This is a genomic window from Lentzea sp. NEAU-D7 (assembly GCF_026242055.1).
GTDB lineage: Bacteria > Actinomycetota > Actinomycetes > Mycobacteriales > Pseudonocardiaceae > Lentzea.
This window is the reverse complement of record NZ_JAPJDL010000001.1, coordinates 513,801-744,486: the sequence shown is the minus strand read 5'-3', so window position 1 is coordinate 744,486 and position 230,686 is coordinate 513,801. Positions and strand designations below refer to the sequence as shown.

Annotated in this window: 177 protein-coding genes and 2 pseudogenes (2 of these 179 only partly in view); 105 read left to right on the top strand and 74 right to left on the bottom strand. The window is 70.5% G+C overall.

The window, feature by feature from the left end; translation table 11 throughout:
- Positions 1-525 carry the 3' portion of a TetR/AcrR family transcriptional regulator gene (locus ORI60_RS03025; protein ID WP_266033756.1) on the top strand. Its footprint begins 33 nt before the window's first position, so the window shows 525 of its 558 coding nt (coding positions 34-558); its start codon lies beyond the left edge, outside the window; it ends in the stop codon at positions 523-525.
- Positions 526-571: 46 nt separating this feature from the next.
- Entirely contained in the window at positions 572-1,747 is a 1,176-nt protein-coding gene (locus ORI60_RS03020; protein WP_266033754.1) for an FAD-dependent oxidoreductase, read from the top strand.
- On the opposite strand, the gene ORI60_RS03015 is transcribed toward ORI60_RS03020, so the two are convergent.
- A complete protein-coding gene (locus ORI60_RS03015) occupies positions 1,719-2,087 on the bottom strand; it encodes a winged helix-turn-helix transcriptional regulator (RefSeq protein ID WP_266033749.1) in 369 nt (122 codons plus the stop codon). The two genes, ORI60_RS03020 and ORI60_RS03015, sit on opposite strands and share 29 nt — an antisense overlap.
- A gap of 83 nt (positions 2,088-2,170) precedes the next feature.
- Here ORI60_RS03015 and ORI60_RS03010 point away from each other — a divergent pair, with 83 nt between their 5' ends.
- Genes ORI60_RS03010 through ORI60_RS02990 form a run of 5 tightly spaced genes read left to right on the top strand, consistent with a single transcriptional unit; the run spans position 2,171 to position 5,474 of the window.
- Positions 2,171-2,566 carry a nuclear transport factor 2 family protein gene (locus ORI60_RS03010; protein ID WP_266033747.1) on the top strand — a complete coding sequence of 132 codons (396 nt, stop codon included), beginning with the start codon at positions 2,171-2,173 and terminating at the stop codon, positions 2,564-2,566.
- Between the two features lie 52 nt (positions 2,567-2,618).
- Positions 2,619-3,758 (top strand): AI-2E family transporter, encoded by a 1,140-nt coding sequence (locus tag ORI60_RS03005; RefSeq protein ID WP_266033745.1) that lies wholly within the window; start codon positions 2,619-2,621, stop codon positions 3,756-3,758.
- A 23-nt stretch (positions 3,759-3,781) separates the two neighbouring features.
- Positions 3,782-4,279, top strand: a complete 498-nt coding sequence (msrA, locus tag ORI60_RS03000; RefSeq protein WP_266033744.1) for a peptide-methionine (S)-S-oxide reductase MsrA — start codon at positions 3,782-3,784, stop codon at positions 4,277-4,279.
- Positions 4,258-4,758, top strand: a complete 501-nt coding sequence (locus ORI60_RS02995) for an MOSC domain-containing protein (protein WP_266033742.1) — start codon at positions 4,258-4,260, stop codon at positions 4,756-4,758. Before msrA ends, ORI60_RS02995 begins: the two co-directional genes overlap by 22 nt.
- Complete coding sequence (locus ORI60_RS02990) at positions 4,755-5,474, top strand: polysaccharide deacetylase family protein (protein ID WP_266033741.1); 720 nt, start codon at positions 4,755-4,757, stop codon at positions 5,472-5,474. Before ORI60_RS02995 ends, ORI60_RS02990 begins: the two co-directional genes overlap by 4 nt.
- Here ORI60_RS02990 and ORI60_RS02985 read toward each other — a convergent pair.
- Both ORI60_RS02985 and ORI60_RS02980 read right to left on the bottom strand, forming a co-directional pair.
- Positions 5,471-6,343, bottom strand: a complete 873-nt coding sequence (locus ORI60_RS02985) for an SDR family oxidoreductase (protein ID WP_266033738.1) — start codon at positions 6,341-6,343, stop codon at positions 5,471-5,473. The genes ORI60_RS02990 and ORI60_RS02985 overlap by 4 nt on opposite strands.
- Entirely contained in the window at positions 6,343-7,068 is a 726-nt protein-coding gene (locus tag ORI60_RS02980; protein ID WP_266033737.1) for an SDR family oxidoreductase, read from the bottom strand. Before ORI60_RS02980 ends, ORI60_RS02985 begins: the two co-directional genes overlap by 1 nt.
- A gap of 92 nt (positions 7,069-7,160) precedes the next feature.
- On the opposite strand from ORI60_RS02980, the gene ORI60_RS02975 reads away from it, so the two are divergent.
- Positions 7,161-7,832 carry a TetR/AcrR family transcriptional regulator gene (locus ORI60_RS02975; protein WP_266033734.1) on the top strand — a complete coding sequence of 224 codons (672 nt, stop codon included), beginning with the start codon at positions 7,161-7,163 and terminating at the stop codon, positions 7,830-7,832.
- Between the two features lie 16 nt (positions 7,833-7,848).
- Here the strand turns inward: ORI60_RS02975 and ORI60_RS02970 are convergent, their stop codons facing one another.
- Positions 7,849-8,658, bottom strand: a complete 810-nt coding sequence (locus ORI60_RS02970; protein WP_266033733.1) for an NPP1 family protein — start codon at positions 8,656-8,658, stop codon at positions 7,849-7,851.
- Positions 8,659-8,904: 246 nt separating this feature from the next.
- Between ORI60_RS02970 and ORI60_RS02965 the strand changes: the two genes are divergently transcribed.
- The gene (locus tag ORI60_RS02965; protein ID WP_266033730.1) at positions 8,905-9,510 is read left to right on the top strand and encodes a hypothetical protein; all 606 of its coding nucleotides are present in this window, start codon (positions 8,905-8,907) and stop codon (positions 9,508-9,510) included.
- On the opposite strand, the gene ORI60_RS02960 is transcribed toward ORI60_RS02965, so the two are convergent.
- On the bottom strand, positions 9,496-10,317 hold the full coding sequence (locus tag ORI60_RS02960) for a siderophore-interacting protein (protein ID WP_266033728.1): 822 nt from the start codon (positions 10,315-10,317) through the stop codon (positions 9,496-9,498). The genes ORI60_RS02965 and ORI60_RS02960 overlap by 15 nt on opposite strands.
- Before the next feature lie 77 nt (positions 10,318-10,394).
- Here ORI60_RS02960 and ORI60_RS02955 point away from each other — a divergent pair, with 77 nt between their 5' ends.
- Both ORI60_RS02955 and argG read left to right on the top strand, forming a co-directional pair.
- Positions 10,395-10,874, top strand: a complete 480-nt coding sequence (locus tag ORI60_RS02955; protein WP_266033726.1) for a hypothetical protein — start codon at positions 10,395-10,397, stop codon at positions 10,872-10,874.
- Positions 10,875-10,980: 106 nt separating this feature from the next.
- Positions 10,981-12,426, top strand: coding sequence for an argininosuccinate synthase (argG, locus tag ORI60_RS02950; protein ID WP_266033724.1), 1,446 nt, complete (start codon positions 10,981-10,983; stop codon positions 12,424-12,426).
- 43 nt (positions 12,427-12,469) lie between these two features.
- Here the strand turns inward: argG and ORI60_RS02945 are convergent, their stop codons facing one another.
- Positions 12,470-12,952 carry a hypothetical protein gene (locus ORI60_RS02945; protein ID WP_266033722.1) on the bottom strand — a complete coding sequence of 161 codons (483 nt, stop codon included), beginning with the start codon at positions 12,950-12,952 and terminating at the stop codon, positions 12,470-12,472.
- 54 nt (positions 12,953-13,006) lie between these two features.
- On the opposite strand from ORI60_RS02945, the gene ORI60_RS02940 reads away from it, so the two are divergent.
- Positions 13,007-13,663, top strand: coding sequence for a hypothetical protein (locus ORI60_RS02940; RefSeq protein WP_266033720.1), 657 nt, complete (start codon positions 13,007-13,009; stop codon positions 13,661-13,663).
- On the opposite strand, the gene ORI60_RS02935 is transcribed toward ORI60_RS02940, so the two are convergent.
- Positions 13,644-14,861, bottom strand: coding sequence for an MFS transporter (locus ORI60_RS02935; RefSeq protein WP_266033717.1), 1,218 nt, complete (start codon positions 14,859-14,861; stop codon positions 13,644-13,646). The genes ORI60_RS02940 and ORI60_RS02935 overlap by 20 nt on opposite strands.
- Before the next feature lie 82 nt (positions 14,862-14,943).
- Between ORI60_RS02935 and ORI60_RS02930 the strand changes: the two genes are divergently transcribed.
- Complete coding sequence (locus tag ORI60_RS02930) at positions 14,944-15,831, top strand: LysR family transcriptional regulator (protein WP_266033714.1); 888 nt, start codon at positions 14,944-14,946, stop codon at positions 15,829-15,831.
- On the opposite strand, the gene ORI60_RS02925 is transcribed toward ORI60_RS02930, so the two are convergent.
- Positions 15,828-17,450: a tannase/feruloyl esterase family alpha/beta hydrolase gene (locus ORI60_RS02925; protein ID WP_266033711.1), complete on the bottom strand. Its 1,623-nt coding sequence runs from the start codon at positions 17,448-17,450 to the stop codon at positions 15,828-15,830. The genes ORI60_RS02930 and ORI60_RS02925 overlap by 4 nt on opposite strands.
- A gap of 13 nt (positions 17,451-17,463) precedes the next feature.
- Positions 17,464-18,828, bottom strand: coding sequence for an MFS transporter (locus ORI60_RS02920; RefSeq protein ID WP_266033708.1), 1,365 nt, complete (start codon positions 18,826-18,828; stop codon positions 17,464-17,466).
- A gap of 144 nt (positions 18,829-18,972) precedes the next feature.
- Here ORI60_RS02920 and ORI60_RS02915 point away from each other — a divergent pair, with 144 nt between their 5' ends.
- A complete protein-coding gene (locus tag ORI60_RS02915; RefSeq protein ID WP_266033705.1) occupies positions 18,973-20,649 on the top strand; it encodes a helix-turn-helix domain-containing protein in 1,677 nt (558 codons plus the stop codon).
- On the opposite strand, the gene ORI60_RS02910 is transcribed toward ORI60_RS02915, so the two are convergent.
- Entirely contained in the window at positions 20,646-22,250 is a 1,605-nt protein-coding gene (locus tag ORI60_RS02910; RefSeq protein WP_266033702.1) for a long-chain fatty acid--CoA ligase, read from the bottom strand. The two genes, ORI60_RS02915 and ORI60_RS02910, sit on opposite strands and share 4 nt — an antisense overlap.
- 89 nt (positions 22,251-22,339) lie before the next feature.
- Entirely contained in the window at positions 22,340-23,188 is an 849-nt protein-coding gene (locus ORI60_RS02905) for a LysR family transcriptional regulator (protein WP_266033699.1), read from the bottom strand.
- 68 nt (positions 23,189-23,256) lie between these two features.
- Here ORI60_RS02905 and ORI60_RS02900 point away from each other — a divergent pair, with 68 nt between their 5' ends.
- The 3 genes from ORI60_RS02900 (at position 23,257) to ORI60_RS02890 (ending at position 27,221) form a co-directional block, all read left to right on the top strand.
- The gene (locus ORI60_RS02900) at positions 23,257-24,117 is read left to right on the top strand and encodes an EamA family transporter (protein WP_266033696.1); all 861 of its coding nucleotides are present in this window, start codon (positions 23,257-23,259) and stop codon (positions 24,115-24,117) included.
- A gap of 25 nt (positions 24,118-24,142) precedes the next feature.
- Positions 24,143-26,143, top strand: coding sequence for a neutral/alkaline ceramidase (locus tag ORI60_RS02895; protein WP_266033693.1), 2,001 nt, complete (start codon positions 24,143-24,145; stop codon positions 26,141-26,143).
- Between the two features lie 142 nt (positions 26,144-26,285).
- Entirely contained in the window at positions 26,286-27,221 is a 936-nt protein-coding gene (locus tag ORI60_RS02890) for an alpha/beta hydrolase (RefSeq protein ID WP_266033690.1), read from the top strand.
- Positions 27,222-27,269: 48 nt separating this feature from the next.
- Here the strand turns inward: ORI60_RS02890 and ORI60_RS02885 are convergent, their stop codons facing one another.
- From ORI60_RS02885 to ORI60_RS02860, 6 genes are all read right to left on the bottom strand, one after another.
- Positions 27,270-27,461: a hypothetical protein gene (locus ORI60_RS02885; protein ID WP_266033688.1), complete on the bottom strand. Its 192-nt coding sequence runs from the start codon at positions 27,459-27,461 to the stop codon at positions 27,270-27,272.
- Between the two features lie 71 nt (positions 27,462-27,532).
- Positions 27,533-28,015, bottom strand: a complete 483-nt coding sequence (locus ORI60_RS02880) for a hypothetical protein (protein ID WP_266033685.1) — start codon at positions 28,013-28,015, stop codon at positions 27,533-27,535.
- A 52-nt stretch (positions 28,016-28,067) separates the two neighbouring features.
- Positions 28,068-28,487, bottom strand: a complete 420-nt coding sequence (locus tag ORI60_RS02875) for a hypothetical protein (protein WP_266033682.1) — start codon at positions 28,485-28,487, stop codon at positions 28,068-28,070.
- Positions 28,488-28,493: 6 nt separating this feature from the next.
- Positions 28,494-29,345, bottom strand: a complete 852-nt coding sequence (locus ORI60_RS02870; RefSeq protein WP_266033680.1) for a universal stress protein — start codon at positions 29,343-29,345, stop codon at positions 28,494-28,496.
- Between the two features lie 52 nt (positions 29,346-29,397).
- Positions 29,398-32,661: a CARDB domain-containing protein gene (locus ORI60_RS02865; RefSeq protein ID WP_266033678.1), complete on the bottom strand. Its 3,264-nt coding sequence runs from the start codon at positions 32,659-32,661 to the stop codon at positions 29,398-29,400.
- A 91-nt stretch (positions 32,662-32,752) separates the two neighbouring features.
- Positions 32,753-36,559 (bottom strand): discoidin domain-containing protein, encoded by a 3,807-nt coding sequence (locus ORI60_RS02860; protein ID WP_266033675.1) that lies wholly within the window; start codon positions 36,557-36,559, stop codon positions 32,753-32,755.
- 375 nt (positions 36,560-36,934) lie between these two features.
- Here ORI60_RS02860 and ORI60_RS02855 point away from each other — a divergent pair, with 375 nt between their 5' ends.
- On the top strand, positions 36,935-37,747 hold the full coding sequence (locus tag ORI60_RS02855) for an NmrA family NAD(P)-binding protein (protein WP_266033672.1): 813 nt from the start codon (positions 36,935-36,937) through the stop codon (positions 37,745-37,747).
- On the opposite strand, the gene ORI60_RS02850 is transcribed toward ORI60_RS02855, so the two are convergent.
- Positions 37,744-40,821 carry a S8 family peptidase gene (locus tag ORI60_RS02850; RefSeq protein WP_266033669.1) on the bottom strand — a complete coding sequence of 1,026 codons (3,078 nt, stop codon included), beginning with the start codon at positions 40,819-40,821 and terminating at the stop codon, positions 37,744-37,746. The two genes, ORI60_RS02855 and ORI60_RS02850, sit on opposite strands and share 4 nt — an antisense overlap.
- Positions 40,822-40,926: 105 nt before the next feature.
- Here ORI60_RS02850 and ORI60_RS02845 point away from each other — a divergent pair, with 105 nt between their 5' ends.
- A complete protein-coding gene (locus ORI60_RS02845) occupies positions 40,927-41,517 on the top strand; it encodes a TetR/AcrR family transcriptional regulator (protein ID WP_266033667.1) in 591 nt (196 codons plus the stop codon).
- A gap of 23 nt (positions 41,518-41,540) precedes the next feature.
- On the opposite strand, the gene ORI60_RS02840 is transcribed toward ORI60_RS02845, so the two are convergent.
- Positions 41,541-42,782, bottom strand: coding sequence for a cytochrome P450 (locus ORI60_RS02840; protein ID WP_266033665.1), 1,242 nt, complete (start codon positions 42,780-42,782; stop codon positions 41,541-41,543).
- Between the two features lie 97 nt (positions 42,783-42,879).
- Positions 42,880-43,296: a VOC family protein gene (locus ORI60_RS02835; RefSeq protein WP_266033663.1), complete on the bottom strand. Its 417-nt coding sequence runs from the start codon at positions 43,294-43,296 to the stop codon at positions 42,880-42,882.
- Positions 43,297-43,346: 50 nt separating this feature from the next.
- On the opposite strand from ORI60_RS02835, the gene ORI60_RS02830 reads away from it, so the two are divergent.
- Positions 43,347-43,988 carry a GntR family transcriptional regulator gene (locus ORI60_RS02830; RefSeq protein WP_266033661.1) on the top strand — a complete coding sequence of 214 codons (642 nt, stop codon included), beginning with the start codon at positions 43,347-43,349 and terminating at the stop codon, positions 43,986-43,988.
- Positions 43,989-44,104: 116 nt separating this feature from the next.
- Positions 44,105-45,187 carry an oxygenase MpaB family protein gene (locus ORI60_RS02825; RefSeq protein WP_266033659.1) on the top strand — a complete coding sequence of 361 codons (1,083 nt, stop codon included), beginning with the start codon at positions 44,105-44,107 and terminating at the stop codon, positions 45,185-45,187.
- A gap of 266 nt (positions 45,188-45,453) precedes the next feature.
- Here ORI60_RS02825 and ORI60_RS02820 read toward each other — a convergent pair whose 3' ends face one another.
- The 4 genes from ORI60_RS02820 to ORI60_RS02805 all read right to left on the bottom strand — a co-directional run bounded on the left by ORI60_RS02820 (position 45,454) and on the right by ORI60_RS02805 (position 48,343).
- Positions 45,454-46,059 (bottom strand): response regulator transcription factor, encoded by a 606-nt coding sequence (locus tag ORI60_RS02820; RefSeq protein ID WP_266033656.1) that lies wholly within the window; start codon positions 46,057-46,059, stop codon positions 45,454-45,456.
- Positions 46,056-47,117: a sensor histidine kinase gene (locus ORI60_RS02815; protein WP_266033653.1), complete on the bottom strand. Its 1,062-nt coding sequence runs from the start codon at positions 47,115-47,117 to the stop codon at positions 46,056-46,058. The genes ORI60_RS02820 and ORI60_RS02815 overlap by 4 nt, the downstream gene beginning before the upstream one ends.
- A 10-nt stretch (positions 47,118-47,127) precedes the next feature.
- Positions 47,128-47,868 carry a hypothetical protein gene (locus ORI60_RS02810; RefSeq protein ID WP_266033651.1) on the bottom strand — a complete coding sequence of 247 codons (741 nt, stop codon included), beginning with the start codon at positions 47,866-47,868 and terminating at the stop codon, positions 47,128-47,130.
- Between the two features lie 79 nt (positions 47,869-47,947).
- Positions 47,948-48,343: an ATP-binding protein gene (locus tag ORI60_RS02805; RefSeq protein ID WP_266033649.1), complete on the bottom strand. Its 396-nt coding sequence runs from the start codon at positions 48,341-48,343 to the stop codon at positions 47,948-47,950.
- 91 nt (positions 48,344-48,434) lie between these two features.
- On the opposite strand from ORI60_RS02805, the gene ORI60_RS02800 reads away from it, so the two are divergent.
- Both ORI60_RS02800 and ORI60_RS02795 read left to right on the top strand, forming a co-directional pair.
- Positions 48,435-49,718 (top strand): hemolysin family protein, encoded by a 1,284-nt coding sequence (locus tag ORI60_RS02800; RefSeq protein WP_266033647.1) that lies wholly within the window; start codon positions 48,435-48,437, stop codon positions 49,716-49,718.
- A gap of 154 nt (positions 49,719-49,872) precedes the next feature.
- Complete coding sequence (locus ORI60_RS02795; RefSeq protein WP_266033646.1) at positions 49,873-50,811, top strand: sigma-70 family RNA polymerase sigma factor; 939 nt, start codon at positions 49,873-49,875, stop codon at positions 50,809-50,811.
- 28 nt (positions 50,812-50,839) lie between these two features.
- Here ORI60_RS02795 and ORI60_RS02790 read toward each other — a convergent pair whose 3' ends face one another.
- On the bottom strand, positions 50,840-51,673 hold the full coding sequence (locus tag ORI60_RS02790; protein ID WP_266033644.1) for a phosphotransferase: 834 nt from the start codon (positions 51,671-51,673) through the stop codon (positions 50,840-50,842).
- 40 nt (positions 51,674-51,713) lie between these two features.
- Between ORI60_RS02790 and ORI60_RS02785 the strand changes: the two genes are divergently transcribed.
- Complete coding sequence (locus ORI60_RS02785) at positions 51,714-54,497, top strand: AAA domain-containing protein (protein ID WP_266033642.1); 2,784 nt, start codon at positions 51,714-51,716, stop codon at positions 54,495-54,497.
- On the opposite strand, the gene ORI60_RS02780 is transcribed toward ORI60_RS02785, so the two are convergent.
- Positions 54,462-55,955, bottom strand: a complete 1,494-nt coding sequence (locus ORI60_RS02780; protein ID WP_266033640.1) for an alpha/beta hydrolase — start codon at positions 55,953-55,955, stop codon at positions 54,462-54,464. The genes ORI60_RS02785 and ORI60_RS02780 overlap by 36 nt on opposite strands.
- 36 nt (positions 55,956-55,991) lie before the next feature.
- Positions 55,992-57,491 (bottom strand): alpha/beta hydrolase, encoded by a 1,500-nt coding sequence (locus ORI60_RS02775; RefSeq protein ID WP_266033638.1) that lies wholly within the window; start codon positions 57,489-57,491, stop codon positions 55,992-55,994.
- Between the two features lie 422 nt (positions 57,492-57,913).
- On the opposite strand from ORI60_RS02775, the gene ORI60_RS02770 reads away from it, so the two are divergent.
- The 4 genes from ORI60_RS02770 to ORI60_RS02755 all read left to right on the top strand — a co-directional run bounded on the left by ORI60_RS02770 (position 57,914) and on the right by ORI60_RS02755 (position 61,904).
- The gene (locus ORI60_RS02770) at positions 57,914-58,897 is read left to right on the top strand and encodes a ribose-phosphate diphosphokinase (RefSeq protein WP_266033934.1); all 984 of its coding nucleotides are present in this window, start codon (positions 57,914-57,916) and stop codon (positions 58,895-58,897) included.
- 43 nt (positions 58,898-58,940) lie between these two features.
- Positions 58,941-59,657: a DUF427 domain-containing protein gene (locus ORI60_RS02765; RefSeq protein WP_266033636.1), complete on the top strand. Its 717-nt coding sequence runs from the start codon at positions 58,941-58,943 to the stop codon at positions 59,655-59,657.
- 73 nt (positions 59,658-59,730) lie between these two features.
- Positions 59,731-60,354: a TetR/AcrR family transcriptional regulator gene (locus ORI60_RS02760; RefSeq protein ID WP_266033635.1), complete on the top strand. Its 624-nt coding sequence runs from the start codon at positions 59,731-59,733 to the stop codon at positions 60,352-60,354.
- Positions 60,351-61,904 (top strand): MDR family MFS transporter, encoded by a 1,554-nt coding sequence (locus ORI60_RS02755; protein WP_266033633.1) that lies wholly within the window; start codon positions 60,351-60,353, stop codon positions 61,902-61,904. Before ORI60_RS02760 ends, ORI60_RS02755 begins: the two co-directional genes overlap by 4 nt.
- A 54-nt stretch (positions 61,905-61,958) precedes the next feature.
- Here the strand turns inward: ORI60_RS02755 and ORI60_RS02750 are convergent, their stop codons facing one another.
- Complete coding sequence (locus tag ORI60_RS02750) at positions 61,959-62,435, bottom strand: hypothetical protein (protein ID WP_266033632.1); 477 nt, start codon at positions 62,433-62,435, stop codon at positions 61,959-61,961.
- 87 nt (positions 62,436-62,522) lie between these two features.
- Between ORI60_RS02750 and ORI60_RS02745 the strand changes: the two genes are divergently transcribed.
- From ORI60_RS02745 to ORI60_RS02735, 3 genes are read left to right on the top strand one after another with little or no spacing between them, the layout of a single operon-like run.
- Positions 62,523-63,734, top strand: coding sequence for a serine hydrolase domain-containing protein (locus ORI60_RS02745; protein WP_266033631.1), 1,212 nt, complete (start codon positions 62,523-62,525; stop codon positions 63,732-63,734).
- On the top strand, positions 63,731-64,594 hold the full coding sequence (locus tag ORI60_RS02740) for a sensor histidine kinase (protein ID WP_266033630.1): 864 nt from the start codon (positions 63,731-63,733) through the stop codon (positions 64,592-64,594). The genes ORI60_RS02745 and ORI60_RS02740 overlap by 4 nt, the downstream gene beginning before the upstream one ends.
- Complete coding sequence (locus ORI60_RS02735; protein ID WP_266033628.1) at positions 64,591-65,226, top strand: response regulator; 636 nt, start codon at positions 64,591-64,593, stop codon at positions 65,224-65,226. Before ORI60_RS02740 ends, ORI60_RS02735 begins: the two co-directional genes overlap by 4 nt.
- Before the next feature lie 10 nt (positions 65,227-65,236).
- On the opposite strand, the gene ORI60_RS02730 is transcribed toward ORI60_RS02735, so the two are convergent.
- Together ORI60_RS02730 and ORI60_RS02725 are read right to left on the bottom strand one after the other, a co-directional pair.
- Positions 65,237-66,682 (bottom strand): aldehyde dehydrogenase family protein, encoded by a 1,446-nt coding sequence (locus ORI60_RS02730; protein WP_266033626.1) that lies wholly within the window; start codon positions 66,680-66,682, stop codon positions 65,237-65,239.
- Positions 66,683-66,712: 30 nt separating this feature from the next.
- The gene (locus ORI60_RS02725; RefSeq protein ID WP_416234354.1) at positions 66,713-67,483 is read right to left on the bottom strand and encodes an IclR family transcriptional regulator; all 771 of its coding nucleotides are present in this window, start codon (positions 67,481-67,483) and stop codon (positions 66,713-66,715) included.
- Between the two features lie 142 nt (positions 67,484-67,625).
- Here ORI60_RS02725 and ORI60_RS02720 point away from each other — a divergent pair, with 142 nt between their 5' ends.
- Genes ORI60_RS02720 through ORI60_RS02705 form a run of 4 tightly spaced genes read left to right on the top strand, consistent with a single transcriptional unit; the run spans position 67,626 to position 69,750 of the window.
- Complete coding sequence (locus ORI60_RS02720; protein WP_266033622.1) at positions 67,626-68,363, top strand: phosphotransferase; 738 nt, start codon at positions 67,626-67,628, stop codon at positions 68,361-68,363.
- A 23-nt stretch (positions 68,364-68,386) separates the two neighbouring features.
- Positions 68,387-68,539 carry a hypothetical protein gene (locus tag ORI60_RS02715; protein ID WP_266033620.1) on the top strand — a complete coding sequence of 51 codons (153 nt, stop codon included), beginning with the start codon at positions 68,387-68,389 and terminating at the stop codon, positions 68,537-68,539.
- 16 nt (positions 68,540-68,555) lie between these two features.
- Positions 68,556-68,732, top strand: a complete 177-nt coding sequence (locus tag ORI60_RS02710; protein WP_266033619.1) for a hypothetical protein — start codon at positions 68,556-68,558, stop codon at positions 68,730-68,732.
- A 22-nt stretch (positions 68,733-68,754) separates the two neighbouring features.
- Complete coding sequence (locus tag ORI60_RS02705) at positions 68,755-69,750, top strand: YdcF family protein (RefSeq protein WP_266033617.1); 996 nt, start codon at positions 68,755-68,757, stop codon at positions 69,748-69,750.
- Positions 69,751-69,755: 5 nt separating this feature from the next.
- Here ORI60_RS02705 and ORI60_RS02700 read toward each other — a convergent pair whose 3' ends face one another.
- Positions 69,756-70,202, bottom strand: coding sequence for a hypothetical protein (locus tag ORI60_RS02700; protein WP_266033616.1), 447 nt, complete (start codon positions 70,200-70,202; stop codon positions 69,756-69,758).
- A 180-nt stretch (positions 70,203-70,382) separates the two neighbouring features.
- Here ORI60_RS02700 and ORI60_RS02695 point away from each other — a divergent pair, with 180 nt between their 5' ends.
- Genes ORI60_RS02695 through ORI60_RS02685 form a run of 3 tightly spaced genes read left to right on the top strand, consistent with a single transcriptional unit; the run spans position 70,383 to position 73,593 of the window.
- Positions 70,383-72,674 carry a glycosyl hydrolase family 18 protein gene (locus ORI60_RS02695; protein ID WP_266033614.1) on the top strand — a complete coding sequence of 764 codons (2,292 nt, stop codon included), beginning with the start codon at positions 70,383-70,385 and terminating at the stop codon, positions 72,672-72,674.
- Positions 72,675-72,725: 51 nt separating this feature from the next.
- Entirely contained in the window at positions 72,726-73,160 is a 435-nt protein-coding gene (locus tag ORI60_RS02690) for a helix-turn-helix transcriptional regulator (RefSeq protein WP_416234346.1), read from the top strand.
- A gap of 10 nt (positions 73,161-73,170) precedes the next feature.
- Positions 73,171-73,593: a VOC family protein gene (locus tag ORI60_RS02685; protein ID WP_266033613.1), complete on the top strand. Its 423-nt coding sequence runs from the start codon at positions 73,171-73,173 to the stop codon at positions 73,591-73,593.
- On the opposite strand, the gene ORI60_RS02680 is transcribed toward ORI60_RS02685, so the two are convergent.
- On the bottom strand, positions 73,580-74,332 hold the full coding sequence (locus ORI60_RS02680; RefSeq protein WP_266033612.1) for an MBL fold metallo-hydrolase: 753 nt from the start codon (positions 74,330-74,332) through the stop codon (positions 73,580-73,582). The two genes, ORI60_RS02685 and ORI60_RS02680, sit on opposite strands and share 14 nt — an antisense overlap.
- Positions 74,333-74,417: 85 nt before the next feature.
- On the opposite strand from ORI60_RS02680, the gene ORI60_RS02675 reads away from it, so the two are divergent.
- The 3 genes from ORI60_RS02675 (at position 74,418) to ORI60_RS02665 (ending at position 76,973) form a co-directional block, all read left to right on the top strand.
- Positions 74,418-75,680, top strand: coding sequence for a sensor histidine kinase (locus tag ORI60_RS02675; protein WP_266033611.1), 1,263 nt, complete (start codon positions 74,418-74,420; stop codon positions 75,678-75,680).
- On the top strand, positions 75,677-76,324 hold the full coding sequence (locus ORI60_RS02670; RefSeq protein ID WP_266033610.1) for a response regulator: 648 nt from the start codon (positions 75,677-75,679) through the stop codon (positions 76,322-76,324). The genes ORI60_RS02675 and ORI60_RS02670 overlap by 4 nt, the downstream gene beginning before the upstream one ends.
- A 106-nt stretch (positions 76,325-76,430) precedes the next feature.
- A complete protein-coding gene (locus ORI60_RS02665; RefSeq protein WP_266033609.1) occupies positions 76,431-76,973 on the top strand; it encodes a hypothetical protein in 543 nt (180 codons plus the stop codon).
- Positions 76,974-76,986: 13 nt separating this feature from the next.
- Here ORI60_RS02665 and ORI60_RS02660 read toward each other — a convergent pair whose 3' ends face one another.
- From ORI60_RS02660 to ORI60_RS02650, 3 genes are read right to left on the bottom strand one after another with little or no spacing between them, the layout of a single operon-like run.
- Complete coding sequence (locus ORI60_RS02660) at positions 76,987-77,553, bottom strand: GNAT family N-acetyltransferase (RefSeq protein ID WP_266033608.1); 567 nt, start codon at positions 77,551-77,553, stop codon at positions 76,987-76,989.
- A 10-nt stretch (positions 77,554-77,563) separates the two neighbouring features.
- Positions 77,564-77,917, bottom strand: coding sequence for a VOC family protein (locus tag ORI60_RS02655; protein ID WP_266033607.1), 354 nt, complete (start codon positions 77,915-77,917; stop codon positions 77,564-77,566).
- A gap of 15 nt (positions 77,918-77,932) precedes the next feature.
- Positions 77,933-78,913, bottom strand: coding sequence for an RNA polymerase subunit sigma-70 (locus ORI60_RS02650; RefSeq protein WP_266033606.1), 981 nt, complete (start codon positions 78,911-78,913; stop codon positions 77,933-77,935).
- A gap of 56 nt (positions 78,914-78,969) precedes the next feature.
- Between ORI60_RS02650 and ORI60_RS02645 the strand changes: the two genes are divergently transcribed.
- Complete coding sequence (locus ORI60_RS02645; protein WP_266033602.1) at positions 78,970-79,560, top strand: maleylpyruvate isomerase family mycothiol-dependent enzyme; 591 nt, start codon at positions 78,970-78,972, stop codon at positions 79,558-79,560.
- Here the strand turns inward: ORI60_RS02645 and ORI60_RS02640 are convergent.
- Positions 79,553-79,999 carry a MarR family winged helix-turn-helix transcriptional regulator gene (locus tag ORI60_RS02640; protein ID WP_266033600.1) on the bottom strand — a complete coding sequence of 149 codons (447 nt, stop codon included), beginning with the start codon at positions 79,997-79,999 and terminating at the stop codon, positions 79,553-79,555. The genes ORI60_RS02645 and ORI60_RS02640 overlap by 8 nt on opposite strands.
- 55 nt (positions 80,000-80,054) lie before the next feature.
- On the opposite strand from ORI60_RS02640, the gene ORI60_RS02635 reads away from it, so the two are divergent.
- Both ORI60_RS02635 and ORI60_RS02630 read left to right on the top strand, forming a co-directional pair.
- Positions 80,055-82,031 (top strand): MMPL family transporter, encoded by a 1,977-nt coding sequence (locus ORI60_RS02635; RefSeq protein WP_266033597.1) that lies wholly within the window; start codon positions 80,055-80,057, stop codon positions 82,029-82,031.
- Positions 82,032-82,046: 15 nt separating this feature from the next.
- A complete protein-coding gene (locus tag ORI60_RS02630; RefSeq protein WP_266033594.1) occupies positions 82,047-83,150 on the top strand; it encodes a winged helix DNA-binding domain-containing protein in 1,104 nt (367 codons plus the stop codon).
- A 7-nt stretch (positions 83,151-83,157) separates the two neighbouring features.
- Here the strand turns inward: ORI60_RS02630 and ORI60_RS02625 are convergent, their stop codons facing one another.
- On the bottom strand, positions 83,158-83,862 hold the full coding sequence (locus ORI60_RS02625) for a hypothetical protein (RefSeq protein WP_266033591.1): 705 nt from the start codon (positions 83,860-83,862) through the stop codon (positions 83,158-83,160).
- A 67-nt stretch (positions 83,863-83,929) separates the two neighbouring features.
- Positions 83,930-84,544: a uridine kinase gene (locus ORI60_RS02620; protein WP_266033589.1), complete on the bottom strand. Its 615-nt coding sequence runs from the start codon at positions 84,542-84,544 to the stop codon at positions 83,930-83,932.
- A gap of 139 nt (positions 84,545-84,683) precedes the next feature.
- On the opposite strand from ORI60_RS02620, the gene ORI60_RS02615 reads away from it, so the two are divergent.
- From ORI60_RS02615 to ORI60_RS02555, 13 genes are all read left to right on the top strand, one after another.
- Positions 84,684-84,821 (top strand): hypothetical protein, encoded by a 138-nt coding sequence (locus ORI60_RS02615; RefSeq protein ID WP_266033587.1) that lies wholly within the window; start codon positions 84,684-84,686, stop codon positions 84,819-84,821.
- A complete protein-coding gene (gene kdpF / locus ORI60_RS02610) occupies positions 84,818-84,916 on the top strand; it encodes a K(+)-transporting ATPase subunit F (RefSeq protein ID WP_266033585.1) in 99 nt (32 codons plus the stop codon). The genes ORI60_RS02615 and kdpF overlap by 4 nt, the downstream gene beginning before the upstream one ends.
- Positions 84,916-86,538, top strand: coding sequence for a potassium-transporting ATPase subunit KdpA (kdpA, locus tag ORI60_RS02605; RefSeq protein WP_266033583.1), 1,623 nt, complete (start codon positions 84,916-84,918; stop codon positions 86,536-86,538). Before kdpF ends, kdpA begins: the two co-directional genes overlap by 1 nt.
- On the top strand, positions 86,535-88,484 hold the full coding sequence (gene kdpB / locus ORI60_RS02600; protein ID WP_266033581.1) for a potassium-transporting ATPase subunit KdpB: 1,950 nt from the start codon (positions 86,535-86,537) through the stop codon (positions 88,482-88,484). The genes kdpA and kdpB overlap by 4 nt, the downstream gene beginning before the upstream one ends.
- Positions 88,485-88,490: 6 nt before the next feature.
- A complete protein-coding gene (locus tag ORI60_RS02595) occupies positions 88,491-89,018 on the top strand; it encodes a potassium-transporting ATPase subunit C (protein WP_266033580.1) in 528 nt (175 codons plus the stop codon).
- Complete coding sequence (locus ORI60_RS02590; protein WP_266033578.1) at positions 88,996-91,509, top strand: sensor histidine kinase; 2,514 nt, start codon at positions 88,996-88,998, stop codon at positions 91,507-91,509. Before ORI60_RS02595 ends, ORI60_RS02590 begins: the two co-directional genes overlap by 23 nt.
- Positions 91,506-92,183, top strand: a complete 678-nt coding sequence (locus ORI60_RS02585) for a response regulator (protein WP_266033576.1) — start codon at positions 91,506-91,508, stop codon at positions 92,181-92,183. The genes ORI60_RS02590 and ORI60_RS02585 overlap by 4 nt, the downstream gene beginning before the upstream one ends.
- Positions 92,184-92,298: 115 nt before the next feature.
- Positions 92,299-93,789, top strand: coding sequence for an amidohydrolase family protein (locus ORI60_RS02580; RefSeq protein ID WP_266033573.1), 1,491 nt, complete (start codon positions 92,299-92,301; stop codon positions 93,787-93,789).
- A gap of 110 nt (positions 93,790-93,899) precedes the next feature.
- Entirely contained in the window at positions 93,900-95,210 is a 1,311-nt protein-coding gene (lysA, locus tag ORI60_RS02575; RefSeq protein ID WP_266033570.1) for a diaminopimelate decarboxylase, read from the top strand.
- A 44-nt stretch (positions 95,211-95,254) separates the two neighbouring features.
- On the top strand, positions 95,255-96,535 hold the full coding sequence (locus ORI60_RS02570) for an SWIM zinc finger family protein (RefSeq protein WP_266033567.1): 1,281 nt from the start codon (positions 95,255-95,257) through the stop codon (positions 96,533-96,535).
- A complete protein-coding gene (locus ORI60_RS02565; protein WP_266033564.1) occupies positions 96,532-99,003 on the top strand; it encodes a DUF6493 family protein in 2,472 nt (823 codons plus the stop codon). Before ORI60_RS02570 ends, ORI60_RS02565 begins: the two co-directional genes overlap by 4 nt.
- The gene (locus ORI60_RS02560) at positions 99,000-101,495 is read left to right on the top strand and encodes a DUF6493 family protein (RefSeq protein ID WP_266033561.1); all 2,496 of its coding nucleotides are present in this window, start codon (positions 99,000-99,002) and stop codon (positions 101,493-101,495) included. The genes ORI60_RS02565 and ORI60_RS02560 overlap by 4 nt, the downstream gene beginning before the upstream one ends.
- A gap of 5 nt (positions 101,496-101,500) precedes the next feature.
- Positions 101,501-101,812: a DUF6968 family protein gene (locus tag ORI60_RS02555; protein ID WP_266033558.1), complete on the top strand. Its 312-nt coding sequence runs from the start codon at positions 101,501-101,503 to the stop codon at positions 101,810-101,812.
- Here the strand turns inward: ORI60_RS02555 and sph are convergent.
- Together sph and ORI60_RS02545 are read right to left on the bottom strand one after the other, a co-directional pair.
- Positions 101,805-102,728: a sphingomyelin phosphodiesterase gene (gene sph, locus ORI60_RS02550; protein WP_266033555.1), complete on the bottom strand. Its 924-nt coding sequence runs from the start codon at positions 102,726-102,728 to the stop codon at positions 101,805-101,807. The two genes, ORI60_RS02555 and sph, sit on opposite strands and share 8 nt — an antisense overlap.
- Before the next feature lie 110 nt (positions 102,729-102,838).
- The gene (locus ORI60_RS02545) at positions 102,839-103,435 is read right to left on the bottom strand and encodes a bifunctional 4-hydroxy-2-oxoglutarate aldolase/2-dehydro-3-deoxy-phosphogluconate aldolase (protein WP_266033553.1); all 597 of its coding nucleotides are present in this window, start codon (positions 103,433-103,435) and stop codon (positions 102,839-102,841) included.
- Positions 103,436-103,589: 154 nt separating this feature from the next.
- Between ORI60_RS02545 and ORI60_RS02540 the strand changes: the two genes are divergently transcribed.
- The 3 genes from ORI60_RS02540 (at position 103,590) to ORI60_RS02530 (ending at position 106,421) form a co-directional block, all read left to right on the top strand.
- Entirely contained in the window at positions 103,590-104,657 is a 1,068-nt protein-coding gene (locus ORI60_RS02540) for an FAD-dependent oxidoreductase (RefSeq protein ID WP_266033550.1), read from the top strand.
- Positions 104,658-104,710: 53 nt separating this feature from the next.
- Complete coding sequence (locus ORI60_RS02535) at positions 104,711-105,280, top strand: XRE family transcriptional regulator (RefSeq protein ID WP_266033546.1); 570 nt, start codon at positions 104,711-104,713, stop codon at positions 105,278-105,280.
- Between the two features lie 91 nt (positions 105,281-105,371).
- Positions 105,372-106,421, top strand: coding sequence for a class I SAM-dependent methyltransferase (locus ORI60_RS02530; protein WP_266033543.1), 1,050 nt, complete (start codon positions 105,372-105,374; stop codon positions 106,419-106,421).
- Between the two features lie 3 nt (positions 106,422-106,424).
- On the opposite strand, the gene ORI60_RS02525 is transcribed toward ORI60_RS02530, so the two are convergent.
- Positions 106,425-107,501, bottom strand: a complete 1,077-nt coding sequence (locus ORI60_RS02525; RefSeq protein WP_266033540.1) for an ROK family transcriptional regulator — start codon at positions 107,499-107,501, stop codon at positions 106,425-106,427.
- 87 nt (positions 107,502-107,588) lie between these two features.
- On the opposite strand from ORI60_RS02525, the gene ORI60_RS02520 reads away from it, so the two are divergent.
- Positions 107,589-108,773, top strand: a complete 1,185-nt coding sequence (locus ORI60_RS02520) for a YbiU family protein (protein ID WP_266033538.1) — start codon at positions 107,589-107,591, stop codon at positions 108,771-108,773.
- Here ORI60_RS02520 and ORI60_RS02515 read toward each other — a convergent pair.
- From ORI60_RS02515 to ORI60_RS02490, 6 genes are read right to left on the bottom strand one after another with little or no spacing between them, the layout of a single operon-like run.
- The gene (locus ORI60_RS02515) at positions 108,759-110,009 is read right to left on the bottom strand and encodes a sensor histidine kinase (protein WP_266033535.1); all 1,251 of its coding nucleotides are present in this window, start codon (positions 110,007-110,009) and stop codon (positions 108,759-108,761) included. The genes ORI60_RS02520 and ORI60_RS02515 overlap by 15 nt on opposite strands.
- Positions 110,006-110,680 carry a response regulator transcription factor gene (locus ORI60_RS02510; protein WP_416234353.1) on the bottom strand — a complete coding sequence of 225 codons (675 nt, stop codon included), beginning with the start codon at positions 110,678-110,680 and terminating at the stop codon, positions 110,006-110,008. The genes ORI60_RS02515 and ORI60_RS02510 overlap by 4 nt, the downstream gene beginning before the upstream one ends.
- Positions 110,681-110,685: 5 nt before the next feature.
- Positions 110,686-111,162, bottom strand: a complete 477-nt coding sequence (locus ORI60_RS02505) for a hypothetical protein (protein ID WP_266033531.1) — start codon at positions 111,160-111,162, stop codon at positions 110,686-110,688.
- Positions 111,163-111,174: 12 nt separating this feature from the next.
- Positions 111,175-112,365: an ABC transporter permease gene (locus ORI60_RS02500; protein WP_266033528.1), complete on the bottom strand. Its 1,191-nt coding sequence runs from the start codon at positions 112,363-112,365 to the stop codon at positions 111,175-111,177.
- Positions 112,362-113,042 (bottom strand): ABC transporter ATP-binding protein, encoded by a 681-nt coding sequence (locus tag ORI60_RS02495; protein ID WP_266033525.1) that lies wholly within the window; start codon positions 113,040-113,042, stop codon positions 112,362-112,364. The genes ORI60_RS02500 and ORI60_RS02495 overlap by 4 nt, the downstream gene beginning before the upstream one ends.
- The gene (locus tag ORI60_RS02490; RefSeq protein ID WP_266033523.1) at positions 113,039-114,157 is read right to left on the bottom strand and encodes an efflux RND transporter periplasmic adaptor subunit; all 1,119 of its coding nucleotides are present in this window, start codon (positions 114,155-114,157) and stop codon (positions 113,039-113,041) included. The genes ORI60_RS02495 and ORI60_RS02490 overlap by 4 nt, the downstream gene beginning before the upstream one ends.
- A gap of 130 nt (positions 114,158-114,287) precedes the next feature.
- On the opposite strand from ORI60_RS02490, the gene ORI60_RS02485 reads away from it, so the two are divergent.
- Genes ORI60_RS02485 through ORI60_RS02475 form a run of 3 tightly spaced genes read left to right on the top strand, consistent with a single transcriptional unit; the run spans position 114,288 to position 116,923 of the window.
- Positions 114,288-115,136: a helix-turn-helix domain-containing protein gene (locus tag ORI60_RS02485; RefSeq protein ID WP_266033520.1), complete on the top strand. Its 849-nt coding sequence runs from the start codon at positions 114,288-114,290 to the stop codon at positions 115,134-115,136.
- Complete coding sequence (locus ORI60_RS02480) at positions 115,051-115,284, top strand: DUF397 domain-containing protein (protein WP_319985094.1); 234 nt, start codon at positions 115,051-115,053, stop codon at positions 115,282-115,284. Before ORI60_RS02485 ends, ORI60_RS02480 begins: the two co-directional genes overlap by 86 nt.
- A gap of 58 nt (positions 115,285-115,342) precedes the next feature.
- Positions 115,343-116,923 (top strand): hypothetical protein, encoded by a 1,581-nt coding sequence (locus tag ORI60_RS02475; RefSeq protein WP_266033512.1) that lies wholly within the window; start codon positions 115,343-115,345, stop codon positions 116,921-116,923.
- Here the strand turns inward: ORI60_RS02475 and ORI60_RS02470 are convergent.
- Positions 116,920-117,483: a TetR/AcrR family transcriptional regulator gene (locus ORI60_RS02470; protein ID WP_266033509.1), complete on the bottom strand. Its 564-nt coding sequence runs from the start codon at positions 117,481-117,483 to the stop codon at positions 116,920-116,922. The genes ORI60_RS02475 and ORI60_RS02470 overlap by 4 nt on opposite strands.
- Positions 117,484-117,568: 85 nt before the next feature.
- On the opposite strand from ORI60_RS02470, the gene ORI60_RS02465 reads away from it, so the two are divergent.
- Complete coding sequence (locus ORI60_RS02465; protein ID WP_266033506.1) at positions 117,569-118,030, top strand: cupin domain-containing protein; 462 nt, start codon at positions 117,569-117,571, stop codon at positions 118,028-118,030.
- On the opposite strand, the gene ORI60_RS02460 is transcribed toward ORI60_RS02465, so the two are convergent.
- The 4 genes and pseudogenes from ORI60_RS02460 to ORI60_RS02445 form a co-directional block, all read right to left on the bottom strand.
- A complete protein-coding gene (locus tag ORI60_RS02460; protein ID WP_266033504.1) occupies positions 117,994-119,031 on the bottom strand; it encodes a gamma-glutamylcyclotransferase in 1,038 nt (345 codons plus the stop codon). The two genes, ORI60_RS02465 and ORI60_RS02460, sit on opposite strands and share 37 nt — an antisense overlap.
- 11 nt (positions 119,032-119,042) lie before the next feature.
- Complete coding sequence (locus ORI60_RS02455) at positions 119,043-120,626, bottom strand: Na+/H+ antiporter (protein WP_266033501.1); 1,584 nt, start codon at positions 120,624-120,626, stop codon at positions 119,043-119,045.
- Positions 120,627-120,645: 19 nt separating this feature from the next.
- Positions 120,646-120,957: a thioredoxin gene (gene trxA, locus ORI60_RS02450; protein WP_258948591.1), complete on the bottom strand. Its 312-nt coding sequence runs from the start codon at positions 120,955-120,957 to the stop codon at positions 120,646-120,648.
- Positions 120,948-121,398, bottom strand: a pseudogene (locus tag ORI60_RS02445) (MerR family DNA-binding transcriptional regulator); the annotation flags it as partial. The pseudogene ORI60_RS02445 and the gene trxA, both read right to left, overlap by 10 nt.
- 196 nt (positions 121,399-121,594) lie before the next feature.
- Between ORI60_RS02445 and ORI60_RS02440 the strand changes: the two are divergent.
- The 8 genes from ORI60_RS02440 (at position 121,595) to ORI60_RS02405 (ending at position 128,109) form a co-directional block, all read left to right on the top strand.
- On the top strand, positions 121,595-122,446 hold the full coding sequence (locus tag ORI60_RS02440) for an LLM class flavin-dependent oxidoreductase (protein WP_266033495.1): 852 nt from the start codon (positions 121,595-121,597) through the stop codon (positions 122,444-122,446).
- Positions 122,447-122,458: 12 nt separating this feature from the next.
- A complete protein-coding gene (locus tag ORI60_RS02435; protein ID WP_266033492.1) occupies positions 122,459-123,730 on the top strand; it encodes an LLM class flavin-dependent oxidoreductase in 1,272 nt (423 codons plus the stop codon).
- A gap of 208 nt (positions 123,731-123,938) precedes the next feature.
- Complete coding sequence (locus tag ORI60_RS02430; protein ID WP_266033489.1) at positions 123,939-124,811, top strand: amino acid ABC transporter permease; 873 nt, start codon at positions 123,939-123,941, stop codon at positions 124,809-124,811.
- The gene (locus ORI60_RS02425) at positions 124,808-125,530 is read left to right on the top strand and encodes an amino acid ABC transporter ATP-binding protein (protein WP_266033486.1); all 723 of its coding nucleotides are present in this window, start codon (positions 124,808-124,810) and stop codon (positions 125,528-125,530) included. Before ORI60_RS02430 ends, ORI60_RS02425 begins: the two co-directional genes overlap by 4 nt.
- A 12-nt stretch (positions 125,531-125,542) precedes the next feature.
- A complete protein-coding gene (locus ORI60_RS02420; RefSeq protein WP_266033484.1) occupies positions 125,543-126,475 on the top strand; it encodes an ABC transporter substrate-binding protein in 933 nt (310 codons plus the stop codon).
- Positions 126,476-126,486: 11 nt separating this feature from the next.
- Complete coding sequence (locus ORI60_RS02415; protein ID WP_266033482.1) at positions 126,487-126,939, top strand: winged helix-turn-helix domain-containing protein; 453 nt, start codon at positions 126,487-126,489, stop codon at positions 126,937-126,939.
- Between the two features lie 61 nt (positions 126,940-127,000).
- A complete protein-coding gene (locus ORI60_RS02410; protein ID WP_266033479.1) occupies positions 127,001-127,873 on the top strand; it encodes an aminoglycoside phosphotransferase family protein in 873 nt (290 codons plus the stop codon).
- Positions 127,873-128,109: a hypothetical protein gene (locus tag ORI60_RS02405; RefSeq protein WP_266033476.1), complete on the top strand. Its 237-nt coding sequence runs from the start codon at positions 127,873-127,875 to the stop codon at positions 128,107-128,109. Before ORI60_RS02410 ends, ORI60_RS02405 begins: the two co-directional genes overlap by 1 nt.
- Here ORI60_RS02405 and ORI60_RS02400 read toward each other — a convergent pair.
- Positions 128,086-128,958: an AraC family transcriptional regulator gene (locus tag ORI60_RS02400; RefSeq protein ID WP_266033475.1), complete on the bottom strand. Its 873-nt coding sequence runs from the start codon at positions 128,956-128,958 to the stop codon at positions 128,086-128,088. The genes ORI60_RS02405 and ORI60_RS02400 overlap by 24 nt on opposite strands.
- On the opposite strand from ORI60_RS02400, the gene ORI60_RS02395 reads away from it, so the two are divergent.
- The 11 genes from ORI60_RS02395 (at position 128,957) to ORI60_RS02345 (ending at position 147,459) form a co-directional block, all read left to right on the top strand.
- Positions 128,957-129,709: a nuclear transport factor 2 family protein gene (locus tag ORI60_RS02395; protein ID WP_266033473.1), complete on the top strand. Its 753-nt coding sequence runs from the start codon at positions 128,957-128,959 to the stop codon at positions 129,707-129,709. The two genes, ORI60_RS02400 and ORI60_RS02395, sit on opposite strands and share 2 nt — an antisense overlap.
- A 1-nt stretch (position 129,710) precedes the next feature.
- Positions 129,711-130,556, top strand: coding sequence for a protein-ADP-ribose hydrolase (locus tag ORI60_RS02390; protein ID WP_266033472.1), 846 nt, complete (start codon positions 129,711-129,713; stop codon positions 130,554-130,556).
- Positions 130,553-131,341 (top strand): hypothetical protein, encoded by a 789-nt coding sequence (locus ORI60_RS02385; protein WP_266033471.1) that lies wholly within the window; start codon positions 130,553-130,555, stop codon positions 131,339-131,341. Before ORI60_RS02390 ends, ORI60_RS02385 begins: the two co-directional genes overlap by 4 nt.
- A complete protein-coding gene (locus tag ORI60_RS02380) occupies positions 131,338-132,432 on the top strand; it encodes an NAD(P)-dependent alcohol dehydrogenase (RefSeq protein WP_266033470.1) in 1,095 nt (364 codons plus the stop codon). Before ORI60_RS02385 ends, ORI60_RS02380 begins: the two co-directional genes overlap by 4 nt.
- Before the next feature lie 196 nt (positions 132,433-132,628).
- Positions 132,629-139,144 (top strand): type I polyketide synthase, encoded by a 6,516-nt coding sequence (locus ORI60_RS02375; protein ID WP_266033469.1) that lies wholly within the window; start codon positions 132,629-132,631, stop codon positions 139,142-139,144.
- Complete coding sequence (locus tag ORI60_RS02370; RefSeq protein ID WP_266033467.1) at positions 139,132-142,797, top strand: beta-ketoacyl synthase N-terminal-like domain-containing protein; 3,666 nt, start codon at positions 139,132-139,134, stop codon at positions 142,795-142,797. Before ORI60_RS02375 ends, ORI60_RS02370 begins: the two co-directional genes overlap by 13 nt.
- Complete coding sequence (locus ORI60_RS02365) at positions 142,797-143,057, top strand: acyl carrier protein (protein ID WP_036014077.1); 261 nt, start codon at positions 142,797-142,799, stop codon at positions 143,055-143,057. The genes ORI60_RS02370 and ORI60_RS02365 overlap by 1 nt, the downstream gene beginning before the upstream one ends.
- On the top strand, positions 143,050-143,829 hold the full coding sequence (locus tag ORI60_RS02360; RefSeq protein WP_266033453.1) for an alpha/beta fold hydrolase: 780 nt from the start codon (positions 143,050-143,052) through the stop codon (positions 143,827-143,829). Before ORI60_RS02365 ends, ORI60_RS02360 begins: the two co-directional genes overlap by 8 nt.
- Positions 143,826-144,953, top strand: a complete 1,128-nt coding sequence (locus ORI60_RS02355; RefSeq protein ID WP_266033451.1) for a glycosyltransferase — start codon at positions 143,826-143,828, stop codon at positions 144,951-144,953. Before ORI60_RS02360 ends, ORI60_RS02355 begins: the two co-directional genes overlap by 4 nt.
- Positions 144,950-146,689 (top strand): methyltransferase domain-containing protein, encoded by a 1,740-nt coding sequence (locus ORI60_RS02350; protein ID WP_266033449.1) that lies wholly within the window; start codon positions 144,950-144,952, stop codon positions 146,687-146,689. The genes ORI60_RS02355 and ORI60_RS02350 overlap by 4 nt, the downstream gene beginning before the upstream one ends.
- Positions 146,689-147,459 carry a hypothetical protein gene (locus ORI60_RS02345; RefSeq protein ID WP_266033448.1) on the top strand — a complete coding sequence of 257 codons (771 nt, stop codon included), beginning with the start codon at positions 146,689-146,691 and terminating at the stop codon, positions 147,457-147,459. Before ORI60_RS02350 ends, ORI60_RS02345 begins: the two co-directional genes overlap by 1 nt.
- On the opposite strand, the gene ORI60_RS02340 is transcribed toward ORI60_RS02345, so the two are convergent.
- From ORI60_RS02340 to ORI60_RS02325, 4 genes are all read right to left on the bottom strand, one after another.
- Positions 147,437-149,677, bottom strand: coding sequence for a glycoside hydrolase family 3 N-terminal domain-containing protein (locus ORI60_RS02340; RefSeq protein ID WP_266033447.1), 2,241 nt, complete (start codon positions 149,675-149,677; stop codon positions 147,437-147,439). The genes ORI60_RS02345 and ORI60_RS02340 overlap by 23 nt on opposite strands.
- A 423-nt stretch (positions 149,678-150,100) precedes the next feature.
- Entirely contained in the window at positions 150,101-150,598 is a 498-nt protein-coding gene (locus tag ORI60_RS02335; protein ID WP_266033446.1) for a hypothetical protein, read from the bottom strand.
- Between the two features lie 33 nt (positions 150,599-150,631).
- Positions 150,632-151,267, bottom strand: a complete 636-nt coding sequence (locus tag ORI60_RS02330) for a TetR/AcrR family transcriptional regulator (RefSeq protein ID WP_266033444.1) — start codon at positions 151,265-151,267, stop codon at positions 150,632-150,634.
- A gap of 89 nt (positions 151,268-151,356) precedes the next feature.
- Positions 151,357-151,944, bottom strand: a complete 588-nt coding sequence (locus ORI60_RS02325) for a D-alanyl-D-alanine carboxypeptidase family protein (protein WP_266033442.1) — start codon at positions 151,942-151,944, stop codon at positions 151,357-151,359.
- Between the two features lie 244 nt (positions 151,945-152,188).
- Between ORI60_RS02325 and ORI60_RS02320 the strand changes: the two genes are divergently transcribed.
- The 4 genes from ORI60_RS02320 to ORI60_RS02305 all read left to right on the top strand — a co-directional run bounded on the left by ORI60_RS02320 (position 152,189) and on the right by ORI60_RS02305 (position 156,518).
- Positions 152,189-152,599: an SSI family serine proteinase inhibitor gene (locus ORI60_RS02320; RefSeq protein WP_266033440.1), complete on the top strand. Its 411-nt coding sequence runs from the start codon at positions 152,189-152,191 to the stop codon at positions 152,597-152,599.
- A 133-nt stretch (positions 152,600-152,732) separates the two neighbouring features.
- The gene (locus tag ORI60_RS02315) at positions 152,733-153,830 is read left to right on the top strand and encodes a calcium:proton antiporter (protein ID WP_266033436.1); all 1,098 of its coding nucleotides are present in this window, start codon (positions 152,733-152,735) and stop codon (positions 153,828-153,830) included.
- Between the two features lie 64 nt (positions 153,831-153,894).
- The gene (locus tag ORI60_RS02310) at positions 153,895-155,301 is read left to right on the top strand and encodes an FAD-binding oxidoreductase (protein WP_266033434.1); all 1,407 of its coding nucleotides are present in this window, start codon (positions 153,895-153,897) and stop codon (positions 155,299-155,301) included.
- An 86-nt stretch (positions 155,302-155,387) separates the two neighbouring features.
- On the top strand, positions 155,388-156,518 hold the full coding sequence (locus tag ORI60_RS02305; RefSeq protein ID WP_266033431.1) for a lipase family protein: 1,131 nt from the start codon (positions 155,388-155,390) through the stop codon (positions 156,516-156,518).
- Positions 156,519-156,898: 380 nt separating this feature from the next.
- Here the strand turns inward: ORI60_RS02305 and ORI60_RS02300 are convergent, their stop codons facing one another.
- A complete protein-coding gene (locus tag ORI60_RS02300) occupies positions 156,899-157,204 on the bottom strand; it encodes a DUF3291 domain-containing protein (RefSeq protein ID WP_266033429.1) in 306 nt (101 codons plus the stop codon).
- A gap of 179 nt (positions 157,205-157,383) precedes the next feature.
- Here ORI60_RS02300 and ORI60_RS02295 point away from each other — a divergent pair, with 179 nt between their 5' ends.
- The 6 genes from ORI60_RS02295 to ORI60_RS02270 all read left to right on the top strand — a co-directional run bounded on the left by ORI60_RS02295 (position 157,384) and on the right by ORI60_RS02270 (position 172,790).
- Positions 157,384-158,325, top strand: coding sequence for a D-2-hydroxyacid dehydrogenase family protein (locus ORI60_RS02295; RefSeq protein ID WP_266033426.1), 942 nt, complete (start codon positions 157,384-157,386; stop codon positions 158,323-158,325).
- Between the two features lie 177 nt (positions 158,326-158,502).
- On the top strand, positions 158,503-168,909 hold the full coding sequence (locus tag ORI60_RS02290) for a calcium-binding protein (RefSeq protein ID WP_266033424.1): 10,407 nt from the start codon (positions 158,503-158,505) through the stop codon (positions 168,907-168,909).
- Between the two features lie 73 nt (positions 168,910-168,982).
- Positions 168,983-169,843 carry an NmrA/HSCARG family protein gene (locus ORI60_RS02285; RefSeq protein ID WP_266033422.1) on the top strand — a complete coding sequence of 287 codons (861 nt, stop codon included), beginning with the start codon at positions 168,983-168,985 and terminating at the stop codon, positions 169,841-169,843.
- Between the two features lie 13 nt (positions 169,844-169,856).
- Entirely contained in the window at positions 169,857-170,312 is a 456-nt protein-coding gene (locus ORI60_RS02280; RefSeq protein WP_266033420.1) for an SRPBCC family protein, read from the top strand.
- Positions 170,313-170,830: 518 nt separating this feature from the next.
- Complete coding sequence (locus ORI60_RS02275; protein WP_416234352.1) at positions 170,831-171,442, top strand: hypothetical protein; 612 nt, start codon at positions 170,831-170,833, stop codon at positions 171,440-171,442.
- Between the two features lie 139 nt (positions 171,443-171,581).
- On the top strand, positions 171,582-172,790 hold the full coding sequence (locus ORI60_RS02270; protein ID WP_266033418.1) for an MFS transporter: 1,209 nt from the start codon (positions 171,582-171,584) through the stop codon (positions 172,788-172,790).
- Here the strand turns inward: ORI60_RS02270 and ORI60_RS02265 are convergent.
- The 8 genes from ORI60_RS02265 to ORI60_RS02230 all read right to left on the bottom strand — a co-directional run bounded on the left by ORI60_RS02265 (position 172,774) and on the right by ORI60_RS02230 (position 210,005).
- Positions 172,774-173,619 carry an XRE family transcriptional regulator gene (locus ORI60_RS02265; protein WP_266033417.1) on the bottom strand — a complete coding sequence of 282 codons (846 nt, stop codon included), beginning with the start codon at positions 173,617-173,619 and terminating at the stop codon, positions 172,774-172,776. The genes ORI60_RS02270 and ORI60_RS02265 overlap by 17 nt on opposite strands.
- A gap of 4,715 nt (positions 173,620-178,334) precedes the next feature.
- The gene (locus tag ORI60_RS02260; RefSeq protein WP_266033415.1) at positions 178,335-203,441 is read right to left on the bottom strand and encodes a hypothetical protein; all 25,107 of its coding nucleotides are present in this window, start codon (positions 203,439-203,441) and stop codon (positions 178,335-178,337) included.
- Positions 203,442-203,509: 68 nt separating this feature from the next.
- Positions 203,510-205,399, bottom strand: a complete 1,890-nt coding sequence (locus ORI60_RS02255; RefSeq protein ID WP_266033414.1) for a hypothetical protein — start codon at positions 205,397-205,399, stop codon at positions 203,510-203,512.
- A 9-nt stretch (positions 205,400-205,408) separates the two neighbouring features.
- Positions 205,409-205,927, bottom strand: a complete 519-nt coding sequence (locus tag ORI60_RS02250; RefSeq protein WP_266033413.1) for a YbaB/EbfC family nucleoid-associated protein — start codon at positions 205,925-205,927, stop codon at positions 205,409-205,411.
- Between the two features lie 53 nt (positions 205,928-205,980).
- Complete coding sequence (locus tag ORI60_RS02245; protein WP_266033411.1) at positions 205,981-206,736, bottom strand: ESX secretion-associated protein EspG; 756 nt, start codon at positions 206,734-206,736, stop codon at positions 205,981-205,983.
- Entirely contained in the window at positions 206,733-208,397 is a 1,665-nt protein-coding gene (locus ORI60_RS02240) for a PPE domain-containing protein (protein WP_266033410.1), read from the bottom strand. The genes ORI60_RS02245 and ORI60_RS02240 overlap by 4 nt, the downstream gene beginning before the upstream one ends.
- Positions 208,398-208,440: 43 nt before the next feature.
- Positions 208,441-208,821 (bottom strand): hypothetical protein, encoded by a 381-nt coding sequence (locus ORI60_RS02235; protein ID WP_266033409.1) that lies wholly within the window; start codon positions 208,819-208,821, stop codon positions 208,441-208,443.
- 422 nt (positions 208,822-209,243) lie between these two features.
- A complete protein-coding gene (locus tag ORI60_RS02230; protein WP_266033408.1) occupies positions 209,244-210,005 on the bottom strand; it encodes an ESX secretion-associated protein EspG in 762 nt (253 codons plus the stop codon).
- 380 nt (positions 210,006-210,385) lie between these two features.
- Between ORI60_RS02230 and ORI60_RS02225 the strand changes: the two genes are divergently transcribed.
- Together ORI60_RS02225 and ORI60_RS02220 are read left to right on the top strand one after the other, a co-directional pair.
- Positions 210,386-211,963 carry an MFS transporter gene (locus tag ORI60_RS02225; RefSeq protein ID WP_266033407.1) on the top strand — a complete coding sequence of 526 codons (1,578 nt, stop codon included), beginning with the start codon at positions 210,386-210,388 and terminating at the stop codon, positions 211,961-211,963.
- Positions 211,964-212,077: 114 nt separating this feature from the next.
- Complete coding sequence (locus tag ORI60_RS02220; RefSeq protein WP_266033406.1) at positions 212,078-213,418, top strand: collagenase; 1,341 nt, start codon at positions 212,078-212,080, stop codon at positions 213,416-213,418.
- On the opposite strand, the gene ORI60_RS02215 is transcribed toward ORI60_RS02220, so the two are convergent.
- Genes ORI60_RS02215 through ORI60_RS02205 form a run of 3 tightly spaced genes read right to left on the bottom strand, consistent with a single transcriptional unit; the run spans position 213,407 to position 215,800 of the window.
- A complete protein-coding gene (locus tag ORI60_RS02215; RefSeq protein ID WP_266033403.1) occupies positions 213,407-214,351 on the bottom strand; it encodes a LysR family transcriptional regulator in 945 nt (314 codons plus the stop codon). The two genes, ORI60_RS02220 and ORI60_RS02215, sit on opposite strands and share 12 nt — an antisense overlap.
- 21 nt (positions 214,352-214,372) lie before the next feature.
- Entirely contained in the window at positions 214,373-215,266 is an 894-nt protein-coding gene (locus ORI60_RS02210; protein ID WP_266033401.1) for a hypothetical protein, read from the bottom strand.
- Positions 215,267-215,269: 3 nt separating this feature from the next.
- A complete protein-coding gene (locus tag ORI60_RS02205) occupies positions 215,270-215,800 on the bottom strand; it encodes a hypothetical protein (RefSeq protein ID WP_266033398.1) in 531 nt (176 codons plus the stop codon).
- Positions 215,801-215,974: 174 nt separating this feature from the next.
- On the opposite strand from ORI60_RS02205, the gene ORI60_RS02200 reads away from it, so the two are divergent.
- Positions 215,975-217,351: an aminopeptidase P family protein gene (locus ORI60_RS02200; protein ID WP_266033927.1), complete on the top strand. Its 1,377-nt coding sequence runs from the start codon at positions 215,975-215,977 to the stop codon at positions 217,349-217,351.
- 12 nt (positions 217,352-217,363) lie between these two features.
- Here the strand turns inward: ORI60_RS02200 and glpK (ORI60_RS02195) are convergent.
- Together glpK (ORI60_RS02195) and ORI60_RS02190 are read right to left on the bottom strand one after the other, a co-directional pair.
- Positions 217,364-218,854: pseudogene (gene glpK, locus ORI60_RS02195) on the bottom strand (glycerol kinase GlpK); the annotation flags it as partial.
- Between the two features lie 25 nt (positions 218,855-218,879).
- Positions 218,880-219,644 (bottom strand): IclR family transcriptional regulator, encoded by a 765-nt coding sequence (locus ORI60_RS02190; RefSeq protein WP_266033395.1) that lies wholly within the window; start codon positions 219,642-219,644, stop codon positions 218,880-218,882.
- Between the two features lie 243 nt (positions 219,645-219,887).
- On the opposite strand from ORI60_RS02190, the gene ORI60_RS02185 reads away from it, so the two are divergent.
- The 5 genes from ORI60_RS02185 (at position 219,888) to ORI60_RS02165 (ending at position 225,596) form a co-directional block, all read left to right on the top strand.
- Positions 219,888-220,658, top strand: coding sequence for an MIP/aquaporin family protein (locus ORI60_RS02185; RefSeq protein ID WP_266033392.1), 771 nt, complete (start codon positions 219,888-219,890; stop codon positions 220,656-220,658).
- Positions 220,659-220,689: 31 nt separating this feature from the next.
- Positions 220,690-222,207 carry a glycerol kinase GlpK gene (gene glpK, locus ORI60_RS02180; protein WP_266033388.1) on the top strand — a complete coding sequence of 506 codons (1,518 nt, stop codon included), beginning with the start codon at positions 220,690-220,692 and terminating at the stop codon, positions 222,205-222,207.
- 26 nt (positions 222,208-222,233) lie between these two features.
- Positions 222,234-223,844, top strand: coding sequence for a glycerol-3-phosphate dehydrogenase/oxidase (locus tag ORI60_RS02175; protein ID WP_416234345.1), 1,611 nt, complete (start codon positions 222,234-222,236; stop codon positions 223,842-223,844).
- Between the two features lies 1 nt (position 223,845).
- The gene (locus tag ORI60_RS02170) at positions 223,846-224,142 is read left to right on the top strand and encodes a hypothetical protein (RefSeq protein ID WP_266033385.1); all 297 of its coding nucleotides are present in this window, start codon (positions 223,846-223,848) and stop codon (positions 224,140-224,142) included.
- Between the two features lie 521 nt (positions 224,143-224,663).
- The gene (locus tag ORI60_RS02165; RefSeq protein WP_266033382.1) at positions 224,664-225,596 is read left to right on the top strand and encodes a glycoside hydrolase family 6 protein; all 933 of its coding nucleotides are present in this window, start codon (positions 224,664-224,666) and stop codon (positions 225,594-225,596) included.
- Here the strand turns inward: ORI60_RS02165 and ORI60_RS02160 are convergent.
- From ORI60_RS02160 to ORI60_RS02150, 3 genes are all read right to left on the bottom strand, one after another.
- Positions 225,590-226,399: a helix-turn-helix domain-containing protein gene (locus ORI60_RS02160; RefSeq protein ID WP_266033379.1), complete on the bottom strand. Its 810-nt coding sequence runs from the start codon at positions 226,397-226,399 to the stop codon at positions 225,590-225,592. The two genes, ORI60_RS02165 and ORI60_RS02160, sit on opposite strands and share 7 nt — an antisense overlap.
- Positions 226,400-226,463: 64 nt before the next feature.
- Positions 226,464-226,865, bottom strand: a complete 402-nt coding sequence (locus ORI60_RS02155) for an SsgA family sporulation/cell division regulator (protein ID WP_266033376.1) — start codon at positions 226,863-226,865, stop codon at positions 226,464-226,466.
- A 317-nt stretch (positions 226,866-227,182) separates the two neighbouring features.
- Positions 227,183-228,124 (bottom strand): pirin family protein, encoded by a 942-nt coding sequence (locus tag ORI60_RS02150; RefSeq protein WP_266033373.1) that lies wholly within the window; start codon positions 228,122-228,124, stop codon positions 227,183-227,185.
- Between the two features lie 32 nt (positions 228,125-228,156).
- Between ORI60_RS02150 and zapE the strand changes: the two genes are divergently transcribed.
- From zapE to ORI60_RS02135, 3 genes are all read left to right on the top strand, one after another.
- Positions 228,157-229,095 (top strand): cell division protein ZapE, encoded by a 939-nt coding sequence (gene zapE, locus ORI60_RS02145; RefSeq protein ID WP_266033371.1) that lies wholly within the window; start codon positions 228,157-228,159, stop codon positions 229,093-229,095.
- Positions 229,096-229,155: 60 nt separating this feature from the next.
- Positions 229,156-229,935, top strand: coding sequence for an ion transporter (locus ORI60_RS02140; RefSeq protein ID WP_266033369.1), 780 nt, complete (start codon positions 229,156-229,158; stop codon positions 229,933-229,935).
- 245 nt (positions 229,936-230,180) lie between these two features.
- Positions 230,181-230,686, top strand: the 5' portion of a protein-coding gene (locus ORI60_RS02135; protein WP_266033367.1) for a geranyl diphosphate 2-C-methyltransferase. 349 nt of this gene lie beyond the right edge of the window; 506 of the gene's 855 nt are visible here — the first part of the coding sequence; the start codon lies at positions 230,181-230,183; the stop codon falls past the right edge of the window.

Here is a 230,686-nt window from a genome sequence, read left to right as displayed (position 1 = left end):
CGTGAACAACTGATCGACGCCGCCGCGCGGCTCGTGGGCGAGGTCGGCTGGGGTGCGGTGACCACGCGGCTGGTCGCCGAACGGGCGGGCGTCAACGCGGCGCTCGTGCACTACCACTTCTCGTCGGTGCCGGAGCTGCTGTCGACGGCCGCGCTCCAGCGCGCCGCGCGGGTGCTGGCCGAGTCGGCGCAGGCGCTCGGAACCGCGTCGCCGGCCGAGGGCGTCGAGCGGATCTTCGAGGACCTGTCCCGCTTCACGGGTGCGGATCCCGAGTCGTTGCTGCTGGCCGAGGCGTTCCTCGCCGCGCATCGGCTGCCCGAGCTGCGGGCGGGGCTGGCGGAGCTGGTCGCGGACTTCCGGGCGCGGGTCGCCGAGTGGCTGCGGACCGCGGGTGTGCGGGACGCCGACGCGGTGGCGTTGTTGCTGGGAGCGGCCATCGACGGGCTGGTGCTGCACCGCGCGCTGGACTCGTCGGTCGACTTCCGCGTGGTCGCGGGTCCGTTCCGGCGCCTCGTCGCGGGCTGACCTGCGCGGTCTCGGCGAACGCGTCCGCGAGTGCTAAGTTGGGCATATGCCTAAGTCGAATGCCCAGCAGCGTGCGTTGATCGTCGGGGCGGGGATCGCCGGGCTCACCTCCGCGTGGTGGCTGGAGCGCGCCGGGTGGGACGTCTCGGTGGTGGAGAAGGCACCGTCGTTCCGCGCGGGCGGCTACATGATCGACTTCTTCGGACCGGGTCACGAGGTGGCACGGCGGATGGGCCTGCTGCCGGCGCTGGAGGCGCGGCGGGCGCCGATCTCGTCGGTGACGAGCGTGGACTCCTCGGGGCGTCGGCGCGCCGAGATCTCCACGGCCGCCTACGAGGCGGTCGCGGACGGGGTGATCAGCCTGTTGCGCGGCGATCTCGCGTCGGTGGTCCGTGATGACCTGCGGGCCTCGATCCGTTGTGGCACAACGGTGTCCGCCGTGGACGACGGGCGGGTGACGTTCTCGGACGGGTCCTCGGGGGAGTTCGACCTGGTCGTCGGCGCCGACGGGGTGCACTCGCGGGTGCGGGAGCTGGTGTTCGGGCCGTCGTCGTCCTTCGTGCGCTATCTCGGGCACCACACGGCGGCGTTCTCGTTCCGGGACGTGGAGCTGAGCGCCCGGATCGGTCACCGCTACCAGATGCTGACCGTGCCGCAGCGGATGATCGGCTGCTACGCCGTGCGGGACGGGTCGATGGCCGCGCTGATGCTCTACCGGTCCGCTTCTCCCGAGCTGCCCGCTGATCCGGCCGCGGCGCTGCGGGAACGGTTCGGCGACCTCGGCTGGGTCGCGCCCTCGCTGCTCTCCGTGGTGCCGCAGGACGTCTACTACGACGAAGTGTCCCAAGTGGACATGCCCGTGTGGCATCGCGGCAAGGTCGTGCTCGTGGGCGACGCGTGCGGTGCGGTCTCGCTGTTCGCCGGCCACGGTGCTTCACTCGCGATGACCGGCGCCTGCGTGCTGGCGGAGGAGCTCGCCGCGGGCACCGAAGGCGCCTTCGCGCGTTATCAGAGCCGGATGAAGCCCGCCGTCGAGCACACGCAGGAGTTCGGGCGGCGGTTCATCGGCTGGATGGCGCCGTCGTCCGCGTGGCGGATCTCGTTGCGCGACTTGGCGTTCCAGCTCTCCGGCCTGCCCGTCGTGCGGAAACTGATCCGCGGCTCCGTCTCGCCGGACATCGACGGCGTGCTCGTCAGCGCGAGTCGTACGCCTCGCGGTTGACCAGCACCTCCGCGATGTGGTCCTCCGCCCACCGGCACAGCGCGAGCAGCGGCTCGTGCAACGTGAACCCGAGTTCCGTCAGCTCGTACTCGACCCGCGGCGGCACCTCGGCGTACACGTGCCGCGTGATCAGCCCGTCGCGTTCGAGGTCCCGCAGCGTCTCGGTGAGCACCTTGCCGCTGATGCCCTCGAGCTGCGCCTTGAGGTCGCCGAACCGCGCGCGCCCGTTGCCCAGCACGGACACCGCCATCGCCGTCCACTTGTTCGCGATGCGCGCCAGGCTCGTGCGCGACGGGCAGGTGGCCGCGAGCACGCTCCAGTCCGGCATGGTCTGTGACATGGCGCACATCCGTCCATTAGTTACGTTGAGGTAATTGGTTACTTTCGTGAGCATAGGTCAACCGCAACGAAATGGAGAGACCTATGACCACCCCGCTCGCCGTCGCCACCACCTACTTCGACGCCCTGGAGGCCGGTGACTTCGCCACCGTCGCCGCCCAGTTCTCCGACGACGTCGTGTGGCACCAGCCCGGCGGCAACCGGTTCTCGGGCGTGCACCGCGGCAGCGAAGCCGTCGGGGCGATGCTCGGCGGCATGATGTCCGTGTCCGAGGGCACTTTCGCTTTGAAGCGCAGCGCGCCGCTGATGGTGAACGGCGATGTCGTGGCGGCTTCGGTGCACTGGACCGCCCGGCGGTCCGGCGCGGAGATGGACGGGACCGGGATCGACCTGATGCGCGTCGCGGACGGGAAGGTCGTCGAGGTGTGGCTGTTCACGGCCGACCCGGCGGAGGAGGACGCGTTCTGGGGGCAGGGGTGATTTCGGCGCGTCCCGCCACCCGATCGGGCTAGGGCACGACAGACTGTGGCACGTGGAACGGGATCGCAGGTGGGTGGACAAGGGTGAGGCCATCGGGCACGGCGTGAGCTGGCTCGCGCGGTGGAGTCTTCGGGTGGCGCTGGCCGCGCTGGGCTTCTGGATGGTCTTCTGGCTGGTCGGGAAGCTCTGGGTGGTCGTCATGCCCGTGCTGCTCGCCCTGCTGATCACGACGGTGCTGTGGCCGCCGGCGCGGTGGATGATGTCGAAGGGCCTCAACTCGGCCCTGGCGGCGACGATCGTGCTGGTCGTCGGGCTCGGCGTGCTGGGCGGGGTCATCGCGGCGATCTCGACGTCGATCGCGTCCGGTGTGCCGGAGATCGCGCAGAGCGCGCAGAAGGCCGTCAGGCAGCTGCAGGACTGGGTGGCAGGGCCGCCGTTCAACCTGCGCGGCAGTGATCTCGACCGGTTGATCGCCCAGGGCGTCGACCAGGTCCAGTCCAGCATCGGGTCGATCGCCGGCGGACTGCTGACCGGTGCGGGCGCGGTGACGTCGGGCCTGGTGACCGGGATCGTGGCGCTGCTGCTGGCCTTCTTCTTCGTCAAGGACGGCACGCGGTTCACGCCTTGGGTGCGCGGGCTGATCGGTGAGCGGGCCGGTGGGCACGTCACGACGGTGCTGGAGCGGATCTGGGTCACGCTCGGCAGCTTCATCCGCAGCCAGGCCGTCGTGTCGCTGATCGACGCGGTGTTCATCGGGGCGGGCCTGCTCGTCCTGGGCGTGCCGCTGGCGGTGCCGCTGGCCGCGCTGACGTTCCTCGGCGGCTTCGTCCCGATCATCGGCGCGTTCATCGCCGGTGCGCTGGCCGTGCTGGTCGCGCTCGTCAGCAACGGCCTGACCACGGCGATCATCATGCTGATCATCGTCATCGTGGTGCAGCAGGTCGAGGGCAACGTGCTGCAGCCCATCCTGCAGTCGCGCAGCCTGCGCCTGCACGCGGCGGTCGTCCTGCTCGTCGTCACGGCCGGCACGTCGCTCTACGGCATCGCGGGCGCGTTCTTCTCCGTGCCGGTCGCCGCCGCCGTGGCCGTCGTGATGCGCTACCTGGGCGAAGTCATCGAGGCGAGGTCCGTAATGGTTACGTCACAACCTGACGGGGATGATCCAGGGGAGACCGAACGTTCTCCTGAGTGAACACCGAGAAGAGGAGTGACACTGTGACGGAGAAGGCTGTTCTCGCGGGCGGCTGTTTCTGGGGCATGCAGGACCTGTTCCGCCGCCACCCCGGCGTCGTCTCCACGCGCGTCGGGTACACCGGCGACCCCAGCACGCCGAACGCCACGTACCGCAACCACGGCAACCACGCCGAGGCCATCGAGATCGTGTTCGACCCCGAGCAGCTCAGCTACCGGCAGGTCCTGGAGTTCTTCTTCCAGATCCACGACCCGTCGACCCGCAACCGCCAGGGCAACGACATCGGCGCCGGCTACCGCTCGGCGATCTTCTACACCGACGACACCCAGAAGAAGATCGCGGAGGAGACGATCGCCGCGGTCGACGCCTCCGGCAAGTGGCCCGGCAAGGTCGTCACCGAGGTCACCCAGGAGTCGGACTTCTGGCTGGCCGAGCCCGAGCACCAGGACTACCTGGAGCGTTACCCGAACGGCTACACGTGCCACTACGTGCGGCCGGAGTGGCAGCTCGGCGAGCGTTGATCGAGATCGTCGCGCTGCACGTCTCACCCGTGCACGCTTTCGAGGGCCGTCCGTCGGACGGCCCTCGTCCCGATCCGGGGCCCGTCTCGCGTGACCACGTGGAGATCCGGGCGGGGCTGGGCGTCGTCGGCGACCGCTACTTCAACCACCCCGCGCACCGCAACGCCGCGGTCACCTTCATCGCGGCCGAGTCGCTCGATCCGTGGCCGGTGGACCCGCTGCTGGCGCGCCGCAACGTCGTCGTGCGCGGGTTCGGCGTGGACTCGCTGCCGCGCGGCACCGTGTTCAGCCTGGACAGCGGGGACGGGCCGGTGCGGTTCGAGGTGCGTCGTCCGGCGCACCCGTGCGCGTGGATGGACCAGGTCATCGCTCCGGGTGCCTTCAAGGCGCTGCGGGGCAGGGGCGGGATCCGGTGCGTGCCGCTGGACGACGGGGTGCTGCGCACCGGAAGATCCACCGCGGTCATAGTGGACGCATGAAGTGGTTGCGGCGCAAGCCCACGATCATCACGGCGGCGAGCCTCACGCTCGTGCTCGTCGCCGCGGTCACCCTGTGGAACGTCAGCAGCGCCCGCACGTTCCAGTTCTTCGGCGACCTGGTCGACCGCGTCGAGACCGGCGAGAAGGTGGTCGCCCTCACCTTCGACGACGGGCCGGACCCCGCCGGTGCCCAGCAGGTCCTGGACCTGCTCGCGGCCGAGGACGTGCCGGCCACGTTCTTCCTCATGGGCCGCGACCTCGAGAAGCACCCCGACCTCGGCAGGCGGATCGCGGACGCCAAGCACGAGATCGGCAACCACACCTACAACCACCAGCGCATGGTCGGCGTTCTGCCGAGCACGGTGGCGAGGGAGGTGGAGGACACCGACGCCCAGATCCGCAAGACCGGCTACAGCGGCGACATCCACTTCCGCCCGCCCAACGGCAAGAAGCTCTTCGCCCTGCCGCTCTACCTGGAGCAGCACGACCGCACGACGGTCATGTGGGACGTCGAACCGGACTCCGAGGGCTCGCCCACCGCGCAGGAGATCACCCAGCGGACCCTGGCGCAGACCAGGCCGGGCTCGATCATCCTGCTGCACCCCATGTACGCGGCGAGGGAGCAGACCCGGCAGGCGCTCAGGCCCGTCATCACCGGGCTCAAGGAACGCGGCTACCGGTTCGTCACCGTGTCCACGCTCCTCGGCGGTCGCTAGATCAGGTCGGCCAGCTCGACCCGGCGCAGGAACTCGCCGCGGATCCGGTCCGCCACCGCGTTGACGACCTCCGCGCCGTCGGAGGAAGGGTCGACGTGCACCCGGAACGGCGGCTTCGCGGCGCCGGCCACGTCCACGATCGCGTCGGCCACGGCACCGGCGTCCGCCCACGACGGCTCCAGCTCGGCGAGGCGGCTGCCGACCTGGTCCACCAGGCCGGGGTAGAGCTCCTCGTACTCCGCGGCGCGTGCGGTGTCGGCGGGCGTGCCGCTGTGCGCGAAGTGGTTGGTGCCGCGGGTGAACGCGCCCGGCACGACGATCGTGGTCTCGATGCCGAACCGCAGCAGTTCGGCGCGGTAGGAGACGGCCACCGCGTCCATCGCCGCCTTGGCCGCGAAGTACGGCGCCAGGTACGGGGGAGTGCCGCCGCGCGTCGAGCTCGACCCGACCCACACGACGTGGCCGGAGCGCCGGCCGCGCAGGTGCGGCAGGGCGGCGCGGTTCACGCGCTGGGTGCCCAGGACGTTGACGTCGTACAGGTCCGCGTACTGCTCCGGCGTGAAGGCCTCGGCCGGGCCGGTGGCCATGTGGCCCGCGTTGTGGACGACCACGTCCAGGTGGCCCTGTTCCTCGATGATCGTGCTGATCGCGGCGTCCGCGGACTCCTGCGACCGCACGTCGAGTTCGACGGCGTGCACGTCGGCGTTGTTCTCGGCCCCGAAGGCCTTCAGGTCCGCGACGGCGGTGGCGTTGCGGCCGAGGGTTTCCCTCATGCCCGCGTACACCGTGTGTCCGGCGAGGGCCAGCCTGCGCACCGCCAGCGCGCCGAAGCCGCTGGACGCGCCCGTGACGACGATGACCTCGCCCATCAGATGATGCCTCCGTTCGCGCGGATGGTCTGGCCGTTGATCCAGCGAGCGGGACCGGCCAGGAAGGAGATGACCTCGGCGATGTCGCCGGTCGAGCCGAGACGCTCCAGCGGCGCCTGCTTCGCGAGGGTGTCGATGGTCGCCTGGTCCTTGCCGTCGAGGAACAGGTCGGTGGCCGTGGGGCCGGGGGCGACGGTGTTCACGGTGATGTCGCGGCCGCGCAGCTCACGGGCGAGGACCAGGGTCAGCGCCTCGACGCCGCCCTTGGACATGGCGTAGGCCCCGTACTGGGGGAAGCGCAGGCCCACCACGGACGACGAGACGTTGATGATCGCGCCACCGTCGCGCAGCCTGCGGGCGGCCTGCTGGTTCACGATGAACGTGCCGCGGGCGTTGGTGCGCATGACGCGGTCGAACGTGTCGAGGTCCATGTCCGCGACGGTGCCGAGCGGCATGATGCCCGCCGAGTTCACCACGACGTCGACGCCGCCGAAGGTCTCCCCGGCCAGTTCGAAGGCGGCGGTGACCGCCTCCTCGTCGCCGACGTCGGCCTGCGCGGCGACGGCCTGACCGCCGTTCGCCCTGATCTTCTCCACGGTCTCGTCAGCGGCGCTCTTGTTGCCGGCGTACACGATGACAACGGCAGTTCCCCCGGCGGCGAGACGTTCGGCGGCTGCCCGTCCGATGCCCCTCGATCCGCCGGTGACGATCGCAACGCGAGTCATGTCAGTGCTCCTAGCTGCTGTTTCCGTCGTTACCTCCAAAACGTATCACTGATATCGAATCGCTGCTACCGCTGGCGTGTTATCGTCGTTACATGGACACGAGGGAGCGTCTGGTGAAGGCCGCGGCCGACCTGCTCGTCGAGGGCGGCAAGGAAGCGGTCTCCACGCGCGCGGTCGCCGCGGCCGCGGGAGTGCAGGCGCCGACGCTCTACCGGCTGTTCGGCGACAAGGACGGGCTGCTCGACGCCGTGGCGGGGTTCGGTTTCTCCGACTACCTCTCGAGCAAGCACGCGATGGGCGTGGGCGACGACCCCGTCGACGACCTGCGCAGGGGGTGGGACCTGCACATCGGCTTCGGCCTGGCGCGGCCCGCGTTCTACCTGCTGATGTACGGCGAGCCGCGCAAGCGCGCGGCGAGGCTGGAGGCGGACGCGATGCTCCGCGAGATCATCGGCCGCATCGCGGCGGCGGGCCGCCTGACGGTCCCGGTGGAGCAGGCGGCGCAGTTCGTGCACGCGGCGGGCATGGGCGTGGTGCTGGCGCTGCTCGCGACGCCGGAGCAGGAGCGAGACCTGGAGCTCATTGCGTTCTCGCGCGAGAACGTCATCAGGGCGATCACGACGGACGTCGCGCCGGACGCGCCGACGGACATCCCGAGCCGGGCGATCGCGCTGAGGGCGGCACTGGAGGAGGACCCGCCCCTGGTGCTGTCTCCAGCGGAACGGGCCCTCCTGGCCGAGTGGCTCGACCGGGTCGCGAAGTAGCTGCGCGGCCGGACGATCAGGCGTTCGGGTCGAACGGGATCCCGGCCGGCTTCGAGATGCTCAGGTTGTGGTTGAACGCGCCGTCCTTGATCGCCAGGGACGCGCTGCCGAAGTTCGCGTTCACGAGCTTGTCGCGCACGCCGGCCGGGAAGCGGTCCCAGCTGACGAGATCGGGGTACTGGTAGACCCCGTAGTGGTTCTCCGCCTGCTCACCCGCACCCGCGAGGCGGAAGCAGTGCGTGCTGGCGCCGTCCTTGTGGTAGATGATCTTCGGGTGCGTGCCTTCCCACTGCACGTTGGCGCGCGGGTGCGTCTTGTACTTGCCGTGCTCCGACGTCGAGACGTACTGGGCCACGTCGTTCTGCACCCAGACGACCACGTGCTCGATGTCGTGGCGATGACCGCAGCAGTCCCACAGCGGAACGGCCTGGTCCTTCTCGAAGTACAGGTCGTACAGGTAGGCGCACCAGCCGTTGTTGCACTTGGAACGGCTGTAGGAGTTGGTGTTGTCCAGGTCGGACCTGTCGTGGCAGTTGCCGTTCAGGGCGCCCGAGTTGTTCAGGCCCGGCGCGATGTCACCGGTCGGCGAGATCGCCGGGGTGGGGTAGCAGCCGTCGCCGTCGTAGTCGAACGCCGGCTGCCACTTGCCGTCGGCCGCCTCGTAGTTGGCGGGGATGGCCCGGGGCGGGTCAGCGAGTGCGATGCCGGGGAACAGTGCCGTGATCAGCAGGGCGCCGGCGAGCGCGGGCAGGAGTTTCTTCCTCAACTTCAGGCCTCCGGTGAGCAGCAGGGAGCGGAGAGGCGTGCGAGGCAGAAGGTGGTACATGAACCACCTTCACGTCTAGGTGGTTGGCCAAATCTTTGCCGTACCGGGAATTTCACAGCTGTGGAACGGAATCGATCACGTGCGCGGGCCGTGATCTCGTCGCCGCAGGTCGGCCGGTGCACGGTCAGCCGCGCGACCCGCTTGCGCAACGCGGGCTCCAATTCGGCGCAACCGCGCGTCTTCTCACCGCGGTCGGGTTTGATCGACGAATGTTCACCTGGCGCCGCACGGGTTCGGAGGGGTCACATGAAGCTCGTCGCTGCTTCGACGCTCACGCAGGACGAACTCGCTGACGTGCGGCAGATCTACTTCGACGGCTTCGCGCCGCACCTGCGCGCGCCGTTCGGCGATCTGCTGGCCGACAGCGCGTTCGTCCTGGTGGACTCCCGGCCGCTGGGGTTCGCCGTGCTGCGGGTCCTCGGCGGCACCGGCTGGGTCTACCTGCGCTACTTCACCGTGGGGGAGAAGGGCCGGGGGCTCGGAGAACACCTCTGGACGCACCTGCGCGCGGCGATGACCGGCGCCGGCCACACCCGGATCGTCTACGACGTGGAGGACCCGGCCCAGCACGGCATCGACCCGGCCGAGGAACGGATCCGGCGCCGCCGCATCGCGTTCTACCGCCGCCTCGGCGCCGTGGTGCTGCCCGTCCACGGCTATCTGCCGCCCGAGGGCAGCGCCGGCCACCCGATGCTGCTGATGGCCGCCGACTACGTTCCCCAGACCCCGGCCGCGGCCGACGACTTCCGGCGGATCGTCCTCGCCGTGTACGAGCACCGGTACGGCATCGCGGCGTCCGATCCGCTGGTGACGAGGACGTTGCGGCTCAGCGGCGTCTCACATGCGGGCTGAGCCGACCTTCCAGTACCCGCTGAACATGATCGCCTTGCGGTCCACCCCGCGGTCCTTCACCAGGTGGCGGCGCACGCCGGTCGCGAGCGCCGACTCCCCGCACGCCCACGCGTACTCCACGGTGGGCAGCGCCTTGTCCTGGATCGCCTTCAGCACGGCGGATCCCGGCTCGGCGTCGCCGCGCAGCACCCACTCCGCGTCGAGGTCGAGCCGGTAGGACTCGTCCGGCACCTCGGCGAACACGTGCGCCGGCCGCGTCTCGGCCTCGAGGATCGCCGCGAGGGCGGGCAGCGCGGTCTCGTCGGCCACGAGCAGCACGGACCCGTCCGCGGGCGGCCGGTAGGCGGAGCCGCCCGCCCGGAAGCCGGCCTTGTCGCCCGCGATCGCGCGCCGGGCCCACCGCGTGCCGGGGCCGGCGTCGCCGTGCACGACGAAGTCGACGTCGATCTCGGCCATGTCAGGCCGGTGCGCGCGGACCGTGTACCAGCGCAGGTCCGGGCGGGTGTCCTCCGGCATCGCGCTCAGCGACGTGCGGACGTTGATGCGGTCGTCGGCCGGCATGACGAGCTCGCGGCCGGTCGCCATCAGCAGGCCGAAGTACTCGTCGGGCCCGGTCACCGCGAACGAGGAGAACTCCGGCGCGTGGAAGGTGATCCGGCGCATGTGGGCGCTGAGCTCGGTCACCGCCGTGACGGTCATGACGAACTGGTCGAAGACCTCGCGGCGGTTCGCCGGGGCCATCATCATCTCGGCGGCCTTGGTGGCGGCCTTGAGGGTGAACCGGTCGAAGGCGGAGTAACGCGACATGCTCCGCAACGTACACCTTTGGTTAGGCTTACCTAAACCCTCAGGCGAAATCGAGATCCAGAGCGCACACTGCGGACATGTTCCCCAGGACCGCGCAACAGCAATGGTGGTTCGAAGAGTCCGAGAGCAAGAACCGCAGCCAGGCCATCGGCCTGCGGCTCGCCATCGCCTACCACGAGCGGGACGCCGAGGCCGTCGAGCGACTGCTGCCGCAGGACCGGGACGAGGCCTGGCTGGTGATGGGCGCGCTGGAGAACGGCCTGCTGGCGCTCAACCAGCTCTACCCGCCCGGCCCGCCCGACGAGGTGTGGGAGCGGGTCACCCCGATCATCGACGCCGCCGCGCCCAAGGGAGTGGTGCCACGTACGCGCGCGCTGCTCGCGGCGATGTCGCACGCCATGTACAACGCCACACTCGGTGAGGTCTACGAGCGCAAGGAAGAGGATCCGTACACGGGTGCGCACCTGTACGCGGCCATCACGGCGATGCGCGCGGCCGAGCGCGAGGGCAGCGTTCAGCGGATGCTGCAGAAGGCCGACGAGCTGGATCTGGCCTAGTCGCAGGGGGTGCGGTCAGCCTCACCGCCGGCGGAGGCGCGTGTGAGGTGCAGCTAACAGACACCCGCGCGTGCATGTCCATACATTGTCGTGCATAATTCTGTACGTGTCCAAGGTGCTCACTTCACTTCCGGCCGGCGAACGCGTCGGCATCGCCTTCTCAGGTGGTCTCGACACCTCCGTCGCGGTCGCGTGGATGCGTGAGAAGGGCGCTGTGCCCTGCACGTACACCGCGGACATCGGCCAGTACGACGAGCCCGAGATCGAGACCGTCCCCGGTCGCGCGGGCACGTACGGTGCCGAGATCGCGCGTCTCGTCGACTGCCGTTCCGCGCTCGTCGAGGAAGGTCTCGCGGCGCTGGCCTGCGGCGCGTTCCACATCCGGTCCGGCGGCCGCGCGTACTTCAACACGACGCCGCTCGGGCGGGCCGTCACGGGCACCATGCTCGTGCGCGCCATGCTCGACGACGACGTGCAGATCTGGGGTGACGGCTCCACCTACAAGGGCAACGACATCGAGCGGTTCTACCGCTACGGCCTGCTCGCGAACCCGTCGCTGCGGATCTACAAGCCGTGGCTCGACGCCGCGTTCGTGACGGAGCTCGGCGGCCGCAAGGAGATGTCCGAGTGGCTGCTGGAGCGTGACCTGCCCTACCGCTCGTCCGTCGAGAAGGCGTACTCGACCGACGCGAACATCTGGGGCGCGACGCACGAGGCCAAGTCGCTCGAACTGCTCAACGAGGGCATCGAGATCGTCGAGCCGATCATGGGCGTCAAGTTCTGGGACCCGTCGGTCGAGATCGCGACCGAGGACGTCACCATCGGCTTCGACCAGGGCCGTCCGGTCACGATCAACGGCAAGGAGTTCGGCGACGCCGTCGACCTCGTGCTGGAGGCGAACGCCATCGGCGGCCGCCACGGTCTCGGCATGTCCGACCAGATCGAGAACCGCATCATCGAGGCCAAGAGCCGCGGCATCTACGAGGCGCCCGGAATGGCGTTGCTCTTCATCGCCTACGACCGCCTCGTGAACGCCATCCACAACGAGGACACCGTCGCGGCGTACCACAACGAGGGCCGCAAGCTCGGCCGGCTGCTGTACGAGGGCCGCTGGCTCGACCCGCAGTCGCTGATGCTGCGCGAGTCGCTGCAGCGCTGGGTCGGCGCCGCGGTCACCGGCGAGGTCACGCTGCGGCTGCGCAGGGGCGACGACTACTCGATCCTCGACACGTCCGGCCCGGCGTTCAGCTACCACCCGGACAAGCTGTCGATGGAGCGCACCGAGGACTCGGCGTTCGGCCCGGTCGACCGCATCGGCCAGCTGACCATGCGCAACCTCGACATCGCGGACTCGCGCGCCAAGCTGGAGCTCTTCGCGGGCCTCGGCATGGTCGGCACCCGCCAGTCGGCGCTCATCTCGGCCCAGCCGGAGCCGACCCAGCTGATCGGCGACGTGCCGGACGGCGGCGCGGAGGCCATCGCCTCGCGCGGTGAGGTCTCGGAGGCCGACGAGCTGCTCGACGCGGCGGCCATGGAGTTCGGCACGGACTGACGGCACGGGGTGGGCGGGGTCGGCCCGCCCACCCCTGTCGGCGTCAGGTCTGCGGCCACATCGAGTAGATGACGTTCTCCTCGTCGGCGCACACGACCTGGGGCATGATCCCTTCAGCGACCTGGTTGCACGACATCGATCCGATCTTGATCGGCGGCAGGCCCGTCTTCGGCTCCACGCGCTGGGCGTAGTAGTCGAACAGCACCGCTCCGGCCTGGTCGCAGTTGAGCCTGCCCTTCGGGGTCTCCACCACGACGGCCAGCATCGGCTTGCTGAGGGCTCCGAGGAACAGCTTGTCGCAGTACTGCGAGGGCAGGCTCTCGTACTGCTCCGGAGGCACCCCGTCGAGAGCCGTCTTCGCGGCGGTGGTGCTCGGCGTGGCCGTCTCCTGCGTCGTCGTCTCCTGGGTGGTCGTCCCCGGAGTGGTCGTCTCCGGCGTGCCGGTCGCCGAACCGGACCCGGTGACCTCCGGGGTGCAGCCCGCGGCGAGCAGGGCGAGGAGCACAGGTGCGATCAAGAACCTCATGCCTGCGGGGTCGGCGGCGGGCTCGCAGTCGTTACCCCGCTAGTGTTCCGGCTTGTGTCGACCGAGGCTGAGCGGGCCAGGCCCGCCGTGCTGCTGAACCCGCTCGAAGGCGACCCGACGGACGCCGACAGCCACATCGGTGGCCCGATGCTGTGGCCGATCGACGAGCCCTGGCCCACCTGCGACGGCACCGCCCACGACCCCGCGAGCGGAGCCGAGCCGTTCGTCGGCGCCGTGCAGCTCTACCGGCGCGACTTCCCGGAGCTGCCGTTCCCGGCCGGCACCGACGTGCTCCAGGTGTTCCTCTGCACGCTGCACCACGACCTCCCGCACGCCCACGGCCCGGACGTGCGGCTGGTGTGGCGCGACTCCACGACGGTGGTCGAGCTGGTGGAGGAGGAGCCCGAGCCGTCGGTGCAGGAGGAGAGCTACGTCCCCACGGTCAACGTGCTCGAACCCATCCGCTTCACCGAGCACGAGTCGAAGGTCTCCGGCGGCACGAAGATCGGCGGCTGGACGCCGTGGTGGCAGAGCGGTCCTCTCGAGTTCGAGTGCCCGCACTGCGGTGCGGCACAACGCCAGACGCTGTCGCTCGCGACGCACGAACCATCCGGTGACGACGTGGAGTGGGAGTTCGGCCGCGAGGGCAACCTGAACGTCCTCACGTGCACCGGGGACGTCAGGCACCCGATCACCGTGCTCGTCGACTGAGCGCCGCCACGCCCGCCAGCAGCACCAGCAGGACCCCGGCGAACCACGTCATCACCGCCGTCGGGGCGAGGAACCGCGTCGCCAGCCCGATCGACAGCGACGGCACGCTCAGTCCCAAGTAGGCGATGAAGAACAGCGTCGCCAGCGCTTCGCCGCGATTCTGCGGTGCCGCCATCGACGAGACCGCGCCGATCGACGCCTTGAACTGCACGCCGGCGCCCACGCCCGCGATCGCGCCACCGGCGAGGAACAACGGGAAGCTCGTCGCGTGCATCCCGGCGACGACCAGCAGCATGCCGAGCGCCTGCCCGCTGAGGCCGAGCGTGCGCTTCGCGGCCGCAGTGAGCCCGCCGGTCACCGTCTGCGCGAGCGCCGCGCCACCGAACACGAGGAACACCACGAGCCCGGCCAGCAGGCGCGACGGGTGGTGCAGCTCGCCCGCCACGAAGCCCGGCGAGACGGACGTGAACACGCCGAACACCGCGAACGCGGCGAACGCCCCCAGTGCCGCTTCGAGGTAGGCCGTGCGGTCGCCGTGATCGGCGCTGATCCGTTGTGGACGGTACGGAACCTGCTTGCGCACCACGGTTTCCGGGGTGAGGGCGACCGCGGCGATGCTCACCGCGAGCAGCACGGCCAGCACGACGTACGGGGTCGTCAGCGGCGCGGGCGCGTACTGCGCGAGCACGCCCGCGACCAGTGCGCCGGCACCGAGGCCGCCGATGTTCGCGGCGGTCGACACGATCTCGAACCTGCGCGGGGAGGCGCCGGGGCGGTGCCGGGTGTGCAGGTCGTGCAGGTAGGCGGTGGCGGTCGCGGCGATCAGGCCGACGCCCAGGCCGTTGACCACGCGGGCGACGACCAGGACCGGCAGCGACGTGCTGGTCAGGAAGAGCAGCGCGGACACGATCTCCAGGCCCAGCGCCGGGATGAGGACCGTCTTGCGGCCTGCCCAGTCCGAGACGTGGCCCGCCAGGACGAGGCTGATCACCACTCCGACGGCGAAGGCGGCGAACACGACGGTGATCGCGAACGTCGAGAAGCCCTCTCGGGCGACGTAGAGCGGGAACAGCGGGGCGGGGACGGTCGAGTACGCCATCGCGACGAGGAACGTACCGGCGACAGCCCAGAAACCGCGCCCGTGGTGCCTGCTGACGGCGGGGCGTTCGGCGACCGGTGAATCGAGGAGCAACGACATGCCACCACCTTGCGGTCCAGCAAGCATCTCGTCCAACGAAAGTTGAAGCTGAGGATCATCACTTTCTGAGATACTCGCTGGTGTGGACCTCCGCCAGCTCGAATACTTCGTCGCTGTGGCCGAAGAGAGCAGCTTCACCCGTGCCGCCGCGCGCGTGCACGTCGTGCAGTCCGCGGTCTCGGCCGCGATCAAGACCCTCGAACGCGAGCTCGGCGCCGCGCTGCTCGACCGCAACTCCCAGCGCGTCCTGCTCACCGACGCGGGAGAGGCGCTGCTGCCGAAGGCCCGGGCGGTCCTGGACGCCGCCGCCGAGGCGAAGGACGCGGTGGCCCAGGTCGAGGGCGGGCTGAAGGGCACCGTGCGGATCGGCACGCTGACCGCGATGACCCTGATCGACCTGCCCGGTCTCCTCGGCGAGTTCCACCGCCGCCACCCCGGGGTGCTGGTGCGCACGAGCGCGGCGACGGCGGGGTCGGCGGGTCTGGTCGAGCAGTTGCTGGACCGCAGGCTCGACCTCGCCTTCGTGTCGTTGCCGGGGGAGGTGCCGGACGGCATCGTCCTCGACGAGCTGGCCCACTCGGTCATGGACCTGGTGGTGCCGGACGACCACCCGCTCGCCGCCAGGACCGAGGTGTCCGTCGCGGACCTCGCCGGCATGGACTTCATCGACTCACCGCTGGGCTACGGCAACCGCGCGGTGGCGGACCGGGCGTTCGCCGCCTGCGCCGTGCCCCGGCGCGTGACCCTGGAGATGTCCGACATCTTCACCGGCGTCGACTACGTGCGCAACGGTCTGGGCGTCGCGCTGCTGCCGAGCTACATCCTCGGCGACGCGAAGGGCGTCACCACGCTCAGGGTGACCGGCGCCGACCTGCGCTGGCCCATCGGGCTCGCGAGGCCGGCGGACCGCGCCCCGGCCGCGGCGGCCAGGGCGCTGATCGCGGTGGTGCACGAGTTCCTCGACCGCTAACGGGTGCAGGTGAAGCTCGCCGCGCTGTCCGGATCGCCCGCGCGGTAGCGGGGCCAGCCCGGGTACTCGCACAGCGGACGGGTGCGGTCGTGGGCGAGGTCGGCCACGACCGGGTTCTTCGGCGACCGTCCACTCCCGACCCAGCGTTCGAGCGCGGAGAGCGAGTCCCACCCGGCGGCGAACGACGGCGTGCCGAAGTTCGCGTGGTTGGCGCCGGGCACGAGGTAGTAGCGCAGGAATTCCCGGGTCGTGGCGGGTCCGAGGAGGTCGCGCACGCGGTCGTGGTAGTCGTTGGTCGAGCGGTGGGAGACCAGTTCGTCCGCGGCGCCGTGGAGCAGGAGCAGCTTGCCGCCGGAGCGCGCGAACGGGCCCAGGTCGGCGTTGTTGCGGTCCTGGACGGTCGACAGGTGGCTGATCCGGTCGAGCCACTTCCCCGGCCGCAGGGGATCGAGGCCGAGCGGGTCGAAGCCGGGGTCGCGGGTCAGGAAGTACTTGACCCACTGGTCCCAGTACTGCATCCCGTAGCCGCTCGTCACCGGCATCGGGTTGGCCGGCGCGGTCGTGCCGAACCCGAGGAACGGGGTCCGCATGTCCGCGCCCGAGAGGAACGGGAAGCCGGGGTAGCCGGTCTCCCCGCTCGCGACCCGGTACGGCCACCTCAGCGGCGTCGACATCGCGGTCACCGCGCCGATCTGGGCGTCGGACAGGCAGGTCTGGCCCGTGTCCACGCCGTCGGGGCAGCGCAGGACACGGGGGTCGAAGTGGCAGCCGGAGAGGTTCGAGACGACTCCGTCCCTCACCCCGTCCAAGCCGTCGCACGCGTTGATCACGTTGTCGTACAACAGGGTCTGCTTCGCCGGACCGGGGAACGCGCCGGGCCGGGCGAGCACCCGCGTCAGGTGTCCCAGGTACAGGACCTCGGCGAGGTTGTTCCAGGCGGGATAGCCGGAGATCACGCCGTCGAACGCCCGCGGCCACCGTTGCGCGACGATGAGAGCCTCACGCCCGCCCGTCGAGCCTCCGGCGAAGTACGTCTCGGCCGGGCTGAGCCCGTAGGCGCGCCGGATCAGGAACAGGCTCGCGTCGTGCGTCTTCTTCAGCGCGTCACCCGCGGCGAAGTTCCGCACCGCCTCGTCGTTGACGCCGAACGAGCCGTCCAGCGAGGGCACCGCCACCGGACCCTGTTGATGGCCGGAGTCGCTGGCGAACGTCGCGTAGCGCCGGGCCAGGGGAGCGGGCGCGTCCGCGGCGGCGAACGGCACGTTCCCCGTGAGGGCGGGGATCGTGCCGTTGTACCCGCCGCCGCCGAACATCATCGCCTTGCGGTTCCAGCCGTGCGGCAACGCGATCCGCATCTTGATGACGGGCGCCGCGGGGTCGACCGGGCGGATCTCGGCGTCGGCCTGGCAGTACTCGATCGTCTGTCCACTCACGACAGCGCTCGTCGTGGTGGCCGCCGTGACGCGGCCTCCGGTGGTGGGCAGGCTGAGCGCGGATGCCGGGATCTCCAGCTGACCGAGCCCCGCGCACGCCGGGACGCTCCTGGGCGGAGTCGTCGCGAGAGCGGGATCGGAACCGAGCAGCAGGACCGCGGTGGCCAGCACGACGGACGTCTTCACAGCGGATCTCCTGTCAGCGGTAGAGGTGTGTGCCGGGAACGGCCTGCGGGTCCGCGCGGACCTCGGCCGGGTTCGTCTCCGGCAGGAACCACGCGCTGACGAAGGTGATCAGCCCCATGAGCGTGATGTAGGCGGCGACGGGAACCGTGCTGCCGGTCTCGGCGATGAGCGCCGTCATCAGGAACGGCGTGCCGCCGCTGATGATGATCGCGGAGAGCTGGTAGGACAGCGACGCGCCGGAGTAGCGGACGTTGGGCGCGAACAGCTCGCCCAGGAAGCTCGCGATCGGGCCGTACGTGAGGCACTGGAAGGTGAAGCCCACCACCACGGCCACGAAGATCAGCGGTAGCGACGCGGTGTTGACGAGCGCGAAGTACGGGAAGCCCCACAACGCGACACCCAGGCCACCTGTGAGGATCAGCGGCCGTCGCCCGATCTTGTCGGACACGTGACCGGCCCAGGGCAGGACGGCGAGCATCGCCACGGAGCTCAGCAGCACGACGGCGAGCAGCCCGTTGCGGTCGAGCTTCAACGACGTGGTGCCGTAGTTCAGCAGTCCGGCGATGCTGACGTAGAAGAGGCTGTTGGTGGCGGAGAGGATGCCGCAGGCGAGCAGGATCGTTGCCCACCTGGTCCGGACGACCTGCGCGAGCGGGGCCCTGACGACCGCGCGCTCAGGCCGTGCCACCTCCTTCTGCAGCTCGCGGAACTCCGGCGTGTCCTCCACTTTGGACTGGATGTAGAGGACCACGGCGAACATCACGATGCTGACCAGGAACGGGATCCGCCAGCCCCAGCTGAGGAACGCGTCGTTCGGCATCAGCCCGCTGGCGGCCACGAAGATCAGGTTCGAGATGATCACGGCGACGAAGACGCTGGTCTGGCCGAAGGTGCCGGCGAACCCGCGCCGCTTCGGGCTCGCGGACTCGGTCAGCAGCAACATGATGCCGCCCCACTGGCCGCCCGCCGCGAGCCCTTGCAGGAACCGCAGCGTCACCAGCAGGATCGGGGCCAGCGCGCCGACCGACGACGCGCTGGGCAGGCAGCCGATCAGGAACGTCGCGCCGCCCATGAGCGCGAGGCACGTGACCACGACCGGCTTGCGCCCGTACTTGTCACCGAAGTGCCCGGCGAGCACGCCGCCGACCGGGCGAGCCACGAAGCCCGCCCAGAACGTGCTGAACGCGAGCAGGGTGCCGGTCAGGGCCGAGGACTGCGGGAAGAACACCTTGGGGAACACCAGGGCGGCCGCGGTGCCGTAGAGGAAGAAGTCGTACCACTCGATCGAGCTCCCGACCAGCCCGACGGTAAGCAGCTTGCGGAAGCCGCGGCGCCGGGTCGCGGACTGTTCTTCGGGCTGGGCCAGAGGGGTTGCCATACATGCCGCCTTCGTCGATGAACCGGCAGGTGATGACGGCCAATGCTAGGGCGGAGACCCCTCGGCGCTGAGGTCTGGATCACACACCACCTGCCTGGGTTCGGTGGGGCTTTCCGCCACCGGGGGCTGGGTGAGAATGACGTCGTGAGCATCGACCCGAGTGAGTCGCACGAGCTCGTGCGCCGCCAGCGCGAACTGGCGTCGTTGTACGCGACGGCCAAGTCGCTCACCGCCCTCGGCGAGCTCGACGACGTGCTGCAGTCGATCGTCCGCCACGCCCACGACCTGATGGGCACGGACTTCACCTACCTCTCGCTGGTCGCGGACGGCAGGCTGTCGGCCCGTGCGGCCGAGGGGACGATCTCCGCGGCGTTCCTCAGCGCCACGATCCCGGCCGGTGTCGGGCTCGGTGGCAAGGTGCTGGCCACCCGGCGCCCGCAGTGGGTGCGCAACTACGCCGCCTCGACCCTCATCGACCACGACGCCGGGTTCGACCGCCTCGTCGGCACCGAGGACCTGGTCGCCCTCCTCGGTGTGCCACTGGTGATCCGGGACGAGGTGGTGGGCGCGCTGTTCGCCGCGTACCGCTCCGAGCGGTCGTTCCACGCGGGTGAGATCGCGCTGCTGAGCGCGTTCGCCGACCACGCGGCGGTGGCGCTCGACAACGCCCGGCTCTACGAGGAAAGCCGGACCGCGTTGCAGGACCTCCGGGTCGCGTACCGCAGGATCGAGGAGCACGTGGCCGTCGTGGAGCGGGCGCAGGCGATCCACGAGGCCCTGACCGGGGTGGTGCTGGAGGGCGGGACACCCGACGACGTCGCCCAGCTCCTGGCCGAACAGCTGGGCGGCACCGTCACGGTGCTCGACGCGCCCGGCCACCGGTCCGGCCGCGTCACGACCTCGGTCGAGGACGGGGTCGCCCGCAGCGTGGCCCCGATCCAGGCGGGCGACAGCCGGCTCGGCGCGCTGGCGTGGAGCAGGCCGGCCGGTCCGGGCGTCTCGGAGGGCATGGACCTGCGCACGCTCGAACGTGCCACGCACATCCTGGGGCTGCTGATCCTCAAGGAACGGGCCGTAGCCGAGGCCAGCGAGCGGCTGAGCGGGGAGCTGCTGACGGAGCTGCTGGTCGGCGGTCCCGGCATCAGCCCGGCCCAGCGCGCCCGCACCCGTGCCCGCGGCATCGACGCCGACCGGCTGAACCTGGTCCTCGTCGCGGACTCGGCGTCGTCGTCCTCGGCCGACCTCCTGCGCCATCTGCACGACATCGCGAGGGACCGCGCGGGACTGGCAGGCGAACACCTCGGCAGGGCCACGATGATCGTGCCCAGCACGGACGACGACCGGACCGCCGAGGAGGTCCACCGGCGGCTCCGGCGCTCGCTCGGCGGTGCCGTCGCCGTCGTGGGGGAGAGGGCGGCGGGCCACGACTGGTCCCGCGCGTTCTCCCTCGCGAGCCGCTGCGCCGCGGTCATGCGGGCGATCGGGCACACCGACAGGGGCGTCACGACGGGCCGGTACGCCCTGTTCGCGATGGTCTTCGACGCCGACCGCGCCCGCGAGCTCGACCGCTTCCTCGCCACCTCGGTGGGGCCGCTGGCCGATTACGACGCGCGGCGCGGCACCGACCTCGTCGGAACGCTCAGCGCCTACTACGACCACCGTGCGAACGTCGCGGCGACCGCGCGCGCGTTGCACGTGCACGTCAACACATTGCTCAAGCGCCTGGACCGCGTCAGCGAGGTCCTCGGTGCCGACTGGCGCACCGAGAACGACCTCGAGTTGCAGCTGGGGCTGCGGCTGTACCGGTTGCGCGAGCTCTAGGCCGAGTCGCGCAGGGCGCTCTTCGAGAGCTTGCCGGTGCCGGTCTTCGGTAAGGCCGTCCGGAAGACGACCTCGTCGGGCAGCCACCACTTGGCGACCGAGGGCGTGATGTGCCGCAGCAGTTCGTCGCCCGTGGTGGCGCTGCCGTCGCGCAGGACGACGTAGGCGACGGGGCGTTCGCCCCACCTCGGGTCGGGGCGGGCGATCACGGCGACCTCGACGACGTCGGGGTGCGAGGTGAGCGCGCTCTCCAGCTCGACCGACGAGATCCACTCGCCGCCGGACTTGATCAGGTCCTTCATCCGGTCCACGAGCCGCACGTAGCCGTCGCCGTCGATCGTGGCGAGGTCGCCGGTGCGCAGCCAGCCGTCGCGGGTGAAGCTCTCGGGAGACTCCACCTGGAAGTAGCCGCCCGCGACCCACGGTCCCGCCACCTGCAGCTCACCGATGGCCTTGCCGTCGCGCGGCAGTTCCTCGCCCGTCTCGACGTCGGCGATCCGCAGGTTCACCAGCGGCAGCGGCTGGCCCTGGGACGCCCGCACCGCCTTCTGCTCGTCCGCGGGCGCGTCGCGGTGCTGGCTGCGGGTGCCGCCGATCGTCCCGACAGGACTGATCTCCGTCATGCCCCAGGAGTGGGTGATGGGGACGCCGATCGCGGCCCGGTAGATCTCGGACAGCGCCGGGGCGATCACCGAGCCACCGCCGAGCAGGAACCGGGTGGCGCTCAGGTCGTGCGACCGCAGCCGGGGAACCAGGCTCGTCCACACCGTCGGGACGGCGCCCGCGACGGTGACCCGCTCGGTCTCCATCAGCCGCAGCAGGTGGGCCGGCTCCGAGGACGGGCCGGGCAGGACCAGCGAGGCGCCCGTCATCATCGCGCCGTACGGGAGGCCCCAGGCGTTGGCGTGGAACATGGGCACGATCGGCATGACGACATCGCTCTCGCCCAGACCGATGAACCCGGCCGCGAGCGTGCCCAGGCAGTGCAGGATCGTCGACCGGTGGCTGTAGAGCACGCCCTTGGGCGGTCCGGTCGTCCCGGAGGTGTAGCAGAGCCCGGAGGCGAGGTGCTCGTCCGCGAGCGCGAACGAGTCCTCGAAGGAGCCGGTGAACGGATCGGCGGCCGCGACCAGGTCGTCGTAGTGCAGGACGCGCGGATCGGCCGGGATCGGCACGTCGCTGTCGTCGGGCAGCACCACCCAGTGCCGGACCGCCGGCATTCGTCCGGCGCTGGGCCAGATCCGCGGCAGCAGTGCGCGGTCGACGAACACGACGTCGTCCTCGGCGTGGTTGACGATGTACTCGAGGTGCTCCGCCGACAGCCGGATGTTGATGGAGTGCAGCACCCGCTTGGTGATCGGCACCGCCAGGTACAGCTCGAGGTGGCGCCGTGTGTTGGTCGCGAACGTGGCGACGCGGGCACCGGCCGGCACGCCGAGCGAGTCGAGCGCGGTGGCGAGGCGCCGGGTCTGCCGGGCCACGTCGGCGTACGTGACCCGCTCGACCCCGGCCGTCACGACCTGCTTGTGCGAGTAGAGCCGCTCGGCCCGCTCCAGAACGTGCGCGAGGGTGAGCGGCCGGGGTTGCATCAGCCCGTCCATGGAAAATCACCCTAAGTGAGCTCCCTGGCGGGCAGCAGGGGAGAACCTTCCACTCCTCTTCCTGTTGTGGCAGCGACTTCCCACACCGCTCATGCGCGATAGGCGTCGCACGCCAGCGTGATCAGGTCGGTCAGGTGCCGGGGTGGCTGGTCCTTCCACCACGCCAGCCACACGGCGATCGGCGGCGCGTCCACCACGGCCCGGTAGGCCACGCCGGGGCGGGGGTTCAGGCTCGCGGTGGCCTCCGACGTCATGCCGACGGCCTGCCCGGCGGCGATCAGCGTCAGCCACTCGTCGACGCTGTGGGTGTTGCGCACGACGGCGGGGGCCTTGCCGGGCTGCCACAGGTCGAGTGTCGTCGTCCCCGTCCGGTCGTCCACCGCCAGCGAGTAGCGGGCGAGGTCGGCGAGTTTCAGCGAACGCCTGCGCGCCAACGGGTTGTCCGTCGCGACCACGCCGTAGCGCCGCTCGGTGCCCAGCAGCGCCGTCTCGAACCGCGCGTCGTCGAGTGCCCTGCGCACGACCGCGACGTCGGCCATGCCCTCGGCGAGCCCGGCGGTCAGCGAGTTCGACTGCACGAACACCAGCGGCAACCCCGGACGCGTTGCGGCCCAGGCCTTCTGCACGCGCCGGGTGTGCTTGCCCAGCGCCGCCCACGCGTAGCCGATGCGCAGCTCGGTCAGCGACTGCGAGGCGATCCGGTGCAGGTGGGCGACCTCGTCCAGCACGCGCCGGGCACCGTCGAGCACCTGAGTACCCACGGCGGTGAGCGCGACGTGGCGGGTGGAGCGTTGCAGCAGCCGCACGCCGAGCGCGGACTCCAGTGCGGCGACCGATCTCGACACCGACGCCTGGGTGAGGTCGAGTTCCCTTGCCGCGTCGGTGAACGTGCCGGCGTCGACCACCGCCACGAACGCCCGCAGGTGCCGCAGATCCATACGTCCAGCGTATAGGCGACACGGCTGATGCATTTCCCGCATCAAAGCCGGGACCGCAGGCTGGACGCATGAAGAGCCTCGGTGGATTCGCCACGATGACCGCGAGCGCGGCGAGCAACCAGATCGGCGCCGCCGTGGGCGCTCACGCGTTCGCGGCCATCGGCCCGGCCGGTGTCGTGGCGGTGCGCCAGTTCGTGGCCGCCGCGGTGCTGCTGCCGATGGCCCGGCCGAACCTGCGGAGGTTCACCTGGGCGCAGTGGTGGCCGACGATCGCGCTCGGTCTCGTCTTCGCCACGATGAACCTCAGCCTCTACATGGCGATCGACCGCATCGGCCTCGGTCTCGCCGTCACGCTGGAGGTGCTCGGGCCGCTCGGTGTCGCGCTGGCCGGTTCGCGAACGCGCCAGGACTTCCTGTTCGTGCTGATCGCCGCCGTCGGCGTGTACGTGCTGGTGCTGCCGGGCCCCAGCAGCGACTACCTCGGGGTCGGGCTCGGCCTGCTCGCCGCGGGCTGCTGGGCCGCGTACATCCTGCTCAACCGCCTGGTCGGCGCCCGGCTGCCCGGTCTGCAGGCGCCCGCCGTCGCGACCGCCATGTCGGCGACGCTCTACGTTCCGGTCGCGGTGCTGCTGGTGCTGCACGGGAAGCTGACCGGGATGTCGATCCTGTACGCGGTCGGCGCGGGCGTGTTCTGCAGCGTCGTGCCCTACGCCGTCGACGTGATCGCGTTGCGGAAGGTGCCCGCGCGCCTGTTCGGGCTGGCGATGAGCGTGCACCCGGTGCTCGCGGCGCTGGCGGGTCTCGTGGTGCTGGGGGAGGCGCTCGAACTCCACCACTGGGCCGGAATCTTGCTCGTGGTCACCGCCAACGCACTCGCGGTGACTTGCAGCAAGTGGTCTGGATCACCTACCGTCAAGCCTGAAATGTGAATCCAATTCACTTAGCGGGGTGCTCATGCGGACGAAAGTCTTGACGGTGGTCGCCGCACTCGTCGGTGCGGCGCTGGTCAGCGGCCCGTTCGCCTGGGCTGAACCCGAGCCGTACCTGGTGGGCAGGGGCATCTCCGACGTCACCGGCCCGGCCGCCGAGAACGGCATGATGGGCTACTCGAAGTTCGACCAGAAGACGACGGGCATCCACCAGCGGCTGCGGTCGCGGGCCTACGTCGTGGTCGACCGCGCCACGTCCAAGCGCGTCGCGTACGTCAACGCCGACCTCGCGATGATCTTCCGCGCGGTCCAGGAGGGCGTGCTCACCAAGCTGCAGGCGAAGTACGGCAGTACCTACACGCGCGACAACCTGCTGCTGTCCGCCACGCACACGCACAGCGGCCCCGGCGGGCAGTCGCACAACCTCGCCTACAACCTCTCGATCCTCGGCATGCAGCCGCAGGCGCTGGCCGCCGTGGTCGACGGCATCACCGAGTCGGTCGTCGAGGCGCACGAGGACGTGAAGCCCGGCTCGATCAGTCTCGGCATCGGCGAGCTCACGAACGCGTCGGTCAACCGCTCGCGCGTCGCGTTCGACCGCAACCCCGACAAGGGCGCCTTCCCTGCCGGCATCGACCCGCAGATGACCGTGCTGAAGTTCAAGCAGGGCACCGAGAACGTCGGCGCGATCAGCTGGTTCGCCACGCACAACACGTCGATCACCAACGCCAACACGCTGATCAGCCCGGACAACAAGGGCTACGCGGCATACCAGTGGGAGCACGACGACGAAGGCGTGCGGTACCTGGACGACACCGCGGGCTTCGTGGCGGCGTTCCCGAACACCAACGCGGGCGACATGTCGCCGAACCTCAACCTGAAGCCCGGTTCCGGCCCCACCGAGAACGAGTGGGAGAACGCCCGGATCATCGGCGAGCGCCAGAACCGCAAGGCGCAGGAGATCTACCGCGGCCCGCAGTCCGCGGTCTCGGGCGGCGTCGACTCGCGCATGCGGTTCGTGGACATGTCGGCCGTGCAGGTCGAGGGCCGCTACACCTCCACCGGCCAGCCCGGCACCACCTGCTCGGGAGTCGTCGGCGCGTCCACCATCGCGGGCAGCATCGAGGACGGCCCGGCGATCCCCGGCTTCTCCGAGGGCATGCAGTCGCCGTGGAAGAAGCTCTTCGAGCCGTTGCAGATGGAGGTCCCGCAGTGGCTGCGGGACTGCCAGTTCCCCAAGGCCTCCCTGGTGCCGACGGGCCTGATCGGTGCCACGCCGAACATCGTGCCGCTGCAGATCGTCCGCATCGGACAGCTGCACCTGGTCGCGGTGCCCGGTGAGGTCACGATCACCGCGGGCCTGCGCATCCGCAAGGCGGTGGCCGCCGAGGCCGGTGTGCCGCTGCGGAACGTGCTGATCCAGGGCTACGCCAACGACTACAGCCAGTACGTCACCACGCCGGAGGAGTACGACTCGCAGCAGTACGAGGGCGGCTCCACCCTGTTCGGCCGCAACACGACCCCGGCCTACCAGCAGGAGTTCGCCAAGCTCGCCGCGTCGATGAGGGCGGGGACCACGCTGCCCGCCGGCCCGAACCCCGGCAAGCCGCCGTTCACCGACCTCAACCTGCAGACCGGTGTCGTGCTCGACGACAAGCCCGCGGACAAGAGGTACGGCGACGTCCTGATCGCGCCCAAGGCGTCCTACGGCCGCGGCGAGACCGTCACGTCCGTGTTCGTCACCGGTCACCCGAAGAACAACCTGCACCGCAACCACACCTTCCTGGAGGTGCAGCGGCAGGTGAACGGCCAGTGGACGCGCGTCGCCGACGACGGCGACTGGTCGACGCGCTACAAGTGGGAACGGGTCGGCATCGCCTTCTCCAACGCCACGATCACCTGGCAGATCCCGGCGGACACCCCCGCCGGCACCTACCGGATCGTGCACCACGGTGACGAGAAGAGCGGGTGGACCGGCAAGATCACCGGCTTCACCGGCGCCACGGCGGGCTTCACCGTCGGGTAGGACAGCACGTCCGCGACGGCCCCTGTCCCGGTTCGGGCGGGGCCGTCGTTATTCCCGGAGTCCCTGAGGCGGTGATTACGTTGTGCACGATTTAATCGCGCACTAGTTTTATGGCATCACCCCGGAACGCCAGGAGGAAGCCATGAAGCGCCCCGTTCTCGAACCCGCCGCCGCCGAGTTCGCCGCCGCCACCGCCACGCCGCCGTTCCTGTTCGAGATCGCCCCCGAGGAGGGCCGCAAGGCCGTCGACGAGGTGCAGTCGGGCCCGGTGGACAAGCCCGAGGTCGACGAGCAGTGGGTCGAGCTGGACGGCTTCAAGGTCCGCGTGGTCAAGCCGGCGGGGGCCACCGGTGACCTCCCGGTCATCCTCTACATCCACGGCGCGGGCTGGGTCTTCGGCAACGCCCACACCCACGACCGCCTGGTCCGCGAGCTCGCCGTCGGTGCCGGCGCCGCCGTCGTCTTCCCCGACTACTCGCTGTCTCCCGAGGCCCGCTACCCGGTCGCGATCAACCAGAACTACGCCACCGCGCGGTGGATCCAGAGCGACGGCGCCTCGTACGGCCTCGACGCCTCGCGCGTCGCGGTCGCCGGTGACTCGGTCGGCGGCAACATGGCCGCCGCGCTGACGTTGCAGGCCAAGGAACGCGGCGACATCGCGCTGAAGGCCCAGGTGCTCTTCTACCCGGTGACCGACGCGTCCTTCGACACCGACTCGTACCTGCAGTTCGCCGAGGGCTACTTCCTGCGCCGCGACGGCATGCAGTGGTTCTGGGACCAGTACACGACGAACCCGGTCGAGCGCGCCGAGATCACCGCGTCCCCGTTGCGCGCCACCAAGGACCAGCTCGCCGGTCTGCCCCAGGCGCTCGTGATCACCGCGGAGGCCGACGTGCTCCGCGACGAGGGCGAGGCCTACGCCGACAAGCTGCGCGAGGCCGGCGTGCCCGTCACCGCCGTCCGGTACGCGGGTGCGATCCACGACTTCGTGATGCTCAACGCGTTGCGCGGCACGCACGCCGCCGAGGCCGCGATCAACCAGGCCGTCGCGTTCCTGCGCGAGGCCCTGCAGAAGTAGGCGCCGTTTCCCGGCCCCGTTCCCCCGGTGGAGCGGGGCCGAACGGCGTCAGGAGAACCACGGCAGGACCACGAGCACCACCAGTGCCGCCGTTGCCGCGACGAGCAGCACCAGCCCGGTCAGCACGAGCGCGACCCGAGGCCACCGCGCGCCGGCCCGTACGTCCTGCTGGGGTGCGCTGCACGCAGAGGGCTGGCCGGCCGCCTGGGGCCGGGCCACCGGGCCGTCGTAATTGATCATGCTTCGGCCCACCACCGGCCAGGCCGGGACGGTCTCGGCGGAACCGCTTGCTTCATCGGGTTTCTCGGCCATCACGGCCACCCCTTCGACTGGGCGAGCTGCACACACCACGCCGACACCTCGACGAGCAGGAGGACGAGGCCGGCCACGAAGCACCACTGCAGCTTGCGGAGCTTCTTCTCGTTGGCGTCGAGCCACTGTTCGAAGTCGGCCGCGAGATGCCGTCGCATCGAGTCGAGGTCGTGCCCGAGGTCGACCGCGCCCAGCAGCCGTGACGCGCTGGACAGGAACGTCCACCGCCAGACCGGCGCGCAGATCACCAGCGCGAGGACGAGAACGCCGGTCATCGCGGCGATCGCGACGACCGTGGCCGCGCCCCAGCGGGACGCCTGCAGCGCCGTGCCGACGAACGAGGAGCTGACGAGAGCCGCGCCCGCTGTCAGCAGCGTGACGCGCGAGCGGAGGTTGTCGAGCGCGGCCTGCTGGTAGCTCAGCGCCCGCAGGGACTCCGAGAACACCAGTTCAAGCCGTCTGTCCGGCTCTCCGCTGTCCACCAGCCCATCATGCGCCGAACGGCACAGCGCAGCGTGGCCCGAACGGGTGGAGTCAGGCGCGCCGGGTGCTGGCGACGTGGAACGGCGTGCCCTGCTGGCACGTGGTCATGGCACCGGGATCGGCCCGCCCGGTCACCTCCACCTGGGCACCTGCCACCGCGATGGCGGGGTCGGCGCCGAGCAGCAGGTACTGCTCGCCGGTGGTCGTCAGGATCGTGCAGCCCGACTCGACGCCGCCGGAGATCGTGCCCCGCAGCGTCGTCACGCCCGGCTCCAGCGCCCGCGACGGCGTGGGCAGCGGAGGCGGCGTGGTCGCGGCCGACAGCGGAGCCGACGAGGGCGGCAGCGGCGCCGGGACGCTCGGCGCGGACGTGTCGGTGGTGGGAGTGCTCGACGCGGGCACCTGTGGCGGCGGCACTTGGCCGCACGACGCCAGCACCAGGCACAGCAGCGCGGCCGCTAACCGGCGCATGTCACGTCACCTCCGATGAACCACGGCGACCGGGCACGGCGCGTGGTGGAGCACAGCGTGGCTGACCGAACCCAGAATTGCACGCCTCATCGCACCGCGGCCATGGCTGCCGACCGCGATCAGCGCAGCGCCGTCGGCCGCCTGGAGCAACGCACGGGCGGGCGCGTCGAACGCGACCTCTTGTGCCACGTGCACATCGGGCCACCGCGCGGCGTGCGGTGCCAGGTGTTCCTCCAGCACCTTCGCCAGGTCGACGCGGACGTGGTCGAAGTCCTGCTCGGGCAGCTCGGCCCAGCCGACGTCGTTCCACGCGTAGATGGCGAGCAGGTCGCGGCCGTGGCGGGAAGCGTGCTCGAAGGCGAACGCGATCGCGTCGGTGGAGGTCTCGGAGCCGTCGACACCGACGACCACGCGGCCGTCGCGGGGGCCGGAGCGGGTCACGATCACGGGGCGCCCGGCGGTCGACACGAGCTCGACGGCGGTGGAGCCCAGGAACATCTCCGCGATGCCGGTGCGGCCGGAGGAGCCGAGCACGAGCAGGTCGCCGGGTTCGGCGGCGAGGACGTCGACCGGGCGGCCGATGCGCACGTGCGTGGCCACTTCGAGGTCGGGCCAGCTCTGCCCGATCTCGGCGGCGAGCTCGGCGAGGTGGTCCTCGGCTGCCCTGGACATCGTCTCCTCGGTGACGAACTCGGGCACCGGGATGGACATCGGCGTGAAGACGGGCTCGGGGAGGGGAGCGCGCACGGCGTGCACGACCTGCAGGGTCGCGCCACGGCGGGAAGCCTCCTCGGCACCGTAGTGCGCCGCGCGCCGGGCCAGGTCGGAACCGTCGAAACCCACTACGACCGTGGACATGACACCACCTCCGACCGGGGCATACCCGATCGGAGGTGGTTTCAAATGTGATCTAGTTGATGACGAACTGCGAACCCGGCTCGATGGTGATGTCGCCGTCCCTCGAGTTGGTGATCGTGACGTTCGTCAGCCGCGCCGAGCCGCGGGCCTGGGCCATCGCGAGGATGCCGGAGCCGTTGTTCGACTTGTCGATGCGGACGTTGGTGATCTGCACGTCCGGCATTCCGCTGCCGCCGCCCTTGAACTGGATCCCGTCGTAGGTGGAGTCGAGGATCTCGGTGTCGCGGATGACGACGCCGGGGATCGGCAGGTTCTGCGAGAACAGCGTGATGGCGCCGAACTCCTGCGCCTCACCCCAGAACGCGCCGCCCGTGCGGTGCAGGGCGTTGTTGGCGAGCGTCGTCGTCCCGCCGAACGGCAGCGGGTCGTGGTCGGTCGCCAGCATGATGCCCGGGTAGTTGGCGGTGTCGGAGATGATGTTGTTCTCCGCGCGGTTGTTCGACCCGCCGTAGATCGCGATCCCGTTGGCACGCCACGGCAAGGCGATCGTGTTGTTGAGGAACGCGTTGCCGCTGCCGACGTCCACGTTCTGGTCCTTCACGTACTTCGACGCCCACACCGCCAGTGCGTCGTCACCCGTGGTGCGGAACGACGAGTTGAACACCGTGGAGTTGCGCGTGCCGTTGGTGAAGTTGATGCCGTCGGCGTACGTGTCGCGGATGCGCATCCCGCTGAACTGCAGGCCGTCACCGGGGTTCCAGAGCTCGGGCAGGTTGCTGTAGTCGCGGCCCACCCAGACACCGACGTTGGCGTGCTCGATCCACACGTTGGTGATCCTGGTGTTCTTGCCGAACCGGCCGTTGAGGCCGACACCGCCCTCCGCGTTGCCGTCACCGCCGCGGATCCGGCCGGAACCGAAGATCGCGATGTCGGAGATCTGCGTGTTGTCGTCGATGTCGAACCCGAAGTTGCCCTCGTGCGGGTGGTTGATCGTGCCCGCGTCCTGCGGCTGGATCAGGCTGAACAGCTGCGAGTGCCACATGCCCGCGCCGCGGATCGTGGCGTTGCGGATGCCGACCTGGTTGTGGCCGCCGCTGCCGGACTGCGTCAGGATCTTCTTCTCCTGGCGGAACTTGCCCTCCGGGATCCAGACGCACGGGATCTGGCCGGTCTGGTCGGCCGTGACCGCGCGCTGGATCGCGTCGGCGTCGTCGGTCTGGTCGTTCGGCGTGGCACCGTACTGCGTGATCGAGACGCAGTCCGCGGGCTTCTGCGCGGCCGGCGCGACCTGCTCCAGGTCGATCAGGTCGATGACGTAGAACTGCGCGCTGTCACCGGCGTCGCGCTGGAGCTTGAACCGGGTGCCGGCCGGGTAGCTGCTCGCGAGCAGCTGCGAGGTCTCGTCGAACAGCCTGCGGGCGTCGCCGCCCGGACGGTTCGTGAGGCCTTCCGGGTCGTCGGTCGTGCCGTAGAGCCAGCTGTGGCGCGAGGACAGGGTCAGCTTCTGCACGAACTGGTCGTTCGCGTAGAGGCTGATCGTCGCCTCCTGGCCACCGCCGGCGGCGGCGTCCGGGATCGAGTTGCGCACGACGATCGAGTTGGTGCTGACCGTCGAGGTGACCTCGACGAACTGGCCCTGCGCGTCGAGCCGCACCGATTTGCGGCCCGAGGACTCGGACCCGAAGTTGGTGTGCCCGAACGTGCGCTCCGCATCGGCCTGCAGCAGCGTGCCCTGGTAACGGCCCGCTTCCGCCTCGTAGCTCGTGAACGGCACGGAAGCGCCGCGTCCGACCACAATGGACTGGGTCGCGGTGTTGTTGGTCTCGTTGGTCTCCGCGACCTGGCCGGTCGCGTCCGCGGTCGCGGTGGCCGTGGCGCCGCCGTTGGTGGCGGTCCAGGAGCCGACGGTGACCGTGACGGTCTGACCCGCGTTGATCGCACCGGTGTTGGCGTTGAGCGTGCTGCCGCCGACGGCCACGCGGGTCACCGAAGCGCCCGCTGCCGAGGTGCCGCGGTTGGTGACCTGCACCGCGAACGTCACCTGCTGGCCCGCCGCCGGGGACGACGGGTTCGGGGTGACGCCGGTGATCTGCAGGTCCGGTCCCGGTGCCTGGCCGACGACCAGGGGAGAGCCGGAGGTGAAGGTGTTGTTGCCCTCGTTGGTCTCCGCGACCTGGCCGGCCGGGTCCACCACGGCCGCGGCGGCGTAGGAACCGGCACCCCGCCGGCCGGCGTCGACGGTGACGCTGGCCGTGGCCCCGGCGGCGAGACCGCCCACCTGTGCGGTGCCCGCGGCGGTGCCGCCGAGCGTGACGTTCAGCGTCGTCGCGCCGGACGCCACGGTGCCGCCGTTGCGCACGGTCGCGGTGAGCCTGATCGCGTCGGCCTCGCTCGGGTTCGCCGGAGCCCACGTCAGGTTCGTGACGGTCAGGTCGGGCGCCGGTGCGGAGGCGCCGAACACCTGGAACTCGGCGACCTGGCCGCCGGGCGCACCGGTGTTCGAGTAGAAGTGCAGCCGCACGTCCGAGGCCCTGCCGTTCACCGGGATCGTGACGGTGTTGCCGGTGGCCGGGTCGAACCGGTAGTCGGCGCGAGCCTTCAGGGTGCCGAACGCCGTGGCGCTCGCCTCACGGCCGAGCACCTCGAAGTTCTGCGTGCGGGCGCCCCACGCGCCGTCGGGGTTGAGCTTGACGACGACCGAGGTGACGTCCGCGTTCGAGCCCAGCTTCGCGGTCAGGTGACCGGGAAGGCCGTTGGACTCCCAGTAGGTGCCGGTGTTGCCGTCGACCGCGTTGCCCGGCACGTAGGTGTGCACGTGCCCCGACTCCTCGACCGGCTTGCCCGCCGCGAGGTTGTCCCCGGGAGGTGGCGGGTCGACCGGTCCTGACTCGCCGTGCACCTCGAACTCGCTGAGCTGGGCGGCGGCCCAGCCGGTGTTCCCGGTGATCGTGACGCGCACGTACCGGGTGCTGGTGGCGGGGAAGTCCAGCGTCACCGTGTTGCCCGAGCCGGGGGAGAAGACCCTCCCGCCGGAACCGACGAGGTCGCTGAACTGCGATCCGGTGGCACTTCCTTGCACGGCAAGCGTTTGCGTGCGCTGCTCCCAGTTCGAGGGCAGGCGCAGCACGACCTTGCTGACGCTCTTCGCGGCGCCCAGGTCGGCCTGGATCCACTGGGGGAACGCGCCGTTCGCGCTCTCCCAGTAGCTGCCCTGGTTGCCGTCACCGGCGTTGCCGGCGCCGTACGGGCCGTTGGAGCTGGACGCGGTCAGGTTCGCGGACAGCCTGACGACCGCTGCTCCTGCCGTGGGTGTCAATCCGAACAGTGCGAGGGCGCTGACAAGGGCAGCGCTCACCGCACGCCTCACTAGCGTGTTTTTCATTGAATTGTCCTTCGCGGCAGGGAAATCAGTTGATGATGATCTTGAAGGTGGACGTCGTGTTCCTGATGTCCTGGAAGTTGTTGCTGAACCTGAGACCGTTGAACGTGACCTCACCGACGGCCGGGCCCTGACCCTGCTCCGGCATCTCGTTGGCCCACAGGCCGAAGCCGGACTTGGCGTCGAAGGCGTCGCCGCTCTTGCGCGCACCCGAGATGCTCACGTTGGACAGCACCGTGTCCTGGAAGACGTTCTCGGCCGCACCGTTGTACTTCGTCTGGAACATGATTCCGCTGTACGTCGGATCGACGATCTCGACGTCGCTCACCCGGATCCCCGTGTACTTCTTGGAGGCGGAGAACATCCAGATCGCGCCGAACGTCTGCGCGCCCCAGAAGTGGCCACCGGAGCGGACGAGCGTGAGCCCGCTGAACGTCGTCGGCTCCGGCCCGAAGTCCTCCATCGGGTAACCGAAGTCGAGCGAGCTGATCGTCACGGCGGAGTAGGTGAGCGTGTCCGCCACGTAGATGTTGCGGAACGTGTTGAGCTTGCCGCCGTAGACCGCGAGACCGGCCGCGCGCCACGGGGTCAGCACCGAGAGGTTCTCGAAGACGTTGTTCTGCTGGCCGCTCCCACCGCTGTCGGTGGCGGCGAACAACGCGAACGCGTCGTCCCCGGTCGACCGGGCCTCGATGTTCGCGATCCGGTTGCCCGCCGAGCCGTTGGTCAGGTTGAGGCCGTCCGCGTACATGTCGCGGATGCGGCTGTCCCGGATGACGTTGTTGTCGACGTTGTTGCCCCAGAACAGGCACATCATGTGCTCGACCCAGATGTTCTCGATGGTCATGTTCTGCACGCCGGCGAGGTCGAACACCTTGCCCGGCCCGTTGATGCGCGCGGTGTAGTTGCCGAAGACGGCGAACCCGCTGAACGTCGACCCGCTCGCGGACGGCTGCGCGCTGAAGCCGATGTCGGTGTTCTCCTGCGTGGGCGGCGCCTGGAACCGGGTGAACCAGGGACCCGCGCCGACGACCCGGACCGCCTTGCCGTAGACCTGGAACTTCTGCGCCGTCGGGTAGGTGCCCGCGGGCAGGTAGACGCCGACCAGGGCGCCGGTCGTGTCCATCCGGACGCGGTCGAGCGCGTTCTGCACGTCCTGGTGGGTGAACCCGGCGGGCACGGCGTAGCGTGCGGCATCGGGGTTCGCGGCGGCCGTCACCTGTTCGAAGTTCACGAAGTCGATCGCGTAGTTCGTGGTGTTGGCCGCGTCCTTCTGCAGCTTGATCTTCGTGCCCGCCGGGAACGTCGAGTTGAGCATCACGTTCGCCTCGTCGTAGATGTGGCGCGGCCCGCCCGCTCCCGGTGAGTTGCCCGGTTCGGCCTCGTTGCCGTAGAGCCAGATGTACTTGGAGGTCAGGTCGATGGCCTTGTGGAACTGGCCGTTGACGTAGACGTTGAGGTTCGACGTGATGCCGCCGCCACCGGAGCTGTCCGGGATGGAGAACCGGGTGACGAGGGTGTTGGTGGGGCCGGACGTCGTGAACTCGACCGACTGGCCGGTCCCGTTCAGCGTGACGGCGCGGCGGCCGGAGGCCTCACCGGCGAGGTCGCCGATCGTCCTGTTCGGACCGAGGACCTGCGCGCCACCGCCGACGGTGGCGTCCTCGGCCTCGACGTGCTGCCACGGGACGCTGGCACCGCGGCCGATGAACAGCGACTGCTCGCTGGTGTTGTTGCCCTGCTTGGCCGGGATCTCGTTGCCGTCATTGGCGATGACGGTGCGGACGGTGTAGCGGCCGTCGGCGGCGGGCCACGTGCCGAGGGTGAGCGGGGCGGTGGTCGCGCCCGCGTTGATCGTGCCGGTGTGGCTGCCGGTCAGCGTGCGCACGGCCTGGCCGCTGCTGTTCAGGATCGTGACCGTGACGCCGTGCGCGCCGGCCGCGCTGGCGGTGGTGCCCTGGTTCTTGATCGCGACGCTGAACGTCGTGGTCTGGCCGCCGGCCGGGTTGCTCGGCGACCAGGACGGCACGGCCACCAGGTCGGAGCTCGGGACCGGCGTCACGACCAGCGGGTCCGGGTGGATTCGGGCGTTGTTGGTCTCGTTCTGCTCCGCGACCTTCTTGGTCTCGTCGACCTTGGCCGTGTACTCGTAGCTGCCGGAGGGACGGGCCGCGATCGTGGTGCTCGCGGTGGCCTGCGCACCCGCCGCCAGGGCGCCGACCTGAGCCGTGCCGACAGCGGTGGTGCCGAGGAAGAACGTCACGTCGGTGGCGGCGCTGGCCGCTGAGCCCGCGTTGCGGACCGTCGCGTTCAGCGTGATCTGGTCGGTCTCGACGGGGCTCGCCGGCGTGATCGACGTCGTGGTGACGGTGAGGTCGGGATTCGGGGCAGGGGTGCCGAACACCTGGACCTCCGCCACCTGGGCGCCGGGCGCACCGGTGTTGGACGTGACGCGCAGTTGCACGTCGGCGACCCGTCCGGCCGCGTTGATCGTGACCGCGTTGCCGGAGGCCGGGTCGAAGCGGTAGTCACGGCCGGCGGTCAGGCTCGTGAAGCCGGTGGCGTTCTGCTCGCGGCCGAGGACCTCGACGTTCTGCGTGCGGGCACCCCACGCGCTGTCGGGGTTGAGCTTGACCGCGACCGAGCTGACGTCCGCGTTCGATCCCAGCTGGACGGTCAGCGTGCCGGGGAACCCGTTGGACTCCCAGTAGGTGGCCAGGTTTCCGTCGTTGGCGTTGGCGGCGACGAAGTTGTGCACGTTGTTGTTCGCCGTGACCGGCTTGCCCTGCGCCAGGTTCGTGCCCGTGGCGCCTTCGCGCGTCACGGTGTTGCTGGCGGGGGACTGGTTGCCCGCCGCGTCCTTCGCGATGACGTGGTAGCTCACGCGCAGGCCGTCGGGCTGGCTGTCGGTGTAGGTCGTGCCGGTCACCGTGGTCCGCAGGGTGCCGTTGGCGTAGACGTCGTAGGCGGTGACGCCCGTGTTGTCCGTGCTCGCGTTCCAGGTCAGCCGGATCTGCCCGGCCTGCGGCTGGGTCAGGGCGAGGTTGCCCGGCGCGCTCGGCGCCTGCGTGTCACCCCCGGTGGGGCCCTGCACCTCGAACTCGCTGAGCTGGGCTGCCGGCCAGCCGGTGTTGGCCGTGATCCGCAGCCGGACGTAGCGCGTGGTCGCGGCGGTGAAGTCGATGGTGACGGTGTTGTTCGCGGACGGCGTGAACTCGTACCCCCGGGAGGCGACGAGGTCCGTGAAGTTCTGGCCGTCGGTGCCGCCCTGGACCGCGAGGGTCTGGGTGCGGGCGCCCCAGCCGCCGGTCGGGAGCTTCAGCACGACCCGGTCGGCCTTCACGGCGGCGCCCAGATCGGCCTGGATCCACTGCGGGAACGCGTTGTTCGCGCTCTCCCAGTACGTGCCCTGGTTGCCGTCGCCGGCGTTGCCCGGCCCGTAGTTCTGGTTGGTGCTGCTCGCGCTGTACGTGGCCTGGAGGTTCGCGCCGACCGCGGCCTCGCGCACCTCGAGCTTGGCCGTGGTGCTGGTGGCGCGGACGTGCCGGACCAGCGTCGGGTCGACCTGGAACGTCACCTTGCCGTTCCTGAAGTCGTGTGGGCGTTCCGCGACCAGCGTCGACCAGCCTCTGCCGTCCAGGCTCGTCTGCACGGCGAACGTCTCGGTGCCGTTCCTGGAGGACGTGAGGGTGACCTGGTCGATCCGGGTCTGTTCGGCCAGGTCCAGGCTGACAGGGGCGGCCTGGGCCGCGGGGGCGGTGGTCAGGGTCGCCGCCGCGGTGATCAGTGCCGCTATCGGGGCTAGCAGGGAGCGAACGCGTGTCGTCGGTGACATGGCGTGCTTGGCCCTTCTCGGTGGGGACGCGAGGGGGTGTGGCGCGCCTCACCGTAGAAGTGACCAGCAGATTACCGCAATATCTCGACGTGATTGCGCAAATTTGCGACATAGCGCTCTGAACAGGAAAGACGGGTGTTCGTTCCCGTATCCGACCAGTGTGCCAGCGTCGGCAAGGGCGATCACCAGCGGCTGGACGGACGGCTTTGCGGGAGGTTCGGGCCCGAACCTGGCTCGAAAATTGATGGTGGGCCGATCTTTTGGCTTGCGGCCGCTTGCTCCGTGTTTGCCGTGCTTGCGTAAGGTTTGCGCAAGTTTGAGAGCTTCGTGAACTTGCTTGACCTCGAGTGAACTGCAGGTTCTACGTTCGGCTCCATGACGGTTCTCGTGACGGGGGCGACCGGGAACGCCGGAGCCCAGGTGGTGAAGGAACTCCTCGCGCTCGGCCAGCGGGTCCGCGCGGTCACCAGGAACGCGGCGGCGGCGCGGCTTCCGGCCGGGGTCGAGGTCGTCGAGGGAGACCTGACGCGGCCCGAGACGATTCCGTTCGACGGCGTCACGGGCGTGCACCTGCTGTCGAACGCGGGTGCCGACTACGCCGCGCTGCTCACCGGGCCGGAGCTGGTGCAGCGGGCGGAGAAGGCCGGTGTCCGCAGGATCACGGTGCTGTGGAGCGGGTACCGGAGCCCGCTGGAGGAGGCGGTCACGGCGAGCTCGCTGGAGTGGACCGTGCTGCGGCCGATGGACTTCATGTCGAACTCGCTGGTCTGGGCCGAGTCGGTGCGCCGGGAGGGGGTGGTGCGCGAGCCGTTCGCGTACGCGCGGAGTGCGCTCGTGCACGAAGGCGACATCGGCGCGGTGGCGGCCGCCGTGCTCGTGAGGGGTGGGCACGGCGGCCGCACGTACACGTTGACGGGGCCGGAGGCGTTGTCCGTGCCGGAACAGGTGGCGGCGATCGGCGCGGCGATCGGGCGGGAGGTCACCTACGTCGAGCAGTCCGAGGAGGAGGCGCGCGACGAGATGCTCCGCGCGGGGAGGCCTCGCGAGGTCGTCGACGTCCTGCTCGGGTGGAAGCGGGACATGCCCGCCGAGGGGTACACGGTGGTGCGCGATGTCGAGGACGTGCTGGGAAGGCCCGCGCGCTCCTTCGCCTCGTGGGCTCGGGAGCACGCGGGCGCCTTCCTCTAGCGCAGCAGGTACGCGTCGACGATCGTCTGCTCCACGGTCTGGCCGCTGCCGGAGGCCTTGGCGCGCAGGGAGACCGACTTGGCGTCCTTCGGGTGGGCGAGCAGCACGCGGTTGGCCGTGATCTGCGTGCGCTTCCACGTCGTGCCGCCGTCGTAGGAGACCTCGACCGACGTCACGCGCACCGAGTCCACCTGCGACTGCGTGGAGATCGGCACCGAGAGCATCTGGCCGGCGCGGGCGTAGCCGTCGTCGTCCAGCTGCGGGGCGAAGCGGATGACCGACAGCGGCAACGCCGTCTGCCGAGCCGTCGTGTCGCTGCGGAACGTCCACACGCCGGAGATCCTGGAGCTCAGCGCGTTGTCCCGGACGGCGGACGTCTCCAGGCGGTAGTGCGCGGCGCCGGGCTGGACGTCGGCCACGGCCCAGCCCGGTTCGGCCGTCTCCACGGCCTTCACGCCGTCGCGGTACAGGGTCGTGCGGGCCTCGGTCACGGGGCCGTAGCCCTCGTTGCCCGCGTTGTCGCCGTACAGCGGCACGGTGATCCGGACGAGGTCGCCGGTGCGGAACGAGTGCGGGACGTCGCGGGCCGGGGGCAGCGCCGGGCCGAACACCGGGCGGTGGAACGGTTCCAGGTAGGACCTGCCCGGCCTGTAGTGCCGCAACGGGGTGACGAGCGCGCCGGCGAAGCCGTTCTCGTCGAACAGGGTGAACCTGCGCGACCAGTCACCGCCCTCGCCGCCGTAGTACTCGGTGCGCGGGCCGGGAACGAAGTTGTCCAGCGAACCGTAGGTCCAGTCGGCGCGGCCCTCGGGCGAGGAGGTGTGGCCGATGGACGCGCTCTGACCCGGCTTGAGAGCGGGCATGTCGACCTTGACCGACGCGAGGTCCTTCTTCGCGACGGTCTTCGTCAGGCCGTCCGGGGCGGATCCCTTCTGGTACCAGGCGAGTCCGTAGAAGTCGGGGCCCGCGGTCCAGAACGTGGCGATCTTGCCGGTGACCTCGTCCGAGTCGGGACCGAGGCTCGCGACGCCGAGGTGGTCGGTGGAGCCGCCGACCGAGAAGTTGCCGATGGTGTAGGCGGTGCCGTCGACGACCCGCTCGAAACCGGTCTGCAGCAACGAGAGCTGAGCGGTGACGGGCAGCGTCACCTTGACCGGCTTCGCCTGGCGCGCGTCGAGGGTGATCGTCGTGGCGCCGGAGACGGTCAGGTTCGGGTAGTTGACGACGTCGTGGGTGTAGGCGGCGCCGGACGAGATCACGCTGCCGGTCAGGATGTAGCGGCCCTTGGCGACGCGGGCGACGCCGGTCGTGCTGTTCGGCCACACGCGGGCGCCGGTGTCGACGTTGATCATGCTCGCGAACGTCGAGGCGGTCGCGGCGCCGGAGCGCTCGACACCGGTGACCTGGACGTCGTAGCTCTCCACCTCCAGGTCGGCGACGACGGCCGTGCGCACGCCGCTCGCGACGATCGCGCCGCCGAAGACCCCGCCCGCGGGCTGCTGGGCGACGTCCGCGGTGACCGTGGCCTTCGCGGTACCGCCCGCCGGGACGGTGAGCTTGGCGGGCGACACGCTGAACAGGGCGCCGTTCGTCTCCGCCGACAGGTCGAGCGTGACGGCTTCGGAGCCCGCGTTGGAGTAGGTGATCTCCTGGGTCAGCGCGGGTTCGCCGGTGTGCGGCCACTGGTGCGCGCCGAAGCTGACGCTGGCCGGGCTGGAGGTCACGTTCTGCTGGATCAGCTTGGCGACGTCGACGCGGCCGGAGCCCTGCTCGAACGGCGTGAGCTCCTCCGTCGGCGTCGTGGTGCCGGTGAGCCGTGCTTTGAGGGCGGCGCCGTCCAGTTCCGGGTGCTGCTGGCGCAGCAGTGCCGCCGCGCCCGCGACGTGCGGGGTCGCCATCGAGGTGCCGTCGAGCGAGGTGTAGCCGTCGGCGACGGGCGCGCCGATCCTGCCGTCGGAGTGCAGGGCGGCGACGATGCCGACGCCGGGCGCGGTGAGGTCGGGCTTGAGCGTGCCCGCCTGCGTCGGGCCGCGGCTCGAGAACTCCGCGATGCCGTTGCGGTCGTCGACCGCGCCGACGGTCAGCGCCGCGTCGGCGGTGCCGGGTGAGCCGACCGTGCGCGCGTTGGGGCCGCTGTTGCCGGCGGCGATCACGAACAGCGCGCCCTTCTCGGCGCTGAGGCGGTTCACGGCCTCTTCGAGGGGTTCGACCTCGGGCGTGTCGTAGCCGCCGAGGCTCATGTTGATGATCCGGGCACCCTGCTCGACCGCCCACTCCATGCCGGCGATGATCCCGCTGTCCTGCCCGGAACCGTTGTCGCCCAGCACCTTCACGTCGAGGATGCTCGCGTCCGGCGCGACGCCGCGGTACTTGCCGCCGCTCTTCGCGCCGGTGCCCGCCACGATCGACGCCACATGCGTGCCGTGGCCGTAGTGGTCGTCGTTGTCGGGGGAGTTGGAGAAGTTGCGCTCCCCGACCTCCCGGTCCGCGAGGTCCGGGTGGGTGTCGTCGACGCCGGTGTCGAGGACGGCGACCGTGATGCCCTTGCCGGTGAGGCCCGCCGCGTGGGCGGCGGGGGCGTTGATCTGGGCGACGCTGCGGTCGAGGTTCGCCTGGCGCTGGGCGTCGAGCCAGATCTTCTTCGCGCCCGACGCGGAGAACGTGCCCGCGAGCGGCGTCTTGGCCGCGTCGAACGCCACGCCGTTGATGCTGCGCAGCTGGAGACCGGACTGCGCGATCAGGGTGCCTTCGGGGTAGGTGGCGATGACCGGGAGGGCGCCGCCGTACGCCGCGAGCTCGGTGACGTCGAAGAGGCGCTCGTCGAGACGGCCGTCCGCGATCATCGGAATGGCGTCGTGCGGCACCACGTACTCGTGTCCCGCGACGGTGTACGTCGAGAACAGGACGCGTTCGCGGCCGGGCGCGGGCCTGATCGCGCGCTGCCCGGTGAGCACCTGGTCACCGGTGATCAGCGTGACGGTGGGCGCCGGTGCCGCGGCGGGGGATGGAGAGGCATGGACCTGGCCCGCGGTGAGCAGTGCGCCGGCCAGTACGACGACTCCGAGTAAGCGCACCCGGTCCTCCGTAGGTGTGTGAGAGCGTTCTCACGGACCGTAATGAGGTGCTCACCTGGCTGACAAGGTCTACACCAATTTCCGGCACGCTTTAATCTTTGCGCCATGACGGGCCTGCGTGAACGCAAGAAGGCGGCGACCAGGGAAGCGCTGGGTGACGCCGCCTGGAGCCTGTGCGTGGAGCACGGCCTCGACCGGGTGACGGTGGACCAGATCGCGCGGGCGGCCGGGGTGTCGCTGCGGACGTTCTTCAACTACTTCTCCTCCAAGGAGGAAGCGGTCGTCGCCGGGGACACGGCGACGGCGCTCGCGTTCGTGGAGGAGTTCGCCGCGCGGCCCGCGGACGAACCGGTGCTCGTCGCCCTGCGCGAGGCCCTGCGGACGATCTACCCGCGCCACGTCGACCTCGACCGCCTCCGGCAGCTGCGCCGGCTCCGGCGCGACCCCGCGCTGCTGCCGCACGTGTTCGCCGCCTACTCCGCCCGCGAGCAGGCCCTGGCAGCGGCGATCGCGGTGCGCTGCGGCGCCGACCCCGAGGTGGACCCCTATCCGGCGGTGACGGCGTCGACGATCCTCGCGTCGATGCGCGCGGTCGTGCAGTGGTGGCTGGACACACCCCAGGCCACGGACAGGTTCGACGTCACCGAGCTGGTCGGCCGGATGATCGACCAGCTCGGTGCCGGGTTCACCCGGTGACGGCGTTCACCAGGTGACGGCGTTCACCAGGTGACCGGGAGCCTGTGCACGCCGTAGATCGACATGTCGGTCCGCAACGGCACCTCGGCGGCGGGCACGGCGAGCTCGAGCGCCGGCAACCGGCGCAACAGCTCGCTGAAGCCGACCGCCATCTCCACCCGCGCCAGCTGCTGGCCGAGGCACTGGTGGATGCCGTGCCCGAACGCCACGTGGTGGCCGCGCGGCCGGTCGACGAGGAGCGCGTGCGGGTCGTCGTACTGGCTGTCGTCGCGGTTGGCCGCGGGCACCGACACCACGACCGTCTCGCCGGCGCGGATGGTGGCGCCGCCGATCACGACGTCCTCCTTGGCGTGCCGTGAGACGCCCGAGCTGATGATCGACAGGTACCGCAGCAGCTCCTCGACCGCGTTCTCGACCAGGTCCGGGTCGTCGCGGAGCCTCGCGAACTGGTCGGGGTGCTCCAGCAGCGCGAACGTGCCGAGCGCCAGCATGTTCGCCGTCGTCTCGTGGCCCGCGATGAGCAGCAGGTTCGCGATGCCGGTGAGCTCGTTGTCGTCGAGGTCGGTGTCGCGCACGAGCCCGGACAGCAGGTCGTCGCCGGGACTCCGCCGCTTCGCGCACACGAGCCCGTACATGAACTTCCGCAGCTCGGTGGTGTTCTTGATCTGTTCGTCGACCGTGGTGTTCAGGCTGAGCAGCTTGGCCGTGCGGCGCTGGAACTCGTCGCGGTCGCCGTAGTCGACGCCGAGCAGTTCGCAGATCACCAGTGACGGCACGGGCAGCGCGAAGTCGTGCACGAGATCGGCGGGCGGTCCCTTCTCGATCATCGCGTCGAGCTGGGCCGTGACGATCTCGTGCACGCGCGGCGTGAGGTCCCGCATCCTGCGCACGGTGAACTGCCCGGTCAGCATCCGGCGGTAGCGGGTGTGTTCGGGGGCGTCCATGAAGATGAACGACCCGGCCCTGCGCTCCGGCGGGAACAGCTCCGCGTGCAGCTCGGGAGAGATCAGCGCCCTCGCCCGCGGGCTGTTGACCCGGTCCGAGCTCATCTGCGGCGCGGCGAGCACCGCCCGTGCCTCGTCGTGTCCGGTGACGAGCCAGACGGTGTCGCCGTTGTGCTCGATCCTGTGGATCCGCCCGTGCCCGCTCAGCTCGGTCAGCCCGGTGGCCGGGTCGAACGGGCACTTGCCGCGGTTGGTGAGTTCGGCGGGCAACTGCGGGCGGATGAGCTCCTGCGCGCTGCGCTGCCGCTCGGCCGTGGACATGGCCTCTCCCTGTCTGACCCGGTGTGACCGGGTCGTGGCTCGGCGTCACCTCCACGGTACCGATACTTGCGCGTTGTGCAAGATTTTTGGGGGAGCCTCAGACCGCGAACACCTGCGCGTCGTTCGCGAAGGCCTTGAACTCCAGCGCGTTGCCCGCGGGGTCCAGCAGGAACATCGTCCACTGCTCACCGGGCTCGCCCTTGAACCGCACGTACGGCTCGATGACGAACTTCGTGCCGGCGTCCGCCAGCCTGGCCGCCAGGGCCTGGAACTCGTCCACGGTCAGGACCAGGCCGAAGTGGGGGACCGGCACGTCGTGGCCGTCGACCGGGTTGCTGACGCGCTCGGTCCTCGGCGCGAGGTGGGTGACGAACTGGTGGCCGTGCAGGTTCCAGTCGATCCAGGTGTCGGAACTGCGGCCCTGCTCCAGGCCGAGGGTCTCGCCGTAGAACTCGCGAGCGGCGGAGAGGTCGTCGACGGGCATGGCGAGGTGGAAACGGGGGATGTTCGGCATGTAGGAATGTTAACATTCAGACAAGATGTCGTCTTGTTAACATTGCTCACATGACAGTGGGTCCGGCGCGACGGCGAGGTCTGGGCAGCGAGGTCGCGGACATGATCCGCGTGGCCATCTTCGACGGCGGCTACCCGCCGGGCAGCGCGCTGCGCGAGGTGGAGCTGTCCACGGCCCTGCAGGTCTCCCGCGGCCCCGTGCGGGACGCGCTGCGCCTGCTCGAACACGAGGGCCTGGTGCGCACCGAGTGGCACCGGGGCACCACGGTGGCCGAGCTGTCGCTCGAGGACGTGGCCGAGCTGGACAGTCTGCGGGGCGCCCTGGAGACGCTCGCCGTCCAGCGCGTGGTGGCCACGGGCGCCTCGCTGGAGAAGATCGCCGCGGCGGCGCTGGAGATGGAGCGCGCCTCGACACCGCACGAGATGGTGCGGTGCGACATCGCGTTCCACGACGCCGTGTACGCCGCCGCCGGCCACTCGCGGCTGACCCAGGCCTGGGAGGCGATCCGGTCGCAGGTGCACCTGTTCCTGATCACGCGGGTGCGGCTGAGCACGGACGGCTACCTGGAGCAGATCCGCGACGAGCACCGGGACCTGGTGGCCGCGCTGCGGCTGGGGAACGCCGAGGGGGCGCTGAAGCTGTTCGCGGAGCACCGCAGGCACGCCTTCGACGTCCTCACCTCAGGTTCCTGATCCTGGCCGCCTCTACTCCGATCGAGATCACCACCGCTCACGAACGCGTGGATCCACTGGGCTGAAGAGGTGATCGGAACGATCAACCGCCCGCCGGCGCTCCTACGCTCGGCGGCGTGGACCTGCAGGCACTGAAGTACGAGGGCGACCCGCTCGCCGACGCCGTCATCGCGCACCTGATCGAGAGCGGCGACCTGAACGAGGTCAACCAGGTGCTCGCGGAGTTCCGCGGCAACGACGAGCCCGTCCCGGAGCACCTGCCGCCCGTGGTCCGCGACTACCTCGTCGCCACCGACGACCCGCCCGAGTGGATGGACGAGGAACGCGTCGCCCGCGCGCACGAGTTCTTCGTCGACGACGGGGTGCACGTGGCGTCGGTGCTGTCGTTCGGTGCGATGGTCAACTGCTACGCGCAGCCCAGGCCGTCCCGCGTCCTCACGCTCACGCACCGGCTCAACCAGCCGCACCGCCGGCTGTCGGAGACGTCGCAGTTCGTGCTGAACATGATGGAGCCCAACGCTTTCGGCACGGGCGGCTCGTTCGTGCCGACCATCCAGAAGACCCGGCTGATCCACGCGGCGGTCCGCTACTTCGTCGGCCGCTCACCGGAGTGGGACCACGAGGCGGACGGCGTCCCGGTGTGCCAGCAGGACCTGCTCGGCGCGCTGCTGATCTTCTCGGTGCAGGTGGTCGAGGGCATGCGCCGCATCGGCGTCTCGGTGACCGACACCGAGGCCGAGGACTACTACCACGTCTGGCGCGTCGCGGGGGCGGTGCTCGGCATCCGCGCGGACGTGATGCCGGAGACGCTGGCGGAGGCCGAAGAGCTCAGCGACACCATGGTGCGGGCGTCCTACGCGCCGTCGGAGGAAGGCGTCGAGCTCACCAGGAACCTCGTCGAGCTGTACGAGAAGTTCGTACCCGGCAAGGCTTTCGACGGGGTGGTCGCGGCGATGGTGCGGCAGGTCGTCGACGAGGAGGTCGCGGACTGGCTGCAGGTCCCGCGCTCCCGGGGCTGGGCCAGGGCGGTCAGGACGGGCGCGAAGGTGATGGGCGTGTTCGAACGCGGCGAGGACCGCAGCCGCGTCGCCCGCGCGGTGCTCGACAAGGCGGGCGAGGTGTTGCTCGGCGCGAGCGTCCGCACCCTCACCGACGGCCAGCCGACCGCCCTGGTCGTGCCGGCCTGCCTCCGCCGCTGAGCGCCTGACCAGATGTCCGTCCTGGACGGCGGAACCCTCTGACGTGGGCGCCTTTCATGTTCGGTGGCCGCACGCGGGAGCTTCCGTGCGGTAGGACCGCACGCGAAATCCCGCGTGCCCTGCCGGACGTGGGGACCCCGCGTGCAGCAGGAGCGGGGAGTGGAGGGCTGGCGCTGGTCGGCTCAGACACGACGTCTCGCGGCGGGCCTGGCCGTCTCCGGGTCTCTCGCCCGCGCCTGCCACCGGACGAACTCCCGGGACACGGCCTAGAGCCAGCCGTGCTCGTGCGCGACCGAGAACGCCTCGGCGCGGCCCGCGACACCGAGCTTGGTGACGGCGGCGGACAGGTGGTTGCGCACCGTCCCGGCGGACAGCGACGTGCGCGCGGCGATCTCGGCGACCGGGGTGCCGAACTCGCTGAGCCGCAACACCTCCAGCTCGCGCTGCGTCAGCGGGCACGGGGGAGCGGCGAGCGCGTCGGCGGCGAGAGCCGGGTCCACCCAGCGCGACCCGGCGTGCACGCGGCGGATCACGTCGGCCAGCGTGCCGCCGGGCGATCCCTTGGGCAGGAAGCCCTTCGCGCCCGCGTGCAGGGCCTGCTGCAGGTGCGGCGGCCGGCCGCGGCCCGTCAGGACCACCACGGCGCACGTCGGCAGCACGCGCGCCAGTTCCTCGGTGACCTCCAGGCCGTCGAGCAGCGGCATCTGCAGGTCCACCACGGCCACGTCCGGGCGGTGCGCCCGCGCGGCCTCCACGGCGGCCCGGCCGTCACCGGCGCGGGCCACCACCTCGAGATCCGGCTCCAGGCCGAGCAGCGCCGCGAGCGCGTCGCGGATCAGCTCCTCGTCGTCGGCCAGCAGGACCCTGATCACGCGGGCACCACGACCTGCAGCGTGAACACGTCCCCGGACTTCTCCACGGACACCTGGCCGCCCACGGCCGCGAGCCGCTCGCGGAGGCCGCGCAACCCGTTGCCCTCACCGGACGGCTTCTCGGTGCCGTCGTTCGTGACGGTCATCCGCACCTCCTCGCCGGCGACAGCGACGTCGATCATGCACCAGGTCGCGTGGCTGTGCCGCAGCACGTTGGTGCACGCCTCGCGCAACGCCAGCGCGAGCTGAGTGGCGCGTTCACCGTCTACCGGTGCGTCCGAGACGGTGCACCGGATGCCGGCCTCCTGCATCACGTTCCGCACGGCCTCAAGCTGTTCGGGCAGGTTCACGGCGCGATAGCCGTGCACCGCGTCACGAACCTCTTCCAGCGCCGAGGACGCCAGTCGTTGCGCTTCGAACGCCTCCGCCGCGGACCGCTCCGGGTCGGTGGCGGCGAGCCGCCCGGCCAGTTCGGACTTCAGCGCGATCACCGTCAGCCGATGCCCCAGGAGGTCGTGGACGTCCCGCGCGAACCGCAGCCGCTCCTCGCTCACCGCGAGCTCCGCCTGCGCCTCGCGCCCGGCCCGAGCCTGCCCGAGCAGTCCGGCGAACCACATCGGCAGCCCGGCCATCGCGATGATCGTCAGCCCGACGACCGCCGCGATCATCTGGTACGTCGTGTGGTCGCGGCTGACGAAGAACCCGACCAGGCCCGAGACCACGACTGCGGAGATCGCCGCCAGCCACCTCCAGGGGCCGTTCAGCAGCAGCGGAGCGAACCCGGCCGCGGCGCCGCCGATCCACGCCCACGTGAACAGCTCCTCCGGCCCGGCCGGCGCCACGAGCGGGATCGTCGCCAGCGTCGCGGCCACGAGCACCCACAGCGGCCCGCCCCGCAACGTCACCGCGTACGCCACGGCCAGCGCCAGCAGTCCCAGCACCCCGAGCCAGCGCAGCGCGGACGGCTCGCGCAGCACCGAGACCAGCGGCACGGCGAGCGAGCCCAGCCACAGCACGTGGAGGGTGCCGCGCAGCGCGGTGTGCGGGAGATCGTTCATCGCCATCAGCCTAGAACCACACCATCAGGATCGTGACCGCGATGACAAGGTCGAAGATGCCGCAGAACTCCGACCACCAGCGCGGCACGACGGCGTTGCGCACGTGGTGCACCAGGTCCCAGACGGCGTGGGCGCCCCACCCGAGCGCGATCAGCAGCACCCCGTTGTGCGGCGACACGAGGAGCACCGCCACGGCCAGCGCCGCGTAGAGGCCGAACACCGCGAGCTGCGTCCGGGGCGCCCGCCGTCCCCAGAACAGGTAGGCCGCCTGGCACACGAGCAGGGTCCACACGGGAGGCACCACCGGTGCCTGCCAGAAGTCGAACGAGATCGCCAGCGCGATCGCCGCGGGCCAGCGCTCACCCAGGGCCCTGACCACCGGGTTCGTGCTGGGCGTCCCGTGCTCGTGGCGGCGCAGGACCAGCACCGCGATCATCGCGGGCACCATCAGCAGGTGCCCGCCCATTTCGACTGCGTGCCCGTCCAGCACGCCGAACCAGTACGGCACCAGGAGCACCAGGTACGGCACGACCATCGCCGCGCACATCTCGAGGACCCGGCCGTGGCCGTGGTAGCGCATCCACAGCGCCATCGGCACGCACATCGAGGCCGCCATCCACAGGGCGGCCAGCTCGACCTGTCCAGGCGTCAAGAGGGGCCCGAGCAGGGCCATTCCGATCAGCATCGCCACGAACATCTCTGCCCCGTGGCGCAGCAGCGGCCGAACCGCCGGCGAAAGCGTTGTCGTCATGCTTCGAGAATCGAAGAGACCCGCCGCAAGACCCATCCGCGCGCTGTCACGACTTCTCTGTGCGAAACGCACAGACGAACTATGCGTTCACCTCTGCCCAGAGGGTCTTCCCGCCCGTGAACTCCCGCGTGCCCCAGCAGCGGGAGAGCTGGGCGATCAACGCCAGCCCGCGGCCCCGCGTGTCACCGAGACGTGACCGCCCCAGCTGCGGAAGTTCGGCCGGCGTGTGGTCGTCGACCTCCACCCGGATGAAGTCCGTGTGCCGTTGCACCCGCACGACACGCGGCCCCTCGGCGTGTTCGTAGGCGTTGCTCGCCAGCTCCGTGCACACGAGCAGAACGTCGAGCACGACGTCCTCCGGCAGATCCCTCAACAGGGTCCCGATCCACGCGCGCATCGCGCCGAGATCCGGCTCGTCCTCCGGCAGGGTGTGCAAGGTCCTCGCGGAGGCGCTCAGCACCTCTGGGGTGTCCATATCCATCCCACCTCGTCCACTTCAGGCCCCCCTGGCTGCTCAAGACGGCCGTCAGGGTGCGAAATACCACCGTGCGTGCTACCCCAAACGCGTGGACGGCTATGGCTTCAACCTCGCACTCGTCGCGGTTCTGGTGTTGCTCAACGCGGCTTTCGCGGGCAGTGAGATGGCATTCGTGTCACTGCGCGAAGGCCAGCTGCGCTCGCTGGAACGCGAAGGACACCGCCGGCTCGTCCGGCTCGCACGCGATCCGAACAGGTACTTCGCGACGGTCCAGATCGGCATCACGCTGTCCGGGTTCCTCGCCTCGGCGACCGCCGCGGTCTCCCTGGCGGCACCGTTCGTGCCGCTGCTGAGCTTCCTCGGCAACGCCGCGAACGGGGTCGCCATCGCGCTCGTGACCGTGGTGCTGACGTTCGTCACACTGGTCTTCGGGGAACTGGCGCCCAAGCGCCTCGCGATGCAGTACGCCGTGCGCTGGTCGAAGATCGTCGCCGGCACGCTCGACCTGCTGTCGACGATCTCCCGGCCCGCGGTGTGGCTGCTCAGCAAGTCGACCGACCTCGTGGTGCGCGTGTTCGGCGGCGACCCGGACGCCGACGAGGAACAGATGTCGGCGGAGGAGCTGCGGGATCTGGTTGAGGTGCAACAGCATCTCAACCAGGAACAGCGCACGATCATGACCGGCGCGCTGGAGATCCACGAACGGCGGCTGCGCGAGGTCCTGGTGCCGCGGCGGCAGGTGACGATCGTCGAATCAGGTTTGGACACCCCCGCGGCACGGGAAGTCCTGGCGAGGTCCGGACATTCGCGGGCCCCGGTGACCAAGGACGGGCACCTCGACGACGTGGTCGGTGTGGTGCACCTGCGAGACCTGCTGGACGACACCGTGCCCCTGGCGGACGTGGCACGGGCACCGATGGTGTTACCGGACTCGGTGCGCGTCACGGACGCGTTGCGGCGCATGAAGGCCGAGCACGAACAGCTGGCGCTGGTCGTGGACGAGCACGGCGCGGTCGACGGCATCGTGACGCTGGAAGACCTGCTGGAGGAGATCGTCGGTGAGATCTACGACGAGACCGACTCCGACGTGGTCGGGGTCAGGACCGGGCCGGACGGTTCGCTCGAGCTGCCCGGCACGTTCCCGATCCACGACCTGGTGGACGTCGGCGTCGAACTCCGCGACGCGCCGTCCGGGCCGTACTCCACGATCGCCGGGCTGGTGCTGCTGATCCTCGGCCGCATCCCGGAGGAGCCGGGCGACGTGGTGGAGGTCTCCGGCTGGAAGATCGAGGTGCGGCAGGTCGAGCACCACGCGATCACCCTGGTGAGGCTGAGGTCACAGGCGAAACCGCGGAATGAAGTGGACCTCTGAACCGTTACACACGAGTGCAGCGGTGTATAGGGCCGCTGCCCCGCAGACGGCGAGTTCGCCGAACCGGCTGCGGCGGTTGACCCGAACAGTCAACCAGACGACCGGCGTGAACCCGCGCCGGCTACCACCTGCCAACGGATACGGGGGATTTGGCATGCCCGCAGATCTGAAGAACCGCGCGTCCGGGCAGCAGGACGCGGACCTGGTCGGCCAGTACCTGCGCGAGGTCGGGCGCACACCGCTGCTCACCGCGTCCGAAGAGGTCGACCTGTCCCGGCGCATCGAAGCCGGCGTGTACGCCGCTCACCTGCTCCAGTCCGGTGACACGACGCGCGAGCCGCGGCTGCTGCGCCGGATCGTCGCCGAGGGTGAGCGCGCCAAGGACCACATGATCCGCGCGAACCTGCGCCTGGTCGTGTCGGTCGCCAAGAAGCACTCGTTCCGCGGCCTGCCGTTCGGGGACGTGATCCAGGAGGGCAACCTCGGCCTGATCCGCGCGGTCGAGAAGTTCGACTACGCCAAGGGCTACAAGTTCTCCACCTACGCCATGTGGTGGATCCGCCAGGCGATCGAACGCGGTCTGGCCGAGCAGACCCGCACCGTGCGCCTGCCGGTGCACGTGGTCGAAGAGGTCAACAAGCTCAAGAAGATCGGGCAGAAGCTGTCCGCGTCGTTCGGCCGCGAGGCGACGGTCGAGGAGATCGCCGCCGAGGCCAAGTGCTCGCCCTCGCGCGTGCAGGACATGCGGGACGCGGCGCGCACGTGCGTGTCGCTGGAGACGCCGGTCGGCGACGAGGGCGACTCGGTGCTGGGCGACCTGATCCAGGACACCGACGGCGTGTCCGCGCCGGACCTGGTGGAGCAGCAGGAGTTCACCGAGGGCGTTCGCTCCCTCCTGGACGTCCTGCCCGAACGGCAGGGCCGGATCATGCGCCTGCGCTACGGCCTGGAGGACGGGCGTGCCCGCACCCTGCAGGAGGTCGCGGAGGAGCTCGGCCTGACCCGTGAGCGGATCCGCCAGCTGGAGAAGCAGTCGCTCGCCCAGCTCAAGCAGTCGGGCGACCGCGACGACCTCTTCGCGCTCGCGGGCTGACAACCGCCTGTACTTCGCGTTGTGGCGACTAGAGGTTTTTGAGCGTCTCCGTGAAGTAGTGCAACGTGAGCTCCGCGTCCCGCGACTGTTCGTGCGGGGCGCGGAGTTTTTCTGCGAAGTCCGCGATGTCGGCGATCGTCCACCGCAGCGAGTAGAAGGCGCTGTCACCGCCGACCAGCCAGAGGTCGCGTTCCGGTGGGGCCAGTCCGACGGTGTCCCAGTCGACGAGCACCAGGCCCCGCGGCGTGTTGATCACGTTGCCCGCGTGGGGTTCTCCGTGGGTGACCACCCGCTCGTCCGGGAGCTCTCCGGCCAAACCGTCCAGTTCGGCCAGTTTCTCGCGGACGATCCCGCTGTGGGCCGCGAAGACATCGCGGGCCCGGTCCGAGCACCACTCACCGGGCTCGTCGAGCAGCGCCGTGAGCCCGGCCGCGGCCGGGACGTCGATCGGGGCGACCGGGGTGCCCGCCGGTGGTGCACAGCGGTGCAGGGCCGTCAGCAGCTCGGTCACCCCGGCGTGGACCGGATCGCCGAAGGATCCGGATCTCCCCGCGACGTACGGGAAGACGCTCAGCGCGTAGCGGTCGTTGAGCAGCACCACGGTCTCGCCGTCGTCCGAGCGCACCGGTGCCACGACGAACGGCAGTTGCTCGCCCAGACTCGCCGCGGTCTCCATCGCCCGTCGCAGACCGGTCAGCGGCTTGGCCGTCAGGTCCGACACCGAGGTGAACCACCGGTCGTAGACGGTCCAGTGGTAGTCGCCGAAGCCGACAGGCGCGTAGACCGGTTTCCCGGTGATGCCGAACCTGGCGAGGCCGGCCTTGAGCTCGTGTTCGGGCAAGCCGTTCGGAAGATCCTCCACGGTGCACGAAGTTAGCGGCTCGAATGGCACGATGTCCCGCGTGAACGTTTCTGCCGTGTTGCGCACCCTGGCGCGGTTGAGTGCCGCTGAGCAGCCGCAGAAGCTCGTGCTGGACCTCACCAAGGCGGCCGGGCTGCTCTGGCTCGGCGACCACGAGCCGTCGTGGCGGGCGATCACGCTCGTGCAGGAGGGCCCGCACTGGACGCCGGTCTCGTGGACCGCCCCGAAGCAGGCTCGCGAGGAGGTCGCGCACCTGGCCGCCTACGACGCGCTGCACCAGGAGGACCGGTTGCTGCGGCTGGGCTGGGCGTTCCTGACCGGGCCCGCGGAGATCGGCGGGCAGCGGCGCCGGGTGTGCCTGCCGCTGGTGTCGCGGCCGGTGCGCCTGCACCACGGGCTCGGTCTCGGCTACGCCTACCACGTCGCCGGTGACGCCGGGGTGTTCCCGCTGATCGACGACTGGGCCAAGACCGCCGAACGGGAGGCCGCACTCGCGCCGACCGAGGCGTGGATCGCCCGGACGTTGCGGCTCGCCGGGTTCGAGGACGTGCCGATCGTGCACGACGACCCCAAGAAGCTGATCTCCGGCAGCGAGCTCGTCGTCGCGATGGGAGCCGGGCTGCACGCGGGCGAGCCCGTCGTGAAGACCGAGCACGGCACGGCCCTGTACGACTGGTCGGGCAAGAAGGGCCTCGACGGCACGGCGTTCGCGGCCCTGTACGGCGCCACCACCGAACCGGACCGGCACGACGAGCCGATCAGTTCGGCGTTGCCGCTCAGCCACAGCCAGATGCGTGCGGTCGAGCACGCTCGCCGTGCGCGGATCACGGTCGTGGGCGGGCCTCCCGGCGCGGGCAAGACGCACACTCTCGCGGCGCTGGCGCTCGACGCGGTGGCGGCGGGGAAGTCGGTGCTCCTCGCCAGCCGCACGCGCAACGCCGCCGACGTGCTCGGTGGCGCGCTGCGGAAGGCGGGTGGGCCGGTGCCGGTGCTGTTCGGTGACTCCGAGCTGCGGCAGGAGATGGCGCGCGAACTGAGCGACGGGCTGACCGCCACGAGCGATCCTGAGCGCCTGCACGAACTCGATCGCGTCCGGAGGGCGGCCGCCGCCGCTGTCGCCCGTGTCGAACGCACGACCGGCGGCTCGCTCACCGACGAACGACTGGCCGCGGAAGCCAAGAAGCACCAGGCGTTGATGCCGGCGCATTGGGCCGTGGCGCCGAAAGCGTTCGAGGCGGGTGTGGACTTCGCCGCGCTGCACGGTCTTCTCCGGCCGCGCACCGGATTCCTCGGCGGACTGCGGACCGGGTGGGCGGTGCGCAAGGCGCGCGGGCTGACCGGTGCGGGCGAGGTCCCGGTCGAGGACCTGCGCGCCGCGGTCGAGGCGGCCGAGCAGACCGCGGCGTCCGTGCGGATCGGGGCGAACGGCGGCACGGCGTTCGGCGAGCTGCGGCCGTTGCTGGCCGAGCAGGACGTCGCGAGCCGCACGGCCACGGCCACGTGGCTCAAGGAGTACTCGGTGAGCCGCCGCGGTTCGGGCGCGCGCCTGGCGGTGGCGGCGCTCGCGAAGGCGTTGCGGTCCGGGCGGGCGGCGCGGCGGCGCGGGCTCGCCGAGATCGACAGCGCGGATCTGGTGGCGGCACTGCCGTTGTGGGTCGGCACGCTGTCCGACGTGGAGGACATCCTGCCGCCCGTGCCCGGCATGTTCGACCTGGTGATCATCGACGAGGCCAGCCACGTCGACCAGCCGCTGGCCGCGCCGGCGTTGCTGCGCGGCCGGTCCGCGGTGATCGGCGGGGATCCCCGCCAGCTGCGGCACGTGTCGTTCGTCAGCGACCAGGCGGTGCAGGCGGCGGTCGACGCGGAGGGCACCCAGGACCTGCGCGACCGGCTGGACGTGCCGAAGGTGAGCCTGTTCGACGCGGGCGCGGCGACGGCGGGCGTGCACTGGCTCGACGAGCACCACCGCTGCGCGCCGCACCTGATCGGGTTCGCGGCGGCCAGGTTCTACGACGGCAAGATCGCACTGCTCACCACGCACCCGTCGATCGCGGACGTCGACTGCATCGACACCGAGCGCGTCGACGGCGCCCGCACCGCGAAGGGCGTCAACCAGGCCGAGGTCGACGCCGTGCTCGCCCACGTCCGCAAGCGGGTGGCCGCGGGCGTGCGCTCGATCGGCGTCGTGACCCCGTTCCGCGCGCAGGCCGACGCGCTGGAGGAAGCGCTGCTCGGTGAACTCACGCTGGACGAGATCACCACCGGTGGCGTGCGCGTCGGCACCGTGCACGGCGTGCAGGGCAGCGAGTTCGACGAGGTGGTGATCAGCCTCGCCGCGGACGCCAAGCCGGGCGCGTGGCGGTTCGTCAACGATCCCAGCCTGCTCGCCGTGCTGACCACCCGCGCGCGCCGGAAGGTGCACGTCATCACGTCCGCGCCCGAACCGCCGGGCCTGATCGGCGAGTACCTGCGGCACGCCGACGTCGCGCCGACCGAGACCGCCGGCACCGACCCCGAGGACGAGTGGACCGCGCGTCTCGCGCACGAACTGCGGGCCGCGGGCCTGACCGTCCGCACGGGCTACCCGGTCGGGCAGTGGCGAGTGGATCTCGTGGTGGGGGAGAAGGACGACGCCGTCGCGGTGGAGACGCGCCCGCACCCTTCCGGAGTGCGGGCGCATCTCGCTCGCTGGCGTGCGCTCACCCACGCGGGGTGGCGCGTGCACGACGCGTTCGGCAGCCGGTTCGGCGACGACCCGGCGCGGGCCGCCGTGGAACTGACCCAGGAGCTACCTGCGGCTGGGCTTGAACAGCGGCTCCGCTGAGACGGCCGACGGCAGGAACGGGTTCGGGTTCGCCGGGCACACCGTGCCGACGGGCGGCAACGTGCCGTTGAGCAGGTACGCGTTAGTGTGGTCGGTCGCGCACTGGCTCACCCCGTACGCCGTGTGTCCCCAACCCGCGTACGCGAGCAGACGACTGCCCGCCAGCTGACGATTGGCGGCCTGCGCGCCCCGGAAGTCCGTCACGCCGTCGAAGTAGTTGCCCACCACCAGAACCGGCGCGCTGGTGCGGGTGCGCCACGGCCCGGTGAAGCGGTCGGGGTTCGTCGGCCAGTCCGCGCACGCCGCGTTGCCCCACCACCACGCCGGTCCGAACTCCGAACCCGCTTCGGCGTACCGGGAGATCGCCCGGTAGGCGTGGAAGTCGCGCGGGTACTCGATGTCCGCGCACGCGTTGCCGTTGTAGGCGTCGAACCCGTTGGGGTAATCCGGTTCCGCCGCAACCGAAAGCGACCCGGCCGCCGCGTCGGAGAGCTGGTCGAAGAACGCGGCGGCGTCCGGCCAGTCGCTCGGCGAGTACATCGCGCCGATCGCGGCGTTGACCACGGCATCGTAGGTGAAGACCTGGCCGCCGAGCTCGATCGGCTTGGCGCGCACCGACTTCAGCAACGCGTTCCAGCGCTTCTCCGACTGCGGACCGAAGACGCACGCGGCCTCGTCGCAGGTGCGGAGGAACTCGCGGAACTCCTCCTTCGTCGCGATCCGGTCCGACTCGATCTGCCGGCCGCTCGACCACAGCTCGGGGTCGAGCACGCCGTCGATCACGAGCGCGCGGATGTTGCCAGGGAACAGGTTCGCGTAGGTCGCGCCCAGGAACGAGCCGTAGGAGAAGCCCAGGTAGCTGATCTTGCGGTCACCGACGGCGCGGCGCAGCAGGTCCATGTCCCGTGCGACGTCGGCGGTGCTCATGTGCCGGGCGATCCGCTGGTCGTCGCGGCACTCGGGGCCGAGCGAGCGGTAGCGGTCGAAGAACGGCCGCTCCTGCGCCGCCTGGTACGGGAAGCCGGGGATGCCCTCGAAGAACTTCCCGAGGTCCGCCTCGCTGGCGAAGCAGTGCAGCGGGTCGGACCTGCCGACCCCGCGCGGGTCGAACCCGACGATGTCGAACCGGCCCTGGAGGTTCGCCGACAGGGTGTTGCCCGCGCCGAGCGCGAAGTCCACGCCCGAGCCGCCGGGGCCGCCGGGGTTGAGGAACAGCGACCCGATCCGGCGCGCGGGGTCCGTCGCGGGCTTGCGCGCCAGCGCGACGGTGGTCGTGGCGCCGCGCGGGTCGTCGTAGTCGAGCGGCACCTTCACGGAGGCGCACTCGAAGCCGGGGTGTTCGGGTCCGCACGCCACCCAGTCGATCTTCGGGATCGGCGCGCCCCCTCCCGAAGCCTGTACGGCGGGTGTGCCGGTGATCAGGAGCGCGGCCGTGGCGGCCAGCACGGTGAATCGCATCGACAAGCTCCCCTCTCGTCTGCGGAAGCGCTCTTCCTACCGGCTCGCGACAGGCCCCGTCGACCGCCGAAAGTCGTGACCGGCCAGTTGGGACGCTCCGTCGAGGAACGGGTTCGGGTTCGCCGCGCACACCGTGCCCTCCGCGGGCAGCGAACCGCGGAGCAGGTAGGAGTGGATGTGGTCGATGGCGCACTGGCTGCGCCGATACGCGATGTGCCCCCAGCCCGCGTACTCCAGCAGGCGGCTGTTCGGCAGCTGCCGCGCGACCGCCTGCGCGCCCCGGAAGTCGGTGGAGCCGTCGAACCGGTTGCCCACCACCAGAACCGGCGCGGACGTGCGGGCCCGCCACGGCCCGGTGTAGCGGTCGGGGCTGACGGGCCAGTCCGCGCAGGCGCTGGTGCTCCACCACCAGTAGGGGCCGAACTCCGACCCCGCCTCCGCGTAGCGCGACACCGCCCGGTACGCGCCGAACGTGCGCGGGAACTCGGTGTCCGCGCACATCGTGCCCAGGTTGGCGTCGAAGAAGTTGTCGTAGGCCGTCGTCTCCGTCGGCAGGTGGGCGGACTCGGCAGAGGCGTCGGACAGCTGGTCCAGCACCGCGGCGACGTCCGTCCAGCTCTCCGAGGCGAACCCGGCGAACAGTGCCCACGCGATCACCTCGTCGTAGGTCCACACCTCGGTCCCGAGCGTGATCGGCTGGGCGCGCACCGCGTCCAGCAGCGCGTGCCACCGCTGCTTCGAGTGCGGCCCGAAGGCGCACGAAGCCTCGTCGCAGAGCCGGAAGAACTCGTCGAGTACCTCTTTCGCGGCGATCCGATCGGCCTCGATCTGACGCCCGCTCGACCAGAGCTCGGGGTTCAGCACGCCGTCGATCGCGAGGGCGCGGATGTTGCCCGGGAACATGTTCGCGTAGGTCGTGCCGATGTACGAACCGTACGAGGTGCCGAAGTAGGTGAGCTTGCGGTCGCCCAGAGCGTGGCGCAGCAGGTCGAGGTCGCGCACGACGTCGGCGGTGCTCATGTGCCGTGCGATCGGCTGGTCGCAGCGAGCCGCCAGCGAGCGGTAGCGGTCGAAGAACGGCCGTTCCTGCGCGGGCTCGTACGGGAAGATCGGTCCTGCGGCCAGGAACTCCGCCCGCTCCTGCTCGGACGCGAAGCAGCGCAACGGGTTCGACCGGCCGATGCCGCGCGGGTCGAAGCCCACGACGTCGAACCGGCCCCGCAGTCCGGCCGACATCTTCTCGCCCCACGCCCACACGTGGTCGATGCCCGACGCGCCCGGTCCGCCGGGGTTGAAGAGCAACGACCCGATGCGTCCCGCCTGGTCGGTGGCGGGTTTGCGCGTCAACGCCACCGTGGTGGTCGCACCGCGCGGGTCGTCGTGGTCGAGCGGCACCGTGATCGTGGCGCACTCGAAACCGGGGCGTGCGGGCGCGCACTCCGCCCAGGTGATCGGTGGAGCGGGAGGTGCGGCCAGGACCGCCGGTGTGAGGGTGACCAGGAACGCCGCCACGGCACTGAGCACGAACAAGCGCATGGGGCGTTCATAGCCGTGCTCAGTCAGGCCGTCGATGCTTTTGGCGAACTCCCAGGTGATCGGCGATCTGGTCGTGGATGGGCGTGCTCATCACGACCGGGCTCGCCGGCGGGGGCTGTGGTGTTGCCGCAGGTGTGTCCTGGTTGTCAGGCATGAAGGGAGCGTAGGGATGGTCATTGACCCCTCAAGGACGCTGATCAAGGAATCACACCAGTCGTACCCCAAGAGGTGAATCGCGTTCCCCCGATCTATACCCAGCGTGGGACCTCGGACCTGCTACAGGACCCCCTGTGGGTGCCCCCGATGGAGTTAACGAGTGATGACCGGCAACGTGGAATCTCAGCGGACGGACGCGCGGTTGCGTGATCTCGCGGCCATGCTGAACGATCGGGTCGAGGGCCGGACGAGCGTGGAGCGTGACGATGGTCAGCGGCAAGCCGGGCATCGCCAAGCGGCAGCTCATCCTGCTCACCGGCAGGGCGCACCCCGAACTGGCCGAGGCCGTTGCCAAGGACCTGGGCGTCGCCATCACCCCGCAGGCCGCCTACGACTTCGCGAACGGCGAGATCTTCGTCCGCTTCGAGGAGTCGGTGCGCGGCGCGGACGCGTTCGTCATGCAGAGCCACAGCGCTCCCGTCAACGACTGGCTGATGGAGCAGCTGCTGATGGTCGACGCGCTGAAACGCGCCTCCGCCAAGCGCATCACGGCGGTCGTGCCGTCCTATCCGTACGCGCGCCAGGACCGCAAGTACGCCGGCCGTGAACCCGTGTCGGCCCGCCTGGTCGCGGACATGTTCAAGACGGCCGGCGCCGACCGGATCGTCACGGTCGACCTGCACACAGCGCAGGCCCAGGGGTTCTTCGACGGCCCGGTCGACCACCTGCACGCGATGTGGCTGCTCTGCGACCACGTCGGCAGCCGCTACCGGGGCGAGGACCTCACGATCGTCTCCCCGGACGCCGGCCGCACCAGGCTCGCCGAGAAGTGGGCCGACCTGCTCGGCGGCTGCCCGATCGCGTTCATCCACAAGACGCGCGACCCGTTGCGCCCCAACGAGGTCGTGGCGAACCGCGTCGTCGGTGACGTCGAGGGCCGCACCTGCGTCGTGGTCGACGACATGATCGACACGGCGCTGACGAGCACGACGGCGGCCCGGCAGCTGCTGGAGCAGGGTGCGAAGGACGTGGTGCTGGTCGCGACGCACGGCGTGCTCTCCGGCGACGCCCACGACCGGCTCGTCGGGAGCAAGGCTCGCGAGGTGATCCTCACCGACACCCTGCCCATCCCGCACGAGAAGCGGTTCCCCGGCTTGACCGTGCTGAGCATCGCGCCGCTGCTGGCCCGCGCGATCCAGGAGGTCTTCGAGGACGGCTCGGTGACGAGCCTCTTCGACGGCAACGCCTGACCTCTCGGGAAGCCCGCGCGCCGGTCTCGTGTTGACATGTGACATGGGCGACTTGCGAGTGGAGACCTCGGCGAAGCGGGTCCGTGCGTACTTCGGTGGCGAACTGGTCGCGGACGCGACCACGCCGCGCCTGGTCTGGGAGATTCCGCACTACCCCGCCTACTACCTGCCCCTGACCTCGGTCCGCGCCGACCTCAGGGCGACCGGTGAGACCAGGGGCGACGGCGTGGTCCACGACGTCGTCACGCCCGGCGGCACGGCGTCCGGCGCGGCGGTGACGTACCCGGACTCGGTGCAGCTGCGCGACCTCGTCCGGCTCGACTTCGCGGCCATGGACGAGTGGCTCGAAGAGGACGAGCCGATCTACGTCCACCCGCGCGACCCGTACAAGCGCGTCGACGTCCTGAGCAGCTCACGGCATGTGCGGGTCGCACTGGACGGGGTGACGCTGGCGGCCTCGTCGCAGCCGCGGATCCTGTTCGAGACGAGCCTTCCACCGCGGTACTACCTGCCGTTGAGCGATGTCCGGTTCGATCTGCTCAGGCCGTCGGACACGCAGACGCAGTGCCCGTACAAGGGCACGGCCGCGTACTGGTCGGTCGAGGTGAACGGCGTGACCCACGACGACCTCGTCTGGATCTACCGGTCACCTCTGCCCGAGAGCCAGAAAATCGCTGGAATGGCCTGCTTCTTCAGTGAGAAGGTCGACCTCTTCGTCGACGGCGAGCTCCAGGAGAAGCCGAAAACCCCCTGGTCATAGCTACCGCGAGCGAGTCTTAGTTCACACACTGCAAAGTTGCAGTGACTGCAAAACGATCCTGTACTCTTGCCCCGTGAACCAGCCGGGGGAGAGCCTGCGCGACCGCAAGAAGCGCCGCACCCGTGCCGCGCTCGAGCGGGCGACCGTGCGTCTCGCCGCCGAGAGGGGCTACGACCACGTCACCGTGGAGGAGATCGCCGCCGAGGCCGACGTCTCGGTGCGCACCTTCTTCAACTACTTCGCGAGCAAGGACGAGGCGCTCATCGGCGCGGACCCCGAGGCGGGCCCGCGCATGGCCGAGCGGATCCTCGCCTTCCCCGGCACCACCACGCCCTTCGAGGCGTACCGGTCGTCGGTGCTCGCGGAGATCACCGAGGAGCTGGACAACGCCCGCGACCTGTGGCTGCTGCGCAAGGAAGTCCTCATGCAGCGGCCTGACCTGCTGGTCCGCGCGTTCGCGAACAGCGCCGAGTCCGAGCAGCTGCTCGCGGACGCGGTGGGCCGGCGGGCAGGGCTGCCCCGGTCCCACGTGTACCCGCGGCTGCTGGTCGCCGCCGGCAGCGCCGCGTTCCGCTGTGCGGTGACGCGCTGGGCGAGCGACGACAGCGTCGCGCTGGGCGAGCTCGTCAGCGAGGCGCTCGACCTGTTCGGCACCGGGCTGGCTCACGCACCACGTCATCACGAAGGGGGATCATGAGCATCGAGGCAGAACCAACAGCGGTCCACAGCAAACGCGACGTAGTCCAGGCCATGTGGGGCCTGATGCTCGGCATGTTCGTGGCCATCCTCGCCGGCACCGTCGTGTCGAACGCGCTGCCGCGCATCGTCGCCGAGCTGAAGGGCTCGCAGTCGATCTTCGCGTGGATCGTGACGGCCGAGCTGCTCGCGATGACCGCGACCGTGCCGTTGTGGGGCAAGCTCGCCGACCTCTACAGCCGCAAGCTGCTGATCCAGGCGTCGCTCAGCCTGTTCGTCGTCGGCTCGCTGATCGCGGGCTTCTCGCAGAACGTCGAGATGCTCATCGTCAGCCGCGTCGTGCAGGGCCTGGGCGCCGGTGGCGTCACGGCGCTCGCGACGATCGTGATGGCCGCGATGATCCCGCCGCGCGAGCTCGGCAAGTACTCCGGCATGTTCGGCGCGGTGTTCGGCGTCGGCACCGTCGCGGGCCCGCTGATCGGCGGCGTCCTGGTCGACACCTCGTGGCTCGGCTGGCGCTGGTGCTTCTTCATCGGCATCCCGTTCACCCTCGCCGCGATCTACATGCTCCAGCGCACGCTGCGCCTGCCGGTCGTGCGCAACGAGAAGACGAAGATCGACTACCTGGGCGCGTTCCTGATCGTCTCCGGCGTCTCGACGCTGCTGATCTGGTCGTCGCTGGCCGGGCAGAAGTTCGAGTGGGCGTCGGGCTGGACCGCCGGCCTCGTCTCGCTCGGCGTGCTGCTGCTCGTGGCGGCCGTCCGCGTCGAGGCCACCGCGCACGACCCGATCGTGCCGCTGTCGATCTTCCGCAACCGCACCGTCTCGCTGGCGACCGTCGCGAGCGCCCTGGTCGGCATCGCGATGTTCGGCGGCACCGTCTTCCTCTCGCAGTACTTCCAGCTCTCGCTCGGCAAGACCCCGACCCAGGCCGGTCTGCTGGGCCTGCCGCTGATCTTCGGTCTGCTCATCTCGTCCACCGTGGCCGGACAGCTGATCACGAAGTTCGGCAAGTGGAAGGCGTTCCTGGTCGCCGGTGGCGTGTTCATGGTCGGCGGCATGCTGCTGCTGTCCACGATCACCGCGCAGACCAGCGTGGTCATGGTGTCCGTGCACATGTTCGTGCTCGGCGTCGGCGTCGGCCTGATGATGCAGAACCTGGTCCTCGCGGCGCAGAACGACGTGCCGGCCAAGGACCTCGGCGCCACCACGTCCACGCTGACGTTCTTCCGCTCGCTGGGCGGCGCGATCGGCGTCTCGGCGCTGGGTGCCGTGCTGGCCAACAAGGTCTCGTCGCTCGCGGCCGAGAAGTTCGGCCCGATGGGCGGCCTCACCGGCGGCGAGGGCAACGTGCCGGACATCTCGGTGCTGCCGCCGGAGATCAAGGCCGTGATCGCCGACATCTACGCGACGGCGACCGCGGAGATCTTCCTGGTGGGTGCGCCGTTCGCGGTGCTGGCGCTGCTCGCGGTGGCGTTCATCAAGGAGAAGCCGCTCAAGGAGATGAGCGGTGACGACCGGCTGGCGGCGGAGATCGCCGCGGGTCACTGATCTGCTCGCTGGTGCCGGGGCCCTCGACCTTCGTGGTCGGGGGCCCCGGTGCGTTCAGAGCAGAGGGACCCGGTCCCCGGGGCCGGGGTAGTAGCCGCGCTCCAGGCGGAAGACGTACGCCCGGAGGTCGGCCTCGAGGTCGCCCGCCAGGTAGGAGAGGAAGTCGCGGGCACCGTCGGCGGCCTCGACCTCGTCCTGCTTGCTCGACGCGGCCCACTCGGCGAGCAGCGCGGTGACGTGCTCCTCGACCTGGGCTCGCCCACCCCACCAGGACCGCACCGCCTCCGGTGTCCACCGTTCGTTGCCGTCGTCCGCGTAACCGCCGAAGGGGTCCTGCGCCGCGGCGACGTGCACGCACTCGATCTCGGCCTTGGTCCTGGGCTGGCGGTACACGAACTCGTTGTAGAAGTCGCCGCCGTAGAGGATGTGGCGTGGTGCGTGCAGCCGGCCGGTCCAGCAGTTGTCCGTCTGGCCCGTGTAGAAGGGGCCGGGCACGTTCAGCCAGTGCTTGTCCGCCCAGTTGTCGCTCACCCCGGCCATGATGCCTGACTTTCGTCAGGGGTCCGGTGTGCCTTTCAGGTCGGGTTCCTCCCCGCGCCGATCCCTACGTTCTGTCCCATGGTTCTCTGGGGTGCAGCGCTCACGCTGCTGGTGTCCACGTACATGGGAGAGGCGTCCCTTCCGGGCGTCGCGGTCGCGATCACCAAGGGAGACCAGGTGATCGCGGTCCAGAGCTTCGGGCACGACTCGTCCGGCGCGCCGATCACCGGGAGCTCGAAGATGGCGATCGCCTCGGTCAGCAAGTCGTTCACGGCGCTCGCGGTCCGGCAGCTCGCGGACGCGGGGAAGATCGACCTCGACCGCCCGGTCCTCGGCTCGCGGGTCACGCCGCGGCAGCTCCTGGCGCACGAGTCCGGGATCAGCGACCGGACCTTGCCGGAGAAGAGCCTGCCGCAGCCGGACAGCGCGGAGGGGGCCGTGGAACGGGCCCGCGAGGCTTTGCGGGAAGCCGTGCCCGACGGCGAGTTCCGCTACACCAACACGAACTACCACCTGCTCGCCCGGCTGGTCGAACTGGCGTCGGGCGAGAACTTCAACGCCTACCTGAAGAAGCACGTCTTCGAGCCGTTGGGCATGAAGGACACGGTGGCGATCGACGTGACGCCGCGGGACCTGCCGCCGGACCACCGCAAGGGGTACGGCTACGCCTACGGGTTCTCGGTGCCGCTGACCGAGCCGGACCGGTTCGTCACGGGGTCGGACGGGGTGGTCAGCACGGCCGCGGACATGGCGAAGTGGCTGGCCGCGCAGCCGCGGCTCGGCCCGCGCGACGGCATGGGCTGGAAGGCGGACTCGCAGGGGCGGTTGCGGCACAGCGGGATCTGGTTCACGGGCACGGCCGGGCAGCTGCTGACGTCGTCCGGGCACGGCATCGCGGTGATGACCAACAGCGGGGTCACGCTCGGCAACGAGGGCACGCACGTGCTGGAGAACGCGATCGCCGCCGTCCTCGACGGCGAGGAACCGCCGCGGCCGGAGTCGTACCGGCTGCTGGTGGATCTCGTGCTGGCCGGGCTGACGCTGGTGTCGGTGGGGCTGGGGATCCGCGCCCTGCGGCGGCCTCGCAGGTTCCACAGGGCGTGGCAGGTGTTCAGGTTCGTACCGCTGGGCGTGCTGCTGGCGCTGCCGGCTTTGCTCGGGCTGCTGTACGGCGGTGGGCGCGACATCACGTTCGTCCAACTGGCGCACTACTCGCTGCCGCTCGTGGTGTGGTTGGGCGTGTCCAGCACGATGAACCTGGTCTTGGCGGTCGTGAGGTGGGTGCGATGAGGGTCGTGGCGCTCGGGGGCTGCGTGGTCGTCGCGTTCGGCATGTCGTTCTTCATGGAGGAGAACGTGCCGCCGTGGACGGTCGTGGTGTGCGCCGGGCTGTTCGTCGCCGCGTTCCTGCTCGGCAGGCGGATGGCGCCCGGCTGGCCCGCGATCATGTTCGCCGCGGCGGGCTTCATCGGGTTCACCCAGCTGATCGTCGTCGGGCTCGCGGTGGCGCTGCCGTGGTTCCTCGGCCGGGTCGCGGGACAGCAGGCCGCGCTGGCCGCCGCCGAGGTCGAGGCCGCCCACCTGCGCGAACGCACCCGGATCGCGCACGAGGTCCACGACACGCTCGGCCACGAGCTCAGCCTGCTGGCCCTGCAGGCGGGTGCGCTGGAGCTGAACCTGCCTCCCGAGCACCAGCAGGCCGCGGCCCAGCTCCGGGTGACCGCCTCCGCCGCCACGGAACGGCTGTCGGCACTGGTGTTCCTCCTGCGCGACGGCGAACCGCCCGCGGTGGCCGACCTGCGCGACCTCGTGGACCGCGCCGTGGCGGCGGGGATGCGCGTCGAGTTCACAGTGGAGGGTGATGTGCCGGCCACTGTGGAGCGAACCGTGCACCGGGTGGTGCAGGAAGCGCTGACGAACGCCGCCAAGCACGCGCCGAAGTCCCTCGTGGAGGTGAAGGTGACGTCGGGGGAGGGCAGCACCGTGGTGGAGGTGCTCAACGAGGCCGGGTTGCGCCGGGGCGCGGGCAGCCGGCTGGGGCTCGTCGCGTTGCGCGAACGGGTGCGGATCGCGGGCGGTACGCTCCGGGTCAGCCGCGACGAGGGCCGGTTCGAGCTGGTCGCGACGGTGCCGCACACGGGGGAGCTGTGATCCGGGTTCTGCTCGCGGACGACGAGGTGCTGGTGCGAGCGGGCGTGCGGGCCGTCCTCGGCGCCGATCCCGGGCTCGAGGTCGTCGCGGAGGCGGCGGACGGCCGCGAGGCGATCGACCTGGCGTTGAAGCACCGGCCCGACGTCGTGCTGATGGACATCCGGATGCCCCGCCTCGACGGCCTGGAGGCGGCGCGCGAGCTGGCCCGGCTCGGGTTCGGCGTGGCGATGCTGACGACGTTCAACGACGACGGCTACCTCGAACGGGCGCTGGACGGGGGCGCGCGCGGATTCCTGCTGAAGTCGGGGGATCCGCGCGAGCTGATCGCCGGTGTGCACGCGCTCGCGTCCGGCGGCGCCTACCTGGCGCCCAAGGTGGCGGCCCGGATGATCACGCGGTTCCGCGGCGGGCGGGTCGGGCGGGCGCGGTCGCGGGTGGAGTCGCTGACCGCGCGGGAACGCGACGTGCTGGCGTTGCTCGGCGAGGGCCTGTCGAACGCGCAGATCGCCCGGCGCCTCGACCTGGTCGAAGGCACCGTGAAAGGGCACGTGAGCGCGATCCTGGGCCGCCTGGGCGCGGAGAACCGCGTCCAGGCGGCCATCGTGGCCCACGAGGCGGGCCTGGTCGGCTAGAAGAGCTGCCTCAGAACGGGAAGTGGCCGTGCTCGCTCGCGATCGTCACCCAGCGCGTCGAGGAGAACGCCTCGATGCCCCAGCGGCCGCCGAACCTGCCGTACCCGCTGGACTTCACGCCACCGAACGGCGCCTGCGGCTCGTCGTCCACGGTCTGGTTGCCGACGTGCACGATGCCGGTGCGGATGCGTTGCGCCAGCCCGAGTCCGCGCCGCGAGTCCTCGGTGATGATGCCCGCGGTGAGGCCGTGCTCGGTGTCGTTCGCGATCGCCACGGCCTCGTCGTCGTCGGCGACGGGCACGACGACGACGGCCGGGCCGAAGATCTCCTCCTGGAACACCCGCATCCGCGGCGTGACACCGTCGAGCACGGTCGCGCCGCCGTTGCCGCCCGCACGGACGGTGGCGCCGTTCGCGACCGCGTCCTCCACCAGCGCGGCGACCCGCGCGGCCGCCCGCGGGTTGATCACGGGACCGATCACGGTGCCGGGGTCGGCGGGGTCGCCGTGGGGCAGGGAGCCGACCTTGGCCGCGAGCTTCGCGGTGAACTCCTCGGCCACGGCCCGGTGCACCAGGATGCGGTCGGTCGACATGCAGATCTGGCCCGCGTTGTGGAACGCGCCGAACGTCGCCGCGTCCACCGCGTGGTCGAGGTCGGCGTCGTCGAGCACCAGCAGCGAGTTCTTGCCGCCCAGCTCCAGCACGGCGGGCTTGAGGTGTTGTGCGGCAAGGGTTCCGACGATCCGGCCGACCTCGGTGGAGCCGGTGAAGTTCACGGCGCGCACGCGGGGGTCGGTGATCAGCGCCTCGGCGACCGCGGCGGCGTCCTCCGGGGCGTTCGTGACGACGTTGAGCACGCCCGCCGGCAGGCCTGCCTCGCGCAGCACGTCGGCGATCAGCAGCCCGGCCGCGATCGGCGCGTCCTCGCTGGGCTTGAGCACGACGGTGTTCCCGGCGGCGATCGGCGCGGCCACGGCGCGCGTGCTCAGGATGACCGGCGCGTTCCACGGCGCGAACGCCGCGACGACGCCGAGCGGCTCCCGCACCGCGAGCGACAGCTGACCGGGCACCTCCGTCGTCAGCACCTCGCCGACGGGCTGGGTGACCGCGGCGGCCGCCTCGCGCAGGACGTTCGCCGCGAGCACGACGTTGAACCCCGCCCACCCTGCGACGCCGCCCACCTCGGCGGCCATCAGGGCGACGACCTCGGCCGTCCTGGCCTCCAGGCCGTCCGCGGCTCGCAGCAGGATCCCGCGTTTCACGGACGGCGACGTCGCCGCCCACCCCGCGAACGCCCGCTCGGCGGCGTCGACGGCCCGCGTGACGTCCGCGGGACCGGCCGCCGCGACGACGGCGTGGACCTCGCCGGTGAACGGGTTGAGGTCGTCGGTGGTGCGGCCGTCCAGCGCCGGAACGCTGTCGCCGCCGATGAGGAGCTCACGTTTTTCGCTTGCCACGGTCACGGATTCAAGCGGCAGACCACCTGATCATCCAAGCCCGGCTTCCGGTGGGTGGAAACTGGGCTCCAGCATCCGCGCGATCCCGCGCGCCGCCACCTGCAACGCCGCCACCAGCCGCGCCCGCACGTTGCGCAGGTCGGGCACCACGATCCCGAGCGCGGCGACGACGTGCCCGTCCACCTCGACCGGCACCCCGACGCTGCACGCCCCGAGCGTCATCTCCTCGAACGTCTGCGCGTACCCGTCCCGCCGGATCCGGTGCAGCTGAGCCCGCATCCGCCCCGGCTCCGTGACCGTGAACGCCGTGATGCGCGTCAGCCCGTGCGCGAGCACCTCCTCCTGCACCTCTTTGGGAGCGTGTGCCAGCAACACCTTCCCGACCCCGGTCGCGTGCAACGGCAACCGGCTCCCGGTGCTGCTCACGATCGGCACCGACGCGTGCCCGGAGACACGGTCGAGGTACAGCACCTCGGTGCCCTCCCGCACGGCCAGGTGCACCACGGCACGGGTCGCCGCGTGGATGTCGTGCAGGAACGGCTCCGCGACCCGGCTCAGCTCCACCTCCCCGGCGGCCAGCAGGCCGAGCCGCCAGATCCGCCTGCCGATGACGTACTCGCCGGAGTCCAGCCGCCGCACCGCGCCCCACTCCGCGAGCTCCGCGAGGAGCCGGTGGGTGGTGCTGATCGGCAGTCCGCTGCGTCGCGCGATGCCGCTCAGAGTCTGGCGGCGGTGCCGGCTGTCGAAGGTGCCGAGCAGCGACAGCAGCTTGGAGGAGACGGTGGCGGCCACCCCGCGGATTCTGCCCGGTCCGCCCCAGGCCGGCCGCCGAAGCCCGGTACCGGGCGGGTCCGTCCACACGGCACAAGAGGCCGCCGCCGAGCGGCGCGGCCGGGAGGAATTCGCTTCGGGACGCGGGGGAGCAGCTGGTAACACTGGGCGTGTGACGTACCTCGGTGAAGGCTGGGACAGCACGGCCGTCCTGGTCGGCGGACGCTGGGTGGAACGACGGCCTCGCCGTCCGGAGATCGGGCCGCAGCTCGTGCGCGAGTCGGTGGTCATGCCGTGGCTCGCGCCCCGGTTGCCGCTGCCCGTCCCGGTGCCCGTGGTCGTGTCCGAGACACCGGTGGTGGTGCGGCACGCACTGGTGCCGGGGGAGGAGCAGCACGCGCTCAACGCCGTCCAGGGCCGCCAGCTGGGCGAGTTCCTGCGCGCCCTGCACGCCGCGCCCGTCGCCGAGGCCGTCGCACTGGGTGTCGGCCCGAGGCGGTTGCCGGTCGAACGCTTCCGCGCCGAGGTGCGCGTGCCCGGCGCGGAGGAACTGCTCGCCGCACTCGACGGCCTGCCCGCCGACACGCTCGTCCACGGCGACCTCGGTCCCGAGCACGTGCTGGGCCGCGACGGCGTGCTGACCGGCGTGATCGACTTCGGCGACCTGCACGTCGGCGACGCCGCCCTCGACCTCGCGTGGGCACTGCACTCCACGCCGCCCGAGTTCGCCGCCGCCCTCGCCGAGACCTACGGGGTCACGCGCGACCTGCGGGAGCGGGCCCTGGTCTGGCACCGGCTCGGACCGTGGCACGAGGTCCTGCACGGCAACGACATCGGCGACCCGGAGATGGTGGAAGTTGGGCTGGCTGGAGTACAGGACCGCCTCGAAAACGGGGTAACCCTCCGCTGACAGCAACAGCCGAGGAGGACGAGATGCCCTGGGTTCGCCGGCACCGCCGCAGCGCCCCGTACAGCTGGTTCCGCACCACGACGGTGCGCAGCCACTACCGCAGGCCGCCGGGTTCCATGTGGATCCCGATCGTGGTCGCCATCGCCGTGATCGTGCTGCTCATCGCTCTGTTCTGAGGGTAGGGTCGGGGGCATGGGACAGTTGGGCGAGTTGTTCCCCGGCCCCAAGGTCCGCCGCGAGGCGACGGACGCGGGCACGGGTGAGGACTACGAGGAGACCGGGCCGCTCGACCTCACGGCGGGCGCGGTCCGCCTGAGGCCTCGGCCGAAGCCGGCCCCGCAACCCGAGAGCGCCGACGGCACCGAGTGATCACCGGTATTACCCTTGCCCGGTGCTAGCCGGGCTGCTCTTCCTCATCCCCGCCACCTTCTTCGTCATCGGCGTGGTCCGCGACCGCCGGAGGCTGAGCAACGCCGTCTGGCTCGGCATCGCGCTCGTGATGCTGCTCCTGCTGCTGGCCGAGGCCGGACGGGACAACCCGGTGCTGAGCATGCCGCTGATCGTCGCCTTCATGCTCGCGGTGCTGGGCCTGCTGCTGCTCCCGCTCGCGTTGCTCGCCAACGGCGTGGTCATGGTCCGCCGCGAGGGCCGCTCGCTGGGCAACCTGTTGTCGTTGCTCGCGGGCCTGGCCCTGCTCGGCGAGATGGCCTACTTCGCGTGGGGCATCACCCAGCCCAACGACTGGATCCGCGGTTCCGCGATCGGGTTGTTCCTGGTGTCCGCGTACATCGCGTTCCTGTTCGTGAGCCTGCTGCTGTACTCGGTGATCTACGGCCGCACCGGCCGCCGTCACGGGTTCGACGGCATCGTCGTGCTGGGCGCCGGTCTGATCGGCGACCGCGTGCCGCGGCTGCTGGCGAGCCGGCTCGACCGCGCGATGCGGCTCTACCACCGCGAACGGGAGGCCGGCCGGTCGCCGCTGATCGTGGTGTCGGGTGGGCAGAGCTCGGACGAGCAGGTGTCCGAGGCGTTCGCGATGAACCGGTACCTGCTCGAACGCGGCGTGCCGGAAGGCGACGTCGTGCTGGAGGACCAGGCGACCACGACCGAGGAGAACCTCCGCTACAGCAAGGCTTTGCTCGCCGAGCGGGGTCTCAACGGCCGGGTCGTCGCGGTCACGAACAACTACCACGTGTTCCGCACCGCCGTGCTCTCCCGCAAGCAGGGCCTGCGGTTGCAGGTCATCGGCGCGCCGACGGCCTGGTACTTCGTGCCCAGCGCGTTCCTGCGGGAGTTCGTGGCGCTCCTGGTGCGCAACCCCGTCGTGCACTTCCTGGCGTGCGCCCTGCTGATGGCGGGCGGGCTCGCGCTGACCCAGATCGGCTGATCCGCTCAGGCGCGGGTGAAGCGCATGACCCAGTTCGGTTCCCAGGTCTCGCCGCCGTCGTAGGAGAACCGCTGCTCCCAGACGGGCTCGTCGCCGGTCGTCCAGTCGAACCGCACCTTCACCGCGTGCCCGCCGACCTCGTCGTCGCCGAAGAACACCCCGTGCCCGTCGGTGAACCTGCCCTCCAACGGCGGGTCGAGGTGGCCGGGAGCGCGGGTGGAGGCCCACCAGATGCGCCAGACGCCGGCGGCGGGGTCGTACTGGCGCAGCGTCATGCCCTCCCAGTCGTCCGCGAAGACGCTGTCGATGATCGCCGCGCCGCCCAGCAGAGGTCTGGCTTCGGCCTGCGTCTCGAACTCGACCCACTCGGTGCCGCGGCCGACGATGTCGGCGATCTTGCGGTTGGCGACCCGCCAGCGGCCGTGGAGGAAGTTGAAATCGTTCTCACTCATGGAAAAGACGCTAAACCGATTCACTGACACCTTTTGTCAGTGATCGTCTATTGACCTAAAGGTCTGGACCATTTTACCGTTCCCGGCAGTGGCCGCCGCCCTAGCCAGGAGGTCCTTCCCTTGCGACTGCTCGCCAGAGTGGTCCCGGTGCTAGCTCTGCTAGCCGGGACCGTGATAGCCGTGACCAACGCACCGACCGCAGCCGCAGCCCACGAGGACTGCCGGCCGGACGGGCTGTACAAGACGCCGGGCGTCGAGGTGCCGTACTGCACCGTCTACGACACCGCCGGCCGCGAGACCATGGGGGACAAGTCCAGACGCGTCATCGGGTACTTCACCAGCTGGCGGACCGGCAAGAACGGTCAGCCCGGGTACCTCGCCAAGGACATCCCCTGGAACAAGGTCACGCACCTGAACTACGCGTTCGCGCACATCGACGCCCAGAACAAGATCTCGGTCGGTGCGAACGACGCGAACAACTCGTCCATCGGCATGGAGTGGCCGGGCGTCCCCGGCTCCGAGATGGACCCGGCGCTGCCCTACAAGGGGCACTTCAACCAGCTCACGAAGTTCAAGAAGGCCAACCCGAACGTCAAGACGCTGATCTCGGTCGGCGGCTGGGCGGAGACCGGTGGCTTCTTCAACGCCGACGGCACGCGCAACGCGTCGGGCGGCTTCTACAAGCTCGGCCAGAACCAGGCGGCGATCGACACGTTCGCCGACAGCACCGTCGAGTTCCTGCGCAAGTACGGCTTCAACGGCGCTGACATCGACTACGAGTACGCGACGTCGAACAACCACGCCGGCAACCCGGACGACTTCTGGATCTCCAACGCCAACCGCGGCACGCTGTGGGCGGGCTACGACAGGATCATGAAGACGTTGCGCGAGAAGCTCGACCGCGCCGGTGCCGCCGACGGCAAGCACTACATGCTGACCGCCGCCGTGCCCGCCTCGGGCTGGCTGCTGCGCGGCCAGGAGGCGTACCAGGTCACCAAGTACCTCGACTACCTCAACGTCATGAGCTACGACCTGCACGGTTCGTGGAACCAGTTCGTCGGCCCGAACGCCGCCCTCTACGACGACGGCAAGGACGGCGAGCTCTCGGCCGGTGGCGTGTACACGGCCCCGCAGTACGAGGGCATGGGCTACCTCAACACCGACTGGGCGTACCACTACTACCGCGGCGCCATGCAGGCCGGACGCATCAACATCGGCGTGCCGTTCTACTCGCGCGGCTGGCAGGGCGTCACCGGCGGCACGAACGGCCTGTGGGGCAAGGCTCCGCTGCCGAACCAGTCGCAGTGCCCGCCCGGCACCGGTTCGTCCGTCGGCTCCACCACCCCGTGCGGCAACGGCGCGGCCGGCGTCGACAACATCTGGCACGACGTCACCGCGGGTGGCGCCGAGGTCCCGTCCGGTGTGAACCCGTTGTGGCACACCAAGAACCTGGAAGCCAAGATCACCGGCTCCTACGGCGCGCAGTACGGCCTCGACCCGGTCAACGACCCGACCGACCGCCTCACCGGCACCTACACGCCGTACTACGACTCGACGCTGAAGTCGCCGTGGCTGTGGAACAACGACAAGAAGGTGTTCCTCTCCACCGAGACCGAGCAGTCGATCGCGGAGAAGGCCAAGTACGTCAAGGACAAGGGTCTTGGCGGCATCATGATCTGGGAGCTCGCGGGCGACTACAGGTTCGACTCCGCGAAGAACGAGTACTTCATCGGTGACACGCTGCTGTCGACCATCAACACCGGCCTGAACGGTGCCGCGCCCTACGGCAACCTGAAGGCCTCGACGCAGCAGACCCAGTCCCTCGCGGTCGACGTGGACGTCCACGGCTTCGCGCTGGGCGACAACAACTACCCGATCACGCCGAAGATCAAGTTCACGAACCGCTCGACCGTCACCATCCCCGGTGGCACGAAGATCGCGTTCGACTACGGCACCAGTGCGCCCGGCAGCATGGGCGACCAGTCGGGCTTCGGCCTGAAGGTCGTCTCGAAGGGACACAGCGGGCCCAACGTCGGCGGCCTGAAGGGCGACTTCCAGAAGGCGGAGCTCACGCTGCCGTCGTGGCAGTCGCTCGCACCGGGCGCGTCGATCGAGGTGACGGTCAGCTACCAGCTGCCGATCTCGACGCCGTCGAACTTCGTGTTCACGTTCGGCGGCCAGTCGTACGCGATCAGCGCGGACCACCCGCGCATCGGTGGCGGCAACCCGCCGACCTCCACCACCACGTCCACGACCACCTCGACGACCACCACCACCACCACGACCACGACGACCACCACGACCAAGCCGCCGACGTGCGCGCTGCCCGCGTGGGAGGCCGGCAAGGTCTACAACGGTGGCAACGAGGTGTCGCACAAGGGCCGCAAGTGGCGGGCCCAGTGGTGGACGACCAACGAGGAGCCCGGAACCACGGGTGAGTGGGGCGTCTGGCGCGACCAGGGTGCCTGCTAGTTCGCCGTAGAAGTCAGGGATCTGTCAGGCGCGGGGCTTAGGCTGTCCATCGTGACCGCCCAAGACCCGCGCCTGCAGGAACTGGTGCTGCTGCGCAAAGTGCGCGACCGGATCGACCGCGAGTACCGCCAGCCGCTGGACGTCGCTGCGCTGGCCCGCGGCGTGCACCTGTCCGCGGGGCACCTGAGCCGTGCGTTCCGCGCCGCGTTCGGCGAGTCGCCGTACAGCTACCTCATGACGCGCCGCATCGAGCGGGCCATGACGTTGCTGCGCCGGGGCGACATGTCCGTCACCGACGTGTGCTTCGAGGTCGGCTGCACCTCGCTCGGCACCTTCAGCACCCGCTTCTCCGAGCTGGTCGGCATGTCCCCGAGCCAGTACCGCAAGGTCGCCTCCGAGGACGGCCAGGGCATCCCGAACTGCCTGGCCAAGGCCGTCATGCGGCCGATCAGGAATCGAGAAGCGGGGACCGGCCCGTCCGATTAGGTTGACCGCCATGTCAGTCATCATCGCCGCGGCGTTCCTGCCCGCAGACGACCCCGAGAAGTCGCTCGGCTTCTTCCGCGACGCGCTCGGCTTCGAGGTCCGCCAGGACGTCGGCCAGGGCACCATGCGCTGGATCACGGTGGGTCCGCCCGGCCAGCCGGAGACCGGCATCGTGCTGCACCCGCCCGCCGCCGACCCCGGCGTGAGCGACGAGGAGCGCCGCACGATCGCCGTGCTCATGGCGAAGGGCGTCTACACCGCCCTCTCGCTCGCCACGAAGGACCTGCAGGGCACCTTCGACCGCGCACGGGCGTGGGTCGAGTCGTCCGGGGCGGGTGAGGTGCTGCAGGAGCCCGAGGACCAGCCGTGGGGCGTGCGCGACTGCTCGTTCCGCGACCCGGCCGGCAACCTGGTCCGCATCAACCAACTGTGATCGTGGTGCCGGGCGCGGCGTAGCCGACCGTCCCCTGGTACCGGGCCGCAGCACGGGTGACCGCTTCCTGAGAGGTCAGGAAGCGGCCCACGTGCGTGACGACCAACCGTCCCGCGCCCGCCCGGGACGCCGTCTCACCCGCGTCCTCCGGCGTGTGGTGGACCATGTCCGGCGTCTTGACCGCGCTCTCGGCCTCGCACAGCAGCACGTCGGTGCCGCTCGCCAGCGCCGTCAGACTCGGGCACGGGGCCGTGTCGCCCGAGTACGTCAGCGAACGGCCCTCCGCCTCGATCCGCACGCCGAACGCCGGGATGCCGTGCTCGACCGCCGCCGTGCTCAGCCGCATCGAGCCGACCTCGGCCTCGTGCCCGTCGTGCAGTTCGGTGACGGCGAAGGCCGACTCGATCGGGCTGCGCTCCGGGCCGTTGGTGAGGAAGCCAGCCAGGCGGTCGGCGATGCCGGGCGGGCCGTACAGCGGGACCGGGTCGCGCGAGACGTCCGCGAACACCAGGGCGTAGTAGGCGGTCAGCAGGTCCGCGCTGTGATCGGCGTGCAGGTGCGAGATCCAGATCGCGTCCAGGTCCTCCAGCCGGGTGTGCCGCTGCAACGGCCCGAGCGTGCCGGCGCCGGCGTCCATCCACACGCGAGTGTCACCGTGCGACACCAGGTAGCCGGAGCAGGGGTTGTCCGCGCTCGGGTACGGCGTCGCGCAGCCGAGCACGGTCAGGCTGAGGTCCATCGGTCAACCGTAGATCAACGAGCGCGCTTTCCCCATGCGGTTGTCGGCCGGCCGGTGACGCCGGTGCGGCGGGTACTTTGATCGCGTGGAAGAGCCCGTGTGGAACGAGTGGCGGCGGCCCGGCCCGACCGCCGCGCAACGGCGGCGCGACATCGGAATCGCCGCGATCGTGCTGCTCTGCGCGGTCGAGGTCACGACGCTCGTCAACAGCATGGGCGCCTACGTCTTCAAGAACCCTCCGGGCCTGCTGGAGCAGGTGCTCTGGATGCTCGTGCTGTCCGTGCCGCTCGTGGTGCGCCGCCGCTACCCGCTCGCCGTGATGCTCGTGGTGTCCGCGCTGTTCATCGCCGCGCAGGTGAACAGGGCCGGCGACACCCTGGTGCCGTCCGCGATCCTGTTCCTCGCGATCTACACGGTCGGCGCCTGGGAGCAGAACCGCCGCGTCGCGCGCTGGTCGCGCATCGGCGTGATCGCCGCGATGTTCCTGTGGCTCGGGTTCAGCCTCGTGCGCGCCCTGCTCGGACCCAAGGGGGACTTCAAGGACGCGGCCGGGCCGATGGACCCGGTGCTCGCCTCCGTCCTGTACGGACTGGAGTTCAACATCTTCTTCTTCCTGCTGGCCTACGTGGTGGGGGAGATGGCCTGGTCGGGTGCCCGGCGCCGGGCCGAGCTCGAGTTCCAGGCCGAGGAACTGCGCCGCTCGCAGGAGCAGAACACCCGCGGCGCCATCGCGGCCGAACGCATGCGCATCGCCCGCGACCTGCACGACGTCGTCGCGCACCACGTGTCCGTCATGGGCATCCAGGCCGGTGCCGCGCGCCGCGTCCTCGACTCCGACCCCGCCCTGGCACGTGACGCCCTGCAGACCGTCGAGCAGACCGCCCGCACCGCGATCAGCGAGCTGCGCGGCCTGCTGGGCGTGCTGCGCGCGGACGCGGACACCGACCTGAAAGCGGCGCCCGGCCTCGACGACCTGCCGGAGCTGTTCGAGAGTGCCCGCGCGGCAGGCCTCGAGGTCTCGCACGGCGTGTACGGCGATGCGCGCGAGGTGCCGTCCGGTGTCGCGTTGTCGGCGTATCGGGTCGTGCAGGAAGCACTGACGAACGTGGTGAAGCACGCCGACGCGCAGCACGTCGACGTGCGGATGCGGTTCCTGGACAGCGCGCTGGAACTGGAGATCGCGGATGACGGCCGTGGCCGGTCCAACTCCACCAGCTCAGGTTTCGGTCTCGTCGGCATGCGCGAACGTCTTGCCGTGCACGGAGGTTCGCTGGAAGTGGGGCCACGGCGCGAGGCGGGCTTCCTGGTCCGTGCGTCGCTGCCGACCGTGGTGGAGGAGAAGGCGTGAGTCTGCGAGTAGTGCTGGCCGATGACCAGGACCTGGTCCGCGCCGGCTTCCGGGTCATCCTCGGCACCGAGCCCGGCATCGAGGTGGTCGGCGAGGCGGGCGACGGCGCCGAGGCCGTGGAACTCGTCGCCGAGCTCCGTCCCGACGTCGTGCTGATGGACGTCCAGATGCCCCGCATGGACGGCCTGCAAGCCACCCGCCACATCCTTTCCGCAGGTCACGGCACTCGCGTCGTCATACTGACCACGTTCGACCGCGAGGACTACCTCTTCGAGGCGCTGCAGGCGGGCGCGAGCGGCTTCCTGCTCAAGAACGCCTCGCCGGAAGACCTCGTGGAGTCCGTGCGGGTCGTCGCGCGCGGTGACGCGTTGCTCTCACCCGAGGTCACCCGGCGGGTGATCGCCCGTTTCAGCACCGCGCCGAGGGAACGCACCCGTCCGCCCGAGCTCACCGACCGAGAGTTCGAGGTGCTGGTGGAACTGGCCAAGGGCGCGTCGAACGCGGAGATCGCCGCGACGCTGTTCCTGGGGGAGACCACGGTGAAGACGCACGTGTCGCGCGTGCTCACCAAGCTCGGTCTGCGCGACCGCACGCACGCCGTGGTGTTCGCCTACGAGAGAGGGATCGTCACTCCGGGCGGTTAGCCCGTACGCAATCTGACGTACGCGAGATCAGAACGTGAGCGGATGATGCAGCCACTCGTGGTGGCGAGAGTAGGACGCGACACCACGGGAGAAGGAGCGCATCACGATGACCACCATCCGCAAGCTCAGCGGCCGCGCCCGCAAGGCCGTGCTGCTCGTGCACGTCCTGTCGGCGGCGGCATGGCTCGGCATCGACCTCGCGCTGGGGATCCTCGTCGTGGTCGCACTGTCCACTGAGGACACCGGAACCGCCGGGGTGGCGATCCAGGCGGTCGACCTCTTCGCGATCTGGCCGATGTTCGGCGCCAGCGTCGTCTGCATGATCTCCGGCGTCGTGCTCGGCCTCGGCAGCAAGTACGGGCTCGTGAGGTACTGGTGGGTCGCGACCAAGCTCGTCCTGAACGCCGGCATGTCACTGCTGATCGCGTTCGCGCTCCGGCCCGGCGTCGCGCAGGCGGCCGAGATCGGCGACCGGATGCTGGCGGGCGACCCGGCCGCCGTGATCCCGTCCGGAATCCTGCACCCGGTCGTCGTCGCGCCGACGTTGCTGCTGTTCGCCTACTTCCTCTCCGTGTTCAAGCCGTGGGGCCGGATCCGGAAGTCGGCGCAACCGGTCGAGCGCCGCCGGGACCTCGTCGAGGCCGTCTAGCCGCGCGGACGCGTCAGAAGTCCACCCTCATCACGAAACGCCGCTTCGTGGGGTGGGTCACCTGCACGAACCCGGCCTCCTCGAACACCTGCCGCGCGCCGACGTGCATCTCGCCCCACGTGACGTTCTGCCCCGGCGCGGCGATCATCGGATAAGCCTCGACGGCACGAGCGCCCCGCTCGCGCGCGTGGGACACGGTCGCCGCTGCCAGCTCGTAGGTGAGGCCCTGGCGCCGAAACCCCTTGCGCACCACGAAACACGTCACGGCCCACACGCCGTCGTCGTCCTTGTCCTCGGCGCGCCCCTTCCACGGAACGGGCATGTCCAGCAGCTTCGCGTAGTCGCAGCGCGGTTCGACCGCCACCCAGCCGGCGGGCTGGTCGTCCACGTAGGCCACGAGGCCGCTGCCCCGCGCGGACTGCGACTCGTGCGCGGCGACGCGTTCGGCGAGCGTCGAGTCGCGCCAGAACCAGCCCTTCACCTTGTAGCGCTGGCAGTGGCACTTGCGGGGCTCGGAGCCGTCGAAGATCGCCTCGACGTCCTCCCACGGCACCTCGTCCGACGGCACGATCCGGATCACGTCCGCGACCCTAGAGGTCCTGCGTGAGGTTGACCGGGTTCCCGTCCGGGTCGAAGACGTGCGCCACGCGCTGCCCCCAGGGCATGTCGTTCGCGGGCCCCCGCACCCGACCGCCGGCGGCCTCGACCAGCGGCAGCGCCGCGTCGACGTCCTCCACGCCGATGCTCAGCACGATGCGCGCGGGCACCGAGACGTCCACCTCCTCGGCCACGAGCCCCAGCTCTCCGTCGCCGATCTTGAGCGTCTTGTAGAAGACCGGTCCGTCAGCGGGGTGGCGGTACACCTCGACGGCGCCGAACACCTGCGAGTAGAACGCCTGCGCCCGCTCCAGGTCGGGCGTCAGGACGATGGGCTGAACAGCCATGGACTTCCTCCAGAACTAGTCGTCCACAGATGTACGGGACGGCCGCCCAGAACTGAGCGGTGCGGAACTGAGCGGTGCGGAACTGAGCGGTGCGGCCGAGGGCGAGCCGAACAGGGGCAGCAGCTCCTCCACGTTCAGGTACGTGGTGGTTCCCGTCACCATGCCGTCCCGCACGTCGAGGAACACCAGTCCGAACGGCTGCTCCAGACCGGGCCGCATCTGCCAGAACGCGGGGGAGGCGTTGGCCCGCACCGGTACCAGCCAGGCGCCGGCGCAGGGGGAGTCAGGAGCGCTCAACGCGAGGGAGATCGACTCGCGGCCCCGCAGCCACCAGCTGAACGGCGGCATCGACATGGTCGCGTCCTCGTGCAGCAAGGACACGAGCGTCCGCATGTCATGCCGGTCGAACGCCTCGCAGTAGCGGCGCAGGAGCGACTTCTGCACGGGGTCGGACACGTCCAGGGGTGCGCCGACGTCGGCCACCCGCAGTGTCGCGCGGGCGCGTTGCAGTGCGCTGTTCACCGACGCGACCGAGTCGGACAGCAGTGCGGCGACCTCGGAGGCCTGCCACGCCAGGACGTCGCGCAGGATCAGCACGGCCCGCTGGCGGGGCGGCAGGTGCTGCAGGGCGGCGACGAACGCCAGGCGGACGGTCTCGCGGCGGATCGTCCGGTCCTCCGGCAGCACGGAGGCGTCCGGCACTGGCTGCACGAAGGCGTTCTCCAGCAGAGGGGCGCCGAGTTCCCCGCCGGACGGGCCCAGGTCCACGGCCAGGGCGCGGCGCTGAGCACTGCGCTGCATGTCGATGCAGATGTTCGTGGCTATCCGGTAGAGCCAGGTCCGCAGCGACGCGCGCGCGGAGTCGTAGCTGTCGAACGCCTTCCACGCGCGCACAAGTGTTTCCTGCACGGCGTCCTCGGCCTCGAAGCCGGAGCCGAGCATGCGGTAGCAGTAGCCGGTCAGCTCGACCCGGAACGGCTCCAGCGTCTCGATCACGCACCAGACCCTACGCGGACCGATGAGTTCCCGTCGCCCGGCTCGTACATCCGGGCATGACCGAAGACATCCGCGCCGCAGTGGCGGCCGAACGGCGTGACCAGGCAGAACTCCTGAGCGGCCTCACCGGGGAGCAGTGGCAGGCGCCGAGCCTGTGCGAGGGCTGGACCGTGAAGCACGTCGTCGCGCACACGACGCTGCCGTTCCGGTCGTCGGGAACGAGAGTGCTCCTGGAGATCCTGAAATCGGCCGGCCGGTTCAACCACGCCTCCGACCGCATGGCCCGCAAGGACGCCCTGCTCCCGGCGAGCGACCTGCTGAACAGCCTGAAGAACAACATCGACCACCCGTGGACGCCACCCGGTGGCGGCCCGGCCGGAGCGCTCGCGCACGAGGTCATCCACGGCCTGGACATCACCGTCGCGCTGGGACTGGACCGCAGGGTCCCGCTCGACCGGCTCCGCGTCGTGCTCGGCGCCATGAAGCCCGCCAACGTCAGGTACTTCGGTGCCGACCTCGGCGGCAAACGCCTCGAAGCCACCGACCTGGACTGGACGTTCGGTGAGGGCGAGCCGGTCAGGGGACTGGCCCAGGACCTGTTGCTGCTGGTGTGCGGGCGGACGCTGCCGGCGGGCCGGCTCAGCTGACCACCTCTTCGCGCACCCGGGCCGTCGCCTCGATCGTCGCGGCGAGGAAGCGCGCGACGACCTGCCGTTCCTCCGCGCTCATGCGCCCCCACGCCGCCGCGTAGCCGCGTGCCAGGGGCTGGAAGAACGTGGAGGCGAGCTCCGTCGCCGTGTCGAGCACCCGGAGCTCGACACGGCGGCGGTCGCCGGGGTCGCGGTCGCGGACGACGTGCCCCGCCCTCTCGAGGCGGTCGAGCACGGACGTCGTCGCCGACGCGCTGAGGTTCAGGGCCTTCGCCAGCGTGCCGGGTGTCATCGGGGCCGTCATGATGAGGTTCAGCGCTGTCATGTCCGTGGGATGCAACTCGTGGGCGGCGCTGAAGATCTCCAGGAACCGGTTCGACTCCATCACCAGCGCGCGCAGCATCATGCTCAGCTCGTAGTCGGTTGCATCGCTCACGCGCACAGCTTACTGTTTCGACCATCGAAACGTTCGACGATCGAAGGAATGTCTGATGCGAGTGCTTGCCGGGGTCCTGCTCGTCGTCTGGTTGGCCTTGGGCGGCTTCACCGGACCGTACGCGGGCAAGCTGTCGGAGGTCGCGGAGAACGACAGCAGCGCGTTCCTGCCCAACTCCGCCGAGTCCACCCAGGTCGCCGAGCTGCAGAAGAAGTTCCAGCGCGAGAACGCGATCCCGGCGATCGTCGTGGTCGAACGCGTCAGCGGACTGACCGAAGAGGACAAGAAGTACCTCGCCGACGAGGTCAAGGGCTTCCAGGCGTCGCCGGTGATCCCCTCGCCGAACGACGACCAGGCCGCGCAGGTGGTCGTCCTGCTCGACCCCGCCAAGGACGTCAAGGACTCGATCTTCGAGCTCCGCGACGGCACGCGTGGCGCGCCTGAAGGGCTGACCGTGCTGGTCACGGGCCCGGCGGCGCAGGTGGCGGACCTCGTCGAGGCGTTCGGCGGGATCGACGGGCTGCTGCTGCTCGTCGCGGGCGCCGTGGTCGCGTTGATCCTGCTGGTGGTCTACCGGAGCCCGCTGCTGCCGATCGTCGTGCTGGTGTCGGCGGTGTTCGCGCTGGGGCTGGCCAGCTTCGTGGTCTACCTGCTCGCGAAGAACGACGTCCTGGCGCTGAACGGCCAGAGCCAGGGCATCCTCTCGATCCTGGTGTTCGGCGCCGCGACGGACTACGCGCTACTGCTGGTGTCGAGGTTCCGCGAGGAGCTGCGCGACACCCAGGACAGGTTCGCGGCCGTCAAGACCGCCTGGCGCGGCACGATCGAACCCATCGCGGCCTCGGCCGGCACGGTGATCCTCGGCGTGCTGTGCCTGCTGTTCAGCGACCTCGACTCGAACAAGGGCCTCGGCCCGGTCGCCGCCATCGGCATCGGTGCCGCGCTGCTGACCACGATGACGTTCCTGCCCGCGACCCTGGCACTGCTCGGGCGCGGCGCCTTCTGGCCGTTCGCCCCGAAGTTCGGCTCGGAGCACCCCGAGACCAGCGGGCTGTGGGGCCGCGTCGCGAACCTGGTGCGCCGCAGGCCGCGCGCGATCTGGATCGTCACCACGCTCGTGCTGCTCGTCGGCGCCGCGTTCCTGCCGCAGCTCAAGGCGTCGGGCACCGCGCAGTCCGACGTGTTCCTGACCCCGGTCGAGTCCGTGGCGGGACAGGAGCTGCTGTCCCGCCACTTCCCCGGCGGCACCGGCTCGCCCACCGTGATCATCGCGGCCGAGGACAGGACCGCCGAGGTCGTGCAGAAGTCCAAGGTGGACGGTGTCGCGGACGTGCGGCCGTCCGGAACGGCCGAAGGCCTGGTGCGCATCGAGGCCACGCTGACCGACGCCCCGGACTCCGACGCCGCGGTCGAGACCGTGCAACGGCTTCGCGCGGCGGTCGACGGCATCGACGGGACCAAGGTGGGCGGGCCCACGGCGACGTTGCTCGACACCAGGACGACGTCCGAGCACGACCGGATGCTGATCATCCCGATCGTGCTGGTCGTGATCTTCCTGATCCTGGCGCTGCTGCTGCGGTCGTTGCTGGCGCCGCTGCTGCTGATCGCGACCGTCGTGCTGTCGTTCGCGGCCACGATGGGCGTGTCGGCGCTGGTGTTCAACCACGTGTTCGACTTCCCCGGTTCCGATCCCGTGGTGCCGTTGTTCGGGTTCGTGTTCCTCGTGGCGTTGGGCATCGACTACAACATCTTCCTGATGACCCGCGTCCGCGAGGAGACCCAGCGACTCGGCACAGTCGAGGGAACGCTGCGCGGCCTCACCCTGACCGGTGGCGTGATCACGTCGGCGGGTGTGGTGCTGGCGGCGACGTTCGCGGCGCTGGCCGTGCTGCCGATCCTGTTCCTCACGCAGATCGCGTTCATCGTCGCGTTCGGTGTCCTGCTCGACACGCTGCTGGTGCGGTCGCTGCTCGTGCCGGCGCTGTCGGTGGACGTCGGCGGGCGAATCTGGTGGCCGTCGAAGCTGAGGTGAGCCAGGATCTCGGGCATGACCTTCACGGCACGTCAGCTCAACCGCGCCACGCTCGACCGGCAGATGCTGCTGAGGCGTGAACCGGTCGACCCGCTGACGGCCGTGAACCGGGTCGTGGCGATCCAGGCGCAGGAACCCGCGTCGCCGTACATCGCGCTGTGGAACCGGATCGAGGGTTTCGACCCCGCCGACCTGGACGAGGCGTTCGTGAGCGGGGTGGTCCGCAAGGCATCGCTGATGCGGATCACCCTGCACGCCGTGACGGCCGCGGACCACGAGGTGTTCCACCACGCGATGCTGCCCGCGTTGAGGGCGTCACGGCTGTACGACAAGCGGTTCAAGTCGATGAACGTCACGATCGAGCAGGCCGACGCGCTGCTGGAGCACCTGCTCGAGTTCGCCGCGACACCCCGCCAGAAGGCGGAGATCGAGGAACTGCTGCACTCGCACGCCGGCGACGTCGGTGAGCCCGGCGTCTGGTGGGCGCTGCGAACGTACGGCGGTCTCGTGCACGCGCCGACGGGCGGGCCCTGGTCGTTCGGACTGCGGCCGTCCTATCAGGCCGTGACGACCGAGCCGCGCGAGCAACTGGCCGCGGTGGCCGAGATGCTGCGCCGCTACCTCACCGGGTTCGGCCCGGCGACCGTCCCCGACATGAACCAGTTCAGCATGTTGCCGCGCACCACGATCCGGGAGGCGCTGGCGTCGCTGGACCTCGTGCGGACCGGTGACCACTACGACGTTCCCGGCCGGACGATGCCGGACGAGGACGCTGTGGCGCCGCCGCGGCTGATGGCCATGTGGGACAGCACTTTGCTCGCCTACGCCGACCGGAGCCGGATCATCCCGGACGAGTACCGCAAGCTCGTCATCCGCAACAACGGGGACACCCTGCCGACCCTGCTCGTCGACGGTCACGTGGCAGGGGTGTGGCGCCCGGCCGAGGACGGAGGCGTCGAAGCTACGGCTTTCCACGCCCTCGGCGAGGAGCAGTGGGCCGGGCTGGCCGAGGAGGCGGCGTTGCTGCGCAAGCTCCTCGGTGACCGGGAACCGCAGGTGTACAAGCGTTACGTGCGGTGGTGGAGCGGCCTTCCGGCCCACGAGGTCCGTGTTCTGTGAGTGGACCTCACGCGGGACGCACCTCGGGGACGGTCTTCGTCACGTTCTTCTCCGATGCGGCGGAGGCGAGGCGCCCGGCCATCGTGCCGCCCTCGGGGGTTCCGGCCGGCGACGGCACCTTGCCCAGCAGGTACCCGGCGTGGCTCACCGCGAGCAGCACCAGGAACGCGCTGGAGAACTCGGGCAGCCCGGCGATACCGGCGGGGTTGTCCACGGCCCTGAAGGCCGAGACGGCCTGCGCGACGTAGATCAGCACCAGCAGCACGGTGATCACGAAGTTCTGGAACTTCGCGAGGTCGATCGACCGGCCCGCCGACGCGCCCTCTTCGGCGGTCAGCATCTCCCAGAACCGCCCGCGCTCGGCGCCGAGCGGGTAGGCCGCCACGGAGTCCGGGCGGGTCGTGCTCTTCGTGATCTTGATGGCGGTCGCGACCACTCCGGACCCGACCGAGATCCCCAGCAGCCACAGCACCTGGTCCGGGATCTGGAACCCGGCCACGTCGACCTGCCCGGCCGCGAACCGGCCGAACGCCATGCCGCTGACCAGCGAGAGCAGCACGACCGTCCACACCATCACCTGCACCCGCGAGAGGCTGTAGCGGCCGCGGGCGTCCCTGAGCACGTTCTGCGCACTCAGACGGGAGGGGACCACCACCGCGAGCAGCACGATGACGACTGCGGACACGGACCAAGCCCAGAACGTGGTCGCCATTGCGGCCTCCTCGCTACGCCGTTCGGACGCTGTGGCCCTTACGTCGTCGAGAGATGACCTGGCGTTATCACGTTCGGTAACGATTTGGGGGTCGGTGTGCGCTGTAGTCGATCACCAGACCGGCCCGCGACGCCGGGGCGCACGTCGCCAGGTACAGCCGCTGGCCCTCGACGTAGCGGCGGTTGCGGGGGTCGTCCGGATCGGGCGGACTGCCGTCGCGCCCGGCCATGCGCGCCGCGGACACCGCGAAGCCGACGTCGAGGAACACCGAGAAGTCCCAGTGCGCCACGACCTCGTCGCGGTGCAGGAAGATCCCGTCCACCAGCAGCAGCGCGTCCGGTGACGCCACCTCGGCCGGCGGGTCGACGTACTCGTCGGTCTCCAGGTCGTGGCTCGCCCGCCGGAACGGCCGTCCCTCGGCGAACGGCGCGAGCAGGCGCTCGACGAACCGCGGGTAGTCGAAGCTGTCGAGGAAGAACCCCTCGGGCGAGGTCCTGCCGCGCCGCCAGCGGATCGCCCGCGGGTGGTGGAAGTCGTCCACCGAGGCCCGCACGACCTCGCGGCCCCTGGCCCGCAGCACCCCGGCCAGCTCGTCGCAGAACGTCGTCTTGCCCGCCCCGTCGACGCCGTCGACCGCGACCAGGCCACGGGCGGGAAGCAGAGCGGCGACGTCGTTCAGCACCCCGGCACCATTTCACACATCGTCACCGCGACGGCCCCGTTCGGATGAGACCCAGGTCTCCCCGGCCTCAAGAACGCGTAAATGCCGGACCCGCTCCCGTAAGGACGTTGTCAGGCACCCCCTGATCAGGGATTTCGTGATGCACGCTTCCGGGCGTCATCAAGAACGTCTTTTCGTTGAAGGGAGCGGCGTCATGGCCGACCTGGCCTATGCGTTGCTGCTGATCGGGAGTTTCGTCGTGTTGGGCCTGACGGTGCGCGGACTGGAGAAGTTGTGAGCACGGGACTCGTCGCGAACGCCGCCGCCGGCGTGCTCGCACTCGGGCTCGTCGTCTACCTGTTCATCGCACTCGTGAGGCCGGAGAAGTTCTGATGTCACCCCTCGTGGCCGGTCTCCTGCAGACCGGCATCCTCGTCACGGCCCTGGCGGTCGTGTACCGGCCTCTCGGCGACTACATGGCCCGCGTCTTCACCGCCGAGCACCACTTAAGGGTCGAGCGAGCGATCTACCGCTTCGCACGCGTCAACCCGGACGCCGAGCAGAAGTGGAGCACCTACGCGTACGGCGTGCTGGGCTTCTCCTTCGTCGGCATCGTGTTCCTGTACGTCATCCAGCGCGCTCAGTCGTTGCTGCCGTTCGGTTTCGACCGCGGCAACGTCGGCCCCGGCATGGCGTTCAACACGGCGATCAGCTTCGTGGCCAACACGAACTGGCAGTCGTACGTGCCGGAAGCCGTCCTGGGCCACACGGTCCAGATGATCGGCCTGACCGTGCAGAACTTCGTGTCGGCGGCGGTCGGCCTGGCCGTGGCCGTCGCGCTCGTGCGCGGTTTCGTGCGGCACCAGACCGACCGGCTGGGCAACTTCTGGGTCGACCTCGTCCGCGGCACCTTCCGGATCCTGCTGCCGATCGCGTTCATCGGCGCGATCGTGCTGATCGCCTTCGGTGTCACGATGTCGCTCCAGTCCGGAGTGGACGTCGACGGGCAGGTCGTGGCCAACGCACCCGTCGCCAGTCAGGAGGTCGTCAAGGAGCTCGGCACCAACGGTGGCGGTGTCCTCAACGCGAACTCCGCGCACCCGTTCGAGAACCCGAACGAGTGGACCAACCTGATCGAGATCTTCCTGATCCTGGTCATCCCGGTCGCGCTGACCCGCACGTTCGGCCGCCTGGTCGGCGACAGGAAGCAGGGCTATGTCCTGCTGAGCGTCATGGCCGTCATCTGGACGGCCATGCTGGCGATCATCTGGGCCGCCGAGGCGAACGGCGTCAGGCCGTTGGAGGGCAAGGAACTCCGCTTCGGCATCCCCGGTAGCGCCCTGTTCGCGAACGCCACCACCGGCACGTCGACCGGCGCGGTCAACTCGTTGCACGACAGCTACACCGGACTCGGCGGCGGTGCCGCACTGCTCAACATGCTGTTCGGCGAGATGACGCCGGGCGGTGTCGGCACGGGGCTCTACAGCATCCTCGTGATGGCGATCATCGCAATGTTCCTGGCGGGCCTGATGGTCGGCCGCACGCCCGAGTACCTGGGGAAGAAGCTGGGGCGCAGGGAGGTCACGGCCGCCGCGGTGTCCATCCTCGCGATGCCGACGGTGCTGCTGATCGGTGCCGGCATCGCCGCGGTCCTGCCGAGCACGCAGGCCGCTCTCAACAACCCGGGAGAGCACGGACTGTCGGAGATCCTCTACGCCTACGCGTCGGCGTCGAACAACAACGGGTCGGCCTTCGGCGGCATCACGGTGACGAGCGACTGGTTCCAGTCGTCGCTCGGCCTGTGCATGCTGTTCGGCCGGTTCGTCCCGATCGTCGCGGTGCTCGCGCTCGCCGGATCCCTCGCGGCGCAGAAGAAGGTGCCGGTCACGGCGGGCACGCTGCCCACCACCGGGCCGTTGTTCGCGACGCTGCTGACCGGCTCGATCGTCCTGGTCGCCGCGCTGACGTTCGTCCCCGCTCTCGCTCTCGGTCCCATCGCGGAGGCACTGCTGTGACCACCAAGCCCGGTCTCGCGGCCGCTCTTCCCGAGGCCCTGAAGAAGCTGCACCCGCGCCACCAGCTGCGCAGTCCCGTCATGTTCGTCGTCTGGGTGGGTTCGTCGCTGGTCACCGTGTTCGCGGTGACGGAGCCGAGCGTGTTCACCATCGCCGTCGCGGCGTGGCTGTGGTTCACCGTGCTGTTCGCGAACCTCGCCGAGGCCGTCGCGGAGGGACGCGGCAAGGCGCAGGCGGAGTCGTTGCGGCGCACGAAGTCCGACGCCGTCGCCCGGCTCGTCAACGGCGACGTCGTGGCGGGCACCGAACTGAAGATCGGCGACCTGGTCGTCGTCGAGGCGGGCGAGGTCATCCCGGGCGACGGTGACGTGGTCGAGGGCATCGCGACGGTCGACGAGTCCGCGATCACCGGCGAGTCCGCGCCCGTCATCCGCGAGTCCGGCGGTGACCGGTGTGCCGTCACCGGAGGCACGACCGTGCTGTCGGACCGGATCGTCGTCCGGATCACGACCAGGCCCGGCGAGTCCTTCGTGGACCGCATGATCGCGCTCGTCGAGGGCGCGGAACGGCAGAAGACGCCGAACGAGATCGCCCTGACCATCCTGCTGTCCACGCTCACGATCATCTTCCTGCTGGCCGTCGTGGCCCTGCAGCCGTTCGCGATCTACTCGGGAGGCGAGCAGTCGGTCGTCGTGCTGACGGCCTTGCTGGTCTGCCTGATCCCGACGACCATCGGCGCGCTGCTGTCGGCCATCGGCATCGCGGGCATGGACCGGCTGGTGCAGCGCAACGTCCTGGCCACCTCGGGCAAGGCGGTCGAGGCCGCCGGCGACATCGACACGTTGCTGCTCGACAAGACCGGCACGATCACCTGGGGCAACCGGCGCGCGACCGAGTTCATCCCGGTCGGCCCGACCTCCGACGAGACGCTCGTCGCGGCGGCCCGGCTCGCGAGCCTGGCCGACGACACCCCGGAGGGCCGCAGCATCCTGGAGCTGGCGGGCGGAGAACCCGCCACCGAGCACGAGAAGACCGGCGAGTTCGTCCCGTTCACCGCCCAGACCAGGATGTCGGGCATCGACCTCGGCGAGCGCAGCATCCGCAAGGGCGCGGCCTCGGCGTTCGAGCTGACCGACACCGCCCGCGAGATCGTCGACGAGATCAGCTCGCAGGGCGGCACCCCGCTCGTCGTCGCCGAGAACGGCAACGTCCTCGGCATCATCCGGCTGTCGGACGTGGTGAAGCCCGGCATGCGGGAACGCTTCGCCGAGCTGCGCGCCATGGGCATCCGGACGGTCATGGTCACCGGCGACAACCCGTTGACCGCCAAGGCCATCGCGGAGGAGGCGGGGGTCGACGACTTCCTCGCCGAGGCCACGCCCGAGGACAAGCTGGCCCTGATCCGCAAGGAGCAGGAGGGCGGCCGGCTGGTCGCGATGACCGGTGACGGCACGAACGACGCGCCCGCGCTGGCCCAGGCGGACGTGGGCGTCGCCATGAACACCGGCACGTCGGCCGCGAAGGAGGCCGGCAACATGGTCGACCTCGACTCGGACCCGACCAAGCTCATCGAGATCGTGGAGATCGGCAAGCAGCTGCTGATCACCCGCGGTGCGCTGACGACGTTCTCCGTGGCGAACGACCTCGCGAAGTACTTCGCGATCCTGCCCGCCATGTTCGCGGCGATCTACCCGGCGCTGGACAAGCTCAACATCATGCACCTGGCCACGCCGCAGTCCGCGATCCTGTCGGCGGTGATCTTCAACGCGGTGGTCATCGTGGCGCTGATCCCGCTGGCGCTCAAGGGCGTGCGGTACCGGCCGTCCAGTGCCTCGGCGCTGCTGCGCCGCAACCTGCTGATCTACGGCCTGGGCGGCGTCGTGACGCCGTTCGCCGGGATCTGGCTGATCGACCTGCTCGTGCGACTCGTCCCCGGGATCGGCTGAGACAAGATGAACAACTTCCTGAAGCAGTCGTGGGCGGGTCTGCGGATCCTGCTCGCGCTCACCGTGCTCCTCGGCGTGCTCTACCCGCTGTCGGTGTGGGGAGTGTCGCGGATTCCCGGCCTGCACGCCAACGCCGAGGCCGTGGACACGACGCTGGTCGCCGTGGCCCGTGAAGGCGACCAGTACTTCGTGCCTCGTCCGTCCGCCGCGACGCTGCCCGCGTCCGGCGGGTCGAACAAGGGTGAGCTGAACGAGGACTACACCTCGGTCGTCGCGGAGCGCAGAACGGAGATCGCGCGACGCGAGGGCGTGCCCGAGAGCCAGGTGCCGCAGGACGCCGTGACGGCGTCCGCGTCCGGCCTCGACCCGCACATCAGCCCGGACTACGCGGCGTTGCAGGTGCCCCGTGTGGCACGCGCGTCCGGGCTGCCGGTGGAGGAGGTGCGTGAGCTGGTCGCTGCCCACACCGGCGGCACCTTCACCACCACCGTCAACGTGACAGCGCTGAACCGTGCCATCGACAGCGCACGTTGACGGTCGCCGGGGTGAGCTGAGGATCTACCTCGGCGCCGCTCCCGGCGTCGGCAAGACCTTCGCCGTGCTCGGCGAGGCCCACCGGCGCCGGGAGCGCGGCACGGACGTGGTCGTCGGACTCGTGGAGACCCACGGCCGGGACAAGACCGCCTCCCTGCTCGAAGGCCTGGAAGTGGTGCCGCGCAGGCCCATGCGGCACCGCGACCTCGAAGTGTCCGAAATGGACGTGGACGCGGTCCTGGCCCGCAGGCCCGAGGTCGCGGTGGTCGACGAGCTCGCGCACACCAACGCGCCGGGCTCGCGCAACGAGAAGCGGTGGCAGGACGTCGAGGAACTGCTCGAAGCGGGCATCGACGTCCTGTCCACGGTCAACGTCCAGCACCTGGAGTCGCTGAACGACGTGGTCGAGCGGATCACCGGGGTGCGGCAGCGGGAGACCGTGCCGGACGAGGTGGTCCGCCGCGCCGAACAGGTCGAGCTGGTCGACATCACCCCGGAGGCGCTGCGACGGAGGTTGGCGCACGGCAACGTCTACCCGGCGCACCGCATCGACGCCGCGCTCGGCAACTACTTCCGGCTCGGCAACCTGACGGCGTTGCGCGAACTGGCGCTGCTCTGGGTCGCCGACCAGGTCGACGTCGCGTTGCAGCGGTACCGCACCGAGAAGGAGATCACCGACACCTGGGAGACCAGGGAACGGGTCGTCGTCTCGATCACCGGGGGCCCGGAGAGCGAGACGCTGATCCGCCGCGCCCGCCGGATCGCGACGCGGGCGGGCGCGGAACTGCTGGTGCTGCACGTGATGCGCGGTGACGGGCTGTCCGGCGCGACACCCGAGCACATCGCCCGGTCCCGCAGGATCGCCGAGGACGTCGGCGCGACGTTCCACTCGGTCGTGGGCGACGACGTGCCGACGGCGTTGCTGGAGTTCGCCCGCGGGGTCAACGCCACCCAGCTCGTGCTGGGCACCTCGCGCAGGTCTCGGGTCGCGCGGGCGTTCGACGAGGGCATCGGCGCGGCCGTGGTGCAGGAGTCCGGCGCGATCGACGTGCACATGGTCACGCACGACGAGTCGCGGCGTGGCCTGCGGTGGAAGACCGGCGTCGATCCGCTGTCGCTCCAGCGCCGCCTCATCGGCTGGGGCCTGTCGCTGGCGCTGCCGGCCGCGGTGACGGCGCTGGGCATGCTGTGGCGCGACGAACTGGACCTCTCGACCGACCTGGTGGCGTCCCTGCTGGTCACGTGCGTGGTGGCGATCGCGGGAGGACTGGGTCCCGCGTTGTTCTGCGCCGTGCTCGGGGCCGGGCTGCTGAACTACTTCTTCACCGAGCCCTACTACAGCCTGGCCGTGCGGACGCCGGAGAACGTGATCACGCTGGTGGCCATGGTGATCGTCGCGACCGTGGTGGCGCTGACGGTGGACCGGGCGGCGCGGCTGGCGGAGCAGGGCGCGCGGGCGCGGACCGAGGCCGCGTTGCTGGCCTCCTACTCGCGGACGGTGCTCACGAGCCCGTACCCGCTGGCCCGGCTGCTGGAGAAGATCCGGGAGAACTTCGGACTGGAGTCGGTGGCGCTGCTCGAACGCCGTGGCGGCGTCTGGGAACGCGTCGCGTGCGTGGGGCCGCGGCCGTGCGACGAACCGGATGACGCCGACGCGGATGTGATGGTGACGTCCGACATCCACCTGGCTCTGCGAGGCCGGGTGTTGCCCGCGAGCGACCAGCGCGTGCTGGAGGCGGCCGCCGGGCAGGCGCTGATGGCGTTGCGGCAGCAGCGAATGGTCGACGAGACGCGCGACGCGCACCGCAAGGTGGAGACGTCGGAGCTGCGCACCGCCCTGCTGTCGGCGGTGGGCCACGACCTCCGCACGCCGCTGACGTCGATCAAGGCGGCGATCGGGAGCCTGCGCGACGACTCGCTGCCACTGTCAGAACAGGACGTCCGCGAGCTGATGGCGACCGTGGAGGAGTCCGCGGACCGGCTGACCGGCCTGGTGGACAACCTGCTGGACTCGTCCCGGCTCGCGACCGGTTCGGTCGAGCCGGTGCTGCGGCCGATCGGCTACTACGAGGTCGTGGCGAGGGCGCTCGCCGGCATCGGGGGAGAGGTGTCGGTGGTGGTGGCGGAGGACCTGCCGCCCGTGCTGGCGGACCTCGGGCTGCTGGAGCGCGTGGTCGCCAACGTGGTGGACAACGCCCTGCGGCACGGCAGTCCGTCCCCGGTGGCGATCCGGGCCAGCCGCCACGGCTCGTCCGTCGAGCTGAGGATCGTGGACCACGGTCCGGGCCTGCCGAAGAAGACGGGGCACAGGTTGTTCGCGCCGTTCCAGCGCCTCGGTGACCGCTCCGCCACACCGGGCGTCGGGCTCGGGCTGAGCGTCGCGAAGGGCTTCACCGCCGCCATGGGCGGGGAGATCAGCGCCGAGGACACCCCGGGCGGCGGACTGACCGTGGTCATCTCGCTGCCCGTCTACGAGGAGACTTCCCGATGACATCAGTGCTGGTGGTCGACGACGAACCGCAGATCGTGCGCGCGTTGAGGATCAACCTCAGCGCACGCGGCTACGACGTGATGACGGCCTACGACGGCAGATCCGCCCTGGGCGTGGCCGTCGAGGGCAAGCCGGACGTGGTCGTGCTCGACCTCGGCCTGCCCGACATCGACGGCGTGGACGTGATCGCCGGCCTGCGCGGCTGGTCCACCATCCCGATCATCGTGCTGTCCGCGCGCACCGACTCGTCGGCCAAGGTCGAGGCCCTCGACGCGGGCGCCGACGACTACGTGACCAAGCCGTTCGGGATGGACGAGCTGCTGGCCAGGCTGCGTGCCGCCGTGCGCCGCAACGCGGCTCGCGAGGACTGCGACCCCGTGGTCGAGACGTCGTCGTTCGTCGTCGACCTGGCGGTGAAGAAGGTGCGGCGCAACGGTCACGAGGTCCACCTGACGCCGACGGAGTGGGGCCTGGTCGAGATCCTGGCGCGCAACCCCGGCCGGCTCGTGTCGCAGAAGCAGCTGCTGCAGGAGGTGTGGGGGCCGATGCACGTCAACGAGTCCCAGTACCTGCGCGTCTACTTCGCCCAGCTGCGCCGCAAGCTGGAGGACGACCCGGCCCGCCCTCGCCACCTCATCACCGAGCCCGGCATGGGGTACCGGTTCGAGATGTGACCGCGGGACCGCGTGGTGGGGCGGACCCGCCCGCGAGTCCTCCGGTCAGCCCTACTGCCCCGCGGACCCGAAGTCACTAGCGTGACGGCAGGGGACTTCGGGGGAAGGTGGAGCGGTGGGGGAACCGGCGCGCCGGGACGTGCTGTCCTGGCTGGGGAAAGGGGCACTCGGAGCGGTCGCGCTGAGTGCCGTGGGGCGGCCCGCGGAGGCTGCGACCGGCGTGACCGTGCTGCGCGGGGCGACGCTCATCGACGGCACCGGCCGCCCGCCCGTCCGCGACGCGACGGTGGTGCTGGCCGGCGACCGGATCCTGGCCGCCGGGCGCCACCGCGACGTCCCCCGCGGCGTGCGGGTGGTCGACGTGGCCGGGAAGTACGTGATCCCCGGTCTGTGGGACCTGCACACGCACGCCACGTTCTACGAGAACACCGTCGCACCGTTGCACGTCGTCCAAGGCGTCACGGGCATTCGTGAGATGTGGGGCCAGCCCGAGACCCACGGCACCCGCCGTCGCATCGAGACCGGCGAGATCCTCGGCCCCCGCATGGTGATCGCGAGCGCGATCGTCGACGGCCCCGGTTCCATCTGGCCCGGTTCGGACGTCGTCCGCACCCCGGCGGAAGCCCGTGCCGCCGTGCGCAGGGCCAAGGACGGGGGAGCGGACTTCGTCAAGGTCTACTCGTTCCTCTCACCGGAGTGCCACGCCGCCATCGCCGACGAGGCCCGCAGGCTGCGGATCCCGTTCGCCGGTCACGTTCCCGCCCGCGTGCCGGTGCAGGACGCGCTCGCACAGCACACCCACGAGCACCTCTACAACCTGTTCACGTCCACATCGGACGACGCCGACGCGCTCTACGCCCGGTTGCGCGCCATGCCCGACGACCCGGCCGACCCGAACTGGTGGGGCCGGCACGCGGGCCGGATCGAACGCGCGGCCGTCGCCACCCACTCACCGGCCCGCGCACGCCACCTGTTCGCCACCATGGCCCGACAAGGCACATGGCAGTCGCCGACCCTCTTCGTCGAGCGGAACATGTCCCGCTCGCCCGAGACCATCACGAACGACCCGGTAGCCCTCGAACGGATGCGGTACATCCCGGTCGGCCTGCGCGCGCAGTGGCAGCAGATCATGGCCGGCCGCCCCATCCGCACTCCCGAGGAGGTCGCGGAGCTGCGGAGGTTCGGCGACGCCCGCATGCGCCTGCTCCGCCAGATGCACGAGGCGGGCGTGGGCGTCGTCGCGGGCACCGACGCGGGCTTCGCCTACGTCTTCCCCGGCTTCTCCCTGCACGACGAACTGGCGCTGCTGGTCCAGGCGGGCCTCAGCCCGGCCCAGGCCCTGCAGGCCGCCACTCGGGACGCCGCGCGCTGCGTCGGCCGCGAGCACGAGTCGGGCACGGTCACGCCGGGCAAGCAGGCGGACCTGGTCGTGCTGGACGGGGACCCGTTGCGGGACATCACGAACGTCGGTCGCATCCACGCCGTCGTCAGCCGGGGCCGCTACCTGGGTCCGGCCGACCGCGCGCGCGTCCTCCGCGAGATCGAGGTCGCAGCACAGGAACCGGTCGAGGCTCCGGCCACGCCGACGGGGTGCTGCGCGCACTGATGTGGTCCCCGCCACCGCGGTCGTCAGGATCGCGTCAAGGCGGAGCCCGCCCGTGTCAGGGTCCCGTCCGGGATCTGGGCACCGGCCCGCGGCAGGCGTGTGCTGGACGCATGACACTCGCGGAGTTGTTGCCCAGCACCGGATGTTCCACCGAACCGGTGCTGGAAGACGGTCTCTGGCCGGACGGCACTCAGGTTGCCGGCCAGGACCTCGTCATCGGTGGAGTCCCCGCCACGCAGCTGGCGGCCCGCTTCGGCACCCCGTGCCAGGTCCTGGACGAACAGACGGTCCGCACCAGGGCGAGGTCCTTCCGCGCCGCGCTGCCCGAGGCCGAGGTCGTGTTCGCGGGGAAGTCGTTGCCCTGCCCCGAGGTCTACCGCTGGATGGCGCAGGAGGGCCTGTCCCTGGACGTGTCCTCGGCCGGCGAGCTCGCGCTGGCCAGGGCGGCCGGGTTCCCGGCGACGCGCATCATCATGCACGGCAACGTGAAGACCGCCGAGGACCTCAAGGCGGCACTGGAGCACGGCGTCTCCAGGATCGTCGTCGACTCGTTCGACGAGATCGCCCAGCTCGGTGCCCTGGCGACCCACGGCCAGGAGGTCATGATCCGGGTGACGCCCGGCATCGACGCCCACACCCACGCCAAGATCGCGACCGGTGTCGAGGACCAGAAGTTCGGCTTCTCACTGGCTTCCGGCGCCGCACTGGAGGCCGTCCTGCGGGTGGTCGAGCAGCCGTCGCTCAAACTCGTGGGCCTGCACTGCCACCTCGGCTCGCAGATCAGGCACGTGGCGAGCTACGAGGAGGCCGTGCGGCGGATGGTCGGCCTGATCGCGTCCTGCGGCACCAGGATCGAGCAGCTCGACCTCGGTGGCGGCTTCTGCGCGCCGTACCTGCCGGGCGACGCGGACTTCGACCTGGCGGGGCTCGCCCACCGCGTCCGGGGCGCCCTCAACTACGAGTGCGCGCTGCACCGCGTGCCACCCCCGCGCCTGCTCGTCGAACCCGGTCGTTCGATCGTCGCGAACGCCGGCGTGACCCTGTACCGGGTGTGCGCGGTCAAGGAGTCGGTCCGCACGTTCGTGGCCGTGGACGGCGGCATGAGCGACAACCCGCGTCCCGCCTTGTACGGGGCCAAATACGCCGTCCGGCTCGTGGGCCGCGGCGGAAAACCCAAGCCGGTCACCGTCGTCGGCAGGCACTGCGAAGCAGGCGACGTGCTCGCCGAGGACGTGCTCCTCCCGGCCGACGTGCACGCCGGAGACCTGCTCGCCGTCCCCGCGACGGGCGCCTACCACCACGCCCTGGCTTCGAACTACAACCAGGTCTGCCGTCCGCCGGTCATCGCCGTGAAGGACGGGGTCGCGAGGCCGATCGTGCGCAGGGAGACAGAGGAGGACCTGCTGCGCCGCTACGTTTGATCATTCGGGTGCCGAGTCGAACGTCTGTTCCCTAGAGTGGCGCGATGCACTCGTACGCCTACGTGGCCGACTCCCGGCTGGACGAGACGCGGCGCGCCCTCGGACTGCAGACCTCCGGCGGCCGGGCGCCGAACCCGCGCTTCTTCACCGGGTTCCTCGCCGACTCGCAGCAGGCCGCCACCGCGTTGCTCGCGATCGCCAAGGTCGCCGGCACCCGGTACTTCCAGCCCACCACGGAGCGCCTGCGGGACCCGGTCGTCACCTGCAACGGCGACCGGCTGCGCTTCGAGTCCTTCTCCGGCTGCTGCGGCGTCTACGCGCGCCTGGACGTGCTGGGTGACGCCCTCGACGGCGAGGTGCACGACCGCGGCACCACGAACGTCGACGTCAACGAGCCGCTGCGCCGCGCGCTCGCCCGCGTGACCAAGGGCGACCCGCTGCACCTCACGGTCGGGCCCGACCAGGTCGAGGTCGGCACGCTCGACGGCGCGGTCGTCGAGAAGAAGGTCCCGCTACCGCCGCGCTGGTTGCGGGGCTTCGCCGAGACCCAGGTCCTCACCTCGAAGTTCGACCTGAAGGCCGAGCTCTCGGCGGCGGACGCGCAGCGGTTCCTCAAGACGCTGCCCAAGGGTCGCGCGGCGGTGTGGGCGGTGCCGTCCGGGAAGTCGTTGCGGCTCAGCGGATCGGCCTCGGCCAACGCCGTGTGCCTGGCGGGCCCGAACCGCCTGGAGACCTTGATCCCGTTGCTGCGCTTCGCGAAGGCGGTCCGGCTTTACGGCCCTCCGGCCGACGGCAAGCCCGTCGCGAGCGGCTGGGAGGTGGACCTCGGCGCGCAACGCCTGACGCTCGTCCTGTCGCCCGAGGTGACCCGAGGCCTGTCCGGCGAGGGCGCCGTCCTCGACGGACTCGCGGCGGGAGACGCCGACACCGACGCCGAGCTGGTCGGCGCCCTGCTCGACTTCGAACCCCGCGTGGACGTCGCCGACCTGGCCGACCGCTCCGGACTCACGCCGGCCAGGGTCGGGGACGCGCTCGCGCAGCTGGGCACGGCCGGCCGGGTGGGCTACGACCTCGCCGAGGCGTCGTACTTCCACCGCGAACTGCCCTACGGCGGCATCGACGTCGAGGCCATGAACCCCAGGCTGCGCAACGCCAGGGCGCTCGTCGCGCAGAACGCCGTCAGCTGGGACGGCGACACGGCGGTCGTCGGCTCGTACCGCGTCAACGGCGAGGCGTGCACCTGTCAGTGGTGGGCCGAGTACCGCGGCGGCCGCGGCAAGTGCAAGCACGTGCTGGCCGCGGACATGGTCAGGGGACGGGCGTGACGTTCGACCGGATCCGGGCGGTGATCGAGACGGGGCACGCCTACCCGCTGGGGGAGGCGCTCAAGAACCTGACCCCCGAGCAGCGCAAGGAGTGCGCGAAGGACCTGATCGCGTACGAGAAGGCGCACCGGGCGAGTGATCTGCGCTGGCAGCACGGCGAGCCGCTGGCGATCGCGGGAGCGGGCCTGCTGCCGAGCGCGTCGGCGCTCGCCCCGTGGCTGGTCCGCTACCGGATCTCGCTGCACCACTACGGCCGTCAGCACGACGACAGGATCGGTGTTCTCGTCGACGTCCTGCGGCACCGCGAGCTCACGTGGATGCCGGACCTCGTCGGGAGGCTCGCTTCCCGGATGCCGGCACGCCAACTGCTCCGGCAGGACCTGCTCACGGTGATCCTGGAGTTCTGCGGGGAGGACCCGCCGGACTCCGACGGATTCCTGCTGCACCTGCTGGACTCCAAGGGCCACCAGAAGTGGCGTCCCGGGTTCGACGTGCTGTTCCCGCGGCTGCTGGAGGTCGTGGGATCGGGGTTCTACTTCGGGAACTCGAGGCCGTTGCAGGCGTTCCTCCGCACGCGGGCGAACAGACAGGTGCTCGTCGACGGCTGTCTCGCCCGGCTCCAGCAGGGCGGATCTCAGTCGGAGATGGCCGGTTTCATCGAACTGCACGAAGCTATCGCCATCACGCTCGCGGAAACCGTCGAGCACGTCCGGGACTACCTGGCGATGCTGTCTGACTCGCGCTCCACCGTGGCCGCCTTGGCCCAGGACCAGCTCAAGCGAGTCGACGACGCGGGAAAGCTCGACTTCGGTCTGCTCTGCGAGGCGAGCCGGTGGGTGTTCGGCCGCACCGAGAAGAAGCTCGTCCGCGCCCAGCTCACGTGGCTCGGCAAGCACGGCAAGGCGAACCCGGACGACGTGGTGCTGACCGCCGCGGAGCTGTTTGCGCACGAGTCGGACGACCTGCGCGGCCAGGCCGTCACGCTGATCGCGAAGCACCTCGGCAACACCGGTGACACGACGCAGGCCCAAATCCGCGCCTCGGCCGAGCAGCTGCCGGGCGACCTGGCGGCACGGCTCGGCGGCACCACGTCCCGGGAACAAGCCCCGGAACTGGCCGCGTTCGAGCCCAGGCCGTTCCCGAGCCCGATCGCCACCCTCGACGAACTCACCGGGGAACTGCTCAGCGCGTTCGGCCGCAACTCGAGCAACGTCGAACCGTCCACGGCGGAACGCATCATCGAGGCGGTGGTCCGGTTCGCCTGGCAGGACAGGGAAGCGCTCGGCGAGGCGATCCGGCCGTTCTCCGAGAACTCCCCGTGGTTCGACCACTCCCAGCACACCCCGCGTTCCGAGCTCATCGGAGCGGTCCTCGACGCTCCCGACAAGCCGCGCCCGCTGAAGCACGGGGTGACCACTGAACTGGACTTCGCCCGCAACCGGAAGCCGGAGCCCGGCATCGGGGCGGTCGGGGACGAACTCGCCAAGCGGCTGTACGAGATCGGGAGAGGCCTCGTCCACCTGCCGAAGCCGGCCCTGGTCTCCACGCCCACCGACATGTCCGGCCTGATCGAGCCTGCGGTGCTGGCCGACCGCCTGGCCAGGGCCGAGGCCGAGGGCTGGGAACCGTGGCAGCGCGACCTGCGGCAGGCCTTCCAGCGCCTGCCGCTCGACACGGACCCCGCGGTGTTCGCATCGTTGACCAGCAAGGCGGCCGCGAAGGTGCGCGACTGGCTCGCGAACAGGACCGACCCCGAGGTCGCCATCGCGGAACGCACCTACCGGCACCCTTGGCGGTACGACTCCTACATGGGCGAGACCGGCCTCTACGCGACCGTCACCCCCGGCTTGGAGGAGCCGGAGCAGTTCCTGCGCCAGCACGACGACTGGGGCTCGATGAAGGAGTGGTGGCCCTCGCTGCTGCCCGCCCAGCGGGAGGTCGTCGCCGCCCATCTCATTCCGCACCTGCGGGCGCGCACGGCCTCGAAGGGTGGCGACGGCCCGCTCCTGCCGATGCTCGCCGAAGCCCACGGTCCAGCGGGTCCGGCTCTGCACCTCGCCCTCTCCTACGGATTGGGTGCCGAACTGACCGTCAACCGCGCCCACGCCGTCGACGCGGTGCTGGTCCTCGCCGCACGCGACCAGCTCGACGGCAGGACGCTGGGCGACTTCCTGGGACGGCTGCTCGACCGCGGCGACCTCGTGATGAACCGGGTCGTGCCCTGCCTGCGCGACGCGGCCCGCTCCGGTGCCGCACGGCAGGTCTGGGACGCCCTGACCGCGGCCGTTCCCCGGCTGTGGACCCACAACCGGGCGGCGGACGTGATCGAGCTCGCGGTCGAACTGGCCCAGCTGCTGCAGCCGGGCGGCACCGTCGGCGGACTGGCCGAGGCCGCCGCCCGCAAGGGGTCGAGCAAGGCGGTCGTGCAGGCGAAGAGACTGATGAGCGCACTGGGAGGGAAGGCGTGAGCTTCGACAGGATCCGGGCTCTGATCGAATCGGACCAGCTGCTCGCGCTCGGCGAGGTGCTCAAGAGCCTCACGCCCGAGGAACGCAAGGAGCGCGCCGCCGACCTCGTCGCGTACGAGAAGAAGCGGCGGGCGTCCGGCCGGAACTGGGACCACCACGCGGGGTTGCAGATCGCGGGAATCGGGTTGCTGCCGAACGCCTCCACACTCACGCCGTGGCTGGTGCGCTACCAGATCTGGTGGCACCGCATGAGCCAGGACAACGGCATCTCCGAGGCCTTGGACGTGCTGAGGCACCGCGACCCCGCGTGGCTGCCGGACCTGGTCGCACGGGTCGCCGCCAGGATTCCCGCCCGGGAGCCGAGCCGGCCCGACCTGATGAGGATCATGCTGGAGTTCTGCGGCGACAACCCACCGGACACCGACGGGTTCCTGCTGCACTTCCTGGCCTTCGACGGTCACGCGGACTGGCGTCCGTCCTTTGACGCGCTGGTCCCGCGCATGCTGGAGGTCGTCGGCGGTGGGGCGATCTTCGCGAACATCCCGCAGTGGCCGCAGTTCCTGTGCGAGCGGGCAGACCGGCGGGTGCTCCTCGACGGCTGCCTGGCCCGCCTCCAGCAGGGCGGCAGCGCCTCGGAGATGGAGGGTTTCCTCGCGCTGCACAGGATTCTCGACGTGACGCTGGACGAGACCGCCGAGCACGCACGGGACTACGTCGCGATGCTGCCCGACTCCCGCTCGTCGGTCGCCACCCTCGCGCAGGCCCGGCTGAAGACGCTGGACGAGGCGGAAAGGCTCGACTTCGACCTGCTCGCCGACGCGAGCCGGTGGGTCTTCGGCCGCACCGAGAAGAAGCTCGTCCGCACCCAGCTCACGTGGCTCGGCAAGCACGCGAAATCCACTCCAGACGACGTCGTGCTCACGGTCGCGGAGCTGTTCGCGCACGAGTCGGACGACCTGCGCGGCCAGGCCGTCAAGCTGATCACCAAGCACCAGGCGAAGATCGGCGACAGCACGCGGACGGAACTGCTGGCGCTGGCCGAACAGCTGCCGCCCGATCTCGCCGCCCAGCTCGGCGCCGAGACGGTCGCGGAGGAGGCGGTCGAGCTCGCACCGTTCGCGCCGCGCCCGTGGCCGGACCCGATCGCCACGCTGGACGAGCTGACCGGCGAGGTGCGCGGGCTGTTCGGCCGCAACGCGGGGCAGGTCGACCTGGTGACCGCGGAACGGATCGTCGAGGCCGTCGTCCGCTTCGCCTGGCAGGACAAGGAGGCGATCGCGCGGGCGTTCGCGCCGGTCTACGAGAAGTACCCGTGGGTGCTGAACCAGGGTGCCTATGAGACCTACCCCGACCACGCCCGGCGCGACTGCTGGTCGGTGCTCGTCGCGATCATCGGCGCCGTGTCCGAGACCGCCGTGGCGCTCGGCCCGATCGAGTCGGTGCTGGAAGCCGCCAGGACGTGGATGAGGCAGCTCAAGCGGGCGGAGGTGGGCTCGGTGAGCCTGCAGCTCGCCAAGCGGCTCAACGAGATCGCCAAGGGCATCGTCAACTCGCCGCGACCGGCGCTGGTGTCGACGCCGACCGCGACGAACGGCCTGCTCGACGCCGTGACGCTGCTCGAACGCCTGGCCAAGGCCGAGGCGGAGAACTGGGAGCCGTGGCCGCGTGACCTCCGGCAGGCCTTCGAGCGGCTGCCGCGCGACACCCGCCCCGAGGACTTCGCGCCGCTGACGAGCAACGCGGGCAAGTTGCTGCGCGAGTGGCTGGAGGAGCGGAGCGATCCGGCGTCCGAGCTGGTCGAACGCACGCGCCAGCAGCACTCCTACTACGGGACCCCGCCGCCCCCGGAGAAACGGCTGCTCGTGACGCTCACACCCGGACTGGCCGATCCGGAGCGGTACTGGTTCAGCTACAACGGCTGGGGCGCCATGCTCCTGTGCTGGCCCGCCGTCCTGCCCGCGCAACGGGAGGTCGTCGCCGCGTACCTCGTGCCGATCCTCGCGAACGGCCGGGAGTCGAACGTCGACGACGGCCCGGTGCTGCCCGCGCTCGCCGAGGCGGACGGCCCGATCGGCGCCGCCACGCACCTGGCGCTCGCCTACGGGCTCGGCGCCGCGGGGACTGTCGGTCGCGCCCACGCCGTCGACGCGCTGCTGATCCTCGCGGCCCGCGGCCAGCTCGACGGCAGGGCACTGGGCGAGGTGATCGGCCTGCTGCTGGAACGCGGCGACCTCGCGCTGAACCGCGTGGTGCCGTGCCTGCGCGATGCGGCACGCTCCGGTGCCGCAGCTCCGATCTGGGACCTGCTGACGACCGCGCTGCCGAAGGCGTGGTCGCACAACAGGGTCGCGGACCTGGTCGAGCTCGCGGTCGACCTGGCCCAGCGCCTCGAGCCGGGCGGCACCGTCGGCGGTCTCGCGGAGGTGGCGGCCCGCAAGGGTTCCAGCAAGGCGGCCGTTCAGGCCCGGAGGCTGGTGAACGCACTAGGCTGAACCGCATGGACCTGGGAGTCGTCGTCGCGGAACGGCAGATCGAGGGCAGGGCACCGGACGGATCACCCTTCGAGGTGGTGGTCAGGTTCGGTACCCCGCGCCCGGACCCGTTGAGCGGCAACGGCGACTGGGAGTGTCCACATCAGATCGTGGGCCTCGGCGACGAGGTCGTCAGCGCCGCGTACGGGGTGGACTCGCTGCAGGCCCTGCTGCTCAGCGTCCACTCCGTGCGGATCAGGCTGACCGAGTCGGGCGCCACCCTGGACTGGCTGGGCATGCCCGAGCTCGGCCTCACCGTCGCGCCCGTGCTCAGCTAGCGAAGACGGGGTAGTGGTCGGACAGGTCGTTGAAGGTGTACTTGCGGCCCCACGACCAGATCGACCACTCAGGACTCTTCGCGCGCCGCGTCTCGTTGCGCAGCAACGGCCCCTGGACGGTCAGCACGTAGTCGAGGTGCTCGGACGCGTACTCCGGCCCGTACTGGTCGCGGCAGACGCTGTTGTCCGCGCAGTCCCAAGAGAACGGGTGCCCACCCACCTCGGGCGTCCGCGCGCCCAGTTCCGACACCATCCGCGGGTACTCGTCGCTCGCCATGACCACGTTCAGGTCGCCCGCCACGTACACGGGCTCGGCCGCGGGGATGTTCCGCGCCGTCAGGAACGCCCTGATCTCGGCCCGCTGCTTCGCCCGGTACCCGCCCGGCGCGCTGGTGCAGGCCGAGTCCTCGGCCTGCATGTGCGTCCCGACGACGTGCAGCGGCCCGGTCGGCGCCTCGATCCGCACGTACGCGAACCCCTTGTTGGAGAACCAGTCCGCGCCGCAGCCGTCCCGGTAGACGTGCTGGATCCGCGTGGTGATCGGCCAGCGGCTCAGCACCGCGACACCGCCGTCCTCCGGCGTCGAGTCGCTGTACCTCCCGCTCGTCACGTCCCACCCGGCCTTGCTGCGGCCGAGCACCGGCGTCTGGTGCGGGTAGGTGTCGCGCAGGTTCGCCAGCAGCCGGTCCGAGGCGGTGTTGTCGAAGACCTCGTTGAGCACGACGACGTCCTGCCCGTTCAGCACACCGGTGCTGTCGATCAGGTCGGCGCGGGCGACCTGGCCCCAGTTCGGGTAGAGGTTCCGCGACAGCATGAAGACGTTGTAGGTGGCGATCCTGGGGGCGGCCGGAGCGGCGACCGCGGGGGCGGCCGAGATCGTCAGCGCGACGGCGGCGGCGAGCGTGATCAGGCGCATGAGGCCCGATGGTGGCGGACGTGAAAGTCTTTCACAACCCGCCTGGGTGACCCGAAGGTGTCGTATCGATTAAGCGCTCTCGACGAACGCGTCCCGAAGCCGCTGCTCGCTCAGGAGATCAGATCGATCAGGGACCTGATCTCCTCACGCGGCGTGCGGCCGAGGGCCGAACCGATCCCGCACGCCACCGCTCCTGCCTCCAGCCACGCCGGAACGTCGGCGGGCGCAACGCCTCCGGTGGGCACGAGCGGCGCGTGAGGCAGCACGGCGAGCACGTCCCTGACCCACTGAGGTGTGGGCGCCGGGAACACCTTCACCGCGTCCGCCCCGGCTTCAAGAGCCTGCACCACCTCGGACACCGACCCTGCCCCCGGCAGAACAGCGGCCCCGTACCGGTGCCCGGCTCGGATCACCGACAAGTTCAGGTTGGGGGCCACCAGGAACTGTGCCCCGGCGCGCACCGCGGCGACGGCGGAAGCCTCGTCGAGCACGGACCCGGCACCGATCACCGCTGACGGGTGGTCCGCGCGGAGCTGCCGGATCGCCTCCAGCGCACCGGGATTCGTCAGCGGCAGCTCGAGGGACGTGATCCCGGCGTCCAGCAGCGGAACGGCCGCCTGCACGGCGGAGGAGGCGTCGGCGGTGCGAACGATCGCGATGATGCCCTGCCGCACGACCGCCTGGGTGATCTCGTAGCGGTAGCTCACGCCGGCCAGGCTACTGCGCGCAGATCAAGAGATGTTCCTGGTGCGTGACAGGGGCTGCCAGCCGCTGTCAGCGAGGTGTGCGGAGAGTGCCAGCGGGCCGGGTGAACCTGGTCGTGCCGTCAGGGAGGCGGCACGATCTCCAGGGGAGCTCCACATGCATGTCACGATCATCGGTGCCGGACTCGGTGGCCTCACGCTCGCCCGCGTGCTGCACGTCAACGGCATTCCGTCCACCGTCTACGAGGCCGAGGAGTCACCGTCGGCGCGGACGCAGGGCGGCATGCTCGACATCCACGACTACAACGGGCAGATCGTCGTCGAGGCCGCGGGTCTGATGGACGAGTTCCACCGCCTGGTGCTGCCCGGCCGCCAGGCCATGCGGGTGCTGGACTCCGACGGCACCGTGCTGTTCGAGAAGGGCGACGACGGCACGGGCGGCCGTCCCGAGGTGCAGCGCGCCGACCTGCGGCAGATGCTGCTCGACTCGCTGCCGGCGGGCACCGTCCGCTGGGGCCGCAAGGTGACCGGTGTCGAGGGCAGGACCGTGACGTTCGCCGACGGCGGCACCCTCACCGCTGAAGTGCTGGTGGGTGCTGACGGCGCGTGGTCGCGGGTGCGGACGTTGGTCACCGACGCGAAGCCGGAGTACACCGGCATGTCGTTCGTCGAGACCTACCTCCACGACGCCGACACCCGGCACCCGGACGTCGCGAGGGCGGTCGGTGGCGGCTCGATGTTCGCGCCCGGACAGGGCAAGGGGATCTTCGCGCACCGGGAGAGCGGCGACACGCTGCACGCCTACGTGGAGTTGAGCCGCCCGCTGGAGTGGTTCGACGACCTCGGCCGGATCGCGGGGGAGTTCGAGGGCTGGGCGCCGGAGATCACGAAGCTCATCACCGAGTCCGACACGGAGCCGGTGTTCCGCCCGCACTACGCCCTGCCGGCGGAGCACCGCTGGGAACGGGTGCCGGGAGTGACCCTGGTCGGCGACGCCGCGCATCTCATGGCGCCCAACGGCGAGGGCGCCAACCTGGCCATGCTGGACGGTGCCGAGCTCGCCCTGGCCCTGGCCACCAAGGACGTGGAGACCGCCCTCGCCGAGTACGAGGAGGCGATGTTCGAGCGTGCCGCCCGCACCGCGGAGGACTCCGAGGAGATGGTCCAGAGCCTGTTCGGCGACGAGCCCCCGCAGAAGCTGCTCGACCTGCTCGTCGAGGCCTGACGACGAAGGACACCGCTGAGCGGCGCTTGCTGCAGATGCATACAGTCGTGCGCATGACGCAAGAAGACGGCGACCTGGACGGCCTCGTGCGCGCACGGATCCGCGCACTGCGGGTCGCCCAGGGCTGGTCCCTGGACGAACTCGCCACGCGGGCCAAGCTCAGCCCGTCGTCGCTCAGCCGCATCGAGAACGGTCAGCGCCGCCTCGCCCTGGACCAGCTGGTGACGCTGGCCAGGGCCCTCGACACCTCGCTCGACCAGCTGGTCGAGACCGACACCGACGACGTGATCGTCAGCCCGATGCTCGACGGCGGGCACGGCACGATGCGCTGGCCGATCAAGGCCGAGCCGGGCATGACGGTCATGCGCCAGCGGATGACCACCCCGCCACCCGACAACCCCGCCTCACTCCGTGCACACTCCGGCCGCGAATGGCTGGTTGTGCTGTCGGGCACGGCGGTCCTGCTGCTCGGCAACCGGAGGTTCCGCGTGGAGACCAACCAGGCCGCCGAGTTCCCGACGATGCTGCCGCACGCCATCGGCACGGCAGGCGGTCCGTGCGAGATCCTCGGCATCTTCGACCGGGAGGCGCGGCGCGGCCACAACGCCGACAAGAAGGCGTGATCTTGCGCGGATGGCATCGTGGAGGGTGACCGTCTTGCTCATTGCGCAAGGTGTCGTGCATCTGGCGCATGGCCGACCTACTTTGGGGACCATGAGCGAACACGGACATGGGCACGGCCACGGTGTAGCACCTGACCACGGCCATGCGCACGAGCACGAGCCGAGCCGCGGCCCAGGCCCCGAGTCCGAACACGAGCACCGCCACGGTCACGGACATGGTCACGGCAGCGAACACGGTCACGGGCAGAGCCACGACCACGGGCCTAGCCGCGATCACGGCCACGGAGACGAGCACGGCTACGAACACCGACATGGTCACGGCGAAGGGCATGGTCACGGACAGGGCCACGACCACGGAGACGGCCGCGGCCCCGGGCCTGGCCGCGATCACGAGCACGGCCACGGACACAGCCACAAACATGGCCACGGGCATCAGCGCGGGTTCGACGACGCCGCCGACCAGGCCGAAGTCCTCGACCTCGACGCCGAACTCCTGGCCGACCACACCGCCGCCGTCATCGACTGGCTCCCCACCGCGAACCCCCGCCACATCGTCGACCTGGGCGCCGGCACCGGCGCGGGCACGTTCGCCCTGCTGGCCCGCTTCCCCGAGGCCCACGTCACCGCCGTCGACTCCTCGGTCGAGCACCTCCAGCGCCTCCGCGCCCAGGCCGGGGAACGGGGCCTGGCCGACCGGATCCACACCGTCGTCGCCGACCTCGACTCGCAGTGGCCGGACCTCGGCACGCCCGACCTGATCTGGGCCTCGGCCTCCCTGCACCACATGGCCCACCCCGGCCACACCCTCGCCCAGCTCCACAAGACGCTCGCCCCCGGCGGTCTGCTCGCGGTGGTCGAGCTGGCCGGCATGCCGCAGTTCCTCCCCGAGCACGCGCCGGACGGCCACGACGAGCGCATGCCGCACCGCGGGGCCGACTGGGGTCCGATGCTGACCGGCGCCGGGTTCACCGTCGAGGGCGACCGCACGATCACCGTCCACGTCGAACGGTCCGAGGCCGTGGAACGCTACGCCCGCATCGTTCTGCGGCGGCGGCTCGAACCGGAAGCGCTCGAAGAAGCCCTGAGTCGTGACGACCTGGCGCTGCGCACTGAACGCACTGTCTGGGCGGCGAGGAAGTGACCGTCAGCGAGGCCGCGAGCCCTGGTTGACGAGCGCGGTCCTCAGCAGGTCGAGGGCCGCGGCGCGGGCGCCGGTCAGCGACGGCTGCTCGACCGACGCCGCGACCACGGCGACCTGACGAGGCAGCCGGGTGCACTCGGCGCTGATCGCGTCGAGAAGAGCCGGTCCCCACGTTCCGCCGATCACCACGAGTTCGGGGTCCGCCAGCGTCACCAGGGCCGTGATCACCCCGCCGACCGCACGGGCCGGCACGAGAGGATCGGCCTCCCGCAGCCGCGGCACGTCGATCGCGGTCGAGCCGGGCCGCCGCAGGCCGAGTTCGCCGAACACCTCGATGAACGGGGTCGCGCCCGACGGCCCGGCGGTGATCACGTGCGAGATCTCGCCCGCCAGCCCCGAGTGCCCGCGCCGCACCTCGCCGTCCAGCACGACCGCACATCCCAAGCCCTCGCCCAGGTGCAGGTAGGCGAAGTCCGTCACACCCAGCACGGCGTGCTCGGCCTGCGCCGCCCAGTTCACGTCGTTGTCGACGACCACCGGGCCGTGCACCAGCGGGCCCAGCACCTCGACCGGGTCGAGCTCGCCCACCAGGAACGGCGAGTCGGGGAGGTGGACGAGCCTGCCGGTGCGGCGGTCCACCGGGTCGGCCGCGCTCACGGTGCAGAGCCGGACGTGGTGCGCCGCAACGGCTTCCGCGGCCGCGGACGGCAGCGCGGACGCCACCTCGGACGGCGAGGCGATCGGGTGGTGCGCCCGCTCGACGACGTCCCCGTAGGCGTCGACGCACTCGGCCTTCACGCCGTCCGGCGCGATCGTGACGACCAGCGCGACGCCCACCTCGGGAGCGAGGCTGTAGAACGAGCCGACGCGGCCCTTGCCGCGCCCGCCGGGGGTGCGTTCGCCGGTGTCCGCGACCAGGCCCTGCTCCACGAGCCTGCGGACGCTCTCGCTCACCGTCGGCTTCGACAGGCCCGTCTCGATCGCCAGTTCGGCCCGCGTGAGCTTGCGTGCCGTCATCAACGTGCGCAGCACGTGCTCGTCCGAGATCGAGCGCAGCAACTCCTGGGACGGCCTGGTCACCCGGCGGATTCTAGTTAGGGGTCTTGCCTACAACGGGTCGACACGCCTACGGTTCCAAGTTAGGAGGCCTTACTGGAAGGAGCCGCCATGCTGCCGCACTGGGACACGACCCCCGCTGACCTGCCGAAAGCCGTCCGCGAGGTGAAGAAGGCGATCCGCGCGAACATCGAAGCGTCCGGCCGCACCGTCGAGGAGGTGTTCGCCGTCGTCGAGCAGCGGATCCGGCGCGATGTCGACGACGTGAAGTCCGGGCAGGCGTGGCCCGTGATCGACTACGCCGACATCGAGAACGGCACCGCGAGCACCGAGCTCGTGCGGCGCCGTGGCTGTCTGGTGGTGCGCGGCCACTTCGACCGCGAGCAGGCCCTGGCCTGGGACAAGTCCATTGTGGACTACGTCGAGGGCAACGACTTCTTCGAGAACTACCGGGGTCCCGGCGACGACTTCTTCGGCAGCGTCGGCTCGAAGCCCGAGATCTACCCGATCTACTGGTCACCCGCGCAGACCGAGGCCAGGCGGCACGAGCGCATGGCCACGGTCCAACGCTTCCTCAACGGCCTGTGGCGCCACGACGGCTGGTTCGACCCGGCCACGGACGTCGGTTACCCGGACCGCATCCGCCGCCGCCCGCCCGGTGCCGACTCGAACGGCCTGGGCACCCACCTCGACCCCGGCACGCTCGACCTGTGGATGACGCGCGAGTACCAGCAGGCGTTCCGCCACCTGTTCAACGGCACGCCCGAGCAGTACGACCCGTGGGACGCCGCCCACCGCACCACCGGCCCGCAGTACCCGGGAACCACGATGTGCTCGGTGTTCCGCACCTTCCAGGGCTGGACCGCGCTCTCGGACATGGCCCACGACCAGGGCGTCCTGCACACCGTCCCGATCCCCGGTGCCATGGCGTACCTGATGCTGCGCCCGCTGCTCGACGACGTCCCGGACGACGACATGTGCGGCGTCACCGTCAACCAGGTCTTCCCGGTCGTCCCGAAGTACCACGAGCTCCTGATCGAGGCGCTCAGCGGCATCCCGGACGTCCGGGCCGGCGACTCGGTCTGGTGGCACTGCGACATGATCCACAGCGTCGCGCCGGTCGAGGACCAGCAGGGCTGGGGCAACGTCATGTACATCCCGGCCGCCCCCTCCTGCCCTCGCAACGACCGCTACGCCGAGGAGATCCGGCGCGCGCACGCGACCGGGTCGAGCCCGAGCGACTTCCCGGAGGAGCACTACGAGCGCACCTGGCCCAACCGCTCACGCCCCGAATAGCACCCGGAACACCGCGCCCTCACCAGGTGCGGTGTCCAGCTCGATCCGCCACCCGTGCGCCGCCACCAGCGCCGCCACGATCGACAACCCCAGCCCGCTCCCACCCGGCCCCCGAGCGGGATCCGCGCGGTAGAACCGTTCGAACACCCGCGCGGCCTGCTCGGGCGTCAGTCCCGCCCCGTGATCGGTGACGACGATCGAGTCCGGAGTCAGCCGCACCTCGATCGGCGTCCCAGCCGGCGTGTGGATCAGCGCGTTGTCGAGCAGGTTCGTCAGGATCCGCCGCACCCGCGCCTCGTCCGCCTCCACCGGCACCGGCCCCGCGAGCAGCTCCAGTGAGATGGGCCGGCTCGTGTCGCGCACCCGAGCCTCGACCACGGCGTCGTTCACCGGCACGACCAGGTCCACAGTGGACAACGCCAGGGGCTGTGACGAGTCCAGCCGGGCCAGCTGCAGCAGGTCGTCGACCAGCACCCCCATCCGCGCGGCGTGGTCCTCGACTCGCCGCAACACTTCTGCAGCATCCGTCGCCGCACCCTGCCGGTACAGCTCGGCGTACCCGCGGATCGACGTCAACGGCGTCCGCAGCTCGTGCGACGCGTCGGCGACGAACTGCCGCATCCGGTTCTCGGAGCTGACCCGCACCGCGAACGCGGACTCGATCTGCCCCAGCATCGTGTTCAGCGCGGACGCCAGCCGCCCGACCTCCGACCCCGGCCGCCGCACCGGCACCCGCCGCGACAGGTCGCCGGCCGCGATCTCGCCGGCGACCTGCTCGACCTCCTCCAACGCCCGTGTCGACGCTCTGACCAGCGCGTACCCGGCCATGCCCACGAGGATCAGCGCTCCGAGGCTGATCAGCAGGAACGCGAGCCTGAGGTCGCCGACCGCCCGGTCCACCTCCGACTGGTCGACGGCCGCGACCAGTTCGGCGCCGTCGAACTGCCGCATCACGATCCGCCGCGAGCCGACCGTGACGTGCTCGCCGGGCGTCAACGTCCCGTAGGCCGGCAGCCCTTCGAAGGGGGTGCCGGACAGCACGCCCTCCGCGGAGCGCAGCACCGCGTTGTCGCGCAACGGAAGCGTGCGCGGCGTCGACACCACCCGGTCGAGCCGCGCGTCGAGCTGGCCGAGCAGGTACCGCTCCATCACGGTGGACCCGATCAGCCACGTCGCGAACAGGCCCGCGGCCGCCAGAGCGACGAGCACGACCACCAGCCGCACGCGCAACGTCATGGGCGGATCATGTACCCGAGCCCGCGCACGGTGTGGATCAGGCGGGGCTCGGTGCCGTCCACCTTGCGCCGCAGGTAGGAGATGTACGACTCGACCACGCCGATGTCGCCGTCGAAGTCGTGCGCCCACACCTGGTCCAGGATCTGCGCCTTGGACAGGACCCGGCCGCTGTTGCGCATCAGGTAGTGCAGCAGCCGGAACTCGGTCGGCGACAGCTCCACGACCCGCGCACCGCGCCGCACGACGTGGCTCTCCACGTCCAGCGACAGCTCGCCGCACGTCAGTTGCTCCGAGCCGCCGGGACGGGTGCGGCGCAGCACCGCCGTCACCCGCGCGATGACCTCCTCCAGGCTGAACGGCTTGGTGATGTACCCGTCGCCGCCGATCGTCAGCCCGGTGACGCGGTCGTCCGCGCCGTCGCGCGCCGTCAGGTACAGCACCGGCACCCGCACACCCGACGACCGCAGCCGCCGCACCACCTCGAACCCGTCCCGGTCGGGCAGCATCACGTCGAGCAGGACCAGGTCCGGAGCACCGGTCCGAGCAGCGTCAAGGGCCTCGCCGCCCGTCGCCGCGCTCGCCACGGTGAAGCCCGCGAACCGCAGGCTGGCGCACAGCAGCTCGCGGATGCTCGGCTCGTCCTCGACGACGAGCAACCGGCCGCGCTCCACGCGGGTCACGGCCGCTGGGTGATGGTCTGCCCGGTCACCGTGCCGTCGGAACCCGCCTGGCCCTGCACGACGACCTGCTGACCGGCCTTGAGGTCCGTGAGCCTGCCCTCCGTGCTGATCTCCACCTTCGTCGTGTCCGAAGTGGACACTTTCACGACCTGGCCGTTCTGCGTCTTCACGTAGACGGTCGTGCCGTCGACGCGGTCGATCGTGCCGGCGGTGCCGCGTCCGGCGAAGTTGCCGCCGTTCGGCCGGTTCTGCCCCGAAGGCGGAGTGCCGTTGAACTGCCGGCCCGCGGCGTTCTGGCGTGCCGGCGTCTCGGCCGCACCGAAGGACTTCTGCACGAACACCCCGCCGACGAACGCCACGATCGCGAGCACCGCGACCCCGAGGACCACCGTGGTCCTGCCGAGGCCCGCCTTGCGCTCCTTCAACTCGGCCGAGATGTCGTTCTCCAGGGGCTGGTCGAGTGGGTTGGTCACGTCAGGGACTCCTCATTCATGCCGGAGGGCTTCGATGGGACGGAGCTTCGCGGCGCGGGAAGCCGGGTAGCTGCCGAAGAACAGGCCGATCAGCGCCGAGACCGCGAACGCCAGCAGCACCGACGACGGCACGAGCACGGGCTGGATGCCCGCGATGGTGAACCGGCTGCCGACCACGCCCGCCGCCACCCCCAGGGCGCCGCCGAACAGGCTCAGCAGGGTCGCCTCGATCAGGAACTGCCCGAGGATCGAGGACCGGGGCGCCCCCACGGCCTTGCGGATGCCGATCTCCCGGATCCGCTCGGTGACGGTCACCAGCATGATGTTCGTGATGCCGATCCCGCCCACCAGCAACGAGATCGCGGCCACCGACGCCAGCAGCACGGTGAACGTCTCCGTCGTCGCGGTCCGCGCGGTCAGCAGCTGGTCCTGGCTCAGGATCCGGTAGTCGGCCGTGCCGGTGGTCTTGTGCCGCCCGTTGAGGATTGTCGTCACCTGGGCCTGCGCGTCCGGCAGCGCGTCCGCGGACCGTGCCTGCACCACGATCTGGGTGAGGCCGCCGTAGCCGGTCAGCGCGTTCTGCGTGGTCGTCAGCGGCGCCACGGCCAGGTCGTCCGCGTCCTGCAGACCGCTGGAACCCTTGGCCGCCAGCACCCCGACCACCGTGAACGGGATGTTGTTGACCAGCACGGACTTCCCGACCGGGTCGAGACCGGGGAAGAGCTGCGCGGCCACGGTCGCGCCGATCACGACGACCTTGCGCGCCTGCTGGACGTCGTTGTCGGAGAACAGGTTGCCCTGCGCGACCGCGCTGTTCGTGGTGTCGAAGTAGCGCGGGTCCGAGCCGATGAACTGCCCGATGTCGTGCGTGGTGTCGCCGTACCCGGCCGTCGCCTGAGCCGACACGACGGGTGAGGCGTACTTGACGGCGGGGGAGTCCTGACCCACCAGCGCCGCCGCGTCCGCCGTGGTCAGCGGCTTGGCCGTGGTGCCGGGCTGGGCGCGTTGAGGGCTGATCGTCAGGATGTTCGTGCCGAGCCCCGCGATGCTCTGCTGCACCGCGCTCGACGCGCCGTTGCCGACCGCGATCAGCAGGATCACCGACGCGACACCGATCAGGATGCCCAGGGTCGTGAGCCCGGACCGCATCTTGTTCGCGGTCAGCCCTCGCACGGCGAAGGCGGCGATCTCGAAGATCCTCACACCAGCACCCCCGCGACCCTGCCGTCGACGACCCGCACGGTCCGCATGGCGTGCGCGGCGACCTCGTCCTCGTGCGTGATCAGCACGACGGTGCGGCCAGTGGCGTTGAGCCGGTCGAGGATGCCCAGCACCTCACGGCTGGAGTCCGTGTCGAGGTTCCCGGTCGGCTCGTCGGCGAGCACGATCGCGGGCGAGGTGACCAACGCCCGCGCGATGGCGACGCGCTGCTGCTGACCACCGGACAACTCGTTGGGGCGGTGGTGAGTCCGGTCCCGGAGACCGACGAGGTCGAGCGCCGCCAGCGCCCTCTCCCGGCGCTGGGCACGCCGAACTCCCGCGTACACCAGCGGGAGCTCGACGTTCGCGAGTGCCGTCGTGCGCGGCACCAGGTTGAAGGACTGGAAGACGAAACCGATCTTCCTGTTGCGCAGCAACGAGAGCTGCTCCTCGTCGAACTCGCCCGTGTCGATCCCGTCGAGCAGGTACTCGCCGCCCGACGGCACGTCGAGACACCCGAGGATGTTCAGCAGCGTCGACTTGCCGGACCCCGACGCGCCCATGATCGCGATGTACTCGCCCTTCTGGACGGTCAGGTCGAGCCCGCGCAACGCGTGCACGGCCGTGTCGCCGCTGCCGTAGGTCTTGCGGAGGTCGCGGACCTCGATGACCGGGCTCATCGACCGGTCCCGGTGAAGCCGCCACCGTTGCGCTGACCACCGGTGCCGGGGAACTGGCCACCCTGCTGCTGTCCCGTGCGGTTCTGCCCCGTCGACGTGGTCACCGGCGGCAGCACGACCTCCTCGCCGGCGGTCAGCCCGGACCTGATCTCCACGTACTGGTCGCCGCGCACCCCGATCTCGACGGTCCTGCGCGTCTCCGCCCCGTTCTCCAGCACCGCCACCGAACTCGCACCGCCGGCGGTCTGCACGGCCGCGGCGGGCACGGCGAGCACGTTGGTGGCCCCCGCGACGGTGATCTCGACACTGGCCGACTGGCCGGGCCTCAGCCCTGCCGGCGGCTCGGTCAGCGTGAGCGTGACGCCGTACTGCACGACGTTGTTCGCGGTCGTGGGCGTGAGATCGACCTGCGTGACCTTGGCCTGGATCGGCTGCGACTGCATCGCGTTGACCGTGACGGTCGCCGCCTGGTCGCCCTTGAGCTTGCTGACGTCGGACTCGGAGACGTTCGCGTGCAGCACCAGGTTCTTCAGGTCGGTGACGACGACGAACCCGGACGCGGTGGTGGTGCTCGTCGTGCTGGAGGAGGTGCTGGAGCTGTTGCCGCTGCTGACCTTCTGGCCGACGGCGCCGATGACCGACGTGATCGTGCCGTCGCCGGGAGCGGTCAGCGTGGTGGCCGCGAGCGCGTCCTTCGCCTGCTGGAGCGCCAGCTGCGCCTGCCGGTAGGCCGTGAGCAACGCGGTAGTGCCGGTTCCCTTGTCCAGCGCGGCGTTCAGGTTGCCCTGCGCGATGTCGACCTGCAGCTGAGCCTGCGCCGGGTCGAGCTTCGCGAGCTGCTGGCCCTTCGTGACGACGTCGCCGACCTTGACGTTGATCTCGGTGACCGTGCCGCTCGCGCCGAACGACGCGGCGGCGCTGAACGAGCTCTGCACCGTCCCGGACGCCGTCACCACCTCGCTGACGTCGCGGTTCGCGGCGGCGGCCGTGCGGGCGGCGGTGGGCTGGGCGCTGCCGGAGGAACCGAAGAACACCAGGTAGCCGGCGACCCCGGCGCCGAGGAGCACCACCACCAACAGTCCGTTGATCACCAGGGATCTACGACGTCGAGTCATGGCTGGGGATGGTCGTCCGCCAAGCTGTGGCAGCGCTGCGAGTTTCCTGGCAACGAGCTGAAGATCAGGCGATCCGTTTTCACCCGAACGAGCCTCTTGTTGCTTTGGGAGCAAGCCCTACGGTCGAGGAATGGCCACCAGTACTCCATCTACCGCATACAGCCGGGACCTGGGCGACGAGCTGCGCAAAGTACGCGAGACGTCGTCCGAACTCACGGGCGCCGCACTGGCCGTCCGCCTGGGCTGGGATCCCAGCAAGGTCTCCACGCTGGAGAACGGCAAGTACCGCCCCAGCGAGATCGACCTCGTGCAGTACCTCTCGATGCTCGGCAAGGACATCGACTTCTTCGAGGACTTCAAACGCCGCTTCCGGTACGCGTTCGAGGAGTACATCGTCCAGGTCTCGGACAACCTCCGCACACTGGCGATGGCCGAGTCGACCGCCACGATGATCACCAGTTACGACCCGCAGGCGGTGCCGGGCTTGTCGCAGACACCGGAGTACGCCGACAGCCTGTACAGGATGGGCGGGTACATCGTGGAGGAGCGGATCCCCACGGTGGTCAAGTTCCGGATGGACCGGCAGGCGATCCTGAACCGGCACAACCGCCCGAGTTGCTTGTTCTACATCCACGAACATGCGTTGCAGACACAGGTCGGCGACGCGCAGACGATGGAAGACCAGTACGCCAAGCTGCTGTTCGGGGCGCCCACCATCCGGATCGTCCCAGCGACGGCGAAGCTCGTGGCCACCAGTTGCGTGCTGTGGGAGTACCACAAGGCGATGCCCGTGGCGTTCACGTCGACCGACCTGGCGAAGGTGTTCGTGCAGGATCCGGGCGCCATCGCGCGGACCCGGCTGCTGTTCGACCGCTTGGCCGAGGTCGCTCTGGATGAGGAACAATCGCGGAAGGTGCTGGCGGACTACGTCGGCCGACCGCGAGAGGAACTCAATGAGCGAGGCCCGCGCTTGGCGTAAGAGCAGCTACAGCGGCGCGACCGAGGACGACAACTGCGTCGAGGTGTCCTTGTCCTCCGACGCTCTGGTCCGCGACTCGAAGAACCCGTCCGGAGGCGTCCTGACCTTCACTTCTGCCGCCTGGAAAAATTTCCTAGAGAACCGTTGAACCGTCTCCCGTCCCACTACGTGTTCCCGCCGTCGAACGGGATCGAGGGGGATGGGTCATGGCGGACGAGAAGACGGTGCTGATCGGTAAGTGCGGTCCGACGGTCATGCTGCCGAAGCAGGGCAGCCGGGTCGTGCCGCTGCGTCAGACCGCTCCGCTGCGGGTGGACGTGGCGGGTGGCGGCCCGGTCGGCCTCGCCTTCGCGTGCACGATCAAGTCGTTGCTGGGGGAGCAGGTCTCGGTCCGCGTGCACGACCGCCGCTGGATGCGCCAGGGCAACCGCGTCGTGTGGAAGGGCCTGGCCGAGGGCAACAACCGCCGCGAGCAGGTCGTGACGCTGCAGAGCAACGTCTGGGCCTCCCTGCCCGTCGCCGTGCAGGAGCGGTTGTTCGCGCCCGGCAAGTTCTCCGAGATGTGGCCGCTCGGCCCGGACTCCCCGGCGTCCAAGGGCCGTCCGCGCAACATCAAGATCCGCTGGATCGAGGACTGCCTGCTCGACATGGCCCAGGACGTCTACGGCATCGAGGTCGTCCCCGGCGCCTACACGCCTCCCGCCCGCTTCGACGGCCTGCACGTGCTCGCGATCGCCGACGGCGCCCGCTCCGCCACCCGCGCGGCGTTCTCGTCCCAGTTCGGCACCCCGAGCCGGGAACTGTTCTCCGTGGACGGTTCGCCGCTGGACGAGCGCGTCCTCGGCATCCGCGTCACCGCGAAGTCGCCCGACGAGCACACCGTCCCGCTGACCGTGGCGCAGAACAGGTTCCTCTTCAACTCGCTCGGCGGCGGCTTCATCAACATGCGCCTCACCGCCGAGGAGGCGTCGGAGATCGTCGCCCTGGGCGAGAGCGGCCCCGTCTCGTGCATCGGCAAGTTCGGCTGCACCATGCGTCCCGCCTCGAACGGCCGTTTCGTCTGCGACCGGCACCGCGCGGTGTTCAAGCCCTCGGTCGACAAGCTCTCCTACCTGTGGCCCCGGATCCTCGACGGCCTGCGCTTCTTCGGCGTCGGCGTGGCGGACGTCGTCGGCATCAACTCGTTCACGCTCGGCATGCAGCAGATGTCGAAGTTCACCGCGCAGCTCGCGCCGTCCACGTTCGGCTTCCTGCTCGGCGACGCCGCGAACTCGCTGCACTTCTGGCCTGGCCGCGGCCTCAACACCGGCCTCAAGAGCGCCCTCTCGCTCGCCGTGAACCTGCAGAAGCGCTGGCGCGGCAAGGCTTTCCGCGCCGCTGACTTCGCGCAGCACGAGGGCATCATGCAGCAGCTCCAGTACCGCGAGAAGTCGCGTGCGTGGACCACCATGCTCATGCCCGACTCCGAAGGCACCCCGCGCGGCATCGAGGACCGCATCCGGGAGGGCCTCCAGGGTCCCGCCGACCGTGCCGCGCTGGTCAAGACGCTGTTCGAGCGCGTTCTCGACATCAAGAAGCGCATGGGCGACCGCATGGGCCCACTGGCCACCGACGAGTGGTACTACGGCCGCGTCAACGCCCTGGACACCCGGACGCTGAAGGTCCTGGTGGAGTCCGGCGCGTGGATCACCCGGGAGATCGGGGGCGAGGAGGTCGAGGTCCCCTCGGCCGCACCCGCCGCTACCGCCCCGGAGCCGGTCCGCCGGGGTCTCTCCCTGGTCAGCTAGCCGACAGTCGTGCGCAGAGAGCGCACCGCGTCCAGCAGGAGATCACGCAAGGTCCGGGTCTCGCCCGGTCGCGTCCACTGCCGGAACGCCGCCTGCTGCGCGAGCATGGCGGCACCGGCGGCGAGGAACGCGGTCTCGGGATCACCGCACCGCGCCTGCAACGCGGCCGCGATGGCCTCGGTGAGCGCGGCGTTCTTGCCGAGCTCGCGCTCCAGCAACTCCGGGTTGGCGGCGATGACGGCGTGACGGCGCGCCACCACGGCGCGGTGGTCCTCGAACATCTTGTCGGCCACGACCTCCAGCGCGCGCACGACGGCGTCGAGCGGCGGCAAGGCGTCGTCGCCGGCCGCGATCTCGCGGACGATCTCCTCCTGGAGCCGTGAGCTCAGCCTGAACAGCACCTCGCGCTTGTCCGCGAAGTGGTTGAAGAACGTCCGCTGGGTGAGCTCCGCCCGCTGGACGATCTCGGCGACCGTCGTGCGCTCGAACCCCTGCTGGTCGAAGAGCTCCAGCGCGGCGGTCTGCAGGCGCTCGGCTGCGTCCGGTTTCCATCGCGGCATGGTCCTGAGACTAGCGATTGCACAATGTGCAGTCACTGGTGCTACGGTGATTGCACAAGCTGCAATCACATCAGGAGGCTTTCTCATGGCCGAGGTGTCGATCGTCCGTCCCGGCGAGGGCGAACTCATCGCGAGCGGTCCGTCGCAGATCCGGATCCTCGAGGACGGCAGCAACACCGCTCACCGCCTGGGAATCGGCGAGGTCGTCATCCCGCCGCACACCCCCGGTCCTCCGCAACACCGCCACGCGCAGCACGACGAGGGCTTCTACGTGCTCACGGGCACCGTGCGGTTCACCATCGGGCAGGACGACCACGACGTCGAAGCGGGTTCGTGGGTCACGGTCCCGCCGGGGGCACCGCACACCTTCGCCAACCCGGGCGACGATCCGGCGGTCATGCTGACCACCTTCACGCCGGACCTCTACGTGCAGTACTTCCGCGACCTCAAGGCGATGGTCGAGTCCGGGCGGCCCCTGAACCGCGAGACCATGGTGCCGATCTGGCAGAACTACGCGACCGAACCGTCCACCGAGTTCGCGCCGTGACCGACCGCCAGGTACACCCAGGCCTCGATTCCCGAAGCGAGCCGCACGAGTGCTCGCCGGTAGTCGTCCACCTCGTAGAGGTCCGCCGCCGCCAGCTCCGCGGTCGTCACTTCCAGCACGGTCCCCGCGGTCGCGTCGGCGGGGTCGCCGGTGTGCCGCAGGATCGGGTGCCGGTCCGTTCCGCTGACCGCGATCACGGCGGGGTCGGTGATCGTCACCCAGTCCTGCCGGTAGCCGGGCAGCACGTCCTGCCTGCCGGTCAGCGTCCGCCCGAAGTGCTCGACCTGGACCGGTGGCGTCTGCAACGTCCCGTAGGAGAAGAGGTTCACGACGGCGTCCGCCGCACCGCCGATCCGCCGCAGCACGGGACGGGCGACGTCGGAGTTGCCGATCACGACCGAAGCCCTTCCGGCCGGCTCGACCTCGTCCAGGTAACGGCGGCTCGCGGCGTGGTACCGCTGCTCGAAGGCCCGCCGCGCCTGCTCCAGCCCGCCCAGCAGCTCGGTGTCACGCCGGGTGCCGCGTTCGAAGGCCACCTCGAACGGCGTGTCGACGAAGACGACCTCGTCCCACTTCAGCTCCCGCTGCAGGAAGCTCCCGTCCACCACCAGGACCAGGTCGTCCGGCGCGGTGACCGGTGGCTCGTCCAGGGGAGTGTCCGAACGCAGGTCGATGATCCGCTCGCGGTACCGGCGGTCTCCGCCGGGCCCGAGCGGTTCCAGCACCAGCCGTGAGAACGCGTCGAAGTCGTAGGCGTCCAGGTAGTAGCCGTCCGCCGAGTCGCGGCCCTGCCGGTGCCGCACGGCGCGGGGCTGGTGGAACCCGTCCATCGACAGGTGCGCGGCGGACCGGCCCCGCGCGGCGACGGCCGCGGTCAGCTCGCGGGCCAGCGTCGTCTTGCCCGACGCGGTGATCCCGTCCACCGCCACCCGCAGCGGACGCCCGAGCCCGGCGAGGTGGTCGGCGATCCGGCCCAGCACGCGCTCCCGAGGAGTGATCACGGGGCCGAACTCTAGTCTTCCTCGACCTCGCGCCTGGAAAGCCTGACTTCCTCGACGTCGAGCTTGCGCTGGATCGTCCGCAGCACGATGTCGTCGATGGCGGCCTCGTCGCGCAACCGCACCACGGTCGCCCGCTTGTGCGCGATCAGCTCCAGCCGCAGCGCCGCGTACTCGACCTCGGACTGCGCCACCTGCTCGTCGCCGGCCTCCTTGGCCCGCACGACCTGCAGGTGGTGTTCGTACTCGGCGAGCACCCGCTTGTAGACGACGTCGGAGACGCCCACCTTGTCAGCGAGACGGGGCAGAGCCTCGTAGGCCTCCTCCGAGGCCGTCGACTGGGCCAGCCTGAGCTCCTCGTCCAGTGCCGTGTCCTCGGGCAGTTGCGAGAACCGGATGATCGAGGGCAGCAGCACCGCCTGCACGATCAGCGTCAGCACCACGACGCCGGACGTGATCAGGATGATCTCGTCGCGGAACGGGAACGGCCCGCCACCCACCACCGTCTCGGGCACGGCCAGCGCGGCGGCCAGCGACACCGCGCCGCGGAACCCGGCGGCCGACGACACCAGCCGCTGGCGGGCACCGACGCGCCGCAGCCGTTGCTGGGGACGGCGGTCGAGGGCCCGGATCACATAGGGAGTCGTGTAGCTCCACAGCAGGCGCGTGCCCGTCACCGTCAGCGCCACCAGCCCGATGGCGCCGAACGTCGCCAGGGTCTCCGAGCCGTCCAGCGACCGGATCGCGCTGTGCGCCTGGAGCCCGATCAGGACGAACAGGGCACCGTTGAGCACGAACGTGGCGATGCCCCAGAACGCGTAGCTCACCTGGCGGGTGTCGGCACGCACGATGCGCGGCCCGACCCGCGCCAGCGTCAGGCCGCACGTCACCACGGCGATCACGCCGGAGCCGTGCACGGTCTCGGCCAGCAGGAACGCCGCGAACGGGGTCAGGATGCTGACCACGCTCTCGTGCAACGGGCTGTCGAGCCGCTTGCGCACCTGCACCGCGAGCCACGCGACGACCAACCCGGCCACCGCGCCGCCCGCGTACGACAGCACCAGCTGCAGGCCGACCCGCCCGGTGCTGAACTGCTGCTCACCGGCCGTGATGGCGACCGCGATCGCGTAGATCACGAGAGCCGTGCCGTCGTTGATCAACGACTCCGCGCGCAGGATCGTCGTCGTGCGGCGCGGCATTCCACGGGCGATCGCCGCGACGGCGGTCGCGTCGGTGGGTGCGAGAGCCGCGCCGAGCACCCACGCCGGACCCCAGCCGAGGCCCAGCGCGTGGGCGACGGAGGCGACGGCCGCGGCGGTGGCGAGCACGAGCAGCGTGCTGAGCAGCACGATCGGGCGCAGGTTGCTGCGGATCTCCCGCAACGAGGTGTTGAGGCTCTCCCAGTACAGCAAAGCCGGCAGGAAGATCAGCAACATCGCCTCCGGCGGGAGGCTGACCTCTTGCAGGGCGGGCACGAAGCCGAGCACCCCGCCGCACACCACCAGCAGCACCGGGGCGGCGACGCGCAACCGGCCGGACACCATGCTGCTCGCGAGGATGCACACACCCAGCACCACTACGAGTTCGAGACCGAGCATGCGCTAGAAGATAGGCCGATCAGGCGCTCAGCGCGTCATCCAGCTCGGCCAGCAGGCGGGACTTGGGACGCGCTCCCACGATCTGCCTGATCGGCACGCCGTCGCGGAACAGCAACATCGTCGGCAGCGACATGACCTGGTGGTCGCGGGCGGTGGCGGTGTTCTCGTCGGCGTTGATCTTGACGACGGTCAGGTCGTCCCGCTCGCGGTCGATCTCCTCCAGCACGGGCGTGAGCATGTGGCACGGCCCGCACCACTGCGCCCAGAACTCCACGAGGACGGTGCCCGTCCGGGTCTGGTCCGAGAACGTGGCGTCGGTCAGCTGCTGCACTGGAACTCCTTGGGTTCGGGCACGAGGCACGGGTCCTGGAAGGCGAGTCTGGCCAGCAGGAACTCCCGGACGGTGTTGAGCCGGTCCAGGCAGGCGTCCACCTCGGCGAGCTTGCGCCGGTAGACCTCCCGCGAGTCCGGGCACGAGTCACCCGACTCGTGCCCCGCGCGCAGGCACGCGACGAACGGCCGGGTGTCCTCCAGGGACAGCCCGACCGCCTGCAGCGACTGGATCTCGCGGACCAGCCGCAGGTGGTGCTCGTCGTACTCGCGGTAGCCGTTGGGCGTGGGGGGGGGGGGGGGGGGGCCCGGGGGGGGGGTGGGGGTCGTCGTCGCCGGGGGGGTCGGGGGGGGGGGGGGGGGGCGCTTCGAGGAGCCCTTCGGACTCGTAGAAGCGCAGCGCACGGGTCGTGGTGCCGGCTCGCTTGGCCAGTTCGCCGATCCTCATGGACCGAACGCTAAACCTTGACGCTCACGTCAACGCAACACTTCGGCTGGGAGCGCCCTGCCAATCGCCGCACCGCGATCCGCAACCAGGAAAATATTCCCGCTCCGGCCAGGAGTCCCACCCAGTGGCCGCCCCGGCGTGAGGCCCCTCAACGCTCGCAGAATGCGGGTAAACGACGAGAGGGGGACCAGTGGGCACACGACTGCACCTGGCCGCCGCGCTCCACGCGACCGGCGAAGAAGCCTTCAACGCTAGGCATTGGGCCGAACTCGTGCGCGAGGCCGAGGAAGCCAAGCTCGACTTCGTCACGTTCGACGACTCGCTCGGCGGCCGGCCGGGCCTGGACGCGGTGCTCACGGCCGCGCGCATCGCCCCGCTGACCACGCACGTCGGCCTGGTGCCGACGGCGGTGGTGACGCACACCGAGCCGTTCCACCTGTCGAAGGCGATCGCGACGCTCGACCACGTGAGCGGGGGACGGGCGGGCGTCCAGCTGGCCGTCGCACCCGATCCCGCTGACGCCAGGCACTTCGGGCGCCGTTCGGCCGGACCGGAGTCCGAGCTGTGGGAGGAGGCCGCGGACTACGCGGAGGTGCTGCGCCGGTTGTGGGACAGCTGGGAGGACGACGCGGAGATCCGCGACGTGGCCACCGGGCGGTTCATCGACCGCGAGAAGCTGCACCACATCGACTTCGAGGGCCGGTGGTTCAAGGTGCGCGGACCGTCGATCACACCGCGCCCGCCGCAGGGGCACCCGCTGATCGCGGCCTCGGAGCCGTTGGGCGACATCGTGTTCGCGGACGAAGTGTCGGCATCGGAGAGGCTCGTGTTCCGAGACGTCGAGGCGTCAACTCCGATCGAGGAGCTGGTCGCCTGGCACGACGAGGGTTTCGCCGGCTTCCGGCTGCACGGTGACCTCCGGCTGATCACCCGCGAGGTCGTGCCGGAACTGAGGCGGCGCGGACTGTTCCGCACCGAGTACGAGCACACGACGTTGCGCGGCCACCTCGGCCTCGCCCGGCCGGCCAACCAGTTCGCCTAGGAGGAACGCGAGATGCCCAAGCAGATCCACCTCGCCGCGCACTTCCCCGGCGTGAACAACACGACCGTCTGGAGCGATCCCCAGGCGGGCAGCCACATCGAGTTCGCGTCCTTCGTCCACTTGGCACAGACGGCCGAACGGGCGAAGTTCGACTTCTTCTTCCTGGCCGAGGGGTTGCGGCTGCGCGAGCAGGGCGGCGAGATCTACGACCTGGACGTCGTCGGCCGGCCGGACACGTTCACCGTGCTCGCCGCGCTGGCCGCCGTCACCGACAGGCTCGGCCTGGCGGGCACGATCAACTCCACCTTCAACGAACCCTACGAGGTGGCGCGGCAGTTCGCCTCGCTCGACCACCTGTCGGACGGTCGTGCCGCCTGGAACGTCGTCACCTCGTGGGACGCGTTCACCGGTGAGAACTTCCGGCGCGGTGGGTTCCTCAAGCAGGAGGACCGGTACACGCGCGCGGAGTCGTTCCTGCGCACCGCGTGGAAGCTGTTCGACACCGGGGTGGGGCCGTTCGAGCACACCGACCAGCACTTCGACATCAGCGGCACGTTCGGCGTTCCTCGCTCGCCGCAAGGGCGTCCGGTGATCCTGCAGGCGGGGGACTCCGAGGAGGGCCGCGAGTTCGCCGCCGCCACCGCCGACGCGATCTTCTCACGGCACGCGACCCTGGAGGCGGGCCAGAAGTTCTACAGCGACGTGAAGAGCCGTCTGGCCAAGTACGGCCGCACGCACGACCAGCTGGTGGTGCTGCCCGCGGCCACGTTCGTCCTCGGCGACACGGACGCGGACGCGCAGGAGAAGGCCGCTGTGGTGCGGCGGCAGCAGGTCAGCGGCGCGACCGCCATCCGGTTCCTGGAGCAGGTGTGGAACCGGGACCTGAGCGGCTACGACCCGGACGGGCCGCTGCCCGACGTCGAGCCGCTGACCGGCGAGAACACCATCGCGAAGGGCCGCGCGAGCGTGCGGATGTTCAAGGACCCGGTGCAGACCGCGCGGGAGTGGCGGGAGAAGGCCGCCGCCAAGAACCTGTCCATCCGCGACCTCGTGATCGACGTGAGCGCCCGGCAGACGTTCGTCGGGCCGGCGGACAGCGTCGCCACGCAGATCGACGACCTCGTGCAGCAGGACGCGGCCGACGGGTTCATCCTCGTACCGCACGTGACGCCGGGCGGGCTCGACGAGTTCGCGGACACCGTCGTGCCGTTGCTGCAGGAGCGCGGCGTTTTCCGGGCCGACTACACAGGTCCGGCGCTGAGGGATCATCTCGGTGTCCGATAGTTGTTCAGCACGTGGACGTCCTTGCCCGGCCGGTTCACCGGTACCTAACGTGAGCGTCGTTGAGTGAGTGCTCTCCTCAAGAGCGCAGGGAAGGGAGGACAGGATGAAAGGCGCTGCCGCTTTGGTCCTGTCCTCCCGCTGTCGCACCGCCTGTACGAGCTGACACTTCCCGCTCGTCTCACGTTCCCCGCCGCGGCAAGGACTCGCCATGACCTCTGGCACGCTGACGCTTGTGTCCACAAAGGACGATGATCTGCCCTCTCTGCCCGTCGTGCCCGCCCGCCACCCGTGGCGCTGGGTCGGCGTCGCGTTCGTGCTGGTGCTCGCCGCGCAGTTCGTGCACGGCCTGGTCACGAACCCCGCGTGGGACTGGCCGACGTTCGCCCGCTACTTCACCGCTCAGTCGATCCTGACCGCTGTGGGCACGACCATCGTGCTGACCGTGCTCGGCACCGTGCTGGGGTTCGCGCTCGGGATCGTCGTGGCAGTGCTGCGGATGTCGAAGAGCCCGTTCCTGAGCGCTGTGGGCTGGACCTACATCTGGGCGTTCCGGTCGATCCCGCTGATCGTGCAGTTGCTGTTCTGGTTCAACATCTCCTACCTGTACCAGCGGCTTTCGCTCGGCGTTCCGTTCGGGCCGGAGTTCGTCAGCTTCGAGACGATCGCGCTGATCAGCCCCATGGGCGCGGCCGTGCTGGGGCTCGCGTTGCACCAGGCGGCCTACGCGGCGGAGATCGTCCGCTCCGGCGTGATCTCGGTGGACCGCGGGCAGCTGGAGGCGGCGGCCGCACTGGGCATCCCGAGGTTCCGGCAGTTCCGCAGGATCGTGCTGCCCCAGGCGATGCGGTCGATCCTGCCCAACGCGGCCAACGAGGTGATCAGCCTGTTCAAGGGCACGTCGGTCGTCTCCGTGATGGCCATCGGCGAGCTCTTCTACCAGGTTCAGGTCATCTACGGCCGCAACGCCCGGGTCGTGGCGCTGCTGATGGTCGCGACCGTCTGGTACATCATCCTGACCACCCTGCTCTCGATCGGCCAGCACTACGTCGAGCGCTACTTCGCGCGAGGAGACCGCAGGTGATCGAGGTTCTGGGCGTGCACAAGAGCTTCGGTGCGCTCGAAGTGCTGCGCGGGGTGTCGCTCGAGGTCGCGGCCGGCGAGGTCGTGGTGGTGCTCGGGCCGTCCGGCTCCGGCAAGTCGACGTTGCTGCGCGCCATCAACCACCTGGAGAAGGTCGACCGCGGGTACATCACGATCGACGGCGAGCTGATCGGCTACCGGCGCCGCGGCGGGAAGCTGCACGAGCTCAAGGAAAGCGAGATCCTCAAGCAGCGCAAGGACATCGGGTTCGTCTTCCAGAACTTCAACCTGTTCCCGCACCTCACCGCGCTGGAGAACGTCGCGGAGGTGGCGGCGCTCTCCGACGCACGGCACTTCCTGGAGCGTGTGGGGCTCGCCGACAAGGCGGACGCGTACCCGCGGCAGCTCTCCGGCGGCCAGCAGCAACGCGTCGCCATCGCCAGGGCCCTCGCCACGCGGCCGAAGGTCGTGCTGTTCGACGAACCGACGTCCGCGCTGGACCCCGAACTGGTCGGCGAGGTGCTGGACGTGCTGCGCGACCTCGCCCGTTCCGGCACCACGATGGTCGTCGTCACGCACGAGATCGGCTTCGCCCGCGAGGTGGCCGACCGGATCGTGTTCATCGACGACGGCGTGATCGTCGAGCAGGGATCACCCGGCGAGGTGCTCGACCACCCGGTCCACGAGCGCACCCGCGCTTTCCTGTCCAAGGTTCTGTAGAAGGAGTTCGTTGTGCGCAAAGTACTTCTCGCCGTGCTGGCGTTCGGTCTGGCTGCCTGCGGCACGGCCGGTGGTGAGGAGCCCGCCGAGGTCTCGGGCCTGAGCGTGAACCTCAGCCCGCAGCAGAACCGCGTGACCGCGGTGAAGGACGACAAGATCGCGGCGAAGGTGCCGGAGAGGTTCAGAACGAAGGGGGAGCTGGTGATCGGCGGATCCGCCGGCACAGCGCCACCTCTGCGGTTCTACGCCACCGATGACAAGACCGTGATCGGTGTCGAGACCGACATCGCCACGCTGGTCGCCGACGTGCTGGGCTTGAAGCCCCGTCTCGAGGTCGCGTCGTGGGAGAACCTGTTCGTCGGTCTGGACAGCGGTGCCTACGACCTCGGCCTGTCGAACATCACGGTGACCGAGGCGCGCAAGGAGAAGTACGACTTCGCCACCTACCGCCTGGACACGCTGGCGTTCGAGGCCAAGAAGGGCGGCACCTGGAAGGTGAAGGAGCCCAAGGACGTGGCGGGCAAGGTGATCGCCGTGACGTCGGGCACCAACCAGGAGAAGATCCTTCTCGACTGGAGCACCCGCAACGTCGCCGCCGGCCTGCCGGCCACCGACATCAAGTACTTCCAGAACTCGTCGGACTACTACCTGGCGCTGCAGTCCGGCCGCATCGACGCCTACCTCGGCCCGAACCCCACGTCGGCCTACCACGCGGCGACGTCCGGGCAGACCGAGGTGATCGGCAACTTCTCCGGTGGCGCCGCGGTCCAAGGCAAGATCGCCGCGACGACGAAGAAGGACAGCGGGCTCGTGACTCCCGTCCAGGAGGCCCTGAACCAGTTGATCGCCAACGGCAAGTACGCCGAGGTGCTGAAGCGCTGGGGCCTGTCCGACGAGGCCGTGCCGGCGTCCGAGATCAACCCGCAGGGCCTGCCCAAGAGCTGAGGAGGTGCGACATGAGGTTCAGCATCACCATCGACACCGAGGACGAGAACACCGCGCTGCGGCTGCTCGGCGCGCTGACCGACGCGGGCCTGGTGCCGGCGGTCGAGGCCGCGGTCGAGGAGGTGGACGTCCGGATCCTGCCGGACACGCGGCAGGTGCTGGTGCACGACAAGCCCGTCGAGCTGACGCGGCTCGAGTTCGAACTGCTGCTCCACCTGTGCTCCCACACCGACCGGGTGCACCGCCGGCGTGAGCTGCTGTCGGCCGTGTGGGGCGTCGACGACGACTACAGCGGTGGCCGCACGGTCGACGTGCACGTCCGGCGGGTGCGCCAGAAGCTCGCTGACGCGGCGGAGATCGTCCAGACCGTCCGCGGCGTCGGGTACCTGGTCGCGTCGAGCGGCCGGTTCCGGGTGGAGCGGTCGCCGAACGTGGTACGCCTCGCGGACCGGCGTGCCGGGTAAACGAGTTGCCCCGGCCCTGGGCGCGGTGTTGCATGGGAGGCTCATCCGGGGGAGTTGATCGATGCTCGACGGCGAGACCGCCACCGACGTGTCCCTTGTGGACGAACTGGTTCGCACGCAGTTCCCGCGCTGGCACGGTCTGCCGATCACCGAGGTCGTGCACGGCGGTACGAGCCACGCCCTGTACCGGCTGGGCGACGACCTGGCGGTGCGGCTGCCGCGCCGCGAGTGGGCGAGGGACGACCCTTCCAAGGAAGCGGTCGTCCTCCCTCTGGTCGCGCCGTACCTGCCGGTCGCCGTGCCGGAACCGCTGGCGCTGGGCGAGCCCGCGCCGGACTACCCGTACCAGTGGTCGGTGGTGCGCTGGGTCGAGGGTGAGATGGCCCCGGTCGAGGAAGTGTCCGAGGACACGCCGCACCGGCTCGCAGCCCTGATCCGCGCGCTGCACGAGGTGGACGCCACAGACCGGCCGTGGACCGCCGGTCGCGGTCGCCTCGACGCCCACGACAACGACGACGCCGTCCGCTCCTGCATCGCGCAGGTCGGCGGTGACCCCGGGCTGGTCGCGATCTGGGAGGACGGCCTCGAAGCCCCGCGCTGGGATCGGCCCGGCCGGTGGCTGCACGCCGACCTGCACGTCGGCAACCTGCTCTTCGCCGGCGGTGAGCTGACCGGTGTGATCGACTGGGGCAGCGCCGGCGTCGGCGACCCGGCAGCGGACCTCATGACGGCCTGGTTGTACCTCGACGAACGAGGTCGCAAGGCGTTCCAGCGCGAGATGAGCGAGTACGACGACGCCGCCTGGGCGCGTGCGAAGGGCTGGGCGCTGCACCTCGCCGTGCTCGCGCTGCCGTACTACCGCGACACCAACCTGTTCCTCGCGGGCATCGCCCGTCGGACGCTCGACCAGCTGTGTCCCGGGTGGGACGGCTGATGCTGGTCGGCGAGTTCGTCACCGAGGCGGTAGGTGGCCTGGCCGGTGCCGTCGTGCCCGCGCACCGGTCGTGGAGACATCGCCACCCAGCCGGGCTTGCCGGCGCGGCCGTCGGCGGTCTCATGACCGCGTGGGTTTTCCTCGACGAACGCGTCCGCGGGGCTGAGCCCTCGAACTCGGTCGCGGGTATCACCCGCCACGCCCCGGCCCAGCTACTCGCGGAACGCGCCGGGTGACACACCCGTCTCGCGGACGAAGAACTTCGTGAAGTTCGTGGCCTCGCTGAACCCGAGCCGGTGCCCGATCGCCGCCGACGACAGGCCGGTGTGCACGAGCAGCCGCTTGGCCTCCAGCGTCACGCGGGCGTCGATCAACGCCTTCGCGGACTGCCCGGTCGCGGCCAGGCAGATGCGGTTGAGGCTGCGCGTCGAGTAACCGATCCTGGCCGCGTACTCGGCGGCGTTGCGGGTGGTGGCGAACGAGCGTTCCAGCTCTTGCTGGAAGCGCTCGAAGCGGGGGTCGTGCCTGGGGGTGTCGCCCGGCAGCCGGGCGATGCGCAGGAGCAGCGCGCCCAGCAGCTGGCGCAGCAGGTCTACCGGCTCGTTGGTCAGCAGGTTGCGGCGGTACTCCTGCCGCACGTCCTGCACGGCGCGGCTGAAGACCGCCAGCTCCGCCTTGGGCACCGTGTGCAGCACCGGGCCGAACGGGCTGAGGACCGGTGGTGGGAACGCGGGGGTGAAAAGCACCATGAGTGCCTCGGCCGAGCCCGTGGGCAGGCGGAGCACTCGGCCCGGGCTGATGTGCAGCAGCGTGCCGGAGGCGCACGGGTGGTCCACGAAATCGACCATGGTGGTGGCGGTGCCCGCGGTGAACACGAACAGCTGGTGGAAGTCGGTGCGGTGCACCTTCGTGAGTGTGTCCCCGGTGAGGCGGCGGCGGAGCACGCCGAGGTCGAGTGCTTCCAGGCCCAGCTGCCCGCGGTCTGGGTTGCTGAAGCCGAACTGCGCTACCTGTCCACTTTTGACCATGGTGAGGCGTGATCCTACCTCGATCGGGCGCGGCCGGTGGAGCACTGTGTGAGCCATGGACAACAAGGAAATCGTGCTCAAGGCCGCAGGCGAGCTGTTCGGCGACAAGGACCCGTCCGCCGTGGACCGCTGGGTGGCACCGGACTACCGCCAGCACAGCTCGCTCGTCGCGGACGGACCCGAGGCGCTGCGCGGCCTCGTCGCGACCCTGCCGGAGGGCTTCCGCTACGAACTGGCCCGGGTGATCGCGGATGGTGATCTAGTTGCGCTGCACGGGGTCTACCACGGGTTCGGGCCTGAGCCGCTGGTCGCGTTCGACCTGTTCCGCGTGCGGGACGGCAAGCTCGCCGAGCACTGGGACGCGCTCACGCCCGTCGTCGAGAACACCGCGAGTGGACGGTCCCAGACGGACGGTGCCTCGCAGCCCGCCGATGTGGACACCGAGCGCAGCCGTCAGCTCGTCAAGGAGTTCGCCCAGCGGATCCTGCAGGACGCCGACTACTCGGTGCTGACCGACTACATCTCCACCGAGACCTACCTGCAGCACAACCCGGAGGCCGCGGACGGGCTCGACGGGTTCGGCGCCGCCGCCGCGAACTGGGCCCAGCAAGGCAAGAACCTCGTGTACAAGACCGTTCACCAGGTCGTGGCCGAGGGTGATCTCGTGCTGCTGCAGTCGGAAGGCGAGTTCGGCGAGCCGGTCGCGTACTGGGACCTGTTCCGCGTCCAGGACGGCAGGATCGTCGAGCACTGGGACGTCATCGCGCCGATCCCCGCCGCCCTGCCGCACGCCAACGGACTGTTCTGACATGCTCGCCACCCTGCCCGGCTACCGGGACGCGGTCGCACTGGACGAGTCCTTCCGCCCGCTCGGTGCACCCGCGCCCGCCCACGAACTCGACCGGCTGACGAGCCTCGCCCTGCGGATGCTCGGCGACGACCCGTGGGTCGGCGGGTTCCCGCTGCCCGGGAACGCCGGCGAACGGCGGCGCCTGCTGCGGGCGGTGCTGACGATCCGCGGGCCCGCGCCGCTCGACCCGGAACTCGTCGCCGTGCTGGACGCCCTGCTCGGCGGCGAACGTCAGCGCACGCCGCCGGCCGATGTGGTGACGCTGCCCGCACCGATCGCGGTGTGGCGCGGCGACATCACGCGGCTGGCGGCCGACGCGATCGTCAACGCCGCCAACGACGCGATGCTCGGCTGCTTCCAGCCCTTGCACGCCTGCGTCGACAACGCGATCCACGCCGTGGCCGGGCCGCGGCTGCGGGCCGACTGCGGGCGGATCATGTCGCTGCAGGGCACACCGGAACCGACCGGCACCGCGAAGATCACCCGCGGCTACCACCTGCCCGCGTCGTTCGTGCTGCACACCGTCGGACCGATCGTGCACGGAAGTCCGTCGCCCGCCGAGGAGAGCGCACTCGCCGACTCCTACCGGGCGTGCCTCGACCTCGCCGCCGAGGTGCCAGGAATCCGCACGATCGCGTTCTGCGCCATCAGCACGGGGATCTTCGGCTTCCCGAAGCGACCGGCCGCGCGGATCGCCACCGGCACGGTCCGGGACTGGCTCGCCGCGCACCCCGGCCGGTTCGACCGCGTGGTGTTCGTGGCGTTCAAGGCCGAGGACGAAGGTCTCTACCGGGAGTTGTCGTGACACTGGAACGCTGGCTGGACGAGGCAGACCGCGTGCTGATCGCCGCGGGCGCGGGACTGTCGGCGGCGGCGGGCTACGACTACTCGGACTCCGAACGGTTCGCCGAGTTGTTCCCCGTGCTGCACGAGAAAGGGCTGTGGGCGCGGTACCAGTTGATCGGGCTGCCGCTGCCGCCCAGGCTGCTGTGGGGCTACTGGTCCGTGCACGTCGACGACATCCGGTTCGGCGAGGAACCGAACCCCGTGTACACGCGGCTGCGGGAGGTGGTCGGCACCCGTGACCACTTCGTGTTCACGTCCAACGTGGACGGGCTGTTCGAGCGCAACGGGTTCGACGCGGAGAGGGTCTGGACGCCTCAAGGGGACTACGGCCGCTACCAGTGCGAGACGCCGTGCACGCGCGAGACGTGGCCGAGCAGGCCGATCGTCGAGGCCGCGCTCGCCACCTACGATGCGGCGACGGGCGAGGTCACGGCCGTGCCGTCCTGCCCGCGCTGCGGGGGTGAGGTGTTCCTGAACGTGCACAAAGGACCCGAGTACGTGCCGGACCACTACCTGCCCGCCGGGCAACGGCTGCGCGACTGGCTGGACGACGGCGTGCTCGTCGTCGAGATGGGCGCCGGGTACAGCACGCCCGGAGTCATCCGCTCCCCGGTCGAGTCGGTGGTGCGTGCACTGCCGGGTGCGCGGCTGGTGCGGATCAACACCGCGCACGCCGAGGTGCCGGCGGACCTGGCCGGGCGTGCCCTGAGCGTGCGGGCGGACGTCGCGGAGGTGCTGGCATGAGGATCACGGCGGCCGTCGTGGGGGAGAGGCACGGCGAGTTCGAGCTGCGCGAGGTGCTCCTCGACGAACCGCGGGAGGGCGAGGTCCTGGTCCGGGTCGTGGCGGCGGGGATCTGCCACACGGACTCGATCACCCGGCACGGCGACCTGCCGTTCCCGTTGCCGGGCGTGCTCGGCCACGAGGGCGCGGGCGTCGTCGAGGCGGTCGGGCCGGGAGTGTCCGGTGTGGCCGAGGGAGATCACGTCGTGCTGGGCTGGCCCTGGTGCGGCGACTGCCGCAACTGCCTCGATGGTCAGCCGCGGTACTGCCTCAGGCTGGGAGACCTGCTCGTGGGCGGCGGCCGCGACGACGGGTCGACCGCGTTGCGCGGCCTCGACGGCTCGCCGCTCGCGAGCCACTTCTTCGGGCAGTCGTCGTTCGCGACGCACGCGATCGTCCCGTGGCGCGGTCTCGTGCCGGTCGAAGGGCCACTGGAACTGCTCGGCCCAATGGCGTGTGGACTGTCGACCGGTGCGGGCGCCGTGCTGAACGTGCTGAAGCCGCACTCCGGTTCGTCCGTGGTCGTCTACGGCGCCGGCACGGTCGGGCTCGCCGCCATCATGGCCGCGCTCAACAGCGGGGCGACCCGGATCATCGCGGTCGACCGGCACGAGTCCCGGCTCGCGCTCGCCCGGCGGTTCGGCGCCACCGACACGGTGAACGTCACCGTGGACGAGCCCGTCGCGGCGGTGCACGAGATCTGCGCCGGGCCCGCCGACTTCAGTCTGGAGTGCACCGGAGTCGTGGCGGTCTGCCGTCAGGCCGTGGACTCGGTGGGGATGCGCGGGACGTGCGCTCTCATCGGCGGAGCGCCGGCAGGGGCGCGCGTCGAACTGGACCACCTCAGCACGCTGTGGGGCAAGCGGGTCGTCGGTGTGCTCGGCGGGGAGGGGCGGAGCGCGGCGCTCATCACGACGCTGATCGACCTCCACCGGCAGGGGAGGTTCCCGTTCGACGAGCTCGTCACGCACTTCCCGTTCGGCGCCGTGGGGGACGCGATGCGGGCGGCGGAGGCGGGTGAGGTGATCAAGCCGGTGCTGCTGATGCCATAGCACGTCGCGCCATCCGCGAACCGGAGTAGGAGGCCCCGCCATCCGGGGCCATTCGTCAGGTTACGTAGATGAGAAAGTTTCACCACCCCCCTCGACGGCGCCTCCGGTTTGTGCGTACGGTGAGCGCGCTGTAACCGTACCGGTCAGTAGTAACCCTAGCTGAATTCCTTTCTCCCCACCCCTGCAGGGTGAGGAAGTGAGCGCAGTGGACATGCTGTCGGATCGTGAACGGGTGCTGTGCCTGAGTCCTTTCGGCACCCCCAACCCGGCCCTCGTGGTCGCGGCCGAACGAGCCGGTGGGCTTGGTGTGCTCGACCTCGGGCCCCACGCCGCCGCCGACCTCGGCCGTGTCACCACGCGTCACCCGCGCGCCTTCGGGGTGCGGCTGCACGGACCGTTGACCGTGCCCCTGCCGGACACCGTGGACACCGTCGTCGTCGATCTTGTTCGGCATGTTCCGAACCTCGCTGAGCTGGGTGAACGCCGTGTCCTCGCGGTGATCACCTCGGTGGCGGAAGCCGTTGCGGCGATCGAGTTCGGAGCCACCGGCTTGATCGCGAAGGGTGCCGAGTCGGGCGGCCGAGTGGGTGGTTCGCCCGCGTTCGTGCTGCTCCAGCAGGTGCTCGCGCTGACCGATCTGCCGGTCTGGGTGGCCGGGTCGATCGGCCCCGACACGGCGGCCGCCGCAGTCGCCGGTGGTGCTCGCGGAGTGGTGCTGGAAGGCCAGCTCGCACTGGTCGCGGAGGCCCGAAAACATATTTCCGGCGAAATTGTCAACGCGGTCCGGATGATGGACGGCGCCGACACCGTCGTGAACGACGGGTTACGCGTTCATGTTCGTCAAAACGCGCTCGAAATTGGTCAGGAAGGTTCCCTGGCCGATTCTTACCGTACCTCGTTCGGCACCGTCGGAGGCGTGGTCGGAGCCATTCAACGGGGCATCTCGGACAATCTCACCCTGGCGGGTGAGCACCGCTCGATCCGGTCCGGCGGGCCGTTCTGCGACCGCGTCCCCGGCCTGCGGTACCCCATCGCGCAGGGCCCGATGACCCGCGTCAGCGACCAGCCCGCGTTCGCCGCGGCCGTCGCCGAGGGGGGTGCCCTGCCGTTCCTCGCGCTCGCGTTGATGGAGGGCCCCGCGGTCCGCGAACTGCTGGACCACACCGCCTCCAAACTCGGTGAACGACCTTGGGGAGTCGGCCTGCTCGGCTTCGCCCCGCCGGAACTGCGGGCTCGGCAGATGGAGGCCGTGCTGGCCGTGCGGCCGAAGTACGCGATCGTCGCCGGCGGCACGCCCGCGCAGGCGCGCGAACTGGAGGACGCCGGCATCGAGGCGTTCCTGCACGTGCCGTCGCCCGCGCTGCTGCGCCGGTTCCTCGACGAGGGCGCGCGCAAGTTCGTCTTCGAGGGCTCGGAGTGCGGCGGCCACACCGGCCCCCGGACCAGCTTCACGTTGTGGCAGCAGCAGATCGACGTGCTGCGCGGGCGGGAGAAGGACGTGGTCGCCCTGTTCGCGGGCGGCATCCACGACGCCCGCTCGGCCGCGATGATCTCCGCCATGACCGCGCCGATCGCGGCACGGGGTGCGGCCGTCGGCGTTCTCGTCGGCACGGCCTACCTGTTCACCGAGGAAGCCGTGACGCACGGCGCGATCCAGCCGGTGTTCCAGCAGGTCGCGCTGGAGTGCGAGGACACGGCGCTGCTGGAGACCTCCCCCGGTCATGCCGTCCGCTGCGCGCAGACGTCCTACGTGGACACCTTCGAGCAGGCGCGGGCCGAGCTGACCGGACTGTCGAAACAGGAGAGCTGGGAGCGGCTCGAACAGCTCAACCTGGGACGGCTCCGGCTCGCCAGCCGCGGTCTCGTGCGCGAGGACGGCGGGCTCAAACCGGTCGGCGAGGACGAGCAGCGCCGCGAGGGCATGTTCATGATCGGCCAGGTCGCGACGCTGCGGTCCGAACGCACCACCATCGCGGAGCTGCACGAGGACATCGTGTCCGGCGTGCTGCCCGAGACCGTCGCGGAGATCGACGAGCCCGAACCGCTGGACGTCGCGATCATCGGCATGGCCGCGATCATGCCGGGCGCGCGGGACGTCGCGGAGTTCTGGGCGAACGTCCTGGCGGGCACCGACTCCATCACCGAGATCCCGCCGGACCGGTGGTCGCCCGAACGCTACGGCAGCCCGTTCCGGTGGGGCGGTTTCCTCCCGCGCACGGCCTTCGACCCGCTGGCCTACGGCATCCCGCCCGCGTCGCTCACCTCGATCGAGCCCGCCCAGCTGCTGGCGCTCGAAGTGTCGGCGCGAGCGCTCCAGGACGCCGGCTACGCGACGCGGGTGTTCGACCGCGAACGCACGTCGGTGATCTTCGGTGCCGAGGCGGGCGCCGACCTCGCGAACGCCTACACGGTCCGCACGGCGTTGCCCGCCTTGGGCATCCGAGGCCTGGACGACCACCTGCCGTCGCTGACCGAGGACTCGTTCCCCGGTGTGCTCGGCAACGTGATCGCCGGGCGGGTCGCGAACCGGCTCGACCTCGGCGGCGCGAACTACACGGTCGACGCCGCCTGCGCGTCGAGCCTCGCCGCGCTCGACGTGGCGTGCAAGGAACTCGTCGGCGGTACCAGCGACATGGTCCTGTGCGGCGCGGTCGACCTGCACAACAGCGCGCACGACTACCAGATGTTCGCGTCGGTGAAAGCACTGTCCGCCAAGGGCCGGTGCGCCACGTTCGACTCCGCAGCGGACGGCATCGCGCTCGGTGAGGGCGTGGCCGCCGTCGTCCTCAAGCGACTCGCCGACGCCGAACGGGACGGCGACCGCGTCTACGCCGTGGTCAAGGGCATCGGCGCGTCGAGCGACGGCCGGTCGCGGGGCCTGACCGCGCCGCGTCCGGAGGGCCAGCAACGGGCCCTGCGCCGCGCCTACGCGTCGGCCGGGCTGCCGGTCACCGCCGTCGGACTGGTCGAGGCGCACGGCACCGGAACCGTGGTGGGCGACCGCACCGAGCTCGCGTCGCTGACCGAGATGTTCTCCGGCGTCGAACCCGGCTCGTGCACGATCGGCTCGGTCAAGTCGCAGATCGGCCACACCAAGTGCGCGGCCGGGCTCGCGGGCGTGATCAAGGCTGCCCTGGCCGTGCACACCGGCGTGCGGCCCGGCACGCTGCACGTCAAGCAGCCCAACGCTTTCTGGGACGCGCGGACCAGCCCGTTCGCGTTCGGCCACCGCACGTGGGCGAGCAGGGACCGGGTCGCGGGCGTCAGCGCGTTCGGGTTCGGCGGCACGAACTTCCACACCGTGATCGCGGGCTACACCGGGGCCGACGAACCCCGGCACGGCCTGACCGCCTGGCCCGCCGAGCTGTTCCTGATCCGCGGCGACGACCAGGCGTCGGCACAACGCGAAGCCGCCCGCCTCGCGGCACTGGCCGACGAGCGGACGCCGTTGCGCTCGCTGGCCGCCGCCTGCGGGACCGGCACGGTCCAGGCCGCGTTCGTGGTGAGCGACCACGCCGCACTGCGCAAGGCGCTGGAGGACGTCGAGGCGTGGCGCCCGTCGGACGTCGTGTCGCTGTGCACAGGGGAACGGCCCCAGGTCGCGTTCCTGTACCCCGGCCAGGGCAGCCAGCGGCCGGGCATGCTGCTCGACCTCGTCACCGCTTTCCCGCGCCTGCAGGACCTCCTCGACGCGCGCTACGAGCGGGTGATGTACCCGCCGGCCGCGCTGACCGCCGAGGACGTGTCCCGGCAGCGCGCGGAGATCACCGACACCCGCAACGCCCAGCCCGCGCTCGGCATCGCCGGGCTCATGGTCACGGCGCTGCTGGACTCCGTCGGCGTGCGGCCGGACCTGGCAGGCGGCCACAGCTACGGCGAACTGGTCGCGCTCTCGGCGGCCGGTGCGTTCGGTGCCGCCGAGCTGCTGGAGCTCAGCGTCGCGCGCGCTGAAGCCATGCTGGAGGCGGTCGGCGAGGACCCCGGCACGATGGCCGCGGTGACCGCGACGGTGGCCGAGGTCGAGGCGCTGCTGCCGCCGGACGTCGTGGTGGCCAACCACAACGCGCCCGACCAGGTCGTGGTCTCGGGCCCGACCGAGGCCGTGGCCGGTGCGGTCGAAGGACTTCGGGCCGCCGGGCTCACCGTGAAGAACATCCCGGTCGCCGCCGCGTTCCACAGCCCGCTGATGGCCGGTGCCCGCGACCGGTTCGCGGCCCGTCTCGCGGAGATCTCCCTCGGCGGGACGCGGTTCCCGGTGTGGTCCAACGTGTCCGCGGCTCCACACGACGACGTGCGCGAAGGGCTGTCCGCGCAGCTCGCGGGCCGGGTGCGGTTCGTGGACCAGATCGAGTCGATGTACGACGCCGGCGCCCGGATCTTCGTCGAGGCGGGGCCCGGCGGCGTGCTGACGTCGCTGGTCGGCAAGACCCTCGGCGACCGGCCGCACCAGGCGCTGCGCTGCGACGACCACGTGACGTTCCTGCGCACTCTGGCGACGCTCGCGGTCGCCGGTGTCGAGGTGGACACCGCACCGCTGTTCGAGGACAGGGCCGAACCGGCCACGGCCGTGCCGCCGCGGCCTGGCTGGTACGTGGATGGAGGACTCGTGCGGGACGCGAACGGCGACGCACTGCCCGGCGGGCTCCGGCCCGCGACGGAGTTCCCGACGCTGCGAGCGGGGTCGGGGCTGGGGCGTGACGAGATCATCGAGAAGTTCCTGGACGGCATGCGGGACGCGGTCAGCGCCCAGCGCGACGTCCTGCTGAGCTACCTCGGCACCGAGCCCGCGCCGGTTCCGGCGCCCCGGCAGGTGATCGACCAGCAGCCCGTCGCCGTCGCCGTCGCGAAGCCGGTGGCCAGGCCGCAGGAGGACGTGGGCGCGGTGGTCCTGCGGACGATCAGCGCCCGCACCGGCTACCCGGTCGAAATGCTGCAACCGGGGCTGGACCTGGAAGCGGACCTGTCGATCGACTCCATCAAGCGGACCGAGATCGTCGGCGAGCTGGTGGCCGAACTGGGCGCCGCCGGGTCGGTCGACGAGCTGGCGCAGCTCAAGACCATCGAGGGCATCGTCGGCTGGTTCGGCGCCGCCGCACCGGTCGCCGCCGCGGGCAAGGACGTCCGGGAGGTCGTGCTGCGGACGATCAGCACGCGCACGGGCTACCCGGTCGAGATGTTGCAGCCGGGGCTCGACCTGGAGGCGGACCTGTCGATCGACTCCATCAAGCGCGCGGAGATCGTGGGCGAGCTGGCCCAGGAGCTCGGCGCGGCGGGGGAGGTCGACGAGCTGGCGCAGCTGAAGACGATCGACGGGATCGTCGCCTGGTTCGGTGAGACCCCTGCCCTCACCGCGGCCACCGCGCCCGCTCCCGTCAGCGCGCCCGGCGGCAGGCTGGTCCGGCTGGTTCCCCAGGTCGTGCCCGCGGAGCCCGCCGCCCCCGCCGGCCTGACCGGCAGGACGGTGCTGATCGTCGACGACAACGGGATCGGGCTCGAACTCGCCGACCTGCTCGAACGCCACACCGCCCGGCCGCGCATCGAGCCCTCCTTCCCGGCCGACCTGACCGGCGTCGACGTCGTGATCCGGCTGCAGGCACGGCTTCCGGAGGCGTTCAGCGAGGTCAAGGCCTGCGTGACGAACGGGGTCTCGCTCGTCGTGGTGACCACGGGCGGCGGCACGTTCGGCTTCGACCACCAGCCCGACGAGCTGCCGGCGGACATCGGCCTGCACGGCCTGATCCGCACGGCCGCGCTCGAGTACCCGGACCTCGTGGTCCGCTCGGTCGACGTCAACCCCAAGGAAAGCCACCGCGACATCGCCACCGCGCTGCTCGCCGAGATCGGGCCCGGTCCGGCCGTCGTCGGCTACCAGGCCGGTAGGCGCCAGGTCATCGAGGTGGCCGAGGCGGAGCTCGCCCCGGCGCCCCTCACCCTCGACGCCGACAGCGTGGTGCTGCTGACCGGTGGCGCCCGCGGCATCACCGCGCTCGCCGCGACCGGGCTGGCCGAGCGCACCGGGTGCCACGTCGAGCTGATCGGCCGCACGCCGATCGCACCCGAGGACCACCGGCTCAGCCACGCCACCACCGAGCCCGAGCTCGTGAAGGCGTTGTTCGAGCTCGGCGAGAAGGACGACGTGCCCGCCAAGGCGCGCAGGGTCCTCGCCGAACGCGAGGTCCGCCAGACCATGGAACGGTTGCGCGCCACGGCGTCGAGCGTGCGCTACCACGAGTGCGACGTCACCGACGCCGAAGCGGTGGGCAGGGTGGTCGAGGACATCAAGGCCCGGTTCGGGCGGCTCGACGGCGTCGTCCACGGCGCGGGTGTGCTGGACGACAAGCTGATCGAGGCCAAGACCCAGGAGTCGTTCGACCGGGTCTGGGCGACGAAGGTGAACGGCGCCAAGGCGTTCGGTGACGGGTTCCTCGTCCTGTTCGGCAGCGTCAGCGGCGTGTTCGGCAACCGCGGCCAGGCCGACTACTCGGCGGCGAACGACGCGCTCGACCGGATGGCCAGGTTCTGGGGCGCGCACCGCCGTGTCGTCGCCGTCGACTGGGGTCCCTGGGCCGGCACGGGCATGGCGTCCGGGCTCGCCGGCGAGTACGCGCGGCGCGGCATCCCGATGATCGAGCCGGCGCAGGGCGTGGACGCACTGCTCAACGAGATCGCGAACGGCCAGGACGTGCAGGTGGTCTACCGATGGGAGGCATAGCGATCGTCGGGATCGGCGCCGTCTTCCCCGGCGCCCCGGACGCGGCGACGTTCTGGCGCAACATCGTCAGCGGCGTCGACGCCATCGGCCAGATCCCGCCCGGTCGCTGGGACCCGGCGACCTACTACGACCAGGACAGCAGGACCGGCGACAGGTTCTACTGCCGCAGGGGCGGGTTCGTCGACGACCTCGCGGAGTTCGACCCGACCAGGTTCGGCATCATGCCGTCCACCGTGGACGGTGCGGAGCCCGACCAGTTGCTCGCCCTGGCCACCGCGGCCGAGGCCATCGCCGACGCGGGCGGCGAGTCCGTGCTGCCGTCGAGGGATCGTGTCGGCGTGGTCGTGGGACGCGGCGGTTACCTCACGCCCGGCTGCGCGCGGCTGGACCAGCGGGTCAGGCTCGCCGACGAGGTCGTGTCGGTGATCGGGGACCTCTTCCCGAACCTCGCCGGCGCCGAGCTGAACACCGTCCGCCAGGCCATCCGGGACCGTCTCGGCCCGGAGCAGCCCGAGTCGTCGATCGGCCTCGTGCCGAACCTGGCGGCGTCGCGCATCGCCAACCGGTTCGACCTCAAGGGCACCGCGTACACGGTGGACGCGGCCTGCGCCTCCGGCCTGGTGGCCGTCGAGCACGCCGTCCGCGAGCTCCAGGAGGGCCGTGCGGACGCCATGCTCGCGGGCGCCGTCCACGTCTGCCACCACCCGACGCTGTGGAGCGTGTTCACCCAGCTCAGGGCGTTGAGCCCCACCGAGCGGATCCGGCCGTTCGACGCGAGCGCGGACGGCACGCTGCTGTCCGAGGGTGTCGGCATGGTGGTGCTGAAGCGGCTGGAGGACGTCGGCGACGAACGCGTCTACGCGGTGATCCGCGGCATCGGCACCGCGAGCGACGGCCGTGCGACCAGCATGATGACGCCCAACCCGGACGGTCAGCTCCTCGCCGTGCAACGGGCTTGGGCCAACGCGGGCCTTGATCCCCGCGAGAAGTCACCGGGCCTGATCGAAGCGCACGGCACCGCCACACCTGCCGGGGACGCCGCCGAGCTGCAGACGATGATCACCGCGTTCGGCGGGCAGGGCGACGAGATCGGCATCGGCACGGTCAAGTCGATGATCGGCCACGCGATGCCCGCCGCCGGCATGGCCGGGCTGATCAAGGCGGCGCTCGCGTTGCACCACAACACGCTTCCGCCGACCCTGCACGTCGACACCCCGCACAGCAGCTTGGCCGGTACGAGGTTCACACCCGTGACGAGTGCTCGCGAGTGGACCGGACGGCATCGCGCGGTCGTGAACGCGTTCGGGTTCGGCGGGATCAACGCTCACGCGGTCCTCGACGGCCACACCATCGCCAAGCCGCGCAAGCCCGTCATGACGTTCGCCGCCGACACCGCCGACGAGCTCGCGAACGCGTTGAGGCAGCGCCGCACCTCCAGCGCAGACAGGGCGTTCCGGCTCGCCATCGGCAACCCGGACGACCGCAAGCTCAAGCTCGCCGAACGGGTGCTGGCCCAGGGCAAGGCGTGGCCCGGCCGCCACGACATCTGGTTCTCCCCGCAGCCGCTGCTGACCGGCACCGACCAGGTCGCGTTCCTGTTCCCCGGATTCGAGCGCGAGTTCAGCGGCGAGGTCGTCGACCACGCCGTCGGGCTGCTGCAGGACGGCCGCCGCGAGGCCCGCGAGCTCATGGCGCTCGGCATCACGCCGGGAGCGCTCGCCGGGCACAGCATGGGCGAGTGGACCGCGATGGTCGTCGGCGGCATCTACCCGACGATCGACGAGTTCGTCTCAGCGCTCGGCCCCGGCGCGGTGGCGGTCGTCGACATCGCTTACGCCGCACTGGGGTGCTCTGCGGACACCGCCGAGCAGCACCTGATCGACGGCGTCACGATCAGCCACGACAACTGCCCGCACCAGTCGGTGATCTGCGGCCCGGTCGACCGCCTCGAGCAGGTGCTCGCGACGCTGAAGGCGAACGGCGTGATGGCGCAGCTGATGCCGTTCCGCACCGGCTTCCACACCCCGGCGCTCGCCCCCTACCTGGGCCGGGCCAGGGAGATGCTCGACCAGCTTCCGGTGCGCGCGTCGGACGTCCCGGTGTGGTCGGCGAACTCCCTCGAACCGATGAGCGCGGACGGCGTTCGCGACCTGGTCCTGCGCCACCTGGTCGAGCCCGTCCGGTTCCGGCCGTTGCTGGAACGCCTGCACGGCGCGGGTTTCCGGGCGTTCGTCCAGATCGGGCAGGGCAGCCTCACCGGGTTCGTCGGCGACACGCTGAACGACAGGCCGCACATCGCGGTGAACGCCGACATCGCGCCGGAGGCGTTGTGGGCGTTCGGCCTCAAGCGCGGCACCGCCCACAAGGTCAAGCTCCGGCTCGGCACGCCGAAGATCACGCTCGACGCGCTCGGCACCGAACCCGTGCTGGTGGCCGCCGACGGCCCGATGTCCGCCGCGGTCAACAAGCTCCTGGCCCACACCCACGCCGTCGCGCGCGAGGTCGTCGGCGCGCTCAGGCCGAACGAGGCGGGCTTCACCCGCGAGTTCTCGTTGCGGACCATGCCGGAGCTGGCCGACCACTCGGTGTTCCCGCAGCCACCGGGCTGGCCGGACCTCGCGGACGGGTTCCCGATCGTGCCCGCGACCGGCCTGCTGGAGGTGTTCGCGGACGCCGCGCGCCGGCTCACCGGAGGCGCGGTGCACGGGTTCGCACAGGTCAAGGCCAAGCGCTGGCTCACAGCGCTGCCCGCGACGACCGTCAAGATCTCCGCCCGCGCGGAGGGCCGGGACCGCGTCCTCGTCAAGGTCGGCGACTACGCCGAGGGTGTCGTGCTGATGTCCCCGCAGACCCCGGAGAGGGTCGGCAGGGAGCTCGAAGGAGTTCGCGACGCGCCGGTCACCGCCGCCGAGCTGTACGCGGACAACTGGATGTTCCACGGACCGGCGTTCGCGGGAGTCACGAAGATCGACTGCCTGGCGGACGACGGGATCGCGGGCGTGCTGACGCCGTTGCCCGCGCCGGGGGCGTTGCTGGACAGCGCGGGGCAGCTGATCGGCCACTGGATGCAGGTCTGCCGCACCGAGGACCAGACCGTGCTGCCCACCGGCATCGAGCGGGTGACGTTCCACGGACCCGCGCCCACCGGGGACGTCCGGTGCACCGCGTGGATCCGCGAGGTCACCGCGCAGGTGATGGTCGCCGACGCCGAGCTGACCGTGGACGGCGCGCTGTGGTGCCGGATCACCGGCTGGACCACCCGCCGGTTCACGACGGACGACCGGATCTGGCAGGTGAAGCTGAAGCCGGGCACCGAGATGCTGTCCACGAAGGACGGTGACCGGGTGTGGGTGGAGGAGAACTGGGCCGACAGCGCGACCCGCGACCTGATCATGCGCCGCTACCTGAACTCCGCCGAGCGGCACCACTACGGCGGCCTGGACGTGCCCGCCCAGCGGGACTGGCTGCTGCGCGTGATCGCGGTGAAGGACGCCGTGCGCTCGTGGCTGTGGGATCGCGGAGCGGGGCCGGTCTACCCGGCCGAACTGAGTGTGACCGCCGACGGCCGTGTGCGCGGGGCCTTCGCCGTGCCGCGAGTCGACGTGACATCCGAACCGGGGCGAGCCGCGGCCCGCGTGCGAACGGAGAACTGATGGACGAGGTGCTGCAGCAGGTCGCGAAGCTGATCACCGAGGTGGTCGGGCCCGACTTCCTGCTGGGAGTGGAGATCACCCGCGACACCACGTTCAGCGACGACCTGGGCCTGGAGTCGATCGAGTTCGTGGCCCTGGCGGACAAGCTCAACGCCCACTACGGCGTCGACCTCGTGGCCTTCCTGGCGGACATGGACATCGACGAGATCATGGCGATGTCCGTCGGCCGGCTCGTCGACCACATCACGGCCCGTGTCTGAGGTTCACGCCCGAGGGTTGCGCTTCCACGTGCAGCGGCTCGGGCCTCCAGAAGGCACGCAGGCCGGACCGACCGTGGTGTTCGTGCACGGCCTGGTGATGGACAACCTGTCCAGCTTCTACTACACGCTCGCCGCGCCGCTGGCGCAGGCCGGGTTCGGCACCGTGCTGTTCGACCTGCGCGGGCACGGCCTGTCCGAGCGGCCGCCGTCCGGCTACACGCCGGAGGAGAGCGCGCTCGACCTGGTCGCCGTGCTCGACGAGATCGGCGTGACCGAGCCGGTCTTCCTGCTGGGCAACAGCTACGGCGGTGTCGTCGCGATGCACGCGGCCGTGCAGGCACCCGAACGCGTCGGCGGCGTCGTGCTGGTCGAGTCCGCCGTCGGGGGAGTGGTCGGCGACGCGTGGTTCGAGGACATCACGAACACGCTGACCGTCGCCGCGCTCGGTCTGGAGTTCGACCGGACGCAGGACCAGCTGATGGCCCTGGGCCAGCGCAAGATCGCGAAGCTCGCCGTGAACGCCAACGCGTTGCTCAACGGCACCACGCTGATCGACGACCTCGGCTCCGGCGCCAAGCTCGACCTCACGCAGGTGCGGTGCCCGGTGCTCGGGGTGTACGGCGCCGAGTCCGAACTGATCGGAGCCGCCGCCGAACTGCGCGAGCGCATCCCGTCGTGCCGCCTGCACGTGGTGTCCGGACTGGGGCACACGGTTCTCCGCGAGGCCACGGCCGAGCTGCTGGACGTGCTGTTCGACTGGCTGCCGTCATGAGCCGGTTCCTGTTCGTCGTGCCGCCGCTGACCGGCCACGTCAACCCGACCGCTTCCGTGGGGGCCGAGCTGCTGGCGCGCGGGCACGAGGTCGCGTGGGTCGGGCATCCCGGCACGCTGCAACCACTCCTGCCCGACAACGCGCTCGTGTTCGCCGCGATCGACGACCACCTGGAAGGCGTCATCCGCGCGCAGCGGGAGCGCTGGCTCGCGTTGCGCGGGATGGCGGTGCTCAAGTTCTTCTGGGAGGAGTTCCTGATCCCGCTCGGACACGCGATGGTGCCCGGAGTCTCCGACGCCGTCACGGTGTTCGCCCCGGACGTGGTCGTCGCCGACCAGCAGGCGCTGGCGGGACCGGTGGTGGCGCGCGGCGCCGGACTGCCGTGGGTGACGTCGGCCAGCACGTCCGCGGAGCTGGTCAACCCGCTGAGGACGATGCCGAAGGTCGACGCCTGGGTGCGTGACCTGCTGCACGACTTCGCCGGTGGGGACATCAGGTTCTCCGACCGGCTGGTGCTGGTCTACAGCTCGAAGGCGCTGGTGGCGGGCGAGTTCGGCGACGAAGTGGCGTTCGTGGGCCCAGCGCTGACCCGTCGCGTGGAACGGGTGGACTTCCCCTGGGAGAGGCTGACCGGCGGGCGGCGGGTGCTGATCTCCCTGGGCACCCTCAACGGTCCCGCGGGCGAGCGTTTCCTCGGCCAGGCCATGGACGCGGTCGCGGAGCTCGACGTGCAGGCCGTGGTGGTCGCTCCGCCGAGGCCCGCCCCGGCGAACGTCTTGATGCTGCCCTCGGTGCCGCAACTCGCACTGATGCCGCACCTGGACGCCGTCGTCACGCACGGCGGCCACAACACGGTCTGCGAGGCGCTCGCACACGGGCTGCCACTGGTCGTGGCGCCGATCCGCGACGACCAGCCGACCGTCGCCGCCCAGGTCGTGGAGGCCGGTGCCGGAGTGCGGCTGACCTACTCGCGCGCACGGGCAGCGGACATCCGCAGCGCACTGGCATCCGTGCTGGACGAGCCGGAGTACGTGGCCGCCGCCGAGCTGGTGCGCGAGTCGTTCTCGGCGGCAGGCGGCGCAGCGGCCGCGGCCGACCTACTGGAAAAGGTGGTGGCCGGGTGATTCTCAGCGTGCTGGTCGTGGTGGTCGTCCTGCTGGACGTGCTGCGCCTGCGTTCCCGCGCGTCGAAACTGCGAGTGCTCGCCCGGGGCGCGGACGGGCACACGCTCCTCACCGCCACCGGAGTCCATCCGGAGGGCTCGTGGGAGTCCGACGCCGATCTCGTCGACCTCGTCCCGCGCGACCTGCACACGGTCGCGGCGCTGGACCTGCTCGGCGCGGTCGACCCCGGCAAGTACCGCGACGACCAGTGGGCGCGCGGGATCAGCGCGTCGCAGGCCGTCCTGGTGCGGGAGCCCTACGTCGAGGAGGTCGACCCCGGCGACCCCACCGAGTTCGTGGCGTACGTGCGGCGGGTCAAGGACCACGTGCACGCGCGGGTCGACATCGCGGTCGCGCCGGGGCTGAAAGCCGGGCCGCACGACCTCGGCTACCGCGCGGCGACGTTGCGGCAGTTCGGGAAGCGGCCGTCGCTGTGGATCGCGGGCTCGGTCATCGGGTACGCCACCGTCGTGGCCGCCCTGCTCACCTCCTGGCAGTGGGGACTCGCCGCGCTGGCCGCCTACTGGGCGCACCCGGTCCTGGTGTTCGCCGGCACGCCGCTGCGGCCGCGTGACCTGTGGGTGCCGCGCGTCCTGCGCACGCCCTACCTGTGGTTCAAGACCGCCGGGGGCAAGAAGTCGACGGCCGAGAAGCGTCAGGCCCGGCACCTCGAACAGGCCGCGCCCTGGTACGAGCAGAACCGCGACCGGAACTTCCACGAGGCACCGCGCGACACCTGCCCGTCCTGCGGCGGCACGGACCTGCGCCGCTGGGTCACCGCGACGGACCTGGTGCAGCGCAAGCCCGGCACGTTCACGATGGACCGCTGTGTCCGATGTGGACATGTCTGGCAGAACCCGCGCCTGACCGAGGAGGGCCTGGGCTTCTACTACCGCGACTTCTACGACGGCCTCGGCGAGACGTCGGCGGAGGCGGTGTTCTCCGGCAAGACCGAGCCCTACTACGGCCGGGCGCGCATGGTGCAGCCGTACACCTCGCCCGAACGCTGGCTCGACGTCGGATCCGGGCACGCGCACTTCTGCCTGGGGGCCAAGGAGGTCCTGCCGCAGACCCGGTTCGACGGGCTCGACCAGGGCGCGGCCATCGAGGACGCGGCGCGGCTCGGCCGGATCGAGAACTCCTACCGCGGCAGCTTCAAGGACTTCGCGGGCGAGCTCAAGGGCCGCTACGACGTGATCAGCATGCACCACTACCTGGAACACGTGCGCGATCCGTGGGAGGAGCTCGACATCGCCGCGGACGTGCTGCCCGACGGCGGCTACCTGCTGATCGAGCTGCCGGACCCCGAGTGGCGGCTGGGCAGGCTGTTCGGCCAGTACTGGATGCCGTGGTTCCAGCCGCAGCACCAGCACATGATGCCGATCGGCAACCTCCAGGAGGCGCTCGCCGAGCGCGGACTGACCACAGTGGCCACCGAGCGCGCGAAAGCGCACCTGTGCAACGACTTCACGCTCGCGCTGCTGTTGTGGCTGGGGGACAAGGCGCCGCGCACGCCCGCGCCGTGGCGGCCGGGCAAGGTGCGGCTCAGGAGGACGCGCAGCTTCCTGGTGTGGACGCTCGGCATCCCGGCGTTCTTCGTCGCGCTGGCGCTGGACCAGACGGTGAACCGGTTCCTGGCGCACCGCACCGGCCAGGGCAACGCCTACCGGCTGCTGGCCCGGAAGGCGCAGGCGTGATGGACATCGCGGATCGGCCTGAGCTCGCGCCGGAGCTCAGGCTGGTGCCGCACGCGTTCCGGCGCACGTTCGGACGGCCCGCGGAAGGCGTCTGGTACGCCCCCGGCGTGCTGAACCTGCTGGGCGGTGCGGTGAAGGTGCACGCCAAGTGGGGTGCGATCGTCGCGGGAGACCGGCGTGACGACGGCAGGCTCGAACTGGTGTCGGTGAACCGGCCGACCGAGCGCGCGCTGCTGCCGTCCGACGACGTCCCGGCCTGGGCCGCGGGCGTGGAGGCGAGGGGCGGCGCCGCGCTGATGTGCAGCGTCGACCTGCCGCAGGGCAGTGGCCTGTCCGCGGCCGAGGCGCTGAGGACCGCGGTGGGGCTGGCACTGCGCGACCTCGCCGGTGAGCGGTTCGAGGAACCGCGGCCGGACCTGCTCGCCCTGCCCGGCCAGCGGCTGCTCGTCGTCGACACGAGGGTCCGGCGCCCGGAGCCGCAGGTGGAACTGCCCCACGTCCGGGACGCGGACGACCTGGGCGCCGCCCTGACGGCCTACCACCACGCCCAGAACCCGGATCCGGAGCAGGACGCGGTCGTCCAGGCGGCGCTCGCGGCGGGCGCGCGCGGTGCCAGCCTGCTGATCGACCCGCCGGGCAGGCCCGCTGTCGCGCTGGTCGACGCGGACCTGGTCCCCGCGGTGAAGAAGGCGATCACGAGGTCGGTGGAGATCCCTCCCCGCTACCTCACGATCGTTCCCGGTCCCTTCAACACTGCGGCTTTACGGTGAACTCGGCCCGGCGGAGGTCCCTCGAGTTCGGGCCCACCAGCAGGACGAACTCGCCCGGCTCGACCACCCGGCGGCCGTCGGCGTCGACGATCGTGCAGGCGGAGACGGGGAGCTCGAGGTCGACCTTCACGGTCTCGCCCGGCGCCACGTCGACCTGCCTGAAGGTCTTGAGCTCCTTGTCGGCCCAGCTCACCGAGGTGACGGCGTCGCTGACGTAGACCTGCACGGTCTCGCGAGAAGGCCGTGACCCGGTGTTCGTGAGGGAGATGCAGGCCCTGACGACTTCGTCCGGGCGCAGCACCGCCGTCTCCACGAGCAGGTCGCCGTACTCGACCGTCGTGTACGACAGGCCCTCGCCGAACACGAACGCGGGCTCCTGCGTCAGGTCCGCGTAGCGCGTGCCGTGCTGGCCGCGGATCTGGTTGTAGTAGGTCGGCTGCTGCCCGGCGTGCGCCGCGAACGAGATCGGCAGGCGGCCGCTGGGCTCGATGAGCCCGTGCAGCACCTCGGCGATCGCGCGGCCGCCCTGCATGCCGGGGTTCGCCACCCACAGCAGCGCGGCGGCGTTGCGCGCGGACGCGGGCAGGACCAGCGGCTTGGACGCGAGCAGCACCACGACCAGCGGCGTGCCGGTCTCGGCCAGCGCGTCGAGCAGGGCGATCTGACCGCCGATCAGCTCGAGCGTGGCGGTGGACCGGCCCTCGCCGACCAGTTCGATCACGTCACCGACGACGGCGACCACGTAGTCGGCGCCCTCGGCCGCCGCGACGGCCTCGGCGATCAGGTTCGCGTCCGGCGCGCAGGCCCGCACGACCGGCGGGCGCGGCTGGCCGTCGGGGAACGTGTCGCCCTCGGGGTCCGGCTCCAGGGTCAGGACGTCGGCGCCGCGGGCGTAGGTGACCTCCTGCGACGAGAGCTCGCGCAGGCCGTCGAGGACCGTCGTGATCATCTCGCGCGGGTGGCCGTTGGGCAGCCAGTCGGCCTGGCCGGACGAGCCGGCCCAGTCGCCGAGCTGGGTCTGCGCGTCGTCGGCGAGCGGGCCGACGACCGCGATCCTGCCCTTCGGCTTGCCGAACGGCAGCACGCCGTCGTTGCGCAGCAGCACCAGCGACCGGCGCGCGACCTGCAGGTTCAGCGCCACGTGGTCGTCGTGGTTGATCATCACGCGCTGGCGTTCGGCGTCGGGCCTGCGCGGGTTCTCGAAGAGCCCCAGGTCGAACTTGAGCGTCAGGATGCGGGTGACCGCGCGGTCGAGGTCCGACTCGGCCAGCAGGCCGTCCTCGACGGCCTGCAGCGCGCCGTCGAAGAACTGCGGGGTCGTCATGATCATGTCGTTGCCGGCCTTCACGGCGGCCGCGGCGGCGTGCGCGTAGTCGGGCTGCAGCTTCTGCTCCCAGACCATGCGGCCGACGTTGTCCCAGTCCGTGATCAGCGTCCCCTTGTAGCCCCACTCGCCGCGCAGGACCTCGTCGAGCAGCCACGAGTTGACCGTGATCGGCACGCCGTCGGTGGACTGGTAGCCGAGCATGAACGTCGCGCAGCCCTCGCGGGCGACCCGCTCGAACGGCGGCAGGAACCACGAGCGCAGCTTGCGGCGCGACAGGTCCGCCTCGCTCGCGTCACGGCCGCCCTGGGTCTCGGAGTACCCGGCGAAGTGCTTCGCGGTCGCGAGGATCGCCGTCTCGTCGGCCAGGCCGTCGCCCTGGTAGCCGCGGACCATCGCGGCCGCGAGCTCGCCGATCAGCACCGGGTCCTCGCCGAACGTCTCGTCGACGCGGCCCCAGCGCAGGTCCCGCGAGATGCACAGGACCGGCGAGAACGTCCAGTGCACGCCGGTCGCGGCGGCCTCGACGGCGGTGACGCGCGCGACCTGCTCGACCAGCTCCGGGTCCCAGCTCGCGGCCATGCCCAGCTGCGTGGGGAAGATCGTGGCGCCCTCGTAGAACGAGTGGCCGTGGATGCAGTCCTCGGCGATCAGCAACGGGACGCGCAGACGCGTCCGCGTGGTGAGGTCCTGCGCGCGCAGCACTCGCTCCGGCGAGGTGTGCAGGATCGAGCCGACGTGCTTGCGCAGCACGTGGTCGTCCAGGTCCTCCCTCGAGTCCAGCTGCATCATCTGGCCGACCTTCTCGGCCAGCGTCATGCGGCCCAGCAGGTCGGCTACCCGCTCTGCGGTGGGCAGCGTGGCGTCGAGGTAGGGCACGTCGTCGCGATCCATGTGGTCTCCGAGAGGGCTCGTGCGGCGGCAGCGTCTATGGGAGCGCTCTCACAGTTGATACCTGAAACCGGTTCCGCGCGAAACCGGTTTCTTGATTTCCGGTACAAACGAATCGTTCGAGTAACCCGAACGCGACGAACCGGCAACCCTTCGGGGTCACCGGTTCCGGTGTGTCGCGCGGGCGTCACGCGGCGCGGTTGCGCCGGACGCCGGATTTTCGGGCCGGACCTGGTCGCAGCGCCCCGCGTGCCGGCCTAAGTCGTGTCCCGGTAGTTCGTCCGGTGGCAGGCGCGGGCGAGAAGATCCGGAGGCGACACCGCCGCGTTGCCCTCATACCGGGCGTATTCGGGCGTCGCGGCGGGGTCGCCTCCGGGGCCTCCGGCCGCTACTGCCGCCCGACGAACTTCGCAGGGCCCTGCGTGCCTAGCGGGTGGCCTTCGCGCCCTTCGGCGAGATGGCGAACCACTTGTCGTCCACGCCGTGGCCGGTCGTGTCGCCGGCCCCCTCGTCGTCGACGTAGCGGTACACCGGCTTGCCGGCGATGGTGACCTGCTCCAGCCCGTCCGGGCGCTTCGTCGTGCCGAGCAGCGCCTGGTCGAGGCCCGGTGCCTCGATCTTGCCGCCCGCCGCCAGCAGCGGCGGCCACACGAGCGTGCACTCCGGTTCCAGGCAGGTCGACTTCGACGGGCCGTCCTGGGTGGTGAAGTAGAGGGTGTTGTGCTCGCGGTCGGCGACGACGGCACCGACCGCGGGCGACTCCTCGACCTGCAGTTTCGCGATGTCTCCCGGCAGGACCCGAGTGGGTCCCGCGACCGGACCGGCAGCGGCCTCCAGTTCGGCCGGCGTGGCTGTCTCCTGCTCGGGCGGAGCAGAACAGGCACCCAGGCACACGAGCAGCGCGAGAACGGCGAATCGGCTCACATCGGGGATTACGGACAGCGGTGCCCCGGCGGTTCAGCGCTCCTGCGGGACGTCCGCCCTCAGGATGGCCGCCAGCACGAGCTCGCGGATCTCCTCGGCGATCTCGTCGACCGCGAGCGGCGGCCGGTGTGCCTGCCACTCGCGCAGCAGGCCGGTGATGGCGCCCACGAGCGCTATCGCGGTGAGCCGATACGACCGCTGCGGCGCCACGCCCGCGGCCGCCGCCCGGAGGGCCTCCGACTCGATGAACTCGGCCCACGTGCTCACCCAGCGCACGTGCTGCTGTTCGATCTCCGCGTTCACGCCCACGGCCTCGACGTAGTTGAGGCGCGGCGCACGGGGGTCGGCCGTCACGCTGCGCACGAAAACGTCCAGCAGCGTCGTGACCCGGAACCGCACGTCGTCGGTCTCCAGGTCGGCCAGTGCCGTGCGGACCTGTGCGAACGCCGTGGCGTTGATCAGGTCGTGCAGGTCGCGCAGCAAGTCCTCCTTCGAGGCGAACTCCTCGTAGAAGTTGCGCGTGGAGACGCCGGCCTCGGTGCACAGCTCGGTGATCTTGGTGGCCGCGAAGCCCGTGCTCGTGAACAACTCCAGACCGGCCTGCAGCAGCTTCGCCCGGCGCTCCGCCTTGCGCTGCTCGGGCGAGATACCGCCGTAGGCACGGGCCACTGGGCGCTCCAATCTGGTAACTGGGCTTGTCAGATTACGTGGGCGCAACCTCACGCGCATGCCAGGCGTCTAGACCTTTGCGCGGGGGTTCAGCTGCCCGTCGCGCTGGGGATCAGAGCGGGGCAGCCGCCGGTGAGATAGCCGGAGTTGTACTCGAAATGCCACTGCTCGTTTTCGTAACGGCGGCACCAGCCGAGGGTGCTGCCGTTTTTCTCGACCCATTTCGCTGATTCGATCGGCTGGACGTCGACCGCGAATCCGATCACGTGCATCGAACGGTCCGGCGGATTCAGCACGTACTTCGCCGCGAGTTCTTCGGTCCCGAACTTCTTGACCGCGTCGTCGAACTCCGCCTGCTGCTGCTGACGGCTTCGCTTGCCGTCGTTCAGGCAGAGCTTCACGCCCTGGTCAGCGGCCTTCTGGCGCAGCTTCAGCCATGCCTGCAGCACCTCGGGGCGCAGGCCTTCCGGGTCCTCGTCGAAGTAGCGCGCGTCGATCGGGCAGTTCGGCCCGTCCGGCGGTCCGGGCACCTCCTCGATTATCGCGAGCGGTTTTCCCGGATGGCGGTCGAACACGAGCGTCAATCTGCCCAGGTAACCCAGCGCGCCGCCGGTGGAAACCACGAGTGTGACGATCAGGAGCACGCCGTGCGCGACGCGTCTGGAGGTCTTGGACATGATTCGGATAATACGTCGGCGGGCCGCCTCGTCTGTCAGCAACCCGTAACAGTCCATCGGTGGCTGTGTCCCCGCGAACGTGGCGATCGACACATCCGTTCGGCCCAATCACGCTTTCGGCGGAGCGGACAGATGTGATCGGTGAACAGTTCTGGCCCCTTTCGCCACAGCGATTCGGGGTGGCAGCATCTTCCTCGGCCGAGAACCGGCCCGTATTTGTGAGGTCTCAGGAGGACCGTTTTTCATGTCCGGCCGCATCTTTGCGTTCGTCGCTCTGTTCGTGTCGCTTTTCGCCTTCGCCGGCACCGCCCAGGCCGCTCCCGCGGCACAGACGCCGTCCCCTTCCCGCGGCGGCACCGCGCTCGTGCTCTCCGTCCAGTACTCGGAGTTCGACGGCAACGCCTTCAAGGCGACGGTGCTGACCTGCGAACGAGGTGACCAGCACCCGCGCAGGGCCCTCGCCTGCGCGACGCTCGCCTCCGCCGGGACCGACCTGCAGGCCATGCAGGCGGACGACCGGGCGTGCACGTTCCACTACGCGCCCGTCGAGGTCTCGATGTTCGGCTTCTGGCGCGGTCAGCCCGTGAGCGAGGTGCACACCTACCCGAACTCGTGCGTCATGCTGGCGCACACCGGTGCCCTCTTCGATTTCTAGGAATCGAACACGGCACCTCAAATAAATGTGGAGCGGGACGCGGCAGGGGCGTCCCGCTCCACATTTCGTCGTACCCCGGAATGGGTGTTGCGCCGAATGGCGGGCGGCCCGCCCGGCATGCGAGGGTTGGATCATGGCCGCCGCTCCGCGCTTCCCGCTGCTCCACTGGACGACCATCACCCCCGTGCTCGGCATGGTCCTGCTCGCCCTGACCTGGGGGCGTGACCTCGGGGGCCTGCTCGTCGCACTCGTCGCCCTGGTCCTCGCCGCGACCGTCCTCGCCGCCGTGCACCACGCCGAGGTCGTCGCGCTGCGGGTCGGGGAGCCGTTCGGATCCCTCGTCCTCGCGGTCGCGGTGACGGTCATCGAGGTGGCGCTGATCGTCACGCTCATGGTGTCCGGCGGGCCCGAGGCGTCGTCACTGGCGCGCGACACGGTGTTCGCCGCGGTCATGATCACCACGAACGGCATCGTCGGCATCGCGTTGCTGCTCGGCGCGCTGAAGCACCACACGATCCTGTTCAACGCGGAGGGCAGCGGCGGCGCGCTCGCCACGGTGATGACGCTCGCCACCCTCACCCTGGTGCTGCCGACCTTCACCACGACGACGCCCGGCCCCGAGTTCTCCGGCCCGCAGCTCGCGTTCGCCGCGTTCGCCTCCCTCGGCCTGTACGCGCTGTTCGTCTTCACCCAGACCGTCCGGCACCGCGACTTCTTCCTGCCGGTCGACGAGGACGGCGTGATCGAGGCGGACGAGCACGCCGAGGCTCCGTCCGGCAAGGCCGCGCTGGTCTCGCTCGGCTTCCTGCTCCTCGCCCTGGTCGCGGTGGTCGGGCTCGCGAAGATCGAGTCGCCCGCGATCGAGGCGGGCGTGCGCGCGGCCGGGTTCCCCCAGTCGTTCGTCGGTGTCGTCATCGCCCTGCTGGTGCTGCTGCCCGAGACGATCGCCGCCGCCCGCGCCGCGTTGCGCGACAGGATCCAGACCAGCCTCAACCTCGGCTACGGCTCGGCGATCGCGAGCATCGGCCTCACGATCCCGACCATCGCGCTGGCGACGATCTGGCTGGACGGGCCGCTGATGCTCGGCCTCGGGTCGACGCAGATGATCCTGCTGCTGCTGACGGTGCTCGTCAGCGTCCTGACCGTCGTGCCGGGGCGTGCGACGCGTCTGCAGGGTGGCGTGCACCTGGTGCTTCTGGCCGCGTTCCTGTTCCTGGCTGTGAACCCGTAGCCGGTATCCTTCCCGGTCTTCAGATCCGTTGTGCCGCAGTGCATCCGGCTCCTACGTTCGTGCCATGTTGCGTCGCAGGGCACTTCTGCACACGGCCGCGCTGGGAGCCGTGTCGGCACTGGTCGGCAGGTCCACAGTGGACGTTCAGCTGATCAGACCGGGTGATGCCGCCTACGGCGACGCCAAGCTCGGCTACTTCACGCAGTACGACGCCCAGCGTCCCAGTGCGATCGCGCGAGTCGCGTCACCGGCGGACGTCCAGCGCTGCATCGAGATCGCGCGCCAGGAGCGGGCGAGGATCACCGCGCGCTGCGGCGGCCACAGCTATCCGGGCTACTCCACCGCGAACGGTGCCCTGGTCGTCGACGTGCGTGGTCTCGACCGGATCGACGTCCGGCCGGACGGCACGGCCGAGGTCGGCGCCGGCGTGCTGCTGATGGACCTCTACGTCGCCCTGGCTAACGCCGGGCGGATGATGCCGGCGGGCACGTGCGCGACGGTCGGCATCTCCGGGCTGACGCTGGGCGGCGGCATCGGTGTGACCGCCCGGCAGTTCGGTCTCACCAGCGACCGGCTGGTGAGCGCGCGGATCGTGACACCGGACGGCGTGCTCCGGACCGCGTCGGACACCGAGCACCCGGACCTGTTCTGGGCACTGCGCGGTGGTGGCGGCGGCAACTTCGGCATCGTCACCTCGTTCGTGTTCCGCACCGAACCCGCGCGCACCCTCACGACGTTCACGCTCCGGTTCCCGTCGGCGGCGCTGGCCTCGTTGCTCAGCGCGTGGCCGGGCTGGCAGAGCAGTGCGCCGGACGCGCTCACCTCGACCGTCGGCGTGGGCAGCGGCTCCACCCCGCACGTCGAGGTCGGCGGCTGTCTCGTCGGCACGCCCGCGACCCTCCGCCCGCTGCTCGACGACCTGGTCCGCCGCGTGGGTTCGCAGCCCACCTCCCGCCGCGAGACCGAGCAGAGCTTCCTCGCCGCGATGGAGCGGTTCGCGTGGTGCCGGGTCAGCGACGGCTCGTGCCGGCCTAGCTGGAACGGGGGCGGCGGCAGCCAGGCGCGCGGCAGCTACGTCGCGACGTCGCGGATGCTGACCAGGCCGATCACCGACCCGCAGAAGCTCGCCGACATCTTCAAGAACACCCCGGACTCCTACAACATGATCGACGCACTCGGCGGTGCGGCCGGTCGCGGCCCCACCACGGCGTTCCCGCACCGGAGCGCCCTCGCGAGCATCCAGGTCGAGGTGTCGTTGCGGGCGGGGGAGGCGAACGCGCGGCGCGCGATGGGCGTCGCGCGGGACGAGCTGGGCAAGATGTTCGGTGCGACCGGCTACGTCAACTACCTCGACCCGCAGATGCCGGACTGGGCGAACGCCTGCTACGGCTCGTCGCTCAGCAAGCTTCGCGAGGTGGCGCGCAAGTACGACCCGGACCGCGTCTTCGCGTTCCCCCAGGGCCTCGCCTGAATCCATGAAGCCGAACGGACTATTGTCCTGCTGCGGCGTTCGGCCCTACATTGCGGTAACGCCGGTTACCACAAAGGGGTCCAACGATGCAGCTCCGTGCCGTGCTCGCCGCCGTCTTCCTGATGTTCAGCCTGGTCACACCCGCCACCGCCGCAGCGCCGGGGGAGCTGGTCAGCAGCCGGGAGGTGGCGTGGCACCCCGAGCCGCTCAGGTTGCTACCGGCTCCGGTGAAGGCCTACGACATCCGCTACAACTCGACGTCCGCGACGGGCACCGCCACCGTCGTGTCCGGCATGGTGCTCGTGTCCCCGCTGCCGTGGAACAACGGCCCGCGCCCGATCGTCGCGTACGCGATGGGCACGCAGGGCATGGCCGACCGGTGCGCGCCGTCGCGGCAGCTGCAGAACGGCACCGAGGTCGAGATCGCGTTCCTCGCGCAGGCGATGTTCAACGGCTGGGCGGTCGCGGTGACCGACTACGAAGGCCTTGGCACCCCAGGGGACCACACCTACGCGGTGGCGCGCTCGGAGGGTCGTGCCCTGCTGGACGTGGCGCGGGCGGCGAGCGGCATCCCCGGCCTGTCCGCGGACGCGCCGATCGGCCTCTTCGGCTACTCGCAGGGCGGTCAGGCCGCGTCGGCCGCCGCCGAGCAGTGGAAGTCCTACGCGCCCTCGCTGAACGTCGTCGGCGTCGCCGCGGGCGGCGTGCCCGCCGACCTGAACGCGGTCGCGAAGTTCAACGACGGCAACGCGGGCTCCGGACTGGTGTTCGCGGCCGCCGCCGGCTACGCCCAGGCCTACCCCGAGCTGCCGTTGGCGTCGGTGCTCAACGCCCGCGGTCAGCAGGTCATCGACCAGATCCGCGAGTCCTGCGTGGCCGAGATCGCCCTGGTGGCACCGTTCACGCGGCTCAACGCGCTGACCACGCGGCCGGACGTCATGCTGGACCCGTTGTGGCAGAACAGGTTGAAGGAGAACACGCTCGGCTCGGTGAAGCCGGCCGCGCCCGTGTACCTCTACCACGGCACGCTGGACGAGCTGATCCCGTTCAGCGTCGGGCAGAAGCTGCGCTCGCAGTGGTGCTCGCTCGGAGCCGACGTCCAGTGGACGCCGCTGCCGCTGCTCGGGCACATCACCGCGGTCAGCGCGTGGGGCTCGAACGCGATGACCTGGCTCGGCGACCGCTTCGCCGGGCGGAGCACGCGCCCCAACTGCTGATCACGGCGGCGGCGAAGGCCGGGAACCAGGCCGGTGGCGAGAGCCCGGCGTGCGCCAGCGCGTCGAGCTCCTGAGCGCCGAAGGACTGCGAGGTCTCACCCGCGCCCGTGTGGCCGACCGCGCCGACCTGCCGAAGGTGGTCGACGGGCTGTGCAGGCTCCACGAGTCCATGACGGGCCCGAACGCCGTCACGGTTGCTGTGGGTGGAGGCCGCGACCAATCCCCAGGTGCGGCAGGCGTTGTTGCGCGGGCGGGCCACGACGGCGTCGATGCTGATCCCGGCCCTCGCCGCCTCGGCCGGGGTCGGCGCCTGTGTGCAGGGTCTGTTCCTGCAGCAGTGCGCGCGGGGCGAGGCGATCGACCCCGGCCGCTGGTGGAGATCATCGTCCGGGGTGCCCTGGCGGAAACCGGCGCCGGAACGTGAAGCCCTCCGGCGTCGGGCCCTGCTCCTTCACCAGGTCGAGCTTCGCGAGGCCCTCCTCGGTCGTGGGGCGGTACCCGGCGGGGACCCACCACATCACGTCGAGCACGCTCTCCGGCTCGAACCACTGCCGGGTGCGCTTGACCGCTTCGAGGTGCACGCCGCTGAACGCGAAGGCCCACAGCGCCTCGACCGACTCCCACACGCTGAGGTTGTAGGCCTCCCGCATCGGATCGCGCCCCAGCCGGACGAGATCTTTCGCCATCCGCTCCGAGGTCGGGCTCTCGCGCGTTGCCGGGAGCCTGCTGCGCCAGGTCGTTGATCGCCTCGATCCTGCTCGTGAACCCGCGCATCCTCCAGTGGTCGAAAGCCCACAGCCCGGTCGAGTTGTTGGCCTGCGCCAGGTGGAAGGCTCCCATGCTCCTACTTTGGCATGATCGAACGATGCGATGTGTGGTGCTCGACGACTACCAGGGTGTGGCGCTCGCGAACGCGGACTGGTCCGGCCTCGACGTGACGGTGCTGCGCGACCACCTGGACGACCCGGCCCCCGAGCTGGCCGAGGCCGAGTGCGTCGTGATCATGCGCGAGCGCACCCCGTTCACCGCCGAGCTGTTCGCGCGGCTGCCCCGGTTGCGGCTGCTGGTCACGAGCGGCATGCGCAACGCCGCGATCGATCTGGACGCCGCTCGCGCGCACGGAGTCACGGTCTGCGGCACCGGCAGCGCGAAGACCCCGCCGGCAGAGCTGACGTGGGCGTTGATCCTGGGGCTCGCCCGCCACCTCGTCGTCGAGAACGCGGCGTTCCGCGCCGGGGGCCCGTGGCAGAGCACCGTGGGCGTCGACCTGGCCGGGAGCACCCTCGGACTGCTCGGGTTCGGCCACCTCGGCACGGCGGTCGGCCGTGTCGGCAAGGCGTTCGGCATGGACGTCGTCGCCTGGAGTCCCCACCTGACCTCCGAGCGGGTCGAGGCGGAGGGCGTGCGCCTCGCGTCCGGACTGCACGACCTGCTGGCCCAGAGCGACTTCGCGTCCGTCCACCTCGTGCTCGGTGACCGCAGCCGCGGCCTGGTCGACGCCGCCGCGCTCGCGTGCATGAAGCCGAGCGCGTTCCTGGTCAACACCTCGCGCGCCGCCATCGTCGACCAGGCCGCGCTCCTGGAGGCGTTGCGCGGCAACAAGATCGCGGGCGCGGGCCTCGACGTCTTCGAGACCGAGCCGCTGCCGGTCGCCGACGAGCTGCGGTCGCTGCCGAACGTGCTCGCGACCCCGCACCTCGGCTACGTCACCGCGTCGAACTACCGCACCTACTTTCAAGAGGCCGTTGAGGGCATTCACGCCTTCCTCCGAGGAGAGCCCGTCCGGGAGCTGACCCACTCACGGTAGGTGTCTCGTACTCCGGACGGGTGATTGGCTGCGACCGCTGGATCCAGGGCTAACGCCGTCTTCTGGCGGGGCGACTACCCGGTCGTGGCACAGGTGTGTCCTGTGTCACTCCTCATCGGAGCTACTGACCTGGCAGCGAGGCGTCGGGGGCCACGCCGTCGAGAAGGCGGGTCGGCCATGCGGTTTTCGCGGAGCGGCAGGCGGGCGATCGCGGCGGTGACCAGCGGCGCGCTGGCGCTGTTCGGGTTCGTCGTGGTCAGTCCACCGGCGGTGGCCCAGGCACCGGACGTGCAGAAGATCCTGGCGGGGATCAGCGCCTTCGGTGACTTCTCGAAACAGCTCGCGAACGTCGGCAGGCTGGGGGAGGCGCTGCCGCTGCTGGGCGTGAGTCCCGGCGCGGCGCTCGGCTTCGGCGATCTCGTCGCCAAGACGGTGCACGACCCGTTGAAGGACAAGCAGAACTTCCCCGACCTCGCGGGCACCTACCAGCTCGGCGACAGCAGGCCGGGCACCCTCACCGTGCAGACGAGCGACACCAACGGCATCAAGCGGGTCGACGCCGCGCTGCACGTGACGACGGTCGCGGACAAGCAGCCGATCAGCGTCGCCGACCCGTCGGTCAGCTTCACGACGTCCGGGGCCGTGGACGTGACGTTCACGCTCGACGCCAGGTTCCACTTCGCCTACCAGGAGTCCACCGGCTCGTTCTGGCTCGTCAAGGACGGCGACTCGCCGAAGTTCAGCGTGGGCGCCAAGGGCGTGCTCGACCCGGACGCCGTGCCGTCCGCGGGTTTCGGCATCCTCGGCGTCGACCTCGACAAGGGCGCCAGCCACGTCGCGGTCGACACGAACATCACCGCCTTCGCCGACGACCCCAACGGTGACGGCAGGCTCACGGAGATCACCGAGCCCGGCGCCGCGGCGGGCCTGTTCCACATCGGGCTCGGCAACCCGGCCGGCAAGGTCGACGCCAGCCTCGAGTTCACCTCCCAGCAGCTCGCCGGAGCGAACGTCGGCGGCCTCACCGGCACGATCGCCGTGCAGTGGCCGGACATCGCGAGCGGCACGCCGTCGATCACCGTGACCGGCCCGGACCTGGCCCAGCTCACCCGCTTCACCACGCTCGGCCCGCGCGACCTGCTCGAAGGCCTGAGCCACCTGGTCAGCTCGATCGACGCGGTGCAGCGCGCCCAGTGGGGCTCGACGGCCGACCCGGTCGGCAACGTGAACCTGCCGTTCATGCGCGGCACTGTCGCCGACGCGGTCAAGGCGGGCGGCGCGCTCGCGAAGTTCGTGGACGACAACGTGTTCAAGCCGGAGGAGGACCCGGCCAAGGCGGGGCTGCCCAAGTTCAGCTCGGTGCAGGAGCTCTTCACCAAGCTCGACACCGGACCCATCGCCGTGTCCGGCGTGAGCTACCGCGACGACGTGAAGAAGCTCGAGTTCACGCTGACCATGAAGCAGGACGCGCCGAACGACGGCCGGCCGCTGGACGTGGTCGCGAGTCTCACGTCGGGCCAGGGCGACGGCGTCACCTACACCGCCACGACCCTCAAGCACGTCGGCAAGGCCAAGCCGTGGACCGCCGACGCGTTCAAGGGGCGCATCGTGTCCGCCGGCACCTCGCAGGGTGTCGTGAAGGGCAACACCGCCGACGAGATCACGCTCGAAGAGGGCTGGCAGGGCGGCATCCCGGCGGACAAGTCGCCGTACAAGGTCAACGCGCCGGACCCGATGACCGGCCAGGTCACGTTCGGCGACGTCTTCGCGGGCAAGGGGCTCAAGGGCGCCAACGCGTTGAACGCCACCGCGACCGTGAAGCCGTCCTACGAGGCCAAGGCGACGCTGGTGCTCGACCTGCGCGACCCGATCAAGGGTGACGCGTGCAAGTCGCTCGACCCGGACGCCGCGGCCACCGGCTGCCCGTTCGCGGACAAGAACCCCGACGGCACCACGACCCTCGTGTCCAGCCTGCCGCGCACGCCCGACCGGTTCCTGCTGCGCACCGGCGGTCAGCTGCTGCGCGCGAGCGCCCCGGTCGACACGAACGTCGACGTCAACGGCAGCGTCGGCTACCTCAAGGTGCACATGTCGGGCGAGCTGCACATGTCCACCAAGGACGGCGCGACCGACATGCTGTCGATCAGCCTGAAGAAGGTCGGCGACGCCGACGGCGACCTGCCGCTGTCGCAGATCTTCGCCAAGGTCGTCGACAACCCGCAGACGCCCGCGCTCGAACCGGAGAACCTGCTCACCGTCGCGGTCGGCGCCAAGGCCACGGCCACGGTGAAGCTCGACGTGCCGGGCATCCAGGACTTCTTCGGCGGGCCGGTGCAGGTCGGCGTCACCATGCCCGACATCACCGACCCGGCGAACATCCAGTTCACCGGCCTCGACGCGCTCGACAAGGCCAAGGCGTTCGACTTCGACCCGAACAACCCGCGCGCGATGTTCGGCCAGATCATCAAGGCGCTGCAGGTGCTCAACGGCTCGCTGCGGGCGGTCGACGGTGACGGCGAGGTCAAGACCGCCATGACCTCGCCGCTGCCGGTCGTCGGCAAGTCGCTGTCCGAGCTGCTCGGCAGCGCCGACGCGGGGACCGGTGCGTACGGCAACACGACGATCAACGGCGTGAACGTGGGCTTCCTCCGCGACGACACGAGGACCGGCGACAAGGCGTTCGGTCCCGACTTGAAGGGCCGGGCCGTGCTGGTCGGCACCCAGGTCGCCGTCGTCGCGGCGGCCGATCCGGCCAACAACCGCGTGCTGCTCGCCGGACCGTGGAGCCAGGTGCCCGCGAACGGCACGGCGTACGCGTTCCGCAGCCCGCTGGAGGACGCGGTCGACAGGCTCACCGCGGCACCGCCGGACTACCTGCAGGACCTGGTCACGCAGCTGAACGCCGCGCTGCCCACCGGCAGCGGCATCTCGTTCGCCTACCAGGTCGTCGACTCGAAACCGTCGATCGTGCTCAAGGTCGACGTGAAGCGGAAGGTCGCGACCTCGCAGCCGGTCCGGTTCTCGTTCACCGACGACAAGGGCACCGCGCGATCACTGGTCGGCGCCGAGGGAGAGGCCACCGCCAGCCTCGCGCTGACCGGTTCCACCAAGATCGGCTTCGTGCTGCCGCTGGAACCCGGCGACGGACCGGCGAACGCGGGCGGGCTCAAGGTCCTGCCCGACTCCACTGTGGACATCACCGCGCACGGCGGCATCACCGGTGTGGTGAAGTCCTCGGTCGGGCCGTTGTCCATCGCCCTCGGCAACCCGAAGGGCCCGGAAAAGGCCGTCGCGAACGCGCACTACAACGCGCACCTCGGCTTCAGCGGGCAGAACCCGGTGTCGTTGAGCGACTTCGTCAAGGGCGTGCAGCTGACCCTCAACGGCGACAACCAGCCCGTGACCTGCCAGGGCGACCCGGCACAAGGCACCGACCTCGCGCTGTGCGCGGTCATGCCGGTGTTCGTGAGCTCCGACAACGTCAACTGGACGAAGCTGTCGAGCCCCGGTGACTCGTTCATCGTCCGGTTGCCGCGTCAGGTCGCGGATCTGGACCAGGCCTTCTCGTTCAGCCCCGACCTGCCCGGCGGCGTCAAGCGGTTCGAGATGCCCACCGACCTCGGGCAGAAGATCCTCGACGCGCTGCTGGACTTCTCCCAGTTCGGCGATGGTATCGAGAAGTACCTGGCGATGATCGAACGCGCCCTGCGCACGGCCGCGTTCGACGGCAAGCTGCCGCTGGTCGGCGACGACGTCCAGCAGGGAGCCGACAAGTTCGGCCAGCTGCGCGCCAAGATCCAGGAGGCGATGACCAAGCTGCCGGGCGGCGGCCGGGTGAACAACACCGGCGAGCTCACCACGTGGGTCAACGACCACCTCAAGCCCGCGGTCGGCAGTGCGGTCTCCGTCGGCTTCACCTGTGACGCCACGTTGCAGCCCGCGACCGAGGCGAAGGCCACCGCGCAGGGCACGGCCGGGGCGAAGAAGTACGTCTACGGCGTCGTCGCGAGCGCCCAGGGCAAGGACGCGCCACCGGCCCTCGCCGAGGTGACCAACGGCGCCGATCCGCTGACCGGCGACAACTTCAACCGGATCACCTGGAAGAAGTCGCAGTACGCCACCGGGTACAAGATCATCCGCAAGACCGACCCGAACGCGAACGACTGGGTCGTGATCAAGGGCGACCTGGGCGCGGACGCGGTCCTGTTCGACGACAAGAACACGCCCAACGGCCCCGCGTACGTGCCGGCGACGACGAACCCGAAGCTGACGGACTGCCCGGCCGCGGCGTCGCTCGCGGACATCACCGGCGCGGCGTTCACGTTCGACGTCTGCGACGGCGACGTCTTCGGCAACGACTGCGACAAGGAGACTCTTGCGCTGGAGAGCCCGCTGGACATCGGCATCCCCGGCCTGTCGCTGAAGGCGGCGCCGGGCGCGCCGGAGATGAAGGCGGCGCTCGCCTACCACCTGCACGTCAAGGCTGGCGTCGACAAGAGCAGCGGCTTCTACGTGGCGACCAAGGACGGGCCGAACCCCGAGCTCGGCGTCAAGCTGAGCTTCACGCTGCCCGACGCGATGAAGGCGCGCCTGGCGTTCCTCGACGTGAACCTGACGCAGCACGCGGGCGGCGCGACCGACCTGTTCAACGGCATGTTCGTCGTCGACCTGCACAAGAAGGGGCAGGCGGCCTGCTACGAGAACTGCGGGCCCGCCAACGACGACCGGATCACGCTGGCCGACCTGGCCGACGTCGGCCAGGTCACCGACGTGTCGCTGAAGGCCAAGGCAGGCATCGACTGGGACTTCGACGTGAGCGCCGGTCCGCTGCCCGGCGTCAACGGCTGGTTCCACCTCAAGTGGGAGTGGAACGCGTTCGGCGGCAAGCCCGGTGACGGCACACCGGAGATCGCGTTCAACAACGTCCAGCTCAACGCCGGGAAGTTCCTCGGGCAGGTGCTGAAACCGATCGTCGAGAAGATCGCGCTGTTCACCAAGCCGGTCCAGCCGATCATCGACCAGCTCTACGCCCCGATCCCGGTGTTGTCGGACCTCTCGCGGGCAGTGGGCGGCGGTGACGTCAACCTGGTCACCATCGCCAAGGAGTTCTCGACGATCGCCGGCGGGCCGGAACTGGAGTTCGTGGACAAGGTCCTGCGCGCGATCCAGCTCATCGGCAAGATCAGCCAGAACGGCGGGGCGATCGACATCGGCAGCTTCGCCGTGCTCGGCGACAAGGCGAAGACCACGACCAACTCGCCGGACAACGCCGCTTCCCTGATCGACACGAACAAGATCGACCTCGCGCCGGGCGACCTGGCGTCGAAGATCGACGCGTCGGCCGGTGGGGCGAAGGTCGTGTCCGAGGGCGAGGAGGGCAACAAGGCGGGCTTCACGTTCCCGATCCTGAAGGAGCCCGCGAAGCTCTTCGGCCTGATCATGGGCCAGGACGTGGACCTGGTCCGGTTCGACTCGGGACCACTGCGCCTCGGCTTCTCCTACAGCCAGTCCTTCGGCCCGGTGTACGCGCCGCCGCCGGTGCTGGTGACGATCTCCGGCAGCGCCTCGGTCGAGGCGCGGTTCCGGGCGGGCTTCGACACGTTCGGCATCCGCAAGGCTGTCGAGTCGGGCAAGCCGGCGTCCGTTCTGGACTCGATCTACCTGGTCACGCAGGACGAGTCCGGCAAGCCGCTGCCCGTCGTGACGTTCCGCGGCGAGCTGGCCGCCGGCGCGGCGGTGAGCGTGGTGCTGATCGAGGTCGGCATCAAGGGCGGCGTCGCGCTGACGATCAACCTCACCTGGGCGGACCCGAACAACGACGGCAAGTTCCGGTTCTTCGAGTTCTCCAAGGTGGCGCTGAACAACCCGATGTGCCTGTTCAACATGGACGGACGCCTGAGCCTGTTCCTGAAGGTGTACATCACCCTCGGGTTCTCGATCTTCAGCGTCTCGTTCGACTTCACGCTGGCCGACATCACGTTGCTCGACTTCTCCGTGAAACCCGACTGCTCGCCACCGCCACCCGTTCTCGCGCACAAGGCCGGCACGACGCTGGTGCTGCACATGGGTGACAACGACATCGGCAAGCGCGACCACCCCGCGTGGACCGCGAACGACAACGAGGAGAAGTGGACGATCACCCAGCTCGTCAAGGACGGTGGCGGGTTCGACGGCTTCGCCGTGAGCGCGCTGGGCTTCCGCGAGGAGTTCCGCGACCCGAACCTCACGAAGGTGGTCGGCAACGCCACCGGCGACGAGGGGAAGCGGATCATCGTCTTCCAGGGTGACGGCGACAAGAGCGGCGCCGTGAACGACGCCAAGGCCGAAGCCCAGCCGTTCGACAAGGACGTCGAGGTCACCGGCGGTGACGGCGACGACTCGGTCAAGACGGGCATCGGCAGGTCGGTCGTGCACGGCGGTCCCGGCAAGGACCAGATCACGACCGGTGACCTCGCGGCCGCGTTCGGCGGCAAGGGAACCGCGACGGTGACCGGTGGCGACGGCGACGACGTGATCACCGTCGGCGGCGCGGACGACACCGTCGGCGGTGGCGCGGGCAAGGACCGGATCGCGGCCGGCCTGGGCAAGAACCGGATCGACGGCGGTCCCGACGACGACAACATCGGCATCGCGTCCGACAGCCCGCTCGCGGAAGGCAAGGCCGACCCGCCCGCGCACCTCGTCGCGCAGGCCAACGTGATCATCGGCGGCACCGGCAGCGACCGGATCTCCGGTGGCTCCGGCGGCGACACGGTCTACACCGGTACCGAGGTGCAGACCGGCGTCGACGAGCACGGCCCCGCGGACAAGGGCTTCAACGGCGACAACAACAAGGACGCGATCAACGTCGTGGACACCGGCACGGGTTCGGACACCGTGTACGGCAGCCAGGGCGTGGACTTCGTGACCGGTCACTCGTTGAAGGAGCAGGTCGACGACATCCGCGGTGGCGGCAACAACGACGTGCTGACCGGCGGCTACGGCAAGGACAAGGTGTACGGCGGCCCGCACGACGACTACGTCATCGCGGAACCGTCCGATGTGGGCGACGTGACCGGCAGCGGTGTGTTCGGTCCGGTGCGCAACGTCAAGCACCGCGTGTTGCCCGCCGGTGTCACGCCGTCGTCGAAGCTGCTCGTCGGTGGCTACGGCAACGACCACGTCATCGGTGGTGACGGTGGCGCGGAGGTCTTCGGCGACAAGTTCGCCAACCCGTGCACGCCGCCGAGCGACAACCCCGTGTCGGCGCCGCCCGCCGAGCCGGATGACGCCGACGACGGGCGCGACCTGATCACCGGTGGCACCGGGGTCGAGATCGTCGCCGCCGGTGGCGAGGCGGACAACGTGGACGCCAGGTCCGCCAAGGACCGGCTGTGCGGTCAGCTCGGTGACGACGTGCTGGCCGGAGGCAACGACGACGACACGATCTACGGCGGTGGTGGCAAGGACCTGGCCTACGGCGACGCCGGTGTGGACGACATCTACGGCAACAACGACGACGACACCCTGTACGGCGGCGCCCAGGACGACGTCATCGAGGGCAACAACGGCGTCGACCGCGCGTTCGGTGGCGCGGACAACGACCGCGTCATCGGCGGTACGCGCAAAGCGGGAGAGCCGGACGTCGGCGACTTCCTCTACGGCGACGCGGGCAACGACGTCGTGATCGGTGACAACGGCGTGGACGGGCCGTTCGACCTCGACGGCGCGAACGCCGGTGCGGGTGGTGCGGACTTCGTCTTCGGTGGTGACGGCGACGACCGGGCGTTCGGAGGTCTCGCGCACGACGAGGTGTTCGGTGGCCCGAAGGACGACTACCTGGAGGGCAACAACGCCGACGACGTCGTGCACGGTGACGCCGGCGAGGACCGGATCATCGGCGGCAGCTCCGAGGTGGCGGCGAACGCCGGTCGCCCGGACACCGGGGACAGCCTGTTCGGCGACTCCGGTCCCGACCTGATCGCGGGTGACAACGCGGTTCTGTCCCTCGTGGACGGAGCGCAGGCCACGCCGGTCACGCTCGGACGAGGATTCGCCAAGGCGCACAAGGTCGCACTGCTCGACCTCGGCTACACGCCCGCCGCGGGCACGTCCGGCAAGGACAAGATCAGCGGTGGTGACGACCCGGACGTGATCTACGGGCAGGGTGACGAGGACGCCATCACCGGTGACGGCTCGGACGACTACGCCGAGGGCGGCCCGGCCCGCGACGAGATCGACGGCAACGACGGCCAGGACGACCTCGTGGGCGGCAGCTCGACCGAGGACTCGCCCGGTGTGGGCCAGCCGGACGCGGGAGACGTCATCCACGGCAACAACGCCCAGGACGTCGTGCTCGGCGACAACGGCGTGCTCGTGCGCGGTGGGACACCGCACCGGGTCGTGCAGGAGCGTGGCATGACCGCACGGGCGATCTCCCTGTACGACCTCGGCCTCACCCCGCGCGCCGGCTCGTCCGGCCCGGACCAGGTGGACGGTGACGACGCCAACGACGTGATCTTCGGACAGGCCGGTCCCGACCGGCTGAAGGGCAACGGTTCCGACGACTACGTCGAAGGCTCGCAGGGCGTCGACTGGATCGAGGGCGACGAGGGCGACGACGACCTCGTGGGCGGCAACAGCACCTCGCTGTCCGGTGCCGGTGACACGACTGCCGGTCAGCTCGACGCGTCGGACGCGGTGTTCGGCGGACCGGGCAACGACGTCGCCATCGGCGACAACGGCGTCGTGCTGCGGCCTGCGCAGGGGGAGACCCCGACGCGGGCGACGATCCGGCTCGCTCCCTCCGGTGGAAACCCGATGGCGCAACGGATCGTGCAGCGCTACGACCTGCAGGCCGGTCCGGCCGACCGGTTCGGGGACGACCGGATGTCCGGCGGCTCGGGCGTGGACGTCCAGTGGGGCCAGGACGGCGGGGACTTCCTCACCGGCGACGGCGACGCCGACTACCTGGAGGGCAACGGCGGCGGCGATGTGCTGCGCGGCGACCGCGGGCTCGGCTCCCCGTCGTCGGAGACCACCGTGGTCCCGTTGGACGACGCGGACTGGCCGGGCAGCTCCAGCGGGCCCGACCAGCTGGTGGGCACCGCCCCCGACGGGCAGGACGACATGATCGGCGGCAGCACGATCCAGGGCTTCCGCGACGGTGGCGACGCGTTCGAGGGCAACGGCGAGGACGACGTCCAGCTCGGGGACAACGGCTCCCTGAAGCGCACGCCGCAGGGCCAGCCGGGGTCGATGACCGAGCAGGTCTACACCGAGCGCTACAAGTCCGGTGCGGTGCCTTCGAACGCGACGGTCTCGCGGGTGGCCGACATCGGTCCGTCGACCAGGTTCTGCACGACCGCACAGGCCACGTGTGAAACCGGTGGAGCCTTCGGCAACGACACGATGTTCGGCAACGACGGCAACGACGGCATGTGGGGTCAGGACGGCAACGACACCATGCACGGCCAGAACGGCGATGACGACATGTACGGCGAGCTCGGCGACGACGTGATGTTCGGCGGCGACGGCGAGGACGCGATGCTCGGTGACCGCGGTGGTGTGGTCAACGAGCACATGAACGCCAACGACGTGGCCGCGCGTGGCTTCACGGTGAGCCTGAACTCGGTGCCGCAGGAGTCCTACACGGGCTTCCGCGCCGGCTCCTACGACCGGAGGGCCGACCTGCTGCACGACGTCAACGGCGACCAGTTCGTCGGCGGCCCGGCCGCACCGGCCATGCCGCACGACGGCATCGCCGAGGGCGGCAACGACCGCATGCGCGGCGGCCAGGGCAACGACAACATCCACGCCGGGTTCGGCGACGACCTGGTCAACGCCGACAGCGGCGGCGACCGGACGTTCGGCGGCGACGGCGCGGACGTGCTGTGGGGCGGCAAGGGCTGCGACCAGGTGGTCAACGCCCAGACGCCGGACTGCCTCACGAACGGCGTGTTCGACGCGTCCTCCCGCGGCACGAACGACAGGTTCCTGGACCACACCTTCGGCGGCGTCGGTGGTACTTCGCCCGCCTCGCAACAGGGTGCGCTCGGGTCCGACGTGCTCGACTTCAACCCGCGCGGCTCCTACCCCGGCAACTGCGCGCAGGGCCTGTGGCCGCAGACGCTCGGCGACGGCGCGGTCGACCCGTGCCTGTGGTTCGAGATGACCGAGAAGACCAACGACAACCCCGCCGTTCCCGCGACGCTGGCCGACAACCAGCACCACGACGGCACGGACTGGATCTACGGCGGCTGGGACCGCGACGTGCTCCAGGCCGACCGCGCGCAGAACGGCCCGAACCCCGGTGACCGCCTGATCGACTGGGCCGGCGCGTACAACCTGTACACGCACTGCCCGGCCTCCTACGGCGGTTACAACGACATCCGTCAGCGCAGCCCCGGCATGGAGGTGTTCCTGCAGAAGCTGGCGTGGGGCTCGGGCGCCGGGCAGACGGCCGGCGACGTGACCACCAGCGGCACCTCGGCGTTCCGCGAGCTGGCGCTGGTCTACCCGTCCGACAACAACCAGCACGGGATCGGCCCCGCCTATCCCACGACACCGGGCCACTTCGACTCGCCGGTGTCCTGCACGGACTGAGAACGAGCGGGGGCATCCGGAGCGCGGGTAGCGGCTCCGGGTGTCCCCGCGCCGGACTGACAGGAGGTCGGCGATGAACGACGCCGGACTGGTCGTGGTCACCGGTGCGACCGGGCGCCAGGGCGGCTCGGTCGCGCGGCACCTGCTGGCCGACGGCTGGCGGGTGCGGGCGCTGACCCGCGACCCCTCGTCGCCCGCGTCCGGCAGGCTCGCCTCGGCGGGGGCCGAGGTGGTGCGCGCCGACATGGCGTCGCCCGGCTCGCTGCGTCCCGCCTTCGCGGGCGCGCACGGGGTGTTCAGCGTCCAGAACCCGATGACCAGCGGCCTCGACGAGGAGGTCCGGCAGGGCCGTGCGGTCGGTGACGCCGCGGCTTCGGAGGGCGTGCGGCACGTGGTGTACGCGTCGGCGGGCCCGGGAGTGCCGGGAACCGGTGTGCGGCAATGGGAGAACAAGCTGGTGGTGCGCGCCCACCTGGAGTCGCTCGGACTGCCGCTGACCGTCCTGCGCCCGATGGCGTTCATGGAACTGATGACGGACAAGGACTTCTACCCGCCGGTGTCCATGTGGCACCTGATGCCGAAGCTGATCGGCGCGGACCGGCCGCTGCTGTGGTTCTCGGCCGGCGACGTCGGCGCCGTGGCGGCCAGGGTGTTCGCGGAGCCGGACCGGTTCGTGGGTGCGGACCTCCCGCTCTGCGCGGACGTGCGGAGCGTCGACGAGTGCCGTGCGCTCTGGCGGGAGACCCGCGGTCGTCCGCCGCGGGGCTTCCCGATGCCGGTCTGGCTGTTCCACCGGTTCGTCGGCGAGGACCTGACGAGGATGTGGCGATGGCTGCGCACGAATCCCGTCACCGCGGACATCGCCGCGACGAGGGAGATCGTGCCGGCCGCGCGCACCGTTCGCGAGTGGCTGGTGCAGCGAACCTACTCGTAGTAAGTTCGGCGGCATGACGCCGGACGCCTCCGCGCACATCGACGTCGCTGCCTCGCCGCAGCGAGTTCTCGACCTGGTCAGCGACCTCCGCGGGCTGAGCGGATGCGCCGAGGAGTACTCGGGCGGCAAGTGGCTGAACGCCGCGGGTCCGCAGGTCGGTGCGCGGTTTCGCGGCATCAACAAGCGCGGCTGGCGGAAGTGGCCGACGACCTCCACGGTGACCGACTGCTCCGCGACCCGGTTCGCGTTCGAGGTGAAGTCGCTCGGGATGCCCGTGGCGCGCTGGCAGTACGACATCGAGGAGACCGGTGACGGCTGCCGCGTCACCGAGTCGACGTGGGACCGCAGGCCCGGCTGGTACGTGCCGTTCACGATGCTGGCGACCGGGGTCAAGGACCGCGCTGTGACGAACCAGCGCAACATCGAGGCGACGCTGGAGCGGTTGAAGCGCGCTGTCGAGTCTGTCTGACGACCAGGCGGAAAACGAGCAAAGCGAGTCCGCCCAACAGGACCACCGGCCTTACCGGTATTGCTCGCGATTCCACGCGGCCACCCACCACCCGGCCGATTCCCGCTACACCGCACCAAAGTGCCCCGCACCCCGGAAAACGCACGCTGACCAGCAAGATCACCACTGCCGCGAAAACCTTAAAAGCATTTAAAAACAACAAGGTCCAGCCCGTTTTGAACCCCGTCCGTGACCTCCCCGTAGTCATCGGTACAACACCGTTCGACCCCCCGAGGAGACACAGAATGGGCGCTCGACACCGCAAGCCCGCCATGATCGGCGCGGGCGCCGTGCTGGCGATCGCGGCTGTCGCCGGTGGCATCTTCGCCTTCAGCGGCACCAACTCGAACGCGGCTGAGGACTGCGGCGGGCTGGACACCGCCCTGCAGAACAACCTGAACTTCATCGCCGGTCAGCAGGCGAACCCGGACGCGCAGTCCGACGCTCGCATCCAGAACCGCCAGCAGGTCGTGAACCTCATCAACCAGCGGCGTGCGGCGGCCGGCTGCGGCAACGACGTCCAGGCCAAGCCCGAGGCCGGGCAGGCCGCCACGTCCGGTGAGGACTGCGGCGGGCTGGACAAGGCGCTGCAGAACAACCTGAGCTTCATCGCGGGCCAGAAGGCCAGCCCGGACTCGCAGTCCGAGGCGCGCATCGCGAACCGGCAGGCCGTGGTCGACCTCATCCAGCAGCGACGCAAGGCGGCGGGCTGCAAGGGTGACGGTGGCGCGGCCGACGCGGGCCAGGGCAACGCGGGCCAGGGCAACAACAACGCCGGCAACCAGCCCACCGCGCAGCCCTCCGCCCAGCCCGACGCGAACCAGGGCGACAACGGCGCCACCGGCCAGCAGGTCTGCAACGGCTCGACCGTCACGCTGTCCGGTGAGGGCGGCGCGCCCGCCGCGTCCAGCGGCACGTTCCCGATCGGCACCACCCTCAAGGTGACGAACCTGGACAACAACAAGTCCACGACCGTCAAGGTGGCGTCGGTGTCCGGCAGCTGCGCGCTGCTGAACAACGCGGCCTTCGAACAGGTCCGCGAGCCGGGCAAGTTCCTCATCCGCAACGCGCGGATCGAGAAGATCGGCTGATCTGTCCACATCGGACGGCACGGCGGGCGGGTGTTCCCTTCGAGGCGCGGGGGAACACCCGCCCATCGCTGTGCGCGGTCACCGGGAATAGTGATCTCGGTGTGGTCAGGCGCCCGTCCGGGGTGAGACCTTGGGCGTCGTGACAGAGAAAGCGACGGCACCGTCTGTCCTGCGGAACACGGCGTTCCTGCGGCTGTGGACCGGCACCACCGCGTCGGGGCTCGCGATGTGGGCACTGCCGTTCGTGCTGGGCCTGGCCGTGCTCGAACGGTCCATCACGGCCGTCGAACTGGGTGTCGTGCTGGCCACCAGAACGGTGGGCTTCCTCGCCGCGGTGCCGATCGCCGGTGTGTTCGCCGATCGGCACTCACGACGCAACGTCGTCTTCTGGTCGTGCCTCACGGCCGCGGTGATGACGCCCGCCATCGCACTGGGCATGGGCAGGTCCCTGCTGCTCATGGCGGCGGCCGCGACGATCGTCGGCGCGGGGCAGGGCGCCTGCCGGCCCGCGTTCCAGGCGCTGGTGGCCGAGGTGGTGCCGGAGGCCCAGCGGCAGCAGGCCAACGCGGCGACCACGCTCGCGATCAGGGTGACGACGCTCGTCGCGCCGAGCCTGACCGCCCTCGCGGCGCTGCTGACCGACGCCAAGGCACTGCTGGCGGTCACCGCCGTGCTGTGGCTCGTCGCCACGCTCGTGCCACCCGCCGGGAAGGCCGCACCGGTCCGGACCGAGGCGCGCGCGGGCTTCACGGCCGAGTTCCTGGAAGGCCTGAGCGAGGCACGCCGCCACCCGTGGCTGCTGTCCGGGCTGGGCGCGCTGACCGCGATGATCGCCTTCGGCTACTCCGCCACGGCCGTCCTGCTGCCGGTGGTGAGCCGGGACCGCTACGACACGGAGGCGGTGCTGGCGGCCGCGACCACCGCGTACACCATCGGCGCTCTCGCGGGCGCGACGCTGATGGCCCGCTGGCGGCCGCGGGCGCAGGGCTGGGCCGCGCTCGCCGGGCTGGCCTGCTACGGCCTCATCCCGCTGGGCCTGCTCCTGCCGGTGCACGCGTTCGTGCTGGTCGCGGTGTACGCGGTCGCGGGTGTCGGGATCGAGCTGTTCAACGTCCCCTGGTTCACCGCGATCCAGCGCGAGGTGGAACCGGGCAAACTGGCCCGTGTGTCCTCGCTGGACTTCCTGCTCTCCTACGGCCTGGCGCCGGTCGGCCTGGCCTTCATCGCCCCGGCGATCGACCAGTTCGGCGTGAGCGCCGTGCTGGGCGTCTGCGCGGTGGTCTGCTTCGCCGCCCCCGCGGCCGCCGCGCTGGTCCCGTCCTCCAGGGGGTTCACCAGGTCCAGCTGAAGCCGCGGACACCGGGCCGCACGTCCAGGGCCACGTCCAGCAGCGTGCGGCCGGGCGTGACAGCGGACCCGTCCGCGAGCTGCGTGACGGAGCTCGGAGGGGTGCCCTCGAACGTCACCTCCAGCACGTACTCGCGCGTCGGCAGCCGGAACTTGCGCTCGTAGTTCGTCGCGGGTGGACACGGGTCCTGGTTCACCAGCTCGTGCTCGATCACGACGCTCTCGCCCTTGCGCAGCGGCCGTTCGAACAGCAGCTCCGCGACCAGCAGCCCTTCGGCGGGCTCGCGGACCACCTGGCCGACCGTGCAGTTCTTCAGGGCGCTGACCCGCGGCAACGGCCGGTCGTGGTCGTCGACGTGCATGATCACGACCCACCGGTCGGGCCCCGTCATCGACGCCGACAGCACCTGCCGCGACCGGAAGACCCGCTCGGTGCGGTCCGCCCCGATCGTCACGAAGTCCTGCTGGCTCACGCGCAGGAGCTGGTCGTCCCACTGCGTGTCGAGGCCGTTCAAAGCCCGCTCGACGGGCGTCTGAGGGGACCAGAACGCGGACATCGGTGCCGGGGCGTTGCGCAGCCAGCGGCCCCGCGGGCGCGGCGGGCCCAGGAGTTCCGAGAGGTGGCCGGGCGGCAGTTGCAGGATGTGTTCCAAGTGGACGACGGCCTGCAGCGACTTCTGCCGCTCGGGACGGCTGCGGCCCGTCTGCCAGTAGCTCAGCGTCGCCATCGAGACGGACACGCCGTTCTGGGAGAGGTGTTCGCGCAGGCGCTCGAGACCGAGACCGCGATTCGTGATCGCCGTCCGGAGCGCCTGCGCGAACTCGTCCACGCTGGTCACGCTAATGCATCTGCACGTCGGGCTGCAGCCCTCCTGACGGCTGGTACTGCCGGTAGGTGACCTGCCGCCCGTCCATCACCAGCTCGACCTCGACCGTGTCGGGGAACGGCGGGCCCATCGGGCGCAGCAGCACCGGCTCGTGGCCTTCCTGGTGGATCCGGACGTTGACGCTCTGCTGCGTCGCGATCAGGTGTCCGAGCAGGTCACGGGCGTTGGTCCAGCCGTTGTTCTCGGCCGCGTCGGCGTGCATGTGCCAGTTCTGGTTCTCCACCAGCGCCCCGTACAGGTGGCCCTGGTGCATCGGCCTGCCGACGGAGTAGTCCGCCACGGCCTTGGTCACGGCCTGGTGGGTGGCGGCCAGGCCGACGACCTGCTGGCGCAGCGTGATCGGATCGACCCCGCGGGCCTGGCCGACGACCGCGTACAGGCCGTTGGCGGTGACCTGTGGCGTGGGCTGGCGGACCAGCAGGTCCTCGTTGAGGAACCGCAGCTGCCGCCGTGCGGTGCTCACGTGGTCGGACGCCACCAGCCCGTGGGCCGCGACGACCTTCTGGTCCTTCTGGATGCCCGCCTGCAGCTGCTCGAACGGCGCGGGCATCGGCGCGGACACCGCCGGGTTCATCCGGTTCTTCTGCGGCGCGCCCAGCTGCGTCTCCATCTTGCGCGGCGGGTTCCACGTGTTCGTGGTCTGCCCGTTCGCCGGCGGCAGGAACGGCTCCACGACCGCGTGCTGACCGGTGGCGAGGCGCTCGCGCTCGTCGGCGAACTTCGTGCCAGCCTTGGAGGACTTGCCGTCGAGGAACCGCTCCGACACGTTCGGCAGCGCGGTGTGCGACTGCGGCAGCTTGCCGTCCTTGAGCAGCCCGTAGGCGATCCTGGACAGGTCGGTGCCGGTGTCGCCCGCCACGAAGTCGGTCGTGAACGCCTGGCCGCGCACCGGGTGCCGGTTGTTCTGGACGTCCACCCTGGCGCGTTCGGTGGCGGCGTCCATGTCCGCGGCGTCGGCCGGGGTGTGCAGCTTGGCGAGCTCCGCGGCGTAGAACCGGTTGAGCGACTGGCCGAGCTGCCCGAACTCCGCCTGGCCCTCGCCGAACCGCACCGCCGGCTCCGCCAGCGGCACGAGGCCGTCGACGAAGAGGTTCGGCTCCGGCGTGTAGGGCAGCAGCGGGTGGATGCCCTGCTGGGTCCGGCGCGCGTGCATGTCCGCGTCGATCACCTGGACGAACCGCTGGTGGAAGTCCGGCTCGGCGAGCTTCGCCCGCAGGACCTCCTTCTGCGCGTCCGTGGTCTTCGCGTCGCCGTCGATGCGCGCGAGGACGTCGGCGTGCAGCTGCTCCGGCGTCACGGCGACCCGGTACCCGCCGCCGATCATCAGCGGCCGGGACGGGTCGCCGGCGTCGTCGCCGACCGTGCCGTCGACGAGCTGCGTGACGTGGTCGAAGACGTGCCTGCCCTCGCGGGTCGTGCGGTCGCCCGCGTCGAAGTCCATGACCGCGACGTACGGGTGCGTTCCGGTGGCCGCCAGCGCGGTCACCGCGAACAGGTGCGCGTCGCTGTCCAGCGTCGCGTTGCGGGTCTCGCCGAACTTGAAGCCCCTGGGTCCGTGCGGAACGCTCACCAGCGCGACAGGTTCCGCGCGGCCGTGGACCGACGGGGTCGCGGCGGCGATCCCGGCGTCGATCTCCGCCTGCGTCGCGCCGTTCACGCCGAGCACGAACGCCACGCGGCCGTCCACGTCCTGCGCGCCGGCCATGACACCGTTGATCACGTCGTCGAGCTGGCCGAGCTCGCTCGCCCGCACGATCATGCTGACCACGAACGACGGCTTCTCGTTCGCGGCGATGCCCTCCTGCGTCCGCTGCAGGTAGTTCTCCGCGGTGATCCGCGTGAGCGGGTGTCCCTGGGCGAGGTTCTCGTACGCCGCGTTGTGCACGCCGTTCTCGTTGAACGGGGTGACCTCCGGCTCGGTCATCTCGATCTCGACCTCGTTGTCCTCGATGGACAGTTCGGCGAGCTCCTCGCGGGTGCGCTTGGCGGCGTCGCCCGCCGGGTCGGACTCCAGGTGTTCGTTGCCCCGCTTCGGCATGTTCGGCGGGGGCAGCTCGGAGTCCTCGACGGCGGCGGGCTGCGGCGGGTTGTGCGTCTGCAGCGCGGCCATCCGGTCGGAGACCAGCTGGAGGTGGCGCGGCTTCAGCGCGGCGTCCGCCGCGTCGATGCCCTGGGTCATGGGGGAGTTGTCGTTGACGACGCGTCCCCTGCCGTCCTGGTGCTGGAAGATCGGCTTCACGTCGCCGGTCTCCAGGTACTCGTCGCGCAACCCGAGGAAGTGCCCGACCTCGTGCGCCAGTCGCCGCGAGTCGGTGTCCGCCGGCCAGGTGAGCTGGTTGGCCCGCCCGCCGGGGTCGTCGGTGACGTTGATCGTGGCGTGCGCGTCGGCGGGGTTGCCGGTGAACTCGACCGTGACGTGGAACTGTTCGCCGCTGGGCAGCCGGTAGCCCTGGTTGAACAGCTCCTCGACGCCCGCGCGGGTGCGGTCCTGGACGTCGGCGGTGCCGTTGTCCAGGTGCAGCCGGACGGTGAAGTCGCGGACCGGCACGCCGTCGACGTCCAGCACGCGGTTGTCGTAGGCGATGGGACCGCGCCAGGCCTTCATGGAGATGCCGTGCGGGCCGACCTTGGTGGAGTCGAGGACACCGCCGTCCTCGCCGCGGACCCAGCTGGTGGCCGGGGTCGTGGCGCGGACGTCCGCGATCGCCTGCGAGGACACCGGGTTCCGCGGGTCGAACCACGCCGCGCTGGTGTCCGTGCTGTGCAGCGGGCTCGGGTCGGCCGGCGGCGTGTGGGACACGGGCGCGTCCACCGGGGGAGCGGACGGCGCCGAGTCGTCGTCGACCATGCCGTCGCCCTGCAGGTGTTCCTTCAGCTCGGTGATGAGCTCCGGCGTCACCTCGACGCCCAGTGCCGCACCGAGTTCCGCGCGGTTGTCCGTGACGGCCCGGGTGAACTGCTCCGGGCTGACAAGGCCTTCCGGCACGAGCATCGACTTGGCCAGCACCTGGTGCACCCAGAGCGCCTGGCTGTAGGAGTCTTGGCCGTAGACCGGGATGTCACCGATCGAGTCGGACAGCGGCGGCGCGCCCATCACGTCGATGAGCGCGATCTCCTGGGCGAAGTTGAACGCCCGGTTGTAGCCCTTCTCGTGGTTGAAGATCTCGGAGGCGATCCTGGCGGGGTCCGCCGCGAACGCCGGGCTGTTCTCGAGCGTGTTCCACAGCTGATGCGACCAGTCGTCGAACTTCCCGTGGCCGTGGTCGCCGGCGAACGCCTCGATCTGCTCGCTCTCGATGATCGGCCGCTTGAACTCCGCGTTGAACGCCTTCGTGACGGCCTCCAGCCCGTGCTCGTCGATCAGCGCCGCGACCTCGCCGGAACGGGAGTGCAGGACCACCGAGGCACGCAGCAGGTCCATGCCCGCCTTGTGGTCCAGGTACTTGTTCGTGTTCTGCGTGAGCTCCGCCTCCACCTGCTTCATCAGCGGGGTGGCGTTCTGCATGGCGTCGTCGGTCAGCGCCACGAGTGCGGTCTCCGCCGCGCTGCGGGGTGCCGGGGCCGACGGCGGCGCGGGCTCGGCGGACGGTGCCGGGTCGTCGTCGACCATGCCGTCGCCCTGCAGGTGCTGCTTGAGCTCGGTGATGAGCTCCGTCGTCACCTCGACGCCCAGTGCCGCACCGAGTTCCGCGCGGTTGTCCGTGACGGCCTGGGTGAACGCCTCCGGGCTCACGATCGCGTCGGACGGGATGACCTTCGCGTCGCCCAGCACCTTCTGCACCCACAACGCCTGGCTGTAGGGGTCGGTGCCGTAGACCGGCGTGGTCGCGATGGAGTCCGTCAGCGGCGGCGCGCCGACCAGGTCCGCGAACGCGGTCTCCTGGGCGAAGTTCGTGCCGCGGTTGTAGCCCTTGTCGTGGTTGAAGACCTCGGCCGCGACCCTGTCCGGGTTCGCGCTGTAGGACGGCGTGTTGCCGATCGTGTCCCACATCCGGTGCGCCCAGCCGTCGAACGCGGTCCGGCTCTCCGGCGTGCTGAGGTCACCGAACTGGGCCAGCTGCGCCGTCTCGATGATCGGGCGGCCGAACTCCTTGTTGAACGCCCGCGCGACCTTCTCGACGCCGTGCCGCTGGATCATCGCGGCGACGTCGGCGGTCCTGGTGTCGAGCACGACCGAGGCCCGCAGCAGGTCGAGACCCGCCTGGGACTGCACGTACCTGCCGGCGTCGGAGGCCAGCGCCGCCTGCACCTGCTTGGCGAGCGGCGAGGCGTTCGTCATCGCGTCCGTCGTCAACGCCGCGAGGTGGCTCGCCACCACGACGTCCGGCACGCTCCTGGGCGCCTCCGTGCCGGCGTCGGAGGTGTTACCGGCCTCGGCAGAGGGCGCGTTGGGCGGTTGCGGTGCCGAACGGGTCTGCGCGTCGGAGCCGGTCGCGGAGACCATGCCCTGCTCCTGCAGCTCCGCCGTCAGCTCGGCGATCTTCGCGTCGGTGAGCGCGACCTCCAGCGCGTCCCCGAGAACCCCGCGGTTGTCCGTGACGGCCTGCGTGAACACCTCCGGGCTGACGACCTGGCGCGGCGGGATGATCTGCGCGTTGCCGAGGACCGTCTGGACCCACATCGCCTGGTCGTCGAGGTCCGTGCCCCAGACCGGGGTGTCACCGATGGCCTCGGTGAGCGCCGGCGGCGGCACGATCTCGGCGAGAGCGGCCTCCTGGACCATGTTGAACCCGCGGTTGTAGCCCTTGTCGTGGTTGAACAGGTCCGCGACTTTGTCCACGTCGGCCTTCAGGGCGTCGGACTCCCTGACGGTGTTCCACAGCTGGTGCGCCCAGTCGTCGAACTTGGCGCGGTTGCCCGGGTCGCCCAGGTCGGCGAACTGCGCGAGCTGCGCGCCCTCGATGTAGGGCCGGTCGAACGCCTTGTTGAACGACGCCGCGACCTCGTCCACGCCGTGCGTCGCGATCAGCTCGGCGATCTGGTCGGTCCTGGTGTCGAGGACGACCGAGGCGTGCAGCAGGTGCAGGCCCGCCTCGGACTGCACGAACCTGCCCGGGTCGCCCTCCAGCCTGCTCTCGACGGACTTCGCGAAGTCCGGGGCGTTCGCCATCGCGTCCGCCGTCAGCGCCTCGAGCCGGTCGTCGACCTCGGTCGGCGCCGGGGCATCGGCCGGCTCGTCCACAGTGGACGGGGCGGGAGGCGGCGGCGCCGGACGCGTCTGCACGTCCTCGTCCGGCGGGGCCGCGCCGGCCGCCGCGGGGGGGGGCGGGGGCCGGGGCCCCGGGGGGGCGGCCGGGGGCGGGGGGGGGCGGGGGGGGCGCCGGCCGCGACGGCCCGCCCGCGGCCGGCGCGGCCCCGCCGCACGCCTCGGCGGGGGGCGCGGACCTGGACACCGGGGGAGCGGGCGGAGCCGGCGGAGCGGCCGACGTGGTGGTCGTCGCCGGCGCGGTGTTGAAGTCGGCGATCTTCTGGTCGACCACCGCCTTCTTCTCCCACCACTCCTGCTGCTTCAGGTCGGCCGCCCTGCGCGCGTCGTTCAGCTTCGTCTCGGCGGCCCTCACGAGGGCCTCCTGCTCCGCGCGGGCGGTGGCGATCCGCTCCGCGGCCTGGTCGTGCGCGGCCTTGGCGGCGAGGCGGTCGGCGCGAGCCTGCGCCTCGACCTGCTCCTGCGCGACGACGTCCGCACGCCGGGCGGTCGCTTCCGCCCGGAGACCACCGATCGCGGCGTTGGCGGCGTCCAGCTCGTGCTGGGCCTCCTGCATCGCGGTCTGCGTGCCGGTGAACGCGGTCTCCGCCGTCCTCAGCGCGGCCTCGGCGTCCGCGTGCGCCTGGCGCGCGGTCTCGACCTGCTCCCGCAGTGCCGTGTCGTCCGGCGCCGCGGCGAGCCGGTCCTCCAGCCCCTCCAGCGTCTTCGCCTTGGCCTCGACGTCCGACTTCGCGTCGTCCAGTTCGAACCGCGCGGTCATCGCGAGTGCCCCGAGGCCACCGACCTTCGGGGACAGCTCGTTGATCGCGTCGAGGGTGCGCGCGGCCGCCAGGCGAGCGGTCTCCGCCTTGGCCTCCAGGTCCGCGAGCGTCGCCTGCTCGGTGAGGTGGGCCTCGATCGCGTTGTTGTAGTCGATCTGGACCGGGGTGAAAGCGAAGTCGTTCCTGGCGAGCACCGCGGCCGAGTTGTTGATCACCTGCTGCGCGGCGTGCCGCTGGGCGTCGACCTCGACCTCGGCGGTGCGCCAGGCGTCCGCGGCCGACTTGACCTCGGTCTGGGCGGTCGTCAGCTCCTCGGTGACGTTCTTCTGCAGCACGGTCTGCGCGTCCGCGACGGGCATGCGGACCGCGGCCGAGTTCGGCACGGAGAGGTCGACGACGGCCGTCCTGCCGCCGATCGTCGCGACCACGCGGTACTCGACGCCGAACTGCACCAGGCCGGTCGTGGCCTTCGGCTTGAGGTTGTTGACCTTGTTGTCGGTCTGGCCACCGGAGTTCGCCGTCGAGTCCTCGGCGGCGTGCCGGAGCTCGACGCCGCTCACCGCGACCGCGACGTTGTCACGGGGGTCGGTGTTCTGCTTGATGCCCGCGCCACCGGTCGCGAGACCGACGGACACGTCACCGCTCTCGGTGACCTTCGAGTCCGTGCTGGTCGAGGTGACCTGCGACTTCGGGTTCTCCAGCGCCACACCGTCGCTGAGCGCGCCCAGCGACGGGTCGACCAGCTTGGCGTAGACCTTGACGTCCGCGTCCTGCCCGAACGTCAGCGCGGCCTCGTGCAGGCCCGGCACGCTCAGCGGGCCGGACAGCATCGACGGCAGGTGCGGCTGCAGGTTCTCCGGGCTCAGCGTGGACAGCAGGCTGTTGAGCGAGCCCGTGCCCTTGCCGGTGAGGCCCTTGCCCGCGCCCGCTTCCTTGAGCGCGTCGATCGCCGCCGCGCGCAGGTCCTGGGCACCTCGCAGGTTCTCCACCGACGCGCCCGCCGGGAGGGCGGGGGTGCTGCCCCGGCGCCAGTCCGTGACGGCCTGCGGGGTGGCCTGGTCGGCGCCTCGCGACTGCTGGTCCTTGGAGTACGGCTGCGGTGCGGTCCCGCCACCGACCTTCTGGTTGTCCGCGTGCAGCCGGACGGTCATCTCCTGCAGGCCGCTCCCGGCCTTCGCGATCTCCTTGTCGCCCTTCTCGACGACGAGCTCGAACTCGATCGGCACGGTGTAGCGCGCCGCCGGTCCGCTGCCCGCCCGGAAGCTCGCGAACTGGTCCGTCGTCGAGGTGCTGACCCCGCTGCTGGTCGACTGGCCGATGTTCGCCGCCGCCATCACGCCGGCGGTACCGGAGACGTTCGGGTTGGCGCTGCCGGGCGCGGCGAGCCCCGGTGCCTTCAGCCCGAGTGCCCAGCCCGTGCCGCGGCCCTGGCCGTCGGTCACCTTGTGCGAGCCGGAGATCGTCGACTCCATCTCGACGCCGTCGTTGACGACGTTCTGGAACTGCGGCGTGTCCGCCTTGGCCCGCAACGTGACCTGGTAGGAGTCCTTGCCGAACGTGCCGGGCTGGTGCACCAGCAGCGGCACACCGCCGTCCAGCGCACTGTCGATCATCGCCTTGACGCTGGCCGGCGAGCTGAAGTCGACCAGGCGCTGCAGGTTGCTCATCGAGTCGTCGAGCACCGAGTCGGGCAGCAGCGAACCGCCGAAGCGCTTCGCCGTCTTCGTGCCGACCTCCTCCGACAGCTTGGCGACCACGCCGGACAGGTCCGGCACGCTCTCCACCGTGGACAGACCGAGCGCACCCGGCTCGCCCTTCGCCACCGTCGCGGGCGGCGCCATCTGCGGGAAGTCCGGCTTGTCCACGTTCGGCTGCACGTCGGGCAACAGGCCCATGTCCCGCGCGACGTCCTCGGTCACCCGCACGAACACGGAGTTCGGCAGGGTCACGGTGGCGCCCTCGGACCTGGGCGTGCCGCCGTGCAGGAAGTTGGCCGCCCGGCTCTCGCCGACCACGGTGACGTCGGCGTCGAGCTGCACCAGCACGGTGCGGCCGCCCGCGGGCGTCACGTAGTTGCGGTCGTGGCTGCCGCCGACCTCCTTGGCCGACGACTTCGAGTCCGACCACGGCGTGACCTTGCCGGCCACCGCGACGCCACCGGCACCGCTGGCGGGCGTGGGCTCACCGGCGGGCGGAGCGGGGTCGTTCGGCTTGATCGGCACGTTGATGCCGCCGGTGATGTCGACCGCCCTGCCGGTGGACGACGACTGGGCCGCCTTGTAGCCACCGGTGCTGGCGTTCTCGGTGGCGGTGTTGTCCGAGATCGACACGATCTTCGGGTTGCTCAGCCCGAACTTCACGCCGATCGCGCCGGTGCGGTCGGTGACGCGGCGGTCGTACTTGAGGCCCTGCTCCTGCACGCCGGTCTCGGTCAGCGTGCGGAGGTTCGCCTTGATGTTCTCCGGGGAGAACATCTTGTCGATCTGCGCGCGCGACGCGGTGCCCGGCACGGTGAGCGCCGAGTCGCCGCCCGCCGCGCGGTTGAGCGCACTGATCGCCTGGTCCCGCAGCGCGGTCGTGTTCGCCACGGCCTCCACGTGCAGGAAGTCCGGCGCCTTCTCCCCGGTCCTGGTGCTCAGGAGCTTCTTGACCGACGGCGCGTCCTTCAGCGTCCTCAGCTCCGGCGTGCCGGGCTCGAAACCCTTGCCGGGGTCGGCGTCCAAAGTGGAGCTGTCGGACACCCAGAGGTTGACCTCGCCCTTGATGGGCTCGAGCTTGCCGTCGCCGGTCTTCGCGACCGTGGTCTGCTGCGGCGCGTGGAACCCGGGAGCACCGGGCACGATCCGCCGAACCCAGGCCCGCGGCCGGGTGAACGTGGTGATCTCGACCTCGAACTCGACGTCACCGCGGAACACCTGGGCGTTCGGGCTGCCGACGCTGAGAGAGGTGGTGTTGACCGTGGGACCGGCGGTGGTCTTGTCGGTCCACGAGTGGTTGTACTTGACACCCGCCTGCGGGGTCGGCGTCAGCTTGGCGACGCTGGTCTGGCCGGGGATCGCGACCTTGCCCTCGACACCACCGCTCCAGCCCTTGGTGGTGCTGGAGGAGCTGTCGAGCTTCGGTCCGGTCGACGACGCGTCGCGGACGTTGCGCGCGTCGGCCTGCCCGAGGTGCTTCGGGTCGGAGACCTTGGCCTTGACCGTGATGTTGACGTAGGTGTTGGTGGACTTGCTGCTGTTCTTCAGCTGCACCTGGACGCCCGGACCCATGAGGCTGTCCATGTTGGTCCGCAGGGCGGCGGGGGACAGCTGCGAGGTGAGCCTGCGCTGGTTCGCGAGCTGCTCGGCGACGTCGGCGAAGTTCTTGCCCTTGCTGCTGCGCGGGTTCGCGGTGGTGTCGTTCCAGTTCGGCAGGAACTTGGCGAGACCGGGGACGTCCCGCAGCGCGTCCTCGACCTGCGTCTGGACCTCCGAGGCGACCTCGAACTCGCCGACCTTGGCGTTGCCCGCGGCGATCGCGTCACCCAGGTAGGGCGGCGGGAACTTCGTGCCCTTGTTCGACTCGTCGACGATCGTGGCGCGGGTGCCGTCCGGGGTCGGCAGGCCCATCTGACCCGCCTCGGGCAGGCCGACACGCAGGTACGTCGTGACCGGCACCTGGACGGTCTTGCCGCTCGGCGTGCGGACCTCGACCTCGGCGGTCACCTTGTACAGGCCCGTGTCGCCCTTGAGCTGGATGCCGCTCTTGTGCGCGGTGTTGATGCCCGCGTTCACGTTCTCCGCGGTGCGGGCGGAGTAGCCGGCCGTGACGCCGGCCTGGCCGCCCACCACGTTCGGCAGACCGGCGTTGAAGCCGACCCCGGCGGTGATGTCACCGCCGGACTTGGTCGTCGAGGACACACCACTGCTGTGCGCGGAGGTCTCGTGCAGGCGGAGCTGCCCGGTGTCGAGCGTGCCGACGAGCTGCGCGGTCCGCAGCGTCGCCTTCATCTGCACCGCGGCGCCCTTGCTGGCGTGCGGGCTGATCAGGTCCGGCGACGTCACGTAGGCGCCACCGAGCATCGCGCCGAGGTTGTTGCGGATCTCGGTGGGGCTCAGGAAGTTCTGCAGCGCCTCGCGGCCGGGCGAGCCGATCTTGACGATCGACGGGTGGAGCTCGCGCGCCACCTCGGTGAACGCCCTCGCGGGGTTGTCGACCGTCACCGCCTCGGGTGCGGGGTGTTCGAGCTTGGCGCCCCACCTGGCGACCGACGGGGTGACTTCGGCGGACGTGTTGCCCGAGTTCGTGATCTTGGCCAGGTCGTTCGGGATCTGCAGCGTCACGTCGGTGCCGGTGCTGACCGAGGCGACGGGCCTGATCCCGCCGCTCGCGTCGGCCAGGGTGATGTCGTAGGTGACGTTCACCGTGGCCTGCGTCGACCCCTCGCCGGCGCGGATGATCCGCTGGTCGGTGAGCGACGACGACATGCCCTGCGACTGGGCCGGCGTGGCGAGCTGCGCCTTGCCGCCGAGCGAGCCGTACGGGCCGAGCCCGGCGCTGGCCGAGGCCGCGCCGCCGACGTCGTTGGCCGTGGCGACGGTGTGCGTGGCCGAGGACGAGTTGCCCGACTGGGCGGTCGCGTCGACCTTGACGCCCGGCGCCTCCACGGGGGCGACGTCCGTCTGCGCCTGCATGGTGGCGCGGATGTTGGCCTCGTACCAGGTGTTGCCGATCTTGACCTGGAAGTTGCGGCCCTTGTCCAGGAACGACTCGAAGTCGCCCTTGATCGCCTGCTGGATGCGGGCGGCGTCGGCGGGCTTCAGGCCGTCGATGGCGCCGGTGACGTTCTCGGCGCCCCGGACGTCCGTCGGCGCGATCGTACCCAGCGCCTTGTTGTCCTGGAAGAAGCCCGGCAGTGCCTGCGTGCCCGGCATGACCTGGCCGACGCCCTGCGGCGCGATCACGGTCATCGGGATGACCGGGTTCGGCGTGGGAGACGGCGGTGCGGGCCGCGTCGGCGCGTCGGACTCGGGTTCGGTCCACGCCGGGGCGTCCTGAGTGGACGGCGGCGCCTGCCGCGTCGGCGAGTCGTCGACGTCCATCGCGTCGGGGTCGTGCGGCGTGAAGGTCGACTTGCCGTTCGGGTTCGGCTCGGCCTTCAGGTGCAGCTCGGGCCCGGACGAGTCGCCGGTGAACGGCTGCAGGGTCGTCGGCGTCTCGCCGGGACGGTGGATGACCACCGGCCGGTCGAGCTGGGTGGCCAGCAGGTGACCGGCCAGGTCCTCCGCCGCACGGGCCTTGACGTTGTCGGCGGCCTTCGCGTCCGCGTCGGCCTTGTCCTGCGCGGCGCGCTCCTGGGCGTCCAGCTCCTGACCGGGCGTGCCGGTGTTGTCGACCGGGACGTGGGTGTTGCCGTCCTTCGGCTTGAAGCTGTCCGGAAGGGGCGTCCTGGGCGCCGGGCCGGGTTCGACGAACGCGTTGACCAGGTGGCCGTTCTCCAGGCCGTGCTGCTGCCGGTACCGCGCGATCTTCGTGGTGACGTCGGCAGACGCGGCCGCGCCTTGGTCGATCGTCTGCCGGCGCAGGTCGGCCGCCGTCTGGACGTCGCCTTCCGAGGCCAGCGCCCGCTGTGCCGCGTCGAACAGGCCGTTCGGGCGCGGTGCGGACGCGTACGGCAGGACGCCGTGCTCCAGCATGCCGAACGTGCGCGTGACGTTGCTGTTGTTGTCCGACAACGCCAGGCCGACCATCGCGGCCATCTTCTGCTGCTTGGTCGTGGCGTCGATCGGGGGCAGGGCGGCTTCCTTGGCCGCCTTCTCCGCCTTCTTGAGCGCGGCCTTGGCCTTCTTGTCGAGGTCCTGGTCCGCGGCCGGCTTGGCCCTGCCCTTGCCCTTCTTGTCAGCAGAAGTGGAGGGCGCGGAAGCCGGCTTCGGCGGCTTGGGCGGCAGGCCCGAGTCGATGCCGGCGTGACCGATGCCCCACTTCATGTCGGTCGAGATCGCCTGGTTGAGCGTGTTCTTGTCCTGCCAGCCGAGCTTGCGCGCGTCCGCGTCAGATGGCCGCCAGCCGCCCTGGGTGGACTCGAGCTTCTGGCGTCCCGTCGCCGGGTCGTCGGTGTAGGTGTGCTGCTTGACCTGCTCGGGCTCGCGTTCGGTGTGCCGCTTGTTCTGGAAGTCCTTGCGGATCGACGCGGGCGAGGTGCCTTCCTTGGCCGCCTTCGCCTCGACGCTGGTCTCGCCGCCGAAGAACCGGTTCGGGACGTTGGCGATGTCGACGTGCGACTGGGGCCACCAGGTGCCCTTGTCCTTCGCGAAGCCGAGCGCGAGACGGGACAGGTCCGTGCCGACCGCGCCGCCCACGAAGTCGTTCGAGAAGTTCTCGCCGCGGAACGGGTTGCGGTTGTTGGCGGCGTCGACCGCGGCACCGGACTTGACGTCCTCGATCCGGGTGCCGGTGTCGGGCTGCGACACGGACTTCGCGGCGTGGATCTCGAAGATCTCGGCGGCCGCGAACTCGTTCATCGACTTGCCGAGCCCGTTGAACTCCGAGTCCTCCTTGCTGAACTTCACCGACGGGTCGACCAGCGGGACGACGGCGTCGACGAACAGGTTCGGCTCGGGGGAGTACGGCAGCAACGGGTGCACGTCGGCCTGCCGGACCCGCGCGTCCATGTCGTCGCGCATGGCCTGCTCGAACTTCGCGACGAACTCGGGATCGGCGAGCTGGGCCTTCGCGGTCTCCAGCTCCTCCAGCTTGGCGTCGATGTCCTTCTGCCGCTTGTCGAGCGACTCCTGGGCCTTCTTGAGCTTCTCGCCGGTGAGCTTGTGCTTGCCGCTGTCGACCTTGGCGCGGTCGCCGTTCAGCTTCTTCTGCTCGGCGTCGAGCGCCTTCGTCTCCTTCTGGATCCGTTCCTCGACCGCCGGGATGAGTGCGTCGGGGTCGCCGACCCGGTAGCCGCCCGCGTACATCAGGGGGCGGATCGGGCCGATCTCCGGCGAGCTCATCGAGTCCGCGAAGTGGTTGAAGACGTCCTTGTCGTTGCCGGTCACGAGGCGTGAGCCGGTGTCGAAGTCCTGGATCGAGATGTACGGGTGCGTGTCCTTGCCGAGCATCGCGCCGACGGCGAACTTGTTGGCGGTGCTGTTCATCGTGTTGTTGCGCATGTCCCCGTACGGGAACTTGGCCTTCGGGGCCGACGGCGCGGGCGGCAGCTGCACCAGGGCGATCGGCTCCGCGCGGCCGGCGATCTTGGTGTTGGCGTCCGCGATGGCCTGTTCGAGGGCGGCGTTGTCGGCGGGCTTGCCGTTCACGCCGACCACGAACACCATGTTCTGCTTCAGGTCCCCGGCGTCCTTGGTGATCGACTCGATGACCGCGTCGATGCCGTTGACCGGGTCGTTCAGCTGTCCGTGCCCGACGATCATGTTGACCACGAACGACGGCGGCTTGTTCTGGTTGATGCTCTGGTAGAGCTTGCCGATGTGCTCCTGCCTGCTGGGGAGCGGGACGGCGTGCTCGGCCAGCTTCGCGAACGCCTGGTTGTACTTGAAGTCGACCTGGCCCAGCGACATCGCACCGAGCGTCGCGGTCAGGTTCTCGACGTCCGCGGTGGACGGACCGGCCACGTTGCCCGGGTCGAACTCGGGACCGTCGTGCTTCGTCCTCTTGGTCTGCGGCTGGGTGTCCTGCTCGACGTCACTGTCGAGGTCGCTGAGGTCGCTGTCGCTGTCCACCGGGCGCTCGACGCGCTTCGGCTGGGGGCGCGTGTCGCCGTCGGGCGTCGAACCCGGCGTGGTGGACGGCGGCGCGGTGGCCGGTCCGGGCGTGTCCAGCCTGGTGTCGGGCACCATGACCTGGCTGTTGGCGGTGCGCTCGACCAGCCACAGGTGCCGCGGCCGCAGGCCGGGCTCCTTGCCGTGGACATCGGCGCCCATCATGCCGCCGTCGTCCTTGTGCACGCCCGAGTTCGTGTCGTGCTGCTGGAACACCCGCGACTTGTCGCTGTACTCGTCCGGGATGCCGAGGTAGTGCAGCGTCTCGTGGGCGAGGACCTCGGGGCTGGTGTTCGGGTTCCAGTGCGTCTGGTCGACGTTGGGGTTCTTCGGGTCGATCTTGATGCTGGTGTGGGCGTCGGCCTTGTTGTCGGTGAACTCCAGGTTCAGGTGGAACTGGTCACCGCTCGGGAGCCGGTAGCCCTGGTTCAGCAGGGAGTCGACGCCCTTGGTGGCGTTCTCCTTGACCTGTGCGACGACCTCCGAGTGGACCTTCGCGGCGGGGTCGACGTGCACCTTGACGGTGTACTCCTGCACGAAGTTGCCGGGGCTGGTCTCGATGCGGCGCAGGTCGTAGTTGATGAGGCCCTTGTAGGACTTCAGGTTCGAGGGCGTGCTGTCGGTGCGGACGTCGTGCACGACGACGTCGACGGTGCGGACGTTCGCGCCGGCCCTGCGGTCGGCCCACGTGCTCGGGTCGGCCGGCTTGCTCGGCGCGAACCAGTCGGCGGTCTTCGCGGGGTCGTGCCGCCACGACTCGTCGGTCAGGACGTCCTTGCCCCGGTGCGACTCCGGGGTCGGCGGGGTCGCCCTCGGCGGCGCGCCACCACTCTTGATCTTCGGCGCGTCGCCGCGAGGGGCGGGCGCCGGGGGAGCGGACGGCGCGGCGGACGGCGCGGGACGGGACGAGCTCGCCTCGGCGCCACTCCTGCTGGTCTCCGCCGCGGACGACTCCTGCGGCAGGGGCCTCTGGCCGACGTCCGGGGTCGCCGTCGAGGTGGTCGTGGTCGTGGTCGGCGCGGGCGGCGCCGGCGGGGTGTTCGCCGTGGTGTTGAACGCGTCGACCTCGTTGTCCACCTGGGCCTTGGCGTCCCACCACAGCTTCTGCTTGGCGTCCGCGTCGCGCCGGGCGGCGTCGAGCCTGGTCTCCGCGTCCTTGATCGCCTTCTCCGCGGCCGTCTGCTCGTCCACGAGCTTCTGGCGCGCGTCCTCGGCGGCGGCGCGGGCGGCATCGGCCTGGGCCGCGGCCTCCTTCGGCCCCTGGAGCGCGGTGTGGGCGTCCGCGGCGGCCTGACGCCGGACGTCGAGTTCCGCACGCGCGTCGGCGATCTGCTGCTGCACGTCGGTCAACGCGGCGTGCGCCGCGTCGGCCTCCTGCGTGAGCCGGTCGATCTCGGCCTGCGGAGCGCCGTCGGCCCGCGCGTCGTTCACCGCGTTGTCGGCGACCTGCGCGTCCTGGCTCAGCGACACGGCCTGTGCGTTGAGGTCCTTGATCTGGGCACGGGTCTGGCCCGCGTCCCTGATCGCGTTGTCGAACGCCGTCTGGAAGGGCGTGACCCTGGCCTCGGCGTCGAGGTGCGCGTCGATCGCCGTGTTCAGCTTCGTCGACGCGTCGCCCAGAGGCCCGTCGGTCCGCGCCAGCACGGCCGCGGCCTCGTTGATCCTGTCCTGGGCGTCGTGGCGGGCCTTCTCGACGTCCTTCTCCGCGGTCCGCCAGTCGTCGGCCGCCTTCTTGACGTCGGCCTGGGCGTCCTTGAGCGAGTCGCTGAACTGCTGGTTCAGCATGGTCTCGACCTCGGTGGCGGGCATCCGCACACCGGCCGAGTTCGGCACGGACAGGTCGACGACGGAGGTCTTGCCGCCGATCGTCGCGACCACGCGGTACTCGACGTCGAACTGCACGAGACCGGTGCGGGAGGTGTCCTTGGGCTTGACGGCGCCGCCCTCGGCCTGCGCCGGACCACCGGACACCGCGGAGGAGTCCTCACCGGCGTGCCGCAGTTCGACACCGCCGGTGCCGAAGTTGACGGTGTCCTTCGGGTCGGTGCTCTGCTTGACCGCCGCGCTGCCCTGCGCGAGACCGACCGACACGTCGGCGGTCTCGGACACCTTGGCCTCGCTGGAGGTCTCGGTGGTCTTCGTGGTGAGCGGGGTCTCGATCTTGACGTCGTCGCTGAGCGAGCCCAGCTGCGGGTTGACGAGCTTCGCGTAGACCTTGACGTCGGCGTCCTGCCCGAACGTCAGCGCCGCTTCCTTCAGGCCCGGCACCTCGAGAGGGCCGGACAGCATCGACGGCAGGTGCGGCTGGAGGTTCTCCGGGCTCAGCGTCGAGAACAGGCTGTTGAGAGAGCCCGTGCCCTTGCCGGTCAGGCCCTTGCCCGCACCGGCGTCCGTCATCGCCTTCACCGCGGCGTCGCGCAGGTCCTTGGCACCGCGCAGGTTCTCCACCGACGCGGTCGGCGGCAGCTGCGAGGCACGGGTGTCCTGCTGGAAGGTGGCCGCGGCCTCTGGGGTGCCGAACTCGCCGCCGCGCTTGCTGGCGGCGGACATGTACGGCTGCGGATTCCCGTGACCGGTGGTCGGCTGGGAGATCTTCTGGTTGTCCGCGTGGGTGCGGACCTTCATCTCCTGCGGGCCGCTCTCCGCCTTCGCGACCTGCTTGGTGCCCTTCTCGACGACGAGCTCGAACTCGACCGGCACGGTGTACCGCGCCGCGGGGCCGCTGGCCGTGCGGGTCTGGCTGAACGCCTCGCTGGTCGAGGTGGTGACCGAACTGCTCGTGCTCCCACCGATGTTCGCGCCCGCACTGACACCCGCGGTGCCCGAGACGTTCGGGTTCGCGCTGCCCGGCGAGGCCAGGCCCGGCGCGCGCACGCCGACGCCCCAGCCGGTGCCGCGGCCCTGGCCGTCGCTGTCCTTGCGGGAGCCGCCGACGTTGTGCGACATGTCGACGCCGTCGTTGACGACCTGGTCGAACTGCGGCGTGCCCGCCTTGGCCCGCAACGTGACGTGGTAGGAGTCCTTGCCGAACGTACCGGGCTGGTGCACCAGCAGCGGCACACCGCCGTCCAGCGCACTGTCGATCATCGCCTTCACGCTCGACGGCGAGTTGAGGTCGACGATGCGCTGCAGGTTGCTCATCGAGTCCTTGAGGACCGAGTCCGGGATCAGCGGGTCGCTGCCGAACTTCTTGGTCTTCGCGGACAGCTCGGTGGTGAGGTCGTTGACCACACCGGAGAGGTCCGGCACCGACTCCACGTTGGACAGACCGAGCGCGCCGGGCTCGTCGGGCGCCACCGTCGACGGCGGAGCCATCTTCGGGAAGTCGGGCTTCGGCACGCTCGACTCGACCTTGGGCAACGCGCCCAGCTCGCGCGCGACGTCCTCGGACACCCGCACGAACACCGACTTCGGCATGTTCACCGTGACGCCCTCGGCGTTCGGCGTGCCTCCGTGCAGGAAGTTCCCGGCGCGGCTCTCACCGACGATGGTGAACTCGGCGTCGACCTGGATCAGCACGGTCCGCGCCTCGCCGGGCGTGGTCCGGCCGCGGTCGACGGTGCCGCCGATCTCGTTCGACGTGGTCTTGCTGTCCGACCACGGCGTGATCTTGCCGGTGACCGCGGCACCGCCCGAGCCACTGGGCTGCGACGGGGTGCCGGCGGGCGGCGGGGTGACGTTGGGGCGCACCGGGACGTTGATGCCCGCGGTGAGGTCCACCGACCGGCTGGTCGTGGACGACTCACCGGCCTTGTACCCGCCGCTGACCGAGTTGTCCGAGCCGGTGGTGTCCGAAATGGACACCAGCTTCGCCTCGCCCAGCTTCACCGACATGCCGATGGCACCGGACCGGTCGGTGACGCGCCGGTCGTACTTCAGGCCCTGCTCCTGCACGCCGGTCTCGATGAGCCGCTGCAGGTTCGCCTTGATGTTCTCCGGGGCGAACATCTTGTCGATCTGGGCGCGCGACGCGGTGCCCGGCACGGTGAGCGCCGAGTCGCCCTTCGCGGCGCGGTTGAGCGCGTCGATCGCCTGGTCCCGCAACGCGGTCGTGTTCGCGACCGCCTCCACGTTGAGGAACTCCGGCGACTTCGGCCGAGCCTGTTCGGGGTTCAGCAGGTCCTTGACGGTCGGCGAGTTCTCGAGCTGCTTCGGCTCGGGGTCACCGGGCTTGAAGCCGTCGCCGGGGTTGTTGTCCAGGGTGGCGCTGTCCGACACCCACAGGTTGACCTTGCCGTCGATCTTGTCGAGGCCCGCGCCGGTCTTGGCGACCGTCGTCACCTCCGGCGAGTGGAAGCCGGGCGCCCCGGGCACGATCGTGCGGACCCACGTGCGGGGCCGCGTGAAGGTCGTGATCTCGACCTCGAACTCCACGTCGTTGGAGAAGACCTGGGAGTCCGGGCTGCCGGCGTGGGACGACGTGGTGGAGACCGCCGGGCCGGCCGAGGTCTTGTCCGTCCACGAGTGGTTGTAGGAGACACCGGCCTGCGGCATCGGGGTGAGCGAGGCGACGCCGGTCTTGACCGGGATGTTCGCCCTGCCCTGCACGCCACCGGTCCAGCCCTTGGTGGTGCTGGTGTTGGCGTCGAGCTTCGGGCCGGTCGTCGTCGAGTCGCTGACCGAGTGCGCGTCGGCCTGGCCGAGGTGCTTCGGGTTGCTGATCTTGGCCTTGACCGTGACGTTCACGTAGGTGTTCGTCGTCTTGCCGGAATTCTTGAGCTGCACCGAGACGCCCGGACCGAGCAGGCTGTCCATGTTCGCCTTGAGCGCGGCGGGGGACAGCGTCGCCGTGATCTTGCGCTGGTTCGCGAGCTGCTCGGCGACGTCCGCGAAGCCCTGGCCCTTGCTGCTGCGCGGGTTCGCGTCCGGGTTGTTCCACTGCGGCAGGAACTTCTCGAAGCCGGGCAGCTCCCGCAGCTTGCCCTCGACCTGGCTCTGCACCTTGGTCGCCGGCGTGAACTCGCCGACCTTGGCGTTGCCGGCGGCGAGCGTGTCGGCGACGAACGGCGGCAGGAACTTCTTGTCCGCCGTGGCGGGGTCGGTCGTGCTGTTCCTGGTGCCCTCGGGCGTGGGCAGACCCACGGCGCCGGCCTCGCCCAGGCCCATGCGCATGTGCGTGGTGACGTCCATCTTCACGCTGTCGCCGGCGGGGGTGCGGACCTCGACCTCGGCCGTGACCTCGTACAGGCCCGTCTCGGACTTCACGCCGATGCCGGACTTGTGGCTGCTGCTCGACCCGGCGTTCACGCCCTCCGCGGTGCGCGTGGAGTAGGTCGCGGTGGCACCGACCGTGCCGCCGACCTGGCCGGGCACACCGATGTTGCCGCCGAGCCCGGCGGTGACGTCGAACCCGGTCTTGGTGGTCGCGGACACACTGCTGCCCCAGGCGGAGGTGTCCTTGAGGTCCAGGGCGGCCTGGTCGCTCGTGCCGACCAGCTTCGCGTCCTTCAGCGTCGCGGTCATCTGCACCGCGCCGCCCTTGCTGGCGTGCGGGCTGATCAGGTCGGGCGACGTGACGTACCCGCCGAGCATCGACGGCAGGTTGTTGCGGATCGAGGTGGGGCTCAGGAAGTTCTGCAGCGCCTCGCGGCCGGGCGAGCCGATCTTCGTGATCGACGGGTGCAGCTTCCCCGCGACCTCCGAGAACGCCTTGCCGGAGTCCTTGACCACCACCGCTTCCGGCACCGCGTTCTCGACCTTGGTGCCCCACGCCGGGTCCTTCGGCGGGGTCATCGCCGAGGACTTGCCGGAGTCGACGATCTTGGTCAGGTCCGTCGGGACCTGCAGCGTCACCGGACCGCCGTCGACCGTGGCGGGCGGCTTGACGTTGCCGTTCGCATCGGTGAGCGTGATCTCGTAGGAGACCGGGACGGTGACCTTCTTGGAGCCGTCGTCTGAGCCCTTGATCGCGCGCTGCTCGGTGATCGAGTTGCTGGTGGCCTGCGAGACCGCGGGCGTCGCGAGCGCCGCCTTGCCGCCAAGCGAGCCGTACGGGCCCATCGGGACACCGGCCGTCGCCGAGGCGCCGACGTCGTTGGACGTGGAGATGCTGTTCGTGGTGCCCGTGGCCGCGGCGGCCTGGTAGTTCTTGTCCACCTTGGTGTCGGCCGCGTCGGTCACGGTCGTGGTGGCGTCCGCGTGCATCTCGGCGCGGATGTTCGCCTCGAACCAGGTGCCGCCGATCTTCACCTGGAAGTTGCGGCCACCGCCGAGGAACGTCTCGAAGTCGTTCTCGATCGCGTTCTTGATGCGGGCCTGGTCGTTCGGCTTGAGGCCTTGGATCTCGCCCACGACCGCGTCCGCGCCGGGGACCTGCGTCGGCGTGATCGACCCGAGCGCCTTGTTGTCCTGGAAGAAGCTCGGCAGGTTCGTGTCCGGCACCTGGCCGACCGGCTGCGGCGCCACGGTGGTCATCGGGATGACCGGGTTCGCCGTCGGCTTCGGCGGCGCGGGACGGGTCTCGACCTCGGGGGCCGAACGCGTGTCCGTGCCGGTGTTCTGGTTCGTGCCGGCGTTGGTGTTCGCAGGCGGGGCCGGCTGCGGTGCCGGACGGGTCTGGCGCGTGTCGGTGTCCACCGAACGGTCGGCGACCGGCGCGGGCCTGCTCTTCGACGAGCCGGGCTGGGCCGGCGGCACGTGCGGGCTGTACTTCGTCCTGCCGTTCGGCTGGGGCTCCGCCTTGAGGTGGATCGGCTGGCCCGGCTTCGCGGTCTTGGGCGCCTTGGGGTCGGGTTTGGCCAGGGTCGCGGGCTTCGGCCGTTCGACGAACGGGTCGTGCTGCGTGAACGTGCCGTCGGGGTGGTGGAACACGACGGGACGTTTGAGCTCCGTCGCGAGCACGCGTGCGGCGAGCTCCTCGGCCTTGGCGGCGACCTCGTTGTCGGCCACCTTGGCCGCTTCGGTCGCGGCCTTCTCCTTCGCCTGCTCGTCCGCGGTGAGCTTCGTGCCCTCCGTGCCCCTGTTGTCGACCTTCACCTCGCCGCTGTTCGGCTGGTACTTCGGGTCGATGTCGACGGTCGGCGTCGGGCCGGGCTCGGCGAACGCGTTGACCAGGTGGCCGCCCTGGATTTTGTGCTGCTGCCGGAACTCCGCGATCTGGGCGGTGATGTCCGGCGACGCCGTGGCGGCCTTCTCCGCCGTCCTGCCGCGGAGGTCCTGCGGCGGCGGTGCGGGCTTGCCGGTCGCCTTGCTCCTACCGGGTGCCGGCTTCGGGCTCAGTGCGTCGTGGACGGCCTGGAACATGCCGTCCGGGCGCGGGTCGCCCGCGATCGGCAGGATCTGGTGCTGCAGCGCGCCGAACGTGCGCTGCACGTTCGCGTTGTTCTCCGACATGGCGGCGTCGAGCGCCGTGGCCATCTTGTGGTGCTTGGTGTCCGGGTCGACGTCCTCGGTCGGCGTCGTGTCGTCCGCGGTCTCGTCGACGTCGCTCGCGTCGTCGTCGATGTCGGCGTCCTCGTCGACGTCCACGTCGTTGTCGGCGTCGGCGTCCTGCATCTCGACGTCGGCGCCGGCGCTGCCCGGAACGGGAGAGGTGCTCTGGGGATCGATGCCGTGGTAGCCGATGCCACCGGGCAGCGGCGCTGAGACCGCCTTGTTGAGGGTGTTCTTCTCCTGCCAGCCGAGCTTCGTCGCGTCCTCGACGGTCGGGCTCCACTCGGTGCCGATCGTCGTGACCTCGCCGGTCTCGGGATCGAACTGCGTGCCGTGGATCTGGGCGGCCTCGCGCTGGTCGTTGGGCTTGCCGCTGAACTCCTTGCGGATCGTCGCGAGGCTGGCGTCCGCCTTGGCCGCCTTCGACGCCTTCGGGGTGTCACCACCGAAGAGCCGGTTCGGGACGCCCTTCATGTCGACGTGCGACTGCGGCCAGGACTTGCCCTCGGTCTTCGCGAACCCGAGCGCGAGGCGGGACAGGTCGGTCGCGACCGCGCCGTCGACGAAGTCGTTCTTGAACGTCTCGCCGCGGTACGGGTTGCTGTTGGTCTGGGCCTGGACGTTGATCGCGCCGTCGATGACCTCTTGCGAGGCGTTGTCCTTGAACGTCGGGTCCGACGCCGCCGCGTTCTCGTTGGCGTTGATCTCGTCGGTGAGCCTCTTGAACTCCTGCAACTCGCGCTGCGTCGGCTCTCGGCCCTCGGCCTTGGCGTCGTTGACGAGCTGGAGGCGCGCGTCCTTGAGGGCCTGGTTGGGGTCCGGCTTGGCGAACGCGTTGTTGTTGATGTCGGCGAGTTCCTTGCCCGCGAAGTCGTTCATCGACTTGCCGAGGCCGTTGTACTCCGCCTCGCCCGGGCTGAACTTCACGTTCGGGTCGACCAGCGGGACGGCCGCGTCGATGAACAGGTTCGGCTCAGGGCCGTAGGGCAGCATCGGGTTGGTGTTGCCCTGCCGCACGCGGGCGTCCATGTCGTTCTTCATGGCCTGCTCGAAGCGCTGCGCGAAGTCCGGCTGCTTGATCTGGAACTCGGCCTTGGCGAGGTCCTTCTCGAGCTTGGTCTTCTTCTTGCCCTTGAGCTCGGGCAGGTCGTTCTCGCGCTGCTTCTTGATGCGCGCCTCGACGTCCTTGACCAGCACCTGCGGGTCGCCCACGCGGTAGCCGCCGGTGTACATCAGCGGACGCATCGGACCCGCGTCGGTGTTCATCGAGTTGGCGACGTGGTTGAAGATGTCGGTCTTGCCGTCGGCGACGCGCCGCGAGCCCGTGTCGAAGTCCTGAATGGACAGGTACGGGTGGGTGTCCTTGCCCGCCATCGCGCCGACCGCGAACTTGTTGGCGTCGCTGGTCATGGTCTGGTTGCGCATGTCGCCGAACGGGAACTTGCCCGTGGCGGGCACCTCCAGCGGCACCAGCGCGATCGGCTCCGACCGCCCAGCGATCTTCGAGTTGGCCTCGTTGATGGCCGCGTTCATCGCATCGATGTCAGCGGCTTTGCCGTTGACGCCGATGACGAAGACCATGTTGTCCTTGTGCTTGCCCGCGTCCTTGGTGATCGCGTCGATGACGCTGTTGATGTCGGCGGCGGGGTTGTTCGGGTCGGGGTGGTTCAGCGACCCGTGGCCGACGATCATGTTGACCACGAACGACGGCGGCTTGTTGTTCTCGACGCTGTCCTTGAGCTTGCCGAGGTAGGTGTCCCTGGTGGGGACGTCGATCGTGCCTTCGCCGAGTTTCCTGAACGCGTCGTTGTACCTGGTGTTCGGGTCGATCTGGTCGAGCGTCATGTTGCCCATTTGCTCGGCGAGCGCGTCGACCTGGGAGTCGGTGGTGTTGTCGACCTCCATCGCCGCTTCGCCGTCCACAGTGGACGGACCGGCTTCCGGCTGGACCTCGGTGTGCGGCTTCTTGGTCGTCCGCTCGTCGGCCGCGGGGACGTTCGCGCCGCCCTCGTCCTCACGGGAGCGCTTCGTCGGTGCGGGCCGAGAGTCGGTGTCGGACTTCGGCTCAGCCTTGGTGTCGGACTTCGTGTCCGCGTTCGGGTCGGTCTTGGTGTCCGCGTCCGTGCCGGTGTTCGTGCCGGGCGGCGTCGTGGCGGGCGGCGTCGTGGTGGGGCTGGGCGTGTCCAGCCTGGTGTCGTGCACCACGGTCTGGTTGTGGGCGGTGTTCTCGATCAGCCACAGGTGCCGCGGCCGCAGACCGGGGTCCTTGCTCTTGTCGAGGACGTCGGCGCCCATCATGCCGCCGTCGTTCTGGTGCACACCGGAGTTGGTGTCGTGCTGCTGGAAGACGCGCGACGTGTCCTTGTACTCGTCCGGGATGCCGAGGTAGTGCAGCGTCTCGTGGGCGAGGACCTCGGGGGACGCGTTCGGGTTGAAGTTGTCCTGGTCGGTGTTCGTCTTGCTGTCGCCCACCGTGACCTGGGCGTGCGCGTCGGCCTTGTTGTCGGTGAACTCGACGTTGACGTGGAACTGGTCGCCGCTGGGCATGCGGTGGCCCTGGTTCAGCAGCGAGTCGACGCCCTGGGTGACCTTGGCCTTGAGGTCCTCGACGACCTTCGGGTCCGTGTTCGCACCCGGATCGAGGTGCATCTTGACCGTGTACTCCTGCACGAAGTTGCCAGGGGAGGTCTCGATGCGGCGCAGGTCGTACCTGACGATGCCCTTGTAGGAGTCGACGTTCGACGGGGTGCTGTTCGTCTTGACGTCGGCGACCTCGGTGTCGACCTTGCCGACGTGCGCGTCGGCCCTGCGGTCGGCCCACGTGCTCGGGTCGGCCGGATCCTTCGGTGCGAACCAGTCCGCGGTCTTCGCCGGGTCGTGCCGCCACGACTCGTCGGTGAGGACGTCCTTGCCCTGGTGGTTCGGCGCGTCCAGCTTGGGCGGCGCGCCACCGCTCTTGATCTTCGGCGGTACGTCGGTCTTCGGCGCCGGCGCGGGAGGCGCCGGGGGAGCGGGCGGCGCCGGGGGAGCGGGCGGCGGGGTGTTCGCGGGCGGGGCGCCGCGGCTGCCCTGGGTGTCCTGGCTGGTACCCGGAGCGTTGGTGCCGGTGTTCGTGTCGGCCTGGATGTCGGTGGAGTCGTCGACGACGGGCTCGGTGAGCATGCCCCACTCGGCGAGCTCGTCCTTGATCTCCTGGATCTTGGCGTCGCTGATCGGACCGAGGACGGTTTCCAGCGTGTGCTTGGTCTCCGGGTTCGAGACGACGTCGACGAACGTGTCCGTGTCGACGGCCTTGTCCTTCGGGACGAGCCCGGCGTTGCCGAGGACGTCGAGCATCCAGGTGCCCTGGGACATCGGGTCGGCGGCCGGCGCGGGCTTCGACTCGACCTCGGTGGACAGCTGTGGGCCGTCCGGGTTGAGCATCGCCTGGAGGGCGGCGTCCTGCGCGAAGTTGGTCGCGCGGTTGTAGCCCTTCTCGTGGTCGAAGATCTCCGACGCGAGGGCGTTGGGGTCGTTGTCGTACTTGGGCGTGTTGTCGATCGTGGCCCAGAGGTTGTGCGCCCAGCTCTCGAAGTTCTGCTTGCCGTTCTTCGGGTCGTTGAACGCGTCGATCTGGGTGCCCTCGATGATCGGGCGGTTGAACTGCTGGCGGAACGCCTCCGCGACGTTCGCCGCGCCGTGCTGCTCGATCATCGCGGAGATCTCCGCGGTCCTCGTGTCGAGCACGACCGACGAGCGCAGCAGGTCGAGGCCTGCCTCGTTGTAGACGAACGTGCCGGGGTTGTTCTCGAGCGCGGCCTCGACGTCCATGGCCTTCGGGCTCGCGTTCTCCATCGCGTCCGTGGTCAGGTCGTCGAGCTGCGACTTGATCTCGGCGACGACCTCCGGGTCGATTCCGGTGTCGGCGTCGGCGTCCGTCGCCGCGTCGGAGTCCTTGTCCCCGTTGCCGCTGTCCTTGTCCCCGTTGTCCTTCGAGTCGTTGCCGGCGTCGTTGTCCGCGGGCGGAGGCGGCGGTGCGTCGTCACCGCGCCCGCGTCCGTTGCCCTGGTCGCCGGTGTCCCTGCTCGAACCGTCCTTGCCCGAACCGCCCTTGTCGTTGCCGTCGGTGTTGCCGGGCGACGAAGGTGCGGGCCGGGTGTTGTCCTTGGTGCCGCCGTCCTTGGGGTCGTTGCCCCTGGAGCCGTCGTCCTTCGGGTTGTCCTTGCCGTTGCCCGAATCGGGACCGTCGTCGTTGCCCTTGTCGTTCCCGCTGCCGTTGTCGGCGGTCTCCGGCTTCGGCTGCGGGTTGTTCTCCGCGACGGCGTCCTTCAGCACGTCCCAGGCCGGCGTGACGCCGGGTTCGACGTCGTGGTGCTTGTGGGGGCGGTCCTGCTGGAACGTGTCCGGGTTCTGGTCGAGGATCTTGTACGACCCGTGCTCGGCGAAGTCGTCGAACGCCTCGTTGCGGAACGCGTCGCCCAGCGGGTGCCTGAAGGGGATCTCGTGCGTCTCGATGCTGTCGCGGAAGTCCTGGCGAGCGTCCGCGCGGCCGGTGCCGTCGATGTACTGCTCGTAGAGGCCCTGGAACCTCGACCCCGGCTGCGCCGCGGCGTTGATCGTCTTGCTGATGTCGTTGCGGTTGGTCGCCTCGTGGATCGCGAACGCCTGCACGTGGGCGTCCGACCCGTTGTTGATCATGTGCTGCTGCAGCTGGCTCTGCGCCGACACCAGGGACAGACCGCCCTGCGTGTAGTCGATCAGCAGCACGTCCTTGCCGGGGGGCAGGTCTCCCAGGAACTCGTTGAAGTGCTGGTCCAGCATGTCCTGTTGCTGGTCGGTCATCGGCTCGGTCTTGGGCTTGCCGTCAGGACCGTTGTACGCCGGGGCGAGGATCGAGTTCGGGTCTGAGGGCAGCGGCCGGAAGTTCGACAGCGGGATGGACACCGCGTCGTGGCCCTGGTTCTGCAGCGCGGCGACCACGGCGGCCGGGCTGCGGCCCAGGCCGACGTAGTTGAACTGCTCCGGCGGGTACTTGTTCGTGATGTCGGTGGCGAGGTCGTTCACCGCGTTCAGCACGTTCTGCTGTGCCTGGATGTTCTGCTCGGCCGCGACGCCCTGCATCTCGCTGCGGAAGTCCGCGGCGTTGTCGACGCCGTACACCTCGGGCTTGCGGTTGCCGCCGCCCAGGCCGGCGTCGTAGAGCAACGGGTGGATCGCCGCCTCGACACTGGTGCGCGGCGGCACGGTGACGCCGTTGTCCGCCAGCCACTGCTTGGCCATGTACGGCGTCAGACCGACCGTGGTGTTCTCGTCGACCCTGATGCTGACGAACTCCGACGCCGGGTTCGGCCCGTGCTTGAGGTCGCCGTTCGCGTCCGGCCAGTAGCCCGAGTCGTTCTTCGGGTCCTCGGCGCGGTAGCTGTTCACGCGCTGCTCGACGGTCTGGAACTCCACGGCGTCCTCGTACACCGAGTCGGTGTCGCTGTCCGTGTCGTTGTTCGTGTTGGTGCCGGACCGCGGGCCCTGGGGGTTGGGCGAGGCCGGGTTCGGCGTCGGCACGACGACCGGCGCCACGACGAGGCCGGGCGCGGGGTTGGGGTTCGCCGTGGTGTTCGGGTTCGGCGCGGCGCCGGCGGGCGGCTGGGGAGCCGGCCGCGTCTTGACGCTCGGGTCGCCGGGGCTCGGCGTGTTGGTGGGCGGGACGTCGGCGTTGGGGCTGGTGACCGGCGGCGCCGGGCGCGTCTGCGCGGGCGGCTGCGTGGCCGTGTCCGGGGTGGGCTTCGGCTGGACCGGGGGAGCGCTGGTCTCGGGCTTCGGCGTGTTCGCCGCGGGAACGGCGGTGTCCGGCTTCGGCGACGGCGCGTTCGCGGGCGGCACGTTCGTCGCCGGGGCGGGCGGCGGCGTGTTCGCCGGCGGGACCGTGGTCTCGGGCCTGGGGGCGGGGTTCGGGTTCGGGTTCGGCGAGGTGTTGGCGGGCGGGACGTTCGCCTCAGGCCGCGGCGACGGCACGGTGGCAGGCGGCGTCGCGGCGTTCGGCGGCGGGGTGTTCGCCGGAGGCGTGTTGGCCGGCGGGGTGTTGACCGGCGGTGCGCTGGCTGACGGGGTGTTGGTCTGCGGGTTGCTGGCCGGCGGGGTGTTGGCCGGTGGTGCGCTGATCGGCGGGGTGTTGACCGGCGGGGCGCTCACAGGCGGAGCGCTCACAGGCGGCGCCGGACGCGTCTGAGCGGGTGGGGCGTCGGCGCGCGGCGGCTGTGCGGACGGAGTCGTCTCGGGACGGGGAGACGGGGTGTTCGCCGGTGGGACGTTGGTCGCCGGGTTCGGCGAGGGTGCGTTGGCCGGCGGCGTGTTCGTCGTCGGGTTGGCCGGGGGCGTGCTGACGTTCGGGGCCGGGGACGGCGTGTTGACCGGCGGCACGGTGGTGGGCGGCGCGGGGCGCGTCTGAGCGGGTGGTGCGTCGGCGCGCGGTGGCTGTGCCGACGGAGTCGTCTCCGTGCGCGGAGACGGGGTGTTCGCCGGCGGGACGTTGGTCGCCGGGGCGGGGGAAGGCGCGTTGGCCGGGGGCGTGTTCGCCGCCGGGGCGGCCGGAGGTGTGTTCGCCGCCGGGGCGGGCGACGGGGTGGTGACCGGCGGGGTGGTGACCGGCGGTGCCGGGCGGGTCTGCGCGGGTGGTGCGTCGGCGCGCGGTGGCTGTGCCGACGGCGTCGTGTCCTGGCGCGGAGACGGTGCGCTCGTGTTCGGTGCGTTCGTGTTCGGCGCGTTCGTGTTCGGCGCGGGCGACGGCACCGGTGGTGCGGTGGGGGCCGGGCGCGACTGTGCGGGCGGCGGCACGTTCGCCGCCGGAGGCGGTGTCGACACCGGCGGCGTGCCCGGCTTGGACTGGGCGGGCGGCGCGGTGTTCGGCGTGGCCGCCGGGGGAGCTGTGGCGGCCGGGGGAGTGGTCGCGGCCGGAGGCGGGACGAGCGGGGTGGGCTTCGGCGCGGGAGGGGGCGTCGAAGGTGTCGTGGCAGGCGGGGCCTTGGTGATGGTGCTGTCCGGCGTGGGGGGCTTGGGTGCGTCGAACACGCCCTTCGCGCCGCCGCCGGCAGGGGTGAACTTGCTGCCGCCGCGTTCGCCACCGGTCGCGCCGGGAGTCGCTCCCGGTGCCATCGGCGGTGCCATGCCGGGCGCCATGCCCGGAGGCGTGGCGCCGCCGCGCGACGGTGACGTCGCCGCGTTCTGCGAACCGGGAGCGGTCGTGGAGGTCTGGGTGCCGGCCGCGCCGCCGGGGGTGCCGGGGCCGTTGTAGCCCGGCGCCGTCGGCGTGAAGGACGCGGGGCCCTTGCCACCGCCGCCGGGAGGGGTCGCGCCGACGCCGCCGGGCGTGCTGGGGGTCGCGCCACCCTTGGCGCCGCCGCCGGGAGGAGTCGCGCCGACGCCGCCGGGCGTGCCGGGGGTCGCGCCGCCCTTGCCGCCGGGACCGTTGTACCCCGGTGCCGTGGGCGTGAACGCGGCCGGGCTCTTGACACCGGGGGTGGACCCGGTGCCGCCCTTTCCGCCGGCGGTGTTGCCGGGAGGGGTGTAACCGGGCGCGGTCGGGGTGAAGGACGCGGGACCCTTCGCGCCGCCGCCGGGAGTGGACCCGGTGCCGCCCTTGCCGCCGGCGGCGTTGCTGGGAGGGGTGTAACCGGGCGCGGTCGGGGTGAAGGACGCGGGGCCCTTGGCGCCGCCGCCGGGAGTGGTCCCGGTGCCGCCCCTGGTGGTCGGAACCGGTCCGGCCGCGGGGCCACCCGGCGTGTTCACGCCGGTGCTCACACCGCCGCCGGTACCGCCCTTGGTGGTGGGCACGGGTCCGACCGCGGGACCGCCCGGGGTCTTGACACCCGGCGTGGTGCTGCCGCCCTTGCCGCCGGCGTTGCCAGGGGCGGTGTAGCCGGGTGCGGTGGGGCTGAAGGGCGCGGGGCTCTTGGCGCCGCCACCGGGCGTGCTGCCGCCGCCCTGGGTGGTGGGCACGGGTCCGACGGCGCCGCCGCCGGGTCCCTTCCCGCCGCCGGTCGAGTTGACGCCTCCGCCCTGCGTGTTGGCGACGGTGCTGGCTTTGCCGCCGCCGGGTCCGGTCACGCCGGTCGAGTTGACGCCTCCACCCTTGGTGTTGGTGACCGTGCTGGCTTTGCCGCCGCCGGGTCCCGTCGCACCGGTCGAGTTGACGCCTCCGCCCTGCGTGTTGGCGACGGTGCTGGCTTTGCCGCCGCCGGGTCCCGTCACGCCGGTCGAGTTGACGCCTCCGCCCTGCGTGTTCTTCACGCCGGTCGCCGGGTCGATCGACTTCATGTTGTTCTGGTTGGTCGTGTCGACCTGCGTGGCCGTCTGGTGCGTGGCCCTGAGGTTGGCCTGGACGTCGGTGAACGCCTTGGCGCCCCGGTCGGCCTGGGAGACCGCGTTGTCGTTCGACGAGTTGAGCGCCGGCACCGCGAACAGGCCGATGGGGCCGAGTGCGTTGCCGCTGAAGTTCAGGCCGCGCAGGCCGGACGAGATGCTCGACAGCCGGGACCCCAGGTCACCCGCCTTGCTCTGCAACCCCTGCATCGAGGAGTCGTTCATGGAGAAACCGCTGTTGCCGGTGGGGCCGCCTCCGCCCGTTCCGCTCGTGGGCGGCGCCGAGGGGGGAGGGTTCGCTCCCGGGTTCGACGACGGGTTCGGGTTGACGTTCCCCTTGGCCATGAGCGGCGATTCTCCAGAACTGCGTCAGAACAAGGCGGGATCGCGGGATCCCGGCTGTTGGCTGGGACTTACTCTGTCGGCCGGGCGGAACGCTCGTGCGCGACGGTCGGCCGCAGAGGCTCGGACGCGGCACCGCCGGCCGTCTCGTAAGCCGTGGCCGCCTGCAGCGGCTCGCCGGCCATGAGCGGGTTGACGCTCTCGTAGACGGGCTCGGCGTCGACGCGCGCGTACACCTCACGCGGCTGCGACGGCTCGAGTGCGTCGTACGCGTGCGACATCTGCGTGCGCGCGAGCGGCTCGTAACCCGACGAGGCCTGCAACGGCTCGGACGGCGTCTCCGGGCTGATGTACATCTCACGGCTCTGCATCGGCTGCACGGCCTCATAGGCCGGTGTTCCCGAGGTCATGCTGACGCCCGACACCATCGTGGAGTCAGAAGCCTCCACGCGGGAGAACGCCGTCGGAGCCTGGACCGCCTCTGCCCGCTGGAAAGCCTGTACGGGCTCGGTCGCCTGCACGGCTTCCATCCGCTGGAACGGCTGCAGGGGCTCGGTGGCGCGCACGGCTTCCGTCCGCTGGAACGCCTGCACGGGCTCGGTAGCGTGCACGGCCTCTGCCCGCTGGAACGGCTGCAGGGGCTCGGTGGCGCGCACGGCTTCCGCTCGCTGGAACGGCTGCACGGGCTCGGCCGCGTCCATCGCCCTGAGGGCCTGCATCGGCTGTGCGGGCTCGCTCACGGACATCGCCCGGAGAGCGTGGGCCGGCTGAAGCGGCTCGACCGCTTCCGTGCGCCGGAGCGCCTGCATCGGCTCGGCGGCCACCGCTTCGGTGCGGCGAAGGGCCTGCATCGGCTCGGCCGCCACCGCTTCGGTCCGCCGCAGGGCCTGCATCGGCTCGCCCTGCTCGGTCGCCCTGAGGGGAGCGCTGGCGAGCGTCGCCTGGACGGTCCCGTCCTGCTGGACCGTGCCGACACGGGCGTTCACCATCTGCGCTGTCGCGGTGCCGGTGGCGTCCGCGGCGGTCTTGCCGTCGGTGGCGCCGCCACCGCCGCCACCACCAGCGCCGCCACCGCCGCGGTTCTCCATCGCCTCGTCGATCTTCTTGTTGACGCCGTCCTGCGCCTTGTAGCCCTCGTAGGCGATCTCGGCGACGTCAGCGGAGTTCTCGAAGCGCTCCCAGCCCTTGCTGACCTTCTTCATGATGTCGTCGAGGTCGCCGATGCGCTTCATCTGGCGTGCGAGGGCGGCGACGACGCGCGCCACGCGGGACGCGATGTTCACGCCCAGCGCGACCGCCTTGCCTACCGCGAAGCCGATGAAGATCGGGATCGAGGCGCCGAAGGTCGGGATCATGGCGGCGGCCGCGAGGATCGCGCCACCGATCAGCGAGCCGATGAGCTGGGCGATCAGGTCGCGGACGATGTCCCGCAGCACCGTGACCAGCATGCCCATGATCGCGACGATCTTGGCCTTGGTCTCGACGGCTTGGGCGAGCTCGTCGAGCTCCTGCACCATGCCGTCCATCGACTCCTTGAACTTCTCGGACGACGCGCCCGTCCAGCCGTCGAACGTCGCGAGGCCGCTCTTGTGGTCCTCGGCCAGCACGCGCAGCTCGGCCGCGCGCGCCTTGTTGGCCTCGACGTTGGCCTGGATCTCCTCCGGGTTGCCCATCAGCTGGTTCAGTGCGTCACGCAGGAACGACACGTGCTCGATCAGCCAGCCGACGCCGGCACCGATGATGCTGCCGAGGGGGTCGATCGCGAGCATCACCGTGGCCGAGGCGGCACCGATGGCGTTGAACGTGATGTCCAGCGCCTTCTCGGTCTCGCTCTCGGCGTCCTTGCTGATGCCGTCGATCAAGCTGCCGTAGGCCTCGATGAACAGCGAGCCCTTGAGCTTGTTCTCCTCGGTGATGTTCATCCCGGGAGGTGACGGGAGTGGAGTCTGAGGCGCGGTCATCGCTGTTCCTTACCAGGGCTGGTTGTCGTCGTCTTCGTCGTCGTCCGCGGGGCGCCGGACGCGGGCCGCCGCGGGCGGCGCGGGCGGCTGCGGGGCCACCGGCCGGTTGACCGGGGGAGCCGGAGCAGGTTCCGGCTCGTCGTCGTCGATCTCGTCGTACGGGTCGTCGTCCTCTTCGACCTCGTCGTCCGGGATCGAGTCCGACACCATCTGGTAGGCCTCGGTGCCCTCGCCGAGCGGCTTGAAGAGCTCGAGGACCTGGGTGGCCGCCTGCTTCTGGGCCGCCCGCGCGGTCTCCAGGATCAGCGCGGTGAGCCGGGGGCCGCCCATCTCGACCGCGCGAGGCCCCAGCTGCAGGTTCTGCAGGCCGCCGTTGGGACCCACCGTCACGGTCACCGCGCCGTCCTTCGACGTCACGGTGGCGGAGGACGCCGCGAAGTTCTCCGTGAGGTCCTCCGACTTCTGCTTCAGGTCGGCCAGCTTGGCCTCGTACTCTTCGACCCACTGATAAGGGTTCGCGGGGTTCACACGGTCCTCCGGCGGCGGCGGTTCAACTGCGGTTCGGGCTGTGACGCGTCAGTTCACGCGAGCACGGCGTCGATGCGGGTGGCGATGCGGTCGTTGTCGGTCGGCGAGAGGCTCAGCCAGCCGTCCGAGTTGACCATCAGGTAACGGCCCTGGTGGGTGTCGAACCAGTTGATCACGACACCCGACCGCTGGCGGCCCTGGGTGACGCCGAACTGGCCGCCCGCGACGCGGTTGGAGGCGAGCTCACCGAACTGCTTCGCGTCCTGCGCGGACAGACCGGCCTGCTGCAGCGCCTCCTCGTCGTCCACCCCGCCGTCACCGAACAGGTCGTCGTCCGCGTTGGCCTCCTCGGCCTCCTGCAGCGCGACGGCGTCCTGGAGGGACTGCACCCGCACGTTCACGGCCGTGCCCGGTCCGGGCACGGCGTCGGGCAGCACCTTGACGATCTCGCGGGCGATGCCGGTCTCCCGGATCTCCAGCAGCCCGACCCGCTCGCCGTCGATGATCGCCAGCGCGGCGCGCTCGCCGTTGGAGACGGCGAGCGCCCGCACCGTGCGGTCGAGACCGGCGACGGCGTCCACCGACACCTCGTGGTCGGCGAGCAGCCGCAGGAAGTCCTCGAGGCGCTGGTTGTCCACGAGACCCCGTGACCTCAGGTCGTCCATCGTCTCCGTGACGAGCACGCGGCGTTCCTGCTCGGTCGCGCCCTCGGTCGGCACGTCGAGCGGGTAGGGCACTCTGCCGAGCCGCAGGTCGTGCCACAGCACGTCGAACTCGCGCGGTGAGAGCAGGAACTCGGGCGTGATCAAGACGACTCGGTCCCCTTCTGCTTCTTCACCTTCGCGGCACCGATCACCGACGGGGGCAGGTTCTCACCGGGGACCTCGAACAGGTCGCCGCCCATGATGTAGCTGGCGGAACGGTGCTCCTTGTCCTCCTCGCCACGGCCACCGGCTCCGGGAGCGCCACCCATCGGCGCACCCGCGCCCATGCCGGCACCGGCCGCCGCGGCACCGGGACCCATGCCCATCGGCATGCCGCCACGGCCCGCCTGGCCCTGGACACCGGCCGCGCCACCGGACTGCATCGCGCCGCCGCCGGCACCGGCGGTACCGCCCGCGCCACCGCCGAACGCGCCGCCGCCACCGCCACCGCCGCCACCACCGGCACCCATCTGCGGGGTGTACGGCATGGGGCCGCCCTTCATGCCCGCGCCGCCACCGGCACCGCCACCGCCGCCACCACCGGCACCGCCGCCCGCGCCACCGGGACCGTTGTAACCGGGCGCGGTCGGCGAGTAGGGAGCGGGACCACCCTTGATGTTCTGCGGGGTGTAGTTCGGGTTCGCGATGTCGCGGCCGACGACGGGGACCTTCGGGATGTTCTGGCCGCCACCCGTGTTCGTCTTGCCACCGGGGCCCATCTGCGGCGTGTAGCCGGGACCCATCTGCGGGGTGTAGCTGCTACCGCCGCCACCACCGCTGCCGCTGGTGTACGTGCTGCCCGGAGCGTTGTAGTTCGGAGCGGTCGGCGTGTAGGCCGCGGCGGTGTTGGTGTTCGTGTTGCCGGTGTAGCCACCCATCTGCGGGGTGTAGCCGCTGCCGGCGCCACCACCGGCGCCACCGCCCGCACCGCCACCGGGACCAGCGGGCGCGTTGTAGGCGGGCGCGGTCGGCGAGTAGGCGGCCGCGGCGGGCTGGTTCACACCACTGACGGCGCCACCGGCACCGCCACCGCCCGCGCCGGTGCCGGTCTGCTGGCCGAGCGGAGCGGCCGTCGCCGTGCCGGCGCTCGCCGTCTGGGTGGACATGAGGCCGTCCACCTGGTTGTTGAGAACGGCGGCGCCGGAGCGCGGCATCGCCATGACCGGCTGTTCGACCCTGCCGGTGCTCGGGTTGAACGGCGGCTTGAAGGCGGGCGTCGTCGAGTCGATCTGGCGGGAGTTGTTCTCCATGTCGGTCATCACGCCGACCGCCTGGTCGTGCGCCGCGCGCGACGCGGCGTTGGCGATCGCGATGTCGGCGGAGGCCAGCACGAAGGCGGGCGTGCCGGGCTGGGAGAGCGCGGCCGCGGCCTTGTTCCAGTCGAACTGGACGGGCTGGGGCATCTGCGCCCTGGCGGTCTCCATGACACGGCCCTGGTCGGCGACCTTGGTGCCGACCTCGACGGCCGTGCGCGCGGTCTCGTCGACCCAGTCCCCGAGCTTCTTCATCGCGGCGCGGGCGGCCTCGGCAGCGTCACCCGTCCACTTCGACTCGGACGCGGTGATCACCGAGTTGATGGTCCTGGCGGCCTCGGTCAGCTCGTTGCCGTACTTGCTCCACTCGGAGCTGATCTGGCCGGCCTGACCGGGGTCGTTGTTGTTGTGCACCGCGGCGTACAGCTCTTGGTGCGATCGGGACGCCCAGTTCTGCGGGTCCGTGAGGACCGGGACGTTCTCGACTTCGCTCGGGTCGGTCTCGGGGGGCATGACCGGCTCGCCTCTCACTCCGTTGGATCAGCTGGCCACGAGATCAGCTGTTACCCATGTGCTTCTTCAGTTCGGCCTGCTGTTCCTCGTCGAGCCTGGTGAAGTTCTCGATCGCCTCGACGATGGAGTTCTTCGTCTGCTCCAGAACCGTGCGGTACGCGGTCATGACGCTGACGAACGAGTACTGCTCACCCTCGGCGCGGTGGGTGAACTTGTCCCGCATCTTGTCGCCGACCGGGTTCGCACCGAGCGGCGCCGGGCGGGCGATGCTCGTGTTGGCACGTTCGATCCAGGAGTCGACCTGGTCGATCTGGGCCTGGAACTGCTTGCGTAGTTCCTCGCCCGCGTCCGGGTCGATCTGCACCTGACCCGAGCTGACGGTGTCCCCGAGCGGGACAGCGTCTTTGTCACCGACGATGTACATGCGGGCAGTATCGGGTGTCTTTTGGCGCAATGCTCACTTTGTGGTGCGCGAGTTACCAATTGAGACCCGCCTTCACAATGCGTTGCCCTGGACCGAAACGGGCCACTAACAGGTGAACGTCGTGTAACGGCGTGATCGTTTGCCCTGGTTGTGGGAGCGCTCTCGGGGTGTTGCCCGTTCGGGCTCCCGATCTCTGTTCACATCCCTGGAACGGCCCTTGACCTGGGCTGGATGTGACCCAAATCACATAGGCGATTCACGGGAATTTAGGGCTCTCTTGAGGTACGTCACCAGCTGGTTCGGCGTTCACCGGATCGGCTGAATCGGTGTACCGGCACAAGAGCGCGGGCGCACTCCGGAGAGTACGCCCGTCTTGCCCGTTTTGGATCATTGTTGTGCGCTGCGCCGCACCACGTCCGCCTTCAGGCCAGCACCGCGTCGATCCGCGTCGCGATCCGGTCGTTGTCGGTGGGGGACAGGCTGAGCCAGCCGTCGGAGCGCACCATCAGGTAGCGGCCCTGGTGGGTGTCGAACCAGTTGATCACCACGTCGGCGCGGTGCCGTCCGTGCGTGACGCCGAACTGGCCACCCGCGACCCGGTTCTGCGCCAGCTCGTCCATCTGCCGCGCGTCCTGCGCGGACAGTCCGGCCTTGAGCAGCGCCTCGCGGTCGTCCAGCTCCTCGTCGGCTGCGCCCCACGGGTCCTCGGAGTCCTCCTCCTGCTCGGCCTCCTGGAGCGCGACCGCCTGCTGCAGGGTCTCCAGCCGCACGGACAGCGCGCTGCCGGGACCCGCCACGCCCTCGGGCAGCACCCGCACGATCTCGCGGGCGAGCGCGGTGGCCCTGATCTCCGAGAGGCCGACGTTCTCGCCGTCGATCACCGCGAGAACGGCCTGGTCGCCGCTGGAGGCGGCCAGTGCCCGCACGGTCCGGTCGAGCCCGGCGACGGCGTCCACGGACACCTCGTGGTCGCCGAGCACCCGCAGCAGGTCCTCCAGCCGCACGTCGTCGGCGATGCCGCGCCGGCGCAGGCCGGCGATCGTCCTCTCCTGCAGGTCCTTGACGTCCTGCTCGGTCGCTCCTTCGCTGGGCACGTCGAGCGGGTACGGCATTCTGCCGAGCCGCAGCGTCTGCCACAGCACCTCGAACTCGCGGGTCGACAGCAAGTACTTGGGCGTGATCACGAGTGCTCGGAACCTTTCTGCTCTGCCTGCTTTGCGCGCAGTATCGAGCAGAATTGGGGCAACCGTTCACCATCGGGCGAATACGTACCCGGTTGAGACGAATGTTCACAATCCGTCGAGGTCCGGGGAATCGGGCAGTTTCCGGGCAGGCGCCGACCGCGGGAGCGCTTGTTTCCCCAGGTTCCGAGAGCGCTTTCAGGACGTGAACAGGACGGGGGCGCACCGCCCGTTCACACGTCCACGAGGCCCGGATCGGCCGACGAGTGTGACCCAAATCACTTAGCATGGAGAAGCGTGATTGCCTCGGTGACTTCAGTGTTTACTGAAACCAACGGTCCGGACGTTCGGCGACGCACACCCGCGGATGTGAAGATCGGCTGGTGACGGTCTCCTCGTGGGCACCCCTGCGCCGCAACGCGTTCCGCGCGCTGTGGCTCGCCCAGTTCGCCTCCAACATCGGTACGTGGGCGCAGACCGTCGGCGCCCAGTGGCTCATGGGGGACCTGGGCGGCAGCGCCCTGCAGGTCGCGCTCGTCCAGACCGCCACGACGTTGCCGGTGTTCCTGCTCGTGGTGCCGTCCGGGGCGCTCGGCGACATCCTCGACCGGCGCCTGGTGCTGATCTCCGGTCAGGTGCTGATGCTGGTGGGCGCGGGCGGGCTGATGCTGCTCGCGGGCACCGGCAGGGCGACACCGGCGAGCCTGCTCGGGCTGCTCGCGCTGATGGCGATCGGGCAGGCGCTGTCGATGCCGTCGTTCCAGGCGATCCAGCCGGAACTGGTGCCGCGCGAGGAGATCCCGCAGGCCGCGCTGCTCAACGGCGTCAACATGAACGTCGGCCGCGCGATCGGCCCCGCGCTCGGCGGACTGCTGATCGCGCTGGCGGGGCCGGAGGCGACGTTCGCGTTCAACACCGTGAGCTTCCTCGGCGTGCTGGTCGTGCTCGCGCGGTGGAAGAGGCCGTCGGACCACCGTCCGCTCGGCGCGGAGCACATCACGACCGCGATGCGGACGGGCGCGCGGTACGTGGCCAGTTCACCGCTGTTCCGGCGCGTGCTCACGCGGCTGACGTTGTTCATCGTGTTCGGCAGCGGGTTGTGGGCGCTGCTGCCGGCGATCGCGCGCGGCCCGTTGCGCCTCGACGCGAGCGGGTACGGCGTGCTGCTCGGCAGCGTCGGGGCGGGGGCGATCGCCGGCGCGTTCGTGGTGCCGAAGCTGGTGCAGCGCATGAGCAAGAACCGGATGGTGCTGCTCGCGACGGTCGTCTACGCGGGGGCGACGAGCACCGCGGTGCTGACGCGGAGCTTCGCGCTGGTGATCGTGGCGATGCTGCTGACGGGGGCCTGCTGGATCGCCACCCTCTCGACGTTCAACGCCACCGCCCAGGTCCTGCTGCCCGCGTGGACGAGGGCGCGGGCGCTGGCCTACTACCAGCTGATCCTCATGGGCGGGCAGGCTCTGGGCGCCGTCGTGTGGGGCGCCATCGCGGACGCGTACAGCCTCAAGACGGCCATGATCGTGCCCGCGGTGGCGATGGTCGTGCTGGCGCTCGCGGCGACCAGGTGGCTGCCGTTGAACGACAGGCCGCTCGACGTCAGCCCGGCCACGTACTGGGAGGAGCCGCCGGAGATCACCGACACCGGAGCCGGCCCGGTGCTGGTCACGGTGGAGTGGCCGGTGGCGCCCGAGAACGAGGCCGCGTTCATCGACGCCATGCAGCGCGTCGGCAGGGCCCGCAGGCGCACCGGAGCGACGATGTGGGGGTTGTTCCGCGACACCGAGCAGCCCGAGACGTTCCTGGAGACCTTCACCGTGGCGACGTGGCAGGAGCACCTGCGCCAGCACGTCGAACGCGGCACCGTCGTGGACCAGCAGAACCAGGACACGGCGCGTGCGCTGGCGAAGGGACCCGCGCACGTGCGGCACCTGCTGTTCGCCGAACCGGTGAAGCCGGACTAGGCCGGTTGCCGTGAACGCTTTCCATAGCAGCGCGCTATGTGCGGAAGGGATGATCGCGAGGCCGCGGCCGGTGTGACGCTCGGGGACACCTCGAACCCTGCGGAGGACACCCCGATGAGACCACTCGCCCTGGTCCTGGCCCTGCTGGCCGGGATGCTCGCCCCCGTCACGGCCCAGGCCGCCGTTCCCGGCACACCGAACAGCCCGCTGCTGCCACCCGCGGTCGCCAGGACCGTCCTGCACGCCGCGCCCGACTCGGCCGTCCACACCGCCGCCGTCGCCGACTACCCGGCCGAACTGCGCGCGCTGACCCGCGTGCTCGACACCTACACCAGTGCAGATGACGCGGCCGTGCACGCCGGAATGCTCCTGCTCTACCACGGCCACGCCCAGCCGGAGTTCCTCGCGGCGGTGCGCGCCGAGCCGGAGGTCCTGCGGGCGCTGCACCGGTTCGTGGTGGGACACCTCGACCTCTTCGGCACCGACCGCCAGTACCTCGTCCAGAACGCGACCCGTGAACTGGGCAGGTTCCTGCAGCACGACGACATCGCGCCGCGCGTCCGCCCGTTGCTCGCGGACCTGGCTTCGCGCGGTGACGTCGTCGGCCGGCTCGCGCCGATGTGGGTGGGCGTCGCGGAGATGGTCGACTGGTACGACAAGGCGAACTGCCGCCGGTACGGCACGTGCGACTTCCGCGCCCGGATCGACCGCCGCGTCCTCACCGTCAGGCACACCTGCAGCGCCACGCTGAAGATCCGCGCCCAGCAGCTCACCCGGACGCAGCTGCGCCAGACCTGCGCGTCACTGGCCGGTCAGGACGCCGTTTTCCACCGCGTGGTGCGCGATCCCGGTCCTGTCGCCGGGGACGGCAACACCTCGCTCGAAGTCGTCGTCTTCAACACCAGCAACGACTACCGGACGTACGCCGGGGTGCTGTTCGACATCTCCACCAACAACGGCGGCATGTACCTCGAGGGCGACCCGGCGCTGAACCAGGCGCGGTTCATCGCGCACGAGGCCGACTGGCTGCCGACGTTCGCGATCTGGAACCTCAACCACGAGTACACCCACTACCTCGACGGCCGGTTCGACCTGCACGGCGACTTCGAGGAGAACATGACCACGCCGACGGTGTGGTGGATCGAGGGCTTCGCCGAGTACCTCTCGTACAGCTACCGGGGCGAGGCCTACGACGACGCGCTGGCCGAGGCGAAGAAGCGGACGTACGCGCTGAGCACGCTGTTCGACACGACCTACGAGCACGACGCCAAGCGGGTCTACAACTGGGGTTACCTGGCCGTCAGGTACCTCGTGGAGCAGCACCCGGCCGACGTCGCGGAGGTGCTGGCGGACTACCGCGTGGGGGACTGGGAGGGCGCCAGGGACCACCTGACGCGTGTGATCGGCACCCGCTACGACTCCGACTGGTACACGTGGCTGGGCTCAGCCGGCTGAGGTGAGGGCCGCGCCCCGTTCCTCCCACCAGGGCCGGAACACCGGGCTGGCCAGCGCCTGATCCGAGTACGCGCCCAGCACCTCGGCGAACACGCGGCTGGCCTGGCTCCAGGTCAGCCGCTCCCGCCGCCACGCGAACACCAGCCGCATCCGCATCGGCGCCCCCGCCAGCGGCCGCACCGCCACGCCGGGACCACCCTGCGACGTCGGCTCGACCAGTTGCACCGCCTTGCCCGCCGCGATCAGCTGACGGCCCGCGCCGCTCGGCATCTCGAACCGGATCCGCGGCACGAACCCGACCGCCCGGCACGCCGCGCGCAGTGCCGTCAGCGAACCGTCCTCGGCGCCCGGCGGTCCCACCCACGACTCGCCGGCGAGGTCGGTGAGCTCCACCTCGGCCTGTGACGCGAGCCTGTGATCAGCGGGTATGGCGATGTACACCGGTACCCAGGGCACGACGACCCGCTGCGCCACCCCGCGGGGCAGTCCCAGGTCGCCGTCCTCGTCGACCGCGATCACCGCCGCGTCGAGGTGCCCGTTCGCCAGCGCCAGCGCCAGGCCCGTCGAGGACGGGTCGACCACGAGCGTGATGTCGTCCAGCGTCTTCTCCAGGCGCGAGTAGAGCGCCGGGACGCATTCCATGTGCACGGACCCGAACCGGACGGGCCCGCCGCGCGTCGCCGTGTCCGAGCCGAACGCCTCCAGCTCGACCAGCAGCAACCTGGCCCGTTGCAGCATCTGCGCGCCGAGCGGCGTGGGAACGGTGCCGGACCGGCCGCGGTCGAAGAGCGTGCCGCCGACCATGCGCTCGACCCGCTGGAGCAGGGTGGTGAGCGACGGCTGGGAGATGCCGAGCTGCGTGGCCGCCCTGGACAGGCTGCCCGCGTCACCGATGGCACAGATCGCCCGCAGATGCCGGATCTCCAGTTCCATAGGGCGAGGCTATACGCGGAGTCAGCAGGTGCGGTCGCGCTGGGCGCCGACCGGCGAGAACTCCAGGCGCACGTCCCCCGAGCGCGGCAGCACCAGGGCGACGCCGTCGCCCCTGTTCCAGCCCTTCGGCAGCAGGAAGCTCTGGCCGCCCGACTGCAGAACGAGGACCAGGCCGTCGTAGCGGAACCGGTAGGCCGAGTCCGGCGCGGTGCACAGCGTGCTGGTGACGTCCGGCGCCCGGATCCCCAGGTCCTTGGTGCTGAACACGACAGTCTCCGGCATCGTGCGGAGCTTGGTCTCGTACTCGTACCCCCTGACCTCGCCGACCGCCGCCGAGTAGTCGTTGACCGCCCAGAACAGGCCGATGCTCGCGAGCACGAAGGTCAGCGTCCACTGGACCACCGGCACGACGCCGGTGGCCCGCCTGCCGGACAGCGACGTGTGCAGGTGCTCCGCCACGGGGAACAACACCACGCCCAGCGCCACGAACACCCCCGGCAGGCCCGCCACCGCGCGGAACAGGCCGGGCGCCGCGAGACCGGCGAGCCCCGCCAGCACGAACGCCGAGCCCAGCGACACCAGCACCGGCACGGCCCGCCGCGTCAGGACGCGCCACGTCCTCGGCGTCAGCGCGGACTGCAGGAAGCGGTAGCCCCAGAGCACGCCCAGGCCCGCGGCCGCCAGCACGGTCAGCGGGACGAACATGCCGTCCGCGCTGCGGATCAGGTAGTCCGACGCGGTCAGGCCCAGCACCGAGTAGTGCACGCCGAACCACTCGCAGAAGAACAACGCGTGCCGGGTGCCGAAGAAGAACAGCAGCGCGGTCAGCACGGTGGTCGGCGCGAGGATGGAACCGAAGACCCGCAACGCCCGCGACGGCGCCTCGTCCTTCGGCCGTGGGGAGGCGGCGCGCACGGCTCAGCCCCCGGAGCACAGGTCGTTGGTGACCCGGAACGTGATAGTGCCGCCCTCGTGCAGGGGATCGGGCACCGAGATGCCGCCGGGGACGACGAAGCAGTCTTCCGTGAGCCCGCTGGCCGGGTCGACGACCAGCGCGTGCCCCACGCACAGCACCTGGCCGGGGCACGCCTCGGCCACCTGCCCCTGGATCCGGCCCCAGCTCTCGGGGAAGAACTGCTCGTCCTGCTGCTCGATGGACCCGCGCAGGCCGGCCGGTAGCACCCAGCGGTCCGGGGGTTTCGGCGGTGGTGGCGGCGGTTTCGTCGTCGTGGTGGTGCGAGGGGGTTTCGGAGGTGCGTTCGTCCTGGTCGTGGGCACGACGAGGACGGTGGTGCTCGTGGTCGTGGGCGCGACGACGCCGGTGCTGGTCGTGGCCGCGGTGGTCGACGTGGGCGTGACCTCCGGCTGCGGAGCGCGCGGCGGTGGCGGTTGACCGCAGGCGGTGAGCGCGGCGGCGACCAGGAGACAGATGGGGGTCAGAGGGTTCATGGCGATGCCTCCTCCAGTAGGAAGAGCACTGCGGCCGACCGGTGGATACATCTTCCCGGTTTCCATAGCGTGAAGCTATGGCCATCTGGGATTGGCGAGACCCCTCGGAGTGCGGGAAGGGTGGGGCGGAGGACTACTCCGGAAGGACCTGAATTGGCTCGGACACGCCGCGACATGGCGAAACTGGTGGACGCGGACGGTTTCCGCACGTACATCCGCGACGGCTGGGGTGAGTGGGACAGCTCCGTCGACCTGCCGCAGGGCACGGCGGAGGCGGCCGCGGCTCATCGCGCCCGGCTCGCCGCGGCGCTGCCCGGCAAGCGGATCGCGCTGGCCGCCGGGCGCGCGCACGTCCGGTCCAACGACACGTTCCACGAGTTCCGCGCCGACAGCGACTTCGTGTGGCTGACCGGCTGCCAGGTCGAGGGCGCCGTGCTGGTGATGACCGGCGACGACGCCACGCTGTTCGTGCCGGTCCCGAGCGAGACCCACAGCGTCGACTTCTTCGGCGACGCCGACCGCAGCCCGTTCTGGATCGGCGCCGCCGCCGGCCCGAAGGAGTGGGGCGAGGCGCTCGGCATCACGGCCCGGCCGCTGGAGGACCTCGCGAACGCCCTGCGCGGCCGCCACCCGGAGACGCTCGTCGCCAAGGGCGTCGACCCGCTGCTCGACGCGCTGACCGGCTCGCACAGCGACGAGCTGCGCACCGTGCTCGCCGAGCTGCGCCGGATCAAGGACGACTGGGAGGTCGACCAGCTCCGCCAGGCCGTCGACGCGTCGGTCAAGGGCTTCGCCGACGTCGCCATGGAGCTCGGCCAGGCCGTGCGCGGCGGGGGAGAGCGCTGGCTGCAGGGCACGTTCGACCGCCGCGCCCGCACCGAGGGCAAGGGCCCCGGCTACACCTCGATCGTCGCCGCCGGCCCGCACGCCCCGGTCCTGCACTGGACGCGCTGCGACGGCCGCGTGAACGACACCGACCTGCTGCTGCTCGACGCGGGCGTCGAGATGAACTCCCTCTACACCGCCGACGTCACCCGCACGTTCCCGGTCAGCGGCGAGTTCAGCGCACCGCAGCGCCAGGTGTACGACCTCGTGCTCAAGTCGCACGTCGCCGCGCTCGCGGAAGTGCGGCCGGGCAACGACTACAGCGCGTTCCACCACACCGCGATGCGCGTGCTCGCCGAGGGCCTGCACGACTGGGGCCTGCTGCCGGTCAGCGTCGACAAGGCGCTCGACCCGTCCGGCCAGCACCACCGCCGCTACATCGTCTGCGGCACCGGGCACTTCCTCGGCCTCGACGTGCACGACTGCGCCGACGCCCGTCAGGAGACCTACCAGCAGGGCATCCTGGAACGCGGCATGGCGCTCACGGTCGAGCCCGGCCTGTACTTCCACCCCAACGACGAGACGCTGCCGCCGGAGCTGCGCGGCATCGGCGTGCGCATCGAGGACGACCTGGTCGTCACGTCGACCGGCGCGGACGTCCTGTCCGACGCGCTGCCGATCGAGACCGACGACGTCGCCGCGTGGGTTCGCAAGCAGCGGTCCTGAGCCGGAGTCCTAACTGGACGGAGTGGAGCGGGCCCACGCGAACGTGAGTTCCACGGCCCGCTTCCAGTTCGCGTACTCGTCCTCGCGGTGCCGGGCGTCCATCGCCGGGTTCCACCGCGCGGCCAGGTGCCAGTTCCTCCGCAAGCCCTCCAGGTCCGGCCAGTACCCCGCGGCCAGACCGGCGGCGTACGCGGCACCCAGCGACACGGTCTCCGCCACCAGCGGCCGCATCACCGGGATGTCCAGCACGTCCGCGAGGAACTGCATCAGGAGGTGGTCGGCGGTCATCCCGCCGTCCACCTTCAACACCGGCGTCGGCACCCCGAGATCGGCGTTCATCGCGTCGACCACCTCGCGCGTCTGCCAGCCCGTCGCCTCCAGCACGGCCCGCGCCAGGTGGCCCTTGTTGATGTACGACGTCAGCCCGACGACGAGCCCGCGCGCCTGCGAGAGCCAGTGCGGCGCGAAGAGCCCCGAGAACGCCGGCACGATGTAGCAGCCGCCGTTGTCCTTCACCGTGCGCGCCAGGGTCTCGATCTCCGGCGCGCTGTGGATCAGCCCGAGGTTGTCGCGGAACCACTGCACCAGCGACCCGGCCACGGCGATCGACCCCTCCAGCGCGTACGCCGGTTCGCCGCCGATCTGGTAGCCGATCGTCGTCAGCAGCCCGTGCTTCGACCGCACCAGCTCGGTGCCGGTGTTCATCAGCAGGAACCCGCCGGTGCCGTAGGTGCCCTTGATCGACCCCTTCTCGAAGCAGGTCTGCCCGAACAGCGCCGCGTGCTGGTCGCCCAGCGCGGCGGTGATCGAGATGCCCGGCACCACGCGGGTCGTGACACCGCTGATCTCGGTCGACGGGCGGATCTCCGGCAGCATCGAGGACGGCACGCCGAAGAACTCCAGCAGCATCGGATCCCATTGGCGCGTCGAGAGGTTCATCAGCATCGTCCGCGACGCGTTGGTCACGTCCGTGACGTGCAGGCCACCGCTGACGCCCCCGGTGAGGTTCCAGATCAGCCAGGTGTCCATGGTGCCGAACAGGACGTCGCCGCGCTCGGCCTTCGCGCGCAGCCCGGCCACGTTGTCGAGCATCCACCGCAGCGACGGCGCCGAGAAGTACGTCGCGAGCGGCAGGCCGCAGCGGTCGCGGACCTCCTCGATGCCCTGCTTCTTCCCGAGCTCGGCGACGAGGTCCTCGGTCCGGATGTCCTCCCAGACGATCGCGCGTCCGATCGGGACGCCCGTGTGCCGGTCCCACAGCACGAACGTCTCGCGCTGGTTCGTGATGCCCATCGCGACGACCTGCTCGGCCGTGATCCCCGCCTGCCGCAACGCCTGCGGCACGATCCGGTCGACGTTGCGCCAGATCTCCACGGCGTCCTGCTCGACCCACCCCGGCCGCGGGTGGTACTGCCGGTGTTCGCGCTGCGCGACCGCGACGAGGCGGGCGTTCTGGTCGAACACGATGCAGCGCGTCGACGTCGTGCCCTGGTCGATCGCCATTACGAACCGTTGCACGGCGAGCCCTTCAGTTCTCGTCGACGAGCGAAGTGGTGACCGACTCGGCGGCCTGCACGACCTGGCGCACCAGCGTCGCACGCGGACGGCCCGCCGAGTCGCACAGGCGGTCCGCGGCGCCCGAGATCCCGATCGCACCGATCACCAGGCCGCCGGGGATCCGGATCGGGGCGGCGATGCTCGCCTCACCCGGCATGTACTCCTCGGCCTCGCCGGCCCAGCCCTGCCCGCGCACCTCGGTCAGCACGCGCTCCAGCATCTGGGTGCGCGTGATCGTCCTGCGCGTCAGCGACGTGAGCTCCCGCCGGCGTGCGGCCGCCGACAGGTCCGGGTCGTAGGCGAGCAGCACCTTGCCGAGCGCCGTGGCGTGCAACGGCAGCATCGCGCCGATGCCGAGTGTTTGCACAGAGTCATCGGGACGGAACACGTGGTGCACGACGAGGACGGCGCCGTCGTGGTGCATGCCGATCCGCACCTCCTGGCCGGACCGCGCGGCGAGAGTGTCGGCCCAGTTGATCGATCGAGAACGCAGCTCGTTCGCGTCGAGGTAGGACGTTCCCAGGTGCAGCAGCGCGGCACCGAGCCGGTACCGCCCGGTCGTGTGGTCCTGCTCGACGAACTCGACCCGTTGCAACGTGCGGAGAATCCCGTGCGCGGTGCCCCGCGCGAGACCGAGCGAGTCGGCTATCTCCGTGAGACCGTGGTGGCCGGAGCCACGCGCCAGAAGCCGCAGCACGGCTGCGGCGCGTTCGATCGACTGGATGGGTCCCGGCACGCGAGAAACGTAATTGAGACGACCCGTGTCGGCAATGTCGAACAGCTAGGGCAGCCGTCACCCCTGGAAACAGGCCCGAAACGCCTTGTCTGCGCGCAGCGTGACCGGTCGGTCACACGTTCGTGGGTGCCAGGTGTCGACATTGTCGAAACGTGCCTGTTGAGCAGGCGTGACGTGGCTCATTACGTTCCGCCTCAATCACCACGGGGTGATCAGCCGTTCAAGGACGAATGGGAGGCCAGCGTGGGTCTCGGGACAGTGTTCCTCAGCGAGGTGCTCGGTACGGGCATCTTGTTGTTGCTGGGTGCGGGTGTGGTGGCCAACGTGCTGCTCGCCAAGTCGAAGGGCTTCGACGGCGGCTGGCTGTTGATCAACTTCGGTTGGGGCCTCGGTGTGTTCGCCGGTGTCTACATCGCTTACAAGTCGGGCGCGCACCTCAACCCCGCCGTGACGATCGGCATCCTCACCAGTGGCGCGGACGAGTTCGCACCCGGTGTGCCGGTCGGCGTGGGCTCGACGCTCGTCTACTTCGCCGGTGAGATGCTGGGCGCGTTCCTCGGTGCCGTGTTCGCGTGGCTCGCGTACAAGCCGCACTTCGACGAGACGCCCGACGAGGGCCTCAAGCTCGCGGTCTTCTCCACCGGCCCGGCGATCCGCAGCTACACCTGGAACCTGGTGTGCGAGATCATCGGCACGTTCGTCCTGGTCTTCGTGGTGCTCGCGCTCGGCAAGACGCCGACCCAGCTCGGCCCGCTGGCAGTGGCCATGCTCGTCGTCGGCATCGGTGCCTCTCTCGGTGGTCCCACCGGCTACGCGATCAACCCCGCCCGCGACCTCGGCCCGCGCATCGCGCACGCGCTGCTTCCGCTGTCCTACAAGGGCACGAGCGGCGATGGCCCCAAAATCGAGGCTGTCGGCAAGAAGGACTCCGACTGGAGCTACTCCTGGGTGCCGGTCGTGGGGCCGATCATCGGCGGCGCGCTCGCCGGTGTCGTCGCCTCGCTCGCGTTCTGACGTGTTCTGACTCTCCGGAAAGGACTTATCGATGTCGCAGTACGTTCTCGCCGTCGACCAGGGCACGACCAGCACGCGGGCGATCATCTTCGACCACAGCGGCTCCATCGTTGCCGTGGGCCAGAAGGAGCACGAACAGATCTTCCCGCGGGCAGGCTGGGTCGAGCACAACCCGGTGGAGATCTCCGAGAACACCCGGTTCGTGATCGGCCAGGCACTGTCCACGGCCGACCTGAACACCGGTGACCTCGCCGCCGTGGGCATCACCAACCAGCGCGAGACCGCGGTGGTGTGGGACAAGAACACCGGCGAGCCGGTCTACAACGCGATCGTCTGGCAGGACACCCGCACCCAGGCGATCGTCGAGGAGCTCGGCGCACTCGGCGGCGGTGCCGACCGCTACAAGGCGAAGGTCGGCCTGCCGCTGGCCACCTACTTCTCCGGCCCCAAGATCCGCTGGATCCTCGACAACGTCGAGGGTGCCCGCGAGCGCGCCGAGGCCGGTGACCTGCTGTTCGGCAACACCGACACGTGGACGCTGTGGAACCTCACCGGCGGCCCCAACGGCGGTGTGCACGCCACGGACGTCACCAACGCGTCGCGGACCATGCTGATGGACCTCGACACGCTGCAGTGGGACGCGGAGATCGCCGCCGACATGGGCATCCCGCTGTCCATGCTGCCCGAGATCCGCTCCTCCTCCGAGGTCTACGGCACCGGCGGCCCCGGCGGCGTGCTCAAGGGCGTGCCGATCGCGGGCATCCTCGGCGACCAGCAGGCGGCGACGTTCGGCCAGGTCTGCTACGAGCCCGGCACCGCGAAGAACACCTACGGCACCGGCAACTTCATGTTGCTCAACACCGGTACCGAGAAGGTCGCCTCGAAGAACGGTCTGCTGACGACCGTCTGCTACAAGATCGGCGACGAGGCTCCCGTCTACGCCCTCGAGGGGTCGATCGCGGTCACCGGCTCGCTGGTGCAGTGGCTGCGCGACAACCTCGGCATCATCGGCTCGGCCCCCGAGATCGAGACGCTGGCCAGGACGGTGGACGACAACGGTGGCGCGTACTTCGTGCCGGCGTTCTCCGGTCTGTTCGCGCCGTACTGGCGAGCGGACGCCCGCGGCGCCGTCGTCGGCCTGACCCGGTTCGTCAACAAGGGTCACCTGGCGCGGGCCGTGCTGGAGGCGACGGCGTTCCAGACCCGCGAGGTGCTGGACGCGATGAACGCCGACTCCGGTGTGCCGCTGACCGAGCTGAAGGTCGACGGCGGCATGGTCGCCAACGAGCTGCTGATGCAGTTCCAGGCGGACGTCCTGGACGTGCCGGTCGTGCGTCCCGTCGTCGCCGAGACGACCGCTCTCGGTGCCGCGTACGCCGCCGGTCTGGCCGTCGGCTACTGGTCCGGGCTCGACGAGCTGCGCGCCAACTGGGCCGAGGACAAGCGCTGGACGCCGGAGCTCGACTCCGACGAGCGCGAGCGCGAGTACCGCAACTGGAAGAAGGCCGTCACCAAGTCGTTCGACTGGGTCGACGCCGACGTTCGCTGACTTCTTTCTTTAGGGAGCTGAAGAAGTTGTTCGCAAGGCTGGATCCGGCTCGCCGTGCCCGATCGCTCGAAGCGCTGGGCAGCACGGAGTTCGACGTCCTCGTCGTCGGAGGTGGGGTGGTCGGCGCGGGCGCTGCGCTCGACGCGGCGTCACGCGGCCTCTCCGTCGCCCTGGTCGAGGCCGACGACTGGGCGGCGGGCACGTCGAGCCGGTCCAGCAAGCTCGTCCACGGCGGGCTGCGGTACCTGGAGCAGCTGGAGTTCAAGCTGGTCCGGGAAGCTCTGAAGGAACGCGGCCTGTTGCTGCGCCGGCTCGCACCGCACCTGGTGCGGCCGGTGCCGTTCCTCTTCCCGCTGAAGAAGCAGTGGGAACGCGCCTACGTCGGCGCGGGCGTGATGCTCTACGACTCGATCGGCGGCGCCGGGGCCGTGCCGATGCACCGGCACCTCTCCCGCCGCAAGATGGCCTCGGTCGGGCCGTCGGTGAACACCTCCGCCTTCGCGGGCGCCATCCGCTACTACGACGCGCAGATGGACGACGCGCGACTCGTGACGACACTGGTGCGCACGGCCGCTCAGCACGGCGCGACGGTGGTGTCCCGCGCCAGGGTCACGTCGCTGCTGCGTTCCGAGGGCCGGGTCTCCGGCGCCTCGGTGCGCGACGAGCTCTCCGGCGTGACGCACGTCGTGCGGGCCCGGCGCGTCATCAGCGCCACCGGGGTGTGGACCGACTCGCTGAACTCGATGTCGCCCGGCACGCCGCCGTTCCAGGTGCGGATGTCCAAGGGCGTGCACGTGCTGGTGGAGCGGTCGAAGATCCAGCTCGACGGCGGCCTGATCACGCAGACCGAGAAGTCGGTGCTGTTCGTGATCCCCTGGGGCGCCTACTGGATCATCGGCACCACGGACACGCCGTACTCCGGTGCGCCCGAGGCCGTGTCCGCCACGGCCGACGACGTCACCTACATCCTCGACCACGTCAACGCCGTGCTCCGGTCGCCTCTGACGGTGGACGACGTCGTCGGCACGTACGCGGGCCTGCGGCCGTTGCTCGCCGGCGCGTCGAGCGACACCTCGAAGCTCTCCCGCGAGCACGCCGTCGCCGAGCCCGAGCCGGGCTTCTTCGTGATCGCGGGCGGCAAGTACACGACCTACCGCGTGATGGCCGCGGACGTCGTGAACGCGGCCGTCGCCGGACTGGGCCGCGGCGTGGCACCTTCCCTGACCGCGCGGCTGCCGTTGTGCGGCGCCGTCGGTTTCCAAGAGCTGTGGGCGGACCGGACTCGGGTCGCTGCGGAGTCCGGCCTGCCCACGTCCACTGTGGAGCGTCTGCTGCGCCGCTACGGCTCGGCCGTGTCCGACGTGCTGGCGCTGATCGCGCAGGACTCGTCGCTGGCCTCGCCCGTGGCGGGCTACCTGGCGGCGGAGATCGTGTACGCCGTGACGCACGAGGGCGCGCTGGGCCTGGAGGACGTGCTCGCCCGGCGGACCCGGATCGCGATGGAACACCTGGACTTCGGTGCGTCGGTCGCGGGCGAGGTAGCCGACCTGATCGCCGGCCCGCTCGGGTGGTCCTCGGCTGAACGTGATGCAGCGGTGGAGACCTATCGGGCTGACACGGAGCTGGCGGCGAGATGAGATGGACAGCGCGGAGCTGATCGAGAGGTTGCGGCGGGAAGGCGGCTTCCGGCTGCTCCCGCTGCTGGGGAACACCGGGCAGGTCGCAGGGGTGCACCTGGCCCGGTTCCTCCCCGGCGGGCACCTCGACGTGATCCAGGCCTGGGACGAGCGGTGGGCCGTGTGGGCCCGCCTGCCCGACTCGCTGGACCCGGCCGCGCCGTTCGACGGGCCGGGTGGGGGAGTGGTGCGGAGCGGGCCGCTGGTTCGGGTGGCCGCGCCGCTGCTGCCGTTGCAGGCCGGGCTGCTGGCTCCGTAGCTGGGGATTGCTGGGCGCGGCTGGGGGTGGTCGCGCTGTGATTGCGGTGTGTTGGTGCGGTTGCGGGGTGGGTTGCTCGTGCCGTGGCTGCGGTCGAGGGTTGGGGCGTGGGCGCTGCGACTGTGGGTTGCGGGCCGGGCTGCCGATGCTGTGATCGTGGTGTGTCGGGCTGCGGGTGAGGTCTGAGCTCCTGGCGCTGTGACTGTGGTGTGTTGGCTGCGGTCGAAGGCCGGGTTGATCGCGCATGACTGCGGGGCGGCTGCGGGCCGTGATGCCGCCGCAGTGATGCCGCACCCCCGTGATCCCGGCCGGTCGGCTGCAGGCGGGGATCCTGGCGGCGTGCGGCCTTTTGGCTGCCGGGCCGGGCTGCGCCCTGGCAGCGGCTGCTGTCTGCCGCCCCCAGACGTCTACCGCCCCAAGACGTCCGTCCCCACACGTAAGCCGCCCCACACGTCTGCCACCACCTGCCGTTTCAACCTCGACTTACCGCCCCTTAGGCGGCCTGAGCGAGGGTCGAGGCCATGATCAGAGCACTCGCGCTGGCCCTGCTGGCCGTCGTCGTCACGGCCCCGGCCGCGCACGCCGCCAGCCCCGTCAGCCTGACCGACGGCTTCTACGTCGACCCCGACTCCAACCCCGCCGTGTGGGTGCGCGACCACGCGAGCGACGGCCGCCAGGCCGCGATCAAGGCGAACATCTCCACCAAGCCGATCGCCCGCTGGTTCGGTGCCTGGAGCGGGGACATCAAGACCGCTGTCAGCGGTTACGTGAACAAGACCGGCACCAAGCTGCCCGTGCTGGTCGCGTACAACATCCCCGGCCGCGACGCGTGCGGTGGCCACTCCGGTGGCGGCGCGGGGACGCCTGAGGCCTATCGGGCCTGGATCTCCTCCTTCGCCTCGGCGATCGGGACTCGGCCGGCCGTCGTGGTGATCGAGCCGGACTCGCTGGCGGACTTCGGGTGCATGGACGGCGGCAAGGTCGCCGAGCGGACTGCGATGATCAAGTACGCCACCGAGCAGTTCAAGGCCAAGGCGCCCAACACGTGGGCCTACCTAGACGCGGGCAACGCGCAGTGGGTGCCGGCCGCGACCATGGCCACCCGCCTGGACTCCGCCGGTGTGCGCAACGTGCGCGGCTTCTCGATCAACGTGTCGAACTACCACACCACGGCGGCCTCGACGGCATACGGCAACTCGGTCAGCGGTGCGCTGCCCGGCTACACCAAGCCGTACGTGATCGACACCAGCCGCAACGGCAACGGTCACAACGGTGAGTGGTGCAACCCCGGTGGCCGCAAGCTCGGCACGCCCGCCCGCACCGGTGGCGGCGCGGAGATGTTGTTGTGGGTCAAGGTTCCCGGCGACTCGGACGGGCGGTGCGGCAAGGCGCCGGGCGTCGACGCGGGCAAGTTCGACCCGCAGCTCGCGTTCGACCTCGTGCACGGCTACTGAGCCAGGGATCGCAGCGGCGTGGGCCCGCGGTACTCCGCGAGCTTGCGCCGCGTCTGGTGCTCGTCCAGGGCGATCTCGTCGAGCAGGTCGAAGAGCCTGCGGCCGCGCTCCACGGCGGCCTCGCCCTGGGCGAAGACCTTGGCCAGGCCGGATTCCGCGTGGACGAGCGGCGGAGCCTTCTCGAACTCGAACAGCGTGCAGGCCGGCTGGAACACCGCCGTGGCCGCCCCTTGCGGCACGACGCGGATGATCGAGGAGTTCGCGAGCAGCCACACGTACTGCTCCTCCATGACCTGCTTGGTGCCGAGCCGCATGCGCAGCGCCAGCTCGTGCAGGTAGAAGACGCACCTGGGGCCGTTGGGGCGGCGCAGGACCGCCTGCCTGTCCAGGTCCTCGACGGCCTGGCCGGTGGCGGCCTGCAGGGCACGCGCGTAGGCGGGCGTCTGCAGGAGGCTGTTCACGGTCAGGACGTCGTAGGCCGTGATGCCGGTGGCCATCGCCTCCGTCATCGCGAGGGTGCGGGTGTTGTCCGGCACCTGCGCGAGGTACTGGTCGAAGGCGTTGTGGTAGCGGCGGAGGAAGTCCTCGAAGTAGTCGACGTCCTTGCCGCAGACCGTGATGTACTGCGCGAGGTCGATGTCGCTGCCCCGGATCTTGCCGTGCTCGAGGTTGGAGACCTTGCTCGGGTCCCAGCCGAGCTGCAGCGCCATCGCGCGGCCCCTCAGGCCGGTGAACCTCTGCCGGAGCCGGCGCAGTTCGTCGCCCAGATCCCTGCTGTACGCCGTGGAAGTCGTCACTGTCACGACTTCGAACGTATGGGTTGGAATTACTCCATGGTACGGGCTCGTTCGGGTGAAAACGTGCTTGTTAGTCGATCAGCTTGCGGAGCTCCGCGTCGAAGTCGACGTAGTCGCTCTCGCAGCCGGGGGCGACCACGTCGTAGGTGGAGTTGAGGAACTCCTGCAGCTCGGACGACCGCACGTGGAACACGGCGTGCGACACGTCGGACCGCAGTTCGAGCACGGCGGTCGTGGAGTTGTGGGGCCGCAGCCGCACGTCGCCCGCGCCGCTGGTGGTGATCAACCCGTCGGCGAGCAGGTCGCGGCTCACGAGCCACACGGTCTCCTGGCGTCCCATGCGGAACGTCATGGTCACTGCGTGCGGGTCGTCGGCGCGGTAGCCGAGCTCGACGTCGACGGGCAGAGGGCGCCCGGACGGAGCGATGAAGGCGAATGTCGAGTCGGCGCCCACTCGTGTCACGTTCCTCATGCCCCCTTAGACGTCCGGCAGCCTCCGTGGATGCCTCGATCAGGAAAATCGATCCGAACGTGATTTTCAATGGTCCTCAAGTATGACTTTTCACATGCAGCGGCGAACGCCGGTCGAGACGGCTTCGCGCACCTGCCCTGACCAGGCCTTCTGTGCTGTTCGGCCTGGTCGGGTTCGGTCATCTGTGGACGGGATCACGACGTGGGACGGGCGGCTCGCGACCCGAATGTTGGGACGGCGTGAGCTCGGGAACCTTAATTCCAGTTAAAGTCGGAAGTGCTTTCCGTAGCTAATTCGGCACGCAAAGTGATGCCCGGTCAGGCCGGGTTGCCGCGCGGCCGGAGCCGTCCTCCCGGCAGCGGTGGCGCCGGCAGGCGGGCGCCGGGGTAGCCCTCGACCCGGCCGAACCGTTCGGTCTCCGCCTGCCACTCCTCCCGGAACGCGGCGATCTCGTCGTGCGTGCGCCCGACGAAGTTCCACCACATGACGATCTCCTCGCCGAACGGCTCGCCGCCCAGCAGCACGACCCGCGCGCCTTCGGCCGAGGAGAGCGTCAGCGTCGAACGACCGGTGCCGACGTAACCGAGGTCGCCGGGCTCCAGTGCGGTCTCGCCCAGCGTCACGTCACCGGTGTCGAGCAGGACGCCGTGCTCGAACGAGGGCGCCACGTCCAAGGTCAGCGACGTGCCGGCGGGCAGCACGACCTCGGCACCGAGCAGCGGTGTGAACGTCCGCACCGGTGACGTCGACCCCGCCAGCGAGCCGAGGAACACGCGCACCGAGGCGCCGTCGACCACCACCGTCGGCGGGACGTGGTGCTGGAAGTCGCGTGGCGCGTCGCGGTGGGCGTCGGGCAGGGCGAGCCAGAGCTGCACGCCGTGCAGGACCGAGGACGAGGCGGTGGACTGCTCGGAGTGGCAGATGCCGCTGCCGCCGGTCATGAGGTTGAGCTCGCCGGGGCGGACGAACGCGTGCACGCCGAGGCTGTCGCGGTGCTCGATCTCGCCGGTGAACAGCCAGCTGACGGTCTGCAGGCCCGTGTGCGGGTGCGGGGCCACGTCCATGGTGACGTCGTCCGGGCCGTAGTGGTCGCAGAAGCACCAGGCGCCGATCAGGGAGCGCTGCTTCTGCGGGAGCGTCCGGCGCACCGACATCGCCCGCGGGCCGCCCAGGGGGACGTCGCGCGGGGTCAGCACCTCCACACCGCCGGGGGTGGAGGTGCACGTCACTTCTGCGGGCTCGGCCTCGACATTGCTCACGGGGCCGATCGTAAGCTGGCGCGGGGGGAACAGTGGATCTTCGTGAACACGTGTCGGCCACCGGGTACGTGCTCGACGGCGCGCAGAGCGAGGCCGTCGACCGGCTCGCCGTGCTGGGCGAGCGGCGCCGGGGCGTCTACCTGCACGGGCCGGTCGGCCGCGGCAAGAGCTTCCTGGCGGACGCGCTGTTCGACGTGCTGCCGGAGCCGAAGAAGCGGGTGCACTTCCACGCGTTCTTCCAGGAGCTGCACCGGAGGATCTCCGAACGGCTGCACGAGCGCGATGCCGTCGCCAGGGCGGTGCGGGAGCTGGTCGGACGGGCGAAGGTGCTGGCGTTCGACGAGCTGCACGTGCACGACGTCGGCGACGCCATCTTGATGACACGGCTGTTGGAGGCGCTCCAAGCCCGCAAGGTGATGATCATCGCCACCTCCAACTACCCGCCGGACGGCCTGCTGCCCAACCCCCTCCACCACGACCGCTTCCTGCCCGGCATCGCGCTGGTCAAGGAGCTCATGGACGTCGTGGAGCTCAACGGCCCCCACGACTACCGGCACCTGCGCGGCGCCCCGCGGTCGCGGTTCGAGACCGGGGCGATCATCAGAACGGCCTCGCCGCCGTCCACGCCGGTCATCCTCGACGTGAACGGCCGCGCGATCACCGCGCTCGGCACCGAGGGCACGACGATCTGGTTCGATTTCGGCGACCTGTGCGAGAAGCCGACGTCGGCGCAGGACTACCTGGTGCTCGCGGACCGCTTCGACGACTGGGTGATCGTCGGCGTGCCACGGCTGCGCACCCGTGGCGAAGAGGCCCGGCAGCGGTTCGCGAACGTCGTGGACGTGGTGGTGGACAAGGACGTCAGGCTGACACTCGTGAGTGACCACCCGCTCGGCGAGATCGTCGGTGGCGAGGCGCGTGACCTCGCCCGCACCGCCAGCAGGCTGGAGCTGATCAACACGACCGGGTGATCAGCTGGGGGCCGGGCGGGCCGATAGTGCCGTTGTCCCCCCGGCAAGGAGTAGTCAGGTATGACGTTGCGCGCACGCATCGGCGAGGTCGTCGAGAGCACACGGTTCCAGTGGATGATCATCTGCGTGATCGTGGTGAACGCGGCCACCCTGGGAGCCGAGACCTCACCTTCGATCGTCGCGAAGCACGGTGACCTCCTCAGCGCCGTCGACCACCTCGCGCTCGCCGTCTTCGTCGCCGAGCTCGGAGCCCGGCTCTACGCGTTCGGCTGGCGGTTCTTCCGCGATCCGTGGAACGTCTTCGACTTCGTCATCGTGACGGTGGCGCTGCTGCCGGCCGCGGGGCCGCTCAGCGTGCTGCGGTCGCTGCGGATCCTGCGGGCACTGCGACTCGTGGCGATGGTGCCCAGCATGCGCAGGGTCGTGACCGCGCTGGTGAGGTCCGTTCCCGGCCTGATCTCGCTCACCGGGCTGCTGGTGCTGCTGCTGTACATCGGTGGCGTGATCGCGAGCAACCTGTTCGGCGACTCCGGCGACCCGAGGTTCGCCGACCTGGGGTCGACGCTGCTGACGCTGTTCCAGATCACCACGGGCGACGGCTGGTCGGACGTCATGCGCGACTCGATGGAGTACCAGCCGCTCGCGTGGATCTTCTTCCTCTGCTACCTGCTGGCCGGCACGTTCACCATGCTGAACCTGTTCATCGCCGTGGTGTGCAGCGCGATGGAGCCGGAGGTCCAGCAGTTGCCCGCGCCGCGTTCCGCGTCGCACGACGACCTGCTGCTGCGGGAGGTCCGCGCTCTGCGGGAGGAAGTGCGGGCGATGCGCCAGAACGCCTGACCGGATTCGTCCACGCGGCCTGGAATTCTCACTCGGTCTGTCATCCGGTCGGGCGCGGAAAACCCACGAAAGTGGGGACGTCGATCTGCTTGCACGGGTTACGAGGCCCACCAGAACGCGACGTCGCGCCTCCCCGTTCGTGTCCGAACCAAGCCTGAACGGCGGATCGCCCGTTGGTCCATCAGCTGCAAAGGTCAATTGCTGTTCGGCAGCGAGCGTTCCCACGAACAGGAGCCACTCAGGTCATGGCGAGCCCCACTGTGAAGCCGGTTCTGCGCACCGACTACCAGCGTTCCGTCGCGGAGTACTGGAACAAGGAGAAGGACCCGGTCAACATCAAGCTCGGTGAGGTGGACGGGCTCTACCACCACCACTACGGCCTCGGTCAGTACGACCCGGCGGTGCTGGAGGCACCCGCCGAGGTGCGCGACCAGGTGATGATCGCCGAGATGCACCGCCTGGAGACCGCGCAGGCCGAGGTGCTGCTCGACGCGTTCGGCGACGTCCCCGTCGGCGGCCACCTGATGGACGGCGGCTCCGGGCGCGGCGGCACCAGCTTCATGGCCAACGCGCGGTTCGGCGCCCGGATCGACGGCGTCAGCATCTCCGAGGAGCAGGTCGCCTTCGCCAACAACCAGGCGGTCGAGCGCGGTGTCGCCGACCAGGTGAGGTTCCACTTCAAGAACATGCTCGACACCGGCTTCGAGACCGGTTCGTTCAACGGCATCTGGACCAACGAGACCACGATGTA

Coding starts and splice junctions, on each gene's coding strand:
- ORI60_RS03020 (WP_266033754.1), top strand. CDS start 572: ATGCCTAAGTCGAATGCCCAGCAGCGTGCGTTGATCGTCGGGGCGGGG.
- ORI60_RS03015 (WP_266033749.1), bottom strand. CDS start 2,087: ATGTCACAGACCATGCCGGACTGGAGCGTGCTCGCGGCCACCTGCCCG.
- ORI60_RS03010 (WP_266033747.1), top strand. CDS start 2,171: ATGACCACCCCGCTCGCCGTCGCCACCACCTACTTCGACGCCCTGGAG.
- ORI60_RS02990 (WP_266033741.1), top strand. CDS start 4,755: ATGAAGTGGTTGCGGCGCAAGCCCACGATCATCACGGCGGCGAGCCTC.
- ORI60_RS02985 (WP_266033738.1), bottom strand. CDS start 6,343: ATGGGCGAGGTCATCGTCGTCACGGGCGCGTCCAGCGGCTTCGGCGCG.
- ORI60_RS02980 (WP_266033737.1), bottom strand. CDS start 7,068: ATGACTCGCGTTGCGATCGTCACCGGCGGATCGAGGGGCATCGGACGG.
- ORI60_RS02975 (WP_266033734.1), top strand. CDS start 7,161: ATGGACACGAGGGAGCGTCTGGTGAAGGCCGCGGCCGACCTGCTCGTC.
- ORI60_RS02970 (WP_266033733.1), bottom strand. CDS start 8,658: ATGTACCACCTTCTGCCTCGCACGCCTCTCCGCTCCCTGCTGCTCACC.
- ORI60_RS02965 (WP_266033730.1), top strand. CDS start 8,905: ATGAAGCTCGTCGCTGCTTCGACGCTCACGCAGGACGAACTCGCTGAC.
- ORI60_RS02960 (WP_266033728.1), bottom strand. CDS start 10,317: ATGTCGCGTTACTCCGCCTTCGACCGGTTCACCCTCAAGGCCGCCACC.
- ORI60_RS02955 (WP_266033726.1), top strand. CDS start 10,395: ATGTTCCCCAGGACCGCGCAACAGCAATGGTGGTTCGAAGAGTCCGAG.
- ORI60_RS02945 (WP_266033722.1), bottom strand. CDS start 12,952: ATGAGGTTCTTGATCGCACCTGTGCTCCTCGCCCTGCTCGCCGCGGGC.
- ORI60_RS02935 (WP_266033717.1), bottom strand. CDS start 14,861: ATGTCGTTGCTCCTCGATTCACCGGTCGCCGAACGCCCCGCCGTCAGC.
- ORI60_RS02920 (WP_266033708.1), bottom strand. CDS start 18,828: ATGGCAACCCCTCTGGCCCAGCCCGAAGAACAGTCCGCGACCCGGCGC.
- ORI60_RS02910 (WP_266033702.1), bottom strand. CDS start 22,250: ATGGACGGGCTGATGCAACCCCGGCCGCTCACCCTCGCGCACGTTCTG.
- ORI60_RS02905 (WP_266033699.1), bottom strand. CDS start 23,188: ATGGATCTGCGGCACCTGCGGGCGTTCGTGGCGGTGGTCGACGCCGGC.
- ORI60_RS02900 (WP_266033696.1), top strand. CDS start 23,257: ATGAAGAGCCTCGGTGGATTCGCCACGATGACCGCGAGCGCGGCGAGC.
- ORI60_RS02895 (WP_266033693.1), top strand. CDS start 24,143: ATGCGGACGAAAGTCTTGACGGTGGTCGCCGCACTCGTCGGTGCGGCG.
- ORI60_RS02890 (WP_266033690.1), top strand. CDS start 26,286: ATGAAGCGCCCCGTTCTCGAACCCGCCGCCGCCGAGTTCGCCGCCGCC.
- ORI60_RS02885 (WP_266033688.1), bottom strand. CDS start 27,461: ATGATCAATTACGACGGCCCGGTGGCCCGGCCCCAGGCGGCCGGCCAG.
- ORI60_RS02875 (WP_266033682.1), bottom strand. CDS start 28,487: ATGCGCCGGTTAGCGGCCGCGCTGCTGTGCCTGGTGCTGGCGTCGTGC.
- ORI60_RS02870 (WP_266033680.1), bottom strand. CDS start 29,345: ATGTCCACGGTCGTAGTGGGTTTCGACGGTTCCGACCTGGCCCGGCGC.
- ORI60_RS02860 (WP_266033675.1), bottom strand. CDS start 36,559: ATGTCACCGACGACACGCGTTCGCTCCCTGCTAGCCCCGATAGCGGCA.
- ORI60_RS02855 (WP_266033672.1), top strand. CDS start 36,935: ATGACGGTTCTCGTGACGGGGGCGACCGGGAACGCCGGAGCCCAGGTG.
- ORI60_RS02845 (WP_266033667.1), top strand. CDS start 40,927: ATGACGGGCCTGCGTGAACGCAAGAAGGCGGCGACCAGGGAAGCGCTG.
- ORI60_RS02840 (WP_266033665.1), bottom strand. CDS start 42,782: ATGTCCACGGCCGAGCGGCAGCGCAGCGCGCAGGAGCTCATCCGCCCG.
- ORI60_RS02835 (WP_266033663.1), bottom strand. CDS start 43,296: ATGCCGAACATCCCCCGTTTCCACCTCGCCATGCCCGTCGACGACCTC.
- ORI60_RS02830 (WP_266033661.1), top strand. CDS start 43,347: ATGACAGTGGGTCCGGCGCGACGGCGAGGTCTGGGCAGCGAGGTCGCG.
- ORI60_RS02815 (WP_266033653.1), bottom strand. CDS start 47,117: ATGAACGATCTCCCGCACACCGCGCTGCGCGGCACCCTCCACGTGCTG.
- ORI60_RS02810 (WP_266033651.1), bottom strand. CDS start 47,868: ATGACGACAACGCTTTCGCCGGCGGTTCGGCCGCTGCTGCGCCACGGG.
- ORI60_RS02805 (WP_266033649.1), bottom strand. CDS start 48,343: ATGGACACCCCAGAGGTGCTGAGCGCCTCCGCGAGGACCTTGCACACC.
- ORI60_RS02795 (WP_266033646.1), top strand. CDS start 49,873: ATGCCCGCAGATCTGAAGAACCGCGCGTCCGGGCAGCAGGACGCGGAC.
- ORI60_RS02780 (WP_266033640.1), bottom strand. CDS start 55,955: ATGCGATTCACCGTGCTGGCCGCCACGGCCGCGCTCCTGATCACCGGC.
- ORI60_RS02775 (WP_266033638.1), bottom strand. CDS start 57,491: ATGCGCTTGTTCGTGCTCAGTGCCGTGGCGGCGTTCCTGGTCACCCTC.
- ORI60_RS02770 (WP_266033934.1), top strand. CDS start 57,914: ATGGTCAGCGGCAAGCCGGGCATCGCCAAGCGGCAGCTCATCCTGCTC.
- ORI60_RS02765 (WP_266033636.1), top strand. CDS start 58,941: ATGGGCGACTTGCGAGTGGAGACCTCGGCGAAGCGGGTCCGTGCGTAC.
- ORI60_RS02755 (WP_266033633.1), top strand. CDS start 60,351: ATGAGCATCGAGGCAGAACCAACAGCGGTCCACAGCAAACGCGACGTA.
- ORI60_RS02745 (WP_266033631.1), top strand. CDS start 62,523: ATGGTTCTCTGGGGTGCAGCGCTCACGCTGCTGGTGTCCACGTACATG.
- ORI60_RS02740 (WP_266033630.1), top strand. CDS start 63,731: ATGAGGGTCGTGGCGCTCGGGGGCTGCGTGGTCGTCGCGTTCGGCATG.
- ORI60_RS02715 (WP_266033620.1), top strand. CDS start 68,387: ATGCCCTGGGTTCGCCGGCACCGCCGCAGCGCCCCGTACAGCTGGTTC.
- ORI60_RS02710 (WP_266033619.1), top strand. CDS start 68,556: ATGGGACAGTTGGGCGAGTTGTTCCCCGGCCCCAAGGTCCGCCGCGAG.
- ORI60_RS02700 (WP_266033616.1), bottom strand. CDS start 70,202: ATGAGTGAGAACGATTTCAACTTCCTCCACGGCCGCTGGCGGGTCGCC.
- ORI60_RS02685 (WP_266033613.1), top strand. CDS start 73,171: ATGTCAGTCATCATCGCCGCGGCGTTCCTGCCCGCAGACGACCCCGAG.
- ORI60_RS02680 (WP_266033612.1), bottom strand. CDS start 74,332: ATGGACCTCAGCCTGACCGTGCTCGGCTGCGCGACGCCGTACCCGAGC.
- ORI60_RS02665 (WP_266033609.1), top strand. CDS start 76,431: ATGACCACCATCCGCAAGCTCAGCGGCCGCGCCCGCAAGGCCGTGCTG.
- ORI60_RS02655 (WP_266033607.1), bottom strand. CDS start 77,917: ATGGCTGTTCAGCCCATCGTCCTGACGCCCGACCTGGAGCGGGCGCAG.
- ORI60_RS02645 (WP_266033602.1), top strand. CDS start 78,970: ATGACCGAAGACATCCGCGCCGCAGTGGCGGCCGAACGGCGTGACCAG.
- ORI60_RS02635 (WP_266033597.1), top strand. CDS start 80,055: ATGCGAGTGCTTGCCGGGGTCCTGCTCGTCGTCTGGTTGGCCTTGGGC.
- ORI60_RS02630 (WP_266033594.1), top strand. CDS start 82,047: ATGACCTTCACGGCACGTCAGCTCAACCGCGCCACGCTCGACCGGCAG.
- ORI60_RS02625 (WP_266033591.1), bottom strand. CDS start 83,862: ATGGCGACCACGTTCTGGGCTTGGTCCGTGTCCGCAGTCGTCATCGTG.
- ORI60_RS02615 (WP_266033587.1), top strand. CDS start 84,684: ATGCACGCTTCCGGGCGTCATCAAGAACGTCTTTTCGTTGAAGGGAGC.
- kdpA (WP_266033583.1), top strand. CDS start 84,916: ATGTCACCCCTCGTGGCCGGTCTCCTGCAGACCGGCATCCTCGTCACG.
- ORI60_RS02595 (WP_266033580.1), top strand. CDS start 88,491: ATGAACAACTTCCTGAAGCAGTCGTGGGCGGGTCTGCGGATCCTGCTC.
- ORI60_RS02585 (WP_266033576.1), top strand. CDS start 91,506: ATGACATCAGTGCTGGTGGTCGACGACGAACCGCAGATCGTGCGCGCG.
- lysA (WP_266033570.1), top strand. CDS start 93,900: ATGACACTCGCGGAGTTGTTGCCCAGCACCGGATGTTCCACCGAACCG.
- ORI60_RS02570 (WP_266033567.1), top strand. CDS start 95,255: ATGCACTCGTACGCCTACGTGGCCGACTCCCGGCTGGACGAGACGCGG.
- ORI60_RS02555 (WP_266033558.1), top strand. CDS start 101,501: ATGGACCTGGGAGTCGTCGTCGCGGAACGGCAGATCGAGGGCAGGGCA.
- sph (WP_266033555.1), bottom strand. CDS start 102,728: ATGCGCCTGATCACGCTCGCCGCCGCCGTCGCGCTGACGATCTCGGCC.
- ORI60_RS02540 (WP_266033550.1), top strand. CDS start 103,590: ATGCATGTCACGATCATCGGTGCCGGACTCGGTGGCCTCACGCTCGCC.
- ORI60_RS02535 (WP_266033546.1), top strand. CDS start 104,711: ATGACGCAAGAAGACGGCGACCTGGACGGCCTCGTGCGCGCACGGATC.
- ORI60_RS02530 (WP_266033543.1), top strand. CDS start 105,372: ATGAGCGAACACGGACATGGGCACGGCCACGGTGTAGCACCTGACCAC.
- ORI60_RS02520 (WP_266033538.1), top strand. CDS start 107,589: ATGCTGCCGCACTGGGACACGACCCCCGCTGACCTGCCGAAAGCCGTC.
- ORI60_RS02515 (WP_266033535.1), bottom strand. CDS start 110,009: ATGACGTTGCGCGTGCGGCTGGTGGTCGTGCTCGTCGCTCTGGCGGCC.
- ORI60_RS02495 (WP_266033525.1), bottom strand. CDS start 113,042: ATGAGCCCGGTCATCGAGGTCCGCGACCTCCGCAAGACCTACGGCAGC.
- ORI60_RS02490 (WP_266033523.1), bottom strand. CDS start 114,157: ATGACTCGACGTCGTAGATCCCTGGTGATCAACGGACTGTTGGTGGTG.
- ORI60_RS02485 (WP_266033520.1), top strand. CDS start 114,288: ATGGCCACCAGTACTCCATCTACCGCATACAGCCGGGACCTGGGCGAC.
- ORI60_RS02480 (WP_319985094.1), top strand. CDS start 115,051: ATGAGGAACAATCGCGGAAGGTGCTGGCGGACTACGTCGGCCGACCGC.
- ORI60_RS02475 (WP_266033512.1), top strand. CDS start 115,343: ATGGCGGACGAGAAGACGGTGCTGATCGGTAAGTGCGGTCCGACGGTC.
- ORI60_RS02470 (WP_266033509.1), bottom strand. CDS start 117,483: ATGCCGCGATGGAAACCGGACGCAGCCGAGCGCCTGCAGACCGCCGCG.
- ORI60_RS02465 (WP_266033506.1), top strand. CDS start 117,569: ATGGCCGAGGTGTCGATCGTCCGTCCCGGCGAGGGCGAACTCATCGCG.
- ORI60_RS02455 (WP_266033501.1), bottom strand. CDS start 120,626: ATGCTCGGTCTCGAACTCGTAGTGGTGCTGGGTGTGTGCATCCTCGCG.
- ORI60_RS02435 (WP_266033492.1), top strand. CDS start 122,459: ATGCCCAAGCAGATCCACCTCGCCGCGCACTTCCCCGGCGTGAACAAC.
- ORI60_RS02430 (WP_266033489.1), top strand. CDS start 123,939: ATGACCTCTGGCACGCTGACGCTTGTGTCCACAAAGGACGATGATCTG.
- ORI60_RS02415 (WP_266033482.1), top strand. CDS start 126,487: ATGAGGTTCAGCATCACCATCGACACCGAGGACGAGAACACCGCGCTG.
- ORI60_RS02410 (WP_266033479.1), top strand. CDS start 127,001: ATGCTCGACGGCGAGACCGCCACCGACGTGTCCCTTGTGGACGAACTG.
- ORI60_RS02405 (WP_266033476.1), top strand. CDS start 127,873: ATGCTGGTCGGCGAGTTCGTCACCGAGGCGGTAGGTGGCCTGGCCGGT.
- ORI60_RS02395 (WP_266033473.1), top strand. CDS start 128,957: ATGGACAACAAGGAAATCGTGCTCAAGGCCGCAGGCGAGCTGTTCGGC.
- ORI60_RS02400 (WP_266033475.1), bottom strand. CDS start 128,958: ATGGCTCACACAGTGCTCCACCGGCCGCGCCCGATCGAGGTAGGATCA.
- ORI60_RS02390 (WP_266033472.1), top strand. CDS start 129,711: ATGCTCGCCACCCTGCCCGGCTACCGGGACGCGGTCGCACTGGACGAG.
- ORI60_RS02380 (WP_266033470.1), top strand. CDS start 131,338: ATGAGGATCACGGCGGCCGTCGTGGGGGAGAGGCACGGCGAGTTCGAG.
- ORI60_RS02370 (WP_266033467.1), top strand. CDS start 139,132: ATGGGAGGCATAGCGATCGTCGGGATCGGCGCCGTCTTCCCCGGCGCC.
- ORI60_RS02365 (WP_036014077.1), top strand. CDS start 142,797: ATGGACGAGGTGCTGCAGCAGGTCGCGAAGCTGATCACCGAGGTGGTC.
- ORI60_RS02355 (WP_266033451.1), top strand. CDS start 143,826: ATGAGCCGGTTCCTGTTCGTCGTGCCGCCGCTGACCGGCCACGTCAAC.
- ORI60_RS02345 (WP_266033448.1), top strand. CDS start 146,689: ATGGACATCGCGGATCGGCCTGAGCTCGCGCCGGAGCTCAGGCTGGTG.
- ORI60_RS02340 (WP_266033447.1), bottom strand. CDS start 149,677: ATGGATCGCGACGACGTGCCCTACCTCGACGCCACGCTGCCCACCGCA.
- ORI60_RS02325 (WP_266033442.1), bottom strand. CDS start 151,944: ATGTCCAAGACCTCCAGACGCGTCGCGCACGGCGTGCTCCTGATCGTC.
- ORI60_RS02320 (WP_266033440.1), top strand. CDS start 152,189: ATGTCCGGCCGCATCTTTGCGTTCGTCGCTCTGTTCGTGTCGCTTTTC.
- ORI60_RS02315 (WP_266033436.1), top strand. CDS start 152,733: ATGGCCGCCGCTCCGCGCTTCCCGCTGCTCCACTGGACGACCATCACC.
- ORI60_RS02310 (WP_266033434.1), top strand. CDS start 153,895: ATGTTGCGTCGCAGGGCACTTCTGCACACGGCCGCGCTGGGAGCCGTG.
- ORI60_RS02305 (WP_266033431.1), top strand. CDS start 155,388: ATGCAGCTCCGTGCCGTGCTCGCCGCCGTCTTCCTGATGTTCAGCCTG.
- ORI60_RS02300 (WP_266033429.1), bottom strand. CDS start 157,204: ATGGCGAAAGATCTCGTCCGGCTGGGGCGCGATCCGATGCGGGAGGCC.
- ORI60_RS02295 (WP_266033426.1), top strand. CDS start 157,384: ATGCGATGTGTGGTGCTCGACGACTACCAGGGTGTGGCGCTCGCGAAC.
- ORI60_RS02290 (WP_266033424.1), top strand. CDS start 158,503: ATGCGGTTTTCGCGGAGCGGCAGGCGGGCGATCGCGGCGGTGACCAGC.
- ORI60_RS02285 (WP_266033422.1), top strand. CDS start 168,983: ATGAACGACGCCGGACTGGTCGTGGTCACCGGTGCGACCGGGCGCCAG.
- ORI60_RS02280 (WP_266033420.1), top strand. CDS start 169,857: ATGACGCCGGACGCCTCCGCGCACATCGACGTCGCTGCCTCGCCGCAG.
- ORI60_RS02260 (WP_266033415.1), bottom strand. CDS start 203,441: ATGGCCAAGGGGAACGTCAACCCGAACCCGTCGTCGAACCCGGGAGCG.
- ORI60_RS02255 (WP_266033414.1), bottom strand. CDS start 205,399: ATGACCGCGCCTCAGACTCCACTCCCGTCACCTCCCGGGATGAACATC.
- ORI60_RS02240 (WP_266033410.1), bottom strand. CDS start 208,397: ATGCCCCCCGAGACCGACCCGAGCGAAGTCGAGAACGTCCCGGTCCTC.
- ORI60_RS02235 (WP_266033409.1), bottom strand. CDS start 208,821: ATGTACATCGTCGGTGACAAAGACGCTGTCCCGCTCGGGGACACCGTC.
- ORI60_RS02220 (WP_266033406.1), top strand. CDS start 212,078: ATGAGACCACTCGCCCTGGTCCTGGCCCTGCTGGCCGGGATGCTCGCC.
- ORI60_RS02215 (WP_266033403.1), bottom strand. CDS start 214,351: ATGGAACTGGAGATCCGGCATCTGCGGGCGATCTGTGCCATCGGTGAC.
- ORI60_RS02205 (WP_266033398.1), bottom strand. CDS start 215,800: ATGAACCCTCTGACCCCCATCTGTCTCCTGGTCGCCGCCGCGCTCACC.
- ORI60_RS02200 (WP_266033927.1), top strand. CDS start 215,975: ATGGCGAAACTGGTGGACGCGGACGGTTTCCGCACGTACATCCGCGAC.
- glpK (WP_266033388.1), top strand. CDS start 220,690: ATGTCGCAGTACGTTCTCGCCGTCGACCAGGGCACGACCAGCACGCGG.
- ORI60_RS02170 (WP_266033385.1), top strand. CDS start 223,846: ATGGACAGCGCGGAGCTGATCGAGAGGTTGCGGCGGGAAGGCGGCTTC.
- ORI60_RS02165 (WP_266033382.1), top strand. CDS start 224,664: ATGATCAGAGCACTCGCGCTGGCCCTGCTGGCCGTCGTCGTCACGGCC.
- ORI60_RS02155 (WP_266033376.1), bottom strand. CDS start 226,865: ATGAGGAACGTGACACGAGTGGGCGCCGACTCGACATTCGCCTTCATC.
- ORI60_RS02140 (WP_266033369.1), top strand. CDS start 229,156: ATGACGTTGCGCGCACGCATCGGCGAGGTCGTCGAGAGCACACGGTTC.